Source organism: Gallibacterium sp. ZY190522 (assembly GCF_054166015.1).
The window spans coordinates 173,015-403,700 of the sequence record NZ_CM135118.1; the positions used below are offsets into that span (position 1 = coordinate 173,015).

188 protein-coding genes, 12 tRNA genes, 6 rRNA genes, 5 pseudogenes and 1 riboswitch (2 of these 212 cut by a window edge) are annotated in these 230,686 nt (G+C 38.5%); of the genes and pseudogenes, 109 read left to right on the forward strand and 102 right to left on the reverse strand.

Annotated features, from left to right (window positions below; translation table 11 throughout):
• The 3 genes from leuC to glnE form a co-directional block, all read left to right on the forward strand.
• Window positions 1-23 carry the end of a 3-isopropylmalate dehydratase large subunit gene (gene leuC / locus ACXPAV_RS00790; RefSeq protein WP_458003720.1) on the forward strand. 1,390 nt of this gene lie to the left of the window's left edge, so 23 of the gene's 1,413 nt are visible here — the last part of the coding sequence; the start codon falls outside the window, past its left edge; it ends in the stop codon at window positions 21-23.
• Window positions 24-32: 9 nt separating this feature from the next.
• The gene (leuD, locus tag ACXPAV_RS00795; protein ID WP_458003721.1) at window positions 33-635 is read left to right on the forward strand and encodes a 3-isopropylmalate dehydratase small subunit; all 603 of its coding nucleotides are present in this window, start codon (window positions 33-35) and stop codon (window positions 633-635) included.
• Window positions 636-728: 93 nt separating this feature from the next.
• Complete coding sequence (gene glnE / locus ACXPAV_RS00800) at window positions 729-3,635, forward strand: bifunctional [glutamate--ammonia ligase]-adenylyl-L-tyrosine phosphorylase/[glutamate--ammonia-ligase] adenylyltransferase (RefSeq protein WP_458003722.1); 2,907 nt, start codon at window positions 729-731, stop codon at window positions 3,633-3,635.
• A 14-nt stretch (window positions 3,636-3,649) separates the two neighbouring features.
• Here the strand turns inward: glnE and folK are convergent, their stop codons facing one another.
• The 3 genes from folK to dksA all read right to left on the reverse strand — a co-directional run bounded on the left by folK (window position 3,650) and on the right by dksA (window position 6,239).
• On the reverse strand, window positions 3,650-4,132 hold the full coding sequence (folK, locus tag ACXPAV_RS00805) for a 2-amino-4-hydroxy-6-hydroxymethyldihydropteridine diphosphokinase (protein WP_458003723.1): 483 nt from the start codon (window positions 4,130-4,132) through the stop codon (window positions 3,650-3,652).
• On the reverse strand, window positions 4,132-5,610 hold the full coding sequence (gene pcnB / locus ACXPAV_RS00810; RefSeq protein WP_458004373.1) for a polynucleotide adenylyltransferase PcnB: 1,479 nt from the start codon (window positions 5,608-5,610) through the stop codon (window positions 4,132-4,134). The genes folK and pcnB overlap by 1 nt, the downstream gene beginning before the upstream one ends.
• 179 nt (window positions 5,611-5,789) lie before the next feature.
• Window positions 5,790-6,239: an RNA polymerase-binding protein DksA gene (dksA, locus tag ACXPAV_RS00815; protein WP_039134528.1), complete on the reverse strand. Its 450-nt coding sequence runs from the start codon at window positions 6,237-6,239 to the stop codon at window positions 5,790-5,792.
• Between the two features lie 330 nt (window positions 6,240-6,569).
• On the opposite strand from dksA, the gene ACXPAV_RS00820 reads away from it, so the two are divergent.
• The 7 genes from ACXPAV_RS00820 (at window position 6,570) to pgsA (ending at window position 15,197) form a co-directional block, all read left to right on the forward strand.
• Window positions 6,570-8,954, forward strand: coding sequence for a DNA internalization-related competence protein ComEC/Rec2 (locus tag ACXPAV_RS00820; protein WP_458003724.1), 2,385 nt, complete (start codon window positions 6,570-6,572; stop codon window positions 8,952-8,954).
• Window positions 8,955-9,026: 72 nt separating this feature from the next.
• Window positions 9,027-10,775, forward strand: coding sequence for a lipid A ABC transporter ATP-binding protein/permease MsbA (gene msbA / locus ACXPAV_RS00825; protein WP_039089282.1), 1,749 nt, complete (start codon window positions 9,027-9,029; stop codon window positions 10,773-10,775).
• 21 nt (window positions 10,776-10,796) lie between these two features.
• Entirely contained in the window at window positions 10,797-11,774 is a 978-nt protein-coding gene (gene lpxK, locus ACXPAV_RS00830; protein ID WP_039089280.1) for a tetraacyldisaccharide 4'-kinase, read from the forward strand.
• A complete protein-coding gene (locus tag ACXPAV_RS00835; RefSeq protein WP_039089278.1) occupies window positions 11,771-11,968 on the forward strand; it encodes a Trm112 family protein in 198 nt (65 codons plus the stop codon). Before lpxK ends, ACXPAV_RS00835 begins: the two co-directional genes overlap by 4 nt.
• A gap of 1 nt (window position 11,969) precedes the next feature.
• Window positions 11,970-12,746 (forward strand): 3-deoxy-manno-octulosonate cytidylyltransferase, encoded by a 777-nt coding sequence (gene kdsB, locus ACXPAV_RS00840; RefSeq protein WP_458003725.1) that lies wholly within the window; start codon window positions 11,970-11,972, stop codon window positions 12,744-12,746.
• Between the two features lie 3 nt (window positions 12,747-12,749).
• On the forward strand, window positions 12,750-14,573 hold the full coding sequence (gene uvrC, locus ACXPAV_RS00845) for an excinuclease ABC subunit UvrC (RefSeq protein WP_458003726.1): 1,824 nt from the start codon (window positions 12,750-12,752) through the stop codon (window positions 14,571-14,573).
• A 75-nt stretch (window positions 14,574-14,648) separates the two neighbouring features.
• Complete coding sequence (pgsA, locus tag ACXPAV_RS00850; RefSeq protein ID WP_021461080.1) at window positions 14,649-15,197, forward strand: CDP-diacylglycerol--glycerol-3-phosphate 3-phosphatidyltransferase; 549 nt, start codon at window positions 14,649-14,651, stop codon at window positions 15,195-15,197.
• Window positions 15,198-15,257: 60 nt separating this feature from the next.
• Here the strand turns inward: pgsA and fabR are convergent, their stop codons facing one another.
• From fabR to metN, 8 genes are all read right to left on the reverse strand, one after another.
• Complete coding sequence (fabR, locus tag ACXPAV_RS00855) at window positions 15,258-15,875, reverse strand: HTH-type transcriptional repressor FabR (protein WP_018346415.1); 618 nt, start codon at window positions 15,873-15,875, stop codon at window positions 15,258-15,260.
• A gap of 2 nt (window positions 15,876-15,877) precedes the next feature.
• The gene (gene oxyR, locus ACXPAV_RS00860; protein ID WP_335798569.1) at window positions 15,878-16,792 is read right to left on the reverse strand and encodes a DNA-binding transcriptional regulator OxyR; all 915 of its coding nucleotides are present in this window, start codon (window positions 16,790-16,792) and stop codon (window positions 15,878-15,880) included.
• Between the two features lie 65 nt (window positions 16,793-16,857).
• On the reverse strand, window positions 16,858-17,286 hold the full coding sequence (locus tag ACXPAV_RS00865) for a DUF2251 domain-containing protein (protein ID WP_458003727.1): 429 nt from the start codon (window positions 17,284-17,286) through the stop codon (window positions 16,858-16,860).
• An 11-nt stretch (window positions 17,287-17,297) separates the two neighbouring features.
• Window positions 17,298-17,774, reverse strand: coding sequence for a GAF domain-containing protein (locus tag ACXPAV_RS00870; protein WP_458003728.1), 477 nt, complete (start codon window positions 17,772-17,774; stop codon window positions 17,298-17,300).
• A gap of 61 nt (window positions 17,775-17,835) precedes the next feature.
• On the reverse strand, window positions 17,836-17,943 hold the full coding sequence (locus ACXPAV_RS00875; RefSeq protein ID WP_155275455.1) for an IS3 family transposase: 108 nt from the start codon (window positions 17,941-17,943) through the stop codon (window positions 17,836-17,838).
• Window positions 17,944-18,434: 491 nt separating this feature from the next.
• Complete coding sequence (locus ACXPAV_RS00880) at window positions 18,435-19,235, reverse strand: MetQ/NlpA family lipoprotein (protein ID WP_021461085.1); 801 nt, start codon at window positions 19,233-19,235, stop codon at window positions 18,435-18,437.
• A 20-nt stretch (window positions 19,236-19,255) separates the two neighbouring features.
• Window positions 19,256-19,921, reverse strand: coding sequence for a methionine ABC transporter permease (locus ACXPAV_RS00885; RefSeq protein WP_039086848.1), 666 nt, complete (start codon window positions 19,919-19,921; stop codon window positions 19,256-19,258).
• Window positions 19,914-20,948, reverse strand: a complete 1,035-nt coding sequence (metN, locus tag ACXPAV_RS00890) for a methionine ABC transporter ATP-binding protein MetN (protein WP_458003729.1) — start codon at window positions 20,946-20,948, stop codon at window positions 19,914-19,916. Before metN ends, ACXPAV_RS00885 begins: the two co-directional genes overlap by 8 nt.
• Before the next feature lie 175 nt (window positions 20,949-21,123).
• On the opposite strand from metN, the gene gmhB reads away from it, so the two are divergent.
• From gmhB to rrf (ACXPAV_RS00915), 5 genes are all read left to right on the forward strand, one after another.
• Window positions 21,124-21,687: a D-glycero-beta-D-manno-heptose 1,7-bisphosphate 7-phosphatase gene (gene gmhB, locus ACXPAV_RS00895; protein WP_458003730.1), complete on the forward strand. Its 564-nt coding sequence runs from the start codon at window positions 21,124-21,126 to the stop codon at window positions 21,685-21,687.
• Window positions 21,688-21,969: 282 nt separating this feature from the next.
• A 16S ribosomal RNA gene (locus ACXPAV_RS00900) occupies window positions 21,970-23,508 on the forward strand.
• A gap of 80 nt (window positions 23,509-23,588) precedes the next feature.
• Window positions 23,589-23,664: transfer RNA gene (locus ACXPAV_RS00905), tRNA-Glu, on the forward strand.
• A gap of 133 nt (window positions 23,665-23,797) precedes the next feature.
• A 23S ribosomal RNA gene (locus tag ACXPAV_RS00910) occupies window positions 23,798-26,694 on the forward strand.
• 247 nt (window positions 26,695-26,941) lie between these two features.
• Window positions 26,942-27,057: ribosomal RNA gene (gene rrf, locus ACXPAV_RS00915) — 5S ribosomal RNA — on the forward strand.
• The 16S, 23S and 5S rRNA genes sit together here with 1 tRNA gene alongside, the layout of an rRNA operon.
• Window positions 27,058-27,358: 301 nt before the next feature.
• Here the strand turns inward: rrf (ACXPAV_RS00915) and ACXPAV_RS00920 are convergent.
• The 3 genes from ACXPAV_RS00920 to nfsA are packed head-to-tail and all read right to left on the reverse strand — an operon-like array spanning window position 27,359 to window position 29,925.
• Window positions 27,359-28,231: a ferritin-like domain-containing protein gene (locus ACXPAV_RS00920; protein ID WP_458003731.1), complete on the reverse strand. Its 873-nt coding sequence runs from the start codon at window positions 28,229-28,231 to the stop codon at window positions 27,359-27,361.
• A gap of 14 nt (window positions 28,232-28,245) precedes the next feature.
• Window positions 28,246-29,157 (reverse strand): RimK family alpha-L-glutamate ligase, encoded by a 912-nt coding sequence (locus ACXPAV_RS00925; protein WP_458003732.1) that lies wholly within the window; start codon window positions 29,155-29,157, stop codon window positions 28,246-28,248.
• Window positions 29,158-29,205: 48 nt separating this feature from the next.
• Window positions 29,206-29,925 (reverse strand): oxygen-insensitive NADPH nitroreductase, encoded by a 720-nt coding sequence (nfsA, locus tag ACXPAV_RS00930; RefSeq protein WP_458003733.1) that lies wholly within the window; start codon window positions 29,923-29,925, stop codon window positions 29,206-29,208.
• 153 nt (window positions 29,926-30,078) lie between these two features.
• On the opposite strand from nfsA, the gene ACXPAV_RS00935 reads away from it, so the two are divergent.
• Entirely contained in the window at window positions 30,079-30,342 is a 264-nt protein-coding gene (locus ACXPAV_RS00935; RefSeq protein WP_039132950.1) for a GrxA family glutaredoxin, read from the forward strand.
• Between the two features lie 59 nt (window positions 30,343-30,401).
• Here the strand turns inward: ACXPAV_RS00935 and ACXPAV_RS00940 are convergent, their stop codons facing one another.
• Both ACXPAV_RS00940 and ACXPAV_RS00945 read right to left on the reverse strand, forming a co-directional pair.
• The gene (locus tag ACXPAV_RS00940; protein WP_234702189.1) at window positions 30,402-30,962 is read right to left on the reverse strand and encodes a YtfJ family protein; all 561 of its coding nucleotides are present in this window, start codon (window positions 30,960-30,962) and stop codon (window positions 30,402-30,404) included.
• Between the two features lie 88 nt (window positions 30,963-31,050).
• Window positions 31,051-32,706: pseudogene (locus ACXPAV_RS00945) on the reverse strand (type I restriction enzyme endonuclease domain-containing protein); the annotation flags it as partial.
• Between the two features lie 413 nt (window positions 32,707-33,119).
• Here ACXPAV_RS00945 and ACXPAV_RS00950 point away from each other — a divergent pair.
• Complete coding sequence (locus ACXPAV_RS00950) at window positions 33,120-33,839, forward strand: hypothetical protein (protein WP_458003734.1); 720 nt, start codon at window positions 33,120-33,122, stop codon at window positions 33,837-33,839.
• On the opposite strand, the gene ACXPAV_RS00955 is transcribed toward ACXPAV_RS00950, so the two are convergent.
• The 12 genes and pseudogenes from ACXPAV_RS00955 to ACXPAV_RS01010 form a co-directional block, all read right to left on the reverse strand.
• Entirely contained in the window at window positions 33,840-34,628 is a 789-nt protein-coding gene (locus tag ACXPAV_RS00955; protein ID WP_458003735.1) for a hypothetical protein, read from the reverse strand. It lies immediately after the preceding gene.
• Window positions 34,603-35,268 carry a hypothetical protein gene (locus tag ACXPAV_RS00960; protein ID WP_458003736.1) on the reverse strand — a complete coding sequence of 222 codons (666 nt, stop codon included), beginning with the start codon at window positions 35,266-35,268 and terminating at the stop codon, window positions 34,603-34,605. Before ACXPAV_RS00960 ends, ACXPAV_RS00955 begins: the two co-directional genes overlap by 26 nt.
• A 1-nt stretch (window position 35,269) precedes the next feature.
• Complete coding sequence (locus tag ACXPAV_RS00965; RefSeq protein WP_458003737.1) at window positions 35,270-36,376, reverse strand: nucleotidyltransferase domain-containing protein; 1,107 nt, start codon at window positions 36,374-36,376, stop codon at window positions 35,270-35,272.
• A 14-nt stretch (window positions 36,377-36,390) separates the two neighbouring features.
• Complete coding sequence (locus tag ACXPAV_RS00970; RefSeq protein ID WP_458003738.1) at window positions 36,391-40,440, reverse strand: Eco57I restriction-modification methylase domain-containing protein; 4,050 nt, start codon at window positions 40,438-40,440, stop codon at window positions 36,391-36,393.
• A complete protein-coding gene (locus tag ACXPAV_RS00975) occupies window positions 40,441-41,370 on the reverse strand; it encodes a hypothetical protein (protein WP_458003739.1) in 930 nt (309 codons plus the stop codon).
• Window positions 41,371-41,589: a helix-turn-helix domain-containing protein gene (locus tag ACXPAV_RS00980; protein WP_458003740.1), complete on the reverse strand. Its 219-nt coding sequence runs from the start codon at window positions 41,587-41,589 to the stop codon at window positions 41,371-41,373.
• Window positions 41,590-41,924: 335 nt separating this feature from the next.
• Window positions 41,925-42,368: a hypothetical protein gene (locus tag ACXPAV_RS00985; RefSeq protein WP_458003741.1), complete on the reverse strand. Its 444-nt coding sequence runs from the start codon at window positions 42,366-42,368 to the stop codon at window positions 41,925-41,927.
• Between the two features lie 56 nt (window positions 42,369-42,424).
• The gene (locus ACXPAV_RS00990; protein ID WP_458003742.1) at window positions 42,425-42,751 is read right to left on the reverse strand and encodes a hypothetical protein; all 327 of its coding nucleotides are present in this window, start codon (window positions 42,749-42,751) and stop codon (window positions 42,425-42,427) included.
• Window positions 42,748-43,437: a hypothetical protein gene (locus tag ACXPAV_RS00995; protein ID WP_458003743.1), complete on the reverse strand. Its 690-nt coding sequence runs from the start codon at window positions 43,435-43,437 to the stop codon at window positions 42,748-42,750. The genes ACXPAV_RS00990 and ACXPAV_RS00995 overlap by 4 nt, the downstream gene beginning before the upstream one ends.
• A 139-nt stretch (window positions 43,438-43,576) precedes the next feature.
• On the reverse strand, window positions 43,577-43,927 hold the full coding sequence (locus tag ACXPAV_RS01000; RefSeq protein WP_458003744.1) for a hypothetical protein: 351 nt from the start codon (window positions 43,925-43,927) through the stop codon (window positions 43,577-43,579).
• A gap of 1 nt (window position 43,928) precedes the next feature.
• Window positions 43,929-44,393, reverse strand: a pseudogene (locus tag ACXPAV_RS01005) (type I restriction-modification system subunit M N-terminal domain-containing protein); the annotation flags it as partial.
• A 74-nt stretch (window positions 44,394-44,467) separates the two neighbouring features.
• Entirely contained in the window at window positions 44,468-45,340 is an 873-nt protein-coding gene (locus ACXPAV_RS01010; protein ID WP_458003745.1) for a DMT family transporter, read from the reverse strand.
• A 241-nt stretch (window positions 45,341-45,581) separates the two neighbouring features.
• Here ACXPAV_RS01010 and hflK point away from each other — a divergent pair, with 241 nt between their 5' ends.
• The 3 genes from hflK (at window position 45,582) to purA (ending at window position 49,161) form a co-directional block, all read left to right on the forward strand.
• Complete coding sequence (hflK, locus tag ACXPAV_RS01015) at window positions 45,582-46,826, forward strand: FtsH protease activity modulator HflK (protein WP_458003746.1); 1,245 nt, start codon at window positions 45,582-45,584, stop codon at window positions 46,824-46,826.
• Between the two features lie 2 nt (window positions 46,827-46,828).
• Window positions 46,829-47,722 carry a protease modulator HflC gene (gene hflC, locus ACXPAV_RS01020; protein WP_039084830.1) on the forward strand — a complete coding sequence of 298 codons (894 nt, stop codon included), beginning with the start codon at window positions 46,829-46,831 and terminating at the stop codon, window positions 47,720-47,722.
• Window positions 47,723-47,862: 140 nt separating this feature from the next.
• On the forward strand, window positions 47,863-49,161 hold the full coding sequence (purA, locus tag ACXPAV_RS01025) for an adenylosuccinate synthase (protein WP_018346750.1): 1,299 nt from the start codon (window positions 47,863-47,865) through the stop codon (window positions 49,159-49,161).
• A gap of 115 nt (window positions 49,162-49,276) precedes the next feature.
• Here the strand turns inward: purA and ACXPAV_RS01030 are convergent, their stop codons facing one another.
• The 3 genes from ACXPAV_RS01030 to ACXPAV_RS01040 all read right to left on the reverse strand — a co-directional run bounded on the left by ACXPAV_RS01030 (window position 49,277) and on the right by ACXPAV_RS01040 (window position 52,029).
• Window positions 49,277-49,402, reverse strand: a complete 126-nt coding sequence (locus ACXPAV_RS01030; RefSeq protein WP_458003747.1) for a hypothetical protein — start codon at window positions 49,400-49,402, stop codon at window positions 49,277-49,279.
• An 88-nt stretch (window positions 49,403-49,490) separates the two neighbouring features.
• Window positions 49,491-51,833 (reverse strand): YadA-like family protein, encoded by a 2,343-nt coding sequence (locus tag ACXPAV_RS01035; protein WP_458003748.1) that lies wholly within the window; start codon window positions 51,831-51,833, stop codon window positions 49,491-49,493.
• Window positions 51,834-51,852: 19 nt separating this feature from the next.
• Window positions 51,853-52,029, reverse strand: a complete 177-nt coding sequence (locus tag ACXPAV_RS01040; protein WP_458003749.1) for a hypothetical protein — start codon at window positions 52,027-52,029, stop codon at window positions 51,853-51,855.
• Window positions 52,030-52,322: 293 nt separating this feature from the next.
• On the opposite strand from ACXPAV_RS01040, the gene ACXPAV_RS01045 reads away from it, so the two are divergent.
• Window positions 52,323-54,260, forward strand: a complete 1,938-nt coding sequence (locus ACXPAV_RS01045; RefSeq protein ID WP_458003750.1) for a DNA topoisomerase III — start codon at window positions 52,323-52,325, stop codon at window positions 54,258-54,260.
• On the opposite strand, the gene ACXPAV_RS01050 is transcribed toward ACXPAV_RS01045, so the two are convergent.
• Complete coding sequence (locus tag ACXPAV_RS01050; protein ID WP_458003751.1) at window positions 54,246-55,010, reverse strand: DeoR family transcriptional regulator; 765 nt, start codon at window positions 55,008-55,010, stop codon at window positions 54,246-54,248. The genes ACXPAV_RS01045 and ACXPAV_RS01050 overlap by 15 nt on opposite strands.
• A gap of 241 nt (window positions 55,011-55,251) precedes the next feature.
• Here ACXPAV_RS01050 and ltnD point away from each other — a divergent pair, with 241 nt between their 5' ends.
• The 7 genes from ltnD to ACXPAV_RS01085 all read left to right on the forward strand — a co-directional run bounded on the left by ltnD (window position 55,252) and on the right by ACXPAV_RS01085 (window position 62,692).
• On the forward strand, window positions 55,252-56,151 hold the full coding sequence (gene ltnD, locus ACXPAV_RS01055) for an L-threonate dehydrogenase (protein ID WP_458003752.1): 900 nt from the start codon (window positions 55,252-55,254) through the stop codon (window positions 56,149-56,151).
• A gap of 1 nt (window position 56,152) precedes the next feature.
• On the forward strand, window positions 56,153-57,391 hold the full coding sequence (gene otnK / locus ACXPAV_RS01060; protein WP_210641201.1) for a 3-oxo-tetronate kinase: 1,239 nt from the start codon (window positions 56,153-56,155) through the stop codon (window positions 57,389-57,391).
• Window positions 57,388-58,020, forward strand: coding sequence for a 3-oxo-tetronate 4-phosphate decarboxylase (otnC, locus tag ACXPAV_RS01065; RefSeq protein WP_013745447.1), 633 nt, complete (start codon window positions 57,388-57,390; stop codon window positions 58,018-58,020). Before otnK ends, otnC begins: the two co-directional genes overlap by 4 nt.
• A gap of 2 nt (window positions 58,021-58,022) precedes the next feature.
• Window positions 58,023-58,805, forward strand: a complete 783-nt coding sequence (locus ACXPAV_RS01070; RefSeq protein WP_335793110.1) for an HPr family phosphocarrier protein — start codon at window positions 58,023-58,025, stop codon at window positions 58,803-58,805.
• A 21-nt stretch (window positions 58,806-58,826) separates the two neighbouring features.
• Window positions 58,827-59,774, forward strand: a complete 948-nt coding sequence (denD, locus tag ACXPAV_RS01075; protein ID WP_335800566.1) for a D-erythronate dehydrogenase — start codon at window positions 58,827-58,829, stop codon at window positions 59,772-59,774.
• 14 nt (window positions 59,775-59,788) lie between these two features.
• Complete coding sequence (locus ACXPAV_RS01080; protein ID WP_039090585.1) at window positions 59,789-61,261, forward strand: GntT/GntP/DsdX family permease; 1,473 nt, start codon at window positions 59,789-59,791, stop codon at window positions 61,259-61,261.
• A 72-nt stretch (window positions 61,262-61,333) separates the two neighbouring features.
• Entirely contained in the window at window positions 61,334-62,692 is a 1,359-nt protein-coding gene (locus ACXPAV_RS01085; RefSeq protein WP_210641197.1) for an alpha/beta hydrolase-fold protein, read from the forward strand.
• Window positions 62,693-62,777: 85 nt separating this feature from the next.
• Here ACXPAV_RS01085 and znuA read toward each other — a convergent pair whose 3' ends face one another.
• Together znuA and pdxR are read right to left on the reverse strand one after the other, a co-directional pair.
• Window positions 62,778-63,821, reverse strand: a complete 1,044-nt coding sequence (gene znuA, locus ACXPAV_RS01090; protein ID WP_458003753.1) for a zinc ABC transporter substrate-binding protein ZnuA — start codon at window positions 63,819-63,821, stop codon at window positions 62,778-62,780.
• Between the two features lie 77 nt (window positions 63,822-63,898).
• Window positions 63,899-65,323 carry a MocR-like pyridoxine biosynthesis transcription factor PdxR gene (gene pdxR / locus ACXPAV_RS01095; RefSeq protein WP_458003754.1) on the reverse strand — a complete coding sequence of 475 codons (1,425 nt, stop codon included), beginning with the start codon at window positions 65,321-65,323 and terminating at the stop codon, window positions 63,899-63,901.
• Window positions 65,324-65,439: 116 nt separating this feature from the next.
• On the opposite strand from pdxR, the gene pdxS reads away from it, so the two are divergent.
• Entirely contained in the window at window positions 65,440-66,327 is an 888-nt protein-coding gene (pdxS, locus tag ACXPAV_RS01100; protein WP_458003755.1) for a pyridoxal 5'-phosphate synthase lyase subunit PdxS, read from the forward strand.
• Between the two features lie 2 nt (window positions 66,328-66,329).
• Entirely contained in the window at window positions 66,330-66,929 is a 600-nt protein-coding gene (gene pdxT / locus ACXPAV_RS01105; protein ID WP_039166772.1) for a pyridoxal 5'-phosphate synthase glutaminase subunit PdxT, read from the forward strand.
• A gap of 34 nt (window positions 66,930-66,963) precedes the next feature.
• On the opposite strand, the gene ACXPAV_RS01110 is transcribed toward pdxT, so the two are convergent.
• Both ACXPAV_RS01110 and ACXPAV_RS01115 read right to left on the reverse strand, forming a co-directional pair.
• The gene (locus tag ACXPAV_RS01110; protein ID WP_458003756.1) at window positions 66,964-69,264 is read right to left on the reverse strand and encodes a heavy metal translocating P-type ATPase; all 2,301 of its coding nucleotides are present in this window, start codon (window positions 69,262-69,264) and stop codon (window positions 66,964-66,966) included.
• The gene (locus ACXPAV_RS01115) at window positions 69,231-69,614 is read right to left on the reverse strand and encodes a copper ion binding protein (protein ID WP_458003757.1); all 384 of its coding nucleotides are present in this window, start codon (window positions 69,612-69,614) and stop codon (window positions 69,231-69,233) included. The genes ACXPAV_RS01110 and ACXPAV_RS01115 overlap by 34 nt, the downstream gene beginning before the upstream one ends.
• Before the next feature lie 116 nt (window positions 69,615-69,730).
• Between ACXPAV_RS01115 and cueR the strand changes: the two genes are divergently transcribed.
• Window positions 69,731-70,138 carry a Cu(I)-responsive transcriptional regulator gene (gene cueR, locus ACXPAV_RS01120; protein WP_039154971.1) on the forward strand — a complete coding sequence of 136 codons (408 nt, stop codon included), beginning with the start codon at window positions 69,731-69,733 and terminating at the stop codon, window positions 70,136-70,138.
• Here cueR and ACXPAV_RS01125 read toward each other — a convergent pair whose 3' ends face one another.
• Entirely contained in the window at window positions 70,139-71,539 is a 1,401-nt protein-coding gene (locus tag ACXPAV_RS01125) for a multicopper oxidase domain-containing protein (RefSeq protein WP_458003758.1), read from the reverse strand.
• A gap of 19 nt (window positions 71,540-71,558) precedes the next feature.
• Window positions 71,559-72,290, reverse strand: coding sequence for a 1-acylglycerol-3-phosphate O-acyltransferase (locus ACXPAV_RS01130; RefSeq protein ID WP_458003759.1), 732 nt, complete (start codon window positions 72,288-72,290; stop codon window positions 71,559-71,561).
• A gap of 124 nt (window positions 72,291-72,414) precedes the next feature.
• On the opposite strand from ACXPAV_RS01130, the gene lpxH reads away from it, so the two are divergent.
• A complete protein-coding gene (gene lpxH, locus ACXPAV_RS01135) occupies window positions 72,415-73,167 on the forward strand; it encodes a UDP-2,3-diacylglucosamine diphosphatase (RefSeq protein ID WP_458003760.1) in 753 nt (250 codons plus the stop codon).
• Window positions 73,168-73,268: 101 nt separating this feature from the next.
• Here lpxH and ACXPAV_RS01140 read toward each other — a convergent pair.
• Window positions 73,269-73,344 (reverse strand) — tRNA-Asn (locus tag ACXPAV_RS01140).
• Window positions 73,345-73,644: 300 nt separating this feature from the next.
• Here ACXPAV_RS01140 and treB point away from each other — a divergent pair.
• A complete protein-coding gene (gene treB / locus ACXPAV_RS01145) occupies window positions 73,645-75,057 on the forward strand; it encodes a PTS trehalose transporter subunit IIBC (RefSeq protein ID WP_458003761.1) in 1,413 nt (470 codons plus the stop codon).
• A 10-nt stretch (window positions 75,058-75,067) separates the two neighbouring features.
• On the forward strand, window positions 75,068-76,732 hold the full coding sequence (gene treC, locus ACXPAV_RS01150) for an alpha,alpha-phosphotrehalase (RefSeq protein ID WP_458003762.1): 1,665 nt from the start codon (window positions 75,068-75,070) through the stop codon (window positions 76,730-76,732).
• 24 nt (window positions 76,733-76,756) lie between these two features.
• Here treC and ACXPAV_RS01155 read toward each other — a convergent pair whose 3' ends face one another.
• The 3 genes from ACXPAV_RS01155 to ACXPAV_RS01165 all read right to left on the reverse strand — a co-directional run bounded on the left by ACXPAV_RS01155 (window position 76,757) and on the right by ACXPAV_RS01165 (window position 80,055).
• Window positions 76,757-77,203 carry an RrF2 family transcriptional regulator gene (locus ACXPAV_RS01155; protein ID WP_458003763.1) on the reverse strand — a complete coding sequence of 149 codons (447 nt, stop codon included), beginning with the start codon at window positions 77,201-77,203 and terminating at the stop codon, window positions 76,757-76,759.
• Between the two features lie 104 nt (window positions 77,204-77,307).
• The gene (locus ACXPAV_RS01160; protein ID WP_458003764.1) at window positions 77,308-78,717 is read right to left on the reverse strand and encodes a YdgA family protein; all 1,410 of its coding nucleotides are present in this window, start codon (window positions 78,715-78,717) and stop codon (window positions 77,308-77,310) included.
• Window positions 78,718-78,741: 24 nt separating this feature from the next.
• A complete protein-coding gene (locus ACXPAV_RS01165) occupies window positions 78,742-80,055 on the reverse strand; it encodes an L-cysteine desulfidase family protein (RefSeq protein ID WP_458003765.1) in 1,314 nt (437 codons plus the stop codon).
• A 312-nt stretch (window positions 80,056-80,367) separates the two neighbouring features.
• Between ACXPAV_RS01165 and dnaK the strand changes: the two genes are divergently transcribed.
• A complete protein-coding gene (dnaK, locus tag ACXPAV_RS01170) occupies window positions 80,368-82,287 on the forward strand; it encodes a molecular chaperone DnaK (RefSeq protein WP_458003766.1) in 1,920 nt (639 codons plus the stop codon).
• 126 nt (window positions 82,288-82,413) lie between these two features.
• The gene (gene dnaJ / locus ACXPAV_RS01175; protein ID WP_039091061.1) at window positions 82,414-83,535 is read left to right on the forward strand and encodes a molecular chaperone DnaJ; all 1,122 of its coding nucleotides are present in this window, start codon (window positions 82,414-82,416) and stop codon (window positions 83,533-83,535) included.
• Between the two features lie 56 nt (window positions 83,536-83,591).
• Here dnaJ and uvrB read toward each other — a convergent pair whose 3' ends face one another.
• Window positions 83,592-85,625: an excinuclease ABC subunit UvrB gene (gene uvrB, locus ACXPAV_RS01180; RefSeq protein WP_458003767.1), complete on the reverse strand. Its 2,034-nt coding sequence runs from the start codon at window positions 85,623-85,625 to the stop codon at window positions 83,592-83,594.
• Window positions 85,626-85,802: 177 nt separating this feature from the next.
• On the opposite strand from uvrB, the gene ACXPAV_RS01185 reads away from it, so the two are divergent.
• On the forward strand, window positions 85,803-86,816 hold the full coding sequence (locus ACXPAV_RS01185) for a YeiH family protein (protein WP_458003768.1): 1,014 nt from the start codon (window positions 85,803-85,805) through the stop codon (window positions 86,814-86,816).
• 341 nt (window positions 86,817-87,157) lie between these two features.
• On the opposite strand, the gene treR is transcribed toward ACXPAV_RS01185, so the two are convergent.
• From treR to rsuA, 3 genes are read right to left on the reverse strand one after another with little or no spacing between them, the layout of a single operon-like run.
• The gene (gene treR / locus ACXPAV_RS01190) at window positions 87,158-88,108 is read right to left on the reverse strand and encodes a trehalose operon repressor TreR (RefSeq protein ID WP_458003769.1); all 951 of its coding nucleotides are present in this window, start codon (window positions 88,106-88,108) and stop codon (window positions 87,158-87,160) included.
• Entirely contained in the window at window positions 88,105-89,301 is a 1,197-nt protein-coding gene (locus ACXPAV_RS01195; protein WP_039135727.1) for a Bcr/CflA family multidrug efflux MFS transporter, read from the reverse strand. Before ACXPAV_RS01195 ends, treR begins: the two co-directional genes overlap by 4 nt.
• A 28-nt stretch (window positions 89,302-89,329) precedes the next feature.
• On the reverse strand, window positions 89,330-90,034 hold the full coding sequence (rsuA, locus tag ACXPAV_RS01200) for a 16S rRNA pseudouridine(516) synthase RsuA (protein ID WP_458003770.1): 705 nt from the start codon (window positions 90,032-90,034) through the stop codon (window positions 89,330-89,332).
• A gap of 463 nt (window positions 90,035-90,497) precedes the next feature.
• Here rsuA and ACXPAV_RS01205 point away from each other — a divergent pair, with 463 nt between their 5' ends.
• A complete protein-coding gene (locus tag ACXPAV_RS01205) occupies window positions 90,498-92,768 on the forward strand; it encodes an NADP-dependent malic enzyme (RefSeq protein ID WP_458003771.1) in 2,271 nt (756 codons plus the stop codon).
• Between the two features lie 532 nt (window positions 92,769-93,300).
• Here the strand turns inward: ACXPAV_RS01205 and ACXPAV_RS01210 are convergent.
• Together ACXPAV_RS01210 and ACXPAV_RS01215 are read right to left on the reverse strand one after the other, a co-directional pair.
• Window positions 93,301-93,993: a Sir2 family NAD-dependent protein deacetylase gene (locus ACXPAV_RS01210; RefSeq protein ID WP_065230454.1), complete on the reverse strand. Its 693-nt coding sequence runs from the start codon at window positions 93,991-93,993 to the stop codon at window positions 93,301-93,303.
• Between the two features lies 1 nt (window position 93,994).
• Window positions 93,995-94,816, reverse strand: coding sequence for a Cof-type HAD-IIB family hydrolase (locus ACXPAV_RS01215; RefSeq protein WP_065230455.1), 822 nt, complete (start codon window positions 94,814-94,816; stop codon window positions 93,995-93,997).
• Window positions 94,817-94,957: 141 nt separating this feature from the next.
• Here ACXPAV_RS01215 and cpdB point away from each other — a divergent pair, with 141 nt between their 5' ends.
• Window positions 94,958-96,880, forward strand: a complete 1,923-nt coding sequence (gene cpdB / locus ACXPAV_RS01220; RefSeq protein ID WP_458004374.1) for a 2',3'-cyclic-nucleotide 2'-phosphodiesterase — start codon at window positions 94,958-94,960, stop codon at window positions 96,878-96,880.
• A 58-nt stretch (window positions 96,881-96,938) separates the two neighbouring features.
• On the opposite strand, the gene ACXPAV_RS01225 is transcribed toward cpdB, so the two are convergent.
• Together ACXPAV_RS01225 and hemL are read right to left on the reverse strand one after the other, a co-directional pair.
• Window positions 96,939-98,321 (reverse strand): Do family serine endopeptidase, encoded by a 1,383-nt coding sequence (locus tag ACXPAV_RS01225; protein ID WP_458004375.1) that lies wholly within the window; start codon window positions 98,319-98,321, stop codon window positions 96,939-96,941.
• 183 nt (window positions 98,322-98,504) lie between these two features.
• Window positions 98,505-99,791 (reverse strand): glutamate-1-semialdehyde 2,1-aminomutase, encoded by a 1,287-nt coding sequence (hemL, locus tag ACXPAV_RS01230; RefSeq protein ID WP_458003772.1) that lies wholly within the window; start codon window positions 99,789-99,791, stop codon window positions 98,505-98,507.
• 159 nt (window positions 99,792-99,950) lie between these two features.
• Between hemL and wecA the strand changes: the two genes are divergently transcribed.
• From wecA to ACXPAV_RS01290, 12 genes are all read left to right on the forward strand, one after another.
• Complete coding sequence (gene wecA, locus ACXPAV_RS01235) at window positions 99,951-101,030, forward strand: UDP-N-acetylglucosamine--undecaprenyl-phosphate N-acetylglucosaminephosphotransferase (protein ID WP_039135719.1); 1,080 nt, start codon at window positions 99,951-99,953, stop codon at window positions 101,028-101,030.
• 290 nt (window positions 101,031-101,320) lie between these two features.
• Window positions 101,321-101,397, forward strand: a tRNA-Arg gene (locus tag ACXPAV_RS01240).
• Window positions 101,398-101,437: 40 nt separating this feature from the next.
• Window positions 101,438-101,513 (forward strand) — tRNA-His (locus ACXPAV_RS01245).
• 11 nt (window positions 101,514-101,524) lie between these two features.
• Window positions 101,525-101,601 (forward strand) — tRNA-Pro (locus ACXPAV_RS01250).
• Between the two features lie 170 nt (window positions 101,602-101,771).
• Window positions 101,772-103,310 (forward strand): 16S ribosomal RNA (locus ACXPAV_RS01255).
• Between the two features lie 74 nt (window positions 103,311-103,384).
• Window positions 103,385-103,461 (forward strand) — tRNA-Ile (locus ACXPAV_RS01260).
• A 36-nt stretch (window positions 103,462-103,497) separates the two neighbouring features.
• A tRNA-Ala gene (locus ACXPAV_RS01265) sits at window positions 103,498-103,573 on the forward strand.
• A 199-nt stretch (window positions 103,574-103,772) separates the two neighbouring features.
• Window positions 103,773-106,669 (forward strand): 23S ribosomal RNA (locus ACXPAV_RS01270).
• A 247-nt stretch (window positions 106,670-106,916) separates the two neighbouring features.
• Window positions 106,917-107,032: ribosomal RNA gene (gene rrf / locus ACXPAV_RS01275) — 5S ribosomal RNA — on the forward strand.
• A gap of 401 nt (window positions 107,033-107,433) precedes the next feature.
• Window positions 107,434-108,582, forward strand: coding sequence for a methionine adenosyltransferase (gene metK, locus ACXPAV_RS01280; protein WP_458003773.1), 1,149 nt, complete (start codon window positions 107,434-107,436; stop codon window positions 108,580-108,582).
• 158 nt (window positions 108,583-108,740) lie between these two features.
• Window positions 108,741-108,986: a nitroreductase family protein gene (locus ACXPAV_RS01285; RefSeq protein WP_458003774.1), complete on the forward strand. Its 246-nt coding sequence runs from the start codon at window positions 108,741-108,743 to the stop codon at window positions 108,984-108,986.
• A 28-nt stretch (window positions 108,987-109,014) separates the two neighbouring features.
• Window positions 109,015-109,368, forward strand: a complete 354-nt coding sequence (locus ACXPAV_RS01290; protein ID WP_458003775.1) for a nitroreductase family protein — start codon at window positions 109,015-109,017, stop codon at window positions 109,366-109,368.
• A gap of 57 nt (window positions 109,369-109,425) precedes the next feature.
• Here ACXPAV_RS01290 and yhbY read toward each other — a convergent pair whose 3' ends face one another.
• Window positions 109,426-109,728: a ribosome assembly RNA-binding protein YhbY gene (gene yhbY / locus ACXPAV_RS01295; protein ID WP_039137325.1), complete on the reverse strand. Its 303-nt coding sequence runs from the start codon at window positions 109,726-109,728 to the stop codon at window positions 109,426-109,428.
• A 242-nt stretch (window positions 109,729-109,970) separates the two neighbouring features.
• Here yhbY and rlmE point away from each other — a divergent pair, with 242 nt between their 5' ends.
• Entirely contained in the window at window positions 109,971-110,600 is a 630-nt protein-coding gene (gene rlmE / locus ACXPAV_RS01300; RefSeq protein ID WP_458003776.1) for a 23S rRNA (uridine(2552)-2'-O)-methyltransferase RlmE, read from the forward strand.
• Between the two features lie 61 nt (window positions 110,601-110,661).
• On the forward strand, window positions 110,662-112,563 hold the full coding sequence (gene ftsH / locus ACXPAV_RS01305) for an ATP-dependent zinc metalloprotease FtsH (RefSeq protein ID WP_039174426.1): 1,902 nt from the start codon (window positions 110,662-110,664) through the stop codon (window positions 112,561-112,563).
• Between the two features lie 100 nt (window positions 112,564-112,663).
• On the opposite strand, the gene mtgA is transcribed toward ftsH, so the two are convergent.
• The 4 genes from mtgA to tehB form a co-directional block, all read right to left on the reverse strand.
• Window positions 112,664-113,374 carry a monofunctional biosynthetic peptidoglycan transglycosylase gene (gene mtgA / locus ACXPAV_RS01310; protein ID WP_458003777.1) on the reverse strand — a complete coding sequence of 237 codons (711 nt, stop codon included), beginning with the start codon at window positions 113,372-113,374 and terminating at the stop codon, window positions 112,664-112,666.
• On the reverse strand, window positions 113,361-113,660 hold the full coding sequence (trpR, locus tag ACXPAV_RS01315) for a trp operon repressor (protein ID WP_039081146.1): 300 nt from the start codon (window positions 113,658-113,660) through the stop codon (window positions 113,361-113,363). The genes mtgA and trpR overlap by 14 nt, the downstream gene beginning before the upstream one ends.
• A gap of 36 nt (window positions 113,661-113,696) precedes the next feature.
• Complete coding sequence (locus ACXPAV_RS01320; protein ID WP_458003778.1) at window positions 113,697-115,736, reverse strand: transglycosylase SLT domain-containing protein; 2,040 nt, start codon at window positions 115,734-115,736, stop codon at window positions 113,697-113,699.
• 65 nt (window positions 115,737-115,801) lie between these two features.
• Window positions 115,802-116,665, reverse strand: a complete 864-nt coding sequence (gene tehB / locus ACXPAV_RS01325) for an SAM-dependent methyltransferase TehB (protein WP_458003779.1) — start codon at window positions 116,663-116,665, stop codon at window positions 115,802-115,804.
• Between the two features lie 155 nt (window positions 116,666-116,820).
• Between tehB and ACXPAV_RS01330 the strand changes: the two genes are divergently transcribed.
• Window positions 116,821-118,122 carry a nucleobase:cation symporter-2 family protein gene (locus tag ACXPAV_RS01330; RefSeq protein WP_065233266.1) on the forward strand — a complete coding sequence of 434 codons (1,302 nt, stop codon included), beginning with the start codon at window positions 116,821-116,823 and terminating at the stop codon, window positions 118,120-118,122.
• A 52-nt stretch (window positions 118,123-118,174) separates the two neighbouring features.
• Here ACXPAV_RS01330 and ACXPAV_RS01335 read toward each other — a convergent pair whose 3' ends face one another.
• The 3 genes from ACXPAV_RS01335 to xylF are packed head-to-tail and all read right to left on the reverse strand — an operon-like array spanning window position 118,175 to window position 121,864.
• A complete protein-coding gene (locus tag ACXPAV_RS01335; RefSeq protein WP_039136122.1) occupies window positions 118,175-119,302 on the reverse strand; it encodes a sugar ABC transporter permease in 1,128 nt (375 codons plus the stop codon).
• A 3-nt stretch (window positions 119,303-119,305) separates the two neighbouring features.
• Window positions 119,306-120,817, reverse strand: coding sequence for a xylose ABC transporter ATP-binding protein (locus tag ACXPAV_RS01340; protein WP_458003780.1), 1,512 nt, complete (start codon window positions 120,815-120,817; stop codon window positions 119,306-119,308).
• A 48-nt stretch (window positions 120,818-120,865) separates the two neighbouring features.
• On the reverse strand, window positions 120,866-121,864 hold the full coding sequence (xylF, locus tag ACXPAV_RS01345; protein ID WP_065233268.1) for a D-xylose ABC transporter substrate-binding protein: 999 nt from the start codon (window positions 121,862-121,864) through the stop codon (window positions 120,866-120,868).
• 282 nt (window positions 121,865-122,146) lie between these two features.
• Between xylF and xylA the strand changes: the two genes are divergently transcribed.
• The 3 genes from xylA to ACXPAV_RS01360 all read left to right on the forward strand — a co-directional run bounded on the left by xylA (window position 122,147) and on the right by ACXPAV_RS01360 (window position 126,437).
• Complete coding sequence (xylA, locus tag ACXPAV_RS01350) at window positions 122,147-123,466, forward strand: xylose isomerase (protein ID WP_458003781.1); 1,320 nt, start codon at window positions 122,147-122,149, stop codon at window positions 123,464-123,466.
• 74 nt (window positions 123,467-123,540) lie between these two features.
• Window positions 123,541-124,986, forward strand: coding sequence for a xylulokinase (gene xylB, locus ACXPAV_RS01355; RefSeq protein WP_458003782.1), 1,446 nt, complete (start codon window positions 123,541-123,543; stop codon window positions 124,984-124,986).
• 128 nt (window positions 124,987-125,114) lie between these two features.
• Entirely contained in the window at window positions 125,115-126,437 is a 1,323-nt protein-coding gene (locus ACXPAV_RS01360) for an MFS transporter (protein ID WP_039136133.1), read from the forward strand.
• Window positions 126,438-126,814: 377 nt separating this feature from the next.
• Here ACXPAV_RS01360 and ACXPAV_RS01365 read toward each other — a convergent pair whose 3' ends face one another.
• From ACXPAV_RS01365 to ACXPAV_RS01390, 6 genes are all read right to left on the reverse strand, one after another.
• On the reverse strand, window positions 126,815-127,519 hold the full coding sequence (locus ACXPAV_RS01365) for a LutC/YkgG family protein (RefSeq protein WP_458003783.1): 705 nt from the start codon (window positions 127,517-127,519) through the stop codon (window positions 126,815-126,817).
• Window positions 127,520-127,528: 9 nt separating this feature from the next.
• On the reverse strand, window positions 127,529-128,941 hold the full coding sequence (locus ACXPAV_RS01370; protein WP_458003784.1) for a LutB/LldF family L-lactate oxidation iron-sulfur protein: 1,413 nt from the start codon (window positions 128,939-128,941) through the stop codon (window positions 127,529-127,531).
• 10 nt (window positions 128,942-128,951) lie between these two features.
• Complete coding sequence (locus ACXPAV_RS01375) at window positions 128,952-129,671, reverse strand: (Fe-S)-binding protein (RefSeq protein ID WP_458003785.1); 720 nt, start codon at window positions 129,669-129,671, stop codon at window positions 128,952-128,954.
• A gap of 76 nt (window positions 129,672-129,747) precedes the next feature.
• Window positions 129,748-131,328 carry a lactate permease LctP family transporter gene (locus tag ACXPAV_RS01380; RefSeq protein WP_458003786.1) on the reverse strand — a complete coding sequence of 527 codons (1,581 nt, stop codon included), beginning with the start codon at window positions 131,326-131,328 and terminating at the stop codon, window positions 129,748-129,750.
• A gap of 210 nt (window positions 131,329-131,538) precedes the next feature.
• Entirely contained in the window at window positions 131,539-132,120 is a 582-nt protein-coding gene (locus tag ACXPAV_RS01385) for an aminotransferase class IV family protein (protein WP_458003787.1), read from the reverse strand.
• Complete coding sequence (locus ACXPAV_RS01390) at window positions 132,120-133,115, reverse strand: aminodeoxychorismate synthase component I (protein ID WP_458003788.1); 996 nt, start codon at window positions 133,113-133,115, stop codon at window positions 132,120-132,122. Before ACXPAV_RS01390 ends, ACXPAV_RS01385 begins: the two co-directional genes overlap by 1 nt.
• Window positions 133,116-133,173: 58 nt before the next feature.
• Here ACXPAV_RS01390 and ACXPAV_RS01395 point away from each other — a divergent pair, with 58 nt between their 5' ends.
• Together ACXPAV_RS01395 and ACXPAV_RS01400 are read left to right on the forward strand one after the other, a co-directional pair.
• Complete coding sequence (locus ACXPAV_RS01395) at window positions 133,174-133,746, forward strand: anthranilate synthase component II (protein WP_458003789.1); 573 nt, start codon at window positions 133,174-133,176, stop codon at window positions 133,744-133,746.
• Between the two features lie 117 nt (window positions 133,747-133,863).
• Window positions 133,864-134,343 carry a Dps family protein gene (locus tag ACXPAV_RS01400; protein ID WP_013745376.1) on the forward strand — a complete coding sequence of 160 codons (480 nt, stop codon included), beginning with the start codon at window positions 133,864-133,866 and terminating at the stop codon, window positions 134,341-134,343.
• A gap of 53 nt (window positions 134,344-134,396) precedes the next feature.
• On the opposite strand, the pseudogene ACXPAV_RS01405 reads toward ACXPAV_RS01400, so the two are convergent.
• From ACXPAV_RS01405 to ACXPAV_RS01420, 4 genes and pseudogenes are all read right to left on the reverse strand, one after another.
• Window positions 134,397-134,789: pseudogene (locus tag ACXPAV_RS01405) on the reverse strand (IS3 family transposase); the annotation flags it as partial.
• Window positions 134,783-134,908 carry a transposase gene (locus ACXPAV_RS01410; protein ID WP_143403250.1) on the reverse strand — a complete coding sequence of 42 codons (126 nt, stop codon included), beginning with the start codon at window positions 134,906-134,908 and terminating at the stop codon, window positions 134,783-134,785. The pseudogene ACXPAV_RS01405 and the gene ACXPAV_RS01410, both read right to left, overlap by 7 nt.
• A 94-nt stretch (window positions 134,909-135,002) precedes the next feature.
• Entirely contained in the window at window positions 135,003-136,265 is a 1,263-nt protein-coding gene (locus tag ACXPAV_RS01415) for an HlyC/CorC family transporter (RefSeq protein WP_285092910.1), read from the reverse strand.
• A 71-nt stretch (window positions 136,266-136,336) separates the two neighbouring features.
• A complete protein-coding gene (locus tag ACXPAV_RS01420) occupies window positions 136,337-137,140 on the reverse strand; it encodes a cytochrome C assembly family protein (RefSeq protein ID WP_039094872.1) in 804 nt (267 codons plus the stop codon).
• Window positions 137,141-137,329: 189 nt separating this feature from the next.
• On the opposite strand from ACXPAV_RS01420, the gene ffh reads away from it, so the two are divergent.
• Entirely contained in the window at window positions 137,330-138,706 is a 1,377-nt protein-coding gene (gene ffh / locus ACXPAV_RS01425; RefSeq protein WP_039084124.1) for a signal recognition particle protein, read from the forward strand.
• Between the two features lie 111 nt (window positions 138,707-138,817).
• Here the strand turns inward: ffh and ACXPAV_RS01430 are convergent, their stop codons facing one another.
• The 5 genes from ACXPAV_RS01430 to argA all read right to left on the reverse strand — a co-directional run bounded on the left by ACXPAV_RS01430 (window position 138,818) and on the right by argA (window position 142,931).
• Window positions 138,818-139,678, reverse strand: coding sequence for a phosphoribosylaminoimidazolesuccinocarboxamide synthase (locus tag ACXPAV_RS01430; protein WP_039084125.1), 861 nt, complete (start codon window positions 139,676-139,678; stop codon window positions 138,818-138,820).
• An 82-nt stretch (window positions 139,679-139,760) separates the two neighbouring features.
• Window positions 139,761-140,372 carry a 7-carboxy-7-deazaguanine synthase QueE gene (locus ACXPAV_RS01435; protein ID WP_039173726.1) on the reverse strand — a complete coding sequence of 204 codons (612 nt, stop codon included), beginning with the start codon at window positions 140,370-140,372 and terminating at the stop codon, window positions 139,761-139,763.
• On the reverse strand, window positions 140,372-140,800 hold the full coding sequence (queD, locus tag ACXPAV_RS01440; protein WP_458003790.1) for a 6-carboxytetrahydropterin synthase QueD: 429 nt from the start codon (window positions 140,798-140,800) through the stop codon (window positions 140,372-140,374). The genes ACXPAV_RS01435 and queD overlap by 1 nt, the downstream gene beginning before the upstream one ends.
• Window positions 140,784-141,458, reverse strand: a complete 675-nt coding sequence (gene queC / locus ACXPAV_RS01445; RefSeq protein WP_458003791.1) for a 7-cyano-7-deazaguanine synthase QueC — start codon at window positions 141,456-141,458, stop codon at window positions 140,784-140,786. Before queC ends, queD begins: the two co-directional genes overlap by 17 nt.
• A gap of 2 nt (window positions 141,459-141,460) precedes the next feature.
• Window positions 141,461-141,505, reverse strand: a riboswitch (PreQ1 riboswitch).
• A 100-nt stretch (window positions 141,506-141,605) separates the two neighbouring features.
• The gene (gene argA, locus ACXPAV_RS01450) at window positions 141,606-142,931 is read right to left on the reverse strand and encodes an amino-acid N-acetyltransferase (RefSeq protein ID WP_458004376.1); all 1,326 of its coding nucleotides are present in this window, start codon (window positions 142,929-142,931) and stop codon (window positions 141,606-141,608) included.
• Between the two features lie 175 nt (window positions 142,932-143,106).
• Here argA and ACXPAV_RS01455 point away from each other — a divergent pair, with 175 nt between their 5' ends.
• The 3 genes from ACXPAV_RS01455 to ACXPAV_RS01465 all read left to right on the forward strand — a co-directional run bounded on the left by ACXPAV_RS01455 (window position 143,107) and on the right by ACXPAV_RS01465 (window position 147,600).
• Entirely contained in the window at window positions 143,107-143,988 is an 882-nt protein-coding gene (locus ACXPAV_RS01455; protein ID WP_039173719.1) for a VirK/YbjX family protein, read from the forward strand.
• Window positions 143,989-144,128: 140 nt separating this feature from the next.
• Window positions 144,129-145,571, forward strand: a complete 1,443-nt coding sequence (locus ACXPAV_RS01460; protein ID WP_458003792.1) for an SLC13 family permease — start codon at window positions 144,129-144,131, stop codon at window positions 145,569-145,571.
• 595 nt (window positions 145,572-146,166) lie between these two features.
• The gene (locus ACXPAV_RS01465; protein ID WP_458003793.1) at window positions 146,167-147,600 is read left to right on the forward strand and encodes a cytochrome-c peroxidase; all 1,434 of its coding nucleotides are present in this window, start codon (window positions 146,167-146,169) and stop codon (window positions 147,598-147,600) included.
• A 301-nt stretch (window positions 147,601-147,901) separates the two neighbouring features.
• On the opposite strand, the gene ACXPAV_RS01470 is transcribed toward ACXPAV_RS01465, so the two are convergent.
• On the reverse strand, window positions 147,902-148,969 hold the full coding sequence (locus tag ACXPAV_RS01470; protein WP_013745358.1) for a Gfo/Idh/MocA family protein: 1,068 nt from the start codon (window positions 148,967-148,969) through the stop codon (window positions 147,902-147,904).
• Window positions 148,956-149,672, reverse strand: coding sequence for a FadR/GntR family transcriptional regulator (locus ACXPAV_RS01475; RefSeq protein ID WP_039169931.1), 717 nt, complete (start codon window positions 149,670-149,672; stop codon window positions 148,956-148,958). Before ACXPAV_RS01475 ends, ACXPAV_RS01470 begins: the two co-directional genes overlap by 14 nt.
• Before the next feature lie 156 nt (window positions 149,673-149,828).
• On the opposite strand from ACXPAV_RS01475, the gene ACXPAV_RS01480 reads away from it, so the two are divergent.
• From ACXPAV_RS01480 to ACXPAV_RS01515, 8 genes are all read left to right on the forward strand, one after another.
• Window positions 149,829-150,929, forward strand: coding sequence for an ABC transporter ATP-binding protein (locus tag ACXPAV_RS01480; RefSeq protein WP_013745356.1), 1,101 nt, complete (start codon window positions 149,829-149,831; stop codon window positions 150,927-150,929).
• 27 nt (window positions 150,930-150,956) lie between these two features.
• Window positions 150,957-152,306 (forward strand): ABC transporter substrate-binding protein, encoded by a 1,350-nt coding sequence (locus ACXPAV_RS01485; RefSeq protein WP_210641428.1) that lies wholly within the window; start codon window positions 150,957-150,959, stop codon window positions 152,304-152,306.
• Window positions 152,307-152,379: 73 nt separating this feature from the next.
• Complete coding sequence (locus ACXPAV_RS01490; RefSeq protein ID WP_210641430.1) at window positions 152,380-153,258, forward strand: carbohydrate ABC transporter permease; 879 nt, start codon at window positions 152,380-152,382, stop codon at window positions 153,256-153,258.
• A gap of 1 nt (window position 153,259) precedes the next feature.
• The gene (locus tag ACXPAV_RS01495) at window positions 153,260-154,093 is read left to right on the forward strand and encodes a carbohydrate ABC transporter permease (protein WP_210641432.1); all 834 of its coding nucleotides are present in this window, start codon (window positions 153,260-153,262) and stop codon (window positions 154,091-154,093) included.
• A gap of 30 nt (window positions 154,094-154,123) precedes the next feature.
• The gene (locus ACXPAV_RS01500) at window positions 154,124-155,230 is read left to right on the forward strand and encodes a Gfo/Idh/MocA family protein (protein ID WP_039169940.1); all 1,107 of its coding nucleotides are present in this window, start codon (window positions 154,124-154,126) and stop codon (window positions 155,228-155,230) included.
• A gap of 378 nt (window positions 155,231-155,608) precedes the next feature.
• On the forward strand, window positions 155,609-160,075 hold the full coding sequence (gene gltB, locus ACXPAV_RS01505) for a glutamate synthase large subunit (RefSeq protein WP_458003794.1): 4,467 nt from the start codon (window positions 155,609-155,611) through the stop codon (window positions 160,073-160,075).
• A gap of 57 nt (window positions 160,076-160,132) precedes the next feature.
• Window positions 160,133-161,560 carry an FAD-dependent oxidoreductase gene (locus ACXPAV_RS01510; protein WP_458003795.1) on the forward strand — a complete coding sequence of 476 codons (1,428 nt, stop codon included), beginning with the start codon at window positions 160,133-160,135 and terminating at the stop codon, window positions 161,558-161,560.
• Window positions 161,561-161,881: 321 nt separating this feature from the next.
• Window positions 161,882-163,342 carry a catalase gene (locus ACXPAV_RS01515; RefSeq protein WP_039133197.1) on the forward strand — a complete coding sequence of 487 codons (1,461 nt, stop codon included), beginning with the start codon at window positions 161,882-161,884 and terminating at the stop codon, window positions 163,340-163,342.
• 59 nt (window positions 163,343-163,401) lie between these two features.
• Here the strand turns inward: ACXPAV_RS01515 and acs (ACXPAV_RS01520) are convergent.
• Window positions 163,402-165,366 (reverse strand): annotated as a pseudogene (gene acs / locus ACXPAV_RS01520) (acetate--CoA ligase).
• A 454-nt stretch (window positions 165,367-165,820) separates the two neighbouring features.
• On the opposite strand from acs (ACXPAV_RS01520), the gene prpB reads away from it, so the two are divergent.
• The 7 genes and pseudogenes from prpB to cysK all read left to right on the forward strand — a co-directional run bounded on the left by prpB (window position 165,821) and on the right by cysK (window position 175,247).
• Entirely contained in the window at window positions 165,821-166,708 is an 888-nt protein-coding gene (gene prpB, locus ACXPAV_RS01525) for a methylisocitrate lyase (RefSeq protein ID WP_458003796.1), read from the forward strand.
• 55 nt (window positions 166,709-166,763) lie between these two features.
• Window positions 166,764-167,174, forward strand: coding sequence for a citrate/2-methylcitrate synthase (locus ACXPAV_RS01530; RefSeq protein ID WP_458003797.1), 411 nt, complete (start codon window positions 166,764-166,766; stop codon window positions 167,172-167,174).
• A complete protein-coding gene (locus ACXPAV_RS01535) occupies window positions 167,122-167,883 on the forward strand; it encodes a citrate/2-methylcitrate synthase (protein ID WP_458003798.1) in 762 nt (253 codons plus the stop codon). Before ACXPAV_RS01530 ends, ACXPAV_RS01535 begins: the two co-directional genes overlap by 53 nt.
• Window positions 167,884-168,026: 143 nt before the next feature.
• A pseudogene (gene acnD / locus ACXPAV_RS01540) lies at window positions 168,027-170,621 on the forward strand (Fe/S-dependent 2-methylisocitrate dehydratase AcnD).
• A 51-nt stretch (window positions 170,622-170,672) separates the two neighbouring features.
• Entirely contained in the window at window positions 170,673-171,848 is a 1,176-nt protein-coding gene (gene prpF / locus ACXPAV_RS01545; protein ID WP_458003799.1) for a 2-methylaconitate cis-trans isomerase PrpF, read from the forward strand.
• A 277-nt stretch (window positions 171,849-172,125) separates the two neighbouring features.
• Window positions 172,126-174,090 carry an acetate--CoA ligase gene (acs, locus tag ACXPAV_RS01550; RefSeq protein WP_458003800.1) on the forward strand — a complete coding sequence of 655 codons (1,965 nt, stop codon included), beginning with the start codon at window positions 172,126-172,128 and terminating at the stop codon, window positions 174,088-174,090.
• 206 nt (window positions 174,091-174,296) lie between these two features.
• Window positions 174,297-175,247: a cysteine synthase A gene (gene cysK, locus ACXPAV_RS01555; RefSeq protein WP_458003801.1), complete on the forward strand. Its 951-nt coding sequence runs from the start codon at window positions 174,297-174,299 to the stop codon at window positions 175,245-175,247.
• 74 nt (window positions 175,248-175,321) lie between these two features.
• On the opposite strand, the gene ACXPAV_RS01560 is transcribed toward cysK, so the two are convergent.
• Together ACXPAV_RS01560 and ACXPAV_RS01565 are read right to left on the reverse strand one after the other, a co-directional pair.
• Window positions 175,322-175,783 carry an NUDIX hydrolase gene (locus tag ACXPAV_RS01560; RefSeq protein ID WP_458003802.1) on the reverse strand — a complete coding sequence of 154 codons (462 nt, stop codon included), beginning with the start codon at window positions 175,781-175,783 and terminating at the stop codon, window positions 175,322-175,324.
• Complete coding sequence (locus ACXPAV_RS01565) at window positions 175,777-176,457, reverse strand: pseudouridine synthase (RefSeq protein WP_458003803.1); 681 nt, start codon at window positions 176,455-176,457, stop codon at window positions 175,777-175,779. Before ACXPAV_RS01565 ends, ACXPAV_RS01560 begins: the two co-directional genes overlap by 7 nt.
• Window positions 176,458-176,620: 163 nt before the next feature.
• Here ACXPAV_RS01565 and icd point away from each other — a divergent pair, with 163 nt between their 5' ends.
• On the forward strand, window positions 176,621-177,874 hold the full coding sequence (icd, locus tag ACXPAV_RS01570; RefSeq protein ID WP_013745339.1) for an NADP-dependent isocitrate dehydrogenase: 1,254 nt from the start codon (window positions 176,621-176,623) through the stop codon (window positions 177,872-177,874).
• 92 nt (window positions 177,875-177,966) lie between these two features.
• Here icd and cysZ read toward each other — a convergent pair whose 3' ends face one another.
• Entirely contained in the window at window positions 177,967-178,713 is a 747-nt protein-coding gene (gene cysZ, locus ACXPAV_RS01575) for a sulfate transporter CysZ (protein ID WP_458004377.1), read from the reverse strand.
• A gap of 13 nt (window positions 178,714-178,726) precedes the next feature.
• Entirely contained in the window at window positions 178,727-179,569 is an 843-nt protein-coding gene (locus tag ACXPAV_RS01580) for a patatin-like phospholipase family protein (RefSeq protein WP_065230920.1), read from the reverse strand.
• Window positions 179,570-179,728: 159 nt separating this feature from the next.
• Between ACXPAV_RS01580 and zipA the strand changes: the two genes are divergently transcribed.
• Window positions 179,729-180,811 carry a cell division protein ZipA gene (gene zipA / locus ACXPAV_RS01585; RefSeq protein WP_458003804.1) on the forward strand — a complete coding sequence of 361 codons (1,083 nt, stop codon included), beginning with the start codon at window positions 179,729-179,731 and terminating at the stop codon, window positions 180,809-180,811.
• A gap of 94 nt (window positions 180,812-180,905) precedes the next feature.
• Here zipA and ACXPAV_RS01590 read toward each other — a convergent pair whose 3' ends face one another.
• From ACXPAV_RS01590 to tyrS, 4 genes are all read right to left on the reverse strand, one after another.
• Window positions 180,906-181,829 carry an IS256 family transposase, variant Zn-binding type gene (locus tag ACXPAV_RS01590; RefSeq protein WP_458004378.1) on the reverse strand — a complete coding sequence of 308 codons (924 nt, stop codon included), beginning with the start codon at window positions 181,827-181,829 and terminating at the stop codon, window positions 180,906-180,908.
• A 164-nt stretch (window positions 181,830-181,993) separates the two neighbouring features.
• Entirely contained in the window at window positions 181,994-182,707 is a 714-nt protein-coding gene (arcA, locus tag ACXPAV_RS01595) for a two-component system response regulator ArcA (RefSeq protein ID WP_039085918.1), read from the reverse strand.
• Between the two features lie 202 nt (window positions 182,708-182,909).
• Entirely contained in the window at window positions 182,910-184,499 is a 1,590-nt protein-coding gene (gene prfC, locus ACXPAV_RS01600) for a peptide chain release factor 3 (protein ID WP_458003805.1), read from the reverse strand.
• Between the two features lie 91 nt (window positions 184,500-184,590).
• Window positions 184,591-185,778 carry a tyrosine--tRNA ligase gene (gene tyrS, locus ACXPAV_RS01605; protein WP_458003806.1) on the reverse strand — a complete coding sequence of 396 codons (1,188 nt, stop codon included), beginning with the start codon at window positions 185,776-185,778 and terminating at the stop codon, window positions 184,591-184,593.
• 440 nt (window positions 185,779-186,218) lie between these two features.
• Here tyrS and pntA point away from each other — a divergent pair, with 440 nt between their 5' ends.
• From pntA to ACXPAV_RS01625, 4 genes are all read left to right on the forward strand, one after another.
• Window positions 186,219-187,751, forward strand: a complete 1,533-nt coding sequence (pntA, locus tag ACXPAV_RS01610; RefSeq protein WP_458003807.1) for a Re/Si-specific NAD(P)(+) transhydrogenase subunit alpha — start codon at window positions 186,219-186,221, stop codon at window positions 187,749-187,751.
• A 10-nt stretch (window positions 187,752-187,761) separates the two neighbouring features.
• A complete protein-coding gene (gene pntB / locus ACXPAV_RS01615; protein ID WP_039173677.1) occupies window positions 187,762-189,135 on the forward strand; it encodes a Re/Si-specific NAD(P)(+) transhydrogenase subunit beta in 1,374 nt (457 codons plus the stop codon).
• A gap of 239 nt (window positions 189,136-189,374) precedes the next feature.
• Window positions 189,375-190,202, forward strand: a complete 828-nt coding sequence (dapD, locus tag ACXPAV_RS01620; protein WP_458003808.1) for a 2,3,4,5-tetrahydropyridine-2,6-dicarboxylate N-succinyltransferase — start codon at window positions 189,375-189,377, stop codon at window positions 190,200-190,202.
• 105 nt (window positions 190,203-190,307) lie between these two features.
• Window positions 190,308-190,988: a hypothetical protein gene (locus ACXPAV_RS01625; protein WP_458003809.1), complete on the forward strand. Its 681-nt coding sequence runs from the start codon at window positions 190,308-190,310 to the stop codon at window positions 190,986-190,988.
• A 444-nt stretch (window positions 190,989-191,432) separates the two neighbouring features.
• Here the strand turns inward: ACXPAV_RS01625 and ACXPAV_RS01630 are convergent.
• The 5 genes from ACXPAV_RS01630 to ACXPAV_RS01650 form a co-directional block, all read right to left on the reverse strand.
• A tRNA-Leu gene (locus ACXPAV_RS01630) sits at window positions 191,433-191,519 on the reverse strand.
• Window positions 191,520-191,535: 16 nt separating this feature from the next.
• A tRNA-Cys gene (locus tag ACXPAV_RS01635) sits at window positions 191,536-191,609 on the reverse strand.
• 6 nt (window positions 191,610-191,615) lie between these two features.
• A tRNA-Gly gene (locus ACXPAV_RS01640) sits at window positions 191,616-191,691 on the reverse strand.
• An 11-nt stretch (window positions 191,692-191,702) separates the two neighbouring features.
• Window positions 191,703-191,789: transfer RNA gene (locus ACXPAV_RS01645), tRNA-Leu, on the reverse strand.
• Window positions 191,790-191,791: 2 nt separating this feature from the next.
• Window positions 191,792-191,867: transfer RNA gene (locus ACXPAV_RS01650), tRNA-Gly, on the reverse strand.
• 265 nt (window positions 191,868-192,132) lie between these two features.
• Here ACXPAV_RS01650 and ACXPAV_RS01655 point away from each other — a divergent pair.
• The 8 genes from ACXPAV_RS01655 (at window position 192,133) to slyD (ending at window position 198,773) form a co-directional block, all read left to right on the forward strand.
• A complete protein-coding gene (locus tag ACXPAV_RS01655) occupies window positions 192,133-193,248 on the forward strand; it encodes a methionine biosynthesis PLP-dependent protein (RefSeq protein ID WP_458003810.1) in 1,116 nt (371 codons plus the stop codon).
• Window positions 193,249-193,358: 110 nt separating this feature from the next.
• The gene (gene mltG / locus ACXPAV_RS01660; protein WP_458003811.1) at window positions 193,359-194,408 is read left to right on the forward strand and encodes an endolytic transglycosylase MltG; all 1,050 of its coding nucleotides are present in this window, start codon (window positions 193,359-193,361) and stop codon (window positions 194,406-194,408) included.
• Window positions 194,405-195,037, forward strand: a complete 633-nt coding sequence (gene tmk / locus ACXPAV_RS01665; protein WP_039173666.1) for a dTMP kinase — start codon at window positions 194,405-194,407, stop codon at window positions 195,035-195,037. Before mltG ends, tmk begins: the two co-directional genes overlap by 4 nt.
• The gene (gene holB / locus ACXPAV_RS01670) at window positions 195,016-196,014 is read left to right on the forward strand and encodes a DNA polymerase III subunit delta' (protein WP_458003812.1); all 999 of its coding nucleotides are present in this window, start codon (window positions 195,016-195,018) and stop codon (window positions 196,012-196,014) included. Before tmk ends, holB begins: the two co-directional genes overlap by 22 nt.
• A 3-nt stretch (window positions 196,015-196,017) precedes the next feature.
• Window positions 196,018-196,803, forward strand: coding sequence for a YchF/TatD family DNA exonuclease (locus tag ACXPAV_RS01675; protein ID WP_458003813.1), 786 nt, complete (start codon window positions 196,018-196,020; stop codon window positions 196,801-196,803).
• Window positions 196,804-196,848: 45 nt separating this feature from the next.
• Window positions 196,849-197,391 (forward strand): DUF1523 family protein, encoded by a 543-nt coding sequence (locus ACXPAV_RS01680; protein ID WP_458003814.1) that lies wholly within the window; start codon window positions 196,849-196,851, stop codon window positions 197,389-197,391.
• Window positions 197,392-197,432: 41 nt separating this feature from the next.
• Window positions 197,433-198,158: an SIMPL domain-containing protein gene (locus ACXPAV_RS01685; protein WP_052119471.1), complete on the forward strand. Its 726-nt coding sequence runs from the start codon at window positions 197,433-197,435 to the stop codon at window positions 198,156-198,158.
• Window positions 198,159-198,206: 48 nt separating this feature from the next.
• Complete coding sequence (gene slyD / locus ACXPAV_RS01690; RefSeq protein WP_039173660.1) at window positions 198,207-198,773, forward strand: peptidylprolyl isomerase; 567 nt, start codon at window positions 198,207-198,209, stop codon at window positions 198,771-198,773.
• A 133-nt stretch (window positions 198,774-198,906) separates the two neighbouring features.
• On the opposite strand, the gene ACXPAV_RS01695 is transcribed toward slyD, so the two are convergent.
• The 7 genes from ACXPAV_RS01695 to yihI all read right to left on the reverse strand — a co-directional run bounded on the left by ACXPAV_RS01695 (window position 198,907) and on the right by yihI (window position 204,636).
• Window positions 198,907-200,274, reverse strand: coding sequence for a surface lipoprotein assembly modifier (locus tag ACXPAV_RS01695; protein ID WP_458003815.1), 1,368 nt, complete (start codon window positions 200,272-200,274; stop codon window positions 198,907-198,909).
• 69 nt (window positions 200,275-200,343) lie between these two features.
• On the reverse strand, window positions 200,344-201,090 hold the full coding sequence (locus tag ACXPAV_RS01700; RefSeq protein ID WP_013745318.1) for a HupA family protein: 747 nt from the start codon (window positions 201,088-201,090) through the stop codon (window positions 200,344-200,346).
• A gap of 288 nt (window positions 201,091-201,378) precedes the next feature.
• The gene (gene yggU / locus ACXPAV_RS01705) at window positions 201,379-201,666 is read right to left on the reverse strand and encodes a DUF167 family protein YggU (protein ID WP_013745317.1); all 288 of its coding nucleotides are present in this window, start codon (window positions 201,664-201,666) and stop codon (window positions 201,379-201,381) included.
• Window positions 201,666-202,223 (reverse strand): YggT family protein, encoded by a 558-nt coding sequence (locus ACXPAV_RS01710; protein WP_458003816.1) that lies wholly within the window; start codon window positions 202,221-202,223, stop codon window positions 201,666-201,668. Before ACXPAV_RS01710 ends, yggU begins: the two co-directional genes overlap by 1 nt.
• Before the next feature lie 15 nt (window positions 202,224-202,238).
• Entirely contained in the window at window positions 202,239-203,606 is a 1,368-nt protein-coding gene (hemN, locus tag ACXPAV_RS01715; protein WP_458003817.1) for an oxygen-independent coproporphyrinogen III oxidase, read from the reverse strand.
• Window positions 203,607-203,628: 22 nt separating this feature from the next.
• The gene (locus ACXPAV_RS01720) at window positions 203,629-204,063 is read right to left on the reverse strand and encodes a DUF2489 domain-containing protein (protein ID WP_039090055.1); all 435 of its coding nucleotides are present in this window, start codon (window positions 204,061-204,063) and stop codon (window positions 203,629-203,631) included.
• 6 nt (window positions 204,064-204,069) lie between these two features.
• Window positions 204,070-204,636 (reverse strand): Der GTPase-activating protein YihI, encoded by a 567-nt coding sequence (gene yihI, locus ACXPAV_RS01725; protein WP_458003818.1) that lies wholly within the window; start codon window positions 204,634-204,636, stop codon window positions 204,070-204,072.
• A gap of 114 nt (window positions 204,637-204,750) precedes the next feature.
• Between yihI and ACXPAV_RS01730 the strand changes: the two genes are divergently transcribed.
• Together ACXPAV_RS01730 and gyrB are read left to right on the forward strand one after the other, a co-directional pair.
• The gene (locus ACXPAV_RS01730) at window positions 204,751-205,242 is read left to right on the forward strand and encodes a hypothetical protein (protein WP_458003819.1); all 492 of its coding nucleotides are present in this window, start codon (window positions 204,751-204,753) and stop codon (window positions 205,240-205,242) included.
• Between the two features lie 112 nt (window positions 205,243-205,354).
• Window positions 205,355-207,775 carry a DNA topoisomerase (ATP-hydrolyzing) subunit B gene (gene gyrB / locus ACXPAV_RS01735; RefSeq protein ID WP_458003820.1) on the forward strand — a complete coding sequence of 807 codons (2,421 nt, stop codon included), beginning with the start codon at window positions 205,355-205,357 and terminating at the stop codon, window positions 207,773-207,775.
• Window positions 207,776-207,861: 86 nt separating this feature from the next.
• Here the strand turns inward: gyrB and ACXPAV_RS01740 are convergent, their stop codons facing one another.
• From ACXPAV_RS01740 to ACXPAV_RS01765, 6 genes are all read right to left on the reverse strand, one after another.
• On the reverse strand, window positions 207,862-209,349 hold the full coding sequence (locus tag ACXPAV_RS01740) for a UxaA family hydrolase (RefSeq protein WP_458003821.1): 1,488 nt from the start codon (window positions 209,347-209,349) through the stop codon (window positions 207,862-207,864).
• Window positions 209,350-209,357: 8 nt separating this feature from the next.
• Window positions 209,358-210,809, reverse strand: a complete 1,452-nt coding sequence (locus ACXPAV_RS01745; protein ID WP_039162407.1) for a tagaturonate reductase — start codon at window positions 210,807-210,809, stop codon at window positions 209,358-209,360.
• Window positions 210,810-210,825: 16 nt separating this feature from the next.
• Window positions 210,826-212,118, reverse strand: a complete 1,293-nt coding sequence (locus ACXPAV_RS01750; RefSeq protein ID WP_039090043.1) for a TRAP transporter large permease — start codon at window positions 212,116-212,118, stop codon at window positions 210,826-210,828.
• Window positions 212,115-212,609: a TRAP transporter small permease gene (locus tag ACXPAV_RS01755; protein ID WP_018346132.1), complete on the reverse strand. Its 495-nt coding sequence runs from the start codon at window positions 212,607-212,609 to the stop codon at window positions 212,115-212,117. Before ACXPAV_RS01755 ends, ACXPAV_RS01750 begins: the two co-directional genes overlap by 4 nt.
• A gap of 54 nt (window positions 212,610-212,663) precedes the next feature.
• Entirely contained in the window at window positions 212,664-213,650 is a 987-nt protein-coding gene (locus ACXPAV_RS01760) for a C4-dicarboxylate TRAP transporter substrate-binding protein (protein WP_018346131.1), read from the reverse strand.
• Between the two features lie 117 nt (window positions 213,651-213,767).
• The gene (locus ACXPAV_RS01765) at window positions 213,768-214,772 is read right to left on the reverse strand and encodes a zinc-binding alcohol dehydrogenase family protein (RefSeq protein ID WP_458003822.1); all 1,005 of its coding nucleotides are present in this window, start codon (window positions 214,770-214,772) and stop codon (window positions 213,768-213,770) included.
• Between the two features lie 146 nt (window positions 214,773-214,918).
• Between ACXPAV_RS01765 and ACXPAV_RS01770 the strand changes: the two genes are divergently transcribed.
• The 15 genes from ACXPAV_RS01770 to ftsA all read left to right on the forward strand — a co-directional run.
• Window positions 214,919-215,830 (forward strand): GntR family transcriptional regulator, encoded by a 912-nt coding sequence (locus ACXPAV_RS01770; RefSeq protein WP_458003823.1) that lies wholly within the window; start codon window positions 214,919-214,921, stop codon window positions 215,828-215,830.
• Window positions 215,831-216,059: 229 nt separating this feature from the next.
• Window positions 216,060-216,518: a division/cell wall cluster transcriptional repressor MraZ gene (gene mraZ / locus ACXPAV_RS01775; RefSeq protein WP_013745303.1), complete on the forward strand. Its 459-nt coding sequence runs from the start codon at window positions 216,060-216,062 to the stop codon at window positions 216,516-216,518.
• Window positions 216,519-216,530: 12 nt separating this feature from the next.
• The gene (rsmH, locus tag ACXPAV_RS01780) at window positions 216,531-217,496 is read left to right on the forward strand and encodes a 16S rRNA (cytosine(1402)-N(4))-methyltransferase RsmH (RefSeq protein WP_458003824.1); all 966 of its coding nucleotides are present in this window, start codon (window positions 216,531-216,533) and stop codon (window positions 217,494-217,496) included.
• Entirely contained in the window at window positions 217,493-217,813 is a 321-nt protein-coding gene (ftsL, locus tag ACXPAV_RS01785; RefSeq protein ID WP_013745301.1) for a cell division protein FtsL, read from the forward strand. Before rsmH ends, ftsL begins: the two co-directional genes overlap by 4 nt.
• A gap of 20 nt (window positions 217,814-217,833) precedes the next feature.
• The gene (gene ftsI / locus ACXPAV_RS01790) at window positions 217,834-219,609 is read left to right on the forward strand and encodes a peptidoglycan glycosyltransferase FtsI (RefSeq protein WP_039153977.1); all 1,776 of its coding nucleotides are present in this window, start codon (window positions 217,834-217,836) and stop codon (window positions 219,607-219,609) included.
• 11 nt (window positions 219,610-219,620) lie between these two features.
• A complete protein-coding gene (gene murE / locus ACXPAV_RS01795) occupies window positions 219,621-221,087 on the forward strand; it encodes a UDP-N-acetylmuramoyl-L-alanyl-D-glutamate--2,6-diaminopimelate ligase (RefSeq protein ID WP_458003825.1) in 1,467 nt (488 codons plus the stop codon).
• A gap of 12 nt (window positions 221,088-221,099) precedes the next feature.
• Complete coding sequence (gene murF / locus ACXPAV_RS01800) at window positions 221,100-222,494, forward strand: UDP-N-acetylmuramoyl-tripeptide--D-alanyl-D-alanine ligase (protein WP_458003826.1); 1,395 nt, start codon at window positions 221,100-221,102, stop codon at window positions 222,492-222,494.
• Window positions 222,488-223,570: a phospho-N-acetylmuramoyl-pentapeptide-transferase gene (mraY, locus tag ACXPAV_RS01805; RefSeq protein WP_039133844.1), complete on the forward strand. Its 1,083-nt coding sequence runs from the start codon at window positions 222,488-222,490 to the stop codon at window positions 223,568-223,570. Before murF ends, mraY begins: the two co-directional genes overlap by 7 nt.
• A 19-nt stretch (window positions 223,571-223,589) precedes the next feature.
• The gene (murD, locus tag ACXPAV_RS01810; RefSeq protein WP_458003827.1) at window positions 223,590-224,912 is read left to right on the forward strand and encodes a UDP-N-acetylmuramoyl-L-alanine--D-glutamate ligase; all 1,323 of its coding nucleotides are present in this window, start codon (window positions 223,590-223,592) and stop codon (window positions 224,910-224,912) included.
• Window positions 224,913-224,925: 13 nt separating this feature from the next.
• Complete coding sequence (gene ftsW / locus ACXPAV_RS01815) at window positions 224,926-226,101, forward strand: putative lipid II flippase FtsW (RefSeq protein ID WP_458003828.1); 1,176 nt, start codon at window positions 224,926-224,928, stop codon at window positions 226,099-226,101.
• Between the two features lie 9 nt (window positions 226,102-226,110).
• Complete coding sequence (murG, locus tag ACXPAV_RS01820; protein WP_458003829.1) at window positions 226,111-227,160, forward strand: undecaprenyldiphospho-muramoylpentapeptide beta-N-acetylglucosaminyltransferase; 1,050 nt, start codon at window positions 226,111-226,113, stop codon at window positions 227,158-227,160.
• A gap of 9 nt (window positions 227,161-227,169) precedes the next feature.
• Window positions 227,170-228,612: a UDP-N-acetylmuramate--L-alanine ligase gene (gene murC, locus ACXPAV_RS01825; protein WP_458003830.1), complete on the forward strand. Its 1,443-nt coding sequence runs from the start codon at window positions 227,170-227,172 to the stop codon at window positions 228,610-228,612.
• Window positions 228,612-229,547: a D-alanine--D-alanine ligase gene (locus tag ACXPAV_RS01830; protein WP_458003831.1), complete on the forward strand. Its 936-nt coding sequence runs from the start codon at window positions 228,612-228,614 to the stop codon at window positions 229,545-229,547. The genes murC and ACXPAV_RS01830 overlap by 1 nt, the downstream gene beginning before the upstream one ends.
• Window positions 229,544-230,374, forward strand: coding sequence for a cell division protein FtsQ/DivIB (locus ACXPAV_RS01835; RefSeq protein ID WP_458003832.1), 831 nt, complete (start codon window positions 229,544-229,546; stop codon window positions 230,372-230,374). Before ACXPAV_RS01830 ends, ACXPAV_RS01835 begins: the two co-directional genes overlap by 4 nt.
• A gap of 2 nt (window positions 230,375-230,376) precedes the next feature.
• Window positions 230,377-230,686, forward strand: partial view of a cell division protein FtsA gene (gene ftsA, locus ACXPAV_RS01840; RefSeq protein ID WP_013745290.1) — the start only. The gene runs 992 nt beyond the window's last position; only the first 310 of its 1,302 coding nucleotides appear in the window; its start codon is at window positions 230,377-230,379; its stop codon lies beyond the right edge, outside the window.

Consider the following 230,686-nt stretch of genomic DNA (forward strand, 5'->3'; position numbering starts at 1 on the left):
TTCGTCAAGTGGAATTACTTTAAGGAGAAATTATGGCAGGCTTTAAACAGCATTCAGGCATTGTTGTACCTTTAGATGTGGCAAATGTAGATACCGATGCCATTATCCCAAAACAATTTTTACAAGCTATCACCCGTGTGGGCTTTGGCAAGCATTTATTCCACGAATGGCGTTATCTCGATGCGGCAGGCACACAGCCTAATCCTGATTTCGTGCTGAACTATCCGCAATATCAAGGGGCAAGCATTTTATTGGCACGCAAAAATCTTGGCTGTGGTTCTTCCCGTGAACACGCCCCCTGGGCATTGGCAGATTATGGCTTCAAAGTGATGATCGCCCCGAGCTTTGCGGATATTTTCTACAACAACAGCCTAAACAATCATATGTTGCCAATCCGTTTAAGCGAAGAAGAAGTGGAAGAAATCTTCCAATGGGTGGCTGAAAATCAAGGGAAAACCATTGATGTGGACTTAGAAAAAATGACCGTAACCGTAGGCGAAAAAGTCTATCCCTTTGAACTAGACGAATTCCGCCGCCACTGCCTATTAAACGGCTTGGATAATATCGGTTTAACCCTACAACACGAAAACGCCATTGCGGAATATGAGAAAAATATTCCTAACTTCCTAAAATAAACAGCAAATAGGGTAAAAAATCTCGAATAAATTTCCAAAATTATGTAAAAAGCGTGTATCCTTTTTGCAAAGAAAAACAAAAAGGATACCGCTATGCAACTCTCCTCAATGCAACAACAGCGTCTATTTGATCTGTTACAAAATTCAACCTTAAAAGATCATTATCAACTTTCAATTACCTTGGAAAATTTACCGAAAAATCTTCGCCAAATTGCAACCGCTATCTATTTTTCTGATTTTGTCGCAGAAATTTTACAGAAATACCCTGCTATTTTCGAACAATGGTTACTACAATTACCGCAGTTTACAGATTGTGGATCGTATCAACAGCATTTACTCCTACAACTGGAAAATGTAGATGATGAAAACAAGCTGTATCAAATTTTGCGTCGTTTTCGTCATTGCGAAATGGCTAAATTGAGTTTTTGTCAAAGTTTAAATCTTGCCAGTGTTGAACAGATCTTCCATCAGCTTTCCGAATTAGCGGAAGCGATTATTGTGGTGACCAAAGATTGGCTTTATAAAAAGCTCTGTGTTGAATTGGGCACACCGACTAATGCTGAAGGAGAAGCTCAACCACTCATTATTTTGGGAATGGGGAAATTGGGTGGCAGAGAGTTGAATTTCTCTTCTGATATTGATCTGATTTTCACTTATCCGGATCACGGTGCAACGGTAGGTGCCAGAAGAAGTATCGATAATGGACAATTTTTTATCCGTTTGGGGCAACGTTTTATTAAAGCGTTGGATCAAGCTACCATTGATGGCTTTGTTTATCGCGTTGATATGCGCCTGCGTCCTTTCGGCGAAGCCGGCGCATTAGCATTAAGTTTTGCCTCAATTGAGGATTATTATCAAGAACAAGGGCGTGATTGGGAACGTTATGCGATGATTAAAGCGCGCATTATGGGTGAAGATGCCAATGATCCGAATCACCGTTATTTAAGCCAGTTGCTACGCCCATTTGTTTATCGGCGTTATATTGATTTTAGTGCCATTCAATCGCTGCGTGATATGAAACAGAAAATCAATGCTGAAGTAAGACGACGGGGCTTAGTGGATAATATTAAACTTGGTGCTGGCGGTATTCGTGAAATTGAGTTTATCGTACAAGTATTCCAACTGATTCGTGGTGGTCGAGAAAAGGCATTACAACAAAGAGAGTTACTCCGAATTTTACCGAAATTGGTTGAATTAAATTTACTACAGCCACTTGAAGCAACACATCTATCTCAGGCTTATCTTTTTTTGCGTCGAGTGGAAAATATTCTACAAGCGATTAACGATCAACAGACACAATTATTACCAACCAATGAACAGGATAAACAGCGTTTAATTGATGCCTGTCGAGTTTTTACCTATTTTAACCAACAGCATCAATTAGTTACTATTGAATACCCGATTTATGACTGGGACAGTTTTTATCAAGTGTTAAGTCAGCATCAACAAAATGTACGTCAGGTGTTCAGCCACTTAATTGGTGAAGAGGATGAAAAAAGTGAGGAATATCAAAGTGATTGGCAAGATTTTCTAGGCATCAATTTTAATCATCAGGATGTGATGACACTATTGGACAAATTAAATTTATCTTATCAGCAAGAAATTGCCGATCATATGTGGCAGTTCAAACAAGAAATGTTACGTAAATCAATCGGTGTGCGTGGTCGGGACGTGTTGGAACAGCTGCTTCCGATTTTATTAGATGAAATGCTGGCAATGAAAAATGCCGCTATGTTGCTGCCTCGTATTTTAGAAATTATTGCCAGAATTGCAACCCGAACGACTTATCTTGAATTATTGTATGAAAATCCAAATTCACGCGTATTATTAATGAAATTATGTGGCGCATCACCTTTTGTTGCTCGACAAATTGCTGACTATCCATTGTTATTGGATGAGTTATTAAATCCTAATACGTTATTATCTCCACCTCCATTTAGTCAATACCAAGCAGAATTAGAACATTATTTGATACGAATTCCTCAAGAAGATGAAGAACAATTAATTGATGTTTTGCGTCAGTTTAAATTAGCAACGCAGTTACGAGTAGCTGCTGCTGATATTCTAGGTGCTTTGCCAGTGATGAAAGTAAGCGATCATTTAACTTATTTAGCGGAAGCGATTATTGCCAGTGTAGTTAATCTTGCTTGGCGTCAGGTTACACAGCGTTTTGGCACACCTAACCACTTACAAAATAATGACAAAGGTTTTTTAGTGGTTGGTTACGGCAAATTGGGGGGTATCGAATTAGGCTATAAATCAGATTTGGACTTAGTTTTCCTCTATGATGCACCAGCAAATAGCGAAACAGTCGGTGGTAAAAGAAATATTGATAGCGGACAGTTCTATTTACGTTTAGCACAAAAAATAAATAGTATTTTCAGTATTCATACAAATTCAGGAATTTTATATGAAATAGATATGCGTTTACGACCTTCCGGTAGTTCAGGCTTATTGGTCAGTTCGATAAAGGCCTTTCACGATTATCAATTAAATGAAGCTTGGACGTGGGAAAAACAGGCTTTGGTGCGAGCAAGACCAGTTTTTGGTGAAACCACTATGAGACAACAATTTACACAGATTCGTCACGATGTGTTATCTACAGAAAAAGAGATAAATCAACTGAAGATTGATGTACGAGAAATGCGAGAAAAAATGTATCAACATTTATCACACACGGAAGCGGGCTATTTTGATATTAAAAAAGATCGTGGTGGTATTACCGATATTGAGTTTATCGCACAGTTTTTAATGCTAGCAAACGCTCCAAAGATACCAGAATTAACAACTTGGTCTGATAATGTACGTATTTTTGAGGATATGGTGAAATATCAAGTTATCACGCCGGAAATTGGTGAAAAACTAACCAAAAGTTATGTTGAATTGCGTAATCATATTCACCATCTAAACCTTGCCGGCAAGAATTCAGTGGTGGAGGCTGAACCGTTTTCTGCAATAAGAGTTTTTATCACTCAAGTATGGCGGCAGTTATTTTATTAATAGCAAGATTGTTTTCAATTTGATAGTTTCCACATTTGATGTGGCCTAAATTTTTTAACCGTTTCGGATAGAAGTTCCCCATCCGGAAAGACTAAATTGGGTGCAATATCAAATAAAGGAATAATCACGAACTCCCGATTTTTCATTTCACAATGAGGAACAATTAAGCGAGGATGCAAAATAACTTCTTGATTAAACAGTAAAATATCGAGATCAAGTGTACGCTCTCCCCAACGACGTAATCTGACCCGACCTTGATCGTTTTCGATTGATTGTAATAAATCCAGCAGTGCTAATGGTTCAAGTTCAGTTTCTATTTGTACAACTGCATTAATGTAATCAGGCTGATCTTGAGGCCCTAACGGCTTGCTACCATAAAAAGGACTAAGTGATTTTATTTTCAGCTCCGGATGTTGATTTAAAGTCTGCACAGCACGTGTTAATTGTGCCAAAGGATTGTCCAGATTACTGCCTAATGCGATATAAACGTTGTTCATTAATGTGTTACTGTCGTTTGTGTGAGATGTTTTTTCTTTTTATTGTTTGTTGGATGATAGCGACGGCGAGATTTACGTTTCCGTTTCTTTTCTTGATGCGGGTGTAATTCCTGCTGTACCTTGATTAATTCTTCACGTTGCATACTGTTGCTTTGTTGATATTCATACCACCAAGCTGCCAATTCAATAGATTCGCCCTGTTCGATTTCTGCACGCATTGCTAATAGATCATAAGCAGCACGAAACTTAGGATGCTCCAATGTAACTTGTGGCTTCTTACCAGTACGTTTAGTGAAAAGTAACTGCAATGACCAAATATCACGGATGGTAGCAGTATGGCGACGTAAAATGGCAACACGTTGACAAATTAGCGTCAATAAATCATTACTAGCAAGAGAATAGGCATCAAAGTTATTTAAACCACCTTCATTCTTCAATATTTCAATACGCTCACGTAACGGATACCAAAAAAAAGCAGCAAACAAAAATGCTGGATTAATACGTAAATGATCGGCAATACGCTCATCAGTGGAACGTAATGCGGTAATAATCATTTTTTCTGTAAATGAGTCATTATTTGCGGTAAAAAATGGAATTAATGCCGGAAAAAGCTGATGAAATAATTGATATTTATAGAGTAATTGATATGTTTTCTCACCCTTCCCAGTTTGTAATAGTTTTAATGACTCATCAAATAAACGTGCCGCTGGAATGTTTTGCAATAAAGATGCCAATTGATAAATCGGTTTTTCACATTGTTTATCAAGAAACATATCCAGTTTTGCCATAAAACGGATAGCACGCAACATTCTGACTGGATCTTCCTGATAACGTTGAGTTGGATCACCAATCAACATCAATCGACCTGCGCGCAAATCTTTAATACCATTGAAGAAATCATAGAGTTTATCTTTACGGGGATCGTAATAAAATGCATTGACAGTAAAATCACGACGAGCAGCATCATCTTCCAAACTGCCATAAACATTATCACGTAATAACATTCCTTCTGCACTTTGTTTAGCTAATTTATCATTATTAATTTCATCGTGAGCAGCGCGGAATGTTGCAACTTCAATGATTTCTCTACCGAATAAAATATGTGCCAACCTGAAACGGCGTCCAACTAAACGACATTGACGTTGAAATATTCTTTGAATCTGTTCTGGACGCGCACTAGTTGCAACATCGAAATCTTTAGGCATTTTGTTCAATAAAATATCGCGTAAACAACCGCCTACCACATAAGCCTCAAAACCATTACTCTGCAATTTTTCAACAACCTGTAATGCTTGACGGCTAATAAGATGAGGATAAATACCATATTCAGAAGCTTTTAAGTATGGTAATGCTGCTCGTTTAGATTTGTTTTTCACAGAGGAAAATTTCTGCTTAGTTTTTTTCTGACTAACAACAGGAGCAGATGTATGTTTTGTTGAGAAAGTGTTTTGCTGTTCTTCCGTTTTTTGCGGAAACAGTTTTCGAATAAATTTAAAAATAAGACCACCTCAATCTACTTTTAAAAAATATGTAAAAAGTGATATTTTTTATCTATTTTTAAAATAGAAAACTCTCCCTAAACTAGATTAGGGAGAGAAATTTGACTAATTACCGCTGTAAACAGCGGTAATTCAATCACTTGGGTATTTTGATGAATTTACCCACCAATCTGTTTTTCGCGAATTTCTGCTAATGTTTTACAATCAATACAAAGATCAGCTGTCGGACGAGCCTCTAAACGCTTTATCCCAATTTCAACACCACAAGATTCACAGTAACCGAAATCTTCAGATTCAATCTTTTTGATAGTACGTTCAATTTTCTTTAATAATTTTCGTTCACGATCACGATTACGTAGTTCTAAACTGAACTCTTCTTCCTGTGTAGCACGATCGGATGGATCCGGAAAATTAGAAGCTTCATCACGCATAAGTGCGACAGTTCTATTTGCTTCTTCCATGATTTGATCATGCCAAGCAGTTAAAATCTTTTTAAAATGAAGAAGTTGCGCTTCATTCATATATTCTTCGCCGACTTTCTCTTGATAAGGTTGCACACCGGCAAGAGCTAAAACACTTAGTGATGATTTTGGCGTAGTTGCCGTCATATTTAAATCTCTCCTAGACACCAAAAAATAAATAACGACTAATAAAACACTCCATATGAAATACTTCTATCAAAAATAGAGCCTTTTTTATACAATTTTCCGTCGATTTTCATACACTTTGGAGTGAGCTATTCCAAAGGACGGTTATAAATATCAGAACTTATACTTTTTAGCAAACAGAATTTTTTAAAATGATGATTATTTAAACGAAGAAATACAGAAAAACAGATATTTTTTGTAAATTTTCGATGAAGTTCACATTTTTATTGCTTATCTTTTGCACATTAATGCGAATCTATTACCTTACTCCAGAATAAAAAAGGAGGAGATGTGGAGCGAATTGCCATTGCTTGTATTGTCAGTTGTTTGGTGATGATGTATTTGCCGTTTGAATGGATTTTTTTAACTAAATTTTGGGGTATTCTTTTCGCTATTACTTCGTCACTGACCGTATTGTTAATAAGAAAGAAAAGTCCGTGGAGTAATGTGATTATTGCAATAATATTTTCGTGTTGTTGGTGTTTATTTTTGATCCAACAACTAATAACTCAAGCGCAATATTTGCATACATTGCCGAAGAAACAGCGTGCGGAAATTTTGATTGAAAAGGTTTTGCACCAACGCGATTATCAAACGGCAATTGCATCATTGAAATTTTCACATAAAGATGAAAAGTATCGTTTTTATTTAAGTTGGCAAACACCCCAACAGATAGCTGCCGGACAGTCTTGGCAAGGAGAGGTGACATTAAAACCTTTAGCATCAAGAGTAAATTTTGGTGGTTTTCAGCGTCAAAAATGGCTGTATGCAAATCATATCGTTGGTTATGCCGTTATTAAAAAAGCAGTTTTTATTGCAGATAATCCCGATTTGCGCGAGCGATTATTGCGGCATAATTTGGATTTATGGCAACAGCAACCACAGTCGGAATTATTTCTTGCATTAGGGTTTGGTGATAAACGTTTTTTCAGCAAGGAAATGCTACAACTGTTTCAACAGACTGGAACAGCGCATTTAATTGCGATTTCAGGATTGCATATCGGTTTGGTAATGTTATTGGGGGTTGCTTTAGCTCGTTGTGTGCAATATTTATTGCCTACTCATCGTATTACACCGTTTTTCCCATTACTATTCGGTGGAATATGCGCTTTGTTATACAGTTATTTAGCCGATTTTTCAATCCCAACTGTCAGAGCAATTATTGCATTGATTTTTCTATTGTGGCTAAGATTTTTTCGAGGTCATTTAAATTGGTGGCAATGTTATGTACGTTGTATTGCGATTTTTGTGCTATTGGATCCACTTATTTTGTTAAGTGATAGTTTTTGGCTATCTGCATTAGCAGTTTTATGTCTATTGATTTGGAATCACCTATTTCCCCTATCAATTTGGTCAATTCGGGGGAAAAAGCCACACCAATTCGGTAAAATAGTTTATTACATTTTTACTCTTATTCATCTGCAAATCGGGCTTTCCCTACTATTTACACCGATTACAATTTTCTTTTTTTCAGGTTTTAATTTCTTTAATCTATGGATTAATTTGTGGATTGTTCCTATTTTCAGCTTTGTACTCATCCCATTAATTCTATTTTCCATTTTAACATTCAATTACTTCCACAGTTGGACGTTATGCCAGTTTATTGCGCAACAATGTGTTGAAGGCTTAAAGATATTTAAAATTGGCTGGCATCCTATTTCAGAGGTGGAAAATCTCTGGATTAGCTTGGTTTTTCTAGGCTTGTGTTTGATTTGGGGAATGTTCTGTATTCACTATGCTAAATATCAACGAACTAAAGCAGATGAACATCATTGGTTGCCGGCACCAACTTTATTACGTTTAGATGTGTCTGCTTTGGTTGATCGTACCGATTTTCAAACTATTTTGAAAATAATAGGAATGATTTTAGGCATAATGCTATGGCAATTAGGCTTCTATTATTATCAACAATATCGCACCTTATGGACGCTAGAAATGTTGGATGTCGGGCAAGGAATGTCTATTCTGATACAACAAAATGGTAAGGGAGTTTTGTATGATACCGCTGCTTCGTGGCGTGGTGGTAGTATGGCTGAATTAGAAATTATTCCTTATTTACAAAGGCGAGGCATTGTATTGGAAACGATTATTCTAAGTCACGATGATAATGATCATAGTGGCGGTGCTGAAACGCTACTTAACTATTATCCGAACGCAACATTAATCACATCTTCTAAAAAAACATATGCCGAGAGAATCCCTTTGCCGTGTTATAAAGGGATTCAATGGTATTGGCAAGATTTAAATTGGCAAGTAATTGCGCCGTATAAAATAGAGAAAACAGCTAAAAATCATCAATCCTGCGTTATATTACTTAATGATGGAGAACATAATGTACTATTAACAGGTGATCTGGATAAAACTGCAGAATTACTGTATTTAGCAGATTTCCCGATGATTGATATTTTGCAGGTTGCTCATCACGGTAGCCGTACTTCTACCAGTACTGCATTTTTGCAAAAAACACAACCTAAAATAGCATTAATTTCCGCTGGCATAGGCAATCAATGGCATTTTCCACATCAGGAGATTATTTCACGATTACAGCAATTTCAGGTAGATACGCTAGTAACAGCAACAGTAGGACAAATTCTATTACGTTTTACCAAACACGGAGAAATTGAAGTTGAAACAGCGAGAACCTTCTTACAACCTTGGTTTAAGCAGTTACTTTAAGGGCTGATTTGATAAATAACAGAATAAAGGTAGAATAGCGTTTTAAATTTATTTACGGTACAACGCCATTTTATGAATGATAAAGATTTTTCAACAAAAGCGACATTTAAACGTTTATGGCCAATGATTTGGCAATATCGATTAGGTATTTTAATTGCAATTATTGCCTTGGTTTTTAACGCATTAACCGAAGCTGGATTAATCTATTTATTGAAGCCATTACTAGATAAAGGATTCGGTGAAGCAGATCTGTCATTCCTAAAATGGTTGCCAATCATCGTTATCCTGCTTATTTTTTTACGAGGTATTACCAGTTTTGTTTCCGATTATTGTCTTTCGTGGGTATCAGGAAATGTGGTAATGGTAATGCGAAGAATGTTATTTAAACATTTAATGTATATGCCGGTTAGCTTTTTTGATCATCAAGCAGCAGGAAAATTACTTTCCCGTATCACTTATGATTCTGAACAGGTAGCAAACTCTTCCTCCAATGCATTGATCACTATTGTAAAAGAGAGTGCTACCGTAATTTCATTACTGGGGTTAATGCTTTATACCAGTTGGCAATTGTCGTTAGTGCTTTTTGTTGTTGGCCCTATTATTGCGGCGTTAATTAGTGTTGTATCCAAACATTTTCGCCGTTTAAGTAAAAATATGCAAAACTCAATGGGTGAATTGACGGCAAGTGCAGAACAGATGCTGAAAGGGCATCGTGTCGTGCTTTCTTTTGGTGGTCAACAAGTTGAAGAACAACGTTTTGATTTAGTCAGTGATGATATGCGTCGTAAAAGCCTGAAAATGATGGCAATGAGTGCCATTTCAGATCCTATTGTGCAAATTATTGCCTCTTTTGCATTGGCGGTAGTGCTATATTTGGCAACAATACCAACAATGATGGGGGGACAACTTACCGCTGGTGATTTTACGCTTGTTTTTTCATCAATGTTTGCTTTATTAAGACCTTTAAAATCTTTAACCAATGTGAATGCACAATTCCAACGTGGAATGGCAGCTTGCCAGACTTTATTCTCTATTTTGGATTTGGAAACAGAACAAGATAATGGCAAATTTGTAAGTGAAAAAGTTAGTGGTGATATTGCTTTTAAAGATGTCAGTTTTTACTATCAAGGCAAGGATGAACCGGCACTTTCTCATATTTCGCTTAATATTCCTGCTGGAAAAACAGTGGCATTAGTAGGGCGTTCAGGTTCAGGTAAATCAACAATAGCCAATCTCATTACACGCTTTTACGATGTCCAACAAGGTGAAATTACACTTGATGGGCGTAATATTAAAGATTATACCTTAGCGAATTTGCGTCAGCACTGTGCCATTGTTTCACAACAGGTTCATCTTTTTAATGATACTATCGCAAATAATATTGCTTATGCGGCAACAGAAAAATATAGTAGAGAACAAATTATTGCGGCAGCAAAAGCAGCTCACGCAATGGAGTTTATTGAAAAAATGGAACACGGTTTGGACACTATGATTGGAGAAAACGGTGTTTCACTTTCGGGCGGACAACGCCAACGTTTAGCAATTGCAAGAGCATTATTAAGAAATGCTGCAGTGTTAATTTTAGATGAGGCTACCTCTGCCTTAGATACGGAGTCTGAACGTGCGATCCAAAATGCATTGGATGGTTTGCATCAACATAAAACATTGTTGGTAATAGCACACCGTTTATCAACGATTGAACGAGCAGATGAAATTATTGTCATTGATCAAGGAGAGATTGTTGAAAGAGGAACGCATCAACAGTTGCTGCAATATGGGCAAATCTATGCTCAATTGCACAAAATGCAATTTGAAGGTTAAGAGGTTTATAAAAGAAACAGTATGAAATTCTGGTATCAACAATCGTGGTTGCAATGGTTATTATTACCTTTCTCTTGGGTATTCCAATTGGCGACATATTTACGACGGAAAGCCTATCAAAAAGGTATTTTTACCTCTTGGAAAGCACCTTGCACGGTTGTAGTGGTTGGTAATTTATCGGTAGGCGGAAATGGGAAAACCCCATTGGTGATTACATTAGTGGAACAATTACAACGACAGGGAATCCGTGTTGGTGTGATTTCTCGCGGATATGGTGGTGAAAGCACTGAATATCCGTTTTTGGTTTGTGCCTCTTCCGATGCTAAAAAAGTGGGGGATGAACCGGTATTAATCGCACAACGGACATCAGTACCAATTGCAATTTCTCCTGATCGGCGACAAAGTATTGAGTTACTACACAAAGCATATCATCCACAAGTCATTATTAGTGATGATGGTTTGCAACATTATAAATTACAGCGTGACTTTGAATTGGTGGTGGTAGACGGTGAACGTCGTTTCGGTAACGGGCTATTGTTACCTGCCGGACCGTTAAGAGAATTACCTCAGCAACGATTAAAAACAGTTGATGCGGTGATTTGTAACGGCGGCATAGCACAAAATAATGAAATTCTGATGACATTACGCAGTACCGAAGCTATAAATTTGGTCACAAACGAGAGAATAGCATTAACACAATTTTCTCAGGTGAACGCTATTGCCGGAATCGGTTACCCACCACGTTTTTTCACAAGTCTTGAACATCAAGGAATAAAGATATTATCAAGTATTTCCTTCCCGGATCACCACTCTTTTAAGCCATTGGATTTTTCCACTTTTGATCAAGATGATATTCCTTTGTTGATGACAGAAAAAGATGCAGTAAAATGCCGACAATTTGCAAAAAAGCATTGGTGGTATGTAGAAGTTACGGCGGAAATTAAGAAAGAGCAATTAGAAAATTTAATTGCAAAGATTATTGCTAAGGTAAATAAATGAAACAAAAAGTGATTAGTATGTTGGCGTGTCCGCACTGCCATCAACCACTGTTGCTTGATGAGCAACAACAACGTTTAATTTGCGAAAATGAACAATTTGCCTATCCAATTATGAACGGTATTCCAGCACTGTTGCCGGAAAATGCAGTGTCGTTAAAGCAGGATAATCAAAACCAAACAGTGAAGGAGATATAAAATGAGATTCAGTGTCATTATTCCGTCACGGTATGCCTCTAGTCGTTTACCGGGTAAACCACTGAAAGATATTGCAGGTAAACCTATGATTCAACACGTTTGGGAAAAAGCGCAATTAGCTGGAGCAACAAGGGTAATTGTTGCGACTGATCATCCCGAAATAGAGCAAGTAGTGAAAGCCTTTGGTGGAGAAGTTTGCCTCACTTCAGATAAACATAATTCCGGCACTGAACGGTTAGCAGAAGTAGTGACAAAATTGGCATTGCCTGATGATGAAATCGTGGTCAATATTCAAGGAGATGAACCTTTGATTCCACCGGTAATTGTAAAACAGGTAGCTGAAAATTTAGATAAATATCAAGTAAATATGGCAACTTTATCAGTGAAAATTGATGAAGCTCAGGAGCTATTTAATCCGAATGTAGTGAAAGTATTAACTGATAAAAACGGTTATGTGCTTTATTTCTCTAGAGCGGTAATTCCGTGGCATCGGGATCAATTTGCTGGCGTATATCAACAACCACAAGAAATTAAACATTTTGAATTACTTACTAATTTGTATCAACGTCATATCGGCATTTATGCCTATAGAGCAGGCTTTATTCGCCAATATGTGTCGTGGCAACCGACAGCATTAGAACAATGCGAATCATTAGAACAACTGCGAGTCTTATGGAATAATGAAAAAATTCATTGTGAACCTGCGTTGGAAATTCCGGCAGTAGGTGTAGATACTGAAGAAGATTTATTAAAAGTTCGTGCAATTTTGTCCTGTTAAACGATGTTTGATGCAAAAAAATTTCTTGCCGATGTTTCGGAAAATCCTGGCGTTTATAGGATGTATGATAGGAATAACACCGTTATTTATGTCGGCAAAGCAAAAAATCTAAAAAAACGGCTTGCTAGTTATTTCCGAAAAAATGTTAATAGCAAAAAAACGGAAGCACTGGTTGCTTCGATCGATCATATCGATACGACGATCACCCATTCGGAAACGGAAGCATTGCTGCTTGAACATAATTTCATCAAGCAGTATCAGCCTCGCTATAATGTGTTGTTACGAGATGATAAATCCTATCCCTATATTTTATTAACTCACGAGCATCATCCACGAATTACTTCATATCGTGGTGCAAAGAAAATCGCCGGTGAGTATTTTGGGCCTTATCCGCACTCTTCCGCTGTGCGAGAAACCTTATCATTAATGCAGAAGTTGTTCCCGATTCGTCAGTGTGAGAATAGTGTTTATAACAACCGTTCCCGTCCTTGCTTGCAATATCAAATTAAACGCTGTTTGGCACCTTGTGTTGCCGGATATGTAACGGATGAAGAGTATCAGCAACAGGTGGAGTTGGCGCGCCTGTTCTTGCAAGGTAAAGATCAGCAGGTGGTGACCCATCTGATTGAAAAAATGGAGCAGGCGAGCAATAGATTAGATTTTGAAGCGGCGGCACGTTATCGCGATCAGATTCAGGCGGTGCGATCTGTAATGGAAAAACAGTTTGTTAGTAATGATCGTTTGGATGACATCGATATTATCGCGATTGCGTACAAATCCGGATTGGCTTGTGTGCAAGTGTTGTTTATTCGTCACGGAAAAATATTGGGAAATCGCAGTTATTTCCCGAAAATTCCGGCAAATACGCAGATTGCTGAAGTTATTGAAACTTTTTTAGGGCAATTTTATTTACAGGCACATCAAGGGCGGAGTATTCCCGATTCGATTGTGATTGATCACTCTTTAGCCGGAAAAGAGATGTTACAAACGTTATTGAGTGAACAGGCAGGACGTCAAGTTCAGATTCAAGATAAAGTAAAAGGCGAGAAAAACCGTTATTTACAGTTAGCGCAAACTAATGCTTCGGTGGCATTAACAACGCAATTAAAACAACAAGGCAGAATAGAAGAGCGTTATCAAGCGTTGCAACAGTTGCTGCATATGGACAAAATCCAACGAATGGAGTGTTTCGACATTAGCCATACAATGGGGGAAAATACGATTGCTTCCTGTGTTGTTTTTGGTTCGGAAGGGCCGTTAAAATCGGATTACCGCCGTTTTAATATTGAAGGTACACACGGTGATGATTATGCGGCGATGGAGCAGGCATTGAAGAAAAGATACGATAAAGATCTCACGGCAGAGAAGATACCTGATATTATTTTTATTGACGGTGGTAAAGGGCAGCTCAATCGTGCTTTGGCAGTGTTTGATAATCTGAATGTGAGTTGGAACAAACACAAGCCGTTATTAATCGGCGTGGCGAAAGGGGTTGATCGTAAAGCCGGTTTGGAAACCTTATTAATCGGTAACAGTGAACGGGAGATTCATTTAGAACCGGATAATTTAGCACTGCATTTAATCCAGCATATTCGAGATGAATCACATAATCACGCTATTTCCGGACACCGTAAAAAACGGCAGAAAGCGTTTATTCAGAGCGGTTTGGAGAGCATTGAAGGCGTTGGTGCAAAACGACGTCAAGCACTGTTGAAATATCTTGGCGGTTTGCAGGGGGTTCGCGCTGCTACGATAGATGAATTGGCTTCCGTACCCGGAATTTCACGTTCATTAGCTGAAAAAATCTTTGAAACACTAAAACATTGATATTGAATATAGGCAATTTAACTCAATATACTTTACAATAGTCACGTTTGGTATTAAATCGATCTGGTGATCAAGATGAAATTGAATATTCCCACTTTTTTGACCTTTTTTCGTGTTATTTTAATCCCGTTTTTTATCGTTCTGTTCTATTTCCCGTTTAGTTGGGCACCGTTTTGGACTGCACTTATTTTTACCATAGCTTCTGTGACTGATTGGTTAGATGGTTATTTAGCGCGTAAATGGAAACAAACAACCCGTTTTGGTGCATTTCTTGATCCGGTAGCAGATAAAGTTATGGTTGCCGCTGCATTGGTGTTGGTGGTTGAACATTATCATACTTTTTGGATTACGATTCCGGCGATTATTATGATCTCTCGTGAAATTATTATTTCAGCTTTGCGAGAATGGATGGCGGAATTGGGCGATAGAAATAAAGTGGCAGTGTCTTGGTTAGGAAAAGTGAAAACCACATCACAGATGATTGCGCTTATCGGATTGTTATGGCGTTATAATCCGACAATGGAAATTATTGCTACAATTGCGTTGTATGTTGCGGTTATCTTGACAGTTTGGTCGATGTGGCAATATTTGACTTTAGCGAAAGAAAGTTTATTGCAGGAATAACGATTTATTCGATGAAAATAAAACCTAGTGTTTGTCGCACTAGGTTTTTTTGATCCTAAATTAGCTTGATTTATGTTCCAGTAACAGCGTTGCACCTTTTGCAATCATTCTGAGTTGTAGAATGACGCGTTGTTTCAATGCCTCTCGTTCTTGATTATTCATATCCAAAGCGTGCGAACCGGCGGTAAAAACAATAGTAACCATCCCTTCGGATTGTGCTTTGGCAATATCAGCGGGGATATCCTTATCTTTGTTCATAATATATTCTGCCAGTTCAGCAACAAAATGATTGATCTCTCGTGAGGCTGCTGTTCTGAACTCTTGAGATGTACCGGAGCTTTCACGCAACAAAAGGCGAAAAACATTAGGGCGGTTGGCAATAAATTCAAAAAATGTTTCAACGGAAATCGCAATAACACTCCCGCCATCCTCAATCCGTTTTCTAGCTTGGCGCATCAGTTGTCTTAGAATTAAGCCGGCTTCATCGACCATACTTAATCCTAATTCATCCATATCCTTAAAATGGCGATAGAATGAAGTTGGCGCAATGCCGGCTTCTCGACTGACTTCACGGAGACTTAAATTGGAAAAACTTTTTTCAGCACTGAGCTGATCAAACGCTGCATCGATTAACGCACGTCTGGTTTTCTCTTTTTGTTTGGCTCTGATTCCGCTCATTTTTAAGCATCTTTAGTTGGTGTAACAAGTAACGGTTTAATATTGTTGCCGATTAACTCCGCAACTCGTTGATAACGGGCTTTCAATGGCGAACCGGGGCGATAAATTAAGCCGATGGTGCGATAAGGTCTAGGATTGGTACAAGGAATATATTTAACACCCTTGCGCGAACGTTCATTTAAAATTGCCAACTCCGGCATAAAGGTAATACCGGCATTAGCGGCAACCATATTGCGTAATGTTTCTAAACTTGTTGCCTGATAGTGCGTATTCTCTTTTGCGCCGGCGACAAAACAGTAACCTAACGCTTGATCGCGGAAGCAATGACCATCGTCCAACATTAAAATTTCATATTGTTTGAGTTTTTCAAGCGGAATTTCGTCCTCTTTGGCGAGCGGATGTTGATCAGAAACCGCAATTAACATTGCTTCATCATAAATAGGAATTTCAATAAATGCAGAGGTATCTTTTACTAATGCGACAATTGCACAATCGATTTGACCTTTTTCAAGTTGCTCCAATAATTGATGTGTTTGCGCTTCATAAAGATAAACTTCCAATTCAGGGAAAGATTCACGCAACATCGGAATGACATAAGGTAATAAATAAGGCCCGATAGTCGGGATCATCCCCATATGGAGCGGACCTGTCATATCTTTACCTTGGTTGCTCGCCATTTCTCTTAATAATTGAACCTCTTTTAGTACATTGCGAGCCTGATCAACCAATAATAATCCGGATTGAGTGAAAAGCACTTTGCGGCTGGTTCTTTCTAATAGAAGAATACCCAACTCATCTTCTAATTTTCTAATTTGACCACTTAATGTCGGTTGGCTCACGTGGCAGGCATCGGCAGCCTTACGGAAATGTTTATGATCGGAAAGTGCCACTAAATATTCGAGATCCCTAAGATTCATAACGACTCCTTTATAGGTAGTAACGATTAAAAAATAAATTTTAATTGAAACAAACTATAACACAATTATTGGCGAGTACAACTGCTTTGTGGATCGCTTAACCACTGTTTTATCAGATCTTCAGTAATGAGTTTATGTGACCAAAGACTGGTAATATCCGGTTGTGGAAATTGATTATGGTTATAGGCAATTAATTGTTTAAAATCAAAAGCGGCGTGTGGGTAATCATTAATCAATAAAAGGGCAAAATAGCCGTCTTCCGACCAGCAAATTTGTAATTTCCGTTCTATCTGTTTTTGTTCGACTGCGGCAACATTATAGATATGCAAACTATCGACAATCTTTTCTTTTTGTTGAATATCTATGGCATAGAAATAACCACTATCGCCATCATCTTCAAAAATAACAGCTAAATGTGGATGCTGTGTGGAGTGTGTGCCAGTTTGTTTAGGTTGGCTAATTAATAATTTGTCTTCAAGAGTTAGATAAAACATAAGATTCTCAGCTAAGGTAGTGTTGATAAGTGTTGTTCAAGTATCGTAATACATTCGGTCAATATTGTTTGTTCTTGTTCAGTGAAACGTGCGAAATAAGGACTATCAATATCTAATACACCGATAATCTCCCCATTTTTATGTAAAGGCAGAACAATTTCAGAATTGCTGACATTATCACAAGCAATATGACCATCAAATTGATGTACATTATCAATTCTTAATATCCTGTTTTGGGCAATGGCTTGACCGCAAACACCTTGACCGACAGCAATTCGATTGCAAGCAATTTTACCTTGAAAAGGGCCTAAAGTAAGAATATTTTGTGCATTTAACAAGTAAAACCCGACCCAATTAATATCAGCAAGTTGTTGATTTAATAGTGCAGAAGTATTGGCCAGCACACTGATTAAGTTATCATCATCAGCAATTAAAGATTGTAAATTATGCGGTAGATGTTGCAAATCGTTATCGGAAAACGAAAACATAAATTCTCCTTATAATAAAAAGACGAAAGATAAAATGATCCGTCCTCGAAAAGTTGGACTACTATTTTAAGGACTGAAGTCTGTATCGAACAGGACTCAGTTCATTTAATGTTAATTGTATTCTGTCCTCATTGTAATAACGAACATATTTTTTGATAACAAATTCCAGTTCTTAAATGCTTTCGAAGGTTTTGCCATAAAAACATTCTACTTTTATCCGACTAAATAGCGTGATTTTTTCATCGCAGGTCGTCCTTTAGGTTTGGGGTGTAATCTTTCTGTACCGGATTGTTGAACAATTACCAATCATTGTCTAATGACACCCGAATTAGCAATACTAAAATTTCTCTGTTTTGAATAGTTTGTATGACTTGATATTTAAAGTCTGGGGTATGGTACGTTTGGTATGCAGCACGGCTAAACCATTTATACTAGAATATTGAGCAATTCAATGTCTTAATGTTCGTTTAGGTACTGTAAATGTACGACAGGTGAAAGAAAGACTTTTGTGGGTGTTGAAAGTAGAAATCAACAGCTTGTTGTTTAAATGTTTGTTGTATTTGGTCATAAAAAATCTGCACCTCTATGTTGGATAATAAGTCCAATTTTTGGGGTGCAGATCAAAAACTCTTTTGGCTGTTTGAAATGTTAATAATTAAATTACCAACCTTTTACAACAGAATCTTTGAATTCCGCCATTGCTTTTTTATAAACTTCTTCCGTATTGTATGCTTTAACGAAGTTTTGAACATCCGGATCAGCTTTATTATCTTCACGTGCAACAATGATATTGACGTATGGAGAATCTTTATCTTCTACAAATACAGCGTCTTTACTTGGATATAAACCGGCAGCACCAGCAAAGGTATTATTGATAATAGCGAGATCAACCTGACCTAAAGTGCGAGGGATAAGGTTGGCATCAAGAGTTTTGATGTTTAAATTTTTTGGATTATCAACGATATCCAATGTGGTTGGTGTTAATCCGGTACCCTCTTTAAGTTTTAATAAACCCTGTGCTTGTAGTAATAACAAGGCACGGCCGCCATTGGTAGGATCGTTAGGAATCGCTACAGTTGCACCGTCTTTTAATTCCTTAACATCTTTGATTTTTTTAGAATAAGCGGCAATAGGATAGACAAAAGTATTTCCTACGATAACTAAATCAGTCCAACCACGATCTTTCATTTGCGAATCTAAATATGGTTTATGTTGGAAAGCGTTGGCATCAATAAGTTTATTTTCAAGAGCCGCATTTGGTGTTACGTAATCAGTAAATGGCACTAATTCCACTTCTAGACCATATTTATCTTTTGCGATTTGTTTTGCTGTTTCAGCAACACTCATTTCAGGGCCGACTTGAATGCCCACTTTGATTTTCCCATCTTTAGCGAAAGCTGAGGATGAAAATGCAATAGCTACAGATAATGCACTGATAGTTAAGATGTTTTTGATTTGCATAGAAATCTCCTTCAAGATATTTATTTATGATTAAAGTAACGAACAAGATGATCGCCAATAGTTTGGATAAGTTGCACCATAATGACAAGAATTACAATGGTTGCAACAAGAATCTCCGGCACATAAGTTTGGTAACCGTACTGAATGCCTACATAACCTAAGCCGCCACCGCCGACAGTACCCGCCATAGCAGAATAGTTCACTAAGGAAACCAGTGTTATTGTGAGAGAATTAATGATACTAGGTAATGCTTCAGGTAATAAGAATTTGGTAATAATTTGCAGATTATTTGCCCCCATCGCACGTGCCGCTTCGGTTAAGCCGGAAGGAATTTCCATCAAGGCACCCTCAACCAAACGAGCCATAAAAGGAATGGCAGAAATAGTTAAAGGTACAATAGCGGCGGTTGTCCCAATAAAAGTGCCTAAAATAAACATAGTAAATGGAATAATTGCTACAAGTAGAATGACAAATGGAATTGAACGACCAATATTGACAATAGCACTTAAAGCAAGATTTAGACTTTTATTTTCTTTAATTTGTCCTGGACGAGTAATAAATAGGATAACTCCGAGTGGAATACCAAAAACAGCAGAGAAAAAACCAGAAGCAAACACCATATAGAGTGTTTCTAAAGTAGCATTACCAATTAAAGTCCACACCTGTGGCGTTAAAACATCAAACATAACCTAATACCTCAACACGAACATTATGCTCGATTAAATAAATTTTAGCTTGTGTAATTGCATCTTCTTCACCTTCCACTTCGGCAATAACAAATCCGAATTTGACACCGCCGGCATAATCAATTTGTGACGTTAAAATACTGAGATCGATACCGAATTTTTTTGATGCTAATGACAACAATGGAGCATCAACGGAACGACCAGTAAATTCAAATTTTATCAATGGATAGGATTCTGGTGAACGAGGTGAATCGCTAAGTTGTGCCAAATATTCATCCGGTAAATTAATGTGAAAAGTAGAGTGGATAAAATCTTGTGCCAATTGTGTTTTCGGATTAGAGAAAATTTCACTGACAGATCCCTGCTCCACTAATGTTCCTTTATCAATGATAGCTACGTGATCACAGATTTTTTTCACAACATCCATTTCGTGAGTGATTAATAGGATAGTGATGCCTAAATTACGATTGATCTCTTTAAGCAATTTTAAGATAGATTGTGTAGTAGCAGGATCCAATGCACTTGTTGCCTCATCACAAAGTAACACTTTCGGATCGTTTGCTAATGCGCGAGCAATTGCAACACGCTGCTTTTGACCGCCGGATAGATTACTCGGATACATTTCTTTTTTATCAGATAATCCGACCATATCCAGTAAACTGTTTACTTTACTATGAATTTGTTCTTTTGGTGTGCCGTTCAACTCCAAGGGCAATGCAATATTGCCGAATACAGTACGAGAGTTTAACAAATTGAAATGTTGGAAAATCATTCCGATTTGACGGCGAGCTAACACTAATTGGCTTGATGTTAGCTGCATAAGATTTTGTCCATCAACAAGCACATTCCCACTAGTTGGGCGTTCAAGTAGATTAACACAGCGAATCAGTGTACTTTTACCTGCGCCGGATGCACCGATAACTCCGACAATTTTACCTTTAGGAATGTCCAATGAAACATTGTCTAAAGCCGTCAGCTGTTTATCTCCAAGCTGAAAAATTTTATAGATATTTTCTAATTTGATCATTTTGTACTTAAATTAAGTTAATGAAGAAAATTAGCGTTATTCTAGACGTCTAGATAGCTATGTCAATAAAATTTTTATAAGATTTAGCTATTAGATAGTAAAATTTAGCACATACGGTTAAGCTAAAAAGAGTAATTTTATTAAAAAAAGATAAGTAAAATTAAAGGTAAATACGATGAAAAAAGCAATATTTTTAGATCGTGATGGCACTTTAAATATTGATTATGGCTATGTACACGACATTGATCATTTCCATTTTATTGAAGGAAGTATAGAAGCATTAAAGGAATTACAAGATATGGGATATGCTTTAGTGATTGTTACCAATCAATCAGGAATTGCTAGAGGATATTTTACCGAAAAAGAGTTTAATCAATTAACAGAGTGGATGGATTGGTCACTAGAAGATAGAGGTGTGCATTTAGAAGGCATTTATTATTGTCCACATCATCCGAAGGGTATCGGTAAATACAAAAAAGAGTGCGATTGTCGTAAACCAAAAGCAGGCTTATTGTTGGATGCAATTGCAGATTTGGACATAGATCCTCAAAAATCTATTATGATCGGTGATAAGTTGGATGATGTTATTGCCGGTAAAAAAGCAAATGTGGGAACAACTATTTTAGTAAAAACGGGAAAAACAATAACTGAAGAAATAGCAAGGCAGGCTGATTATCTAATTGATTCTATTGCTTATTTACCCGCATTAATCAAAGAGAAAATTTCCAATAAAGATTAAAAAATAGTCACTTAAAATTTTTCTTAGAAAAAAGACTTGCACAAGGTTTTGAAATGCCTATAATACGCCACCGCAACGACGCTGAAGTGTGAAGTTAAAAAGAAAGCGTCGTTTTTTGTTCTTTAAAAAACTATCAGACAATCTGTGTGGGCATTCGTAGATAACAAAAAGAGAACCTGAAAAAAGATTCAGGGCGAGGCAAAAGCTAAGTCCAAAAGAAATTATCTTGAATGCTGAAGAATCAATTCAAAACGATGAAGTCAGTGATTTGAGAGCAAGATTAAATTGAAGAGTTTGATCATGGCTCAGATTGAACGCTGGCGGCAGGCTTAACACATGCAAGTCGAACGGTAACATTAAAATAGCTTGCTATTTTAGATGACGAGTGGCGGACGGGTGAGTAAGGCTTGGGGATCTGGCTTATGGAGGGGGATAACCATTGGAAACGATGGCTAATACCGCATAGTATCGAGAGATGAAAGGGGTGGTTACGGTCACCTGCCAAAGGATGAACCCAAGTGAGATTAGGTAGTTGGTGGGGTAAAGGCCCACCAAGCCTGCGATCTCTAGCTGGTCTGAGAGGATGGCCAGCCACACTGGGACTGAGACACGGCCCAGACTCCTACGGGAGGCAGCAGTGGGGAATATTGCGCAATGGGGGGAACCCTGACGCAGCCATGCCGCGTGAATGAAGAAGGCCTTCGGGTTGTAAAGTTCTTTCGGTGGTGAGGAAGGTTAATATGTTAATAGCATATTGATTTGACGTTAGCCACAGAAGAAGCACCGGCTAACTCCGTGCCAGCAGCCGCGGTAATACGGAGGGTGCGAGCGTTAATCGGAATAACTGGGCGTAAAGGGCACGCAGGCGGGACGTTAAGTGAGATGTGAAAGCCCCGGGCTTAACCTGGGAACAGCATTTCATACTGTCGTTCTAGAGTACTCTAGGGAGGGGTAGAATTCCACGTGTAGCGGTGAAATGCGTAGAGATGTGGAGGAATACCGAAGGCGAAGGCAGCCCCTTGGGGAGATACTGACGCTCATGTGCGAAAGCGTGGGGAGCAAACAGGATTAGATACCCTGGTAGTCCACGCTGTAAACGATGTCGATTTGGGGGTTGGGTGTAAACTTGGCTCTCGAAGCAAACGTGATAAATCGACCGCCTGGGGAGTACGGCCGCAAGGTTAAAACTCAAATGAATTGACGGGGGCCCGCACAAGCGGTGGAGCATGTGGTTTAATTCGATGCAACGCGAAGAACCTTACCTACTCTTGACATCCTAAGGAGGCTTTAGAGATAGAGCTGTGCTTTCGAGAACTTAGAGACAGGTGCTGCATGGCTGTCGTCAGCTCGTGTTGTGAAATGTTGGGTTAAGTCCCGCAACGAGCGCAACCCTTATTCTTTGTTACCAACGGGTAGAGCCGGGGACTCAAAGGAGACTGCCAGTGACAAGCTGGAGGAAGGTGGGGATGACGTCAAGTCATCATGGCCCTTACGAGTAGGGCTACACACGTGCTACAATGGTGCATACAGAGGGAGGCGAAGTAGCGATATGGAGCGAAACTCAGAAAGTGCATCGTAGTCCGGATTGGAGTCTGCAACTCGACTCCATGAAGTCGGAATCGCTAGTAATCGCAAATCAGAATGTTGCGGTGAATACGTTCCCGGGCCTTGTACACACCGCCCGTCACACCATGGGAGTGGGTTGTACCAGAAGTAGATAGCTTAACCTATTGGAGGGCGTTTACCACGGTATGATTCATGACTGGGGTGAAGTCGTAACAAGGTAACCGTAGGGGAACCTGCGGTTGGATCACCTCCTTAAAAGAAAGGGTTTGAAGTGTTAGCTATGCGTGTTCACACAGATTGTTTGGTAGGAAGGAAGGTATCGTTAATTGGTCGGAGTCCCCTTCGTCTAGAGGCCTAGGACATCGCCCTTTCACGGCGGTAACAGGGGTTCGAATCCCCTAGGGGACGCCAATTAAGGATATCTTTATGATATTGAACATTGTTCTTTAAAAACGAGACACAAGCTGAAAACTGAGAGAACTCAAAAGAGCGAACTAAAGCCAAGAGGTAGCGTAAGAAAGCGCAAGAATCCTTGAGGTTGTATAGTTAAGTGACTAAGCGTACACGGTGGATGCCTAGGCAATCAGAGGCGAAGAAGGACGTGCTAATCTGCGAAAAGCGTGGGGGAGTTGATAAGAAACGCTAATCCCACGATGTCCGAATGGGGAAACCCGATAGGTGAAGAGCCTATCATTGTTTACTGAATAAAATAGGTAAGCAAGGCGAACCGGGAGAACTGAAACATCTAAGTACCCCGAGGAAAAGAAATCAACCGAGATTCTGCGAGTAGCGGCGAGCGAAAGCGGAGGAGCCAGTGAGTGATAGCAACTGTTTTAGGAGAATTGTCTGGGAAGGCAAGCAAAAGAGGGTGATAGCCCCGTATCCGAAAAAAGAGATGTGGTACTAAGCTGACGAGAAGTAGGGCGGGACACGAGGAATCCTGTCTGAAGAAGGGGGGACCATCCTCCAAGGCTAAATACTCCTGATTGACCGATAGTGAACCAGTACCGTGAGGGAAAGGCGAAAAGAACCCCGGGAGGGGAGTGAAAAAGAACCTGAAACCGTGTACGTACAAGCAGTGGGAGCCTGAAAGGGTGACTGCGTACCTTTTGTATAATGGGTCAGCGACTTATATTTTGTAGCGAGGTTAACCGGATAGGGGAGCCGAAGGGAAACCGAGTCTTAACTGGGCGGTTAGTTGCAAGATATAGACCCGAAACCCGGTGATCTAGCCATGGGCAGGAAGAAGGTTGGGTAACACTAACTGGAGGACCGAACCGACTACTGTTGAAAAAGTAGCGGATGACCTGTGGCTGGGGGTGAAAGGCCAATCAAACCGGGAGATAGCTGGTTCTCCCCGAAATCTATTTAGGTAGAGCCTTATATGAATACCTTCGGGGGTAGAGCACTGTTTCGGCTAGGGGTCCATCCCGGATTACCAACCCGATGCAAACTGCGAATACCGAAGAGTAATGTATAGGAGACACACGGCGGGTGCTAACGTTCGTCGTGGAGAGGGAAACAACCCAGACCGCCAGCTAAGGTCCCAAAGTCTATATTAAGTGGGAAACGAAGTGGAAAGGCTTAGACAGCTAGGATGTTGGCTTAGAAGCAGCCACCATTTAAAGAAAGCGTAATAGCTCACTAGTCGAGTCGGTCTGCGCGGAAGATGTAACGGGGCTAAAATATAGCACCGAAGCTGCGGCATCAAGAGAAATCTTGTTGGGTAGGGGAGCGTTGTGTAAGCTGAAGAAGGTGGTTCGAGAGGGCTGCTGGAGGTATCACAAGTGCGAATGCTGACATAAGTAACGATAAAGCGGGTGAAAGACCCGCTCGCCGGAAGACCAAGGTTTCCTGTCCAACGTTAATCGGGGCAGGGTGAGTCGGCCCCTAAGGCGAGGCTGAGAAGCGTAGTCGATGGGAAATGGGTTAATATTCCCATACTTGGATAAACTGCGATGTGGGGACGGAGCAGGTTAGGTTAGCGTACGGATGGAAGAGTACGTTTAAGTTAGTAGGTGGGTGAGTTAGGCAAATCCGGCTCACCATTAACACTGAGAGATGATGACGAGGCACCAAGGTGCTGAAGTAACTGATACCCAACTTCCAGGAAAAGCCACTAAGCGAAAGGTTTATCTAAACCGTACTGGAAACCGACACAGGTGGTCAGGTAGAGAATACTAAGGCGCTTGAGAGAACTCGGGTGAAGGAACTAGGCAAAATAGCACCGTAACTTCGGGAGAAGGTGCGCTGGCGTAGTGTGAAGTCCGAAGCGGATGGAGCATGAACCAGTCGAAGCGACGAGCTGGCTGCAACTGTTTAATAAAAACACAGCACTCTGCAAACACGAAAGTGGACGTATAGGGTGTGATGCCTGCCCGGTGCTGGAAGGTTAATTGATGGTGTCATCGAAAGAGAAGCACCTGATCGAAGCCCCAGTAAACGGCGGCCGTAACTATAACGGTCCTAAGGTAGCGAAATTCCTTGTCGGGTAAGTTCCGACCTGCACGAATGGCATAATGATGGCCAGGCTGTCTCCACCCGAGACTCAGTGAAATTGAAATCGCCGTGAAGATGCGGTGTACCCGCGGCTAGACGGAAAGACCCCGTGAACCTTTACTATAGCTTGACACTGAACCTTGAATTTTAATGTGTAGGATAGGTGGGAGACTGCGAAGCGGTAACGCCAGTTATCGTGGAGTCGTTGTTGAAATACCACCCTTTAACGTTTGATGTTCTAACGAAGCGCTCGGGACGAGTGTTCGGACAGTGTCTGGTGGGTAGTTTGACTGGGGCGGTCTCCTCCCAAAGCGTAACGGAGGAGCACGAAGGTTGGCTAATGACGGTCGGACATCGTCAGGTTAGTGCAATGGTAGAAGCCAGCTTAACTGCGAGACGGACAAGTCGAGCAGGTACGAAAGTAGGTCATAGTGATCCGGTGGTTCTGAATGGAAGGGCCATCGCTCAACGGATAAAAGGTACTCCGGGGATAACAGGCTGATACCGCCCAAGAGTTCATATCGACGGCGGTGTTTGGCACCTCGATGTCGGCTCATCACATCCTGGGGCTGAAGTAGGTCCCAAGGGTATGGCTGTTCGCCATTTAAAGTGGTACGCGAGCTGGGTTTAGAACGTCGTGAGACAGTTCGGTCCCTATCTGCCGTGGGCGTTGGAGAATTGAGGGGGGTTGCTCCTAGTACGAGAGGACCGGAGTGAACGCATCACTGGTGTTCCAGTTGTTTCGCCAGAGGCATTGCTGGGTAGCTAAATGCGGAAGAGATAAGTGCTGAAAGCATCTAAGCACGAAACTTGCCCCGAGATGAGTTCTCCCTGACAAAAGTCAGTAAGGGTTGTTTAAGACTAAGACGTAGATAGGCTGGGTGTGTAAGCGGTGTGAGCCGTTGAGCTAACCAGTACTAATTGCCCGAGGGGCTTAACTATACAACGCTGAAGGGTTTTTGCGGAGAGCGGAGGCTGAGGAGAAGCGGAAGCGAGGAAAGGCAAGAGCGCGGAGCGAGGGAAGAGAGCGAAGAGAGAAGGAAGTAGACAGCTTGTGTTAAGTTAAAAGGAAGCCGGAAAGGTTAAAGAAAGAACAAGAAGAAAGAGAAGATAGAGAATAAGCAGATACACTGTGGAAAGCAAGAGCAAGAGCAGAAAGTAGGAAAAAGCAGTGTATAGACAGGATAATCCTGGCGGCGAGAATGCAATAGCACCACCTGACCCCATGCCGAACTCAGAAGTGAAATGTTGTCATGCCGATGGTAGTGTGGGGATTCCCCATGTGAGAGTAGGTCACTGCCAGGTTATAAATTAAAGGAAGGAACGCTAACCGAGAGGTTAGCGTTTTTTTTTAGTTACTATTTTGCTTTCTTACAAGAAAGCAATAATGCAACACGACATATGTTCCGCCCAAATCAGCCAATAACCAATAATATGATGTATCAAATTTCCTGCATTCGCCATCTTCCATCACCTAACAACCGAAAATGAGAACATCGTATCAGCGGCATTTGCAAGAAAGCGACAGGTGCTTAAAGCGATTAGATGGGTTATGTAATATTTTGAATAAGAATTTATGGCTTCAAATAGAAACCATAAATGTATATTAAAGATCTCCTTTCCTGTCTTTGCGTAACGACTCCTCAATTTCTTTAATCCAGTTAAGTTCAAATTTCGTAAAACCAGCTTGTAAGCGAGCATCTGTATTAATTACCCCTTTGAAAATAACAATTCGATATTGACGTAGAAGCTCGGAAAAGCTGGTAAGAGGATCAAGATTACGTTGTTGGCAAAGTGCGTGATACCAATGGTTACCGATAGCGACGTGTCCGATCTCTTCATTAAGAATAATGGTGAGAATCTCAACTGCACGAGAATCTTTACGCTGAGCCATTTTTTCTCGTAATGGTGGTGTGGCATCTAAACCACGCGCCTCCAATACACGAGGTACTAATGCCATTCGTTGCCAAATATCGTGAGCTGTGGCTTGAGCCATTTCCCATAAACCGGCGTGAGCCTCAAAATCACCATATTGGTAACCAAGTGATTGCAGATGTTGTTTAACCAGTGAAAAATGATAAGTCTCTTCGTGTGCCACTTTCAGCCAATCTTTAACAAAAGCAATGCCTTGCCCAAGTTGTTGCTGTGCAGCACGGCCAAAACGCCACGCCGCATCTAAGCCAAGGTTAATTGCATTGAATTCAATATGTGCAATAGCGTGAAAGATAGCGGCGTAACCTTCAGCACTGGAAAACGCCCGTTTCGGTACATCTTGCGGTGCGACTAATTTCGGTTTGTCAGGAATCCCAACAATTTCATCTTTTGGTGTAACTATTGGATAATTATCAATATTTTCAAGCAGTTGCCATTGCCAATTTTGCACCATTAATTGATTTACTAGCTCACATTTTTTTTGAGGATCTTTTTCCGACAATGCACTAGTGATTGCTTGCCAAAATGGGATGATTTCAGGTGTCATATTATTCCTTTAAGTTATTCTGTTGATGAAGCGGCGATAATTTTTTTCTCTAAATAAACAATCATTTGCAGTGCGATATCCAGTTTACTGGTTTTTTCGATTAATTCTAAACCGGGGCTGGCGTTAACTTCTAAGATCATTGGGCCTTGATGAGTGCGGATAATGTCTACACCGGCAATATCTAGCCCAATGACTTGTGCTGCTTTAATAGCTAATTGTTGTTCTTGTGCCGTTAAAGTTGTTGGCACAGCACTGCCACCGCGATGGAAATTGGCTCGAAACTCACCGAGTTTGCCTTGACGCTCCATTGCGCTAATTACGCGATTTCCAATCACAAAACAGCGTAAATCATCACCTTTAGCTTCACTGATAAATTGTTGTGCTAACACCGGAATATTGGCGTGTTTTAGAGTTTCCAGCACACTGGTGGTACTGTTGTTTTCCGGCATTAACATTACTCCGATACCTTGTGCGCCGGTCAATGTTTTTAAAATTGCCGGAGATCCAATATTCTGCGAGATTAATTCTGCATTCACTTCATTACCACCTAGAGTGGTTGTTGGCACCGGTAATTGATGTTGATGTAGCACTTGCAGGCTTTGCCATTTATCGCGTGCAAGAGCAAAAGATTGCGAACCGTTAAGAATTGGTGTGCTGAGTGTTTCAAAATAACGTAGAACTCGGCACCCCATTTCAGTACTGGTAGTACCAAAACGAGGGATAACACCATCATAATGTGGTAATGGTTGATAATCTTGTGTATCTATAGCCTGATAATAAAGGCGAGGCGTGCCTTGATGAGGCAGTTGTAGAATACAGCGATTAGGATCGAGAATATCCATTTGGTGACCGCTTTCAATCGCTGCCTCCTGCAAACGTACACAGCTATAAAGACGAGGCTCACGGCAGAGCATTAGTAGTTTCATCAAAACTCCTTTGGAACAACATCTTATGTTGATTTTGGCATTGAGACATTATTTTTTAGCAAAGCCTTGTTGGTGCAAATAAGGCAGGACACCTGGGCGAACAGGTTTATCTAATGCTTTGATGACGTTTTTGCTCCAGTTGTTGTCAATATTGCTTCGAGCTTGGTAATAGTCGGCAGTGAGTTGATCAAATTCAGCTAATTTGCTTTTATCTAACGTTTGATAGTGATTTTCAAAAAACATCATTTCATTTGGTAAACGTGGTTTTAGTGGCGGATCCTGATTCGGGTAACCTAAACACATTCCGACTAAAGGCAGTGTGTGTTTTGGCAGTTGCAATAATTCCCCAACTTTCGCCATCTGATTACGCAAAGAGCCGATATAAACACCACCTAATCCGAGTAATTCAGCACTAGCTAAAACATTTTGTGCCATAATGCCAGCATCAACAGCTCCAATTAACAGCACTTCAGTCCATTCCAGTTGTGCTTGTGGGAAAATGTCAGCGTGTTTGGCAAAGTCGATACAAAATACCCAAAATTCAGGAGCTGAAGCAACATATTGTTGATTGGAACACCATTCCATCAGTTGTTGACGCATTATCTGATCGGTTACGCGAATAATAGAAACGCATTGTAAGTGGTTGGAGGCAGAGGCCATTCTGGCAGATTGAATCAATTGCTCACGCAAGTTGGCATCAATTTCTTTATCTAAAAATTTACGGATAGAACGGTGATGGTGTAATGTTTTTATTGCATCTACAGACATAAGTTACTCCCTTAATAAAAATTTTTTCAATTAAAACGATTTTAATTGATATGATATACCAATCGCTATAATGCTTAAAATAATTTCACGTTCTTATTTATCTTGCGATACAATAATGGCGTTTTTATTAATTAATTGAATAAGGAGTCAATAATGTATACAGTAATTTTTGGTCGTTCAGGTTGCCCATATTGCAGAAGAGCAAAAGAGTTGGCAGAAAAATTGAAGAACACCGTTGAGGATTTTGATTATCGCTATGTTGATATTATCGAAGAAGGTATCAGTAAAGCAGATCTTTCTAAATCTGTTGGTAAACCGGTGGAAACTGTGCCACAAATTTTTATTGATGAAAAACCAATCGGCGGTTGTACTGATTTTGAAGCATTAATGAAAGAAAAATTTGGAGTTGTTGCTTAATGTTAAATTAGGTTTATCAGAAAACAAGTCGTTGATACCCCACGTTGAGTGGGGTATTTTTATTTAAGCAAATCAGAAACTAAATCAATTACTTGCTGATTTTCTTGTTCAGATAATTTCCCCTCTTTGGCAAATCGGACAATACCATTTTTATCTAGTACTAAAATTAGTGCATTTTCGGGTTGTAATTGCCAATGCTGTTTGACTTTGCCATTATCATCAACAACCACCATCGTGTAAGGAAAATCTTTTTTACCACGTTCGGTTTTGCTTTTTGCCATACTGCTCATACCAAGTGTAGCATCTGCGATATTAACAATTGTGGTGGTTTGATATTTATCGTGTGGAAATTTGGCTGCTTTAATTTTGTCCATTAATGGGTCATTCATTGATTTTACGGAGATACGCCCTGCCATATGTTGAACAACACGCACTTTACCATTTAGACGATCACTATTCCACGCTTGATATTGCACGTTGTTGCCGTTAAGTAATACTTCTCCACTTTGCACATCGTTAATAGTCAAAGGGGCTTTACCAACCACTAAATTATGTGCGTTTGCCATAAAAGGTAAAGTAGTAGCCGTTAACATCAAAAAAGTTTGTAATAATTTCATCATTATCTCACAGTAAAATAGGAAAACATTATTTTAACAGGGAAACTGCTTTTCAAAAATCACAGTTTTTGTTTACATTAAAATGAGTATTTTATTCACTGCTCAAATTGTCCGCCACTACTTCCGCTTGTTTTAACACAAATTCAATAGCGTCTGTTGCCAAATCTGGTGGGTATTTGTATTTCAGCAAAGCGCGGCGGATAAGTACACGCATTTTGGCTCGCACGGCTTCTTTGTGTTGCCAGTCGATGGTGACGGATTTACGCAGTTGGGCGGTGATTTCTTTGGCAAGGGCGGTGAGGGTAGCATCTTCCATTTTTTCCACCGCACTTTGATTTTGGATTAAGGCATCGTAAAACGCCAGTTCTGTATCGCTTAGTCCTAACGAGCTACCACGCGAGAGGTGTTGCTCGAACTCTTTCGCCATTTCCACCAATTCTTTGATGATTTCCATCACGCTTAAATTGTGGTTGTGGTATTGGTTCATCGCTTCTTTGAGCCGTTGTTCAAAGGTTTTTTGCGTGCCGAGATTGTTCTGTGCTTTGTTTTTAATGGACGATTTCAGGTAGCCTTCAATGGCTGCCAGCCATAAATCGGGCGTGTCGCTGGCTTCCACTCTGCCCATAAATTCTTCGGAAAGCAGGGAAAGATCGGGGCGTTCTTCTTCCATTAAGTCGAACAAATCCACCACGCCGTCTGAACGCACCGCTTGGTTGAGCAGGGTAACCAGCTTTAATTGTCGTTCTTTGGGCGAGTTGGGGCGGTGCTGTTGTTCGGGTTTCACAATGGTGGCACGCACGGCATCATAAAAGGCGATTTGTTGGCGGTAGGGCTGGATTTCCTCCATTGAGCCACACAGGGAAAAGCCTTTTTTCGCCAGTCGCACCGCTTGCAAAAAGGCATTTTTGCGTGGGGTTTTCTCCCCTTGTGCGGATTTTTGCGGATAAAGTGCGGTGTGATTTTCCGCTGTTTTTTGTCGATCTAACGCCAAAATATGGTTCGCCGCGTGGCAGATGGCATTGAGCAATTTTTCAGGCTCGCTGATTTGCAATGCCGCTGTTAAATCAAAGGGTTTACCGTCCACAGGGCTGGCGAATTGTCCGCGAATGATGTCCAGATATTCCAACATTTTTTGGAAAACTTGATGAATATCGGTGGTAACGCTGTCTTTGCCGCCTGCGTTGGTGTATTGCTGGGTGGCTTTTTTCAGTTCTTCCGCTAAGCCGATATAATCCACGATCAAGCCGCCATTTTCACGGCTTTTGTTGCGAAAAACGCGGTTTACCCGTGCAATGGCTTGCATTAGGTTATGCCCTTGCATTGGCTTGTCGATATACATCGTATGGCAACAAGGGGCATCAAAGCCCGTGAGCCACATATCCCGCACGATCACCAGTTTGAGCGGATCATCGGGGTCTTTAAAGCGTTTTTCTAACTGCTTTTTCTCGGTGAACGGGTAAACGTGGGCTTGCATTTCTTCGGGGTCGCTGGCACTGCCCGTCATCATCACTTTCACCACGCCTTGATTGACATCATCGCTATGCCAATCGGGGCGTAATTTAATGATTTCATTATATAATTTCACGCAAATACGGCGGCTCATCACCACAGCCATCGCTTTGCCATCTGAAAGCTGGTTGCGTGCTTCAAAATGTTGCACCAAGTCTTGGGCGAGGTGGGCGAGGCGTTGTTCTGTTCCCATTAATTGTTCCAGCAAGCGGAAAGAATAGTTCTCTTCGCCTTCCTCTTTTCGGTTTGCACAAAGAAGCCGCCTGAACCCTCTCGTGTCAAGGAAATGACAGAAAAAACATGGTTTATTTTGAGATAGAAAAAGAGAGTGATTTCTCACCCTCTCATTCGTCTATTTCCATATGATTTTCTTGACGATATTTCCCTCACACAGCACTGAGTCCACATACTTTTCCATAAGCTATCTTGTAAGTTCATCACCCTCGACAACCTCTTCTTGTTTGGAAAGCTTCTCTATTATTTCAGATAGCTTCTCAAGTTCGTTGTCGATACTCTTTTTACTTTCTATGAACCTCTGTTTCGTCATCCTACCAAGTTTGTATTTTTCAAAGTCTGAAGTCTTTTTCGTTTCCAGTTTTGAAGCTTGTTTTTCTAAGTCTTTAGTACTTGTCTTTTCCTTTTTTAAAGAAGATGGCAGCTCTTGATTATGAAATCAAGCACGGTAAACACATCGCTTTTAAGCATAAAGATAAAGAAAGATTTACAAGAGCAAAGACTATCGGAGAAGATTATGCAGAAGAAAGGCTCAAAGAAAGAATTTCAGAATATGCCACTCAGAAGATATTTGCTGTTAAAAAGCGAGTTGGAAATATTATCGATATTGCTAATAATGAAAAAGCACAATCCAGTAAAGGGTATGAATTTTGGGCTACGAAACACAACCTACAAGTCGCTTCAGATACTGTTATTTTGATGCGAGAAAAAGGCTTTAAGTCCCTTGCTCAGCTTGATGATTATATTAAGAAAAGTGCTGATAAAAGACAGGAACTACAGGATGAAATTAAGAAGCTTGACGAAAAGATTGTTGCCCTTTCCACTACTATGGAACAAGTTCATACGGTGACAAAGTATCGCCAAATTTATCAGGCATATAAGAAAGATCCCTCTGATAAAGCCTTTGCGAATGAGCATAAGGCTGAAATTATCTTATACGAAAAAGCCCTTGCTACACTTAAATTGTCATACTCTAAAATGCCAAATTCCAAGCAGATTTTTGAAGAGATTGAAAAACTGAACGAAAAAAAGAATACCCTTATGCAAGAGTATTCTTCATCAAAATCTGAAATGACCGACCTGTATCAAATCAGGAAAAACTACGAGAACTATATGAGGAAAGAGAGGGAGAGGTGATTACTGCTTCATCTCTTTTATATTGTTATAAATTCGATAGTTATCTCTAATCTCAACCCATTCTTTACTTAGATCAGCATTTAACTCGCAAAATATTCTTTTAGAAAGCACAATTTTCGACTCAAACAAAGCATTTTCATAGAGTAATAGCACTTCGATTATTTGAGATAAAGGTACTATTGTTACATCTAAATCTTTCTCATATCCATTGCAAATTTCATTTATTTTAGTATATACATCTTCGGTTGACTTTTTCAATGAATGCAATCTCATCGCTCTATCGAGAAGACTACTAGATACTATAAAACTTAATAGCAACGATGAATAATCGTCCATACCACTCACAAAGAGTTTTATGCTAAAGAATAAAAAAGCAACAGCTGAAAAGAAATAATATGGTCGAGACATTTTCTCTGCTATACGAGTAGTAAATAGAGAATTTTCGTGTATATTAGCCAAAAGTTTTATTTCATTTTTTGATATAGAGGCATTATTGTAATAAGGTTCGCTATCATAGTTTGGAATCCTTTTTTCATTAAAACTATTATCAATAAGCCCCTTTTCTCTAAGAAAATGCCCTTGATCAAAATACATACTTTTACAGTGTGATGCCACATACTCAAGAACTAATATTCCACTTGATATGACAAGGAAAAGCTTAGTAGGAAAAAGTAGTGTTATCCCCTGAAAGATTGCTAATATAAATGCTATCGCACCGAAAATATCTTGAGCTAAAGCAAACCGCTTAGATAAAATAAAAAACTTATCTTGAGGATTGTTTTCTGACATTTTTTCCATCCTCCGTTAATATCGCACATGCTTCCCTTAGAAACGCATCCCTATATGCAGCGTTCTTAATAATTGGCAACATATATTTTCCATGACAATCCCGCAACCTTTTATCTGAACCACAAAAGCAGGGCATATGACCTCTATACTTATTGTCGTAAATACTAAAAACCATGTATTGATACTGTTCCTTAGTCAACTTCAGATCATTTATATAATAATCAAGTAGTCCTTTATAACCATGTTTTCTATCGCCAAATGGATAAGTCCTATATCTTTCATACCACTCTAGTGTATAAATAAAAGCATGTACAAAATGCTCGATAAAGGCTTTCAAAGATGGATTTTCATTTAGAAAATATATCATTTCCCCAATCGTAGCCAAACAAACACTGCCATCTGGATAGATGTGTTCCATATCTTTTGGGTAAGCGTAGACATAGAATTGGGGAATGCTGTTAGGAAAGCTTTTGGGAACTGTAAGTTTAATATCTCTCTCACCTTGAAAAATCTGTCCATCATAACCCAAGGAGTATTTATACACCCCTTGGATTATGAACTCCTTTTCGTCATCAATCAGCTTTAATTTCGGCTGCTCAAATAATAATTGTTTAATTTCATAGTTTAATTCACAACTCATTCTACTTCATCCATGGTTTTGTTGGTGTAACTTTTGTTGGTGTGTCAAAAGCTTCTGCAAAAACATTCTTATTAATATCATTATGAATATATTGTTTGAATTTTCGTTCGTCCTCAATATTCATAAAGTCGCTTAATGCAGAAACCCACTTATTCATATTATTCATCCTATTATCCGTGTATCGTTCGATAAGATTCTCTCTTAAATCAACCGGATTTAGTATTTTGCCATCCTGCATTATCGATATACTTTTATTGCTAAATCCGACAATAAAAGCCTCTACTATGTCTGAGACTGACAAAAAAGTTTTGTCTTTTACACTATCTGCTACTAGAGCAGAGATTAGAATTGACGATGGCTTATCTCCTCTTAATTTGCTTCTGTCATAATAAATATCTCTATGTCTCTTGATAAACTGAACGGCTCTTTGTAGGCTTGATCTGTAATAATAGATTGGTATTGCTTCCGCACTTGCAAAAACCATCCTGAAGTCATCAGGTAAATTTTTATATTGCTCTGATATCATATTAGCACTTAAATGATTCTTACTAATGCCCATAAACCAACTTCCAAATCCAAGCGGATTACTTGTAAGCCAATCATAGACAGACGACACTTTATTTGTAATTGCAACAGTTTTTTCTGCGTTAGAATATGAAACCCCTGAGTTAACAATCTCATTTTTAATTGAACTATCTTCATCAACTGATGGTACAATATCCAAAGAAAAACCAACGCTACCAGACACATCCGCATACTTTAGCGTCCAGCAGTTTTTATCTTCTTTTTCCAACTTAGAGGAATACACTCCACTTTCTTTTATGCAATCTCCAACATCATTTTTAACACTTCTTGCATCGGTATCTGCTTTTTTTCGATTTAAAATTGCCAACACATCTAAATCATAATCATGATCTTTACCATCACGATATGGGCGTATTGCTGTTCCAATCAAAAAAGACCCTTGTGGATGAAAATCAGAATCCAAGCCATGTTCAGCTAAGTATTTTGATAAGGCAGCATACTTATCTCTAGCGTTTTTCTCCATTGTTGGCGATAAATCTAAGTCAGATAACGATGTCAAAATTTCTTTATCTCTGTTAAGCATTTCGTTTTTCCTCTCTACATATCCTTAATTGAATTTTTTATATGTTTCCTTTCTTCTTCCGAAAGGTTATATTTATCAAAAAGTTGCTCATCAATATCATCTATAGATTTTGACCAATTAATATCTGATTGCTCAGTAAAGTCTTGGACAGGAACAAATACAAATGTTCCCCTTGATAGATGAATAGATGTTAAAGCTTGTAGTACAAGAAATCTTGCAAATTTCCCTGTAAGGTACTTGGTAAGATTGCTAGCTTCAACTTTGTTATTAAACATTCCTGCGACTATATACGAGTGTGTGCATACCTCTTTTGGTTCTAATACGCACATAGTTTTGGTTAAAACTCGAAATTTGCCATCTTTTGATGGCTCGCCTGCGTGTTCTGCACTTGTCTGACTTATCATAGTTCTAAATGTATCTATACTATCTAAGCCCTTGCTAATTATTTCCTTAGAAATATAAGTCACTCCCTTACTGGAATATAATTTCACATCATTCTTTTCATCTTTTTCTTCTTCACCGCGAACCTTTGTTGACAATCCATAAGGACTAATAGGACTAATAATTTTATCTAATGTTTCATCTCCTAACACAGATATTTTTCTTATTATATTAACCGCTTCATTGTACCTAACTAATACATTAAACTCATTTAACGGTCTATGCATTCTATTTTCTTTTCCAGCATGTTTACTTACAACAAGGCAGTTTTCATTTGTATTGTTTGTTTTTAAAAAGTATGAAACCCCGCCACTAATACTTATATCAGGAAAACAATCTTTAGCATTAGTATAATCAACTAGTCTAGAAATTGCTAAATCATTCATCATGTCTTGTCTGAATGAATCTAACCCCATTCCACCTGCAAACCAACGAGATGGTGTAATCATGGAAACATAATGTGGGTCAATAGACTTAGCTATTGAAACAAAATATGGGTATATTGGTTTTGCTTGTCTGCTCTCCTTACTAGTAGACTCTTGATATGGTGGATTTCCTATCACTGCTCCAAACTTCACTGTACTTTCACCTACCTTTATTTTATCTTCTAATGTTATTTTACTAAATGGTTTTTCCTGCCTTAATATCTTACTTATGCTCTCATAATCGACTTCATCTTTATCATTTTTTACATTAATTAAGTCGTACGCATTGAATTCTGTCGCAATGTTTTCGACATTAATATCCAGTATTTCATAGAAGCGTCTTGTAAATTCATATGCGATAGATGATGTTGGGATCGAGTAAATAATATCTCTTACATCCTCATGCGAGTATCCAAGTTCAGATGTCAATCTTTTATATAGCGAAACGGCATATTCCCCTGATTTACTTGCAATATCCAAAAGCTTATCTTGGTTAGCCACAATTTCTTTCAGTCCATCTTCAGGTAATAAGCCTACCATTTCATCACATACCTTAGACGGTGTAATAACCTCTGATTCAGACATTCTATTAAACTTCTTGATAGATGTCATTGCTCTCGTAAGTGGCAGAACGGATTCATCGCAAGCAAGCATTGAGATATTCTGTATCTTATAGTCTAGTCTGCTACGCTTGAACGGATCCATTACCTTGCTTATTTTGGCAACAATATCTTTATCTAAGTACAAATTCTGTGATAACCTAATATTTTCATCCTTGTCAATCACGCTCAAGATGTCATCAAGTGAAGCTACTTTATCTTTTGTTAAGAAAGAAAAGAACAGAATCCTCTGATAATATGTTTTAATCTGCCCCTCTAACTTCTCTACCTCTTTATCGCTTTTTTCTTCAACATAATCGCTAGTCTCTGATTGTTCTTTGTTTTCATCAGAATTTTGAGATTTCTCATCACCATCCTCGAAGTCAAAATCATCTCCTTCACCTTGGTTCGGATCTATTGTAAGTCCTTGCTTTGAATTGAATTCTGCTTGCTGTTCAATAGCTTTCCTGATGCTTTCATCATTGAGCATAGATAAGTCAACTGGTATATCTAATACTTCATCTGACACACTTCTTTGATTGTTATATTGACTAATTGCTTCTAAAATATTTGTCGCATCTACCTCTTTGATTTTATTATGATTCATCATAATAACAGGAGAGATTCTAAGTTCTTCAACTATTCTTTCCTTTAACTTGCTATTTCCATTTTTGTCTGTGTTGACGTTATAAATCAGCGATTTTTGTTCCTGCATTCTAAATAGACGATTAGGATCAAAATCAACAAGTAGTGTTTGAGGCTTCAAATTTTCTTTAATGACTCCTTTTTCACTAGATAAGGTTCTAATATGCTGATTTTGCAATCTAAAAATCGACTGATCATATTCTTGTGGAGATGATGTGTCCTTAAAATAAAGCATAGTGTCCCATTGCTCAACTGTAGAGCCTGTAAGCATTCTATTGACAGTTAGAGTTATGGTCTTCTTTCCTTCTTCTTCGCATTTCTTGATTTTATTCTTAATATCACTTGGTTTTTTATATGTTCTACCCGCATCTACACCAGAAATATTAATAATTTCATATTCGCCTAGATTTTTAAAAGTATCTTTTTTCGTGCTTAAAAGCTCTTCCATTGCATCGCAAGAAGCACAATATGGAAGAACCATTACCATATGTTGACACATCTTACCTTCCTTGATTTTATCGTAATCCAAAAAACCAAGCAGGTTTTCATCTTCTTTGCTGCCATCAATAACTTGAAGCAAATCTAATATCTCAGTTTCATTTTTGAATTTCTTATGCCCATTATTTTTTGCGTCTTTTTTGATTGACATAGGCTCAAATAGTTTTGAAAAAGCAAAAGTAACCCCACTACTTCTAAGATCATCCATTTTTTTACGAGAAGATTCATTGGGATTAAACGCAAATCTAACCATCTGCGGAAATCCGTAATATGGATTGTCCCACTCATTTATGCCGTCTTTGTTGAGATTGTTTTTATCCCATTCTTCTTGCTCTTTGACTATATCGGAAAATTGTACAAACGAAATAATATCTTCTTTTTCAAACTCGCTTCCCATTAAAATGCGATATGGTGTACCCGACAAGTGCAATCTAATACTTGCATTTATTTGTTTTAGTTCTTTTTCAGCCACATTCACATCAATGTTCTCATCATTAAGTTTATTGATATTTACCTTATCAGATTTTTCATAGCCAGCGTTTTCTAAAATTTTCCCAAAAGATTCTGCTCTAGCTCCAAAATGAGTTTCATCGATGATTAATAGGTCAACTTGTTCCTCAAAAAGCTCTTTATGCTTGTCTTTAATTTCATCACCCTGTAAATCTTGCAAAGTTAAAAAGAGGACGACTTTTTTATTCTCTGCCCTTTTTTTCTTAATAGCATTTTCATTTGCAGTTAGGTCATAGGCTTCCAAAAACACATACTCTGAAAAATTGCCTGCTCCCTCAACCGTTTTCTTCCATTCGTCTTTTACATCAGCTTTTGCCGATACAACCAAAACAATATTTGCAGAGATTTCTAATGCACAACAAAGAGAGGTAAAGGACTTTCCAAAACGCATAACCGCATACATGAGCAAATTTTTTCGACCATTATTCACAGCTCTAACAAAGCTATCTACAGCTGATTGTTGATTTGGTCTTAAAGTCCATTTTTCACCTCTTTCGTAGTGGAAAGTCTGTGGTAGTCTATTTTTTGAACTATAATATTCATATTTACCTGAGTTTATTTCGTGACTTTTCTTTATATCTTCAATAGCATCATCAATATTCCCCGCATCAACTTCCTTGAAAAATTCTCTACTGTAGTAGATACCATCTTCCAAGTCTTCAGGTTTTAATCTTTCCTTATTTAAATCCTGCTCAAGATATTGATGAATTGCATAATCTCTAAAATAAGTTTCTTCATCAATGATAGCTTTATTCTCGTACTGTTTCTCAAGTTCAGGATAAAACACTCTCCACTCGTTTAATCTTTGAGATACTGGTCTGTATGTATCTCCAACTTTGAGATAATTTGGTACTGTATTTGTTGTAAAAGCATAGATATGAGGTTCTACACGACCAATTATAATCCTGTCAAGTATATCTATTGCTTCTATTTTCGTCTTATTCATTTAATTACCACCTTTATTTGCCAGGTCTTGGAAAGTATAATTTTTCTTTGCTCTCCAATCTTTTATAATACACAAGCTTTTTTCGTCCTTTTTTTTGAAGTCAAAGATACTCATTTGTGTGATAGGCTCTACTGCTTTTTCGTAAGGAATTGTGTATGTCAAACCATCCATCTGCCATAAATTCCAAGAAATAATCTTTGCAATATTTATTAGTTCTTTTTCTGTAGGTTGCCTATCTAACATATCTTCCATATAATCGCAATATGAAGCGAGTAGATTTTCCCTTGCGATAAGAAGGCTATCTCCTTGAAATTCAAATCCATATACACTTTGAAAAGCTCTTTCAGACCATTTTAACCATTCAGTCTCACTGTGAGTATTTTCACTCACAACTCGCATTTTCCGATCAAGAATACCTATCCTATCTTTTAGTGCCAATGGTTCTCCAGTGACTGTATCATATCTGCTCACTAAGTAAGGTGCTTCTCCACAAGTGATTTCAAGTCTTCTTTCATCAACATATTTTTGCCAAGTTTTATTCTTTTGTTCAGGGAATATGATTTTATCTGTGCTTGTTTCCCAGCCCTTTTCAGTTTCCCTATTAAATACATCTTCACGCCCAAACCAAGCATTATCCACAAGATTATTTTGTGCATTGCAAACCCAACTTGGCGTAAAAACCTCCGCTTTTTCTTTTGTTCTATTTCCTTGATTTTCTTTTGTTTTTAATATCCTCGGCTGAATAACATCCGAATGACTACCAGTAATAAGCTCAATCAAAATAGGAAAATGCGAATTATATTCTCTACCTAAAGTTTCATAATCATCTGTTCCCCAGACGATATTTCTCCTTGTTGTTCTATCAATAAGTAGGATTTTTAGAACATCTTTGCTCCATTTCCCCTCATCTACATCTATTGTAAACGCCATTTATTCATCTTCCTTTATATTCTTTTCAATACAGATTAAATCCCCAATATCCGTTCCCAGTTCTTCGCAAATTTTTCCAATAATCGTAAGCGAAACAGCTTCACCCTTGACCATTTTTGAAATCGTAGTAGGTGAAACTCCTGTTCTATCAATTAGGTCTTTTTTCTTCATATTTTTATCTATCAAGGTTTTCCATAATCCATTGTAATTGAATTTCATTTTTCCTAGTCCTCACTCCATTTATGTGGATTTTTTATCCATAATGGTATAGCATATTTTCGTTTTTAATTCTACATAAAAAAATAGTCGGTGCAGTCCGAAGACTACACCGACAAACACTTATCTCTCAGCTTCTTTAGAAGCCTTTTTCTTTTCGTTAGGCTTTACTTTTTCTTCTGCCTTAAACTTCTTGATTGCCCCAAGAATGGACTCTTTCTTTTCTTCCTGGCTCTTCATTTTCTCTTTCGCTTTTAAGAGCTTAGCAGAAAGGATTCTAACATTGGTATGCTCCTTTCCATTTTAGTCAATGGATTTTCTCTCTTGACCGAAGAGCTTTACAAAATCACCCTGTTTAAAGCCCTTTGGAATATCTCCTTTATCCCCATAAGCAGGCAATTCGTATACTGTTTATTACCATTTTCGTCCTTTGATACAACGGAGAAGTTGACCACTTTAAAAGGTTCTCCCTTCTTGTTTTCTCGTTCTACCACCTCAACTTTTCCTACTACATTGCCGACAATGTTGACTAGGTCATTATCATCCTTTTGCACAATCTTATTTTCTTTCATCTGACCACTTTCACGAAGCTCATCAATCATATAGTCAAATTCCTCGTTTAGTAGGCTCATAGAGTCTTTTTCCATATACTCATCATAAAGCTTATCAAGTGCATCCTTGTCGTTAATGCCTTTCTCAAAGCTGATTAGAGCCTTTGTAAAGTCCTTGTGGTTCTCATTTGCCATTTGTTCGATTGCGTTTCTCATTTCCTTGTAATTCATTGTCCATACCTCCATATTTGTTGTTAAAAATTGAAAAGGGACTTAAACTAAGCCCCTTATCGTTCATCATGTTCTTTTGCTTTTGTGTCTTTTACTTCTTTTTCTCTTTGTTCCGCTTGGAACGACTTAATCTGCCCTAAGATAGACGGTTTTTCTTCCTTGGCGTGAAGATTATCTTCTACATCGTAAGTAGACTCAAAGTAGCCGCTGTCTCTAAAATCATTATCATACCTGTCAGGTACTCCGTCATTATCCAAATCCTTGGCAAGAGGATCATAAAAATTACCATCATCGTCAATTTCAAGTCCTAACGCCTGTTTTAGTGCTTGCTCATCAACGGAAACAAACTCGCCAAAGTCACCATATGCTATTTCAGACTTCATGACTTCATGACTTCAAGAGCCTTTTCTTCGCTGCCATATTCTTTCACATAATCGAAATGACTTATCTTTTTGCCGTTTATAAGCTGACTTGCCGTAAAGTCCTCAAGATTAAGCTCGTACTGTATCTCGTGTTTTTCATCAGGCGTATTCGTATAAGCAATGCCTATATGCTTTAAATCTGGATACAGCGTATTAAAATCTTCATAGCTATAGTTTTCTTCATACTCTCTGTTGCAAAAGTCAATAATGGCTCTTTTCACATCTTCTACAAGTGGATTGAGATTTTCCTTTTCTTCCACCTCTCCCATATCTAAAAGCTTATTTAACTCTGCCAGCCTTAATACCTTGTTTTTAAGCTCTTCTACCTTTTCAAAAGGCTTTGTAAGTTCTTCCTTAGCGTTTTCAAGCTGTTCTTTAGTGCTTACAAGTTTGTCCTCCAGTCTTTTAACTGTTTCAGGCATTTTTTCAATGGCATTATCAAGTCTTGTGATATTACCGTCTACACTCGTTCCAAGCTCTCCCATAGTTTTAGAAGCACCATTTAAGCTGAAATTATGCTCATTGGTAAAGAAGTTGTAACTCACCTCCAGGTCCATATTTCGATATTTGCCGGCAACCTTACTCTCATTGATTTTTACAGTCTTTATAGCTTCAAGTAGCTTTTTGCCTGCTTCTTTTTTATCCATTATCTTCACTCCGTTAATGGTCATAGAAGTAAACTTGTTTTCGCCATCTCCTTGTGGTTCTACCCTTGCTATATCCTTTTTAACAGCTTCAATCAGTGTCTCAAGCCTTGCGATTTCCTCAGGATATGTTTTGACAACCTTATCTTCTAATTCGATACCGATTGGATTTGTAGTTTGCCTCCAGCATTTTCAGCTTTGTAACCTCGTTATCCAAGTCCATTTTCTCTTTAATTTTGGGATCACCTGTGGCAAGTGCCTTAATTTCTGCATAGTTTAGGGAGCTTGCGTCCACATCTTCTGCCACTCTGACTGGGGTTTTGCTTGTCATAATCTGAGAAATGAACTTCTGCTTATTTTCAATCGTCTGCCACAAATACGCATCAAAGGTATTTTCCGTTACATAACGATAAATATGAACCTCCTTATTTTCATTTCCCTGACGGACAATTCTACCTGCACGCTGTTCAAGGTCTGCGGGTCTCCAAGGCATCTGGCACCCAAAAGATGTTTTCAGCGGTGTAGTTGTCTTGCAGTTCCATTTCGCTGTGGAGCAAGGCTTGGTAGTCTTCGGGGGAATAGTCGTTGGGGTCAAGATAAAGGGGATTTTCGGGATCTTGCAACTGGGCTTGGAGCTTTTCACGAAAGGCGGTGAAGCTGTCGGAGATGTATTTTAAGAAGATAAAACCGAGAACGATGTGTTTGTAGTTGGCAGCGTCTAGCTGGTTTCTTAACTTATCCGCCGCTGCCCATAAACGGGCATCTAAATCGTTTAAAAACGCTTGCTGTTGTGCGAGGCTGGCACTACAATCCTGCTGGCTGGCTGGCTGGCTGGCTGGCTGGCTGGCTGGCTGGCTGGCTGGCTGGCTGGCTGGCTGGCTGGCTGGCTGGCTGGCTGGCTGGCTGGCTGGCTGGCTGGCTGGCTGGCTGGCTGGCTGATTTAATTTAATTTGATTCATTTTTATCTCCATTTTGTTGGTTATGATAGTTCGTTATTATAGCGATGTTCCAAAGATTTTGAAGATAGGGCGGTTTATGTGTGGCTGTTTGCCGTTCTCTGTCGGATAGTGTGCAGAATGAAAACGAGGGTTACGCCTAAAACGAGCAGAATACCGCTTGCAATTTTCCAATTTATTTTTTCATGTAAGAACAATATAGCGAAAATAATGCCGAATATCGGTTCAAGTGCCGAGATCACGCCGGAAATATTAGCTGAAACGAATGGTAAACCGCTATTCCAGATTTTTGGTGCTAGCCAACTGCAAACAATACCTAGATAAAGGAGGGCGATGAGATCGATCATAGGTGGATTAAAATGCCATTGTTGATTTAATAATAGGGTGAATGGCAAGCATAACAGCATTCCTAGTACGATAGTAATGGCGGTGTAATTACGAGGAGAAATTTCTTTCATTATCGCTTTAGCCCAACGGGTGGTGAAAGCGAAAACGACGGTGGAAGCTAACACTAAAAAACAACCTAAAACATCAATTTGACTGTTCGGATCATCATCGCTCACCACTAAGGCGATGCCGATAAATGCGAGTAGTCCGAGAAAATAGTCAAATTTTCCAGTTTTTTCTTTAAAGAAGAGATCGCCGACAAATACCATAATCAAGGGTTGTAAACCGAGCATTGTTACTGCACTGGAAGCGGAAGTGTATTTTAAGCCTATAAATTGTAAGAGAAAAACAACAGGGTAATTGAGAAAAGAGAGCCATATTAATTGTTTGTAATGATGTGATGCGATATGGTGATAGCAACGCATAAAGGTTGGTAAAACAATAAAAGCAGCAATACAAAAACGAAATTGCACTAAAATTACCGGTTCAAAAGAGTGATATGCTAATTTCCCGATTGGTAATGAGCTGCCCCAAATAGCGATTGCAATAAATAAAGCCAACATAAAGATAACAATATAAATTTAATAGGATCAGCATTATAAATCTGAGCTTAAATTTGCTGCAAGCCCATCAATAAGTTAGGGAATTTTGTTAGACTTATCAGCGGATTTTGTTTAGACTGAACACTTTGCAAAAATTACATTATTCTGTAATTTTGTTTTTTAGTGTGAACACAAACAAGTGTGATACTTGAATTTGCATAAATCGTTTTTATAGTCTTTTATCACTTAAAAGGAGAAAAATATGTCGTGGAATGATTCAGGGCAGGATCCTTGGTCAAAGCCGGGAAGTTCGGATAAGCAAGAGAACAAAGGAAATAGCACATCTGGACAAGATCAAAAACCAAATCAACAACAAAATAATGACAATAATCCACCTGATTTGCTTGAAGAGTTATCAAAATTTTTCAATAAATTGAATCAAGGTGGGCAAGGAAATAATAATCCACAACGTCCTTCAAGTGCGGCAATTTCTTCTAAAGGTTTCGGTAAATTAGCTATTTTTGCGGTGATTATTGCCGTGATTGTTTGGGTAGTTTCAGGATTTTATACTATCAAAGAAGCAGAACGTGGTGTGGTATTGCGTTTTGGGAAATTGGAAAAGATCGTTCAACCGGGTTTAAATTGGAAACCAACTTTTATTGATAGTGTGATTCCGGTTAATGTGGAACGCATCAGTGAACTGAAAACTCAAGGTTCAATGTTAACGCAGGATGAAAATATGGTTACGGTTGAAATGACCGTACAGTATCGTATTCAGGATCCAGCACGTTATCTTTTTAATGTGGTCGATCCTCAAGATAGTTTAAGTCAAGCGACAGACAGTGCATTGCGTTATGTTATTGGTCATATGACAATGGATAATATTTTGACAACAGGGCGTTCTGTAGTGCGTGAACGGACTTGGAAATCATTGAATGACATTATTAAACCTTACAATATGGGCTTAGAAGTCATTGATGTTAACTTCCAATCTGCCCGTCCACCGGAAGAAGTTAAAGATGCATTTGATGATGCTATTAAAGCTCAAGAAGACGAACAACGTTTGATTCGTGAAGCAGAAGCTTACGCTAGAGAGCGTGAACCAATTGCGCGCGGTAATGCACAACGTATTGTAGAACAGGCGACAGCTTATAAAGAACAGGTTGTATTGGATGCACAAGGTGAAGCGGAACGTTTTGCTAAATTATTGCCTGGGTTTAAAGCAAATCCTGAATTATTGAAAGACCGTTTATATTTGGAATCTATGGAAAAAGTGATGGCGGGAACACCAAAGGTGTTATTGGATAATAGCAATAATTTAACTGTGTTGCCGTTGGAACAGCTGTTAAAACAAGGGAAGAAAAGTTCAGAGGATTCGAGCGAACAGCATCAAAAAGTGAACGATATGCCGAAAGTGCCGCTAACATCATCAGCACCAATGACTAAACCGGTCACAGATGCAAAAGGACAAACAACAATTGAAGTAGATCGTCAAGGGAGATTTTAATGATGCGTAAGTTTGTAATTCCTATTTTAGCTGTGATTGCGGTTATTGTTTACGCCAGCATTATTGTAGTACCTGAAGGCACAAGAGGTATTATGTTGCGTTTTAGCAAAGTACAACGTGATGCTGATAATAAAGTGGTGGTATATAGTCCGGGATTGCATTTTAAAATTCCATTTATTGATGGAATTAAGATTTTAAATGCGAGAATCCAAACTTTAGATGGGCAAGCGGATCGCTTTGTAACCGTTGAGAAAAAGGACTTATTAGTTGATTCTTATGTGAAATGGCGTATTGCCGATTTTGGTAAATTCTACACTTCAACCGGTGGTGGGGATTATTTGCGTGCAGATAGCCTGTTAAGACGTAAAGTCAATGATCGTTTACGTTCTGAAATTGGTTCTCGTACCATTAAAGATATTGTTTCCGGAACTCGAGGTGAATTAATGCTGGATGCGAAAAAAGCCTTAAATACAGGAGCGGAAAGCACCTCAGAATTGGGTATTGAAGTAGTAGATGTTCGTATTAAACAAATTAATTTGCCGGTGGAAGTTTCTTCTTCCATTTATCAGCGTATGCGTGCAGAACGTGATGCAGTAGCACGTGAACACCGCTCTCAAGGCCGTGAAAAAGCGGCATTTATTCAGGCGGATGTTGATCGTAAAGTAACCGTGATCTTAGCTAATGCAAATAAAACTGCACAAGAGTTACGTGGGGAAGGTGATGCTGTTGCAGCGAAAATTTATGCTGACAGTTTTGGACAAGCACCGGAATTTTATAACTTTATTCGTAGTTTAAAAGCTTATGAAAAGAGTTTTGCTCAATCCGATAATATGATGATTTTGAAACCGGATAGTGAGTTTTTCCAATTTATGCAACGTCCACAAGGACAAAAGTAACTGAAAAGCCTCAATAGAGGCTTTTTTTATGTTGAATTTGGAAAAAGATTGGTTTGGCATTTTATGTATCTGGTAGTAAAGTATTTTCTTGGCTAGGATAGATTTTTTTAAACTGAAATAGAGAACCTAAAGGTAAAATTATGGGAAAAAGTGTAGCAGTTCTTGGCGCTCAATGGGGCGACGAAGGAAAGGGTAAAGTTGTTGATCTTTTAACGGATCGTGTGAAATATGTTGTTCGTTATCAAGGTGGACACAATGCAGGGCATACTTTAATTATTAATGGCGAAAAAACAGTATTACGCCTTATTCCATCAGGCATTTTGCGTCAAAATGTAACTTGTATGATTGGTAACGGCGTGGTGCTATCGCCTTCTGCATTAATGCAGGAAATGGGGGAATTGGAATCTAAAGGTGTGGATGTTCGTAACCGCTTGTTAATTTCTGAAGCTTGTCCGTTAATTTTACCTTATCACGTAGCGATGGATCACGCACGTGAAGCAGCATTGGGTAAAAAAGCAATTGGTACAACTGGGCGTGGTATTGGGCCGGCTTATGAAGATAAAGTTGCTCGCCGTGGTTTACGTGTTGGCGATTTATTCAATATGCAAGTATTTGCGGAAAAATTAAAAAATGTTTTGGATTACTACAATTTCCAATTAGTGCATTACTACAAAGTTGAACCGGTCGATTATGATAAAACGCTTGCGGATATTCAAGCAGTTGCTGATATTATCAAGGCTATGGTGGCAGATGTAACTACTATTTTGCATCAAGCGAGAGCAAGAGGTGACAATATTCTGTTTGAAGGCGCACAAGGTACAATGTTGGATATTGACCACGGTACTTATCCATATGTTACCAGTTCAAATACTACTGCCGGCGGTGTAGCAACTGGTTCAGGTTTCGGGCCGCGTAATCTTGATTATGTATTGGGAATTATCAAAGCCTATTGCACTCGTGTTGGTGGTGGGCCATTTACAACAGAATTGTTTGATGAAGTTGGTATGGAAATTGCCCGTAAAGGAAATGAATTTGGAGCAGTAACCGGTCGCCCTCGCCGTTGTGGTTGGTTTGATGCGGTGGCAGTTCGTCGTGCCATTCAATTAAATTCTATTTCCGGTTTTTGTATGACCAAACTTGATGTATTAGATGGATTTAAAGAAATTAAAATTTGTGTTGCATATAAAATGCCAAATGGTGAAATCCTTGAATACGCACCATTAGCTGCGGAAAAATGGGAAGGGGTTGAGCCGGTTTATGAAACTTTACCCGGTTGGTCAGAGAATACTTTCGGTGTTACCGATTTTAATCAATTGCCTGAAAATGCACGTAAATACATCAAACGTATTGAAGAAGTTACCGGTGTGCCGATTGCGATTCTATCAACAGGCCCAGATCGTGTTCAAACAATGATTTTACAAGATCCGTTTGCTGCATAATTTTTTGTTTGGCTGAAAAGTAATCTGACCCTGAAAAGTTGGATGCTCATTTAAGGACTGAATTCTGTATCGAACAGGATTCAGTCCATTTAATTTTAATTGTATTCTGCCCTGCTTAATAACGAACATATTCTTTAATAATAAATTCTAGTAATGTATGACAGGTTAAAGAAAGCGTTTCGTGGTGTTGAAAGTAGAAATGTACAACTTGTTGTTTAAATTTTTGGTTGTATTTGGTCATAAAAAATCTGCACCTCTGTTGCTGGATAATAAGTCCAACTTTTGGGGTGCAGATCAGCGTTAAGTCTTTTTATTTGGCTTAATAATCTTTATTTTAATTTAGATAATTTCGCTTCAATCGCTGCTAAACGTTGTTTTAGCATCATATTTTCTTGCTCAAGAGAACGAATGCGTTGTTCATCATTAGATACCTTGATAACAGGCGCTTTTTGGTTTGATGAACCAAAGCGATAAGTGATACCTGCATTCCACATTTTATACTTACTGCCTGAATAAGCTGCCCCAGCATTTAACAACAAGTTCTCGTTGATGTGATGAGCCACACCCAACGCAAATCCTTGTTTGTCTTTAAAACGCCCAGTACCTGCCATCACTTGAAATTTCTCATTAGGATCATATTGCAATGGTTTTAATGCGGCTAATGCAGCATTCATCACATCACCTGCACGAGATTCTTCTTCGACACTATCTATACGACGATTTATACGGTGATCAGTTTGTGCAAGCTTGATGGTATTATTTTCAATAAGTTTTCTGTTCATCGCATCACCTGCACGAGATTCTTCTTCAACACTATCTATACGGCGATTTATACGGTGATCAGTTTGTGCAAGATTGATGGCATTATTTTCAATAAGTTTTCTGTTCTCTTCAGTTGCACCCATAACAGCGTATAACTGGCTACCATTAATTGCATCGGTACTATCTGCGTTAATACGACCAGCTGCGACATTGGTGATAGTACGATAGATGGCATTATCCATATCGGTACGACCATTACCATTCGTATAATGAGCAGGATCATTCCAATGCCCTTCATTGGTAGTATCGGTATAACCAACAACGCCTTTTCCACCAATACTAACGGTTCCTACCACTTGCGATTGATCGCCACCTGCAAACGTATATTCTTTACCATTAATGGTTGTAGAAGCAGTTGCTTTAACATCTTCGGTAATTGAACTGTTTCCTAAAGCAACAGAATTTTTATGATCTGCACGAGCATATGCACCAAGTGCTACTGCACTATCTTCTGTTACCACAGAGTAAGTTCCAACAGCCGTATCCGCTTTGCCAGTTGTATAACTACGAGTTCCCATTCCCACACTGAGTTTTCCTTCCGCAACCGCACCATTACCAACAACAGTAGCCTGACTTCCTCCAGCAATGGCTGCCGCACCAATCGCCGTTGCCCCCACAGCACCTAAGCCAAATTTATTTGGATGATTATATGCATCACGGTCAATAATAATACCTGCTTTGGCAGCTTCACCTATAACAGTATTACGATACCCAACCGCTTCTGCTGAATTACCGATAGCGATAGCCCCCGAGCGGATCGTACGAGGATCGTCACCAGGGGAAACATTATATAAAGGTTTACCTGTTTCAGGGTCAATGCGATCAAAGATATCCGCATTAGCATAGTCCTCATTAGTTGCACCTGCTTTTGCTAATGTACCAATGGCAATGCCATTCATATTGTAGGCATAGGCATTGACACCCATAGCAACAGTATACGTATCAAGGGCATGACCATAGCCAATAGCCGTTGCGATATAACCCTTGGCTTCTGCACTTTTGCCAACAGCTAGTGAACCTGCCCCTTCTACTGTGCCACTATCCACTTTTTTCTTTAAATCTTCTTGTACAGTATAGAGTTGTCCACCATTAACCACCTCTTTACTGTTTTGTGCTATGTTACCATTAGACACATTAGTGATTTTTCGGTTATTAAAAGATGCCGTATTTGCAACATCATTGGTACCGCCAAAAGCTATGGAATTATTTGCATTGGCTTTTGCACCATAGCCAAATCCCATAGCACCAGATGCATTAGCTTGCGCGCCGAAACCAACAGCAATCGTATTATCTTCTTTTGCCACTGTTGCTTGCCCTATTGAAATAGCACCTTGTTTTAAGGATTGGCTACCACCGCCGATTGCGGTAGTATAATCAGCATTTGCTTTAGCTCCAGAACCAATCGCATTGGACATATTTCCCTTCGCTTCCGCATTTGGTCCAATAGCATTTGCCTTATTTCCTTCTGCCTTTGCAGAGTCTCCGATAGCTTGTGAGCTAGTACCATTAGCCCTTGTACCATAACCAATTCCAATAGCCTTCCCAGCATTAGCTTGCGCACCAAAGCCAACAGCAATCGTATAGTCTTCTTTTGCGACTGTTGCTTGCCCTAATGCAATGGCACCTTGTTTTAAAGCTTGGCTACCACCACCGATAGCATTGGCATAATTAGCAGATGCCTTGGCTCCTTGCCCCATAGCAACAGAAGAGCTTGCAGTGGCAGTTGCAGATTCACCAACAGCTAAACCACCATTATTGCTTGTGCCTTGTTTAACGGGCTCACCTACAGCAGCGGCTGCATTAACGGCAATAGTGAGAGTAGAAAGGGTAAATAAAATATTTGTCTTCATTTTTATCTCCTGAAATGCGTTAGTTATAAATGTGATGAAAAAATGTCAAAAATAGAGATAAAAAATTAGACAGGGGGGGATCTTTTGTGGTTAGCTTGCTTGCTTGCTTGCTTGCTTGCTTGCTTGCTTGCTTGCTTGCTTGCTTGCTTGCTTGCTTGCTTGCTTGCTTGCTTGCTTGGATAATATTAAATATCATTAAAGTTCTCCGTAAAAATAGATGAATTTATTGTAAAATTATTTACAGTAAACGTCTTGCTTTTGTTTTATAAAATATAATATTTGGTTACTATAAAATACTAATAATAACCCTAAATGATTTTAATCATTCTACTCCAAATTCAAATTTATTTAAGTTAATTTTGTTGTTTTTATAAAATAAATGGTTCGTTCGTTTGATTTTTATCATAAGTTTTCATCCATTTTTTTAGGCTACAAAAAAGTCTTTTACTTTACTACAATAGTTATTATTTTTTTGTTTTTATTATTGTTATGCGCCTTTTTATTGCAGAAAAACCAAGTTTAGCTCGTGCCATCGCTGATGTATTGCCTAAACCCCGCCACCGTAATGATGGTTTTATTCGTTGTGGTGAGAATGATTATGTTACTTGGTGTGTCGGACATTTATTGGAGCTGGCAGAGCCGGATGCTTATAATCCGACATTTAAACAATGGCGTTTAGATCATTTGCCAATCATTCCACAGCAGTGGCAGTTTTTAGCTAAAAAATCAACAGCTAAACAACTTGCCGTTATTAAACAACTGTTAAAACAAGCAGATATTATTGTGCATACAGGCGATCCAGATCGGGAGGGGCAGTTATTAGTTGATGAGCTATTTGCTTATTTTAAGTTGCCAAAAGAAAAGATTGCTACAATTCAGCGGTGTTTAATCAATGATTTAAATCCGGCGGCAGTGAGCAAAGCGGTAAATAAGTTACAATCAAATCAAGATTTTAAATTCTTAACTATTTCCGCATTGGCACGCACACGCGCAGATTGGCTTTATGGTATCAATATGACGCGTGCTTATACTTTGAGGGGGCAACAGGTTGGTTATCAAGGGGTATTGTCAGTTGGTCGTGTGCAAACGCCAGTATTAGGTTTAATTGTACGCCGTGATTTGGAAATTGAACATTTTGTACCAAAAGATTTTTTTGAAGTTCAAGCAATCATTCATCATTCTGTTGAAACGGTTGCTGATAATCCTCAGTTGAAGGGTTACCCGTTTAAAGCACTCTGGAAACCGAGTGAGGCTTGTGAACCTTATCAAGATGAAGAAGGGCGAATTTTATCGAAAGCATTGGCGGAACACGTGGTCAAAAAAGTGAGTGGGAAACCTGCATTAGTAACAGATTTTCAAAACAAAACTGAAAAAGAAACTGCACCTTTGCCTTATTCTCTGTCTGCGCTGCAGATTGATGCTGCTCGAATGTATGGAATGTCCGCTCAACAGGTGTTGGATATTTGTCAACGTTTATATGAAACACATAAAGCTATTACTTATCCACGTTCGGATTGTCGTTATTTGCCGGAAGAGCATTTTGTGGATCGTGAGAAAATTTTTGTGGCGATTTCTAATAATTGTCAGCAATATCAATCCTTTGTAGAGGGGTTTGATCCTACACAAAAAAATCGCTGTTGGAATGATAAACAAGTTGAAGCTCACCACGCTATTATACCGACAGCTAAACAGGGTTTGCGTTTAAACAGTGAAGAGCAGAATATTTATCAGTTGGTTGCTCGTCAATATTTAATGCAATTTTATCCGGATGCGGAATACCATAAAACAAAGATTCAGTTATCAATAGATAACGGTACTTTTATTGCACAAACACGAGGATTGGCAAATGCTGGTTGGAAAAAACTACAAGGTAAGGAAGATGCTGATCCGCAGTCAAATATAAGTGCATTACCAGTGGTAAAAAAAGGTGATGAATTATACTGTTCCAGTGCGGAAGTGCTGAATAAAAAAACGCAACCTCCAATGTATTTTACTGATGCTACTTTGTTGTCAGCAATGACAGGAATTTCTCGATTTGTACAGGATAAAGCCTTGAAAAAAGTGTTAAGAGAAACGGATGGTTTAGGCACAGAGGCAACACGAGCCGGCATTATTGAATTACTGTTTAAACGCGGTTTTTTAACTAAAAAAGGGCGGCAAATTCATAGCACTGAAGCAGGACGAATTTTAATCGGCGCATTACCGGAGATTGCGACCCAACCTGATATGACCGCACATTGGGAACAACAGCTGGAACAAATTTACCGAAAAAAATTGAGTTATCAAGCTTTTATGCAACAACTGACTACACAGTTGCCACAATTGATCCAACAGATTGATCTACAAAAATTAATGTCGTTAAGAAATGTACCGCAGCAGAGACAAACTAAAAAACGTTTTATCCACCGTAATTCAACTGCCGGCTAAAACGAATTCAATATCCATTGCTTTGATTGCTTTTTGAATATTTTCCGGCAACTGATCATCAGTGATCAAACTATCAAAGGCGGTTAATTCACAGATCCAAAAGGTTGCCAATTTACCGTATTTTGAGGAATCGGTAACTAACGTTTTGTGGCGACTTGATGCCAAAATTGCACGTTTAACTGCCAGTTTGCTCTCATCCGGTGTGGTAAGACCTTTTAAACTCCACGAAGAAGTCGATACAAAAGCAAGATCAATCGAAATGTTTCGCAGAAATTGTGCAGCCAATTCACCGACTGCAGAACGATTTAATTTATTGATTTTTCCGCCGGTATGGATCAATTCGCCTTGACCATTAGTAATCAAAAAATCTGCCACTGAAAAATCATTAGTAATGATCAACAAATCCTGTCTGTCAGCAATATGTCGTGCGATTTCCAGAGTAGTTGTACCTGCATCAAGATAGATAGTGGCATTTTCCGGAATGCGTTTTGCAGCACATAAACCTATTTGTTCTTTTTGTTCCTGAAATAGAAGTGATTTAGCCGTATGCGGTGGTTCAAAAGCAAGTTTTTCTTGAATTTGTACACCGCCAGAAACGGAAATGACTTCACCTTTCTCTTCCAATTTTTGAATATCCCGACGGATAGTCATATGAGAGACACCAAGCATTTCCATTAAAGTGTTAATGCTGACAATATTCTGTTCACTGACGATATTTAGGATGCGTTTTTGTCGTTCTGCGGGAATCATTTTGTTGTCCTAATTGCTTTTTTTCAAATTATAACGTTGAACATTTGTTTGATCCAATAAGATTTATTTTTAATAAAAACATAGAGATATGCTTTATTTAATAGCTGTATAAATTCGACTTAACAAAATAAAACAAAAATATGTGAATATTTGTTAAATATTGTGATCCAGATCGCATAATTTATTTTTTAAATCACTTAATATACTAATATTAAAAAATAAACAACTAAGGAGATTAAAAATGACATATTCAGTAGCTGTTGTTGGCTTGGGTGCAATGGGAATGGGGGCTGCTTTATCCTGTATAAATGCTGGGCTTGATACTTATGGCATTGATTTGGATGATAAATTACTTGAAAAACTTAGCGTTTCTGGCGCAAAGGGGGTTGGAAAAAATGCCGGTGATTTTGCAGATAAGTTAAATGCGGTAGTGTTATTGGTAGTGAATGCTAAACAAGTAAATCAAGTCTTATTTGGAGAAAACGGATTGGCAAAACAGCTAAAACCGGGTACTGCTGTAATGGTTTCATCTACAATTTCTGCACAAGATTCAAAAGAAATTTCACAAAAATTAACAAATTTAGGTTTGTTAATGTTGGATGCACCGGTTTCTGGCGGTGCAGCAAAAGCTGCGATTGGGGAAATGACAGTGATGGCAGCTGGCTCTAAAGAATCCTTTGCGGCGTTACAACCAGTGTTGGATGCTACCGCAAGCAAAGTTTACAACATTGGTGAAGAAATTGGGTTAGGGGCAACCGTGAAAATTATTCATCAATTATTAGCCGGAGTGCATATTGCAGCAGGAGCTGAAGCGATGGCATTAGCGGCAAAAGCGGGTATTCCTCTTGATTTAATGTATGACGTGGTAACTCACGCTGCCGGTAATTCGTGGATGTTTGAAAATCGAATGAAACACGTTGTGGAGGGCGATTACAGCCCATTATCAATGGTTGATATTTTTGTGAAAGATTTAGGTTTGGTTAATGATACTGCAAAATCTTTGAAATTCCCGCTCCATTTGGCAAGCACTGCTTACAGTATGTTTACTGAAGCTAGCAACGCTGGTTATGGTAAACAGGATGATAGTGCGGTGATTAAAATTTTCAGTGGCGTTGAATTACCAAAAAAACAGGAGAAGTAAGATGTTGGGTGTAATTGCAGATGATTTTACCGGTGCAAGCGATATTGCCAGTTTTTTAGTGGAAAATGGTTTACGAACTGTACAAATGAACGGTGTGCCTCAAACCGCATTGGAGCAAGAAGTGGATGCAATTGTGATTAGCTTGAAATCACGTTCCAATCCTGCACAGGAAGCGGTGCAACAATCTTTAGAAGCGTTGCATTGGTTACAAAATAATGGTGCAACACAATTCTATTTTAAATATTGTTCAACCTTTGACAGCACAGCAGAAGGGAATATTGGTCCGGTAACTGATGCATTATTAAATGAATTAGATGAGAAATTTACCATTATTACACCAGCATTACCGGTAAATGGACGCACAATTTTTAACGGTTATCTTTTTGTTGGTCAGGTGTTATTGAATGAGTCAGGAATGCAGAACCATCCGATTACGCCGATGACGGATGCAAATTTGATGCGTTTGATGGATCGTCAAGCGCAAGGGAAAACCGGATTAGTGCCTTATGCGGACGTAATCAAGGGAGCAGATAATGTCAAACATTGTTTCCAACAGTTACAACAGCAAGGTTTCCGTTATGCCGTGGTTGATGCGGTCGATAATTCGCAATTAGCCGTGTTAGCGGAAGCGGTTGCTGATATGAAATTGGTTACTGGCGGTTCCGGTTTAGCGGCTTATATGGCGCAGCATCAGGCACAAGGTAAACGGCACCAAGCCTTTGTTCCACCAAAAGGTAAAACAGTCATTTTATCTGGTTCTTGTTCAGTGATGACCAATAAACAGGTGGCATATTATCAGACTAAAGCAGCAACACAGTGGCTCGATGTAGAACAGGTGTTGAGCAATGATAATTATGTTGAACAGCTTTTTGATTGGGTTGTTGAACATTTGGATGATGCTCAGGCTCCTTTGGTTTATGCCACTGTTGCTCCGGAAAAATTAAAGCAGATTCAACAACAGTTTGGAGCGGAAACTGCCAGTCAGGCGATCGAACAGGCATTTGCCCAATTAGCGGAAAGATTACGTAATTATGGTGTGACCAACTTTATTACTGCTGGCGGTGAGACTTCAAGTATTGTCGTACAAAAATTAGGCTTTAAAGGTTTCAATATTGGTAAACAGATTGCTCCGGGCGTGCCTTGGTTGGGTGTGTTGGATGCGCCGGTTTATCTTGCATTGAAATCAGGTAATTTCGGTCAAGAATCTTTCTTTAGCTATGCACAGGAGATGATGAAATGACGGAGCAAGAAATTAAAACACAATTAGTGCAACTTTCGCGCTCGTTGTTTGAACGTGGCTTTAGTGTTGGTGGTGCAGGAAATATTTCGGTGAAATTAGATGATAATCGTTTTTTAGTTACACCAACAGGATCTTCTTTAGGGCGTTTGAATGAAGAGGAAATCTCTGTAATTGATGCTGAAGGTAAATTGTTGAGCGGTAAAAAACCATCAAAAGAGTATTTTTTTCATTTAGCGCTTTATCGTGAAAAACCGGAATGTAATGCGATAGTTCATCTTCATTCCACTTATTTGACAGCATTATCCTGCAAAGCGGATTTGGATTATGACAATGCCATCAAAGCCTTTACACCTTATTACGTGATGCGTGTCGGTCGTTTGCCGGTGATTCCTTATTATCGACCGGGAGCTGCGGAAATAGGGCGAGATTTGGCAGCGAAAGCCAAGGAGAGTAAAGCATTTTTATTAGCAAATCACGGTGTAGTGGTTTGTGGCAGTGATTTACGAGATGCCGTGGATAATAGCGAAGAGTTGGAAGAAACAGCGAAGTTAATGTTTATTTTACAAGGACAGAATATTCGTTATCTCTCAGATGATGAAGTGAATGATTTAAAAAATAGGGGGAAATAGTTATGCCTAAGTTTGCAGCAAATTTATCAATGATGTTTACAGAAGTGCCGTTTCTTGATCGTTTTGAAGCGGCAGCCAAAGCGGGATTTAAATATGTTGAATATCTTTTCCCTTATGAATATCCGGCAGAGGAATTAAAAGCAAAATTGGATCAATACGGTTTAAAACAGGTGTTATTCAATACTGCACCTGGTAATGTTGTTGCTGGAGAATGGGGAGTTTCTGCTATTCCGGGGCGTGAAGTAGATAGCCATAAAGACATTGATTTAGCTCTTGAATATGCGATTGTTTTAGGTTGTCCAAATGTTCACGTAATGGCTGGCGTAGTGCCTGAACCGTCTCAATACGCAAAATACAAGCAAACTTTTATTGATAATGTTCGTTATGCCGCTGATAAATTTAAAGCTCACGGAATTAATGTGTTGTTGGAAGCATTAAGCCCACAAGTTAAACCGAATTATTTGATATCCAGTCAATATCAAACTTTGGAATTAGTGGATTTAATTAATCGCGATAATGTTTTCGTTCAACTTGATTATTTCCACGCACAAAATGTAGATGGCAATTTGGCACGTTTAACCGATAAATTGCAGGGCAAATTTGCTCATGTGCAAATTGCCTCCGTTCCGGATCGTCACGAACCTGATGAAGGTGAAATCAATTACTCCTATATCTTTAAAAAACTTGATGATATCGGTTATCAAGGTTGGGTTGGTTGTGAATATAACCCACGCGGTAAAACAGAAGATGGGTTAGGTTGGTTTGATAAGTATAAAAATGAATAACAAATAAAGAGGAGAAAAAAGATGAAAGTTATTATTACCGGTGGACAAGGATTTTTAGGTCAAAGATTGGCAAGAACATTGTTACAGCAACAAGATGTCAAAATTGATGAGTTGATTCTTGTTGATATTAATGAGCCTGTTATTCCAAATCAAGATTCTCGTGTACGTAGCGTTAAAATGGATTTGCGTCAGGAATTGGCAGTAAAAGAGATTGTAACCGCAGATGTTGATGCAATTTTTCATTTGGCGGCGATTGTAAGTAGCCACGCTGAGGAAGATCCTGATTTGGGCTATCAAATAAACTTTCTAGCTACTCGTAATTTACTGGAGAGTTGTCGAGCGGTAAATCCAAATATTCGTTTTATTTTTTCTAGTTCATTAGCTGTTTTTGGTGGAGATTTACCAGCAGTTATTCAAGATCAAACAGCAGTAACACCGCAATCCACTTATGGATCACAAAAAGCAATGTGTGAGTTGTTGATTAATGACTATACCCGCAAAGGCTTTGTTGATGGATTAGTTTTACGTTTACCAACTATTTGTATCCGCCCGGGAAAACCTAATAAAGCAGCATCTTCATTTGTAAGCAGCATTATTCGTGAACCATTAACTGGTGAAATGGCTAATTGTCCGGTTGATAAATCTCTTGCATTATGGCTTTCCAGTCCAGATACCGTAGTTGCGAATTTTATTCGTGCATTAACTTTGCCATCATTAGATAAACGTGATTGGCACGTTGTAAATTTGCCAGGATTTACCATCACCGTTGAGGCAATGTTACACGAATTAGCGTTAATTAAAGGGGAGGATATTCTTAATAAAGTTACTTATCAATTCGACCAGAAAATTAATGACATTGTGGCAAGTTGGCCGGCGAAAATTGATATTTCGCGTGCGTTATCACTCGGCTTTGTTGTTGATAATCACTTTGCAGATGTTATTCATCAATTTATTAATAAAGATCTATAACAGGAGAAATCATTATGTTTGGTTTGCCGATCCCAATAATTGGGTTAATTATTGCCGTGGCGGTACTGTTGTTTTTAGTGTTGCGCACCCGTGTTCACGCATTCATAGCAATGTTGATTGCTTCAGCGATAGCAGGTTTAGTAGGAGGATTAAATGCGTCCGATACTTTATCTGTTATTTCTAAAGGCTTTGGTAGTACTTTAGGGAGTATCGGTCTTGTTATCGGATTAGGGGTAATGATGGGAAGTATTCTGGAAGTATCCGGTGCAGCGGAGAAAATGGCATACAGTTTCATCAAATTCTTAGGAGAGAAAAAAGAGGAGTGGGCGTTAGCTATTACCGGTTATATCGTTAGTATTCCAATTTTTGTTGATTCTGCTTTTGTGATTTTATATCCGGTTGCGAAAGCATTAGCGAAGAACGGTAAGCGCTCTCTACTCACTTTAGGCGTGGCATTGGCAGGTGGTTTGGTGGTAACTCACCATACTGTACCGCCGACACCCGGTCCATTAGGTGTTGCCGGATTATTCAGTGTTGATGTCGGTGCGATGTTGTTATTGGGAATGTTGTTTGCCATTCCAGCGGTGATCGGGATAGTTCTTTATGCTAAATGGTTAGATAAAAAATACCCGGACTTCAACCAACAAGCATTCACTGATGAAGAATTAAAACAAAAATACGATAACTATATCGCAGAGAAAGAGAAAAAAGACCTACCAAGCCTCACTCTTTCAATGCTACCGATAGTTTTACCGATTGTATTAATCTTCATTAAAGCGATTGTTGACCTGTTAATAAAACAGGGCGTTGCTCCTGAAATGGCAAACGGTTATTTTTACCAAATAATTACCTTTGTGGGAAGTCCTATCACCGCTTTAGCGTTAAGTGTTCTAGTTTCTGTTTATACTTTATTACCGAATGTGGATAAAAATACAACAGCGTTACACTTAGAAGAAGGGGTAAAAACTGCCGGAATTATTTTGTTAGTTACTGGTGCCGGCGGTGCATTGGGTGCGGTATTGCGTGATAGCGGAGCAGGAAAACAACTTGCGGAACAAGTTGCTAATTTACCTATTTCACCAATTTTAATTCCGTTTATTGTTTCAACCTTAGTTCGCTTTATTCAAGGTTCCGGTACTGTAGCAATGGTGACTGCGGCTTCTATTTCCGCACCGATCTTAATGTCTATTCCAAATGTGAATATGTTGTTGGCAGCACAGGCGGCGACAATGGGATCACTCTTCTTTGGATATTTCAATGATAGTCTATTCTGGGTAGTAAACAGAATGATGGGAATTAGTGATGTCAAGAAACAGATGATTGTCTGGTCAATTCCGACAACTATCGCTTGGGCAATAGGTGGTTGCTGTGTGATCATCGCCAACTTAATTTTTGGTGTTGACGGATCAGTATTTGACTTATTGTTCCCATTGGGTGTGCTAGCTGCAATTTTGCTCTATGTTAAAGTGCAGACTAAAAAATTGTAACTGAAAATTTGTAATTTAATAAGTACTCTACATAGCTTATTTGTAGAGTACTTATGTTTAAAAGGTGCTTATATGAAAGCTAGTTATCAAATTTTATTCTTTCTATTTCTACCTTTATTAGCATATTCAGAGTTAGCGCCAGATAAAATATATCAATCTACTCATCCAAATAATGCAAAATTAATTACAGAAGTAACTGAAACAGGGCAAAAAATTACAGGAATTACTTTACAATATGAAGATGAGTTGTTGTTAGGGAAAAATTTATCTAATTTATATCAGGTAGAGGTAAAATTGGATAATAAATCGTTGGGTTACCGTAATATTTTAGATGCTTATACTCAGAAAGATTTTAGATTAAAAAACAAACCTGAAATTGGGAATACAGTTTTTTTAGTATTAGATCCTAGAGATACAATATCTGGAACTTATGAATTAGAAACTGTAAATAAAGAACCAATGACTTTTTTAGCGAAAGATAAAGCTGGTTCTATTATTACAAAACAAATTGTACAAAGTAATAAGATACCTCATTTTTATGGAGATAGATTGCGATATACTATTGAACAGAAAGGTTTAATTAAACTTAGTAATGGAAAAACAATATCACCTAATATAACAGAAGTTACAGCAGAGTCTAAGAATGTTGAAAATATAATTGTAGATAAATTTCAACCTAAAAAAGTTTATATAGATAATCCCAATAACTATTTAAATTATAGGTTATATTCTCCCAATATAATGAAAGGTAAAAAATATCCTTTAGTAATTTTCTTACATGGTTCAGGACAAATAGGTAATGATAATATTGCTCATTTGTTATCTAGTAGAGGGGCTATAAGTATCCTAGACTACTCTTCTAGCTTTGTTTTAGCTCCTCAATATCAATCTGTTTTTGATCCCTTTGATGATAAAAATAAAGGTCAAAAAGGTGGAATACATTGGCAAACTCATAATCGACGTAATTTAATTTTAAAAATGATTGATGAAACTATACAACAAAATCCTGATATTGATAAAAATCGTATTTATCTTATAGGATTATCAAGAGGTGCAGAAGGAGCCATGTATTTATTATTAGATAGACCTAATTTTTTTGCAGCAGCTTTATTAATGAGTGGTAGGGAAGCTGGTACGGTAGAATATATTGATGGTAAAGCAACAGCTTCATTACTTTCTCCAATAAAAGATATTCCCATTTGGTTTTTTCATAGTAAGGAAGATAAAGTATCTCCAGTCGAGGGAAGTAGGAAAAATTTTATGATCTTAAAATATAAGCTGCATAATAAAAATGTACGTTATACAGAGTTTACATTTTTAAATTCAGGGGATAATGGATTTATCAATAATAATGCTCATAATACATGGGATGCTGTATTTAATAGTCCCGTTGTTTATGATTGGTTATTGCAGCAAAAAAGATCCGAATAATTTATTTATTAGTTATATTATCACAATATTGGGGTTAATATTAAAAATAGGGGTTATCCTTTTTAAGGATAACCCCTATTTTATCTTAATTTTTTAAACAATCAGAAAAATCCTCAGCAATCTGCTGTAAAAATGCGCTGTAAGATCCTTTTCCTAAAGCAATTTTTTCACCCATCGGATCTAATTGTCCGATTTTGACATTTGTACTTTGTTGCAAGGTTTGAAGCACTTTCGGGGTAAATTGTGGTTCTGCAAAAAGACACTTAACTTTATGTTCATTAATTTCTTCTTTAATTTTTGCTAATTTTTTAGCTCCCGGAGCAATCAAAGGGTTAATAGTGAAATAACCAGTTTGTTGCAATCCGTAAGCATTTTCAAAATAACGATAAGCATCGTGGAAAACATAAAAACCTTGGTCTTTAAATTCGGCAAGTTGTTGAGTAATTTGCTGATTTGTTGTGGTTAACTGTTGTTTGAATGTTTCGAGGTTAGCGGCAATTTTAGCTTGGTGTTGCGGATAAAGTTGAGTGAGCTGTTGAGCTAATTGTTCTGCAACTTGTTCGCTGATTTTCGGTGAAAACCAGACGTGCCAATCTTGCTCTAATTCGTTGGTTGAGTGATGATGGTCGTGGTCGTGGTCGTGGTCGTGGTCGTGGTCGTGGTCGTGGTCGTGGTCGTGGTCGTGGTCGTGGTCGTGGTCGTGGTCGTGGTCGTGGTCATGGTTGTGGTCATGGTCATGGTCGTGATCGTGGTCGTGATCGTGGTCGTGAGCTGAAGTTTCGCCTAATAACGATTCAATACCGGCTAATTTACTGATAGTTAATACGCTGGTTGCATCACGTTGTGCAATAGATTTTTCTAAAAAAGCATCAATATCTTTGCCGATCCAAAGTACAAATTCAGCATCACGAACTCGTTTTGCATCAGAAGGTTTCATATTGTAATCGTGTGGCGAAGCACCGGCAGGAATAAGTATTTGCGTTTTTGTTACGCCATCAGCAATTGATGAGGCAATGAAACCAAGTGGCCGCACCGAAGTTAAAATATCGGCATTAGCAAATGTGGTAGCGGATATAGCTGAAAGAGCTATGGTGAATTTACTTAATTTATTTATTAATAACTTACACATACTATTTCCTCTTGATGATTAAATGGGGAAAATACACTATGCTTTTTTATCCGATAAAGCAAGTTGTTTTAGTTATTTTAAGTGGAAATATTGTCAGGAGAATAATGCCAAGTTTGCATTAATAATGGGATAGCTTGTGTTAATTCTGTGCTGCTTAGATTGCCAAAACCGAGCGAAAACAGGCGTTTTTGTTGTTGGTTAAAAATCGGGTAAAGTTTGATTTGTGCCTGTTCCGCTAAGGTTGTCAGTTCATCTAGTGTTCTGTGGTCATTGAAAAGCTCAATTAATAAGTAAAAACCGGATTGGGTGCCGTAATAATGGATGTTTCGCCGATAGGGTTGTAGTAATTGGCATAATAATTCCATACGTTTACGGTAATGTGTGCGCATACGTTGAATATGGCGCTCAAAATCTCCGCTTTGCATTAAATTTGCTACAAGATGTTGATTTATACGAGGAACTGTGCAGTTAAATTGTCCGCATAATTGTTGATAATATTTGAGCAAATGTGGGGGTAATACCATAAAGCTTAAGCGTAGTGAGGGCATTAAAAGTTTGGAAAATGAGCCGAGATAGATCACTTTTTCGGCGTGATCCAGACTTTGTAATGCCGGAATCGGTCGCCCTTGATAGCGAAATTCACTGTCATAATCATCCTCTATGATGTAACGATTTTTTTGTTTTTTTGCCCATTCAAGGAGCTGATGGCGTTCATTAATGGAAAGTACACTGGCATAAGGATATTGATGTGATGGCGTTGCGTATACAATATTGATATTGTGTTGTTCAAGTAGTTCAATATTGATCTTTTGTGAGTCATTAATAATTGGTAATTTAATGATCTCTTTATGAATAATGGTTAAGAGCTTTTCTACTGCGGCATAACCGTATTGTTCCATTGCATATTTAAACGGTTGTTTCTCTTGTAAATGATCAAATAGCCAACATAATTGAGTCATTGCTGTTTCCGCACCTGCAATGATAATAATCTGTTCAATTTGACAACGTATTCCCCTAGCGGAATAAAGATAATGTTTTAGCTGTTCACGTAAATAACTATCTCCCTGTTTTTCACCAAGGCAGAGAAGCTGTTGTAACTGATGGTTACTTAATTGGCGTAGCTGTTTTTTCCAGAGATTAAGTGGAAAGGTTTGAGTGTCGATAGCGTTAGGATTGAAATCAAAGCGATAAATTTTGTCTGTTTTTTGTATTCTGTCTGCTTTAAGCGGTAGATCGTTATGAAATAGTTGTCGATGATCAAAACAGACTTTAAATCTTGCTCTTGGGTGTGATTCAATGTATCCCTCCGCCTGTAGTTGTGCATAAGCTGCTTCAATCGTGCTAAGACTAACCAATAATGATTTTGCTAAATGTCGTTTTGACGGTAGTTTCTCTCCTAAGGTCAATATGCCGGCACTAATATCTTTTTTTAGTTGTTGATAAAGTTGTAAATAGAGTGGCATATCACTGTTTTTGTTAAGTTTTAAATGGATTTCGTGCATTTTAATTTTTAAATCTGATCTGATTAAATTTATTAAAACTGATACTTTTAATCATATCTGAATAGCGAAAAATAACAACCGAATAGCAATTCGATTATCGTAACAAGGAGAAAAAAATGAATAAGATTATTGGAAGTGATGTGGTAAAACGTGGTATGGCACAGATGCAAAAAGGCGGTGTGATTATGGATGTTGTTAATGCGGAACAGGCTAGGATTGCTGAGGCGGCAGGTGCGGTCGCTGTAATGGCATTGGAACGTGTACCTTCTGATATCCGCGCTGCTGGAGGTGTAGCACGAATGGCTAATCCTAGAATTGTCAAAGAGGTGATGAATGCGGTTTCCATTCCGGTAATGGCAAAAGTCAGAATCGGTCATATCACTGAAGCAAGAGTACTGGAAGCAATGGGTGTTGATTATATTGATGAAAGTGAAGTGTTAACGCCGGCGGATGAGGAGTTTCATTTGTTAAAAAGTGAGTATACTGTGCCGTTTGTTTGCGGTTGTCGTGACCTTGGCGAAGCATTGCGCCGTATCGGCGAGGGTGCGGCAATGTTGCGTACCAAAGGTGAACCGGGAACCGGCAATATCGTGGAAGCGGTGCGTCATATGCGCAAAGTGAATGCTCAAGTGCGTAAAGTGGTGGCAATGAGTGAAGATGAGTTGATGACAGAAGCTAAAAATTTGGGCACGCCTTATGAGCTATTATTGCAAATTAAACAACAAGGGCGTTTACCGGTAGTGAATTTTGCGGCTGGTGGTGTGGCAACGCCGGCAGATGCGGCTTTAATGATGGAGCTAGGTGCAGATGGGGTGTTTGTTGGTTCTGGTATTTTTAAATCGGAAAATCCAGAGAAGTTTGCTAAAGCAATTGTGCAAGCGACCACTTACTATCAGGATTATGATTTGATTGCGCGCTTATCTGAAGACTTAGGTGAAGCAATGAAGGGGATTGATATAGCTAAATTAAGTTTAGAAGAACGGATGCAAGAACGGGGTTGGTAATAATGAGAGGTGATCAAGGTTATCGGATCGGCGTATTAGCTTTGCAAGGTGCGGTAAGTGAACATATCGTTCAGTTGCAAAGATTAGGTGTTAGTGCAATAGCGATAAAACAACCGGCTGAATTGGAAAATTTGGATGGATTGGTATTGCCCGGCGGTGAAAGCACGGTAATCGGCAAATTGATGCGTGATTATGGTTTTATTACGGCAATCCGAGATTTTGTAGGAGAAGGTAAAGGTGTTTTTGCTACCTGTGCTGGAATGATTTTATTGGCGAAAGAGATTGTCGGTGGAGAAAAGCCATATTTATCGTTGTTAGATATTTCTGTGTATCGAAATGCATTCGGTAGACAAGTAGACAGTTTTCAAATGGATTTAGACATTAAGGGGTTGTCATCGCCTTTTCCGGCGATTTTTATTCGTGCGCCTTATGTTGAAACATTGTTATCGCCACAGGTAGAAATCTTAGCCGAAATTGATAAACGTCCTGTTTTAGTAAAGCAGGGTAATTTATTAGCTTGCTCTTTTCATCCGGAATTAAGTACAGATGAACGTGTTATGCAACTGTTTTTACAAATAGTTGCAGAACGAAATCAGATGTAAAATAAAAGTAGGTCGCCCAACAGGGCTAGACCTACTATTTCCAATAACGAAGCCGATTGGCATTAATTACGACCGTAATTGAACTGCACGCCATCGCTAATGCTGCCCACATTGGGTTTAATAAACCGAATGCCGCAACCGGAATTAAAATAATGTTATAAATAAAGGCAAAAAATAGGCTTAATTTGATATTACTAAAGATTGCCTTAGCCATACGGATTGCATTGACTAATGTCATTAAATTGGAATTAAGCAAGGTTAAATCTGCTGTTTCCATTGAAACTTTAGCACCGCTTCCCATTGCAATCGAAACATCCGCCATCACAAATGCTTGCGCATCATTTACACCATCGCCAACCATTGCGGTAATGCCGTTTTGACGACTTTGACTAATTTGTTCTGCTTTTTGTTGTGGAGTTGCTTGTGCAATCACCTGTGTAATGCCTAGCTGTTTGGCAAAAGCCTCTGCAGTTTGGCGATTATCGCCTGTCAACATTGTGCAATCAATCTGTTGTTGTTTAAGTTGTTGCAATGCTATTTTGGCATCTGGTTTGATCTGATCGCTGACAGCAAATACATTAATTACATCTTGACCGTTTGCTAAAAAGACTAAGCTAGTAGCAAGTTTTAATTGTTGCTGAATAAAAGTCTGGCAAGGTTGTAAATCTACCTTTTGCTCTTGCATAAAACTTAAACTGCCTAAAAGCCATTGCTGTTGTTTAATGGTCGCTTGCAATCCTTGTCCGGCAATCGCATTGACTTGTTTAATCGTCGGCAAAACGGCAGATTGCTGTTGTGCAAATTGGATAATTGCTTGAGCCAAAGGATGCACCATATTTTGTTCGATTGCGGCGGCAATGGCGAAACTTTCACGATTCTGTTGCCAAACAGCGGTTACTTGTGTATTACCACTGGTGAGTGTCCCGGTTTTGTCAAAGTAAATATATTTTACTTGGCTGAGGTACTGTAATCCATTTGCTTCTTTTATCAAGATGCCTAATTTAGCGGCTTGTCCTGTTCCGACAATAATAGACATTGGGATTGCCAATCCTAATGCACAAGGGCAAGAGATGACCAATACCGAAATTGCTGCCAAGGTAGCGGCACTAATATCTGCACCGTTGAGCAACCATAAGCAGAAAGTTAAGGTAGCGATAAGTAAAACGGTTGGTACAAAAATAGCGGAAATTTTATCGACCAGAGTTGCTAACTGTGGTTTAGAAGTTTGAGCTTGATCGATAGTCCGGATCATTTGAGCTAATGTCGTGTTACGTCCTGTCTGAGTCGCCAGCATTTGTCCACCACCATTAGTTACTAATGTACCCGCAGTAACAACATCACCGATATTTTTCTTTATCGGTTGAGATTCACCGGTCAGAATTGCTTCATTTACCCAAAGTTCGCCCGAATTGAGCTTGCCATCAACCGGAATTTTATCGCCTGTTTGTAGTTGTAATAGCATTTGTGGCTGTACTTGTTTGGCCGGAATCGTTTTGGTCTGTCCGTTTTCAATCACCGTGCTTTGTTGCGGCAAAAGATCCATTAAAGCGGATAAGGCTGTGCTGGCGGATTTTTTACCACGACTTTCTAAAATTTTGCCGATATTGACGAAACCAATCACCATTAAACCGGAATCCAGATAAAGATGATGTTGCGTAAATTGATGCGGAAATAGAATAATCAGCAGTGAAAGCAGTAAGCTAGTTAATGCGCCCAGTGTCACCAAGGTATCCATTGATGTTGTCTTGTGCAATAAATTCGTCCAAGCGCGCACAAAAAAGTGTTTGCCTGAATAATAAATAGCAGCAATTACCAATAAACTTAGCAGCAAATAGAAAGCTTGATAACCAACAGGATGCGCTTGACCAAACTGTTCATATGATGGTAGTAGTTTTAACCACATAGCGATCATCAAACCGAAACCGACAATCAACGCTACTGTTGTTTGTTTGATTTTGTGCTGAATATCTTGTTGATATTTTTGCTCAATTTTTTGCGCTCGAGTGATTTCATCTTCAAGCAATTCTGCCTGATAACCAGCAGAGGCAACTGCTTGAGAGATTTGAGTTGTATCTCCACCGACTACGGTAGCGGTATTGTCTGCTAAATTCACTCTAACCTGTTCAACTTGAGAGACTTTTCGGATTGCTTTTTCAACTTTGGCAACACAGGCAGTACAGGACATACCACTAATCAGAAACAGCTGTTCATCTTGTTGCGGCGTGGCGGGTGATTGTACGTCAGCCGTTGTTGTTTCAGCCTCAACGTGTTGCGGCTGACTGGATTCAACACGTTGAGAGGCTACTTTGCCGAATAACCGGCTTGCTCCACGCAATGGATTAAGGTTTCCAAAGTAGCATCACCATAAATGTTTGCAGAAGTTTTTTCTACATCGGCAAACACCACATCAGGCAATTTTTCAAGCGCATTTTTTATGCTGTTAACGCAATGTTGGCAATTAAGACCCGATAAAGATAAGGTTTGAGCTGGTTCGGTAGCAACTTCAGCTTGATAACCGGCATCAACCACAGCTTTGATTAATGCTTCGGTATCAGCATTTCCTTCAACATAGGCATAATGTAGGGAAACTTTCACATTTTCCACTCCTGCTACGGAGGAAAGTGCATTAGTTACGTTTTTTACACAATGTTGGCAAGAGAGATCAGAAAGTTTTAATAGTGTCATTTTTATTCTCCATATATTTTGTATTTTTTTGTTGGTATTGAGTTCAGGCTGTGTAGCGAACTCATCAAACGGTGCTACAATAAACCTTCCAGCAAGGTTAAAGTCAAGGAGAAAAGATGTATATTAATGAAGTAGCTAAATTGACTAATCTGAGTGCGAAAGCAATCCGATTTTATGAACAGAAAGGTTTGATTGCGCCGCCAGATCGGAGTGTTAATGGTTATCGCCAATATAATATGCAGCATATTGAAGCATTAAATTTGATTCGTGAAGCGAGGGAAATAGGGTTTTCTTTGCCAGAATGTGAACAATTATTGGCATTGTATCGCAATCCTCACCGACGAAGTGCAGATGTTAAGGCACAAACTTTAGCGAAGATTGACGAAATTGATGCTCAGATTGCTAAACTACAACAAATGCGTACCAAATTGACAACATTAGCTTCTCAATGTCCGGGAGATGATAGTGAGAATTGTCCGATTATCAATTCCTTAAGCGGACAATATTGTTGCCACAAAACTTGATTATTGAACAACCAGTAATCCCATACAGCCTTTATCTGAGAGTAAGAGATTAGATGCCCCAAAAATAAATGGGTAGGAGTTGGAAGAAGGATTATCAAATTGCACTAAAATGCGTGTTTCGCCTTCTACCCAAACGGTATCTGTCCAAGCCAACATCTCTTTTTTGTTGCGTTCGCCATTTTGCTGTTCAATCAAAAATTTTGCTCCTTGTAATTGGAAACCAGTAGCCTGATCTGCAGTAAGTATCCAACGTTCAACACTGTTTAATTGTGCAAAAATATCAATACGACGAGGATCAAAGCGTCGTTGGTTGATCATTGCATCCTGAGTGCTTAAGTGAATATGTCGCTCTTTTTGTGGTGAGAGTGGTAGCCCCAGTTTCGCATCGGGTAAAGTCGGCTTTTGTTGTGCGAAAGCGGAAGCTAAACCTTGAGGACGTAATTCGACAACAAGATTATTTTCTAGATGATCAGATATTCCTAGCCAACCTCTCACTTTATCAATAATATTTGCTGAATTTCCGGCAAGTAGGCGTAACGGTTTGTTCTGATTTGCATCGACTAAAATTTCAACCCGTTCACCGGGCACCAATAACAATGCTTTTTGTTCTTGTGGCTGAGAGAGAAATCCCAATCCAGAGGCAATTTTGAAGAAAGGTTGTTGGTTATCAAAATGCAGATAATATGAGCGTGAAACCGAAGCATTTAATAAACGAAGACGAATAAAGCCACGTGCGACATTGATAAACGGGTTACATTGTCCATTAACAAAAAGTTGTTTACCTAAAAAAGCGTTTTTTTCCAGATTAAAGACTTGCTGACCACTATAATTTAAAGAAATATCCTGTAAAATCAATGGAATATCATTTTCTCCATATTTGTTTGGTAATAAGTTTTTTTTGCTTTCTTCATCTTCAATAATCCACATTCCGACTAAACCTCTATAGGTTTGATAAGCGGAACGACCAATAGTATCACTGTGATACCAGCAGGTTGAAGCAGATTGTTTGATCTGAATTATCGGCGACCAAGAACTGTTAGGGGCTAAATTGCGGTTAATGCTGCCTGAAATCTCGCCGTTAGCTTGTAAACCTTGGATATTGATGGCAATAGATTCTGTTAAATTATTACGGTAAGTAAGACGTAGGAAGTCATTCTGTTTCATTTTAATGGTTGGACCTAAGTAAAAACCGTTAAATCCCCAAGCATCTACTTTATTGTTATTAAAGGCTTTTTTGACATTACGAGCATTCAGTAAAATCGGCGAACCACGACCGACAGAAGTTAAAGGAGGAATCCAGAGAGGAGGATTGCTATCAGCCCTAACGGTACAAGGCAAAACATTGCCGGCAACAATTGCTAAAGAACCTTGTAAAAAGCGGCGACGTGAATAATTTCCCATAATTTCCTCCTCTTTTTGACTAGGATTTTTGTTGTTTTTGTGCGATTTCGGCATCAAGTTCAGCAATACGCTTAGCCATTAGATCGTGACAATTTTGCGCAAAATTGCGTACGGTTTCTCTATTGTACGTCTTACTGTCGATTGGCGGTAACATTTCGCAAATTACGGTGCCGTTATGCCAACGATTAAGATCAATTTTATTATGTGTTGATGAACAGACAACAGGCACGACTGGCACACCAGCTTCAATAGCGGCATAAAATGCCCCAGTTTTAAATGGCAATAAGCCGCGCCCACGACTGCGAGTGCCTTCAGGAAACATCCAGATTGAAAGATTATCTTTATGAATGCGTTTAGCCAGGGTTGTCATTGTGTTGTGGGCTTTACTGCGATTTTCTCGATCAATAAAAATATTACCGGTAATCCAGTAAAGTATGCCGAAAAATGGGATCCAAATTAGGCTTTTTTTTCCAACGCTGACAGTACGAGGCATTACCATATGAGAAATAGTGACCATATCATAATTATTTTGGTGATTACCGACATAAATACAGCGTTCAAATTTATCGGCTCCTTGAGGATAACGATATTCGACTTTCAGTCCGAAAAGCGGATGAAGACGGGCAAACCAGTGCGCAAATACCGCTACATTATTCGGGTTTTTAAAATTAATTAATGAATAAAGAGAACCGATGACACAGATTAAAATACAACAAATAGCGACTACAATAATACGAATTACTTTAAGCATAGCTTATCCCTCAAATAAATTAGCGCAAGTATAGCGAAATTAGGGGAACAAGTACAAAAGAACAAAGCGTTTATGCGGAAAATGCTTTATAGTATTGCCTTTCTTGATTAATGATAAATAGAAGATGGATAAACCGATTTATTTTATTGCCGATTTGCATTTGAGTGCGCAATCGCCGCATTTACTGGCGTTATTTCGTTATTTTATGCTCGAAAAAGCACCACAGGCACAAGCGTTATACATTTTAGGCGATTTGTTCGATTTTTGGGTAGGAGATGATGAACATTCGCTTCAGATCGATGAAATTAAACGATTATTGCGCGATCTGACCGCAAAAGGGATCGCTTGTTATTTTTGTCACGGTAATCGTGATTTTTTGCTAGGAAAGCGGTTTGCCCGAGAAACCGGTGTGCGGTTGTTGCCGGAATACCAAAAATTGACGTTGTTTGGCGTGGAAACCTTAGTTTGTCACGGTGATACGCTTTGCACTGATGATGTTGCCTATCAAAAATTCCGCAAACGCGTTCATCAGCGTTGGTTACAAAAATTGTTTCTCTGTTTGCCATTGCAATGGCGGATTAATTTAGCACAACGCATTCGCCGCCAAAGTCAGTATGATAAAAAGGAAAAATCATTGCAGATTATGGATGTAAATGCGCAAACTGTAACGGAAATATTTGATAAGTTTCAAGTAGAACAAATTATTCACGGACACACGCATCGTCAAGCAATTCATTATTTAGAAAATGGCAGGAAACGGATTGTTTTGGGTGATTGGCGTGATAAATTATCAGTTTTTGTGGTTGAAAAAGATAAAGCAGGCTATTTTTTGAATTTAGGATTGCCGGAAGAGTATGGAAGTATAAAAGAAACATAAAAAAGAAAGCCCATAGTTTTACTATGGGCGAAATTCTTTTGGCATAAAGACTAAATTTCATAAAAGGAGACAAATAAAACATAGTACCAAAAGAAAAAATTTGGCTCCTCCTGCTGGACTTGAACCAGCGACATATGGATTAACAGTCCACCGTTCTACCGACTGAACTAAGGAGGAATAGCCCCATTGGGCAATGCGGGCGAGATTTTATTGATTTTGATCGCCTTTGTCAACAGTTTGTCATTATCTTATTTTTGCGATAGCGCAAAATCATTTAACCTCTTTTAGCTTAATTAGCAACAAAATCGGTCTCATTGCTGTTATGGCTTTTCTGATTTTTAGCCGTAAGAGAATTAAAGATATGTTTATTTTGTGATCTCGATCTCAATTTGGGAACGTTCCCATTGTGTAAAACTTCATCATTGGTTATGCTGTTACTGGTTAATTTAGTTGATTAGATTAGATCTTGAGGACACTATGGCAAAAAAAATTGATCCGCAAAATATCACCAAGTTGATTACATTAATAGGCGGTAAAGATAACATTGCGTCGGCAACGCATTGTATTACAAGGTTACGTTTTGTACTGAACGATACGGCGAAAGCAGATGTTAAAGCAATAGAAGACTTACCAATGGTAAAAGGTTGTTTTACTAATGCTGGACAATTTCAGGTGGTAATTGGACCCGAAGTAGATTTGTATTACAAAGAATTAGTGAAACAGACTTCAATTAGTGAAGTTAGTAAAGATGATGTTAAAACAGCTGCTAGGCAAAATATGAAATGGCACGAACGATTAATTTCCCATTTTGCTGAAATTTTTATTCCTTTATTGCCAGCATTAATTAGCGGTGGTTTGATTCTTGGTTTTCGTAATGTTATCGGAGATATTCCTTTATCGGATGGCAAGACGTTGGTACAGACAAGCCCAATGTGGCAAACCATTTATGATTTCTTGTGGTTAATTGGTGAAGCAATTTTCTTCTATTTACCGGTCGGTATCTGTTGGTCTACAGTGAAAAAAATGGGAGGTTCGCCGATATTAGGTATTGTATTAGGCGTTACATTAGTTTCTCCGCAATTGATGAATTCCTACGGTTTGGGAACACAAATACCGGACGTTTGGGATTTCGGTTTATTTACAATTGATAAAGTCGGTTATCAAGCGCAAGTGATTCCTTCCATTATGGCTGGTTTAACCTTAGGTTGGTTGGAAACACGTTTAAGAAAGATTGTGCCGGATTCATTGAATCTTGTGATTGTGCCTGTTGTTTCATTGATTATCGCTGTCTTTTTAGCACATTCCATTATTGGACCTATCGGACGCGAAATTGGCAACGGCGTGGCTTATGTGGTTCGTGCCGCAATGACTGGCAGTTTTGCACCAATCGGCGCAGCATTATTTGGTTTCCTTTATGCGCCATTGGTTATTACCGGAGTGCATCAAACCACATTAGCGATTGATATGCAGATGATTCAAAGTATGGGGGGAACACCGGTTTGGCCACTTATTGCATTATCAAATATTGCTCAAGCTTCGGCAGTGTTAGCGATTGTATTAGTTAGTAAAAAAGCTAACGAACGTGAAATTTCAGTACCTGCGGCAATTTCCGCTTATTTGGGAGTAACAGAACCGGCAATGTACGGAATCAATTTAAAATATCGTTTCCCAATGTTATGTGCAATGATAGGTTCTGCATTCGCCGCATTGCTTTGCGGTTTCAGTGGAGTGTTGGCTAATGGTATCGGTGTTGGTGGTTTGCCGGGAATTTTATCAATTAAACCACAATTCTGGTTGGTTTATGCATTGGCAATGCTGATTGCGGTTATTGTTCCTTTGGCTTTGACTACTATTGTTTATAAACGAAAAGCCGCAAATGGCACTTTATAAGGAGATAATTATGCAGCAGGTGTCTCAACAACAATGGTGGAAAACAGGGGTTATTTACCAAATTTACCCAAAAAGTTTTCAGGATACAACCGGTTCCGGTACTGGCGATATTAATGGAATTACGCAGCGATTGGATTATTTAAAAAACTTGGGTGTGGATGCTATTTGGATTACACCAATCTATGTTTCACCACAGGTTGATAATGGTTATGACGTTGCTGATTATTGTGCGATTGATCCGAGTTATGGCTCAATGGCAGACTTTGAAAATTTGGTTGAGCAGGCACATCAACGAAATATTAGAATTATTATGGATATGGTGTTCAATCACACGTCAACAGCACATCAATGGTTTAAACAGGCACAAGATATTAACAGTAAATATCACGATTTTTATATTTGGCGAGGTGGACATAAAGATAGATTGCCGAATAATTGGCGCTCTAAATTTGGCGGCAATGCGTGGCAATGGAGTGAAAAAGTAGGCAAGCATTATTTGCATCTTTTTGCAACGGAACAGGCAGATTTAAATTGGGAAAATCCGATAGTTCGTGCTGAATTAAAAAAAATTTGCCACTTTTGGGCAGATAAAGGGGTTGACGGTTTAAGATTGGATGTGATTAATCTGGTCTCTAAAGATCAGCGTTTTCTGAATGATGATCAAGGCGATGGTCGCCGTTTTTATACCGATGGACCGCGTATTCACGAATTTATGCAGGAACTAAGTCGAGATGTTTTTCAACCAAGAGGCTTAATGACGGTTGGAGAAATGTCTTCAACTAGTTTGCAACATTGTCAGCAATATGCCAATTTGCAAGAAACGGAACTTTCAATGACGTTTAATTTCCATCATTTGAAAGTGGATTATCCAAACGGTGAAAAATGGAGCTATGCTAAACCAGATTTTATTGAATTAAAACGTATTTTCCATTATTGGCAGACAGGAATGTATGGCAAAGCGTGGAATGCATTGTTTTGGTGTAATCACGATCAACCTCGCATTGTTTCACGTTTTGGAGATGAGGGGACATTACGGATAGTTTCTGCAAAATTATGGGCAATGATTTTACACGGTCTTCAAGGTACGCCTTATATTTATCAAGGTGAGGAAATCGGGATGACCAATCCGAATTTTACTTCACTAAATCAGTATCGTGATGTGGAAAGCCTAAATATGTATCAGGAATTACAGAACAAAGGTGTACCTGAAGCATTGTTGCTGAAAATTTTAGCGCAGAAATCGCGTGACAACAGTCGCACTCCAATGCAATGGAATCAAGATAAAAACGCCGGTTTTAGTGAGGGAGAAAGCTGGATTGAAGTTGCCGGAAATTATCAACAGCTGAACGTACAACAAGCCTTGGCAGACAGAAACTCTGTATTTTATTGTTATCAACGCTTAATTGCATTACGAAAACAGTACCCGATTTTTACGGAAGGTAATTATCGGGATTTATTGCCGGAATCTGATTCTTTGTGGTGTTATCGACGGGAAAGTGAGGATAGCTGTTTATTTGTGTTGGCAAATTTAACTGACAAAGAACTGCTGTTCAATTTAGATAGAGAAATGGATATTACACAGTACCAAATCTTGCTGAATAATTATGATGAAATTTGCTGTCAGACGGAAACGATCAAGTTAAAACCTTATCAGGCTATCTATTTATTGAGATAGATACCACACAGAAAGGTGTTGCTTTTAGGCAGCACCTTTCTCATTTTTAGCCAACAAAGGCTGCATTGTTGCGCCATCTATCATTACATCGGCTAACGTGTATTTAGATAATGCTTCATAAAAAGAATTAAATGCGTCATTTAATACTGAAGGTAAGCGGCAACTTGGTGCAATGCAACAGTTATTTTTATCTCCCAAACATTCAATGAACGGACCTTTTTGTTCTGCTAAACGAACGATTTTCCCCAAATTTAATTCGCTTGGTGAACGATGTAAACGAATACCACCGCCTTTACCACGAATAGATAAAATGAGATCATTTTTCGCAAGATGATGAATTACTTTCATTAGATGATTTTCAGAAATATTGTAAGCGAGAGCAATTTCCTGAATGGTGGATAATTTATCTTGATGTGCTGCAAGATAGAGCAGAACACGCAAATTATAATCAGTAAAGGTGCTTAATTTCATAAATATTCTTAATTAATTGATAACAATATAAAATCTTACTCTTTCTTGATCTTATAGGCAATGTTCCGCTTTTTTAAAACGCGTTTATTTATTTTGTATCAAGTTTACAACAAAGAAAGTAACAAAAACCATATGGCTTCTTTTGGTATTTGCTGTTGGTTAAGATAAAGTTCTCCCTCTTTTTGTTCTAAATTGAGCTGATATGCATTTTTTGTTTCAAGCAAAATGCCTTGTGTCACCTGTTGTTGCAGTTTTGTTTGCAGGATCTGTTGCAGTCTTTCCGGATTAATTGGTTCAACTTGTTTATTGTTCTCAAATATTTTGTTCATTGCGGTCGCATAATTATTAATAACCCCATTTAAGAACGGTTTTTCGAGATTTAAATGAATATTCAATGAATCAAAAAATTGATCCGGTAAGCTTTGTGTTAGATTGGTTACGGCTTGTGGTGCTGTCTGAATATTAGCCTTCAATGTTGCTTCTCCATCACTATTTTTCAATGATAATGGTGCAATCACTAATTGTGGTTGTTGATTAAATAAATTAGCGAGTGAATTATGAAGTCGAGTTTGATCATCCTTTAAACTGGCATCGAACAAATTATCTAAATCGGCACCGCTTAAATGTTTGAATTGTAATTTTAGGGTTTGTGAATAAAGTGATTGTTCATTCATTAATACATCTGCAATATCACCGTCTATATCAATAGCATAAAAGTTTCCATCTTGTGTCAATTTCACAGTGCTGCTTTGATCTTTTGAGATATTGCTGACATAGGCGGAGTTTGCCTGAGATCTAAAGTTGAACTCGGCACGTTTTATTGTGGTTTTGATGTCACCGATCGGCAAATAGCGTAAATTGGTTAATTTTAATTTTCCTTCGGAAGTTAAACCTTGTACTAAAATGTTGCTATCAATATTTTTTTGTTCCGATTGTAAAATAAAACGGAAATCATCTAAGTTAATTGAATAGTGAATATTTTTCTCCTGATCTACTTTAAGTTTGTATTCACCGCCAGACCAAACAATTTTATTTTCATCGGATTGGTATTCACCCGGTGAAAAATGAAAATTCAGATCCATAGCTTGTTGATAATCTATATCAATTTTTAATGTAAAAGGGTTGGCAGCGACGTAATTTTTTTCGCCGTTTTTCAAGTAGAAAGGCAAGTTTTTGTTTTGATTATCGGTTTGCAACGTTGATTCACTGGAAGCCATCACCGGCAGCAGTTTGAACTGACTTAATTTATTAAGCGGCAATGGGCCGTGATAAATTTTAGTTTGAATCGGATAACTATATTCATCAATATTAAGTTGATATTGAAGATCACTGAAAAAAAAGTGGCGTTCTAGCTGTACATCATCAATTTTGAGCCAACCTTGCTGGTTTATATCATTAATTTGTTTAAGATAGCTGTCTTCAATTTTTTTACCGGTATACCAAGTGCTACCAAGCCAAATAGCGCTAATGGAAACCAAAGCAACAGCAGTAATAGTAAGTGATTTTTTTTGCATAATTCTTCCTTCTAAAATAGTAATTTATTTACATTGATTTTGCGGTTTATTCGCCATAATTTCAATAATTTGAAAATCGGTATGTTGCATACTTTTACAGGCAATAGCACATAAATTATCAATGCTGCGATCAATAGTATGTTCAACAATCCCTTCATCACCGGTTACGCCGGTCTGATTAATTGCCATTAGCACCGATTTATAGGCGGAAGTTACGCTGGTTGACACTTTCATTGCACAGCTGTTGGCAGCACCGTCACACAACATTCCGCTGATATCGCCAATCATACTGCTGATTGCCATTGCTGCCGTGTCAAATTTATTGGTGAGCAGGTAGGAAATACCGGCACAGCTTCCCATTGCCGCAGTAGTGACTGCACAAAGAGCGGATAGCTTAGGTAATTTGCTGTGAATAAAAATCGCGATTAAATGTGATAAAAACAGTGCGCGCGTACGCTGTTCACCGTCAATATTGAGATGATTGGCGACAACAACAACTGGCATAGTGGCGGTAATGCCTTGATTTCCAGAGCCAGAATTACTCATTGCTGGTAAAGTTGCACCTCCCATTCGTGCATCGGAGGCGGCTGTTGTTTGGATCATTATTCGAGAAAGCAGATCATCAGAAAGCAATCCGTCGCCGATATGTTTTTGTAAAGTACGACCAATATGTAAACCGTAATCTTGTCGTAAACCTTCTTGAGATAAGGCGGCGTTAAGTATTTCTGCCTGATTAATAAAAGTGATTTTTTCTAAGTCGACCTGCATTGAGAAGTCGAAAATATCTTTTGCATTAAGTTGATTAAAAATGTGATGCTGTGAAGCGTCATCTATTGTTTGAATTGGGTTTTGATACAATATCTGACCATTTTTTTTAATGGAAGTAATGCGAGTGTGTTGTTCTTCAATGATGACGCGAACCCAGTCGTTTCCGCTATAAAGTGTTGATTCTGCATATAAAATATGATCAGTTTGCTTAATGGTAACAGCAACGACACCAGTTTGTAGCAACTGTTTTGCCTTTTCAACCTGTTGAGATGTAATATTTTTTAGCACTTCTAAACCGCTATCAGCATTGCCTCCAATGGCACCAATAGCGGCAGCAATTGGTAAGCCCACCATTCCGGTGCCGGGAACAGAAACCCCTAATCCATTTTTCATTAAGTTCGGCGATACTTTTGCTTCGATTCTTTCAATGTTGTTGTGTCCTAGATATTTTGCTGCAGTAGCGGATGCTAACGCCAATGAGATCGGTTCGGTACAACCAAGTGCTGGTACAACATCTTGCTTAACGATTTGAATAAGAGTGTGTTCAAACGGTTGTAAGTGTGAATCCATAAAATCCTCATTAAATGTGATGGTGTTATTGTCGATCAGATAATTTCGTTGATAAATATACACGTTAATCAAGCAGCTGCTAAGCCCTAACTACAATTTAACATCAAGAAAAATGGTATTGATGAAAAAAAATTAAAAAAATTTTTAAAGTTGCCCTTGAAAATTGGATTTTAAGTTCAATTTATTGTGGCACGAACGATGTGGGTTCTATGAAAGACTGAGGATTAATAAAAAATTATCCCTTGTAAATTTTAGAATGAACCCTATTTAGTCGATGTTAAAAACGAATTTAAAATCAGGAGAATAAAGATTATGGGAAAAATTATTGGTATTGACTTAGGTACAACAAATTCATGTGTGGCAGTGATGGATGGCGATAAACCGCGTGTTATTGAAAATGCGGAAGGAGATCGTACAACGCCTTCTATCATTGCTTATACTCAAGATGGCGAAACATTAGTTGGTCAACCAGCTAAACGCCAAGCGGTAACTAATCCGAAAAATACACTATTCGCAATTAAACGTTTGATTGGTCGTCGTTTTACTGATGATGAAGTTCAACGTGATGTCAGCATTATGCCGTTTGATATTGTTAAAGCAGATAATGGTGATGCGTGGGTAGAAGTGAAAGGTGAAAAAATGGCGCCTCCTCAAATTTCTGCTGAAGTATTGAAAAAAATGAAGAAAACAGCAGAAGATTTCTTAGGAGAACCGGTTACTGAAGCAGTAATTACTGTACCTGCTTACTTTAACGATGCTCAACGTCAAGCAACTAAAGATGCAGGTCGAATTGCAGGCTTAGATGTTAAACGTATTATTAACGAACCAACAGCAGCAGCATTAGCTTATGGCTTAGATAAAGGTAAAGGTAACCATACTATCGCAGTATATGACTTAGGTGGTGGTACATTCGACTTATCTATTATCGAAATTGATGAAGTAGATGGTGAAAAAACGTTTGAAGTGTTGGCAACCAATGGTGATACTCACTTAGGTGGTGAAGACTTCGATAACCGTGTCATCAATTACTTGGTTGATGAATTCAAGAAAGAACAGGGTATTGATTTACGTAATGATCCGTTAGCAATGCAACGTTTGAAAGAGGCTGGTGAAAAAGCGAAGATCGAACTTTCTTCAGCACAACAAACAGACGTGAATTTACCGTATATCACAGCGGATGCGACAGGACCAAAACATTTAAATATCAAATTAACACGTGCAAAATTGGAATCTTTAGTTGAAGACCTAGTTGCAAAATCAATGGATCCAATCCGTGTTGCTTTGAAAGATGCTGATTTAACAGTATCAGATATTGATGATGTGATTTTGGTCGGTGGTCAAACTCGTATGCCATTAGTACAACAAAAAGTGGCTGAATTCTTCGGCAAAGAACCTCGTAAAGATGTGAACCCGGATGAAGCGGTGGCTATTGGTGCAGCAGTACAAGGTGGTGTATTAGCAGGTGATGTGAAAGATGTGTTGTTATTAGATGTAACTCCGCTTTCATTAGGTATCGAAACAATGGGTGGTGTGATGACAACCTTAATTGAGAAAAACACCACGATTCCAACTAAGAAATCACAAGTGTTCTCAACTGCTGAGGATAACCAAAGTGCGGTAACTATTCACGTATTGCAAGGTGAACGTAAACGTGCGGCAGATAACAAATCACTTGGTCAATTTAACTTAGAAGGTATTAATCCTGCTCCTCGTGGTATGCCTCAGATTGAAGTAACTTTTGATATTGATGCGGATGGTATTATCCACGTTTCTGCGAAAGATAAAGGTACAGGTAAAGAACAACAAATCACTATTAAAGCCTCTTCCGGTTTAAGTGATGAAGAAATTCAACAAATGGTGCGTGATGCAGAAGCAAATGCTGAAGCTGACCGTAAATTTGAAGAGTTAGTTCAAGCTCGTAACCAAGCAGATCACTTGGTTCACACTACTCGTAAACAGTTGGGTGAAGTAGGTGCAAATCTTGCAGCAGACGATAAAGCAGCGATTGAAAAAGCAGTAAATGAACTTGAAACTGCGGCGAAAGGCGAAGATAAAGCAGAAATTGAAGCAAAAACTCAAGCTTTGATTCAAGCAGCAGAAAAATTAATGCAAGCTGCTCAACAGCAAGCACAAGCCGGTCAGGCTCAGCAACAACAAGCACAAAGCGGTGCGAAAAATAACGGCGATGATGTCGTAGATGCTGAGTTTGAAGAGGTTAAGGATAATAAATAATCTATCCTCCTGATGTAGCGGCTTGAGTTTTTCGAGCTGCTACAATTTACCCCATGGGCGACGGCTAAACACCTCGCCCTTTTACTGTATTCAAAGGTTAATAATCAACTAAAAGTAGGATAACGAATGGCAAAGCGTGATTATTATGAAGTGTTAGGCGTTTCAAAATCGGATGATGAAAAAGCAATTAAGAAAGCTTATAAACGCTTGGCAATGAAATTTCACCCAGACCGTAATCCCGGCGATAAAGAAGCAGAAGCGAAATTTAAAGAAGTTCAAGAAGCTTATGAAGTATTAGGCGACAAAGAAAAACGTGCTGCCTATGATCAATATGGACACGCTGCCTTTGAGCAAGGCGGAGCCGGTGCCGGTGGATTCGGTGGGGCAGATTTCGGCGATATTTTCGGTGATATTTTCAGCGATATGTTCGGTGGTGGCAGAGGTCGTCAACGTGTTGTCAGAGGTGAAGATTTACGTTACGACTTGGAGCTTACGCTTGAAGAAGCGGTGAAAGGCGTTACCAAAGATATTCGTATTGCAACTTTGGCAACTTGTGATAGTTGTCACGGTTCCGGTGCTAAAGCCGGTTCAAAAGTGGAAACCTGTAGTTATTGTCACGGTTCCGGTCGAATTCGCCGTCAAAGCGGTTTCTTTGTGCAGGAACAGACCTGCCCTCATTGTCACGGCACAGGTAAAATTATTGAACAACCTTGTGATAGTTGTCACGGTGACGGACGAGTTCATAAATATAAAAATCTTTCCGTTAAAGTGCCGGCAGGCGTGGATACCGGCAGTCAACTTCGCTTAAACGGTGAAGGTGCGGCAGGTGAGAATGGTGCTCCGGCGGGCGATCTTTATGTGGTAATTCACGTAAAAGAACACGATATTTTTCAACGTGACGGTAATAATCTTTATTGTGAAGTGCCGATCAGTTTTACTTTAGCTGCATTAGGCGGTGAAATTGAAGTTCCGACATTAGATGGCAAAGTAAAATTAAAAATTCCGGAAGAAACACAAACAGGTAAATTATTCCGTTTACGTGGTAAAGGTGTCACTTCGACACGTTCTCACTATCAAGGTGATTTAATTTGTCGTGTGATTGTAGAAACACCGGTTAAGTTAAATAAAGAACAGAAGGAATTGCTACAAAAATTTGAGAAGAGTTTAGAAGGACGCAATCAGCATCGCCCCAAGGAAAAAGGCTTTTTAGATGGTGTAAAACGTTTCTTCGATAATTTAGGTAAATAATTTTATTATTAGAAATTGAAACCCGTAGGTTGGAAAACTTACGGGTTTTTTATTAATTAATCGCCTTGTAGCGTTATAAAACGATCACGCAGAGCGTGAAGTTGATCTCTTGTTTGAGCAGCTTTTTCAAATTCTAAATCCTGAGCAAATTTATACATCTGTTGTTCAAGGTGTTTAATCTGTTTTTGTAGATCTTTAGCATTATCAAGCATTTCATAACTTGCCACCGGTTCAGCAACTTTTGGTAAACGTTGCTTTTTGGCTTTCTGATTGGTACTTTTCCCAATATCCAAAATTTCACCGATTTTTTTATTCAATGCTTTCGGCACGATGTCGTGTTGTTCATTATAAGCCTGCTGTTTTTGACGGCGGCGCTCGGTTTCATCAATGGCTTTTTGCATTGATGGTGTGATGCGATCGGCATAAAGAATGGCTTTACCGTTTAAGTTACGCGCTGCACGACCGATAGTTTGAATAAGCGAACGTTCGGAACGTAAAAAGCCCTCTTTATCTGCATCCAAAATAGCAACCAAAGAAACTTCCGGCATATCTAAGCCCTCCCGTAACAAGTTGATTCCTACTAAGACATCAAACTCACCGGCGCGAAGATCTCGGATAATTTCAACTCGTTCAACTGTATCAATATCTGAATGTAAATAGCGAACTAATACTCCGTGTTCTGCCAGATAATCGGTTAAGTCTTCAGCCATTTTTTTCGTTAAAGTAGTGACTAATACACGTTCATTTTTTTCAACGCGTAAGCGAATTTCAGAAAGTAAATCGTCAACTTGAGTTCCTACCGGACGAACTTCAATTTCAGGATCAAGTAAGCCGGTCGGTCTAACAACCTGATCAATAATTTCATCACCCGATTTTTCCAACTCATAAGGTCCGGGCGTTGCGGAAACATAGATAGTTTGTGGTGCAAGGCGTTCAAATTCCTCAAAACGTAATGGACGGTTGTCCAACGCTGAAGGTAAACGAAAACCGTATTCAACTAAAGTTTCTTTTCTTGAGCGATCACCTCTATACATACCACCGATTTGTGGAACAGTAACGTGTGATTCATCGATAATTAATAAGCCATCATTCGGAATGTAATCGAACAGTGTCGGTGGTGGCTCACCCTCTTTACGCCCAGAAAGGTAACGTGAGTAGTTTTCTATTCCGGAGCAGTAACCTAATTCGTTCATCATTTCAATATCGAATTGTGTTCGTTGAGTAATGCGTTGTTCTTCAAGCAATTTATTCTCTTTGATGAAATACTCTCTGCGTTGAGCCAACTCCAGTTTGATTTGTTCAATAGCCTCTAAAATGCGTTCTCTAGGTGTAACATAGTGTGTTTTTGGATAAACGGTATAACGTGGCACAGCTCCGAAAGAGCGATTGGTGAGAGGATCGAATAGACTTAATCGTTCGACCTCTTCATCAAAAAGCTCTACGCGTAAGGCTACATCATCCGATTCTGCTGGGAATATATCAATCACTTCACCGTGAACGCGGAATGTACCGCGCTGAAAGGCGTGATCATTGCGGGTATATTGTAAGGAGGCAAGATGAGAGAGGATTTCTCGTTGATCAATAATTGCGCCAGTTTGTAGATGTAACATCATTTTTAGATAAGAGTCTGGATCACCCAAACCGTAAATAGCAGAAACAGAGGTTACCACGATGGTATCCCGTCTTTCCAAAAAAGATTTTGTTGCAGAAAGTCGCATTTGTTCAATTTGATCATTAATCGAGGCATCTTTTTCAATAAAAGTGTCGCTTGCCGGGACATAGGCTTCCGGTTGATAGTAATCATAGTAGGAAACGAAATATTCAACTGCATTTTCTGGGAAGAAAGCTTTCATTTCAGCATAGAGCTGGGCGGCTAATGTTTTATTTGGAGCAAAAATCATTGCTGGACGATTTAATTGTGCAATGACATTAGCAATAGTAAAGGTTTTACCAGAACCGGTTACGCCAAGTAGTGTTTGATGGGCTAAACCATCATTTAAATTTTCCACTAGTTTAGCGATGGCAGAGGGTTGATCGCCGGAAGGTTTGAAGTCTGAATGTAAAATAAAAGGCTTACTATTCTTTTTCATAATCAATTTAACAATAAAAGTTGTGAGCGGATTTTAACATATATCACGATTGAGCTGAATTAATACGTAATCACCACATTTTTTCAAAAAAGTAGATCCCTTTTGGGAAGTAGCTTGCTAAAATAATAACCCCCTTAATTTAGTGTATTTATTACATTTTCCTTTTGGATTCATAATATGAAAATTATGTCTTTAATTCCTGGTTTATTGCTTTCTGGAGCAGTGACCGCAGTAGCATTTACTCTTAATTATTTCGGCATCGGTAGTTCAATTGGTATTAGTGCATTAACTTTTGCCATTTTGATAGGGATGCTTGTTGGAAATACGATTTACCCTAATATTGCCCAAGTATCACACGAAGGCGTTAATTTTTCTAAAGGTATTTTACTGAGAGCGGGTATTATTCTGTATGGTTTCCGCATCACATTTCAACAAATTGGTTCAGTGGGGATTAATGCCATTGTAACAGACGCAATTATGTTGATTTCTACTTTCTTTATTACTTGCTGGTTGGGGCGAAAGTGGCTAAAAATTGATAAAGAAATCACTTATTTATGTGCGACTGGCGCCAGTATTTGTGGGGCTGCTGCGGTGATGGCGGCGGAACCTGTGGTCAAAGCACAATCGCATAAAGTATCGGTAGCTATCGCTACAGTTGTGATTTTCGGTACGTTGGCAATGTTTGCCTACCCAATGTTATATCCGTTGTTAAGCCACTATATCAGTGAATATCAATTTGGGATTTATATTGGTTCGACCGTACACGAAGTAGCACAGGTTTATGCTGCAGGACAGAATATCAGTAACCAAGTGGCGGATAGTGCTGTGATTACCAAAATGATTCGTGTAATGATGTTAGCGCCATTCTTGTTAGCATTATCATTTTCATTAAGTCGTAATCAAGTATCAAGTGAATCAAGAAAAATTAATATTCCTTGGTTTGCGGTTTGGTTTGTTTTAGTTGCCGTTTTAAATTCATTCCCAATTATTCCCGAAGTGATTACACATTGGTTGGTTGAATTGGATACTTTATTGTTAATGATGGCAATGTCGGCATTAGGATTAACTACGCATATTGATGCGATTAAAAAAGCGGGTGCAAAACCGCTTATTTTAGGTTTAATTGTATTTTTCTGGTTATGTATCGGCGGTTTTGTAGTTAACCTTGTCAGTGAAAGTATTTTTAATTAAGTTGAGTTTTGGTGAATAAGAATGGAGCGGCAACGCTCCATTTTTTTGGCTTTTTTTCTAAGGATACAAAGAGAAAACGTATAAAAAATAATAAGTTTTGCACAGACTTATTTTTGTCAAGTTTTTTTTGTTTTATTTTTTTGCTAAAAAATATAATCTTTGCTGGATTTTTATTAACTTATTGATTTATAAGAAAATGTTATTTTCCAATCAATTTTGTTTTCAGCAACTAAAACCCTTTATAAACTAAGGATTAAGCGTTTTTTTCTAAAAGTATTCCACAAAGTTATCCACAGGTTGTGTGGATAGAAAAATGATGCAATTCAAACGGGAAAAAGCGACTAATTTTCCAATAAATAGCAAGGCAAACAGATGGATTTTATCTCTTGACCGCCATCCAACAAATAAAGAAGTTGAGAAACCGCTTTTTCACCCGCTTGCTGAAAGCCTAAATCGATCATTAAAGTTTGTGGAAATAGAAAGCTCAAGAGTGGATTATTGCCGACACTGGCAACATAAATATGTGTTAGCTGTTGTTGTTGTAAATATTTGATTGCACCTAATGCAAGGTTATTAGTGGCACAGACTAAGGCGCTATATTTGTGAAAATCGATTTGTTGTGCAAGTTGATAACCGCTTTCAAAACTTAGATCTCCTTGCAAATCAAGAATTGGAAATTGATGTTGATGACAAAACGATAAATAAGCGTGATGACGCAGAAAACCAGTGGTAGTGTCATTGTCGTCAACACCAATATAAGCGATAGCCTGATGATTTTTTTGTAATAATGTCTGCATTAATTGTTGCACTGCACTGTGATCATCATAATAAATGGAGGTGATTCCCGGATGATTACGAGCGATAATCACCAAATTTTGTTGCCAGCTGCTTAGATCGAGTTGTTCAATACTGGAAAAGCTGAATAAGATAACGCCGTCAACTGCTTTTTGTCGAAAAAGCGTTAAATGATCCAGCACTAATTTTTCATCAAAACGACTCTCAACAATAATAGGCTCACAATGTGCAGCATAAAGCAGAGGTAGTATTGCGGATAAAGCTTGATTTTCTGCACTTGATGTCAGGCGAGAAACAATAATGCCAATAATCCTATTGCCTTGTCCTCGCATTGCACGTGCGGAATTGGATGGCAAAAATCCTTGTTCAGCAATTATCTTTTCCACTTTAGCTCGAGTTTTATCGCTGACTTTCGGATCTTGATTCAATACACGAGAAACGGTGGATTTTCCTACACCGCTCAAACGTGCAATATCTTTGATAGTGAGTCTTGTCATTTCTGTAAGTTTCGATAGGTTAATAGCCAATAACCGAGAACTGCAATAGTAATACATACGATCATTGTTGCCAACATCGGAGTGGCGCTGGTTACAGGAACTAGAGCCAATACAGAACCGATTATTGCACCACCTCCGAAACGGAGTGTGCCTAGTACAGAATTTGCTGTGCCGGCAATACGCCCGAAATGCTCTAAAATTAAAGCTGCTGCATTAGCTCCAATGGTTGAGTTCATTCCAATAAACCAAGCAATACCAAGTGCCATAGACCAAAAACCGAGATCAAAAATTGCCACAATAAATAACCACAAACCGGCAGCAGCTTGCATTGCTAAACCGAATTGTAACATTTTTTCTGCACCTACTTTGCTAACAATTTTACCGTTAAGAACAGTGAAACAAGCCATAATTGCAATATTTAGCATAAAGAAATAACCGAAATTTTCGACTTTTACGCCATAAATATCGATATAGACAAGAGAACCTGATGTTAAAAAGGCAAATAAACCGCCGAATGAGAAAGTGGAAACGATCAAATAACCTAGTACTTCTTTGTGTCTTAATACACTCCAGAATTGGCGTAGGATATTGCGTAAAGAGAAATGTTGTCGTTTTTCTACTTGCAATGTTTCTGGAATTCTCCACCAAAACAGTAAACCACTGATGATGCCTACAATCACTAAAAGATAGAAAATGGAGTGCCAATGGAAATATTGCACTAAATAACCACCTAGAATTGGTGCAAGTAACGGGGCTATCATTAATACTAAAGTGATTAATGACATCATTTTGGAAAAATCATTTTTACTGAATAGATCTCGTAGTAATGCTCCCAGTACAACAACCGGTGCAGCACCAAAAAATCCTTGTATTAAGCGTAAACCAATAAAATGATGAATATTATTAATTTGTGTGAGCCCGAATGCAGCAATGGTAGTAATACTTAAACCAAATAAAATAACTGGCTTACGTCCGATGCTATCTGCTATCGGTCCCCAAATTAACTGTCCAATTCCCATTCCCAAGGTAAACATAGTTAATGTATATTGTACTTGACTGGAGGGAACATTTAAGTCGCGTGAAATATTAAGAAATGCTGGAAGATACATATCAATCCCCAGCGGAGGCATCATTGATAATAGCCCCAAAATTAAAACAAATGCAAAATTAATTTTTACTTTTTTATTTCTCACATAAACCTCCTTTTATTTATCTTGTTTTTTATTTTAAGAAAAATTGAACCTCCGCATCAGTCAATGCACGATATTGACCTTCTTCTAATTGCGAATCCAAGATGATTTGACCAATTTTCCAACGATGTAATTTGATTACTTTATTTCCAAGAGCAGCGAACATTCGTTTTACTTGGTGGTATTTACCTTCAATAATAGTTAAATTCAAATTGTAATCATCAATTATTTCAATTTGTGCCGGCTTAGTTGGTTGTTTTTCTCCTCGTAAAAGAATACCTTGCATACATTGTTCAACATAAAAGTTTTCAATAGGGTCTGATAATGTTACCAAATAAGTTTTTTCACAATGATATTTAGGAGATGTAATACGATGAGACCACTGTCCATCATCTGTGAGTAGTACTAATCCTGTGGTATCAACATCTAGACGTCCGGCAGTGTGTAGTCGAGTTGAAAGAGGATAATCAAAAAATTGATAAACAGTAGGGTACTCACCATCATCGTGAGAGCAAATATAACCTTCAGGTTTAAACAATAAAAAGTATTGATTACCAATTGTCCACTCTAGTAAGGTTCCATCAAATTCTACTTGATCTTCTGGTGAAATTTTTAATGCACCGTCTTTAATAACCTGTTGATTTACTTTAACTAAATTTTGGCGTAATGCTTTTGTCGCCTGTGAACGGGATAATCCTGTGTATTCAGAGAGAAATTTATCTAAACGTTGTTTCATTTAATTAACCTTATTGATTGGTATTACCCCTTTAATAGGAATAAAATGAGTTAGAAAAGTTTGTTTTAAATATGACTTTGTGATCTTATTTAGGTTGTAATGGATTTCAAAAGCAAAATCGCTCATTTTATACATACAAAGAAAGCGGTATTTTAACACTGTTTGTTAAAAATGTGGCATAGCTCACAGCATTCTTAAGAAATAGATTTATAATAACAAATGGATTTTTTAGTGAGTGAATTCTATTTTTAGGGTAACCAATAATAATCCAATCTCCGCTGTAATCTCCAAAGGCGGTCAACAATCAACAAAATAGATAAAGGTATAGCGATAGACTTTGATGTTCTATTAAAGCCTGTCATTATGACAGCACAGTGGATTGCCTCTCAACTTCAAATTGCCATTCGCAGTAAGTAAAGTGGTAAATCTCTTGCGAAAAATAACATATTAATAAGGATAGATTATGGACGAAAAACTACGCCAAGCGGCATTAGACTTTCACCAATTTCCAATTCCGGGAAAAATAGAAGTGGCACCAACTAAATCATTAGCGACGCAGCAAGATCTTGCATTAGCTTATTCGCCTGGTGTTGCTGAGCCTTGTTTAGAAATTGAGAAAGATCCGGCAAATGCGTATAAATATACCGCAAGGGGTAATCTAGTTGCAGTGATTTCCAACGGAACTGCAGTATTAGGATTAGGTAATATCGGTGCGTTGGCAGGTAAACCAGTAATGGAGGGCAAAGGAGTACTCTTCAAAAAGTTTGCTGGAATTGATGTGTTTGATATTGAGGTTAATGAAACCGATCCGGATAAATTAATTGACATTATTGCAGCATTAGAACCAACTTTCGGAGGTATTAATCTTGAAGATATTAAAGCACCGGAATGTTTCTATATTGAAAAGAAATTACGCGAAAGAATGAAAATTCCGGTCTTCCACGATGATCAGCACGGTACAGCTATTATTTGTGCAGCTGCTGTGCTTAATGGGCTACGTGTAGTGAATAAAGATATTAAACAGGTAAAAGTAGTGGCTTCCGGTGCTGGAGCATCGGCAATTGCTTGTTTAAATTTAATGGTTGCTTTAGGCATTGAGAGAAAAAATATTACAATTTGCGATTCAAAAGGTGTAGTTTATAAAGGTCGTGGAGACCATATGGATGAAACCAAACAGGCTTATGCAGTTGAAGATAACGGTGCGCGCACATTGGCGGATGCGTTGCCAAATGCGGATATTTTCTTAGGCTGTTCAAAAGCAGGTGTATTGACTCCGGAAATGTTGAAAACTATGGCGCCTAATCCATTGATTTTAGCTTTAGCAAATCCTGTTCCGGAAATTCTTCCACCAGTTGCTAAAGCAGCTCGTGCAGATGCGATTATCTGTACCGGTCGTTCTGATTTTCCTAATCAAGTGAATAATGTTCTCTGTTTTCCATTTATTTTCCGTGGCGCATTAGATGTACACGCCACCACCATCAATGAAGAGATGAAATTGGCGGCGGTTCGAGCAATTGCAGACTTAGCATTGGCGGAACAGAGTGATGTTGTTTCTTCTGCTTATGCAGAAAATGAAGTCTCATTCGGGCCTGAATACTTAATCCCAAAACCATTCGATCCACGTTTGATTGTTAAGATAGCTCCGGCTGTTGCAAAAGCAGCAATGGATAGTGGAGTAGCACAAAAACCGATTACTGATTTTGATGCTTATGTTGATGAGCTTACTCAATTTGTTTACAAAACCAATCTGTTTATGAAACCGGTATTTGCTCAGGCTAAAAACAATAAAAAACGTGTTATTTTAGCTGATGGTGAAGAGCCTAGAGTGTTGCACGCTGTGCAAGAAATAAGTAGTTCAGAAATTGCTTATCCAATCCTAATTGGTAGACCGGCGGTGATTGAGCAAAGAATTAAGCGTTTAGGCTTGAAAATTGTTGCCGGTAGAGACTTTGATATTGTCAATAATGATCAGGATCACCGCTATACACAAGGTTGGCAAACCTATTATGACATTATGAAACGCAAAGGCGTTACACCTGCCTTGGCTCGTCAACGTTTGATTTCTGACCGTACTGCGATTGCAGCAACCTTATTGCAACTTGGTGAAGCAGATGCGATGATTTGTGGGCTAGTTGGCTCTTATCGTGAACATCTTCATACGTTACGTGATGTGCTTGGCGTGGCGGATGGCGTGCATACCCTTGGAGCGGTAAGCAGTTTAGTATTGCCGACAGGTAACGTTTTCATTGCAGATACTTTTGTAAACGAAAATCCTACTGCGGAAGAATTGGCAGAAATCACTATTATGGCGGCGGAAGAAGTGAAATCTTTCGGTATTGAACCACAAGTGGCGTTATTATCTAATTCAAATTACGGCTCATCTAGTAGCCCGAATGCTATTAAAATGCGTAAAGTGCTTGAATTGGTTCAAGAACGCCGCCCGGATATTATTATTGATGGTGAAATGCACGGCGATATTGCTTTATCAGAGCAGCTTCGCAAAGATATTATGCCGGACAGCCCTCTAAAAGGTGCAGCCAACTTGTTAATTATGCCAAGTATGGAATCAGCACGTATTAGTTATAATCTGCTTCGTGCTACTACTACTGCAATCACTGTTGGCCCAATGTTGATGGGATTGAAGAAATCTGCTCATATCCTTACTCCGGTGTCTTCAGTACGCCGTATTATCAATATGGTGGCAGTTGCAGCAGTCCAAGCGCAGAAGAAATAAACGCATCAGTTAAATAACAAAAAGCGGAATTTCTAAAGAGTTCCGCTTTTTGCGAACTTTCCCTAATTAAAGAAATAATTACTATTCAAAGCCGTAGGCAGCACCAACCATTATATCTTTTTTCCTAAGATATATTTCTATTGCTCTTGCAACTGCGATATAACGATGAGAACCTTTATCTACATTATCAAATTTATTATTGGATATTCTGAATATGATTGCTGTTTTCTGCCATACATATGTCAGTAGCGTGTAGTTGAGTTCCATTTATAGTATCAGTGGCGTTTGCATTAACTGATCCTGCTACTAGTTAGATTTGTACTTCTATTTTTAATGAAATGCTGTATTGATTTTGGAATTTTGCATTTGTACAGCAGTAGATTGATTGCAACATAACTATCTATTTTTGAAATAGTACTGATTTTCACCTCACTATCTCAATTATTAAAATGAGCAAGTCCAGCCGGATTTATTATTGGACTCACTCATTCAGTGTTGTAGACAATCAGCGGATTTGTTTACAGAAAATGGATTATAATTTAGTCATTAACAATTCTCTTACAACCTGAACGACACCTTCGGTTGCTTTTTGGGTAATGATATTTACTGGACGTTGGAGAAAGCCGATGTTTGGATTTGGGTCGATAAGATAGATCTTTGCACTTCGTTTCGCTTCGTGTACTAACCCATTGGCAGGGTAAACTTGTAATGAAGTGCCGATCACCAACAGAATATCTGCATTGGCAACAATATCTATCGCCGGTTCTAACATTGGTACACTTTCGCCAAAAAAGACAATGAATGGGCGCATTAAGTGTCCATTAGGATCTTTGTCGGTAATCAATTGATCTTTATAACACGGAACAATATAGTCTGGATCAAAACTACTTTGTGCTTTATTTAACTCACCGTGTAAATGAAGCACATTTTTGCTGCCAGCACGTTCGTGCAGATCGTCAACGTTTTGCGTAATAATTCTGACATCATATTTCTGTTCTAATTCCACCAGGGCGAGATGTGCGGCATTGGGCTGTGCTGCCGCAGCATTGCGACGGCGTTCGTTGTAAAAGTCGAGTACTTTTTGTGGGTTTCGTTCCAGCGCTTCAGGAGTACAAACTTCTTCCACTCTGTGACCTGCCCATAAACCGTCTTCAGCTCGGAAAGTAGGTAATCCACTTTCAGCACTGATACCAGCTCCGCTTAATACGGCACAAATTGGTTTCATTTTATTCACCTTTTTGATTTAAAATGAACTTTTCAATAACTTCAGCAACGCCGGAATTAAGGTTGTCGGCAGTAATATAATCAGCAATTGCCTTTATCTCATCGGTTGCGTTACCCATTGCCACCCCTAAACCTGCATATTCGATCATATGAAAATCATTGCCGGCATCACCGATACAAATAATTTCATCGGCAGTAAATCCAAGATGTTGCGCTAATTTTTCAATGCCACTTCCTTTATTGGCAGCTAAAGGTAGGAACTCTAAGAAAAATGGCGTACTGCGAACAATGGTATATTGTTCGGCAATATTTTCAGGAAGTTTGGCTAATGCAGCGTCTAACTTTTCCGGTGTATCTACCCACATCGTTTTAATGACCGGTTCTTCATCAGGAATTTTTGAAAAATCAATAATATGTAAGGGGATATGATTAATTTCCGCATCATGTCGGCTGTATTGATTTTCTTGAGGTGCGATAAGACCACGTGATTCAGAAAAGGTGTGACAGAAAACACCAAATTTTTGTGCATAATTGGTTAGCATTTTGCAATCTTTTCCGCTCATTTCCTGACGGGTAATAATTTTGCCATCGCTACGTTGCACTAAAGCTCCATTGAAACAGAGAACATAATCTTCTTCATCTAATAAGCCAAGTTGTTGCAGATAAGGTTGTAAGCCTTCTAAAGGACGACCGGAAGCCAATACAATTTTTACGCCCGCTTTTTTTGCGGATTGAATAGCTTGTTGGTTACGCTCACTGATTTTCTTTTGTTTATCGAGCAGTGTGCCATCCATATCTGTTGCCAGTAATTTATATTTTGTCATACAGTTTCCTTGTGGTAAGTCATTTTAATTATTGAAGTTTGTTTATTCTGCGTTGCCTTTGGCATAAAATCAACACGCTTTTTAATTTGTTTTTTAGAGAGGAAAAGGATGAAATTTTCATTGAAACCCGTTTTTTGGGCAATGTTTGGCAGCGCATTGATGAGTGCTTATGCAACAGCTGCGGAATTAAATTTACGTGTGATTGAAACCACAGATTTGCACGCCAATATGATGGACTATGATTATTATAAAGATGCGCCTTCCAGTGCATTGGGATTGGTTAGAGCTGCCGATTTAGTAATGAAAGCTCGCCAACAGGTGAAGAACAGTGTATTGGTGGATAATGGCGATCTTATTCAAGGTAGTCCGATGGGGGATTATGCTGCGGCAAAAGGCTTAAAAAAAGGTGATATTCATCCAGTTTTTAAGGCAATGAATTTATTGAAATATGATGTCGGTAACATTGGAAACCACGAGTTTAACTATGGTTTGGATTTTTTGAAAAAAGCATTATCAGGTGCTAAATATCCTTATGTTAATGCAAATGTATTTGATGCGAAAACTGGCAAACCATATTTTAAGCAGTATGTGATTAAGGATTATCAATTCACTGATTCGGACGGTAAGCAACAAAAAATTAAAATCGGTTATATTGGATTTGTACCGCCGCAAATTATGACTTGGGATAAAAAGAATCTTGAAGGTAAAGTTATTGTCAAGGATATTACCGAAACGGCTAAAGTTCTTGTGCCAGAAATGAAAGAGAAAGGGGCAGATGTTATTGTTGCAGTAGCACATTCTGGTGTTTCTAGTGAACCTTATCAAGCGTTAGCAGAAAACTCTGTTTATTATTTATCTCAAGTGAAAGGTATTGATGCGATTGCTTTTGGTCATTCTCACGCAGTCTTCCCAAGTAAAGAATTTGCTGGTATTCCGGGTGCGGATATTGTTACCGGAACTATCAATGGCATTCCGGCAGTAATGCCGGGGCGTTGGGGCAGCCATGTTGGTGTGATTGATTTAACGTTAAGTAACAATAGTGGTAAATGGGTTGTGCAACAAGCAAAAGCGGAAGCAAGACCGATTTATGATGGAAAAAATAAGAAAGCGTTGGCTGAAGAGTATCAACCGATTGTAAAAGCATTGGCGAAGGATCATAAAAATACGCGTGATTATGTGAACCAACCGATTGGTAAAGCGGATGGTAAAATGTACAGTTATCTCGCGTTAGTACAGGATGATCCGACAATTCAGATTGTTAATCAGGCGCAACAGGACTATGTCAAACGTTTTGTGCAAGGTGATCCTGATTTAGCGAAATTACCGGTTTTATCTGCTGCAGCACCGTTTAAAGTGGGTGGGCGTAAAAACGATCCGACAAACTTTACTGAAGTGGAAGCAGGACAGTTAAGTTTCCGTAATGCGGTGGATCTTTATTTGTATCCGAATACTTTGGTAGCCGTAAAAGTGAATGGTGAGCAGGTGCGTGAATGGTTGGAATGTTCTGCGGGGCAGTTTAATCAGATCGATCCGAATAAAGCAGAAAAACAGCCATTATTAAATTGGGATGGTTTCCGTACATATAATTTTGATGTAATTGATGGTGTTAATTATCAAATTGATGTAACCCAACCGGCTCGTTATGATGGCGATTGTAAATTGATTAATCCACAAGCACATCGTATTACTGATCTTACTTTTAACGGCAAACCGATTGATCCGCAACAGCAATTCTTGTTAGCGACCAATAATTATCGTGCATTTGGTAATAAATTCCCTGGTACTGACGGCAGCCAAACAGCGTTCGCATCTCCTGATGAAAACCGTTCAATTTTGGCGGATTATATTCGTCGTGTCAGCAAAGAACAGGGAGAAGTTAAATCAACAGCAGACAATAATTGGCGATTAAAATCTATTCCAAATAATAAAGCGGAAATTGTATTTGAAACATCTCCATCAGAAAAAGCAGCGGAGTTTATTCAAAAACAAGTGCAATATCCGATGAAAAATGTTGGTCAGGATGAAAATGGTTTTGCAATCTATCAGATTGATTTAAAACCATAATATTGGAACTCTTTAATAAAAAAGCTCACCGTAACGGTGAGCTTGGATTAAGGAGAATTTAGCGAATAAAGAGGTAGAAATTATTGTTGCCACGAATAATATTGAGTGCAATAGCAGCCGGTTTGCCGTCTAAAATTTTGCGTAATTCTCCAATATTATTAATTTGATGACGGTTTATACCAATAATAATATCTCCTTTCTTCAATCCTAATTGATCCGCTTTTGAATTAGGTTTCACTTCAGCAATTACCACACCTTTTTGATCTTTCTCGTGGTAATTCTTTAAGTCAGCACCATCTAAATTAGAAATGACGCTGTTACCACTGGCTAAAGATTCATTATCCGCTTGCAATTTCACTTTGACAGTATTGGATTTACCGTCACGTAGATAGGTGATTTCCATCTCTTTGCCAGCGCCGGTCGTTGCAATTTTAGCACGTAATTCAGAGAAACTATTGATATTTTGTCCATTTAATCCAGTGATAATATCACCTGCTTTTAATCCAGCTTTTGCAGCAGCAGAATCCGGAAGCACTTCACTAATAAAAGCACCTTTTTGTGCTTTAACATCGAATGCTTTGGCAAGATCTGCATTCAATTCACCACCTTTAATGCCTAAAACACCGCGTTTGACTTGACCGAATTCGATAATCTGTTGAGCCAAACTGTTTGCCATATTGCTTGGAATTGCAAATGCAATACCAACATTACCACCACTTGGGGCGATAATAGCAGTATTAATACCGACCAATTCACCTTTTAAGTTAAGTAACGGTCCGCCGGAATTACCACGATTGACCGCAGCATCGGTTTGGATGTAATTCTGATAGCTGTTGGTATCATCATCGGCTGCACGCCCTAAAGCAGAAATAATGCCTGAAGTGACGGTTTGACCTAAGCCGAAAGGATTACCAACGGCAATTACAAAGTCGCCGACTTTTGCTTTATCTGAATCAGCCATTTTTATTTGGGTGAGATCTTTGGCATTTTCTAATTGAATTAAAGCTACATCTGACATAGAGTCATTACCAAGTAATTTTGCTTTATATTCTCTACCGTCGCTGAGCGTAACAGTAATTTTATCAGCATCATCAACAACGTGATTGTTAGTCAAAACATAGCCTTTATCGGCATTAATAATCACACCTGATCCAAGCCCTTTAAATTGACGAGGTGAGCGATTCTTGAATTGATCTCCAAAGAAAAATTGAAATTCTGGTGGCAATTCAGGTAAGAGATTATTACTTGGGCCGTTTCCAGCTGTTCCTTCCACCGAAATAGTAACAACAGCCGGAAGAACCTGCTCCAATACCGGAGCTAAACTTGGTGTTGAGGTATTTTCTAACACAGAAGTTGGAATATTAGCCTGTGTTGGCAATGAAGCACAGAAGATGCTTAATCCTAATGCAATACTGGTTAAAACGAATTTTTTCTTATTAATTTTCATTTAAAAATATCTCCTTAAAAAATAACTTTATACGAATTGTTATTCGCGCCATTAAGACAATCATTAAAAGGAAATGTTCCCCAAAAGCCCAAAAATTAATCAAAAATAGATAAAATAACTGTTTAGAGGTAAAGAAACGGTATAATGGTTAACCATTATACCGTTAAGAAAAGAATGTTAATCTTTTAAGATTGAGAACGCCTTATCTGTAGCAGCTAGTGTTGTTTGAATATCTTGTGTGCTATGAGCAAGTGACATAAATCCGGCTTCAAAGGCAGAAGGAGCCAAATAAATTCCCTGTTCTAACATTAAGTGAAAGAATTTTTTGAATCGTTCTACATCACATTTCATTACTTCTTGATAACATTCTACTTTGTCTTGATCAGTAAAAAATAGCCCAAACATTCCACCAACATAATTGACCACGAAAGGAATTTGATGTTTTTGAGCAAGGGATTTTAACCCCTCTGCTAATGTTTTTGTTTTCTCGGCAAGTAATGCCTCATTGCCTGCTTTTGCTAATTCAGTTAAACAGGCAATACCGGCTGCCATCGCGATTGGATTTCCAGACAATGTGCCAGCTTGATAAACAGGACCGGTTGGAGCGATATATTGCATAATTTCTTTTTTACCGCCGAAAGCACCGACCGGCATTCCGCCACCGATAATCTTACCGAGCGTGGTTAAATCCGGTTTTACATCGTAGTAAGATTGTGCGCCGGCAAGCGAAACTCGGAATCCAGTCATTACTTCATCAATAATTAATAATGCGCCGTATTGATCACAAAGTTGGCGTAATCCTTGCAAAAAACCTGGTTTCGGAGGAACACAATTCATATTTCCAGCTACTGGCTCAACAATAATACAGGCGATTTCATTTGGATATTGTTTAAACATTTCCTCGACGGAGCTAAGATCATTATATGTGCAAGTTAAAGTATGTTTTGCAAAATCAGAGGGTACACCTGGCGAGCTTGGTTGACCTAGGGTTAACGCACCAGAACCAGCTTTAACTAATAAAGAATCTGCGTGTCCGTGATAGCATCCTTCAAATTTGATAATTTTATCCCGTTTAGTGTAGCCTCTGGCTAGGCGAATAGCGGACATTGTTGCTTCAGTACCAGAGTTTACCATACGAACCATTTCGAGTGAGGGTACTAAGCGGCACACTAATTCAGCCAATTCAATTTCTAATTCGGTTGGCGCACCGAAACTTAAACCGTTTTTAGCTGTTTCAATGACTGCATTAAGGATTGAAGGATGATTATGCCCCAAAACCATTGGTCCCCAAGAACCAACATAATCAATATACTGTTTACCTTCACTATCATAAAGATAAGCGCCTTGAGCGCGTTGGATAAAGACAGGTGTACCTGATACACCATTGAATGCACGAACAGGCGAATTGACTCCACCAGGAATAAATTGTTGTGCTTTTTCAAATAAAGTTACTGAAGATGTCATTGTTTTTCTCATTGTAGTTAAATGTGAGCAATATTGTACTTGAAATCAAAAGATAATGAAAAAAACAAATGTATTAAAAAGTGACTTTATGCTATTCTCATCAACCATTTTCAACCATCATTCAGCATTACAACTCGTATGTTAAGGGGTCTTTAAAATATGTGGCTGAGTTTTGTGTTAACGTTCTTAAGCTCATTTCTAGCATTAATTATTATGCGTCCATTAGCAGTGAAAATTGGGTTAGTGGATAAACCGAATTATCGAAAACGTCATCAAGGATTAATTCCTCTTATCGGAGGAATAGCCTTATTCATCAGTAACACTTGCTACTATCTCCTCGAATGGAACGAAATGCGTTTGCCTTATCTCTATTTGAGTTGTGTCACTGTATTATTAATTGTTGGCGTACTTGATGATCGTTTTGATTTAAGTCCTTTTTTGCGCGCCATTGTTCAGGCAATCTTGGCGTTGTCGATGATCTATATCGGAGATCTGTCGTTAAATAACCTTGGAGAAATTATCGGCCCGTTTCAGATCACGTTAGGAACTGCTGGGGTTGTAATTACCGTGTTTGCAACTATTGCCATTGTGAATGCCTTTAATATGATTGATGGCATAGATGGTCTGCTTGGTGGCTTATCCAGTGTTTCATTTGCAGCAATTGGTATTTTATTGGTATTGGATGGACAGATGGATTTGGCAGCGTGGTGTTTTGCACTTATTTTATGCTTAATCCCTTATATTTTATTTAATATGTCAGTGTTTGGTATCAAAAATAAAGTGTTTATGGGAGACTCGGGAAGTACTCTAATTGGTTTTACTATGATTTGGATTTTGTTATTGAGTACACAAGGACATGGGCATCCAATTAAACCAATTACTGCACTTTGGCTGATTGCAATTCCTCTGATTGATATGATCTGTGTGGTCATCAGAAGATTAAAGAAAAAGAAAAGCCCTTTCCGTCCTGATCGTTTGCATGTACACCATTTAATGGTAAGAGCGGGTTTAACTTCTCGACAAGCATTTGCCGTTATTACATTGATGGCGGCAGTGTGTGCAGGATTTGGTATTTTAGGGGAAATTTACTATATTAATGAATGGCTAATGTTTTTCGGATTTATTGTATTAATATTTTTATACGGCTATTCAATTACTCGAGCTTGGCGAGTTACACGTTTTATCAGAAGAATACAGCGTAGATGGAGAAAAGCGAAAGGTTTAGTAAGTAAAAAATAGAAGAGCTAAGGTGATGTGAGTATGAAAAACAGAAAACATCACCTTTTTCTTATCTAATATTTCCCTTATTCATCTAGAAAAATAGAAAACTTTCTTTTCTGCTTGTGCCGTTATGTTCGATTTAGTTCATTAAAATGATAAAAATAAGAATGTTCTGAGCATTTATTATTAAGGAAATGACTAAAAAATATCAATAAAGAGTAAAATATCATCAAACAAAAAAAAATTAAAAAAAAAGCTAGACAGTCTATCTGAAAGTCATTAATATACGCCCCGCAACGACGCGATGAGCGCTCGTAGCTCAGTTGGATAGAGCGTTGGCCTCCGGAGCCAAAGGTCTCAGGTTCGAATCCTGTCGAGCGCGCCAGCTCGGTTGGATTAGGTAAACGCAATATCTAAAATCTATGGTGGCTATAGCTCAGTTGGTAGAGCCCCGGATTGTGATTCCGGTTGTCGTGAGTTCGAGTCTCATTAGCCACCCCATTAATATAAATCGGCGAGTAGCGCAGTTTGGTAGCGCAACTGGTTTGGGACCAGTGGGTCGTAGGTTCAAATCCTATCTCGCCGACCATTTTTTGTTCTTTAAAAAACTATCAGACAATCTGTGTGGGCATTCGTAGATAACAAAAAGAGAACCTGAAAAAGATTCAGGGCGAGGCAAAAGCTAAGTCCAAAAGAAATTATCTTGAATGCTGAAGAATCAATTCAAAACGATGAAGTCAGTGATTTGAGAGCAAGATTAAATTGAAGAGTTTGATCATGGCTCAGATTGAACGCTGGCGGCAGGCTTAACACATGCAAGTCGAACGGTAACATTAAAATAGCTTGCTATTTTAGATGACGAGTGGCGGACGGGTGAGTAAGGCTTGGGGATCTGGCTTATGGAGGGGGATAACCATTGGAAACGATGGCTAATACCGCATAGTATCGAGAGATGAAAGGGGTGGTTACGGTCACCTGCCAAAGGATGAACCCAAGTGAGATTAGGTAGTTGGTGGGGTAAAGGCCCACCAAGCCTGCGATCTCTAGCTGGTCTGAGAGGATGGCCAGCCACACTGGGACTGAGACACGGCCCAGACTCCTACGGGAGGCAGCAGTGGGGAATATTGCGCAATGGGGGGAACCCTGACGCAGCCATGCCGCGTGAATGAAGAAGGCCTTCGGGTTGTAAAGTTCTTTCGGTGGTGAGGAAGGTTAATATGTTAATAGCATATTGATTTGACGTTAGCCACAGAAGAAGCACCGGCTAACTCCGTGCCAGCAGCCGCGGTAATACGGAGGGTGCGAGCGTTAATCGGAATAACTGGGCGTAAAGGGCACGCAGGCGGGACGTTAAGTGAGATGTGAAAGCCCCGGGCTTAACCTGGGAACAGCATTTCATACTGTCGTTCTAGAGTACTCTAGGGAGGGGTAGAATTCCACGTGTAGCGGTGAAATGCGTAGAGATGTGGAGGAATACCGAAGGCGAAGGCAGCCCCTTGGGGAGATACTGACGCTCATGTGCGAAAGCGTGGGGAGCAAACAGGATTAGATACCCTGGTAGTCCACGCTGTAAACGATGTCGATTTGGGGGTTGGGTGTAAACTTGGCTCTCGAAGCAAACGTGATAAATCGACCGCCTGGGGAGTACGGCCGCAAGGTTAAAACTCAAATGAATTGACGGGGGCCCGCACAAGCGGTGGAGCATGTGGTTTAATTCGATGCAACGCGAAGAACCTTACCTACTCTTGACATCCTAAGGAGGCTTTAGAGATAGAGCTGTGCTTTCGAGAACTTAGAGACAGGTGCTGCATGGCTGTCGTCAGCTCGTGTTGTGAAATGTTGGGTTAAGTCCCGCAACGAGCGCAACCCTTATTCTTTGTTACCAACGGGTAGAGCCGGGGACTCAAAGGAGACTGCCAGTGACAAGCTGGAGGAAGGTGGGGATGACGTCAAGTCATCATGGCCCTTACGAGTAGGGCTACACACGTGCTACAATGGTGCATACAGAGGGAGGCGAAGTAGCGATATGGAGCGAAACTCAGAAAGTGCATCGTAGTCCGGATTGGAGTCTGCAACTCGACTCCATGAAGTCGGAATCGCTAGTAATCGCAAATCAGAATGTTGCGGTGAATACGTTCCCGGGCCTTGTACACACCGCCCGTCACACCATGGGAGTGGGTTGTACCAGAAGTAGATAGCTTAACCTATTGGAGGGCGTTTACCACGGTATGATTCATGACTGGGGTGAAGTCGTAACAAGGTAACCGTAGGGGAACCTGCGGTTGGATCACCTCCTTAAAAGAAAGGGTTTGAAGTGTTAGCTATGCGTGTTCACACAGATTGTTTGATAGGGAAGAAGACACACCTACGATGGGTCTGTAGCTCAGGTGGTTAGAGCGCACCCCTGATAAGGGTGAGGTCGGTGGTTCAAGTCCACTCAGACCCACCATGAGCGAAGGTTTATGGGCGTAGGGAAGTACGACGAGGGGATATAGCTCAGCTGGGAGAGCGCCTGCTTTGCACGCAGGAGGTCAGCGGTTCGATCCCGCTTATCTCCACCAAGTCGGAAAAGTCGAAAGGACGTAATTCGTCATTATTTTCAAAAGCCACGATTAAGGGTAAATAAGAGAATAATAACGAATGACGTAAGTCAAATTGTTCTTTAAAAACGAGACACAAGCTGAAAACTGAGAGAACTCAAAAGAGCGAACTAAAGCTGAGAGGTAGCGTAAGAAAGCGCAAAAATCCTTGAGGTTGTATAGTTAAGTGACTAAGCGTACACGGTGGATGCCTAGGCAATCAGAGGCGAAGAAGGACGTGCTAATCTGCGAAAAGCGTGGGGGAGTTGATAAGAAACGTTAATCCCACGATGTCCGAATGGGGAAACCCGATAGGTGAAGAGCCTATCATTGTTTACTGAATAAAATAGGTAAACAAGGCGAACCGGGAGAACTGAAACATCTAAGTACCCCGAGGAAAAGAAATCAACCGAGATTCTGCGAGTAGCGGCGAGCGAAAGCGGAGGAGCCAGTGAGTGATAGCAACTGTTTTAGGAGAATTGTCTGGGAAGGCAAGCAAAAGAGGGTGATAGCCCCGTATCCGAAAAAAGAGATGTGGTACTAAGCTGACGAGAAGTAGGGCGGGACACGAGGAATCCTGTCTGAAGAAGGGGGGACCATCCTCCAAGGCTAAATACTCCTGATTGACCGATAGTGAACCAGTACCGTGAGGGAAAGGCGAAAAGAACCCCGGGAGGGGAGTGAAAAAGAACCTGAAACCGTGTACGTACAAGCAGTGGGAGCCTGAAAGGGTGACTGCGTACCTTTTGTATAATGGGTCAGCGACTTATATTTTGTAGCGAGGTTAACCGGATAGGGGAGCCGAAGGGAAACCGAGTCTTAACTGGGCGGTTAGTTGCAAGATATAGACCCGAAACCCGGTGATCTAGCCATGGGCAGGAAGAAGGTTGGGTAACACTAACTGGAGGACCGAACCGACTACTGTTGAAAAAGTAGCGGATGACCTGTGGCTGGGGGTGAAAGGCCAATCAAACCGGGAGATAGCTGGTTCTCCCCGAAATCTATTTAGGTAGAGCCTTATATGAATACCTTCGGGGGTAGAGCACTGTTTCGGCTAGGGGTCCATCCCGGATTACCAACCCGATGCAAACTGCGAATACCGAAGAGTAATGTATAGGAGACACACGGCGGGTGCTAACGTTCGTCGTGGAGAGGGAAACAACCCAGACCGCCAGCTAAGGTCCCAAAGTCTATATTAAGTGGGAAACGAAGTGGAAAGGCTTAGACAGCTAGGATGTTGGCTTAGAAGCAGCCACCATTTAAAGAAAGCGTAATAGCTCACTAGTCGAGTCGGTCTGCGCGGAAGATGTAACGGGGCTAAAATATAGCACCGAAGCTGCGGCATCAAGAGAAATCTTGTTGGGTAGGGGAGCGTTGTGTAAGCTGAAGAAGGTGGTTCGAGAGGGCTGCTGGAGGTATCACAAGTGCGAATGCTGACATAAGTAACGATAAAGCGGGTGAAAGACCCGCTCGCCGGAAGACCAAGGTTTCCTGTCCAACGTTAATCGGGGCAGGGTGAGTCGGCCCCTAAGGCGAGGCTGAGAAGCGTAGTCGATGGGAAATGGGTTAATATTCCCATACTTGGATAAACTGCGATGTGGGGACGGAGCAGGTTAGGTTAGCGTACGGATGGAAGAGTACGTTTAAGTTAGTAGGTGGGTGAGTTAGGCAAATCCGGCTCACCATTAACACTGAGAGATGATGACGAGGCACCAAGGTGCTGAAGTAACTGATACCCAACTTCCAGGAAAAGCCACTAAGCGAAAGGTTTATCTAAACCGTACTGGAAACCGACACAGGTGGTCAGGTAGAGAATACTAAGGCGCTTGAGAGAACTCGGGTGAAGGAACTAGGCAAAATAGCACCGTAACTTCGGGAGAAGGTGCGCTGGCGTAGTGTGAAGTCCGAAGCGGATGGAGCATGAACCAGTCGAAGCGACGAGCTGGCTGCAACTGTTTAATAAAAACACAGCACTCTGCAAACACGAAAGTGGACGTATAGGGTGTGATGCCTGCCCGGTGCTGGAAGGTTAATTGATGGTGTCATCGAAAGAGAAGCACCTGATCGAAGCCCCAGTAAACGGCGGCCGTAACTATAACGGTCCTAAGGTAGCGAAATTCCTTGTCGGGTAAGTTCCGACCTGCACGAATGGCATAATGATGGCCAGGCTGTCTCCACCCGAGACTCAGTGAAATTGAAATCGCCGTGAAGATGCGGTGTACCCGCGGCTAGACGGAAAGACCCCGTGAACCTTTACTATAGCTTGACACTGAACCTTGAATTTTAATGTGTAGGATAGGTGGGAGACTGCGAAGCGGTAACGCCAGTTATCGTGGAGTCGTTGTTGAAATACCACCCTTTAACGTTTGATGTTCTAACGAAGCGCTCGGGACGAGTGTTCGGACAGTGTCTGGTGGGTAGTTTGACTGGGGCGGTCTCCTCCCAAAGCGTAACGGAGGAGCACGAAGGTTGGCTAATGACGGTCGGACATCGTCAGGTTAGTGCAATGGTAGAAGCCAGCTTAACTGCGAGACGGACAAGTCGAGCAGGTACGAAAGTAGGTCATAGTGATCCGGTGGTTCTGAATGGAAGGGCCATCGCTCAACGGATAAAAGGTACTCCGGGGATAACAGGCTGATACCGCCCAAGAGTTCATATCGACGGCGGTGTTTGGCACCTCGATGTCGGCTCATCACATCCTGGGGCTGAAGTAGGTCCCAAGGGTATGGCTGTTCGCCATTTAAAGTGGTACGCGAGCTGGGTTTAGAACGTCGTGAGACAGTTCGGTCCCTATCTGCCGTGGGCGTTGGAGAATTGAGGGGGGTTGCTCCTAGTACGAGAGGACCGGAGTGAACGCATCACTGGTGTTCCAGTTGTTTCGCCAGAGGCATTGCTGGGTAGCTAAATGCGGAAGAGATAAGTGCTGAAAGCATCTAAGCACGAAACTTGCCCCGAGATGAGTTCTCCCTGACAAAAGTCAGTAAGGGTTGTTTAAGACTAAGACGTAGATAGGCTGGGTGTGTAAGCGGTGTGAGCCGTTGAGCTAACCAGTACTAATTGCCCGAGGGGCTTAACTATACAACGCTGAAGGGTTTTTGCGGAGAGCGGAGGCTGAGGAGAAGCGGAAGCGAGGAAAGGCAAGAGCGCGGAGCGAGGGAAGAGAGCGAAGAGAGAAGGAAGTAGACAGCTTGTGTTAAGTTAAAAGGAAGCCGGAAAGGTTAAAGAAAGAACAAGAAGAAAGAGAAGATAGAGAATAAGCAGATACACTGTGGAAAGCAAGAGCAAGAGCAGAAAGTAGGAAAAAGCAGTGTATAGACAGGATAATCCTGGCGGCGAGAATGCAATAGCACCACCTGACCCCATGCCGAACTCAGAAGTGAAATGTTGTCATGCCGATGGTAGTGTGGGGATTCCCCATGTGAGAGTAGGTCACTGCCAGGTTATAAATTAAAGGAAGGAACGCTAACCGAGAGGTTAGCGTTTTTTTTATGTTGTTTTACATTAAAGTGCTTGCTTTGAGAAAGGTGAGACAAACGGAGGAAATAAACTTTTTAAGTTAGACCTATATCAATAGACATCTATGGTATTAAAGTAAGATGTTTTTGTCTAATCAGCACAGTTCATATGGAAAATCTGAATATATCAGATTTGGTTGTTTAATCTCACTATAAACAATAGCAGTAAATGTTAAATAACTTATCAAGCTTTATTTTTAAGAAAAATAAAAAATTACTTGTCAAATAACAATTAAAGCGTATTATAGCCGTCTAGAAGTAAAAACATCTATTTTTTCTTTTTTCTTTTTTATTTTTAATATTGGTAGTTATTGATAAGGAATTTTCATGTCAAAATATTTATTCACTTCTGAATCTGTTTCTGAAGGACATCCAGATAAAATCGCAGATCAGATTTCAGATGCTGTTTTAGATGCAATTTTAGAACAAGATCCAAAAGCACGAGTAGCTTGTGAAACTTATGTTAAAACAGGTATGGCTTTAATTGGTGGTGAAATTACAACATCAGCATGGGTGGATATTGAGCATCTTGCACGTCAAGTAATTTGTGATATTGGTTACACTTCTTCAGAAATGGGATTTGATGGTCATTCTTGTGCTGTATTGAATGGGATCGGTAAACAGTCATCTGATATTAATCAAGGTGTTGATAGGGAAAATCCGTTAGAACAAGGTGCTGGTGACCAAGGGATAATGTTTGGTTATGCTACTAATGAAACAGAAGTTCTAATGCCTGCTCCAATTACTTATGCCCACCGTTTAATGGAGCAACAGTCCAAAGTGCGTCGAAGTGGTGTGTTGCCTTGGCTACGTCCTGATGCAAAAAGTCAAATTACCTTTATTTATGAAAATGGCAAAATTCAAGGAATTGATACCGTAGTGCTTTCAAGCCAACACGCAGAGTCTGTTTCAGATAAGGATTTACGTGAAGGTATTATGGAAGAAATTATTAAACCAGTATTACCTGAGCAATGGTTGTCAGCAAATACCAAATACTTTATTAATCCAACTGGTCGCTTTGTGATTGGTGGGCCTATGGGAGATTGTGGATTAACCGGACGTAAAATTATTGTCGATACTTATGGTGGTGCAGCGCGTCACGGCGGTGGTGCATTTTCTGGCAAAGATCCTTCAAAAGTTGACCGTTCAGCGGCATATGCAGCACGTTATGTTGCTAAAAATATTGTAGCTGCTGGATTGGCGGATCGTTGCGAAATTCAATTATCTTATGCTATAGGTGTGGCTGAACCGACATCAATTATGATTGATACCTTCGGAACAGGAAAAGTTGATAATGAAGTATTGGTTGATGCGGTACGTGAACATTTTGATTTACGTCCGTATGGTTTAATCAAAATGTTAGATCTTATTCAGCCAATTTATCGCCAGACTGCTGCATATGGTCACTTTGGACGTGAACAATTCCCTTGGGAATGTACGGATAAAGCAGAATTGTTAGCTAGCTATTTAAAATAAGAAATTATTGCTGTAGCAATATTTCAATACTCTTGAAGCCATTACAAAATATTGTAATGGCTTCTTTACTGAATCAGTATTAATTCAAATGAGAACTTAATCTTACAGTTATAAAAATGTAGAACTGAATAGAGATTATATTATTTTAAGGAATATATATGAGTGTAGAATCATCTTTATTAAATCGTCACGCTAACCGTTGTTTAGATCCTAATGTGAAAATTAGTCAAGAAGAGTTGGTAGAACTGCTTGCTTTGGCGGGTAAAGCACCAAGTGCGTTTAACACTCAACCGTGGCGTGTTGTTGTTTTAACTGAACAGCCAGCAAAAGAGAAATTATTTCCTATTGTATTTAATCAGAAGCAAGTATTGAATGCTTCTGCAGTGTTGATGATTTTGGCGTGAAGCAATCAAACAACTATTAGTTGAAAAAATGAATGAAACCTTGGTTCAGAAAGGTTTTTTACCAGAAAGTCTGAAGCAACAAATGATTGGAATAACTTTGGGTTTTTATCAGGAATTGGAGCAGCAAAAGATAATGAATTTCCTGAGTTTAGATATAGGACTTTTTGCAATGAGTTTTATGTTAGCAGCTGAAGAAAAAGGCTGGAATACGAGTCCAATGATTGGTTATGACTCAAAAGAGCTTCGTTCTACATTTTCTATTCCTGAACGGTATGAAGATGTATTGTTAATTGCTATTGGTAAAAAGGTAAAAGAACCCCATCAAAGTTATCGTTATGAGGTGAATGAATTTGCAACTTGGAATGAGATGCCAACAGCATAAAAGAAAAATAGAAGTGTTTACAGTCTGAGTAGCTTAAGTGATTAAGCTACTCTTTTTTTATTTTTTAGGAAAAATGATAGTTGGTTCGTCACTAGGGCGATAAAGTACTAAAATATGTCCGATACGTTGTACCGTATAAGCACCGGTTTCACGTTCTATTGCAGCGACTACTAGTTCTTTATCTTCTCTGTCAACACCAGAAATTTTTACTTTGATTAGCTCGTGGTGATTCAGTGCATTATCAATTTCAGCGATGACACCTTCTGTAAGCCCGTTTCCACCGAGCATAACTACAGGGTTAAGATGATGAGCCAAACCTTTCAGATACTGTTTTTGTTTTGTAGATAATGTTAATGTCATAAGTATCCCTTTTCAGTAAATTAAAAGTGCTACATTTTAAACGTTTATGAATGAAATAGAAAGAAATTAGCATAATGAAGATAAATAAAGCGGCAATTTCATTAGAATTGTCTATAATTGTGTAGCCTATTACAGTATTCGCTGAATTTATGCTTGTTTGCCTTGAAATTTAGGAGTTAATCATCATATAGTAACGAGTATTTTTAGAGTATTAATTCAATTGATTTTCAGATATTAGCATTATGGGTAAAAAAAAACGTTCGGCAAGTTCTACACGTTGGCTTAACGAACATTTCAAAGATAAATTTGTTCAGCAGGCTCACAAGCAAAAATTGCGTTCCAGAGCTTATTTCAAGTTAGATGAAATTCAAAAAACGGATAAGCTGTTTAAACCGAATATGACTGTTGTTGATCTTGGCGCTGCACCGGGTGGTTGGTCACAGTATGTTGTTACACAAATCGGTGAAAAAGGTAGAGTAATTGCTTGTGATATTCTAGATATGGACCCTATTGTTGGTGTTGATTTCTTACAAGGGGATTTCCGTGAAGAAAAAGTATTAAATACATTGTTGGAAAAAATTGGTGATGACAAGGTGGACGTAGTGATGTCGGATATGGCACCTAATTTTAGTGGAATGCCTTCGGTTGATATTCCTCGTGCGATGTATCTTGTTGAGTTAGCTTTAGATATGTGTAAGCAGGTTCTTGCTTCACAAGGTAGTTTTGTGGTGAAAGTGTTTCAAGGAGAAGGTTTTGATGAATATCTACGAGAAATTCGTTCATTATTTAGGATAGTGAAAGTGCGTAAACCGGAAGCATCGAGAGATCGTTCTCGAGAGGTTTATATTGTTGCAATGGGTTATAAACTTTAACCACACGATAATGTTTTTTTAAACACACAAATAACGGGGATTTACCTTGAAAAATAATAATATGCTTAAAAATATTATGCTTTGGAGTGTTGTGGCAATTGTGCTGATGACGCTATTCCAAGGCTTTTCCGGCAATACTAGAGATGGTGTTGATTATTCTACTTTTATTACCGATATTGGTAACAACCAAATTTCAGAAACGCGTTTTGATGGCAATGAAATTACCGTGACCAAGAAAAATGGCGATACCTACCAAACGGTAATGCCATTGTATGATGATAAAGTACTTGATGATTTATTGAAGAAAGATATTAAAGTGTCCGGTACCGCACCTGAAAAACGTGGTTTATTGGCACAAATCTTGATTTCTTGGTTCCCGATGTTACTTCTTGTCGGAGTATGGATTTTCTTTATGCGTCAAATGCAAGGCGGTGGCGGCGGTGCGCTGAAATTTGGTAAAAGCCGAGCTAGAATGATGACGCAGGAACAGATCAAAACAACGTTTGCCGATGTTGCAGGTTGTGATGAAGCGAAAGAAGAAGTGGGCGAGATTGTTGATTTCTTACGTGATCCGAGTAAATTCCAAAAATTGGGTGGTAAGATTCCGAAAGGTATTTTAATGGTAGGGCCTCCGGGTACAGGTAAAACTTTATTGGCAAAAGCGATTGCTGGTGAAGCTAAAGTGCCGTTCTTTACCATTTCCGGTTCAGATTTCGTTGAAATGTTTGTTGGGGTGGGTGCATCGCGCGTGCGTGATATGTTTGAACAAGCGAAGAAAAATGCACCTTGTCTTATTTTTATTGATGAAATTGATGCGGTAGGTCGTCAGCGTGGTGCTGGTTTAGGTGGTGGACACGATGAACGTGAGCAAACTTTGAACCAAATGCTAGTTGAAATGGATGGATTTGAAGGTAACGAAGGAGTGATTGTTATTGCGGCAACTAACCGTCCGGATGTGCTTGACCCAGCATTAACACGTCCTGGACGTTTTGACCGCCAAGTGGTTGTTGGTTTGCCGGATGTGCGTGGACGTGAGCAGATATTAAAAGTTCATATGCGTAAAATTCCAGTAGCGAATGATGTTGATCCTATGACTATTGCTCGTGGCACACCAGGATATTCTGGTGCTGATTTAGCAAACTTGGTTAATGAAGCAGCGTTATTTGCGGCACGTACAAATAAACGTTTAGTAACAATGTTGGAATTTGAAAAGGCAAAAGACAAAATTAATATGGGGCCGGAACGTCGAACAATGATGATGACGGATAAACAGAAGGAATCTACCGCTTATCACGAAGCAGGTCATGCTATTGTCGGTTATTTAGTTCCTGAACACGATCCTGTTCATAAAGTAACTATTATTCCGAGAGGCCGTGCATTAGGGGTGACATTCTTCTTGCCTGAAGGTGATCAAATTAGCATTAGTCAGAAACAGTTGGAAAGTAAACTTTCGACTTTATATGCAGGACGTATTGCTGAAGAGTTGATTTATGGTGAGGAAAATATATCAACCGGTGCTTCAAATGATATTAAGGTGGCAACGAATATTGCTAGGAATATGGTTACCCAATGGGGATTTTCAGATAAATTAGGCCCAATTTTATATTCTGAAGATGAAGGTGAAGTATTCTTAGGGCGTTCAATGGCGAAAGCGAAACATATGTCGGATGCAACAGCACACACTATTGATGAAGAAGTACATAATATTGTTTCTCGTAATTATCAACGTGCAAGACAGCTCTTGATAGATAATATGGATATTCTTCACGCTATGAAAGATGCATTAGTTAAATATGAAACAATTGATGAACCACAAATTAAGCAATTAATGGAACGTCAGGAAGTAACACCACCGTCAGGTTGGGTGGAAAAAACTAAACCAGAAGAGAAAGTAGATGAAACGCCAAAAGAGGATAAAGCTAATACTTCTTCTGAAACAGTAGATCCATCAGAAAATGCATAATTTTCATTGAAATACCATAAAAGGAAGGGAAATAGGGCTTATCAAAGGCCCTATTTTTATTTGTATCTAATTGGTTACCGAATATTTTTGTCTAATGTTTTCAGTTAAGTTGCTTAAGGTAAGTAGTGCTTAACTGTTGCATTTGTCTCAAGATCCAGCGTTGGCGGGATTGGACATAACTTGATGGTTTATTAGCTTTATAAATCAATGGATTAGGTAAGACTGCTGCAAGTAATGCCGCTTGTGAAGGGGTCAGTTTAGCGGCGCTTTTATTAAAATAAAAACGGCTTGCCGCTTCTACGCCGAAAATACCTTCACCAAATTCTACAATATTGAGATAAACCTCCAGAATTCGTTTTTTTGACCAAAATAACTCTAAGCTGAGAGTTATCGGTATTTCTAAGCCTTTTCTGATCCAGCTTCGATCCGACCATAGAAATAAATTTTTTGCTGTTTGTTGTGAGATTGTAGAAGCACCGAAAGTTCTTTTTGAAGATTGGTTACGTTTTATTGCTTTTTCAATAGCATCAAGATCAAAGCCCCAATGTTTAGGGAATTTTTGATCTTCGGCAGCAATAACGGCAAGTTGCATTGAAGGTGAAATTTCATCAAGACTTACCCATTGATGACGAGTGTGATAATGGCTATTAAAGCTGTTTTGCACAGTTTTTTGCAACATATAAGATGAAAAAGGAATTGGAACAACACGAAATATCAGAATGCAACAGACAAAAAATACAATAATACTAAGCACTAACTTAGTAAGTCGGAGATAGCAGGATTGAGAAAAACAAAACTTAATTTTGAACATCTAATTGTGCTTTGACCCATTGTAGAAAATCAGGTTCGATACTCTTAATTAAGTTTGAACCTCGCGTAATGGTAGCAACGCTCGTGTTCAAATTTTGTTGAATTTCACGTTGTGATGATTTTTTTTCTAATAACTGTTTAACAATTTGTAGGCGTAATCCGAGTGAATCTCTTTCATCAGGGGTTAATAACATCATCAGCACTTCCTGCTCTTTCCCTGAGGCGAATCCTTGTCGTAAAAAGGTGATTAATTCTTGCCATCGTTCGAGATCACGACTGATATACATAACTTACTCCTTTCATTTACTATTAAACTAGTATGATTAGTATAATCGATCAGTTTCAGTTTTGCTGAATTTTTTTAGCTCCTGTTTTAGAAGTAGTTGGTAGTAATAGTCATAACTTACAACATTTTGGACATAATTTCTGGTTTCATAAAAAGGGATTGAGGCAACAAATTCTGCCATTGAAAGCTTACCTCCATTTTCGTTTAGCCAACGATCAACGCGATTAGCACCGGCATTATAGGCGGCAGCAATTAATAAACGGTTATTGCCGTATTTTTGGGCAAGTTGTTGCAAATGTGCTGTACCTAAAAGAATATTTCCTAATGGATCGGTTAAATTATTAGCACGTTGAATGCTATAATTTGCCTGTTGAGCAGTAGCTTTGGCGGTGCTAGGCAGTAATTGCATTAAACCAATTGCGTTGGCAGCTGATCGCACATTCGGTCGCCAAGCACTTTCTTGTCGTGCAATAGCCATTGCAAAACTATTGTTGATCGTTTTATCGGCCACATTGATATTAAACCAGTCAAGATAAGCCAATGGTAAGCGTAATCGTAAATAATCCCATGCTTTTGCTTTGATGGTAGCGGCAACAGCGAGATCATACCATTGTTGCTGTAAGGCGTATTCTGCTAATAATAATTGTTGTTCTGTAGTTATAAATTTAAGTAAAAATTGCCATTCACTGTAAGCGTCATCTAAATATTGGAGATTTCTTAACTCAATTATGCGAGATAAAATTGTTGCAATTTCTTGATTTTGCCATAAAGCATCAAAATTAATGGGGTGAAGAAGATCCTTTATTGCTGGTTGATAAGCAATATTCAATGTTTGTGCCGACAATAAAGCATAAAAACCACGTTTCCGACTTAGATTTTGTAAAATTTTTTCTGCTTCTTGCTGTTTATCATTTTTTTGTAACTGCCAAGCAATCCAATATTGCCATTCATCTTGATTTATTTTGTCAGGAGATAATTGATCCAACCAATTTTGTAATGGCTGTTGTTGACGAATTGCCAGTCTGATACGGCGTTCAATTAAGCTATTATCTTTTAATTGCATTAATTTTTGATCGCGCCACTGTTGCCATTCAGGCTGTTTATTATCAAAAAAGCGTTGTAAAACCGCTTTATAAAGTAAATTAAGCTCTTGCGCGGTAAGCTGCCAGTTTTTCTGCAAATCCTCAATTTGTTGTTGTATTTGCGTCAGATTCAGATTTTGTTCGGTGAAAAATCTTAAATAGCGAGGATAGAGAGCTAACAGTAATTGTTTATTGGTTGCGGATTGGGTTAGATTGGACTGGATAGCGATTAATTGTTGCGGATTACTAAGCAGATCTGCCCATTGCTGTAACTGTTTTTGTAAATCAAGATTAGCTGTTAATTGTTGTAAATAACGAATAAGATTTTTATTTTGTGATTTCAACGCCAATTCGGCACGCTGTAAGATAAGTTGGTCCGATAGCTTTCCTGACTGTTGCCAAAGTTGAAAAAGCGGATCGCATTGCACGGGCAGACTGTCCCCACTTAACCAAAGTTTTTCCGTATCTTGCCAAAGAAGATCAAGTTCTTTTGATATGTTGCTCGTTTTTTGTGTAGCTAATAATTGAATGCATTGTTGAGACGTTGTTTTAGCAGGAAATGATGTTTTGTTATCCAATAAAAGTTGCCAAGCTTGCTGCTGAAATGCTTTTTTATAAAAAAGATCTATTAAATTATCATTTAATAGAAAGTTGGGATTTTGTTGGATAAACAGTTTTAATTGTTGCGGTGTAATCAATGACTGTTTATTGAATAGACGATAATCAACATAAGGTGCAAGCGGATATTGTGCAATAGTAGGCAGCATTTGGCGAACGAAAGTAATCGTGGTTTCACTCACTTCCCCGCTGAGAAGCTGCATAATATCCTGATATTGTTGGCGAATCACTGTACCATTTTGTACATTGAACGTCTGTTTAAACTCACTTTTTGATAATTGTTGTAGTTGTTCGGAAGCAGCAAACAGAGAAAAAGAGGAAATAATACTGCTAATAAAAAGAATGTTTTTTAGAATAGATTTTTGCCAAACGCGCATAGTGTCTCCTTAAAATTTTATTTAGTCTAGCACGCTTGGCAAAATGTGAAAATTCCAAAGTAGAATTAAGCAGTTTTCTTTGCCAACATTGTGACAAATTTCATTTTAATACGGTTGCCGTTGGCATCAGTTTTGTGTAGTTCACCCATCTCTTCTCGATATTTTACTAACTCCCAGCTTTGATAATAACGGCGTAACTCACCTTCTTTGAATGTGAAGGAGAATGGCATTGGGCAAGGTGCATCAGCAGTATCCATTGCGGCAACGATAAGATTATAACCACCGATATTAGTATGTTGCTGCATATTTGTAATAATATTAGGTACAGCCTGTGCATTGAGAAACATAAAAACAACAGTGGAAATGATAAAGTCATAATTTTCCTGAATGTTGGCTGAATTAATATCATAAAGTGCAGATTTAATATTTAATTGCTCTTTTTGTGCTGTTTCTGCCAAAAATTGTAGGCTGTTCGGATTATGATCCCAAGAGGTTACGTCATAACCCAATAAACTTAAATAAAGGCTGTTACGCCCCTGTCCGCAACCTAAATCCAAGACTTTACAAGGAGAGAGCATTTCGCTGGCAGCTTTCACTTCAGAATGTGTAGCTGTCATATTATATTTTTTACTGAAATAATCAGCAGGGCGGCAAAGGAAAGAGAGCTGGCATTCGAGATCTTCAGAAACGGCTTCAACACGATGCCAAGCTTGAGGCTCGACTAAAGGAATGTCGCTTTCTGCTGTAAAAAGGTGTTCTTTAATGACTTCGCCTTCTTCAGTAAGTTCATAGAATTTAAGTTTTCCTTTCAATACACGAAGTTGTCCCCAAGTGCCGACTTTTGTATTGTGTTTTTCTTGAAACATTGCCGGTAAAGTTTTTGCTGTCCAAACAGGCATTGTTTTATAAGCGATTAATTTTTGTTGCATAATGATTGCTCCTTGATGGCTTTAAAGGTGATTATTATATACAGATTAAAAACTATCGCAGTAACCTATTTTTATTAAATTTACGCAAACGTTTGCTTATCAAGTGGGACAAGTCTATAATTCCCAACCATTTTTTATATTACTGTTGAGGAACTATGAACAATCAACTCCTTTTTAACGTGGAAGATAAACCGCCTTTCGGTTTAGGTTTATTGTTAGCGGCACAACATCTATTAGCCGCATTGGGTGGTATTATCGCAGTACCGTTGGTGATTGGAAATGTGCTGCAGTTACCGACAGCAGACACGATTGTATTGGTAAATGCGGCGTTGCTGATTTCCGGTGTTGTTACCATTATTCAATGTTTAGGTGTTGGGCCTATTGGCATTCGTTTACCGAGTGTAATGGGAACCAGCTTTACTTTTGTGGCGGCGGCATTAGCGATTGGCTTTAGTGAAGATGGCGTTGCCGGAATATTAGGTGCATCGCTGGTTGGTTCTTTAGTAATGATTATCGGCAGTTTCTTTATGCCTTCTATCCGGAAATTATTTCCACCTGTTGTGACTGGCACTGTGGTCACAATGATTGGATTAAGTTTAATTCCAGTAGCGGTGGATTGGTTTGCGGGTGGTCAACGCGGTGAACCACAATATGCCACTCCGGAAAATTTAACTATGGCATTCTTTGTGTTGGCATTAGTAGTAATTTTAGTTCAATGGGGAAAAGGTATTTTTTCTGCAGCCGCCATTGTTATCGGAATGCTTGCCGGATATTGCGTAGCGTTGGCATTAGGTTGGGTAAATTTTGATGGCGTTAAACAGGCACAGATTTTTGCTTTACCTCAGCCATTACATTTCGGTTTGGCATTTCCAATTTCCGGCATTATCGGGATGAGCATTGCTTATCTGGTGACGATTGTAGAGTCAAGCGGTAATTTTTTAGCTTTAGGTAATGCGACAAAAACTGAAATTACCGGTGATCATTTACGTCGTGGTGTACTTTGTGATGGGGTAGGTTCAGCCTTAGCTGCAATTATGTCGACAACGCCGTTTTCCTCTTTCTCACAAAATATTGGTGTTATTTCCCTCACTGGTGTGGCAAGCCGTTATGTCGTAGCGATGACCGGCGGATTGCTGGTGTTAGCCGGATTATTCCCTGTCTTCGGTGCATTAATTGTATCAATTCCACTACCTGTGCTTGGTGGAGCAGGATTGATGATGTTTGCGATGATCATTGCTGCTGGTATTCAAATGTTGGATAAAGTGGAAAGAACAAAGCGTAACGGTTTAATTATTGCTATTTCTATCGGTTGTGGGCTTGCTGTTACCACCAGACCGGAAATTCTTGATAAATTACCAGCATTTTTTAAAGAAATTTTTGGTTCAGGCATTACTGTAGGATCATTATTGGCATTAATTTTAAATTTAATTCTTCCAGAAGAAAAAACAAGCAAATAACAAATAAAAATGCGTTGGGAGATTTACCCAACGCATTTTTTTATTGCTAAGATTACTCTTTTTTCTTGCTGATAGAGTCTACCCAAACGGCGAGTAATAAAATACCGCCTTTTACAATATATTGCCAGAAAGTTGGAACGTCTAACATACTCATACCATTATCCAATGCAGCGATAATTAAAGCCCCTATAATCACTCCGAAAATGCTACCGACACCGCCGGCAAGGCTGGCACCGCCAATAACACAAGCGGCTATCGCATCCAATTCCGCATTTTGTCCTGCCGATGGCGAGCCGGCACCTAATCTGGCACTTAAAATTAAGCCAGCAATCGCAACCATCAAACCGTTAATTGCAAAGATAGCAAGTTTAATTTTTTCTACTTTGATACCGGACAATCTGGCAGCATCAATATTACCGCCAATCGCGTAAATATAGCGTCCGAAAGCAGTTTTTTTGGAAATAAAGTAGCCAATAACGGCAAGAATCGCCAATAACAATACTGGGAATGGAATACCACGATAGTCATTCAACAAGTAAATTGAACCTAGTAATAAAACGGCAAGTGCAGCATAAGTGAGAATATCTTTTGATAATGCTGGCACTGGAAGCTGTAGTTTTTGTCGAGCGTGGCGTTGACGACTGTTCCATAAAATGAAAGCCAATACTGCTAAACCACCGATGGTTAAGCCGAAAATATCTGGAATATAAGCTTGACCGATCAAATTCATTGATTGGCTGGTTGGAGAGACTGTGGAGCCGTTAGTCATCCCGACTAAAATTCCACGGAAAGCGAGTAATCCAGCAAGGGTAACAATGAATGAAGGTACGCGTTGATATGCAACCCAATAACCGTTCCAAACACCGAAGATTAAACCTAAAATCAATGTAGCTAAAATGGTTGTAGGCAAAGGCCAGCCCCACCAGACGTTAGTAATAGCCGCAAAACCTCCGAGTAATCCCATCAGTGAACCGACAGAAAGGTCGATTTCAGCCGCAATAATGACAAAAAGCATCCCAATTGCGAGAATACCGGTGATTGAGGTTTGGCGTAATAGATTAGAAATATTTCTTGCACTAAGGTAAGCACCATCAGTTGCAAAAGAGAAAAACAGCATAATTACGATAATCGCAATTAGCATAATATACACTTGTAAATTAATGGATTTTAGGTTTTTCATAGACTACTCCTTGAGTGCGGTTTCCATTACTTTTTCTTGCGTAAGTTGATGATTAATTAAATTGCCTTTTAATTTTCCGTGATGCATTACTAAAACACGATCACTGATACCCAACACTTCCGGTAATTCAGATGAAATGACGATAATAGCAACACCTTTCTTAGCTAATTCATTGATTAATTTATAAATTTCATATTTTGCACCAACATCAATACCACGAGTCGGTTCATCGAGAATCAGAATTTTAGGATTAAGTAACAATGCTTTGGCTAAAATTGCTTTTTGTTGGTTACCGCCGCTTAAACGGGCAATTGCAAGGTCGGGACTAGGTGTTTTTACTTTTAATTCCTGAATAGATTGTTGAATGATGGTTTCTTCCAACGCTTCATTAATCACGTTGGCGTGACAATATTTTGCTAGGGCAGATAAGGTGATATTTTTATTCACTCCCATAATTGGGATAATTCCGTGGCGCTTGCGATCTTCCGGCACCATAAAAATGCTGTTTTTAATCGCATCGGCGCAGCTATTATGTTTTACAGTTTCACCGTTAAGTTTAAATTCACCTTGGAATTTACCGGGATATGCACCGAAAATGCATTGAACGATTTCAGTTCTGCCTGAACCGACTAAACCGGCAATACCAAGAATTTCACCTTTGTGTAATTGGAAACTGACATTATCTACACGTTTAATATGAGTATTGACGTGATGCCAAGCAGTCAGATTGTTTACTGATAGAATTTCTTCACCAATATCGTGATTTTCGTGCGGATATAACGAAGTAATCTCACGACCAACCATCATTGTAATAATATCGTCTTCACTCATCTCTTTTGCTGAACGAGTACCGATATGTGTACCGTCACGAATAACACAAATTTTATCGGAAATTGCTTTTACTTCATTCAATTTATGGGAAATATAAATACAAGCGATATTATGCGCTTTTAAATTACGAATAAGATCAAGCAGAATATCAGTTTCTTTTTCAGTGAGGGAAGCTGTTGGCTCATCTAAAATTAATAAACGTACATTTTTATTTAGTGCTTTTGCTATTTCAACTAATTGTTGCTCGCCTAAACCTAACTCATTCACTACAGTATAGGGATCAACATTTAATTGTACTTGAGATAACATTTTTTGGCAGCGAAGGTACATTTCATTTTCATCAGCAATACCATATTTAGTAATTTCATTACCAAGAAAAATATTATCCATAATGGTCATATTTTTTACTAAAGCAAGCTCTTGGTGAATGATTGCAATACCTCTACTCTCTGTATCTTTAATATTTTTTGACTTTAGCAATTCACCAGAAAAATAAATATCTCCTTCGTAATCGCCATAAGGATAAATACCACAAAGAACCTTCATTAGTGTTGATTTTCCGGAACCATTTTCTCCACAAAGAGAAAGTATTTCTCCGGGAGAAACAGAAATAGAGATATTATCCAGCGCCTTAACATCGCCGAATTTTTTCACTATTCCTTTCATTTCTAATAATATGTCCATAGAAACCACCTTAAAATAAAATGAGGGAGAAAACTCCCTCAAAAATAATTACTTATAAACACTTTCTTTAGTGTGAAAACCATCTTTAATAACAGTTTCATCAATATTATCTTTAGTTACAACAATAGGCGTTAATAAATATGAAGGTACATCTTTAAGACCATTATTTAATACTGCATTGCTTTCGATTTTTTCATTTTTTCCTAATTTAACGGCAATTTCAGCAGCTGTATTTGCCAATTTACTAATTGGTTTATAAACAGTCATAGTTTGTGTGCCAGCAACAATACGTTTAATCCCAGCAAGGTCTGCGTCTTGTCCAGAAATCACTACTTTCCCAGCTAAACCTTGTGCTTGTAACGCTTGTACTGCACCACCGGCAGTTGCATCATTGGAAGCAACAACGGCATCAATTTTGTTGTTATTGGCAGTTAAAGCATTTTCCATAATTTGTAATGCTTTTTCAGGAAGCCAAGAATCAACCCATTGATCTCCGACAATTTTAATATCACCCTTATCTACTAAAGGTTGAATAATCTTCATTTGACCTTTTCGGAAGAGTTTTGCATTATTATCAACAGGTGAGCCACCCATTAAAAAATAATTTCCGCTAGGTTTTAATTCCACCAAACTTGATGCCTGTAATTCCCCCACTTTTTCATTATCAAATGAAACATAAAAATCAATATTGGCATTATTTATTAAACGATCATAAGCAAGAACTTTAATTCCTGAACGTGAGGCTTCTTCAATAACGTTACTTAATACATCACCGTTATGAGGAATAATGACTAATACATCGACATTTCTATTAATCATATTTTCGATTTGCGAAATTTGAACTGCATCATCACCATTTGCGGATTGTACAAATACTTTTGCACCTAATTCTTCTGCTTTCTTGCTGAAGATCGAACTGTCTTTTTGCCAGCGTTCTAAACGTAAATCATCAATAGACATTCCAATAGTTAAATCTTTAGCATTTGATATTCCACTCATACAACCCAAAATAAGTGCAACGGATAATAAAGTTTTTTTCAATTTCATATGATTCACCTCGTAATTTAAAAGGATTAGGAATACAACGGTTATTACTATTGCTAATTTCAGTAGGTAGAACAATTTATAAATTTTGTTTTTCGATTACGTTTTTTCGTTTCTGTGATAACTCTCACAATATTGAAAAATTGTGAGGTAAAACAAGAATGTGAGCTTTATCACAAAAAACAATTATCTAAATAGCAAAAAGAAATAACGTAATTGAAGGAGATATTTTTCGGTTTTACTCTTTGCTCATTAATTTAATTAACCCAGCAAGGAGAATAAAAAATGACAACATATTTCGATCAAATTGACCAAGTAAAATATGAAGGTACACAATCAACTAATCCGTTCGCTTATCGTTTTTATGATGCAAATCGTGTTGTTTTAGGCAAGACAATGGCAGAACATCTTCGTTTGGCAGTTTGTTATTGGCATACTTTCTGTTGGAACGGTACTGATATGTTTGGTACTGCTTCATTGGATCGTCCGTGGCAAAAAAATCCGACAGAATTGGAAGCGGCAAAAGAAAAAGCAAATATTGCATTTGAATTTATCAAAAAATTAGGTGTGTCTTATTACTGTTTCCACGATGTGGATATTGCACCGGAAGGCAATTCATTTAAAGAATATGTGTATAATTTTTCTACAATCGTTGATTTGTTGGCTCAAAAACAGGAAGAAACTGGTATTAAGTTGCTTTGGGGCACGGCAAATTGTTTTACTAATAAACGTTATATGTCTGGTGCAGCCAGCAATCCTAATCCGGAAGTGTTTGCTTGTGCGGCAGCACAAGTTTTCAATGCGATGAAAGCGACACAGAAATTAGGTGGTGAAAATTATGTGTTGTGGGGTGGTCGTGAAGGGTATGAAACACTTCTTAATACTGATTTGAAACGTGAACGTGAACAATTAGGGCGCTTTATGCAACTTGTGGTGGAAAATAAACATAAACTCGGTTTTAAAGGTACATTATTAATTGAACCTAAACCACAAGAACCGACAAAACATCAATATGATTATGATGTGGCGACAGTCTACGGCTTCTTAAAACAATTTGGTTTAGAAAATGAAATTAAAGTGAACATTGAAGCAAATCACGCAACTTTAGCTGGGCATACTTTCCAACACGAAGTGGCAACTGCAGCTGCTTTAGGTATTTTAGGTTCAATTGATGCAAATAGAGGTGATGCACAATTAGGCTGGGATACTGATCAATTCCCGAACAGTGTTGAAGAAAATGCATTAGTGATTTATGAAATTTTGAAGGCGGGTGGATTAGGCACTGGTGGTTTTAACTTTGATGCGAAGATTCGACGCCAAAGTATTGATCGTTATGATTTAATGCACGCACATATTGGTGGAATTGATGTGTTGGCTCATTCACTATTGATTGCAGCGGATATGATTGAAAATGATCGTTTACAAGTATTAAAAGATGAACGTTATGCCGGATGGAATACTCAATTCGGTCAGGATATTCTTAAAGGTAAACTTTCATTAGCAGATCTTGCTGGATACATAATGAACAATGAAATTGCACCAAAACCAGTTTCAGGTCGTCAAGAAATGTTAGAAAATATTGTAAATTCATATATTTATAAATAGATTAGGAATTAAGGGTACTTTTTATCGTACCCTTAATTTTTTTAGTTAAATAAAAACGGTATTAGGAGGCGATTATGTATCTCGGCATTGATTTAGGGACATCTGGTATCAAAATAGTATTACTGAATGAACAGCAACAAATTATTGCGACCACTTCAGCCGCATTAACTGTAACTCGCCGTCAGCCACTATGGTCAGAACAGGATCCGGAAGATTGGTGGCAGGCGTTGCAACAGTGTTTAACACAATTATCACAACAGCAAGATCTTTCTGTTATCAAGGCTATCGGATTAACCGGACAAATGCACGGCGCAGTAATGTTGGATCAGCATAATCAGGTATTATATCCGGCGATTTTATGGAATGATGGGCGTAGTTTTGCAGAATGTCAGGAATTGGAACAAGCTGTACCGAATTCTCGTCAAATTACCGGAAATTTGATGATGCCGGGATTTACTGCACCTAAATTAAAATGGATTGAAAAAAACGAACCGGAAGTCTTCAATAAGATTGCTAAAGTATTGTTACCAAAAGATTATTTACGCTTTTTACTGACTGGTGAATATGTGAGTGATCTGTCTGATGCGGCAGGCACGATGTGGTTGGATGTCGGTGCGCGTAAATGGAGTGAGGCTTTATTATCGGCGTGTCATCTTAGCGAACAACAGATGCCTAAATTGCAAGAGGGTAATGAAATTAGTGGTTATCTATTGCCTGAATTGGCACAACAATGGAATATGCAATCAGCACCGGTTGTTGCCGGCGGTGGCGATAATGCAGCTGGAGCGATTGGTGTAGGTCTACATAAATCGGGACAAGCGATGTTGTCATTAGGTACATCAGGTGTTTATTTTGTTGTTACCGACAGCTTTTTAAGTAATCCGGCAAAAGCGGTACATAGTTTTTGTCACGCCTTACCGAATCGTTGGCATTTAATGTCAGTGCTGTTAAGTGCTGCTTCCTGTATTGATTGGGCGAATAAAGCATTAGGTATTAATGATATTGCTGAATTTTTCGCTTTGGCAGAACGGGCGGAAAGCAGTAAACAGGTTTTGTTTTTACCCTATCTTTCCGGAGAGAGAACACCGCATAATGATCCTTATGCTAGTGGCGTTTTTTGGGGATTGCATCACGATACAACACAAGCGGAAATGGCAAGAGCAGTAGTGGAAGGGGTGAGTTTTGCCTTAACGGAGGGTATTGAGGTTTTACACGAAAGCGGTATTAAAGCAGATAATATTATGTTGATTGGAGGCGGTGCGAAAAGCCATTTTTGGCGACAACTGCTTGCCGATATTAGTGGAATGACCTTTGAGTATCGTGTTGGTGGCGATATCGGCCCAGCACTTGGTGCAGCTAAATTAGCGCAAATGGCATTGCATCCGGAACAAGATGTTGCTACATTCTGTCCCCCGCTTGAACTGGAGGCTCGTTATTTACCGAATCACCAAAAATTTCAGCAATATAGAAGCAAATATGAAAAATTTAAACAGTTATATCAACGACTAAAATATTTGTAGTATGATTTGATTGAATAGAGAAAGGGAAGTAATCAGTAGCTATTCTCACTTTTTCTTTATTTACGAGCTGAATATCTTGTTGTTATTCAAAGGTCTTCTATTTCAAATAGCAAAATAAGGAATTTTTTATGAATATTAAAAAATGGTTATTTAATCAGCCTGATATACCAGTTACAAGAAGTCCCAATGAAGTTGATCGAGTATATCGTAAATTTAGAATAGAAATTGTAACCGCAGTTTTTCTTTCTTATGCGGTGTTTTATTTAACACGAAAAAATTTTGCGGCTGCTGCGCCAATGATGCTTGAGCAAACTGCTTTAACGGCAGAGCATTTTGCAGTGATGTCAACATTATTTTACATTCTTTATGGCTCAATGAAATTTGTTGGAGGAATGGTTGTTGATAAAGTAAATCCAAGAGCAATGACTGGCCCAGCACTGATCGGCATTGGTGTTATTAATCTCTTATTTGGTTTTTCTGACAGTATCACTGCTTTTTATATTTTGTATGCATTGAATGCTATTCTGCAAGGAACAAGTTTTCCTCCGATGGCTAAAATTATGGCTTCTTGGTTCTCAAAAAATGAACGTGGGCGTTGGTGGGCCATTGTTGAAGCTGCTCATAATATCGGTGGTAGCTTAGCCCCACTATTAACTAGTTACGCAATAATGTTAAGTGGAAGTTGGAAAATGGGTTTCTATGTACCAGGTGTAATTTCAATTGTTATGGGGATTTTGGCTTTAATATTTATTAAGGATCGCCCTGGTTCAGAAGGCCTACCCCCTGTTGGAGAGTGGCGGAATGATGCTTCTGAAATGGCTCAGGTGAAAGCGAGTCCATCTCATTTAGGCTTTTGGGAAATTTTCTTTAAATATATTTTAAAAAATCCGCTTGTTTGGGTCATTATAGTTGGAGATCTCTGTGTTTATATTGCTCGTACAATTTTAAATGATTGGCCTCAAATTTATTATGTTCAAGTGCAGGGATGGGATTTAGTGAAAGCTAACTCAATTATTACTTGGTTTGAAGCTGGTGGATTAGCTGGTGGGTTAATTGCAGGTTACTTATCAGATTTTTTATTTCGAAGTAATCGTTGGATGACAGGTTTGATGTTTGCATTGATGTTATGTGCATCTATTATTTTGGTTCCTGTAGTTCAAGATAGTTCTTATGTTTTGACTGCTGGATTATTTGCTATTATGGGATTTGCATTATATGGTCCACATATGTTATTTGCTGTAGGCTGTTTGGATGTAACGCACAAAGATGCTGCGGGTTCTGTTACGGGTTTTAGAGGTCTATTTAGTTATGTTGGGGCAGCATTGGCGGGAGTTCCGGTAGTCATGATTAAAAATGTTTGGCAGTGGGATGGTGTTTATATGTATGCTGTGATCTCAATTGTTATTACGACATTATCATTAATGATCTTAGCCAAATTTCATAGATTATAATCAATTATTTACATAAAATCAGGTATATCATTTGATAAACTTCAGATTGCTGACAAACCTATGATTTCATCGTAGGTTTGTTTTTTATTATTGGCTCTACTCAAAAAGGAAAAATTGAGAAAAAACAGTAGTATTAGCTCAATGTTGTTTTTCACTTATCTTTATCATCTGATTACTTGAAGCGGAAGTTATGAAGCCCTTTATTTCCAATAGAATATACAATACATCTCATAACACCAAGGCTACCTTTATCTTCTTAAGATTTTATATCATTGCTGCCAAAAAATATTGCATTTGTACTTTTGCTAAACCACATTGCCACGAGTAATATCACCTTTGGAGAGGCAGATTGGTTAATCTGCCTTTTTGAAATGGATTTATTTTTCTACATCATCAATCAATAAATAAACTACTTTTATTGGACCGTGAACACCAACCACTTTCACTAATTCAATATCTGCCGTTGCACTGGGGCCGGAAATAATATTTATGCAAGATGGCATACGTTCGCCTTGTTCCGCTTTTTGATGCAACACTTTTGCCACTTGAGCAATGCGAGGTTGAATCGTGGAGCATTTTAATACCACCACAGAAATTGGTGGTAACAAACTTACGGAACGACCGTTATTCGGCGAGGAATAAAGCACGATACCGCCAGACTCAATTAAACCGTATTCGGCAAAAACAATACCGATATTGGCACTTTTACTGAATTCAAGGTTTTCTTCACTGGCTTCAGTCCAAATATGCGTGTGGTATTGCTGTTGCACGGCTTGAGTGATTTGATATTGTTGCAAGCGTTCATCACGATTCAGCACAATATTACCACCATTATATTTTTCACAAATTTTGATAATGTCGTTTTTAGCATTTTCTGCAGTAGATAAAACCACATCCACCAACATATCTTTTGCGGTATTGATAAACGCTTGATAACGCTCTTTTTCAGAAAGATCGGTAAAACGGGTTTCTGGATAATCATTAACTTTAGGATAAGTGCCAACAACTTCAGTACGAAGAGGTCGCCCTAACTGCTTTGCCAGTTGTGACAAAAATTGTGAACGATTTTGTTGATCTAACATAGGGACTCCTTATCCATTATTTCTATTTTTAAACCAGCTACGGAAACTTTCACCGTCAGCATCCGGTAAATCGCGGGTATTTGTCCACTCGCCGATAACACCAATATTCAAAGGTGCTTTACCATTCTTAACGGTTGCTTTCATTACTTTAGCACCAATATTCATACCGACTTTCCATAATGCAGGGTGGCTATTGGCAAAGGTAAAGGCTTTCACCGAAATTTTTTCTGCTGTTGGATTTAAGCCCTGTTCTGCGATATGAGTACGATGTTTTAATAACAAATTTGCTAAAGGAATTTTTACCGGGCAAACCTGATTACAAGCGGTACAAAGCGAGCAGGCATAAGGTAAGTCGTGGAATTCTTGATAATTGCCGAGAAGCGGCGACAGCACGGAACCGATTGGACCGGGATAAACAGATCCGTAACTGTGACCACCAATTTGGCGATAAACCGGGCAAGTGTTTAAACAAGCACCGCAACGGATACAGCGTAAAACATCATTAAATTCTGAACCTAATGCTTTTGAGCGTCCATTGTCTAAAATAACCAGATGAAATTGCTCAGGGCCATCTGTTTCACCGGCAAGGCGCGGTCCGGTAAGCCAAGTGTTATAACTGGTCAATTTGGCACCAACCGCACTGCGAGCCAACATTGTAATCAGAATTTCCGCCTCTTGGAAAGTCGGCGCAATACGCTCCATTCCCATTACGGCAACGTGGATTTTAGGCACGGTGGTAACCATTCTTAAATTGCCTTCATTGGTGACTAAACAAAGACTGCCGGTTTCCGGAATAGCGAAGTTACAACCGCTAATGCCCATATCTGCACTTAAGAAATCTTGACGGATTTTTTCACGAATAAAAAGGGTCATATCTTCAGGTGTAGCATCGCCTTGATAACCCAATTTTTCTTTGAGAATATCTCGGATTTGATAGCGATCACGATGAATAGCAGGCACGACAATGTGAGAAGGTTTATCGCCGGCTAATTGCAAAATATATTCACCCAGATCGCTTTCAATCACTTTAATACCATCCGCTTCTAAAACGTGATTTAAGCCAATTTCTTCTGTTACCATTGATTTAGATTTAACAACTTTTTTCACATTGTTTTGCAACGCAAGCTGTTGAATATAGTGATTAGCCTCTTCTGCCGTTTGCGCAAAATAAACGTGTCCACCATTAGCAGTTACTTTTTCTGATAATTGATAAAGATAGGCATCTAGATTTTCTAAAACGTAATTTCTAATCTCTTTTGCTTGTTCACGCCATTCTTCCCAATGTCCAAGATCATCGACCATTTTTTGCCGATTAGCGCCAATACGCTCCTGAGCCATAACCACAGCCTGACGCATAATCTCATTATTTAATTCTTCTTCAACGTGTTTTTTGAAAGCTAAATTTGTTGTCTGAATAGTCATTTGTTTGCTCCTATTTGGACATTAATACTTCAGCGATATGTAGTACTTTTATTGAGCTGCCTTCGCGTTTTAAACGACCGCCAATATTAATTAAGCAACTTACATCAGCACCGATTAAATAATCTGGCTCTACTTCTTGAATATGTTTTGCTTTTTCTTTAACCATTTCGCCCGATATTTGCGACATCTTTACAGAGAATGTGCCACCAAAGCCACAGCAAGTAGTTTGATTTTTTATAGGAAGGAGTTCAAGACCTTCAACATTTGCTAATAATTTTAGCGGTTCTTCTTTGATGTTAAGTTTACGGAATAAGCTACAAGAAGGGTGATAAACAGCTTTGCCAAGCAATTTGGCACCAACATTGGTAATGCCCAGTTGATTTACAATAAAATCAGTTAAGTCATAAAAACGATCAGCCACTTTTTTCGCACGTTCTGCCCATTTTGGTTCATCCTTAAGATATTCAGGATAATTTTTGATGGAATAAACACAAGAACCGGCAGGAGCGATAATAGGAAAATCATTAACTTCAAAGGTTTCAATTAGATTTTTCATTCCGGGAATGGCATCTTTAATAAAACCTCCATTAGTTGCAGGTTGTCCACAACATCCTTGTTTTTCTAAGAAGAGAATTTCACAACCGAGTTTTTCTAATAATAAGACACTTTGTTTGGCAACATTTGCTTTTACTGCATCACCAATACAAGTTACATAAAAATTAGCTTTCATAAGCACTCCAATTTAAAGACAGGCTCAACCGACAAAATGCCGGTTGAGATTAAAAATAAGTAATTAACGTGTCTTGCTAACTGAGTAATAATGTGGCAACAAGTGCTGCAATAATACCGTACACTATCATTGGAACAACAGTTTTCTTAATAATTGTTCCTTCTTTATTTGTAATATTCAACACAGAACATACGGCAACGATATTGTTGATACAAACCATATTACCCATTGCACCACCAACAGATTGTAAGGCAAGCACAAGTGTCGCTGATAATCCGGTCAATTCCGCTGTAGAAAGTTGAACACTACCAAAAGTGAGGTTGGATACTGTATTTGAACCTGAGAAGAAAGCACCAACTGCACCTAAATAGGAGGCGAATAGTGTCCAATATTCTCCGGTTGCAGCAGCGAAACTCTTACCAATAATTTTCACCATTGAATTATCACCACCGACTAACATTAAATTAACCATAATTAATGCGCCAACCAATGCTAAGAATGGATTACGAGTCTGTTTGAGGCTGCTCATAAAAATATCTTTGGTTTTAGATGCAGAAAGTGCAAACAGTGGAATAGAAATTAACACGGTTACCACAAATGGAATTAATGCTGGAACATAAAGTAACTTATAGCTTGCTGAAACAGATGTACCGAAGATATTTTTTAAGCTGAAAATCAATCCGTGGCTGACTTCAAACAAACCAAGTGAGCCTAATTGGATTCCAAACCAAGTAGTTGCATCGTTCATCATTGCTTTGAATGGTAATTGCTGTAAGCGTGTAATGATAAGAATGGCAATAAGAAGACCGGTAGGCAATAGAGCCTTAATTACTTGGTTATAGCTGACTGCTTTATCATCCAAAGTGTTTTCAGCTTTTGCTAAACCAATGCCTTTATTAGCAACTAAAATTGAAATTAACAAACCGATTGCACCACCAACTAAAGATGGAAATTCGTAGTTAACTTGTGCTAATAGAAAGTAAGGAATGACACAAGCTAGAATGCTGATGTAGATAAATAAAATATTTTGACGGATTTCTTTCCAGTCAACGATTAAACGTAATGCCATTAAAGGGATAATTAATGCTGCAACAGAGTGAATAATTGCAGTCATTGAACCGATCTCTAGGATCTGTGAGTCTGTTAAATTTAACGGACCGAATCCGAACCAAGTTGGTGTTCCCACTGCGCCGAAAGAAACCGGAACGGAATTCATTACAAGAGTGAGCATCGCAACTTTTAAGGGAGCAAATCCTAATCCGGCAAGAATTGGGGCAGCAATAGCAGCCGGCGTACCAAAACCACTTGCACCTTCAATCATAAAAGCGAAAGCCCAACCAATAATCATAATTTGTGCTACAGGATTTGGATTAATATTCGCCAACCATTTGCGCAATGTATTAGTAACACCTGAAACTTCAGAGAAATGGTTGAATAAAATTGCACCAAAAATCACAGTAATTGGTGTTTGAACTGCAATCAATGCTGATGCAATATTTGCACTCACTGTGGCAATATCTGTTCCAAAGAAAATAAACTGTATGATTAAAACAACAACGGCTATCCAAGGAAGAGCCACGTAAGAAGGTAATGCATTGCGTTTTACCATCAAATAGATCAGAAGAACAATAGGAAAAATGCTCAAAAATAATTGCATAAAATAACCTCGCTAAATAAGTGGGATTTCTATTGTTATACTAATGTTAATAGTGTTATTTTCAATTTATTTCTTTTAAAAAAGTGTGATTGAGATCTTATTTTTGAAAAATAATATTTAAATACATTAAAGCTAACGGGTAATAAATATATAACAGTATGAAAAATAAGGACTGGTTTAGATGTTATGTTGTTTGTATCAAAATTTGATTTATAGTGGATTTAGCGCATTTATTAATCGTATTTCTTCATATAGAGGCAAGTCTGATATTGAGATTTTTATCTCAATAATTTTATTTTCTTGTAATAGTTTTGTGCGTTGCGTGCCGATTAACAATGGGCTGTCGGGAGTGAACCATTGTGAGCCTTGGCGTAACACCAGATTACCAATGGAGCAATCCGTTACCTTACCATTTTTGATAATCATAATCTCATCACAATCGCCTTTTTGTTTTAGCAATTCGTTGAAGATAGCACGATCGCTGTATTTGAGGTGGTAGTCAATATCATCGCAAATCACGGGTTGAAAGCGTTGGTAGACTTTGCGTTGATAGGGAAAACATTGCAGGCGATATTGCGTAGCATTGTAATCGATGCGGCAGCGGATAATCGGACTTTGGTTGTTCGCCCAAAGTGTGGTGTTTTTTTGCAGAATTTTTTCTAAGGAAAAAATTTTATAAGGTTGGTTAGCATAAAATTCACGTAGGCTATTTTCATAACGCTGTTGGTGCAGGGTAAGATTTTGCACTTGTCCCTTTTCAATGCACAGGGTTTCAAACAGAGGAAAATTCATTATTTTTCACCTTCCTGATATTTAAGTGGAACATAAATTTTCTCCAATAACTCTTGGTATTCTTGCTCTGCTTGGCTTTGAATGGTGATGCCGCCGCCACTGTGGAAAGCATAGCTTCCGTTTTGCTGAGAAATAAAGCGAATGGCCACCGCACTTTCTAGGCTTTCGCCGTTAAAAATACCAAACACGCCAGTGTAATAACCCCGAGGTGCTAATTCCGCTTGTTGAATGGTGGCAACGGTTTTTTCTTTCGGCGCACCGCTGATTGAGCCTGCGGGTAAAAGCTGGCTGAGCATTGTGCCGATGTTGGCTTGCCAGTTTTCCTTAAGATCGGCGCAAATTTCAGAACTTGTCTGCCAGATCGCACCACGTTCGGTGAAAATCTTTTCTAAATAACGAAAACGCTTCACTTGCACATTCTGTCCTACGATAGCCAGATCATTGCGCATTAAATCCACAATGGTGTAATGTTCCCGTTGCTCTTTTTCGCAATTGAGTAATTGATTTTCTGCATCAGGCAAGTTGGCGTTAATTGTGCCTTTCATTGGGTAAGTGAAAATTTGGTTATGCGCGATTATCACGAAAGGCTCTGGGGAAAAACAGACAAACTCGTTTTTAAACAAGAGTTTATATTTCGCTTGTGTGGCATAAAACAGCGTATTGAGATCGTAATTTATTGCAATTGGCGTGGCGTAAGTGAGATTAAGCAAATAGGAATTTCCTTGCTGTAACGCCTGTTGCACAATTTCAAAACTTTGCTGATAAGTGGCGAAATCAATGGGAAATTTTTCTAGCTTAAAGGGCTGTTTAGGGGGAGCTTTTTGTGCCGTTGCAAGATTATTTTGGCTGGCAAATTCAAACCAAATGCCTTGCTCTGCACATTGTGTAAGAGGGCAAATGATGGGCTTTTGCTGTTCAAAATCAATCAAAAAGAAAAAGGGCGTGCGTTGCGTACCTAAACGGTTGGCTTGTTGCACAAAGTGATTAAATGGCATAAGGGCGATGAATCAAGTAAGATAACAAACATTTTGGTCATTGTAGTGAATCCCTGAGATGAACACAAATTTATTAATTATCAATAATCACGATTCTTTTACCTATAATTTAGTGGATTTAATTCGTCAATTTGACGTGCCGTTTTCTGTGGTGAATGTGGAACAGCTAAACCTTTATGAAGTGGACAATTTCAGCCATATTTTGATTTCCCCCGGCCCTGATGTGCCGAATGCTTATCCACAACTGTTTGCGATGTTGGAACGCTATCAGCATAGCAAATCGATTTTAGGGGTTTGCCTTGGGCATCAAACCCTATGCCAGTTTTTTGGTGCAGAGTTATATAACTTGTTAGCAGTACGACATGGACAAGCGAGAAAAATCAACGTGTTGCAGGAAAAATCATCTTTATTTGCAGGTTTACCAGCCCAATTTCAAATCGGGCTTTATCATTCGTGGGCAGTTTCTACAGAACGTTTTCCATCAGAATTAGAAATAACTGCAGTTGATGATGAGAATGTTGTTATGGCTATTCAACATCGTTATTTGCCTATTTATGGCGTGCAATTCCATCCTGAATCTTATATTTCTGAGGGTGGAAGAATATTAATTTCTAACTTTTTGAAAGTTTAAAGCTATTAAAATAGTTAAATTAATAGTTTTAAGCTATAAAATCTATCATTTATATCCATTTTATTTGTAATGAATTAACCTCTATTATACTTGCAACAAAACAAAGGAGAATATTTTATGGCAACAAATATAGGATTAAACAAAGCAACTTCAGAAAAATTAGCACAAGAACTCAATAATTTACTTGCTACTTATCAAGTATTTTATATGAACGTACGCGGTTATCACTGGAACATTAAAGGAGTGAACTTCTTTGAATTACACGCAAAATTTGAAGAAATTTATGATGATTTAGTAGTGAAAGTGGATGAAATCGCAGAGCGTATTTTGACTTTAGGCTACACCCCAAGCAATGCGTTCAGTGAGTATTTAACTAAGTCTTTAATTGAAGAACATACAGGCGTAAGTGCTGCGCAAGACTGTTTGAGTGGCACATTAAGCGGTTTCAAAACCTTGTTAAAACAGCAACGTGAAATCCTCGCCTTAGCTGCCGATGCTGATGATGAAGGTACAGCTTCACAAATGAGTGACTACATCAAAGAGCAAGAAAAATTAGTGTGGATGTTTACTGCAGCTTGTGAAAGTTGCAACAGCTAATTTCCTCAATAAAAAAACACCACTTTTTGATCTGACCCCAAAAAGTTGGACTGTTATTTTAAGGACTGAATTCTGTATTGAACAGGGCTCAGTCCATTTAATTTTAATTGTATTCTTTCCTCATTGTAATAACGAACATATTCTTTGATAACAGATTCAAGTTCTTCAATGCTGTCGAAAGTTTTGCCATAAAAACATTCCACTTTCATCCGACCAAAGAAACTCTCCATCGCGGCATTATCTAAACAATTGCCTTTCCTTGACATACTCTGCACAATATTGTGCTCAGCTAATAACTGTTGATAACTTGCCATTTGATACTGAATACCTTGGTCTGAATGTAATATCGGTGAATCACCCTCAGCCAACCGAGCAATTGCTTGTAACACCATCTGTTTTACTAATCTACCATCTGGATGACGACTACATTGATAAGCACTCAATTCCAATACCTTAATGTGCGTTTAGACACGGTAAATGTACGACAGGTTAAAGAAAGACTTTCCTCGTGTTGAAAGTAGAAATCTACCACTTGTTGTTTAAATGTTTGGTTATATTTAGTCATAAAAAATCTGCACCTCTGTATGTTGTTGGATAATAAGTCCAACTTTTGGGGTGCAGATCATTAAAGAGTGGTGGTATTTTTATCTTCTAAACAATCAACTTAATTTTTTCACTTTAGCCTGTTTAATCATATTATCACTGACTTCCAGAATCTTAATTTTTAAATTACCGATCCTCCATTCTGTACCTTCTTGTGGAATATCTTCCAAATGTTCCAGAATAAAACCGTTGAAGGTTCTGGCTTCATCCGTGTCGAGATGCCAATTAAACATTTTATTTAAATCCCTGATATTAGCCGAGCCATCAATAATGACCGTGCCGTCTGATTGTGGTTGTACTTCGTCTTCAATAGACGGCAAATTAGAGGTAGTAAATTCGCCGACAATCTCTTCTAAAATATCTTCCAACGTAACCAAGCCTTTAATATCGCCATACTCATCAACAACTAAACCGATACGCTCTTTATTATTTTTAAAATTTAATAATTGTGCATTTAAAGTCGTGCCTTCAGGAATAAAATAAATTTCATCAGCGGCGCGCATTAAGGTTTCTTTGGTAAATTCATTGGTATTGGTCATTAAACGATAGGCTTCACGAACACGTAAAATACCCAGTGCATTTTCATCCATATTTTCTTTGTATAAAACAATTCGGCTATGGGCAGCGTGATTTAATTGACGCATAATCGATTTCCAATCATCTTCAATATCAATACCGCTGATTTCATTTCGAGGCACCATAATATCTTCAACGGTGACCTTTTCCATATCTAAAATGGAAAGCAGCATCTGTTGGTGAGCGCGCGGAATAAATTTACCGGATTCGTTCACAATGCTGCGTAACTCTTCTGCACTGATGGAATGAGATTTGATGTCCGGTTTTAGCCCGATTAAACGCATTAAGCCGTTAGTAAAGAAGTTGATAAAATAGACTAACGGTAGGAAGATTTTGATCAGTACCGATAAAATATGACTGCTGAAAAAACCTATTTTTTCCGGATAAATCGCAGCAACAGTCTTAGGAAATATTTCAGAAAAGACTAACATTGCAAAAGTTAGCACACCGGTAGCTATCGCAACACCGGCATCACCGCCCAAGCGTAGACCAATCATTGTGGCGAGAGCAGACGCCATAATATTAACTAAGTTATTAAAAATTAAGATAAAACTTAGAAGAATATCGGTTTTCTTTAATAATTTCTCGGCTTTTTGAGCCCCTCGATTCCCTTTATCTGCAAGATAACGTACACGATAACGATTTAATGAAAGCAAGCCAGTTTCCGAACTTGAGAAATAGGCTGAAAGAATAAGTAACAAAATTAACAGAAAAAATAATGTACTTATGGGGATACTGTCCAAAATAAAATCCTATATTAAGTCAATCATACGGCGTATTTATATTATTGATAAATACGCCACCTAAATTTCATTTACATCACAATCAAACGACTGCCGAAATAAGCGAAAGTGAGCAAAATCATACCTGAAATTGTGTAAATGATCACTCTTTTTCCTCGCCAATGTAATTTGTAATGACCTAATAATAAAATTGCAAAAATAATCCAAGCGATGAAAGAGAAAACCGCTTTTTGAATTTGATCCGCTGAAAAGAAGTTTGGCAGGTAAATGCTACCGCTGATCAAAGTTATAGTAAGTAATGCTTCCCCTAAAATGAGCAGTTGGAACAGCTGTTTTTCTACTTTCATAAGCGATGGGATCATTGGAGAAAAGGTCATTTTTTTCTGTTTTAAATTGCGATCTAACCAACCAAGTTGCAATGCGTATAAAGTGCTGATGGCAAAGACAATATAACTAAAAAGTGCTAATGCAATATGGAATAATAAGCCATTGTTTTCGCTTAAATGTTTGATGAAGCTACCGGGGAAAAATGTTGTCCCGACAATATTTATTACGGAAAAACAGTATACGATAGGTAACACAAACCAAAATGTATTGGTACGCAACATTGCTAATGTTGCTACAAGGCTGACTAAGACGGAAATTAATGAAGAAACATTGAATAGAGTAAAGTTTTGCCCACCAGCAACGAAGAAACTGTTCATTAATCCAATCAAATGCAATACGATTGCTAATATCGCACTATGAAAAACCCACTGCTTTCCTGAACGAGTGATATTGCTGGTTTCTCCCTGTTGGACTTTCATTAATACCGGAGTAATTAATAAGATACTGCTTAAATAAGCAACGATAGCTAACACGCCGATCCACAACATAATTTTTGCTCTCTAAAAAAACATAAGCCTTAAAAAGTTAGCAGTTTTCTATGAATTTTTCCATAGGATTATGTGCAAATGGTGAAAACAGGCAAATTTTCGGTATAATGCCCACTGTTTTTTATCTATTTTTTCGAGTGTTTTTTAGATTGTCATTGTTAACACTCCGTTTCAGAATCAGGATTTTCTATGTTTGAGAATTTATCAGATCGTTTGTCAAGAACATTGCGTAACATTAGTGGCAAAGGTCGTTTAACCGAAGATAATATCAAAGAAACCTTACGCGAAGTACGAATGGCTTTGTTGGAAGCCGATGTGGCGTTGCCGGTCGTTCGAGAATTTATTAATCAAGTTAAAGAACGTGCTTTAGGTGTTGAAGTAAATAAAAGCCTGACACCGGGGCAAGAATTTATCAAAATTGTTCAAGCAGAGCTTGAAAAGGCAATGGGTGAAGCCAATGAAACGCTTAACCTTGCAACACAACCGCCGGCTGTGATTTTAATGGCTGGTTTGCAAGGGGCTGGTAAAACAACCAGTGTCGCTAAATTGGCTAAATTTTTGCAACAGCGTCATAAAAAGAAAGTGATGGTGGTTTCTGCCGACGTTTACCGCCCAGCGGCGATTAAACAGTTGGAAACATTGGCACAGAGTGTTAATGCAACGTTTTATCCGTCTGATGCTTCGCAAAAGCCGGTAGAGATTGTTAAGTCAGCTTTGGCGGAAGCGAAATTAAAGTTTTTTGATGTATTGATTGTCGATACTGCCGGTCGTTTGCACGTTGATGAAGAGATGATGAATGAAATTAAACAGATCCATCAAGTGCTTAACCCGATTGAAACCTTGTTTACCGTTGATGCAATGACCGGGCAGGATGCCGCCAATACAGCTAAAGCGTTTAATGAAGCCTTGCCTTTGACCGGTGTGATTCTAACCAAAGTGGATGGGGATGCACGTGGTGGTGCGGCGTTATCTATTCGTCAAATTACCGGTAAACCGATTAAATTCCTCGGTATGGGGGAGAAAACCGATGCTTTAGAGCCATTTTATCCGGAACGAATTGCCTCTCGTATTCTCGGTATGGGCGATGTGCTTTCTTTGATCGAAGATTTACAACGTAATGTCGATCAGGAAAAAGCCGAAAAAATGGCACAGAAATTTAAAAAAGGGGATGATTTCACCTTAGAAGATTTCCGTGAACAACTGCTCGAAATGAAAAAAATGGGCGGGATGATGTCAATGTTGGATAAATTGCCGGGAATGCAGAATTTACCAGATCACGTGAAAAATCAAGTAGATGACAAAATGTTCCAACGAATGGAAGCAATGATCAATTCGATGACATTTAAAGAACGTCGAAATCCTGCCATTATTAAAGGATCACGTAAACGCCGTATTGCTGCTGGTTCAGGCACACAAGTGCAGGATCTGAACCGTATGCTGAAACAGTTTGAAGAAATGCAAAAAATGATGAAAAAAATGCGTAAAGGTGGAATGGCGAAAATGATGCGAGGAATGCAAGGATTAATGGGCGGTCTTGGAGGAATGGGCGGCTTGTTCCGACGTTAAAGTTAAAAAAACGGATGAAAGATGATGTAGGAGAACAGAAATAGTCATCCGCGCTTATAAAAATCTGCATTTTATTAATTTAAAATGCAGATTTTTTATGAAAAACGCTATTTATTTTGTTAACAGATCAAACGCTTCCTGATATTTTGCTACAGTTTGATCAATAATTTCTTGAGGCACTTTCGGAGCAGGCGGTTGTTTGTTCCAACCACTGTTTTCCAACCAGTTACGAATAAACTGTTTATCGAATGATGGTGGATTAATGCCTTCTTGATAGCTATCAACTGACCAGAAACGGCTTGAATCCGGAGTCAACACCTCATCCATCAGTGTTAATACTCCATTTTCATCTAAACCGAATTCAAATTTAGTATCGCAAATAATAATGCCTTTAGTTAAAGCATATTTCGCAGCAGTAGTGTAAAGAGCAATTGCTTTTTCTTTCACTTGTGCTGCTAAATCTTTGCCGATGAGTTTTTCGCATTCGGCGTAACTGATATTGATATCGTGATTACCAATCTCTTCTTTGCTTGATGGGGTAAAAATTGGTTCAGGCAATTTGCTGGCTTCAACTAAACCTTTCGGCAATACTAAACCACAAATAGAACCTGTTTTTTGATAATCTTTTAAACCGCTGCCGGTTAAATAACCGCGAACGATAGATTCAATTTTGATAGGCGTTAAACGTTTACAAACAACAGCACGTTTTTCGATAGCCTTTGCTTCTGCTTCAGGTAAAACATCATATACAGTGTCGCCTGTGAAATGATTTGGCATAATATGAGCAAGTTTGTTAAACCAAAAATTTGAGATTTGAGTGAGTATTTCCCCTTTGCGTGGAATTGGATCATCAAGAATAACATCAAATGCGGATAAACGGTCAGAAGCTACCATCAACATTCTTTTGTCATCAATTTCATAGAGATCACGAACTTTACCAGAATAAATTTTCTTTAGGCTGATTGTTTGCATAATTAAGATACCTGTTGTGATAAAAAACTGAGCAGAATTATACGCTTATTTATGCAAACTTTCACGCAATCGATTGCTTATTTTATTCAATCCCAACCAATTTATGTGTTTGAATACTAAGCTGCCATTTAATATCAGTATTTTCATTAAGTTGTCCTAACTTACGAATGGTATCCAGTAGATTCATTTCTCCCTGTTGTTCACAAGGCGAAAGATAATAATGTTTTGCTTGAATTTTTTTAGCAATTTCTTGGCAAAAGAGCTGGATATTTTTGTCATCATTCACAATTCTCACCTCATCAGCGTGAGTGATACCGCGTTGTTGATATTTGTGACGATACAGACGTTTCGGACTGGTAGCAATATAATCAATTTGCGGTGGAATCGGTTTTAAACCGTTGGTTTCAATCGCTAGGTAATAACCTAACTTTTTGAAATGGCTTAATAATTTTTCTAAATTTGGTTGAATAGTCGGTTCACCGCCAGTAATAATGATATTTTTTGCTGTAAAAGAAGTAACTTGATTGGCAATCTGTTGTAGTGTCATCAGTGAAAAGGTTTGATAATCGGTATCACACCAAGGGCAGGCTAAATTACATTTGCCGAAACGGATAAAAATAGCAGGCATTCCGGTATTAAAGCCTTCTCCCTGAAGGCTTTCAAAAATTTCAACAATAGCATATTCAGTTTTCATTACTCTTCACCATATTCTGCAAAGGAGGTGGGCGTTTCCCATAAACGAACGGAATGAAGATGAAAACCAACATTTTCCTTTAAGCGTTGAAAAATAAATTGAGCTAAATTTTCAGCGGTAGAACGCATCGGTAAAGCAAAGGTCTTTGAGTTAAGTTGTTGTAATAATTGAGCTATTTTAATTTCTCGTTCACTGCTTTGGTCATAAATAAATGCGTGATCCATTGGAGAAATAATCAGATCGTTGACTACTTTTTTTAAATCAGCAAAATCAATCACCATTCCTTTTTTTGCACCGCTATTTTCAGTTTCGCCGCTGACGATAACTTGTAATTTATAGGTATGTCCGTGAAGATTTTGGCATTTGCCGTCGTGACCGTCTAATAAATGCGCCATATCAAAACTGAATTCTTTAGCGACTTTCAACATTTTTTGCCTCTTTTTCCACTAAATATTCGTTTAAGCCTTTTTCTCGTAATAAGCAGCTTGGGCAGTGGTGGCAGCCGCCTTCGACACCTTCGTAACAAGTGTGCGTGTGTTGCATCACATATTCCAATCTGCCTAATTGATCCGCTAAAGCCCAGGTTTCTTTTTTAGTCAGCCATATTAATGGTGTAATAATGTTGAAACTGTAGTCCATTGCTAAATTAAGGGTAACATTCATTGATTTAATAAAGACATCACGACAATCAGGATAACCGCTAAAATCGGTTTCGCATACGCCGGTAATAATATCGCTAATCCCTTGACCTTTGGCATAGATTGCCGCATAGAGCAGAAACAGCGCATTACGACCATCGACAAAAGTATTAGGCAATTCACCCTGTTTTTGTTGGATGGTTTCGTTGTTATCCATCAACGCATTGTGAGTAATGGACTGCATTAAAGAGAGATCGAGAATGGTCTGTTTCACGCCGAGATCATTGGCTATCCAGCGCGATTTGTCCAATTCAATGCTATGACGTTGACCGTAGTGAAAAGTAATGGCTTCAACATTGCCATTGCCGTAGGTTTGTAGGGCTTGTAGTAAGCAAGTGGTGGAGTCTTGACCGCCAGAAAAAATGACGATTGCTTTTTTGTTTTGCATAAATATTCCTAGTTTTTTTGCGTGGGAGGTTTGCGAACCACGATGAATAAAGGCGGATATTATAGAAAAAAATAGAGGAGATGCGAGATTATTTTAAATTTTGTAGAGAAAATAGCCTATTTGCAGAGAAATAGGCTATCGAGTCAATTATTCTTCTTCTAAAGGTTGAATCAAAATTTTAGAACGGCGTTGATAATTATATTTTTCACGTTTTTCTTGTGGTAAATCTTCAACATTAGCGATTTCAAAACCCCGTTCTTGGAACCAATGAACGGTGCGTGTGGTGAGGACAAACAGTTTTTTGATGCCCAGTGCAACTGCTCGTTTTTGAATATGACTTAATAGAATATCACCTCGTGAAGAGTTGCGATAATCTGGATGTACAGCAACACAAGCCATTTCAGCCATTTTTTCCTCAAAATAAGGGTTTAATGCTGCACAAGCAATAATCACGCCATCACGATCAATAATCGTGTAGTGATCGATTTCCATTTCCAACTGTTCGCGTGAACGTTTGACCAAAATGCCTTGTTGTTCAAGTGGATGAATTAATGCTAATAAATTTGGAATGTCTTTAATATTGGCGATACGCACAATTTCTGAACTTTCTAACGAGATTTGTGTTCCGATACCATCACGAGAGAAAAGTTCTTGTAATAAAGAGCCATCTTCAAGGTAACTCAACAAATGAGCACGTTTTACACCGTTACGACAGGCTTCTAATGCGGTTTGTAGAAAACGCGCTTCAGAACTGTGATAAGCATCTTTTGCGATTAATTGGTGTAAATGCTCTTCTGCAGCAAGAAGAGTTAAATCTGCAATAACTTGCTGATTTTTATCAATAATACCTTGTTTTTCACAAAATCCGATTACTTTTTCTGCTTTCAATTTTATGGCAATTTGTGCTGCCAACTCCTCAAAAGCCAAATTAAAGGTTTCGCCGGTAACAGAAACGCCGATAGGGCTAATTACCACAATAGCATTTCGTTCTAATTGTTGTTTGATTCCTTCACTATCAATTTTCCGTACTTTCCCGCTTAACTGATAGTCAACACCGTCATCAACGCCGATTGGTTGTGCAATGACAAAATTACCACTGACCACATTTGGTACGCCGTTATGCGTAATATTGTTCATTCGCAATGAAAGACGAGCAGTAATGTCGAATTGCAGACAGCCAACGACCTGTTTAACTAAATGCAACGTTTGCTGATCGGTTACGCGGATATTTTTGTGATAACGCTCTGCAATGTGAGCGAGTGTCAAGGCATCGTTGATCTGTTTCCTGGCACCGAAAACAATCACTAATTTTATGCCTAAACTATGTAATAAACTGATGTCGTCAATAATGTTGCTGAAATTAGGGCTGGAAGTGGTGTTGCCGTCAAGCATAATCACGAAAGTTTTATTTCTATGTGCTGTAACATAAGGCGTAGATTGACGGAACCATTGAACAAGTTCTGTGCTGCGAATCATATTAACTTCCTATTTTTGAATAATTATGTAATAAAAATGATTTTATATGCAATTATTATCGGCTTGCAAGGTAATTTTTTAACTTGTTTGCAAATTAGCGTAATACAATTTTACTCTTTTAGTTGAGTTGCATAGAATAGCGCCCAATTTAACGATAAATGAAAAAGAAATTATGACAGAACAACAACCATTTACACATTTTCCAACTGTGCGTGAAATGTATCCTTGGGGGCAGGAACAACGTGTTTTAAAGCAAATTCGCCATATTTTACGCTATTTTTTACGTCGCACTTTGACATATCGTCAAGGTAATCAATTAATTCAGTTTCTGAATCAACATCCGCTTTGGTTGCCGATTTTCCAACGGCAGAAACACCGTTTTCACAGTGTAATGTTTCATTATTGTGATAAGCGTTTTTCGGCACAGCAGCGTGTGCAACAAATTGAGTACAGCTTGTTGCAAATGGAGCGTTTGTTAGGAGAGGAACGTTGCCGGCAACTGATTGCGAACAATTCAATTAAATTGGCTGATTTAGAAAATGGTTTAGGCTTATATCTCAATTTAAATCAAATTGATTTTTATGAAGGCTATTTTTCCATCAATATTCAGGATGGTAGTGAGCAACGTTATTATGATGCTTCATTTGCTTTTATTGAGAATAACCAAATACTTATTGCCAGTATACAAGGCCCTCGAGGTGAAAATGCCTCTGACATCGTCAAATCTTTAACTAAACAGTTACACGGTATGCGTCCGATGTTTTTATTGGTGGAGTGTTTTAAATGGTTGGCACAACATTGGCAAATGCAATTGGTTGGTATTCCTCACCATTATCAAACCAAAATTCGCCTGCACGGCAGCAAAAAAATTTATATGAATTATGATGAATTTTGGCAAGAAAACGGTGCGCAACGTGGTGATAAATATTGGCAATTACCGTTGCAAGTTGAGCAACGTCCACTGGAAGAAATTCAGAGCAAAAAACGGTCGATGTATCGGAAACGTTACCAATTATTCGAGCAGATTGAGCGAGGAATCAAAGAAAATTGTTGACTGTTTCAGAAAAATGAATAAATTGTTAATTATTCCAATAATTTAGCGTTTAAAAATGTGATATAGGGCAGAGTTATCTGCCCTTTTTTCTACTATAATAAGTCGAAGTTATTATTAGGTAGTTTGGAGTATTTGTTGTTATGTCTGATTCGATTTATACATCGCTAAAAAATTTCACTAAGCATCCAATTGCGGAAGTGAGGAAGAGTAAGGTCGGTTTATTTATCTTTTCACTGCTTTTTGGTTGGGCAATGATGAACTGGTTGAGTGATCCGCTTTTTACACAAACACAGAATTATGTCCTGTTTCTTATTTTTTTCGCTATTTCACTGTGGGTAACGGAAGCAATTCCTCCGTTTTCAGTCGGCATTTTGATTATCGGTTTTCTGGTGTTAATTATGGGGCGAAGCGATGCGGAAAATGCGATGCAGTATCTGCAAACTTGGTCAGATAGCGTTATTTGGCTCTTTTTAGGCGGTTTTTTCTTAGCGGAAGCAATGAAAAAAACAGAGTTGGATATTCTGTTGTTAAAACGAATGTTGCCGAAATTCGGTAAAAATCCGCAAAATATCTTGCTTGGCTTGATGGCATTAACTGCGGTGATGTCAATGTTGATGAGTAACACCGCCACTACCGCAATGATGATTGCGACCGTCAGCCCGCTATTTGTGACTTTGGATAAAAAAGCCAATATTTCTCGTGCATTGTTGTTAGGTATTCCGGCGGCGGCTTCCATTGGCGGTATGGCAACTATTATCGGTTCAGCACCGAATGCGATTGCTGTTGGTGCATTGGAAAATATTGGTTATCACATCTCTTTTCTTGAATGGATGTTAATGGGAACGCCAGTTGCTGTTGTGCTAATTTTAGTATTTTGGCGAGTATTAATTAAACGTTATCGCATTAGTGCCAAAGAAAAATTAGAATTCCAATTTCTTCAGGAAGCTAAAGAAATTGAAAATCCTGAAGATGAAAAAGAGCATCGTACACAAAAAACAATTGTGTTGGTGATTTTGGCGGTTACGCTGTTCTTCTGGCTGACTGCAAAATGGTTCGGAATGCCGATTGCTGCCGCTTCTGGTATTCCTATTGTTGGTTTAACAATGCTTGGTGTACTTGATTCGGATGATGTGCGTAAATTGCCGTGGGATACCTTAATGCTGGTTGCCGGTGGTTTAGCATTAGGTTTGGCTATTGAAGAACAAAAAATTGCTACTCATTTTGTGAATCAATTAAGCCACGTTCATATCAGTTTTATGATGTTGTTGATTTTATTTGCATTTATTACTGTTGTGTTATCTAACTTTATGAGTAACACGGCTGCCACCACGATTTTAATTCCAGTTGGCTTATCGTTATTAAAAGTTTTTTCCGGTGATGTTTCTCCGGCAATTTTGCCGTTAGTCATTGGGTTAAGCGCATCGTGTGCGTTATTTTTACCGGTTTCAACACCACCAAATGCTATTGCATTTAGTACTGGCTTAATTCGTCAAGCGGAATTCCGCTTGGGAGGTATTGTGGTTGGTTTACTCGGCCCGGCACTTAGTATTATTTGGGTAATGGTAATAATGGCGGTTTATTAATTCTTGAGTTGTCAAACTTCGTGTAATACCTTATAAGGTGTTTGTTAATCTAAATATTCGTGAGGTCGATGATTGAATTCATCGACTTTTTTCTTGAATCTCCGACTTCATTGATTGCTCTTTTACTGTTCCAACATATCCCCGTAGTAATTTATTTGATTATTATGAGCTATTGAAGGTGTAAAACCATTATCTTTTCCGTGTCTATTAGAAATATGTTTATAATAAGTGTTCATTGTTTAATCCTTATTGAGTTTGGAAATTTAATAATAGATTAAATTAATGAACACTTCTTTTTTATATATTTCAGTTGAGTTTAAAATTTAAGCTATAGAAAATTGAGACGACTATAATTTTTTCTACTTTGAATAAAAATATTTCTATATCAAAAACAAATTTATTTATTAAATTTTATCTTTAAAAGTGCGGTGTTTTTATTTCATATTTTCCATACTAATAACTATACAAAACTATACCTATTAGAGCTATAGGATATGTCAATGAAATTTATTGAGTTCTATCAATATTTTTTTACCCATAATTATGAATACTATGCCGATAATTTCTAACTTTCTATTCTATAAGGGAGAATCTTATGAAACCTCAATCGTGGTTATTTACATTTATTGGTGCAGGTGCCGTCGCTTATCTAGGGACGGTGGCATATATCCACCACTTTGATAAACAAGAAACACAACGCCGTTTGCAAGAAAGCCAAATTACTGATCCTCAGCAACGTGCCGTTGAAACCGTGCTATATAATAATGGCTGTCAATATTGCCATAGTAACAATGCTAATATGCCATTTTATGCAAAATTGCCTATCGCTAGCAGTTTAATGGATAAAGATATTAAGCAAGGGCAATCCCATTTTTTGTTGGATAACATTACCGATTATCTTAATCAACCTCAACGCATTTCTGCGGCGGATTTAGCGAAACTTGAAAGCGTGATCCAAAATAACGAAATGCCTATTCATTCTTTCAAAATAGTACATTGGGGATCTGGTTTAAACGAGCAAGAGAAAGCAATCTTGCTTGATTGGATTCATAAAGTTCGCCAAGAATACCAACTTCCTGCAAACACCTCTGGTACATCAGCAGAACGTTTTGTACAACCTGTGCCACAAAGTTTGCCGGTTAATCCTGCCAAAGTGGAACTAGGTAACGTGCTTTATCATAGCACAGCCTTATCTGGCGATGGGACGATTGCTTGTGCTAGTTGTCATAGTTTAAATACGGGTGGTGTGGATAACCTTGCTACTTCTACCGGAATTAAAGGACAGAAAGGAGGCATTAATGCACCGACTGTCTATAATGCTGTTTTCAACTTTGCTCAATTCTGGGACGGTCGTGCAGCAAATCTAGCCGAACAAGCTGGTGGGCCTCCTTTAAACCCTGTAGAAATGGGAGCAGAAAATTGGCAACAAATTGTTGATAATCTCAACAAAGATAAGTCGCTCAAACAAGCCTTTGAAAAAATTTACCCGGAAGGTTTTAATGAAAAAAATATTACTGATGCCATTGCAGAGTTTGAAAAAACTTTAATCACGCCAAACAGTCCATTCGATCGTTATTTACAAGGTGATGAAAATGCATTAACTGCAACACAAAAAAATGGTTATGCGTTATTCCACCAATATAAATGTGATACTTGTCATACTGGCACTAATTTAGGTGGCCAATCTTATGAATTAATGGGATTAAAAGCAGATTATTTTGCTGATCGCAATAAACCATTAACAGAAGCAGATGACGGTCGCTTTGCTCAAACGAAAAATCCTTATGATAAACATCGTTTTAAAGTGCCTACATTGCGTAATGTTGCACTTACCGCACCTTATTTCCACGATGCAAATGCACAAGATTTAACCCAAGCAGTGGAAATGATGTTGAAATATCAAAGTGGTGTAAGTTTATCAAAAGAGCAAGTGAGCGATATTGTTGATTTCTTACATAGTTTAACGGGAGAATACCAAGGAAAGCCGTTAACAAATGAGAATATACAATCCTCTCAATCAACAAAATAAAGCTTGTCGTTGAAATCTAAAACGAGGTATAACTAGGTAAAAGTGAAAAACATTTAGCTATTATAGATAACGTAATATCATTAAAGCTAAAAGTAAAAATAGGCTAAATACCCATTCAAGCCATTGACAAACCTATGATATTTTATCGTAGGTTTGTTTTTATCATTCAATCTATTAAAAAAGAAAAAATAGAATGTTTGGCTTAATGTTGTTTTGCATTCAGTATGTTTTGTTTGTATAAATAATTAGTAGTTTGATACTTATTAAAAATGTTTTCTTAATGGGTATTTTAATAAGAGATTTAATATTTTACGTTAATTAATTTTTTCTTTTGAATAGATTGGGTTGCAGCCGAAGCAATACAAATTGCTCTTGCTGGAAGTTCGCAAAGAATGCTGTTTTTGTGTTGTTGTAAATGTTCAAAAATACTTTGTGCTTCTAATTCTACAGCACGAGTCAGCCAATAAGGGCAATGTTCATTGGGTTGACCATATTTTTGGATCCCTTTACTACTTTCTCGTAAAGATAGATCAGCCTCAAATTCGTTATACATATTAAATTGTTGGCGTTTGCCGTTAGCGAAAGTGATTGTAACGGTGGAAGTGAAGAAATTAATCATCATTGAGCCTAGTTCACCGTGAATGGCAATATCCCATTTAGGCAAGCGATACGCTGTTCCCATTTCTAAAGAACCGAAAACGCCATTTTTAAATTGTAGCAATAATTGAATAATATCGTGATGGTCAGGCGTTTCTAAATGTGCTCGATTAGTAGATTGTGCAAAAACAGCTTCAACTTCACCAATTAACCAAGCAAGTAAATCTAATTCATGTATTTCATGAAAGAGTTTTCCTCCAGTTAGTTGAATATCATTTTTCCACCAATCTTTTTGAAAAATAGGATTTATCCAGCGTTGGCGATTTGCTCGTACTACCGTTATTTTTCCCAATGTTTGTTGTGTTAATAATTGTTTTGCTTGTTGTAAGCCTGGTAATACACGCAAACAGTGTCCAACAAAAAGCGGTACATTATTTTCTTTTGCCATTTGTATCAGTTGATGGGCATCTTGTTCATTAATCGTGAAAGGTGTTTCAATAAATACGGCACAACCTTTTTGAATGGCAATTTCTGCAAGTTGGCGATGGCTATAATTGTAGGTGGCGATAAGCACGAGGTTGACTTTCTGCTGAGTAAGTAATGTATTTAAATCGGCATAGGCTTGTGTTTTGTATTGTTCGGCGATGTTTTGTGCTAGGTTTATCTGTAAATCGGTTACACCAACCAATTTTGCGGGTAATTTATTAAATACAGAAGCAAGTTGTTGACCGAAGAAGCCACAACCAACAAGAGCAACATTAATATTGTCCATTTTCTTTTTCCTTTTGTTGTAAGCGTTGACGTAGAGTACGAAAATAAAGTAGTACGGCGTGTTGGAAACGGTTAATATCGCGTGCCTCTACAGCATCTACCCATTCACGATAGTGCAACGCTACCTCTTGAGCTGAGAGAGTTATAGTTGGCAAGTTTTCCTCTTGTAAATTGAATATTTGCCAGAAAGCGTCTAGATATTGTGACAAAAGTGGATTATTTATTGCTTGATAGGTCTGTAGTTGAATTTTATATTCTAGTTCGCTAGAGAATAGGTTTTGTCTAGCCAATTGTTGTAATTCTAAGCTTAACTGTTGCAGTTGATCGACCTCTATATCACTAATATTGGCAATAGCAAGCGGAGCAAAACCATATTGCAGAATTTCACGAATATCTAAGATATCTAATAAATATTTTATATTATTTTGTAGTTGTAATTGTGTATGAAAAGCAAGGCTTTGAATCATTGGTGTGAGCGAGGATTCGCTGATAAAAGTTCCTACACCGTGCCGAATATCTAAAATATGCAATGCTTCTAATGATTTAACAGCTTCTCTTAAACTAGATCGGCTGACATTTAAATATTCCATTAGCTCATTTTCAGTAGGCATTAGATCGCCTGCTTTTAAACCTTTATTAAGAATTAATTGTTTAATATCTTCTTGTAAGGCCATATTCTTTACTTTTTTTTCTGATTTTTTCATTTTTGTGATCTTTATCGCAGAAAATTTATGCAATTTAAGACATCATATCTCTAAATCTTAGAGATATGATGTCTTATCTCTATATTGTTTAAATAGTAGCTTATTTTTAACTTTTTGTCAGTTAAATATTAAGTTGAATACGAAGAAGGAAACGTTATGGCAACACTTTCTTTATCACATATTTATAAACGTTATCGTAATGGTTTTGAAGCTGTGAAAGATTTTAATCTTGAAGTGGCAGATAAAGAGTTCATTGCGTTAGTTGGGCCTTCAGGTTGTGGTAAATCAACAACATTAAGAATGATCGCTGGTTTGGAGGATATTTCCGAAGGAGATTTTTCTATTGATGATCGTCGTGTGAATGATGTTGAGCCGAAAGATCGCGACATCGCAATGGTGTTTCAATCTTATGCACTTTATCCTCATATGACTGTTTACGAAAATATGGCGTTTGCTTTGAAATTACGTAACGTTGATAAAGCGGAAATTGACCGCAAAGTGCGTGAGGCGGCAAAAATTTTAGGCTTGGAAGAATTACTCGATCGTAAACCGAAAGCCTTATCCGGCGGTCAGCGACAACGTGTTGCTTTAGGCAGAACTATAGTACGTTCACCGAAGGTCTTTTTGATGGACGAACCACTTTCAAATTTAGATGCCAAGTTGCGCAGTAATATGCGTGCAGAAATTATCCGGATTCATAAAAAACTGAATGCGACCACGATTTATGTGACTCACGATCAAACCGAAGCAATGACAATGGCAGATCGTATCGTTGTGATGAGCGCAGGAATTGTACAGCAAATCGGTACACCGAAAGAGATTTATGATAATCCTGCAAATTTGTTTGTTGCCGGATTTATCGGCGCACCGACAATGAACTTTTTAAAAGGTCGGTTGGAGAATCATTCTTTCGTTACTTCGGATCATTATCAGCTAGCTATTCCTGATGAAATCTGGCAACAACTCGTGGCATTAGGTCAAGAGGGGAAAGAGGTCGTTTTAGGTATTCGTCCGGAGAATGTTTCTAATGAGCCGTTATTACTCGGTTCTTATCAGAATGCGAGAGTTTCGGCACCGGTATATGTCGCAGAATTGTTAGGTGCAGAATATATCGTGCATACCAGTTTGGGCAATCAACCGATAAAAGCGATTGTTCATTCGCGGCAAAAAATTGAAATGGAGCAGCAAATCACACTTGCGTTTGATATGAAGCGAGCACATTTCTTTGATCCAACCACAGAGCAAGCCTTGTTGTAATCGCTCTTAATATATATGAGGTGAGTTATGAAATTCAAAAAATTATTAACTGTTGCAGCATCTGTGGTGTTCGCCACATTAGTGCTAAATGGCTGTAAAGATGAAAAATCACAAACTACGAATACAAATGTGAGTACAGAACCATCGGAGTTAGCTGGTGATATTACGATGTGGCACTCTTTTACTCAGGGGCCACGCTTGGAAATTATCCAACAGGCAGCGAATGACTTTATGCAAAAGAATCCGAAGGTCAAAATTAAAATTGAAACCTTTTCTTGGAATGATTTTTATACCAAATGGACAACAGGATTAGCTTCAGGAAATGTGCCGGATTTGAGTACCGCATTACCGAATCAAGTTGTTGAGATGATTAATGTTGAAGCATTATCTCCAATTAATGATTTGATTGATGATTTAGGTCGAGATAGATTTTCCACGGCTGCAATCAATGAGGGGACTGTAGGAGAGAATAATTATTCGCTTCCTTTGTATTCTCACGCGCAAGTGATGTGGATTAGGAAAGATTTATTGGAGAAAAATGGATTATCCGTGCCGAAAACGTGGGATGAGTTGTATCAGGCAGCTAAGGCATTAACTAAAGATGGGGTATATGGTCTATCTGTGCCAATGGGGACGAATGATTTTATCGCAACTCGCTTTTTGAATTTATATGTGAAAAGCCGTGGCGGTAGTTTGCTTACTAAAGATCTAAAAGTGGACCTCACCAGTGAAATTCCACAAGATGGTATTAAATACTGGGTGAAAATGTATAAAGAAACTTCACCGAAAGATTCTATTAATTACAATGTATTACAACAAGCCACTCTGTATTACCAAGGAAAAACCGCATTTGACTTTAATTCCGGTTTCCAGATTGGCGGTGTTCAAGCAAATACACCACAGTTATTAGATTTTGTTGATGCTTACCCAGTACCAAAAATGAATGTGAATGATCCTGATTATGGTTTGGAAACAGCGAATATTCCTTTAGTGGTTTGGAAACATTCAAAACATCCTGAAATTAGTAAAGCCTTTATTAAAACACTTTATGATAAAGATCGTTATATTAAATTTCTTGCTTCAGTTCCGGTAGGAATGTTGCCGGCGCTTAAAGATATTGCGAATGAACCGGCTTATAAAGATAACCCAATGGTGAAGAAATTTGCTCACGCAGAAAAAGTGATTTCCGATGCAGTACAAACCGGCACCGCAATTGGATATGAATATGGACCAACCGTACAAGGCGGTTTATTGACAAATCAGCACATTATTGAAGCAATGTTCCAAGATATTGTGGTTAATGGTACAGATCCGATGGTAGCCGCTAAAAAAGCAGAAGATCAGCTAAATACTTTATTTGAAACGGTTGCTCAATAAATTCTAGGGCGGTTATCGCCGCCCATTATCCTCAAAGTAGATACAGATTCTCAGTAACTGAGAAGGGGGTTTTATGTATCAAAAAAACTATACAAGGTGGATTTTTGTCCTGCCTGCGATGATAGTGGTATCGGTATTATTCGTCTATCCATTCTTATCAAGCATTTTTTACAGCTTTACCAATAAGAATTTGATTATGCCGAACTGGAAGTTTGTTGGATTTGATAATTATATAGCGGTAATTAACGATCCTAGTTTTTGGTTAGCATTTTTTAATTCAATCTTATGGACAGTATTTTCTTTGGTTGGACAAGTATTGGTTGGGTTTGCACTAGCAATGGCATTACATCGTATTCGTCATTTGCAATGGTTATACAAAATCTTATTAATTATTCCGTGGGCATTTCCAACTATTGTTATTGCCTTTTCTTGGCAATGGATTTTAAACGGTGTATACGGCTATTTGCCGAATATGATTGTGAAACTCGGATTAATGGATATTGCACCGCACTTTCTTTCTGATAGTACTTGGGCTTTTGTCAGCTTGGTGTTTATTAACGTTTGGTTTGGCGCACCACTGATTATGGTGAACGTTTTATCCGCCTTGCAAACCGTACCACAAGAACAATACGAAGCGGCGAAGATTGACGGTGCAAATGCGTGGCAAGTGTTCCGTCACATTACACTTCCACATATCAAAGTGGTAATTGGATTATTAGTGGTGTTACGCACGGTTTGGGTGTTTAACAACTTTGACATTATCTATCTCATCACGGGTGGTGGGCCAGCTAACTCAACAATGACCTTACCTATCTTTGCCTACAATATGGGTTGGGGAACCAAAATGCTTGGTCGTTCTTCTGCGGTAACGGTGCTGCTATTTATCTTCCTATTACTTATTTGCTTTATCTATTTCAAAGTGATTAGCCGTTGGGAAAAAGAGGGGGAATAAAATGAAAACGAAAAAATCTATTTTAGGTGATATTGTTGCACATCTGTTTTTATTAATTGCAACAGTAGTTGCAGTATTTCCTTTAGTCTGGATTATCATTTCTTCTATCAAAGGTAAAGGTGAATTAACCAGTGAACCCACCCGTTTTTGGCCAAAGGTGTTTACCTTGGACTATTTTGAACACGTGATTAACGACTTACATTTTATCGTTAATATTCAAAATAGTTTGGCTATTGCCTTAATTACAACATTAATTGCTATCATCATTTCAGCAATGGCGGCTTATGGCATTGTTCGATTTTTCCCGAAATTGGGGGCAGTAATGTCAAAATTATTGGTTACTACCTATATTTTTCCACCAATTCTATTGGCAATTCCTTATTCCATCGCAATGGCGAAAGTTGGACTAACCAATACAATGACAGGGCTTATTGTGGTCTATCTCTCATTTAGTGTGCCTTATGCGGTCTGGTTGTTGGTTGGATTTTTCCGAACCGTTCCTATCGAAATTGAAGAAGCTGCACGGATTGATGGTGCAAATAAATTTACCGTGTTTTTCAAAATTGTATTGCCATTAGTTGCGCCCGGCATTGTAGCAACGGCAATTTATACCTTTATTAATGCGTGGAATGAGTTCTTATATGCTCTTATTTTAGTAAACGATACGAGCAAAATGACAGTAGCGGTAGCATTACGTTCATTAAATGGTGCAGAGATTTTAGATTGGGGCGATATGATGGCGGCTTCTGTCTTGGTTGTGTTGCCGTCCGTGCTGTTCTTCACCTTTATCCAGAACAAAATTGCAGGTGGGCTTTCTGAAGGCTCAGTGAAATAAACTTATATCTATTCTTTTAGGAGAAATAAAATGACAAATTATGCTGTGATTGGTGTCGGCTATTTTGGTGCAGATTTAGCCAGAATTATGAATGAAAATGATGATGCAAAAGTGGTGGTTGTTTATGATCCAGAAAATGGTAAAGCAGTCGCTAAAGAATTAGGTTGTGAAGCAGCCGATTCGTTAGAGGATGCAGTATCTCGTGCGGATGTGGATTGTGTGATTGTGGCAACACCGAATTACTTACATAAAGAACCCGTATTACTTGCAGCAAAATATAAAAAACACGTTTTTTGTGAAAAGCCGATTGCACTAAGTTATCAAGACTGCGATGAAATGGTCAGAGCCTGCGAGGAGAACGGCGTAGTCTTTATGGCAGGGCATATTATGAATTTCTTTAATGGCGTGCATCACGCTAAAGAGTTGATTAACCAAGGTGTGATCGGGAAAGTACTTTATTGCCATACTGCACGTAATGGTTGGGAGGATGTTCAGCCTTCTATTTCTTGGAAAAAAATGAGAGAAAAATCAGGCGGACATTTATATCACCATATTCACGAATTGGATTGTGTTCAATTTTTAATGGGGGGAATGCCGAAAACGGTTACGATGACAGCAGGAAATGTCGCTCATCAAGGAGAACAATTTGGTGATGAAGATGATATGTTATTTCTTAATCTTGAATTTGATGATGGAAGATTTGCTATATTGGAATGGGGATCAGCTTTCCGCTGGGGGGAACATTATGTGCTGATTCAAGGGGAAAAAGGTGCGATTAAATTAGATATGTTCCATTGTGGTGGCACCTTACGCGTGGACGGCAAAGATAGCCATTTTTTGATTCACGAAAGCCAAGAAGAAGATGATGATCGTACCAGAATTTATACCAGTACAGAAATGGACGGTGCAATTCAATATGGGCATCCCGGCAAACGTACACCGCTTTGGCTTAATTCCGTAATGCGTAAAGAAATGAAATACTTAAATGACATTATGCACGGTATGAAACCAAGTAAAGAATTTGAAAAATTGCTTACTGGAGAGGCAGCAAGAGCGGCGATTGCCACTGCAGACGCTTGTACTAGATCCAGATATGAAAATCGAAAAGTGGAATTAAGTGAAATTCTGCATTCATAATCAGTAAATTTCATTGTGTTAATCAAATAGCCAACAATACCTCTGAGTTGTTGGCTATTTTTTTATAATTTGATTTCAGATTGATAGATCTATGAATACTTGGTATTAACACCATTTTCGGTAAAAGAGATTGTCTCAAGGAGATACTGAAGGGAAATTTTAATATTCAAACATCAAAGTATTTGAGAATAATTCTCATCTAATGAAAAGAGAATTTATTAACTAAACCATAAATAAAATGATTAAAAATAAGATAAAGATTAATAAAAAAAGAAAGTTGATAAAATTTATCAAAAATATTTTGCTACCGTTGGTATTTTTTGGTATGTTCAAAACCCTCTTACAATAATAAAACAAACACAACATTAAGGAATCCATATGCTTTATAACAAAGATGAAGTTCGTGAGAACTGTGGCTTTGGCTTAATTGCCCATCTTGAAGGTGAGCAAAGCCATAAAGTTGTGCGTACAGCGATTTTAGGTTTATCCAGAATGCAGCATCGCGGTGCGGTGTTGTCCGATGGTAAAACCGGTGATGGCTGTGGTTTGCACTTGCAAATGCCGAAACGGTTTTTTCATTTTATTGCTGAAGAACAGGGATTTAAATTAAATAAAAATTTTGGTGTCGGACAGATCTTTTTCCCGACAGATCCACAGTTGATCGAGCAATATCAAGCAATTATCAAAGAAGAATTAACGAAAGAAACGCTGACAATTACAGCTTGGCGTGATGTTGCCATTAATCCTGCCGTATTGGGATCTATTGCGGCGGCAAGTTTACCGGCAATTAAGCAGGTTTTTGTTAATGTTCCTGCCGGTTGGGGTATAAAGGATATGGAACGCCGCTTATTTATGGCGCGTCGTCGTATCGAAAACCGCATTGATCATCCTGATTTTTATATCTGTAGCTTTTCAAGCCAAATTATCATTTATAAAGGCTTATGTATTCCGAAAGATTTGCCGAAATTCTATCTTGATTTGGCTGATTTACGTATGGAAAGTGGGATTTGTTTATTCCATCAACGTTTTTCAACCAATACTTTACCAAAATGGAAATTGGCGCAGCCATTCCGTTATTTAGCACACAATGGTGAAATCAATACTATTTCCGGTAACCGTGCGTGGGCAAGAGCACGTGCTTATAAATATCACACTCCACTTATTCCTGATTTACAGACTATTGCACCTTTTGTGAATGAAACCGGATCAGACTCCAGTTCTTTAGACAATATGCTGGAATTGTTTGTGAACGGTGGTATGGATTTATTCCGTGCAATGCGTTTGCTTATTCCGCCTGCGTGGCAACATAATCCGGATATGGATGATGATTTGAGAGCATTCTATGACTTTAACTCAATGCATATGGAGCCTTGGGACGGTCCGGCAGGCATTGTATTGAGTGATGGTCGACAAGTTGCTTGTAACCTTGATCGTAACGGTTTGCGTCCGGCACGTTATGTCATCACACAGGATAAATTGATTACAATCGCCAGTGAGGTGGGGATTTGGGATTATGCACCGGATGAAGTCATTGAAAAAGGTCGTATCGGACCGGGAGAGTTATTGGTCATCGATACCGAACACGGTAAATTAATTCATTCTCAAGAGATTGATAAAGAGTTGAAAGAACGTCATCCATACCGTGAATGGTTGGAGCGTAATGTTCACCGTTTAGTACCGTTTGAAGAGATACCTGATGAGAAGATTGGCAAGGCGGAATTTTCGCCACAACAGCTCCTCACCTATCAAAAACAATTCGCTTATAACAAAGAAGAATTAGAAAGTTTATTACGTGTACTGGGAGAAAATGGTCAAGAAGCAGTTGGTTCAATGGGAGATGACACACCATTTGCTGTGTTATCTACTCATCCACGAGTAATTTATGACTATTTCCGTCAGTATTTTGCACAGGTTACCAATCCACCTATAGATCCGCTTCGTGAAGCACACGTGATGAGTCTTAATACCAGTATTGGTCAGGAGATGAGTGTTTTCTTTGAAACGGAAGGGATGTCTCATCGTGTAAATTTTAAATCACCGGTATTGCTTTATTCTGATATGCAGCAATTGCTCGCTTTATCACAGGAATACTACAAACACGAAATTTTGGATGCAACTTATGAGCCTAAATCGGTTGGTTTAAAACAGGCGATAGAAGAGTTGGCAGACAGAGCCGAGCAGGCGGCCCGCAACGGTACTGTATTGCTGATTTTATCGGATCGTGGAATTTCTCCGCCTAGAGTGCCGATTCCGGCAGCATTGTCTGTTGGTGCGGTGCAACAACGTTTAGTAGAAAAAAATCTTCGTTGTGATGCCAATATTATTGTTGAAACTGGTTCAGCGCGAAATCCTCATCATTTCGCGGTTTTATTAGGATTAGGAGCGACTGCAGTTTATCCGTATCTTGCATACGAAAGTTTAAGTGAAATGGTGGCAGGTGGTGCGATTACTAAACCACTACGCACTGTTTTGTTGAACTTTCGCAAAGGAATTGACAAAGGGCTTTATAAAATTATCTCCAAGATGGGGATTTCAACTATTTCATCTTATCGTTGTGCACATTTATTTGAAGCGGTTGGTTTTAATAAAGAGATTGTTGAATTATGTTTTAAACGGATTACTTGCCGTATTGAGGGTGCTTCTTTTGCTGATTTGGATCAGGATATGCAGTGTTTGCAACGTGATGCGTGGCGTGCAAGCCAAGCATTGCCGACAGGCGGTTTGTTGAAGTATAAACCTGACGGTGAATATCACGCTTATAATCCTGAGGTAGTGAACTATTTACAACAGGCAGTAAACAGTGGTGATTATCGAATTTATCAGAAATATGCTGATACCGTTAATAACCGTCCAGTGGCAACTATCCGTGATTTATTACAATTAAATATTGATGAAAGCAAGGCGATTGCGGTTGATAAAGTTGAGCCGGCAGAAAATCTATATAAACGTTTTGATACTGCGGCGATGAGTATTGGCGCATTAAGTCCTGAAGCTCACGAAGCTTTGGCGATAGCAATGAATCGTCTTGGTGGCTATTCCAATTCAGGTGAAGGTGGAGAAGATCCTCGTCGTTATGGCACAGAAAAAGTTTCCCGAATTAAACAAGTGGCATCTGGTCGATTTGGTGTAACACCAGCATACTTAATGAGTGCGGATGTGATTCAGATTAAAGTTGCTCAAGGCGCAAAACCGGGTGAAGGCGGTCAATTACCGGGCGACAAAGTAACGCCTTATATTGCTCAATTGCGTTATGCTGTGCCGGGATCAACATTGATCTCTCCACCGCCTCATCACGATATTTATTCAATCGAAGATTTAGCGCAATTAATATTTGATTTGAAACAGATTAATCCTAAGGCATTGATTTCTGTGAAATTAGTGTCTTTACCGGGTGTTGGCACAATCGCAACTGGTGTTGCTAAGGCTTATGCCGATTTAATTACAATTGCCGGTTATGATGGTGGTACGGGAGCAAGTCCGTTATCCAGTGTGAAATATGCCGGTTCTCCTTGGGAGCTGGGATTGGCAGAAGCTCAACAGGCATTAGTTGAAAATAATCTTCGTCATAAAGTTCGTTTGCAAGTTGATGGCGGATTGAAAACTGGTTTAGATGTGATTAAAGCGGCTATTTTGGGTGCGGAAAGTTTTGGTTTTGGTACTGGTCCGATGATTGCATTAGGTTGTCGTTATCTCAGAATTTGTCATTTAAATAACTGTGCAACCGGTATTGCAACTCAAGATGAAAAATTGCGTAATGAGCATTATCACGGCTTGCCGGAAAAAGCGATGAATTACTTTAAATTTATTGCACAGGATGTGCGTGAATGGCTGGCAAAATTAGGTGTTGAAAAATTAACGGATTTGATTGGACGTACTGATTTATTAACGATTATTGAGGGGAAAACCACAAAACAGCGCGGTTTAGATTTACAGAAATTGTTGTATGCACCGCAAGTGCCAGCAGGCAGTGCAAGATATTGTACGCAAAGTAATCCACCTATGGATAAGGGATTACTGAATAAAGCAATTTTGAAAGAAGTTGGTGATGCGTTTGATTATAACGATGAACAGCATCTTGATTTGACCTTTGATGTTAATAATACAGATCGTTCTGTCGGTGCAACCTTATCCGGTATGATTGCGAATAAATATGGTAATAACGGTCACGCACGCAAGAAAGTGGATATTCGCTTAAACGGTACAGTTGGACAAAGTTTTGGAGTATGGTTAGCTGGCGGTGTGAGCTTATATTTGACTGGTGATGCCAACGACTACGTCGGTAAAGGTATGGCTGGAGGAAAAATTGTTATTCGTCCTCATACAGGAGTAAGTTTTAAAGCTGAATTATCGACAATTGCTGGTAATACTTGTCTTTATGGTGCGACAGGAGGAAGTTTATTTGCCTCCGGTCGTGTCGGTGAACGTTTTGCAGTGCGTAACTCTGGCGCAACTGCGGTGGTTGAAGGCATTGGGGATAATGGCTGTGAATATATGACTGGCGGAGTGGTTTGTGTGTTGGGTAAAACTGGTATTAATTTCGGTGCAGGTATGACGGGTGGTTTTGCCTATGTACTTGATGTTGATGGTAAATTCCGTAGTCGTATTAATCCTGAATTAGTGGAAGGATTATCGATTGTCGAGTTGCCTACTTATCAGGAACATTTGCGCGGATTATTGGTGCATCATCACGATGAAACCCATAGCCCGTTAGCGGAACGCATTTTGAATAATTGGAGTGATTATGCTGATAAATTTGTATTGGTGAAACCAAAAGCCAATGATCTTAATGCGTTATTAGGGCATCAACGCCGCACCGTCAATGAACTTGGTGTGGTAACGCAGTAATTTTCCATCGTCCGGGAGAAATCCCGGGCGCTCTCAGACAAATAAAAGGAAAAAACAATGAGCCAGCAAGGAAATATTTATCAGTTTATTGATTTACCTAGGATTGACCCTCAGAAAAAATCGTTAGAACAACGTAAAACAAAATTTATTGAAATTTATCAAATTTTTGATGAATCACAGGCAAAAGCACAAGCTGATCGCTGTTTAGCCTGTGGTAATCCATATTGCCAACATCGTTGTCCGTTACATAATAATATTCCGGATTGGTTAAAGTTAACCTATGAAGGACGCATTATTGAGGCGGCGGAATTGGCACACGAAACTAATACATTACCTGAAGTATGTGGTCGAGTTTGTCCTCAGGATCGTTTGTGTGAGGGGGCCTGCACCTTAAATGCCGAATTTGGTGCGGTAACGATTGGTAATATTGAAAAATATATTACTGAAACTGCATTTGAAATGGGATGGCGACCTAAAGTCAACAATGTTGAAAAAAGCGGCAAACGTGTGGCGGTAATTGGCGCTGGTCCGGCAGGATTGGGTTGTGCAGAACAGCTGATTAGAAATGGTGTTGCTGTTACAGTTTATGAGCGTCAGGCTGAAATTGGTGGTCTGCTGACTTACGGTATTCCTGCATTTAAACTTGAGAAAGAGGTGATGAAACGCCGTCGTGAAATTTTCACAGAAATGGGAATTGAGTTTAAATTGGGAGTCAATATTGGTGAAGATATTCAGTTATCCGAGATTATTGAACAGTATGATGCCGTTTTTCTTGGGGTAGGGACTTATCAAGGAATGAAAGCCAATATTCCGAATGAAGATGCGGAAGGCGTTTATTCTGCATTGCCTTTTTTAATCGCCAATACACAGCAGTTACTAGGGCAAAACCCGGATAATTATGTTTCTATGGCTGGAAAACGTGTGGTAGTGCTGGGCGGTGGCGATACTGCAATGGATTGTGTTCGTACTTCTATACGTCAACAGGCAGCTGAAGTAACTTGTGTGTATCGGCGAGATCAAGCCAATATGCCGGGAAGCCGTAAAGAATTTATTAATGCGAAAGAAGAGGGCGTGCAGTTCCAATTTAATGCTCAACCGGTGGCGATTGAAGCGGAGCCGGTTGCTGTTCATATTGAAAACGGTCGTGTTACCGGCATTGAAGTAGTGGAAACAACAATGGGTGAACCTGATCAAAATGGTCGCCGTCGAGCAGAAATCATTGAAGGCAGTGAGCGTATTATTCCTTGTGATGCAGTGATCATTGCTTTTGGTTTTGCTCCACATCAAATGCCATTTCTTGCTGATGTCGGTGTTACTACCGATGCTCAAGGACGTATTGAAGCAAAAGGTGAATTTAAGCAACAAACCGCTAATCCGAAAGTATTCGCCGGTGGTGATGTCACCAGAGGTTCTGATTTAGTTGTTACCGCAATAGCGGAAGGCAGGGATGCAGCTAAAGGGATTTTGGATTATTTTGGTATTTAAATAGTCGAATAACAATATTATCTGCACTTTAAGTTTTCTTGAAGTGCAGATTTTTTATGCCGGACGGTATTATCCCTTGAAAAGATAAATTGTCAGGTATATTTCAATTCATCTAGCTCTGTATCAACTATTCTATAGTTTCTATTATTTTAAAAGATTAATTCTATTGATTTTTATATTATTGATTTTTAAAACTAATTAATAATGTTTGTTATTAACCTATTAATTTAATATAAGTATCCTTTTTTATAGTAAATATAATGTTTTAGTCTCATTTTTATCGTAAAAATGAAGACATCATACTATCAGGGAGAAAATATTATGAGTGAAAAATTCAAGGGGAAATGCCCGGTAACCCATCTCACAACCGATTTCGGTGCGCCGGTGGTGGATAACCAAAACAGTTTAACCGCAGGTCCTCGAGGCCCATTATTGGCACAAGATATTTGGTTACAGGAGAAGTTGGCTAATTTTGTTAGAGAAGTAATTCCTGAACGCAGAATGCACGCTAAAGGTTCTGGCGCATTCGGTACTTTTACGGTAACACACGATATTACAAAATATACTCGAGCTAAAATTTTTAGTGAAGTTGGTAAAAAAACAGAAATGTTTGCCCGTTTTACGACCGTAGCAGGTGAACGTGGAGCGGCAGATGCAGAGCGAGACATTCGAGGATTTGCTTTAAAATTTTATACTGAAGAAGGAAACTGGGATTTAGTCGGCAATAATACGCCGGTCTTTTTTATTCGTGATCCGCGTAAGTTTCCAGATTTAAATAAAGCCGTGAAACGTGATCCGCGAACAAATTTACGTTCAGCTACTTATAATTGGGATTTCTGGACATTGTTACCGGAAGCGCTTCATCAGATTACGATTGTAATGAGTGATCGTGGTATTCCAGCAAGTTATCGGCATATGAATGGTTTCGGATCACATACGTATAGTTTTATCAACGCAGAGAATGAGCGTTTTTGGGTAAAATTCCATTTTAAAACTCAACAAGGGATTAAAAATTTAACAGATGCAGAAGCGGAAGCTTTAATTGGTAAAGATCGTGAAAGCCACCAGCGTGATCTATATGAATCAATTGAGCGTGGTGATTTTCCAAAATGGACGATGTATGTCCAAATTATGCCGGAACAGGATGCAGAAAAAGTACCTTATCACCCATTTGATTTAACCAAAGTTTGGCCACATAAGGATTATCCTCTGATAGAAGTTGGTGAGTTTGAGTTAAACCGTAATCCGGAGAATTTTTTCTTAGATGTTGAGCAATCTGCATTTGCACCAAGTAATCTAGTTCCGGGAATTAGTGTTTCTCCTGATAGAATGTTGCAGGCACGTCTATTTAACTATGCAGATGCACAACGCTATCGTTTAGGTGTAAATTATCATCAAATTCCGGTGAACAGAGCACGTTGTCCGGTACATAGTAATCATCGTGATGGACAAGGTCGCGTGGATGGAAACTATGGTAGTTTGCCTCATTATGAACCGAATAGTTTTGGACAGTGGCAACAACAACCTCAATATAAAGAACCACCACTTAAAATTAACGGTGATGCGGATTTCTGGGATTATCGTGAAGATGATAATGATTATTTTAGCCAACCTCGTGCTTTGTTCCGTTTGATGACAGCAGAACAGAAGCAAGCGTTATTTGAAAATACAGCTCGAGCAATGGGCGATGCTCCTGATTTTATTAAGCAACGTCATATTGATAACTGTACGAAATGTGATCCTGAATATGGAGAAGGCGTAAGAAAAGCATTGGGCTTATAAATTTAATAAAAAATCGGGAAATGTTTCCCGATTTTTTTGAGGGTTATGTTGTTTTCAGGTTATAGAATTTGACGTTGTAACTGACCGATAATTTGAGGGCTTTCCAAAGTTGAAACATCTTGTGTAATCATTTCATTTTTCGCAATAGAACGTAGTAGGCGACGCATAATTTTGCCGGATCGAGTTTTCGGCAAATTGTCGGCAAAACGAATATCTTCAGGTCGGGCAATTTTACCGATTTCTTGAGATACCCATAATTTCAATTCTTCTGCCACCTGTTTGGCTTCATCATCGTCAATGGTTGCCTGATTAAGCACCACAAATGCCACAATTGATTCACCTTTAATTTCATCTGGTTTACCAACCACTGCCGCTTCGGCTACTTTTTCATTTGCCACTAATGCAGATTCAATTTCCATTGTACCTAAACGGTGACCAGAAACGTTAATAACATCATCCGTTCTTCCTAAAATCCAGAAATAACCATCTTCATCACGATAGGCAGTATCGCCGGTTACATAATATTTACCTCCTAACTCTTCAGGGAAATAGGTTTTCTTATAACGTTCATCGTCATTCCAAATAGTACGAACCATACAAGGGAAAGGGCGTTTAATCACTAATAAGCCACCTTTACCTTTTTCAATTTTTTCACCTTGTTCATTGACAACGTCCGCCATAATACCCGGTTGAGGTAGAGCACAAGAACCCGGTTTTAATGGGTTAATACCAGGTAATGGTGATAACATAATTGTACCGGTTTCAGTTTGCCACCAAGTATCGACAATAGGGCATTTACCTTTTCCAATCACTTCGTGATACCACATCCAGGCAGACGGGTTAATCGGTTCACCTGCCGTACCAAGTAAACGCAATGAAGAGAGAGCATATTTTTTCGGAATTTGATCGCCGAAACGTGTTAACGAGCGAAGTAAAGTGGGTGAAGTATGGAAAACGGTTACTTTATGACGTTGAATAATACGCCAAATACGTCCTGCATCCGGATAACTTGGCACACCTTCATACAACACTTGGGTTGCACCGCTTGAAAGCGGGCTATAACAGACTAATGAGTGACCAGTAATCCAACCTACATCAGCGGTACACCAAAATACATCGTTAGGTTTATAATCCATCAAATTGCGGAAGTGATGAATAACCACTAATAAATAACCGGCAGTGCTATGAACAATGCCTTTTGGTTTACCGGTTGACCCTGAGGTATACAGAATAAATAATGGATCTTCTGCATCCATCCATTCAGGTTCGCAGAAATCAGGTTGATGCATTGTTAATTCGTGTCACCAAAAATCACGTTCTTCATTCCACGGAGTGTCAACATTTAAACGGTAATAAACAATGACTTTTTCAACAGATTTTCAGCCGATTTCCAATGATTCGTCAACAATCTCTTTTAATGGAATAATTCTACCGCCGCGTAAGCTACCATTAGCAGTAATCACCATTTTAGCCTGAGCATCTTCAATACGATCACGTAAAGCACTGGCGGAGAAACCACCGAATACGACAGAGTGAATTGCTCCGATTCTTGCACACGCTTGCATTGCAATCACCGCTTCAACGATCATCGGCATATAAATAATTACGCGATCACCTTTTTTGATGCCTTGTTCACGTAAAGCGTTGGCAAAACGACAAACACGATTGTGTAGCTGTTTATAGGTGTAAGTATTGACCTGACCAAAATCAGATTCAAACAAAATCGCAATTTTATCGCCTTTATCCGGTAAATGGCGATCCAAACAGTTCCAAGAAACATTGAGTTTTCCATCAATAAACCATTTATAAAACGGCGCATTGCTGCCGTCAAACGGCGTTACAAACGGTTTTTTCCAACTGATGAGTTCTCGTGCCAGATCTGCCCAATAATTCACATAATCCTTATCGGCAAAATCCCATAATTGTTGGTATTTCTCGTCATCGCCAATATTTGCCTGTTGACGGAAGTCATTACTTGGCGGGAAAACACGAGTTTCTTTAAGAACAGAATCTATTTGCTGCATAATCATCTCCTTTATCGATGGTGGATAAAAAAAGCGATGCACTGCTGACGAATCGCCAAATATTTTTGCCTTTGTTTTTATTACGTTATATAAAAGTTAAAAAATGATCAAATAAAAGTTAATTAAATTTTGGTGTATAGATCACATTTTTAAAAAATGTGATTAAAAAGAAATAAAAATAAATCTTTAAAAAAGGATATTAACGCTAAAGAGTTAATAAAAAAATATTGGTTTTATTGTTTTATCTTTATGAATTTATTGATTTTATTTTTATTAATAAACTAGGTTAATCAAATTTAATAGCAAATTTTAAACAAATTTAATAAATGTTAATTTTTATTTTTTATTAATTTTTTATTAAAAATATGTTTCAAACAAATAAATTAAAATGCTACATTCTTTGTGTATAGAAATTATACATACCCAAATTTAACTTTATTTTGAGGATATATGTATGAACAGTGCAGGTAAAAAATTTAGAGAAGTTTTAAAGCAAACATCACCATTACAAATTGTTGGAACTATTAACGCTTATCAGGCTTTGCAGGCAACGAGAGTGGGGCATAAAGCAATCTATTTATCAGGTGGTGGGATTGCCAATGCCTCTTATGGATTACCGGATTTGGGAATGACAATGATCGAAGATGTTTGTGTTGATATCAGACGTATTACCGCAGTTTGTGATACACCGTTGATTGTCGATGCAGATACCGGTTGGGGGCACGCATTTAATGTTGCTAGAACAGTTAAAGAATTTATCAGAGCAGGAGCAGCCGGTTTACATATTGAGGATCAGGTTGCGGCGAAACGATGTGGCCATAGACCGAATAAAGAATTGGTTTCCACAGAAGAAATGTGTGATCGCATCAAAGCGGCAGTGGATGCAAAACAACAATTGGATCCGGACTTTTTTATTATAGCGAGAACAGATGCGCACGCTAGTGAAGGTCAGGAAGCAGCAATTTCTCGTGCTAAAGCTTATGTTGAGGCTGGAGCGGATGCGATTTTTGCGGAAGCAATTCATACGTTGGAAGAGTACAAACAGTTTGTTGAGGCGGTAAAGGTACCGGTTTTAGCCAATATTACCGAATTCGGTGCAACACCTTTATTTACAGTGGATGAGTTGGCTTCGGTTGGTGTGTCGATGGTGCTGTATCCATTATCTGCATTTCGAGCAATGAATAAAGCTGCATTACACGTTTATCAAGAATTGAAAGAGAAAGGAACACAAAAGGATGTGTTGGATACCATGCAAACAAGGATGGAATTATACGATATGTTGAATTATCACGCTTATGAGCAAAAAATGGACGAATTATTTTCCAAAGGCAAAGCCAAGTAGTTGAGAAGTAAGGCTTTCTATCTGAAATTCATCAAATGCTACTAAGGGGGCAAAAATGAGTGGTTTAGCGGGCATTACCGCAGGAAGTTCTGCAATCTGTACATGTGGATTAGGAAATGGTTTGAATTATCGTGGATATGCGATACAGGATCTGGCATTAAAAGCGGATTTTGAAGAAGTCGCTTATCTTCTTTTAGTTGGCGAATTACCTAATCAGAAACAATTAAATGACTTTAGAAGAAAAATTATTGCTGCAAGAGAGTTACCGATTGCAGTTAAGAATGTACTTAAGTCAATTCCGGCTTCTTCCCATCCAATGGATGTTATGCGAACAGCAACCTCTGCATTGGGGTGTGTTGAACCGGAAAAAGAGGATTTTTCAGATCAATTACCGAAAGCGATTCGCTTATTAGGTGCGCTCCCTTCTTTTCTTATCTTATCTTATCTATTGGCATCACTGGCATAAGCACGGTAAGGAGATCGATCTGATTTCCGAGCAAACTACAATGGCAGGTTATATCTTAGAAAGATTAAAAGTGAAAAAACCGTTAGATATTGAAGTTAAAGCAATGAATGCAATGTTAACGCTTTATGCTGAACACGAATTCAATGCCTCTACCTTTGCCAACAGAATTGCGGCTTCTACTTTATCCGATATTTATTCCTGCATCACTGCTGGTATTGCTGCCTTAAAAGGACGCTTACACGGTGGTGCTAATGAAGTTGCGGTTAAATTTGTATTGCAATTTGATAGCGTGGAACAAGCGTTAAAATCCGTTGACGAACTCTTTGCCAGAAAAGAAAAAATTATGGGATTCGGTCATCGCGTTTATCGTGATTTGGATCCAAGATCACCGGTCGGGTTTGAGTTGGCTTCAGAATTGAAAGAGTTGGAAACGTCTGATCCGAAATTATTTGATATTGCTAAAGCGATTCGTGACAAAGTAAAAGCGGAAAAAGGTTTACCGGATAATATCGATTTCTTTGGTGGTTTAATTTATCACTATATGGAAATTGAACGTTTATATTATACGCCGTTATTTATTATGTCTCGTGCCGCAGGTTGGGCTGCACACGCATTTGAACAAAGAGCAAATAATAAAATTATTCGACCTAATTCTGAATATACCGGCCCGGCACCAAGAGCATTTATTCCTTTATCAGAAAGAGAATAAAGCTAAAATTAAGTTAGCAGTTTTGCTAACTTAATTTATCGTGATTTGTGGTACAGGGTAATAATGACATTACCCTGAAAAGTCCGATTAAAAATAAAATGATCCGCTGTGAACAATAATGAAAGCAATCTGTGGAGATCACGATGAACAATAAAAAATATCTCAAAGATTTACCGGATATGCCCGGTGTTAAATATTATGATATTAAATCGGCGATAGAAGATATTTCCCCTCATTCATTTTCTAAATTAAATTATACTTCAAGAGTGTTGGCAGAAAATTTATTAAGAAAATGTCCTGAAGAAGATTTAAAAGATTCTCTGATTCAATTAATAGAAAAAAGAACGGATAAAGATTTTCCTTGGTATCCATCTCGTGTGATTTGTCACGATATTTTAGGCTTAACCGCATTTGTTGATTTGGCTGGATTGCGTGAAGCAGTGGCAGAAAAGGGTGGCGATGCTAAAAAAGTCAATCCGGTCGTGCCGACACAACTTATAGTTGACCATTCTCTTGCGGTCGAATGTGGCGGATATGATCCGGATGCCTTTAGAAAAAATCGTGAAATTGAAGATAGACGCAATGCGGACAGATTTCATTTCATTAACTGGGTAAAACAAGCCTTTAATAATGTGGATGTGATTCCGCCGGGCAACGGCATTATGCATCAAATTAATTTGGAAAAAATGTCGCCGGTGATTCATTTAAATGACGGCATTGCTTCTCCTGATACTTTGGGCGGAACAGACTCACATACACCGCACGTTGATGCGTTAGGGGTTATTGCCGTTGGCGTGGGCGGTTTGGAAGCAGAAAATGTGATGTTGGGAAACCCTTCTTATATGAGAGTGCCGGAAATTATTGGTGTTGAAATTACAGGTACTCGGGCAGCAGGAATTACAGCAACCGATATTGCATTATCATTAACTTCGTTTTTAAGACAAAATAATGTGATTTCCGCTTATTTAGAATTTTATGGTTTAGGAATTAAATATTTAAATTTAGGTGATCGGGCTACTATTGCTAATATGACACCTGAATATGGAGCAAGCGCCGGTATTTTTGCTATTGATGAACAGACGCTTGCTTATTTAAGAACAACTGGAAGAGAAGAAAAACAGGTTCGATTAGTAGAATCCTATGCCAAAGCAAATGGGTTATGGGCGGATAGTTTAAGTAATGCTACTTATGCAAGAACATTGAAATTTGATTTAAGTTCAGTTGTAAGAAGTTTGGCTGGACCATCGAAACCACATAAATTAGTGCCGACAACCATATTAAAAGCAGAAGGCATTGCCAAACCATTACCACCAAAAGACGATAAACTTCCGGATGGTGCTATTTTAATTGCTGCTATTACTTCCTGCACTAATACTTCCAATCCGCGTAATATTATTGCCGCCGCATTGGTTGCGAAAAAAGCGAATCAGCTTGGTTTGAAACGGAAACCTTGGGTGAAATCCTCATTAGCACCAGGCTCTAGAGTGATAGAAGTTTATCTCAAAGCCGCTGGGTTATTGCCGGAATTAGAAAAATTAGGATTCGGTATAGTTGGTTTTGCTTGTACTACTTGTAATGGGATGTCTGGTGTACTTGATCCGAAAATTCAACAGGAAGTGCTTGAGAGAAATATTTATTCCACAGCCGTATTATCCGGCAATAGAAATTTTGACGGTAGAATTCACCCTTATGTTAAAGAAGCATTTTTGGCATCACCAGCATTAGTAGTCGCTTATGCATTGGTGGGAACAATTCGGTTTGATATTGAAAATGATGAATTAGGTAAGGATGTGGCTGGAAACAGCATTAAATTAGCGGATTTATGGCCTACGGACGAAGAGATCGATACGATTGAGAAAAAATACGTTAGACCGGAAATGTATAATGATGTTTATATTCCAATGTTTATTAAAGATGACAGCAACAGAAAAGATATGAGCCTGTTTTATCCTTGGAATAAACAATCCACCTATATTCAGAAACCGCCGTATTGGCAAGCGGAATATATGCAAATGCCGGCATTGAAAGGAATGAGAGCGTTGGGTGTTTTTCCAGATAACATTACAACCGATCATTTATCGCCATCGAATGCAATTTTGCCTACTTCTGCATCGGGCGAATATTGCTTAAAAATGGGATTGCCGGTAGCGGATTTGAATTCATATGCCACTCACCGCGGCGATCACAATACCGCATTGCGAGCAACTCTAGCGAATCCAAAATTATTTAATGAAATGGTCAAAAATGCAGATGGTAGTGTTAAACAAGGGTCACTCACTAAAATTATGCCTGAAGGCAAAGAATCCAGAATGTGGGAAGCGATTGAACATTATATGGCGAAAAAACAGCCATTAATTATCATTGCTGGTATTAATTATGGACAAGGTAGTTCACGTGACTGAGCAGCAAAAGGGGTGAGATTGGCTGGTGTTGAAGTGGTGATTGCCGAATCAATAGAGCGGATTCACCGCACGAATTTAGTTGGAATGGGGGTATTACCATTGCAATTTAAATCCGGTGACTCTCGCCATACTTATGCTATTGATGGTAGTGAACTGTTTGATATTGAAGGTGAAATCTCGCCAAGATGTGATTTAACTGTCGTGATGACAAGAAGTAATGGCGAAGTGGTTAAATTCCCTGTTTTATGTAGATTGGATACATCGGCTGAAGTTGAGGTGTATAAAAACGGTGGCATTTTGCAGAAATTTGCGAAAGATGTTGTCAATGCACAATAAATAGTAATCCGAAAACAATAAATAAACTATTTTGTTTTAAGGTGGAAATCTATGAGTGAGTATAAACCGCAAATTAAAATCAGAGCGACCTATATGCGTGGTGGCACTTCAAAAGGTACATTTATCAATATAGCGGATCTGCCCGAAGAGGTACGGCAAGATCCTAAAAAACGGGATAAATTGGTACAACGAATTGTAGGTAGTCCAGATCTCTATAAACAACAAATAGATGGAATGGGGGGCGCAACTTCTTCTACATCTAAGGTTGTGTTGGTTGGAAAAAGCACAGTTGCTAACCACGATGTCGATTACTATTTTTGTCAAGTCGCTATTGATAAAGATGTTGTTGATATGAGTGGTAATTGTGGCAATTTGTCCAGTGCAGTAGGGGCTTTTGCCATTAAAGAAGGTTTGGTGGAGAATGTTCCGGAAAATGGGATTTGTTGCGTAAGAATTTGGCAGGCTAATATCAAGAAAACGATTTTTTGCTATGTCAGAATGGTTAATGGTGTAGTGAAAGAAATAGGAGATTATTATATTGACGGAGTTGCTTTTCCAGCGGAAGAGATTGTCTTGGAATTTGTAGAACCAGTTGATCCGAATGATGCCTTATTTCCAACTGGAAATTTGGTTGATACTTTGACAGTACCTGAAATTGGTACACTTCAGGCTACCTTAATCACGGCTGGTATCCCGACAATTTTTGTGAATGCCGATGAAATTGGATATACAGGGAAAGAATTACAGCGTGATATTAATAGTGATCAAGCGGCATTAGATCGATTTGAACGCATTAGAATTGCCGGTGCATTGAAAATGGGCTTGATTGCCAATGAGAAAGAGGCTGAATCCAAACAGCATACGCCTAAAATTGCCTTTGTCGCACCGGCAAAAGATTTTATTACTTCAAGCGGTAAAGAGGTAAAAGCGGATAGCATTGATCTGCTTGTGCGAGCGTTATCTATGCAAAAATTGCATCACGCAATGATGGGAACAGCTTCTGTTGCAATTGGTGTTGCTGCTTGCATTCCTGGAACTTTGGTTAATTTGGCTGCCGGTGGGGGTGAGAAAAAAAGCGTTACATTCGGGCATCCATCAGGTGCCTTAAAAGTAGGAGCAATCATTGAAAATCAAAATGGTAAGCCAGTTGTGAAAAGTGCAACATTAAGCCGTAGTGCCAGAATTCTGATGGAAGGATATGTGTTTGTGCCGGCAGACACTTTCTGAATCTTTTAAAGCCGATAAAGCCGAGTGTTTATGCTCGGCTTCCAATATAAATCTAATTATTAATCATATTTTGGTTAATATTTAAACTCATTCCTTACTTATTTTTGTAAATTTTCTCATTCTAACAAAAATTTTTTCAAAAATGTGATCTATGCATCAAACATTTCATTAACTTTAAATTGCTTATTTTTTAACTTTTGTATAACTTAAAAGTTTCATTGGCGATTCGTAATGTGGTGTATCGCTTGCTTATCCATCAATAGAGGAGAAGAACCCTATGCAACAATTAGATTCAATTTTAAAAGAAGATCGAGTTTTTCCACCAAGTGATGAATTTCGACAACAAGCGAACATCGGCAATGATGAACAGTACCGACAATTATGGAAATTTGCAGATGAAGATTACCTACATTATTGGGCAGATTTGGCTAGAGAATTAATTAGTTGGAAAAAACCGTTTATGACTATTTTTGATGGCAGTAATGCACCGTTTTATAAATGGTTTATTGATGGCAAACTTAATGCCTCATATAACTGCTTGGATCGTCATCTTCCGGATAAAGGCAATAAAGTTGCTCTTATTTTTGAATCAGATTTCGGTCAGGTCAATACTTACACCTATAAACAGCTACACAACCGTGTCTGCCGTTTTGCTAATGCGCTGCGTGAACAAGGAGTGAAAAAAGGTGACCGTATTGTGATTTATATGCCAATGTTAGCAGAGGCTGTGATTGCAATGCAGGCGTGTGCCCGAATCGGTGCTATCCATTCCGTTGTTTTCGGAGGATTTTCAGCAAGTGCTTTGCGTGATCGTATTGAAGACGCTCAGGCTAAAATGGTGATTACAGCTAATGGAGGCTTACGTGGTGGAAAAATTATCCCATTAAAAGAAACGGTTGATAGCGCACTGGAGATGGGATGTGAGTCAATTGAAAAAGTGATTGTCTATTATCGTTTAAATATTGACACGCCGTGGCAAGAGGAACGTGATCTCTGGTGGCACGAACTTTCTAAAGATCAACCGGATTTTTGTGAACCGGAGTGGATGGATGCGGAAGAACCACTTTTTATTCTTTATACTTCTGGCTCAACCGGAAAACCAAAAGGCATTGTTCATAGCACTGCCGGTTATTTATTAGGCGCACTTAACAGCTTCCGTAATATTTTTGATAACAAAGCGGATGATGTGTATTGGTGTAGTGCCGATGTGGGCTGGATCACTGGTCACTCTTATGTTTGTTATGGGCCTTTGGCAAACGGAGCAACACAAGTGATTTATGAAGGTGTGCCGAGTTATCCGGATGCCGGACGTATTTGGCGTATTATTCAGCGTCATAAAGTGAATGTTTTCTACACTTCCCCAACCTTAATTCGTTCATTGACGCGTTTCGGTGATCACATTCCGCACAAATATGATCTCTCTTCATTGCGCTTATTGGGCAGTGTTGGTGAACCGATTAACCCATCGGCTTGGATGTGGTTTTATCAGGTTATTGGTAAGGAGAGATGTCCTATTGTGGATACTTGGTGGCAAACGGAAACAGGTTCAATTATGTTATCACCTTTGCCGGGAGTTACTGCGTTGAAACCAGGTTCTTGTACATTACCGCAACCGGGTATTATGGCAGATGTCGTTGATGAAGAGGGCAATAAAGTTACGAATGGTAATGGCGGTATGTTAGTGATTAAACGTCCGTTCCCGTCAATGTTACGTACTATTTGGAATGACGATGAACGTTATAAGAGAACTTATTTTCCTGAAGAGTTGGGTGGCAAATACTATGTTGCCGGTGACTCCGCGCACCGTGATGAAGATGGTTATTTTTGGATTTTAGGACGAACGGATGATGTATTGAATGTTTCTGGTCATCGTTTAGGCACAATGGAAATTGAATCAGCATTAGTAGCGAATGAAAAAGTTGCTGAAGCAGCGGTAGTCGGCAAGCCGGATGAAATCAAAGGTGAATCGATAGTAGCGTTTGTAGTGCTTAATCAAGCTCTCATTGATGATGATGAAGCAAAACAAGTGGCAGAAGAGTTGAAACAGTGGGTATCTCAAGAAATCGGTAAAATAGCACGACCTGAAGATATTCGCTTTGCTGACAACTTGCCAAAAACTCGTTCCGGCAAGATTATGCGCCGTCTATTGCGTTCTATTGCGAAAAATGAAGTGATTACCCAAGATGTTTCTACTTTAGAAAATCCGCAAATTATTGGACAGCTACAACGGCAAATTCTGTAATATTTAACGATATAACGCCCTGATTATTCAGGGCTTTTTTGTGTAAGCAACAAATTTTTATGCGCATTAAACAGCAGATATTATAACAAAAATCATCAATATTCTTTTTAGTTATAAAATATAGCCAATAACCATTATTCATATGTGTAAGTTAAGAGTAATCTAAGTCTATTCAAATAGATAAAACAGATTATTTAGGAGCAATTATGACTATTTATGCAGACAATTCATTAAGTATCGGGCATACACCGTTAGTGCGTTTACAACACTTTGGTCAAAATGGAAATTTAGTAGTAAAAGTAGAAGGTAGAAATCCCAGTTTTAGTGTGAAATGCCGTATCGGTGCCAATATGGTTTGGCAGGCGGAAAAAGATGGCATTCTTACCAAAGATAAAGAAATTATTGATGCAACCAGCGGTAATACCGGTATTGCTCTTGCTTATGTTGCAGCGGCAAGAGGTTATAAAATCACCATTACAATGCCGGAAACAATGAGTAATGAACGCAAAAAATTGCTTAAAAGTTTAGGTGTAAACCTTGTATTGACTGAAGGCACAAAAGGAATGAAAGGGGCGATAGCTAAAGCGGAAGAAATTTTGAATTCTGATCCTAATCGCTATGTAATGCTAAAACAGTTTGAAAATCCCGCTAACCCTGCGATTCACCGTCAGACTACTGGCCCAGAAATTTGGAACGATAGTGAAGGTAAAATTGATGTTTTAGTTGCTGGCGTGGGAACAGGCGGTACAATTACCGGTATTTCTCAATACATCAAATTAGATCAAAAGAAAAATATTATATCCGTAGCAGTTGAGCCGGAAGAATCGCCGGTGATTACGCAATATCTTGCAGGTGAAGAATTAAAGCCAGGCTCACACAAAATTCAAGGTATCGGCGCCGGCTTTATTCCCAAAAATCTTGATTTGTCTTTAATTGATCGTGTAGAAAAAGTGGATAGCGATACAGCGATTAAAACCGCATGTAAATTATTGGAAAAAGAGGGCTTATTAGTTGGCATTTCTTCCGGTGCGGCAGTGGCGGCAGCTGATCGTTTGGCAAAATTACCAGAGTTTAAAGATAAATTAATTGTAGCAATTTTGCCTTCTGCAGCGGAACGTTATTTAAGTACCCCTCTTTTCGCTGATATTGAAATTTAATTAATTATAAAATAATCATTCAGACTGCTTTAATAGCAGTCTGTCTTTTTATATCTGCAATGCTCACAAATTGCTTAAGTAAAATTAAAACTTTGTAATACCGACAAAGGGAAACGTTTTCCGGCAATGTAATCTTGTAATGCTTGCCAAACCAACGGATTACGAGCGGCATTCCCGGGCTGTTGAATATAATGCTGAAATTCATCAATTGTTAGCCATAATGCCCCACTGATGTCGCTGTCGTGCGGTTGCGTTTCTAGGCATTGCTCCAGTTCGACAATAAAAACAAAACGGAAATAATCTTTCCCGGAACGAGGCGCGTGCCACTGATAAACTCCTAATAATTGTTGCATTTCAGCGGTTATACCGGTCTCTTCAAACAGCTCACGTTTTGCGCCTTCTAATAAAGTTTCATTCTCTTCAAGATGACCGGCGGGTTGATTGAGCGTCATCTTGCCATATTCAAACTCTTCAACAAATAAAAACTTATCCTGACAATGCACAACGCAAGCCATTGTAATACGTGGATTTAACATAGTTGCTCCTTAATTTTAAGTTTTAATCGAGTCAATAATTGTTTTATTTCGTTCGGATTTAATGAATAACTGCAGCCAAGTTGTAGTTGAGGAAAATCGAAAAGATTCAAACCAGCGGTTGCTATGCGGATTAGTCGTAAAGTTGGGTAACCGATATGTGCAGTCATTCTCCGAATTTGACGATTTCTGCCTTCGTGAATAGAGATCTCTAACCAGCTGGTTGGAATAGTTTTTCGTTCCCTAATTGGCGGATTGCGTTGCCATAAATTTTGTGGTGGTGGAATTAATTTGACTATTGCTGGTAATGTTTTCCCATCTTTCAAAATGACACCTTGCCGTAACGATTCAAGATCTTGTTCGGACGGGATACCTTCTACTTGAACCCAGTAAGTTTTTTTCGATTTAAATGTTGGTGTAGTTAATCGATGTTGAATTTCTCCGTGATTAGTTAATAACAATAACCCTTCGCTATCACGATCCAAACGCCCACAAGGATAGATATTGGGAATATGGATAAAACTCTTTAAAGTTTTGCGTCCTTGTTCATCAGTAAATTGTGTCAGCACATCGTATGGCTTATTAAAAAGCACCACTTTAATTTGTTCTAAATGCAATTTTGGTTTTTCAGTGTGTCGATAACCTGTTTTTTTACGATGAGGATAAAATTTTTCCATAATAGTTTTTAAAAAAATGTTAAAAATGTGATGTAGTTAACTTGTCTATTATGCAGTTTATTTTATACTAAAAGCCGTTTTCTGTATTACTGATTGCATTTACTTTTGCAAAGGGCAAAGACAATCAGCGATTTTCTTTTTTTCTAACTGAAAAGGGCAAATTATGCAAACTCATATCCAAAAACCAACTCAAGGCGAAAAAATTCAACTTAATGCAAATGGTCAATTAACTGTTCCGGATCAACCGATTATTCCTTTTATCGAGGGGGATGGTATTGGGGTTGATGTTACGCCGGCAATGAAAAAAGTGATTGATGCCGCTGTTGAGAAGGCTTACGGCGGTAAACGTAAAATTCAGTGGATGGAAATTTATGCCGGCGGTAAGGCAAATCAATTATATGGTGGTGACACTTGGTTGCCGGATGAAACCGTTGCGGCGATTCGTGAATATCACGTTGCTATTAAAGGGCCGTTGATGACCCCGGTCGGTGGTGGTATTCGTTCTTTGAATGTGGCGATGCGTCAAGGTTTGGATCTTTATAACTGCTTGCGTCCAATTCGTTATTATGAAGGTACGCCAAGCCCGGTTAAACATCCTGAATTGGTTGATATGGTGATTTTCCGTGAAAACTCTGAAGATATTTATGCCGGAATTGAGTGGGTTGCCGGTTCAGCAGAAGCTAATAAGGTGATTGAGTTTTTACAAAAAGAGATGGGCGTGAAGAAAATTCGTTTCCCTGAAGATTGCGGAATTGGGGTTAAACCGGTTTCAAAACAGGGTACACAACGTTTAGTACGTGCTGCATTGCAGTATGTGATTGATAATAATCGTGATTCTTTAACTATTGTACATAAAGGTAATATTATGAAATTTACCGAAGGTGCATTTAAAGAATGGGGTTACCAAGTGGCGGCGGAATTCGGGGCAACTTTAATTGATAAAGGCCCGTGGATGAAATTGACCAATCCGAAAACTGGCAAAGAAATTGTGATTAAAGATTGTATTGCGGATGCTTTCTTGCAGGAAGTTCTTCTTCATCCGACAGAATATGATGTGATTGCAACATTAAACTTGAATGGTGACTATATTTCTGATGCGTTAGCGGCTCAAGTGGGCGGTATCGGTATTGCGCCAGGAGCAAATATCGGTACAGAAGCAGCGATTTTTGAAGCAACTCACGGTACTGCGCCGAAAATTGCAGGTAAAAATATCGGTAATCCGGGCTCATTGATTTTAAGCGGTGAAATGATGCTTCGTCACTTAGGCTGGTTTGAAGCCGCAGATTTGGTGGTGAATGCCGTTTCTAAAACGATTGCCAATAAGACAGTAACCGCAGATTTCGCAGATATGTTGGAAGGTGCAACTTTGCGTTCTACCGACGGCTTTGCTGATGATATTATTGCCAATATGGCATAAGCGTTTCGCTAAATTGATATCGTTTGAAAAAAGTCTTGCTTTTGCTAAATGAAAGCAAGACTTTTGTTTTGGGAAATTTTTTGATGGTCTGATTACTGATTGAGTTGTTTGTATTTATCCACCCAAAGTGCAGTTGCACCACAAACTGCAACCGGCATTACGATGAAATTTAATAACGGAATAAATGTACAGGCGGCAACTAAACTGCCGAAAGTAACATTCAATACACGATGTTGTGTTAATTGCTGTTGCATTTGTGGAAAGGCGATTTTGTGGTTATCAAACGGATAGTCGCAGTATTGAATGGCGAGCATCCACGCGGTGAACAGGAAAAACAGCACAGGAACAATAGTTTGCCCGAGAGCCGGAATAAACCCGAGAATAAAGAGCAAAATAAAACGTGGCAAGCTGTACCATAATTTTTGCCATTCACGTTTCATCATTCGAGGTAAATCTTTGATGAAATCTATAATACCATCGTTATTTCCTCCTTGTTTGGTCAGTAACATTTCTACTTTTTCCGCAAGCAATCCGTTAAATGGTGCAGCAATAAACCCAGCTAATGTTGTAAAAATAAAATAGTAGACTAACAGAATCATAATGACGGCCAAAGCGGTAATAATATATTTTAGCCAATCCAACCACGCCGGTATAAAAGAGAGCATCCAACTGGTTAAATCACCAATTTGGTTCATTAATAACCAGAAGACAAAACTGAGTAATAAAATATTGAGCAGAATAGGTATAATAACGAAGCGTTTTAACCCTTTTTGGCGAATTAAATGCCAGCCTATTACAAAATAGTGCCAGCCTTGTTTGATTTCTGAGTAATTCACGATATTTTCCTTATTTTTAATGTGATAAGTAATGTTTTAAGCCTGTTAATGCTTGATGAGCATCGGCTACGCCTAAATCATACATTGCTTGAATTTTGATAGGATCTTTCTCAATTCGTTTAATTGACAGTGTTTTTGAAGGTCTAAAAACAAAAATTTCACCTTTATTATCCGCTGTAATAACTTGTTCAATGCTTTGATTATAATTAAGATAACGTTGTGCCAAGCTAGTGACTAAATTTGGATATTTCGCATAAAATAATTTAAATAATAATGGATTAACCGCTTTTTTACGATAGCCTAATGGTCGAGTAAGGATAACAATAATTTTGTCATATCCTAATTGTTGGCATTTTTTTAACGGTATACTGTCAGCAATTCCACCATCTAAATAGCGTTTTCCATCAATTTCCACTATTTTAGAAACAAAAGGCATTGCAGAAGTGGCTCGTAAAACCTCCATTTGATCAAAAATATGCGATAGTTTGATATATTCAGCTTGACCAGTATCAATATTTGTTAATGTGGCATAGAAATCAATTCCGGAGTCAATGAATGCTTGCTCATCAAAACGATCGATATTAATTGGCAAATCATAAAAAGCAAAATCTTTGTTTATGATATTGCCGGTGGTGATGAGGCTGTGTAACCCCATATAACGTTTATCATTTACATATTTTAAGTTGTAACGTAAGGCACGACCTTTCTGTTTTGATGGATAATTTACACCAAATAAAACGCCAGCTGATACACCAACAATGCCATCCACGTGAATATCTTGTTCTAAAAAAACATCTAGAATACCAGCGGTATATAATCCTCGCATTGCTCCGCCTTCTAATACCAGACCTACTTTCATTTTCTCCTCTCCTATTTTACGGATTTTTGATCTTAGCGATAACTTTACAGAATGTCTATGTAGGTTTTTGCAAACAAGAAGGAAAAAATATGGTAAGCTAATAGGCGTTTACGCTACAATAATCAACGTTTTAGCCATAAATAAATTGGGTGAGTTACAATGGATTTACAGCAAATTTTAATTCTGCTTGGAGTGCTTGCATTAGGTGTTCTAATCGGGCACGGAGTTTGGTCTAGCCGTCGTGAAAAAGCGCAGTTTGTAAAATCTGCCCAGCAATTTGAGCGTCAGCATCGTCCCCCACAATCACCACAACAAGCACAAGCTTCGGTTTATGGTCAAGATGTACAAACATCTCATAACGCTTATTCCCCAAATGCAGCCCCAGTAACTCGGCAATCTCAGCAAACAAATTATGGAATGGTGAAAGAGCCGATGCAACAATCGGTTGATACAGTTCAGCCTATGACTCAACCTTCTCCGTATCAAACCCAATTACCGTTGGATGAACAGGAAACTATAACACCGAATTATGAAGAAAGAACAGCAAGAAGTGTTGAAAGTATTAAAATTACTTTGCCTAATTCAACGACATCAAATCATCTCAATAATACTGAAACTGTAAAAATGAATGCATCTGTGCAGAATACAGTTTCTTATGAAGCACCAAAAGAAACAGTGTCCGAGTCGATTTCTCAAGTGGAAGTGAGAGCGGCATATCAACAACAGCAGGAAAATGCTGTGCAGGCAGAGCCGAATCAACCTCAGCAACGAGTTGTTACTGAAGAGCAGAGCAGTGTAATTGCAAATGAACCACCTCAGAAAAAACCTGATTTTATTATGTTGTATGTGGTTGCACCAGAAAATCGTCAATTTTATGGTGTCCACATTCAGGAGATTTTAGATGAACTTGGTTTTATTTTTGGTGAATATAATATTTATCATCGCCATTTAGATGTGAACAGCGTGAAAAGTAAAGTTATTTTCAGTGTGGCAAATATGGTACAGCCAGGAACATTTGACCCTAATAATATGGAGAATTTTTCTACTATTGGCTTAACATTATTTATGCGGTTACCGTCACCAGCGAACGATATTGTAAACTTTAAAATGTTATGTAGAGCAGCGGAAACGCTAGCGGAAAAATTGAATGGTTTTGTGTTAAATGATAAACGTGAACTTTTTGATGATAACAGCCGTGATTACTACTTGCAGATATTAGGTTCACCTGATAATTCTCAATAGTAAAGTATTAGGCATAGTAGACAAAATTGTTGCTGATCTATCAAAAACTATGCCATGTGGACAATTTTGTTGCTAATATTTATTTTTCAAAATATTAGCAACTCTTTTTATTTAAAAAATCCTTTATAAACATAATCTTATGCTGTTTTGTTAAGCCATTATGATTATTTAATTGACGTTTTAGATGTTTAAATAATCCTTCAATCCTATTTGTCGTCTTTTCAATATTTATTTCAGTATACTTTTCAAAAGAGAATAAATAATTCATATACCATTTTAAACTGGCATAAGCGCCTCTTATGTTTCGATGTTTATATGGGAAATAGCCTTTTTCATTCGCTTTTTCACTTCGTTCTTTTAAAAAAATCTCGTGCTTTAAATACCATGTATGTAAGCGAAGATAAAATTCATTTTTTGTGCTTTCTGTTATTGTTTTAGTGATAATTTTTAATTCCTTACCTGATGATGATTGATGTTTTTTTCTTAATTTTCTCATTACAATAGCTATCATATGAAATTGACACATCTGTACCAGAGTATTAAAAAGATCTTTCATTAATCCTCTTCTCCCATCACAAGTAATAGATTGAATTATATAGCCTTTTTCTCTTAGTCGATTTAATGCTAATTTGTAATAAATATCCTTTTCTGTTCGTATAAAGTGATAACAAACTACCTTATTTGTTTTTGAATCCATCAGCACTAAAACACCAAAATAGCGACCAAAAAAGGTGGTATCCATAATAATGTTCAGGTATCGATTTTGAGGTAATTTTAAGGGTGTTTTGGGGGATTTATCTATATATCTTTGAATGGTTCTAACGGAACAATGATATTTAATTGCAAGTTGTTGATAAGTTTGTTTTCCACAAGTGTAATCAGACCAAATTTTTATTGGATCTAATTTCTTTTTGAACGTAAATGTTTTATGGCATTGGTGACAAAAATAACGTTGAAAATTATTTAATTTGCCATGTTTCTTTATTTCTGCACTTTGGCAAAATGGGCAGTTTTTTATTCATATTTCAAAAAGAGGGCTTAAAGCCTTGTACTATAAGGCTTTAAGCCACTTTTTAGCAACAATTTTGTCTACTATGCCAAGTATTAGAAACATTGGATATAAAAATAGCACCATAACATAAGGTGCTATTTTTTGCTGGTTTGTTCATTAAGGTTTTGTGATTAAACAGGCTCTAAATCTCCGCAGAAGCGATAGCCTTCACCGTGGATAGTCGCAATAATTTCTGGTGTATCCGGATGTTCTTCAAAATGCTTACGAATACGGCGAATTGTGACATCAACAGTTCTGTCATTAGGCTTCAAATCACGTCCGGTCATTTTTTTCAGTAAATCATCTCGAGTTTGAATTTTTCCAGGATTTTCACAGAAGTGGAGCATTGCACGGAATTCACTGCGTGGCAGTTTTTGTGCTACCCCCTCAGGATTAATCAAGGTACGGCTATTGATATCTAATGTCCAACCGTTAAATTGATATTTTTCAATATGCTTTTGGTTATTAGCGTTTTTATCCTGCATTGTACGTTGTAACAAATTACGAGTGCGGATTGTTAACTCTCTTGGATTAAAGGGTTTTGTGATGTAATCATCTGCACCAATTTCTAAACCAAGAATACGATCTACTTCATTGTCACGACCAGTCAAAAACATTAATGCGATATTGTTTTGTTCACGCAATTCACGTGCTAGTAATAAACCATTTTTACCCGGAAGATTGATATCCATAATGACTAAGTTTATTTTTTGTGCAGAAAGTTGTTGGTTCATCTGAGCACCATCAACAGCTTCAAAAACCCGATAGCCTTCTGCTTCAAAAATATTTTTAAGCGTGTTACGCGTCACCGCTTCATCTTCGACAATCAGAATTTTAGGTGTCATAGCTATATCCTTAAAAATCAAATTTAATAAATTATTCATCAAATCAAAAATTGCCCAATATTTTAACGATACGAACACATTGCGACAATAATAAATGTTAAATTTGTTACATTATAGGGAAATTTTATGATCTAAGTCAGAAGATTGAACAATAATTTTTCCTTAGTATTTCAAAAGAGAAATACTAAGGAAGAAAGGGAAATTAATGTTCTCTTGTTTTAAAGAATACAACATCTGGATAACGTTCTTGAGTAAGATTTAAATTCACCATTGTTGGTGCAATATAGGTTAAGTTATCGCCACCATCTAAGGCTAAATGTTGCTCATTTTTGCTTTTAAACTCTTCAAATTTTTTATTATCTGAACATTCTACCCACCGGGCAGTTGCTACATTGACCGTTTCATAAATAGCCTCTACGTTATATTCCGTTTTTAATCTTGCTACCACTACGTCAAATTGCAAAATACCCACAGCACCCACGATTAAATCATTGTTAATCAATGGGCGAAAAACCTGAACAGCTCCTTCTTCGGAAAGTTGAACCAGTCCTTTCAGTAGCTGTTTCTGTTTTAGCGGATCTTTCAGACGAATACGGCGGAACAACTCTGGCGCAAAGTTTGGAATACCGGTGAACTTCAATTCTTCACCTTGGGTAAAGGTGTCACCGATTTGGATTGTACCGTGATTATGTAAGCCAATTATGTCACCAGCATAACTCTCTTCTACGTGACTACGATCACCAGCCATAAAGGTTAACGCATCAGCGATGACGACATCTTTGCCGATACGGATATGACGGAGTTTCATTCCTTTTTCATATTTACCGGAAACAATTCGCAAAAAGGCTACACGATCGCGATGTTTTGGATCCATATTGGCTTGAATTTTGAATACAAAGCCGGAAAAGTTTTCTTCGGTAGCTTTCACAGTGCGTACATCAGTTTGGCGAGGTTGTGGGGCTGGAGCCCATTGTGTTAATCCATCTAGCATATGATCCACCCCAAAATTACCAAGTGCAGTCCCGAAAAATACCGGTGTTAATTGGCCTTTAAGGAAAGCATTCAAATCGAACTCATTGCTTGCCCCTTGAATCAATTCCAACTCATCACGTAACTGCTGTGCTAAATCGTCACCGACAGCTTGATCCAACTCCGGATTATTTAAGCCTTTGATAATTCGAACTTCCTGAATAGTGTGCCCTTGACCAGTTTGGTATAAATAGGTTTCATCTTTATAAAGATGATATACCCCTTTGAACAATTTACCGCAACCAATTGGCCAAGTGATGGGGGCGCAATTAATTTTCAGAACATTTTCCACTTCGTCCAATAACTCCATTGGATCACGAATATCGCGGTCGAGTTTATTCATAAATGTAAGAATTGGCGTATCTCGTAAACGAGTGACTTCCATTAGTTTAATAGTGCGTTCCTCAACCCCTTTCGCTGCATCAATAACCATTAAACAGCTATCGACAGCGGTTAATGTACGGTAAGTATCTTCCGAGAAGTCTTCGTGCCCCGGTGTATCCAATAAATTCACCAAACAGTCATTATATGGAAACTGCATTACGGAGGTGGTAATGGAAATTCCACGTTGTTTTTCCATTTCCATCCAGTCGGATTTTGCGTGTTGATTAGAACCTCGACCTTTTACCGTACCAGCGGTTTTGATGGCTTGCCCATAAAGTAAAACTTTTTCTGTGATTGTGGTTTTCCCAGCATCTGGGTGAGAAATAATCGCAAAGGTTCTGCGTTTATTGACTTCTTCTAAGAATGTTTGATTTGTCATAAAGTAAATATGTTGTTGAAATAAAAGAGCTATTCAAAAAATGACTTCCCCCTCAAAGAGAGAGAAGAGGAAGTCGAACTATTAATAAAAATTATTTAATCGTGATTTTGGCAAATTTACGCTTACCCACTTGGTAAACAGCAGTAGAAGCAGAAATAATAAGTTTGCTATCTTCTACTTTTTCGCCATCAATTTTCACACCACCCTGTTTAATCATACGTAATGCTTCTGAGGTAGAAGAAACTAAATCTGCTGCTTTTAATAGGTTGGCAATCGGCATATCACCTTCAAAGGAAAATTCAGGCATTTCATCCGGCATTGCACCTTTTTGGAATCGTTCAATGAAGGTTTGCTCCGCTGCATCCGCTGCCGCTTTATCGTGGAAACGTTCGATTAACTCTTTCGCTAATAAGATTTTTACATCACGTGGGTTACGCCCATTTGCAACATCTTGTTTTAACTGAGCAATTTCGTCTAATGAACGGAAAGAGAGTAGATCATACCAACGCCACATCAATTCATCGGAAATTGACATTACTTTTCCAAACATATCATTAGGTGTTTCGGAAACTCCAATATAATTACCTAAAGATTTTGACATTTTTTTCTCACCGTCAAGCCCTTCTAAAAGAGGGAGAGTGATTGCCACTTGTGGTTTTAAGCCACGTGCTTTTTGTAGTTCACGACCAACCAATAAATTGAATTTTTGGTCAGTTCCTCCAAGTTCAACATCTGCTTCTAAAGCAACGGAATCATAACCTTGTAATAAAGGGTAGATAAATTCGTGGATTGCGATAGATTGATGATTGGAAAAACGTTTTTTGAAGTCATCGCGTTCCAACATACGTGCAACGGTATATTGAGAAGCTAAGCGAATCATTCCTTCTGTACCAAGCTCACTCAACCAAGAAGAGTTGAATACAACGTGGGTTTTTTCCGGATCCAAAATTTTATAAATTTGTTGTTTATAGGTTTCCGCATTGCGTAATACATCTTCACGCGTAAGTGGTGGACGGGTTGTATTCTTACCGGAAGGGTCGCCGACCATACCGGTAAAATCACCGATTAAGAAATAAACTTCGTGACCTAATTGTTGGAATTGTCGTAATTTATTCAATACGACAGTGTGGCCGAGGTGGATGTCTGGTGCCGTTGGATCTGCGCCAAGTTTAATTTTTAATGGACGATTTTCCTTAAGCTTTTCAATAAGATCTTCTTCTGAAAGTACTTCATCTACGCCGCGCTTTAATTCCGCGAGAACTTGATTTATATTTGTCATAATAGTCCCTAAAAAATAAATAAAAATAACGACTTTTCCATTATAAAGGTTATTTATTAAATAGAAAGCATACAAGAAGAAATAGCTGTGCTTTAGGCAAAAAAAAGCCTCTTTTTGTGGGTAAAAGAGGCAAAGTGTTGGAGTGATTATCAAAATTTATGATTTAAATATAAATGAAAATAATTCTCAACAAAAGAGGAATTACAAATATTTACATTTGCAATGAATAATAGAACGAAATCAGGTTGTTAATGAGTTATCAAAATGATGTAACTTATTGTTCAGCTATCTGAAAAATTGCTTTTTTTATTAAAAAATTGCCCTTTTTTCTTAATTTAGTGATACAGTTAATCGACTTGATCTTAGATAGATTAGGATCAATTTATGGGAGGATAAGCATTTATCCTGATGAATAATGAGCTGATTTTTAAGGAATAATTATGCTAATTGGTGTACCTAAGGAGCTGCTCGATAAAGAATGTCGTGTGGCGGCAACGCCTAAAACCGTCCAACAGCTTAAAAAGCTCGGTTTTGATGTGATTATTGAGCAAAATGCCGGTTTTAAAGCAAGTTTTGAAGATCACGCTTTTGCTGAAGCAGGAGCGAAGATCGGGAAAGCCGATGATGTTTGGCAAGCAGACATCATTTTAAAAGTTAATCCACCAACAGACGATGAAATTGCAAAGATTAAAGAAGGTGCAACGCTAATTAGCTTTATTTGGCCTGCACAACATCCTGATTTAATGAAAAAATTGTCTAGCAAAAAAATTAATGTGCTAGCAATGGATGCAGTGCCGCGTATTTCTCGTGCACAATCATTGGATGCATTGAGTTCAATGGCAAATATCGCTGGTTATCGTGCGGTTGTGGAGGCTGCGCACGAGTTTGGTAGTTTCTTTACTGGTCAAATCACAGCCGCAGGTAAAGTGCCACCGGCAAAAGTATTGGTTATCGGTGCCGGCGTTGCCGGATTGGCAGCAATCGGAGCGGCTAATAGCCTTGGTGCAATCGTTCGTGCATTTGACTCTCGTCCTGAAGTAAAAGAACAGGTTGAAAGTATGGGAGCCTCTTTCCTTGAAATTAATTATCAGGAAGAGGGAGGCAGTGGTGATGGTTATGCCAAAGTGATGTCAGAAGAGTTTAACCGTCGTGCAATGACACTTTATGCGGAACAGGCTAAAGAAGTTGATATTATCATTACTACAGCATTGATTCCAGGCAAACCTGCGCCACGCTTGATTACAAAAGAGATGGTTGAAAGTATGAAACCAGGTAGTGTGATTGTCGATTTGGCGGCGGCTACCGGCGGTAACTGTGAACTTTCTAAAGCGGATGAAGTGGTTATTACAGAAAATCAAGTCAAAATTATCGGTTATACCGATTTACCAAGTCGTTTGCCAACCCAATCCTCTCAGCTTTATGGCACTAACTTAGTTAATTTATTGAAACTCTTGTGCAAAGAGAAAAACGGCATCATCAATATTGATTTTGAAGATGTAGTTCAACGTGGCGTTACCGTTATTCGTGATGGTGAAATCACGTGGCCGGCACCTCCAATAAAAGTTTCTGCACAACCGCAAAAACCGAAAGTGGCAGTGAAAGAAGAAAAAACAGAGGAAAAAACGGCAAATCCGGCACGTAAATGGGGATTATTGATTACTGCTATCGTTCTATATATGTGTGTGGCTTCGGTTGCTCCGGCAGCATTTTTATCTCATTTTACAGTATTCGTGCTTTCTTGTGTTGTTGGTTACTATGTGGTGTGGAATGTCAGTCATGCCTTGCATACTCCATTAATGGCGGTAACTAATGCAATTTCCGGTATTATTATCGTTGGGGCGTTGTTACAAATCGGGCACGGACATTTTATTGTCAGTCTATTAGCGTTTATCGCGATTTTGGTTGCAAGCATTAATATCTTTGGTGGCTTCAAAGTAACACAAAGAATGTTGGCAATGTTCAGAAAAGGTTAAGGAGTCAATAATGTCTGAAAGTTTTGTGCATGCAGCCTATATCATTGCTGCAGTATTGTTTATTATGAGTTTGGCTGGGTTGTCTAAACACGAAACTGCGAAAGCTGGTTGTTGGTACGGTATTATCGGGATGACAATTGCGCTATTTACAACAGTATTCGGCCCACATACTCACGGACAATTTTGGATCATCATTGCGATGATTATTGGCGCTATACTCGGTATTCGTAAAGCATTAAAAGTTGAAATGACAGAAATGCCGGAGTTAGTTGCGTTATTGCATAGCTTTGTTGGTTTAGCGGCAGTACTTGTTGGCTTTAATAGTTATTTATCTCACGAACTAACCGATCCAACGCTAGAAAATATTCATAATATTGAAGTTTTCCTAGGCGTCTTTATCGGAGCGGTAACTTTTACCGGTTCTATCGTTGCATTTGGTAAATTACGTGGAATCATCAAATCTAAAGCATTGATGTTGCCACATCGTCATAAATTAAACTTGCTTGCATTAATTGTTTCTTTCCTTTTAATGCTCTGCTTCTTGAATGAACCTGCATTGTTACCATTGATATTAATGACTATCATTGCATTGGTGTTTGGTTGGCATTTAGTTGCTTCAATTGGCGGTGCAGATATGCCAGTTGTGGTTTCAATGTTGAACTCCTACTCTGGATGGGCAGCGGCGGCGGCAGGCTTTATGCTAAATAATGATTTACTGATTGTTACCGGGGCATTAGTTGGTTCTTCAGGGGCAATTCTTTCTTACATTATGTGTAAGGCGATGAATCGTTCATTTATCAGTGTTATTGCTGGCGGTTTTGGTAATGATGTTGTTGCGAAAAGCGATGAAGAACAGGGCGAATATCGTGAAGTGAAAGCGGAAGAAGTGGCGGAAATGTTGAAAAATGCGAGTTCCGTTATCATCACTCCAGGATATGGAATGGCAGTAGCGCAAGCGCAATATCCGGTGGCGGATATTACCCAAAAATTGCGTGAAAAAGGTATTAATGTCCGCTTCGGTATTCATCCGGTTGCAGGTCGTTTGCCTGGTCATATGAATGTATTATTAGCGGAAGCTAAAGTGCCTTATGACATTGTATTGGAAATGGATGAAATCAATGATGATTTTGCTGATACCGATGTTGTATTGGTTATTGGGGCAAATGATACAGTAAACCCAGCCGCACAGGATGATCCTAGCAGCCCAATCGCAGGTATGCCGGTATTGGAAGTGTGGAAAGCTCAAAATGTTGTGGTGTTTAAACGTTCAATGAATACTGGCTATGCAGGTGTACAAAATCCACTATTCTTTAAAGAAAATACGCAGATGTTGTTTGGTGATGCGAAGGAGAGTGTGGATAATATCCTTAAAGCATTAAATTAGTTTAAATATTAATAAATCAAAGGGTTACTGAAATGGTAACCCTTTTTTATTTTGTCGTTTTTGTCTGGATTATGTAAATAAGATAAAGGAACAATGGTGATTTATTCTTTATTAAATTTAGAAATCGGATATTTTCTAAAGTCTATTTAATAAACAAGTGATTTTAGAAATATCTTTTGCTTAACGGCAAAATATGATAAAACTAGCCTTCTTTTTTGGAATTATTGATAGGGAAAACTATGTCAAATTTACAACAAATTATTGAAGAAGCGTTTGAAAGACGTGCTGAAATTACGCCAACTACAGTGGATGCAGTAACAAGAGCCGCAGTAGAAGAGGTTATCCAAGATCTTGATAAAGGTAAACGTCGTGTTGCTGAAAAAGTGAATGGTGAGTGGGTGGTTAATCAGTGGTTAAAGAAAGCTGTGTTACTCTCTTTCCGTATTAATGATAATCAGATTGTTGATGGTGCTGAAACAAAATACTACGATAAAGTACCGATGAAATTTGCGAATTATGATGAAGAACGTTTTAAACAGGAAGGTTTCCGAGTTGTTCCTCCGGCAGCAGTACGTCAAGGTGCATTTATTGCTAAAAATACGGTATTGATGCCGTCTTACGTCAATATCGGCGCTTATGTAGATGAAGGAACAATGGTTGATACTTGGGCAACAGTTGGTTCTTGTGCACAAATTGGTAAAAATGTTCATTTATCCGGTGGTGTTGGAATCGGTGGTGTATTGGAACCATTGCAGGCAAATCCAACTATTATTGAAGATAACTGCTTTATTGGTGCAAGATCTGAAATTGTGGAGGGTGTAATTGTCGAAGAAGGTTCTGTCATTTCGATGGGGGTGTTTATTGGTCAAAGTACCAAAATTTATGATCGTGAAACCGGTGAGATCCATTATGGTCGTGTGCCAGCAGGTTCGGTTGTAGTTTCTGGTAGTTTGCCGAGCAAAGATGGCTCACATAGCTTATATTGTGCAGTAATTGTGAAGAAGGTTGATGAAAAGACACGTGGAAAAGTAGGAATCAATGAATTATTAAGAACAATTGATGAGTAATGCTCTAAAAATTGTTGTCTAGTAGAAAGTCGCTTGTAAAAAGCAGGCTTATTTTTAATAAATCCTAATGGATTACCCTGTAATTAACTCAAGAAGGAATTGGTAATGAAAAAAACACTATTAGCTACATTAGTCTTAAGTGCCTCTTTGGCTTTAACAGGTTGTTTTGATAAAGATACTAAAGAATCTGCGGCTAATGTTGCTACAAAAGCTGTGGAAGATGTAAAACAAGCTGCAAATGATGTTAAAGAAGCTGTAAATGATGCAAAAGATGCAGCAACAGCGAAAGTTGAAGAAGCAAAAGAGGCTACAGCAGAAAAAGTAGATGCGACTAAAGAAGCTGTAATTGATGCGAAAGATGCAGCAGCAGCGAAAGTTGAAGAAGCAAAACAGGCCACAGCAGAAAAAGTAGATGCGACTAAAGAAGCTGTAATTGATGTAAAAGATGCAGCAGCAGAGAAAGTTGAGGAAGCAAAACAGGCTACAGCAGAAAAAGTAGATGCGACTAAAGAAGCTGTAATTGATGCAAAAGATGCAGCGGCAGCGAAAGTTGAAGAAGCAAAACAGGCTACAGCAGAAAAAGTAGATGCGGTTAAAGAAGCTGTAATTGATGCAAAAGATGCAGCGGCAGTGAAAGTTGAAGAAGCAAAACAGGCTACAGCAGAAAAAGTAGATGCAGCTAAAGAAGCTGTAATTGATGCGAAAGATGCAGCGGCAGCGAAAGTTGAAGATGCTGCAAAAGCAGTAGCTGATAAGGCTGCAGAATTAAAAAGCGAAAATAAATAATATACACTGACTGTCGTTAGTTTTTATTGATGAAAAGCTGATATCCGAATGAATATCAGCTTTTTCTTTTTGTAACAGTTGGTGAAATAAAGATATTATTTGTTATTCTTGTAGTGAAACAGATCACGTTAAAATGATCTTAACTGAAATTTTTCAGTAAATTACAGCAGTTTTCAGTTTGGCAAAATGAAAAATAAAGTAAATTTTCAGCTATCGCTATGATGAATAAAGAAAAAGGGCGATTTTACGTGGAAAATTGGTGAAAAAATGATAAATGTGACATCTATTTTTGTCACAACAGCCACCAAAACAGCCACCAAAAAAATAGCTATTTTTTCGAGAAAAAATTTTGGTTTTACAGCCACCAAACAGCCACCAAGAGAAAAATTAATAAAGTAACGTTATAAATGGAAAATATAAGATATTGATTTGAAAGGATATAAATGGTGCCCGGGGCGAGACTTGAACTCGCACAGCTCGAAAGCCGAGGGATTTTAAATCCCTTGTGTCTACCGATTCCACCACCCGGGCGAATATTTATGTTTTATGGAGGCGTGTCCCGGAATCGAACCGAGCTCCACGGATTTGCAATCCGGTGCATAACCTCTCTGCTAACACGCCATTTATTGGAGCGGGAAACGAGGCTCGAACTCGCGACCCCGACCTTGGCAAGGTCGTGCTCTACCAACTGAGCTATTCCCGCTTATTATTAAATGGTGCCCGGGGCGAGACTTGAACTCGCACAGCTCGAAAGCCGAGGGATTTTAAATCCCTTGTGTCTACCGATTCCACCACCCGGGCATTGGAGCGGGAAACGAGGCTCGAACTCGCGACCCCGACCTTGGCAAGGTCGTGCTCTACCAACTGAGCTATTCCCGCTTAGATTAATTATGCTAACAGCATCGCTAATCAACGAGGCGCATTTTACGGAATTGAATTTTTTTGTCAAACGATTATTTTTAATTTCTTGTCTGATTGATGAAAAAAGAAACTTATTAATTAAGGATTAAAAATTAATGCCGTTTTTTTACCCATAAATGTGAATAATTTGATGATTTACATAGAATCCCTTTTCTGTCATAGCTGTTTATGCAAGAATGATGAGTTTGATATAAAAATATTTTAAATTTTGTTAGGAATCATTATGGCACAACAATCAATAGACACCTTATTAGTACAGCTTGGTAATCGTACTGATGCTACAACCGGCGCTGTTGCAACCCCGATTCATCTTTCAACTGCATTTGGTCATACCGATATTAAAGGCATTGCCAAAGATAATTTCGACTATATCAGAACTAAAAATCCGACTCGCCAAGTATTGGAAGATGGTATTGCACGTTTAGAGCAAGGCGATCGTGGTTTTGCCTGTTCATCAGGTATGGCGGCTATTCAACTGATTATGAGCCTGTTTACCAGCCCGGATGAGTGGATTATTTCTAGTGATGTTTATGGTGGTACGTATCGTTTATTGGATTTTTGTTACAAAAATAATCACGGAGTTAAACCGGTTTACGTTAATACAGCCTCTTTGGAAGCAATCGAAGCGGCAATTACATCAAATACAAAAGCGATTTTTGTGGAAACACCATCCAATCCATTGATGGAAGAGTGCGATGTTTCCGCCATTGCTAAATTGGCAAAAGCACATAATTTGTTACTGATTGTGGATAACACTTTTTTAACACCTGTATTGTTTAGACCGATTGAGCACGGCGCGGATATTGTTATTCACAGTGCAACTAAATATATCGCTGGGCATAATGATGTGTTGGCTGGGTTGATTGTAGCAAAAGGGCAAGAGCTTTGTGATCGCCTATATTATATGCAGAATGGTGCTGGTGCTGTGTTGGCTCCATTTGATTGTTATTTAACCATTAGGGGGTTAAAAACACTATCGTTACGTGTTGAGCGCCACCAACAAAATGCGAGACAAATCTCGGCATTTTTAAATGATTTGGATGATGTTACCGATGTGCTTTATCCGAATAAAGGCGGAATGCTATCTTTCCGCTTGCGTGAAGAAAAATGGGTAGTGCCGTTTTTGAAAGCATTAAAATTAATTACTTTTGCTGAGAGTTTGGGCGGTACAGAAAGTTTTATTACTTATCCGGCAACACAAACGCATATGGATATTCCTGAAGAGGAGAGAGTTGTGCGTGGCGTGTGCAACCGCTTATTACGTTTTTCAGTTGGTCTAGAGAATATTGAAGATATTAAATCGGATATTCTACAAGCGTTACAGGCAGCAAAAAAATAGATTCTCAATAGCACATCTTAGCGTGTGCTATTTTTTAAATGTTCTCTTGGTCTTATTCAAAATGATTTTATGCTAAACTTAGCTCCTTTTTAAAAGCATTATTTAGTCGAATGAAAAAATTTCTTATCTTTTTATTGGTTTTAATCATTAGTGTAGCTGTAGCGGCAACATTGATTTATCGTCATCTCACTCAGTTATTGACATTACCGATTTCACATCAGCCGGAGCAGTTATTAACGATTGAGAAAGGGACGAGTAGTAAGCAATTTTCCGAATTGTTATTGCAGCAAGGTTTGATCGACAAAAAGATTTGGGGTTTGCCTTATCTATTTAAGCTACATCCGGAATATACTTTGAAAGCCGGTACATTTTCTCTTAAGAATATCAATAATCTTGAGCAATTATTGTCATTGATACACAGTGGAAAAGAGGTTCAATTTTCTTTAACGTTACCGGAAGGAACGACATTTCAACAGTGGAAAGCAGCTTTGGCAGCAGCTCCGTATCTTCAACACAATTTAAAAGATAAGAATGAAGCTGAAATTTATCAGCTTTTGGGCTTGCCGAAAGAGGCAGTGAAAGTAGGTAAACTTGAAGGTTGGCTTTATCCTGACACCTATTATTACACTGCAAATTCAACCGATCTTGCTCTGTTAAAACGCGCTGCAGATAAAATGCAAAAAACATTGCAACAGGCGTGGGAACAACGAGATAAATCATTGCCGTTAAAATCAGAATATGAGCTGTTAATTTTAGCTTCAATTATTGAAAAAGAGAGTTCTATTGTGTCGGAACGTCCACAAATCGCCTCTGTTTTTGTAAATAGATTAAAACGAGGTATTAAATTGCAGACTGATCCGACCGTGATTTACGGAATGGGCGAACATTATCAAGGCAATATCCGTAAGCAGGATTTGAATGCAACAACGCCATATAATACCTATGTTATTGATGGTTTACCGCCTACACCGATTGCAATGCCGGATAAATCATCGTTGGAAGCAGCGGCAAATCCGGCGGATACAGATTATCTCTATTTTGTTGCTGACGGTAGTGGCGGACACAAATTTAGTCGTTCATTAAATGAACATAATCGTGCGGTACAGCAATATTTACGTTGGTATCGAAATTGGAAAGCGCAGAAAGGAAATAAAGAATGATAGCAAAATTTATCGTACTGGAAGGTTTGGAGGGTGCGGGAAAAACCAGTGCAAGAGAGACCGTAGTGGCTGTACTGAAAGAACTAGGTATAAAGGAGTTCGTATTTACGCGTGAACCGGGTGGCACACCACTGGCGGAGAAATTACGTCAATTAATCAAGCAGGGCGAAGGTGATGAAGTTATTACCGATAAAGCAGAATTATTGATGCTTTATGCTGCTCGAGTTCAATTGGTGGAAAATGTGATTAAACCAGCATTGGAACAAGGTAAATGGGTCATTGGTGATCGACACGATTTATCATCACAAGCCTATCAAGGTGGTGGACGTGGTTTGGACATTAATTTGTTGATGACCTTAAAAAAAGCGGTACTAGGTGATTTTACACCAGATTTAACGCTCTATTTGGATGTTGAGCCTGAAATCGGATTAGCAAGAGCGCGTAGCCGAGGTGAGTTGGATCGTATTGAACAGCAGCAGATAGATTTTTTCCAACGTACTCGTCAACGCTATTTGCAACTGGTTAATGATGATGAGAAGAGTATTACTATTAATGCCAATTTAGATTTTTCAAAGGTAAATGAACAACTTAGAAAAGCAATTACACAATGGTTTCAACAACAAAAATAGTGGATTTACCTTGGGTATTTCCGATTTATCAACAAATTATACAAGCATTTTTAGCTGGTTACGGACATCACGCACTGTTAATTCGCAGTGCCGATAATAATGGAGCTGAGCAATTTTGTTTTGCCTTAGCTCAATGGTTGTTGTGTGAAGATAAACAACCACAAGAAGCTTGTGGGCATTGTCGTCAATGTCAACTTTTTTTGCATCATTCTCATCCCGATTTTTATTTTATTCATAGTGAAGAAGGCAAAAAAATCAGCGTTGATACGATTCGTGAAGTGGCGGATAAGCTATCTCGTCGCAGTCAACAGCAAACATCAAAAGTGGTTTATTTACAAGGAATAGAACAGCTTACGGAAGCTGCTGCTAACGCATTGTTGAAAACATTAGAAGAGCCGACAGAAGATTGCTATTTTATTTTGCAAACTAATGTTGAACATCGTGTATTGGCAACGATTCAGAGTCGTTGTCAGCAATGGGCATTGCCATTACCGACAATGCAACAAGGAATAGATTGGTTGCAACAGCAAGGTTTTTCCGATCTTGAACAAATGAAAACAGCTTTGTTGATGAATTATCAACGTCCATTCGCTGCTAAAATCAGTTTAGAAAAAGGGGAAATTGCGCAACGACTCGCTTTTTTACGACAATTTTGGAAATTTTATCGCAATAAAAATTTACTTATATTGTTGCCCTATTTTGAAACAGAACAATCAGTTACACAGCTTAATTGGCTAGAAGCTTTTTTGTTGGATGCTTTGAAATGTAGTTTGCATATTGATCAAAATTGGTTATGTCGGGATTTGCAATCTGGGATTATCGCATTTGCGCAAGCAGTACCGACATTGAAAATTTATCGTGCATTGCTAATTGTTCGGCAAATGCGCGCAGATTTAATGTCGATTAATGGTGTAAATCAGGAACTGATTATTACAGATGGATTAATTAAAATGATAGAACAGGTATTTGAAGGTTAAAAAATGTTTATTGTAGATTCCCATTGTCATTTAGACGCATTAGATTATGAAGCTTTACATAAAAATGTGGATGAGGTGTTGGAAAAAGCGAAACAGCGTGATGTGAAACACTGCTTGGCAATTGGCGTAGGTATTTCTCGCTTTCACCAGCTACAACAGCAGTTATCGCATCGTAATGATATTTCCTATTCTTGTGGTATACATCCGTTGGATATTGGTGAAGAGGTATTTGATAGCGCCAAATTGAGAGAGATTATTGCCTTGCCTGAAGTGGTGGCGGTAGGTGAGATCGGTTTAGATTACTATTACAGTGCGGATAATAAGCAGCAGCAACAAGATTGTTTCGCACAGCAGATTGATATTGCTAATGAATTTAAGAAACCGGTGATTATTCATACCCGTTCTGCAGGAGAAGATACCATTCGCTTATTGAAGGAACAGCACGCTGAACGTTGTGGTGGAGTAATCCACTGTTTTACAGAAAATCAATGGTTTGCGGAGCAGGCATTAGCATTAGGTTTTTATATTTCTGTTTCCGGTATTATCACCTTCAGAAATGCAGAAGATATTCGCCAAGTGATCCGTCACGTGCCGCTTGAACGTCTTCTAGTAGAAACGGATTCCCCTTATCTTGCGCCGGTGCCATATCGTGGTAAACAAAATCAGCCTGCTTATGTCAGAGAGGTGTGTGAATATGTTGCAACCTTAAAAGGTGTTTCCGTTGAAGAGTTAGCCCAGATCACTACTAATAATTTTAGCAACTTATTTGGCGTTAATTTGTCACAATAATATGCTAGGATAAAGCAATGTTATCTATGAAATGAGGAAATAATTATGGCTCAGCATTCTACATTACGCCGTTTTTTCTTTTGGTTTTTCCTATTGGTTACGTTATGTGTGCATTTGATTTTGGCTGCAGGAGTAAATTATACCTTTCCAAGTTATGCAATCAAAGAAGTGACGGGCGTTGAAGTCAAACGTGTTGATAAGGATGGCCCGATTACTAAATCTAATCCGGCAGATGGGCCGACACGTGATGTTTATTATATTTATACACAAGACCCCAAAACAGATAAAGTGATGGTGTATCGTAATGAAGACACTCGATGGGGGTTTCCTTTCTACTTCAAGTTTGATTCAGCTAATTTGCAAGCTAAAGCTCAGGGCTTTGCTAACGAGCGTAAATTGGTTGAAGTAAAATATTATGGGTGGCGTATCACAATGTTTGATGAGTTCAGTAATGTCGTTTCGATTAAAGAGGTTGCGCAGGATGCTACTGCTTCAAAACCAATTCTGAGCTATATCTTATATGTCATATTGTTAGTAACATTATTTTTATCTATTCAGTTTATTCGTGGTTGGTTTGACAGCGAATAGACTAGCTTTTTAATTGTTTTGTTATTTTCTAAAGGAGTCATATGAAAAAAACATTTATTCACTATTTTTCAGGTTTTGTTTGTTGTTTAATGATGGTAGCTTCGCCGGTAAAAGCGGAGCCGACTAATAGTGAAGAAACATTAAAAGTCAGTTTTAGGGTTTCAGCTGAAACGGTTGTTCCTCAAGATAAAGTTCAGTTAATTATCAGCACTCAACTCACCGGAGAGCATCTTTCGGCGAAAAGTTCTCAGGAAATTGAGGAGAGGGTAGAAAAGGCGGTCACTAAAATAAAACAATATAAAAATATTAAATTATCCAATAATCAACGACAAAGTTACGCTAATTATGATCAAAAAGGCAAAGTGGCAAGTTGGACGTTAAAAGCGAATTTAGTGTTAGAAAGTAATAGTTTTAGTGAAATTGCACAATTTGTTTCGGATTTACCGAAAGATTTCCTTGTACAGTCAACCAAATTTTTTGTTTCTACTGAATTGCAAAAACAGCAACGAGATAAGTTATTGCAGTCATTGTTGACACAGGTACAGCAACAGGCGGAATTAATCAAATCTGGATTACATTACAATCAATATCGAATTATTAATATGAATATCGACCAAAATAATGTTGATTATATGATGAGAGCAGCGCCTTTGCGTATGGCTAAAGTTGCTGAAATACAGGAAGATGGTAATGCTGTTAGTTTTACACCGGGGGAATCTCAATTATCGATTGAGGCAAATGTTGTTATTGCTCTATCGGAAAAGTAGAAATTCCGTTACAATCCGCACTTTATCCCTAAATAATTGGAGAAATTAATGAAAGTTGCAAAAAATTACGTAGTAGGTATTGCATATCAAGTTCGTACTGAAGATGGTGTGTTAGTAGATGAAGCACCTGCGAATCAACCGTTACTTTATTTACAAGGTCATAATAATCTTGTTATCGGCTTAGAAAATGCATTGGAAGGCAAAGAAGTTGGTGAAAAATTTGACGTGAAAGTATCACCACAAGAGGGTTATGGTGAATATAATGACAATTTAGTGCAACGTGTGCCGAAAGATGTGTTCCACGGTGTTGATGAGTTACAGGCGGGAATGCGTTTTATTGCTGACACTGACATCGGACCATTACCGGTTGTTATTACTGAAGTAACGGATGAAGATGTAGTAGTTGATGGTAACCATATGCTTGCCGGTCAAACTTTATTATTCACTGTTGAAGTGGTTTCTGTGCGTGAAGCTACAGCAGAAGAGATTGCACATGGTCATTTACATCAAGAAGGTGAGGGGTGTTGTGGAGGACATCATCATCACGATGATGAAGATGGCTGCTGTGGAGGTGGACACGGTGGCTGTGGCTGCGGTGGGCATCATCACCACTAAGCGAGAGATGGAATTTTGGAGTAAGCCTGATATTTTCGATATCAGGCTTTTTTATTGGTTAAAAAGCAGTGTGGATAATAGATAGTGATTTTTAATTGAAGATTTTGGTAAATATTTAATTCCAAATATTTAATCAAAATTGTTTTTCAAATAACAGATTGATGTTCTTATCTGTATAAGAATACATTGACGGAATATTACTTACCTGTTGTTTCCAATTAAATTGTAGTTTCGGTGTAATATTCCACCATTGCCAATCACGTTTCCATAGGGTTAAGTTAGCTTGATAGATATGATCTTTCCTCGTTTTATTAAGCGGTAAAATGCCCCCTAGTACAGCTTGATCATGATATTTACGTTTTGAAATAGAAAAATTTATCTGACTAGAAATTCCAAGCTTCCATTCCTGTTTCCAACCTAAGCGTAGGCTATGCGTATGATGAGAATATTGCTTTTCTTGTGTATTTTCCCACAGTGCATCAAATCCTATATATATAAATTGAGTGCTTTTCGGTAACCAAAATAAAGTGCTGGAGATGGATTTGCTATTCCCATCTAATATTTTGGTTTGTGAATATTTATTTTTTGCGTATTCAAGTGTGTTAGATAATTGAAAATGATTATTTAGCCAATGCGACCACGCTAGGGAAATACCATAACTTTGTTGATATCGTTTATTAGCTACCCATCGCCATTGATAAAAAGGTAAAATTGCTAATTGTTGAACTGCATTTTTATATTTATAGCCTAGATTAAGGCGATCTTGAATATCAGTATAATCGTGATTATCCCAATAGTATTTACCATTAAGATAGTTTCCTAAGGCAAGATAATGCGTAGATATTAGATTGAAATCTTTTCCTATGTTGTTGCTAAAAGCAATACCGTGTGCCGATTGAGGCAGCATACTTGGATTTTTCCGAAAACCTGTATTCCCAATATTTATATCTGAAGAAACGTTATTGACATTATCGGTTTGGGTATAATAGGCGTTAAATTGACTATACCAACGATTACGTCGTTGAATTGCTTCAAGATATGAATCAATGAGTTGTTCAAGAGCCGGAGGTAAATTATCTGATTTGACAAGCTCAAATTGCGCTTGTGCTTCATTATTTTGTTGATTTAAAAAGAGAGCTTTGGCTAATTCGATCCGTACCGGATTTAATTTAGGATTGATAGCAAGGATTCGTCGTAATAAATTGATCGATTTGGTATAGTTTTGTTCATTCTGAGCTAAAAGACTTTCAGCGAACAGAACTAAGAACTGATCCGGTTTAGGAAAAGTTAGATATAAAGATAAAAATGTATTAATTAAATTAAAATCTCTTTGTTGAATAGCAAGATTTAATCCTTTTTCAGTAAGGTCTTTATTATTTTTAAATTGTTCTTGCCAAAAATCAATATTAGTGTTTGGCATATTTTCTGTAGATACAACAGAATTTGCTTGAACAGAGAATGATAAAAAAAGGATTAAAGGAAAGAGAAATTTATTTTTCATTATGGTCATAAAACATTAATGTTACAGAATAATCAATACACTTCTTATGAAGTGTATTGATTGGTTATATTATTGTTTGCTACCAGCGAATACGCCTTGCGCTTCAATCTGTGTCGTTCCTTGTTTTAAATTACCGGTTATTGCACCCACAACCTCTTCATATTGTTTACCTGCAACAGAACCGTAGAAATAACCGTTAAGGGTATAACCTTTAATATCACCGTTTACTTCACCGAACATATTAAAAGCACGCCCATTACCCATTTTGCTGATTTCAGCCATATTTTCTTCAGTGTTAATTTCTCCGCCAATAGTAAGTTTTCCATTTTGAGCAAAGTCAAACGCTCCAGTAATTCCCTCATCCTTAATGGTCATATTCATTGTACCGCTTAAGAATTGATTTGCTTGTTCTGGATCAGTGAAAATAGCTTTTCCTTGATAACTGGCATCTAAGTTAGTTGGTAGGGTATTAGGTATATCTTTTGCTGCAAAAACAACACGATAGTCCGGTGAATCAGATGTTCCCATATTGTGTAATCCATAAGCAGTATAGGATTGATGATACGCATTTTCTCCTGTTTGATTGACGAGTGTTTCATAAACTTGTTTATAAACGCTTGCATTACTCTCCGACGCATTAACAATTTTATGTCTTGCATCAACGAGTTCTCCTGCGCCATCTCTCTCAAATCTTACATCACCAATTGCATAAGTACCGCTTGATGAATTGTTACCACCACCGGAGCTCCCACAAGCAACAATACCTAGTGAAAAAAGTGTAACAAGCGCAATTTGTTTAAAAGGAAGTTTTTGCATAGAAATCTCCGTTAAAAGTGTTGTGAAATTAATAAAAAATACAATGAAAGCTTTGTTTTGCTACTAAACTGTTTTAGTAAACAAAAACTTTCTTAGTTTAAAAAAAAAAAAAAAAAAACAAGGGGTTGGCTTCAAAAAGATAAAATTTTTAATGGTGAAATAGTGGCAGAAGAAAAGAATTTTTTGAAAAAAAGCGATCCTTGTGATCGTTGTTTCAGTACGGATTTAAGCGAGAATAATGACAACTAACGCCGTAGGTCAGATAAGAATCTGAATAAAATCGGAGTGCTATTCAAGTAGATCCAGAATAGGCTGGGGAATTTGTTCGGGAGAGGGAATAAAAACCTGCTTATGTCGGCTTAATTCGCCTTTGCGTAATTCAATTTGTGTTTTGGCGACTTTAAATTGTTTGCTAAGAAATTTAAGCAAATGGGCATTGGCTTTGCCGTCAATAGGCGGTGCGGTAATAGTGATTTTCAATTCATCGCCATATAAGCCGACAATTTGATCCTTGCCGGCTTTGGGTTGAAGAATGATATTTAACAACAACCCATTTTCAGTGCGGTTGACTGCCATTATGCAATCATCCAAAGTTGACCGAAGAGATCGAACAATATGTTATTTAGTAAAATAAGGATAATCCCTAAAACCATTACTGAAAAATCAAGCATTCCGGTACGAGGTAAAATCCGGCGAATTGGTGCAAGCAATGGTTCACTAATTTGATATAACACATAATCTAACGGGTTTCCGCCACGACTGAACCAGCTTAAAATAGCTCGTAAAAAGATTGCCCAAAAGATCATTTCCCCCCACGCTTTAACAACAGAAAGCACGCCTAATAACAGCACATAAGGCAGTTCTAAGGAAAGATGTCTGGAAACCACAAAATAAAGCAAAGGCAATTTGATTGCACCTAGAATAAATGCAACCAAAACTGCTGCAAAATCAATGCCGTATTTTATTGGTACGATCTTACGTAACGGCAATAACACTGGTTGTGTTAATTTAACTAATGTTTGCGAAAGCGGATTGTAGAAGTCAACTTTGCAATATTGCAACCAGACTTTTGCGACTAAAATAAAAATATAGATGCCAATAACGGTTTGAACGATAAATTGTAAAGTATTCATCCGAAATCCTTTTGATTAAATAATACGTGAAAATTGCTGACGTTTCGCTTGCTGACGAGAGTAAGTATCAAAACACATACAGATGTTACGAATTAATAGACGACCTTTTGATGAAACAGTAATACTTTCATCATCAATGCTAAGTAATCCATCTTCAACTAAAGGCGCAAGCAGAGCCAAATCTTCAGCAAAATGCTGCTTAAAGTTGATTTGATATTGTTGCTCGATAACCGCAAATTTCAATTTGAAGTTGCAGATTAAGGCTTTAATGACATCACGGCGTAAACAGTCTTCACGTGTCATCACTAAGCCTTTATTTAATGCAATACCGCGAGTCTCAATGTCGGCATAGTAACTTTTTAGTTCTTTTTGGTTTTGTGCGTAACTGTCACCTAATAAGCTGATGGCAGAAACGCCCATTCCCAACAAATCGCACTCTTCCTGAGTGGTATAACCTTGGAAATTACGATGTAAAACACCATTCGCTTGTGCAATAGCCAATTCATCATTCGGTTTTGCAAAGTGATCCATTCCGATGAATTTATAACCTGAATTGGTCAAAAATTCGATAGTGTTTTGCAGAATAGATAATTTTGTTTCTGGTGAAGGTAGCATTTCCTGTTTAATTTTATGCTGCCCAGCAAAACGAGTTGGCAAATGTGCATAATTGAATACGCTTAAGCGATCAGGGTTCAATTCAATTACTTTCTGTAAGGTAAACATAAAGCTGTCTAAGGTCTGCAACGGTAAACCGTAAATCAAATCAAGATTGGTAGATTGAAATCCCAGTTCACGCGCGTGATGCATTAAATCAAAAATAAATTGCTCATCTTGCTCACGATTTATTGCTTTTTGAACCTCTTTGTTAAAATCCTGCACGCCCATACTGATGCGGTTGAAACCGATTTTACGTAGGTGATCCAACATAGAAAGTTCAATTTCACGAGGATCCATTTCAATGCTGATTTCTGCTTTTTCATTAATAGTAAAGTAGCGATGTAACATTGACATTAAACGTTCAGATTGCTCTTCAGTTAAATAAGTTGGTGTGCCACCGCCCCAGTGGATTTGAGTAACGGTTCGTTGAGCAAATAAAGAGGAACGAGTTCGGATCTCTTTTTCCAAGTAATCCAAATAGATATCCGCTTTATGTTGGTGGCGTGTAATTACTTTATTACACGCACAGAAATAGCAAAGCTTATGACAGAAAGGAATATGAATATATAATGATAATGGACGCGTTGGATAACGTTCTGCCGCCATAATAAAATCATCATTGTTATAAACTTCATTAAACTCTAACGCAGTAGGATATGAAGTATAGCGCGGCCCTGATTGGTTATATTTTCGAATCAGATTATGATCCCATAAAATTTCTGACATAATAAATACCCACTAATTATGATTATTTAAGACCCTCAAGTAATTGAGGCAACTCCAACTTAATTTGCTTTTCTAATTTTGCTTCTTTACTTTCCCTTGTGAGATCGAGCTTTCTTCTCTCTTTTTTATCTAATGCCTGGCGTTCTTCCTTAACAGGCATATCTTTAACGGTGAGGTAGAGTTCTTGCATCGCTGGGAAAGCATTCAGCTGAATTTTGCCATAAGCTTCTAACAATGGTTTTAAGCGTAACACACCCTCGGAATGATTGCATTCATCACTCAACATTGCTTTGGCGATAATTTCGATACTTTCTAACAATCGATTCATTCGTTGTTGATAAGCCTGCTGTAACAAGCGTTTTTGCTTTTTAATGGCAAGCAGTAACCAAACAAGATAGCTTGCCATTGCAATGATAATGACACAGCCGACAATTAATAGTAATACTGAAATATTCATTGTAATTTATTTAAATTGGTTGATATTGATTTTTTCAAATTGATAGTAAAGATCCTGCTCATCGTCATCTTCCGGCTCAATACCTAATTCTGCCATTAATTCGTCAATACGATCTAAACATTGCTCAACGAATTCTTGATCTTTCTTCGAAAGTTTTGCTCCCGCTTCAAGTTGATCAAGCAATTGATTCAGAATTTCGTTATTTTCCAACTCAAATAATTCCTGTTCGGCGGAACGTTCTTTTTTCGGACGAATAACAATCTCGATTGGTTCAGCGGAACTGTTCTCTTGGTGATTCACTTCTTCCACAATTAATGGGATTTTCTTACGGCTACCGATACGTGGATCTTTTTTTACATTTTCGGCAATAATATCCGCTTTTTCAGCGTTAGCATAACGGCTACCAGAAGGACGACCTTTATGTTTTTTCTTACGTTTTTCTTCCCAAGCTTTGTTATCCAACTCATATCTTGTTGGTTTTTTACCTTTTTTAGTGCTGGAAATATCGGTTTTATCCTGTTTACGTGCAGGCATTAAATCACTGATTTTTCTTGTTTTTTTCTGACGACTCATAATTAAAAGTTGTTATAAGGATGAATTAAGTTGCGATTATAACACTGAATTGTAAAATTTATCATCCGTTGCTTGAGGTATATTAGCGATTTATATCAAAGGAAACATAAGAAAATGAAAAAAGTATTTTTTATAACAGTAATTTTATTGTTAGCTGCCTGTGTACAGCAGAATGAAGTAAAGCCAGTGATTGATTTGCCATCGCAACAGATCGTAAAAAGCACTTATGCACCAGTTTATCAGGCCACACAACAGACTTACTATGGGCGAGTAAACCAACATTTTAATGTTGATTCTTTTGTACATGGTGTTATTGATTGGTTTAATGGTAAATATAAACAGCCGATTTCAGAGTTAAAACATCAGCTTTATGAGCAAGGTAAAGGTTTTGATGCCTATATTTATGATTATTACAGCGGCATTATTTTTGCAGCTGATTTACAGACCAATTTTCAACGTTTGAATTGTTGGCAACAAGTTGACATTCCGACATTGGAACAGGCAATTTATGATGCATTACGAGATATGAAAAATCAAACCCCATCCCATAATCGAAGTTGGTTAGATCAATCCAGCGAACAATTTGCACGGCAATGCCTGAGTTAAGGCATTGTTTCTCCAGAAAACAAGGGTGATAAAATCGGTATGTTCTAGGATTTAAAGCCCTTTTCTGCTATAATTCAGACTAATTTTTTGAATAAAACTAGAGATAATAATTATGTCAAATCAAACGTCAAATTCTTACGATTCATCAAGTATTAAAGTTTTAAAAGGGCTTGATGCGGTGCGTAAACGTCCGGGTATGTATATCGGCGACACCGATGATGGTACAGGTTTACACCATATGGTGTTTGAGGTCGTTGATAATGCGATTGATGAAGCTTTAGCCGGTTATTGTAAAGACATTATCGTGACTATTCACGAAGATAATTCTGTATCCGTACAGGATGACGGGCGTGGTATTCCGGTCGGCATTCACGAAGAAGAGGGCGTTTCAGCAGCGGAAGTGATTATGACCGTATTGCACGCCGGCGGTAAATTTGACGACAACTCTTATAAAGTTTCAGGCGGTTTGCACGGCGTAGGGGTGTCGGTGGTAAATGCACTTTCCGACAAGTTACAGCTAACCATTCGCCGTGAAGGACACGTTCACGAACAATTTTATCGTTTGGGAGAACCACAGGCACCATTGGCAGTTATCGGTGAGAGTGATAAAACCGGAACTACTGTGCGTTTTTGGCCAAGTCCGTCTATTTTCAGCGACACTGAATTCCAATATGAGGTCTTATCTAAACGCTTGCGTGAGCTTTCTTTTTTGAATTCAGGCGTATCTATTCGTTTAATTGATTTACGCACCAACCGTTCCGATCACTTTCATTATGAAGGTGGAATTCAAGCGTTTGTGGAATATTTAAACAAAAATAAAAATCCAATTCATAGCAAACCGTTCTATCTTAACACTGAGAAAGATGGCATCGGTGTGGAAGTGGCTTTGCAGTGGAATGACGGTTTCCAAGAGAATTTATACTGTTTCACTAACAATATTCCACAACGTGATGGCGGAACTCACTTAGCCGGTTTCCGTGCAGCGATGACCCGTACCCTTAATAACTATATGGAAAAAGAGGGATATAACAAAAAATCGAAAGTGGCGATGGCAGGTGATGATGCGCGTGAAGGCTTGGTGGCGATTGTGTCCGTTAAAGTACCGGATCCTAAATTTTCATCACAAACCAAAGATAAACTGGTTTCTTCTGAAGTGAAAAGTGTAGTGGAATCTGCAGTTGGTGAGCGTTTGCAGGAATATTTATTGGAAAATCCGAACGATGCCAAAATTATTGTCGGTAAAATTATTGATGCGGCTCGTGCAAGAGAAGCAGCACGTAAAGCTAGAGAGATGACTCGCCGTAAAGGAGCATTGGATTTAGGTGGTTTGCCGGGTAAATTGGCGGATTGTCAGGAACGTGATCCGGCATTGTCAGAACTCTACATTGTGGAAGGGGATTCCGCCGGCGGTTCTGCTAAACAGGGACGTAATCGTAAAAATCAGGCGATTTTGCCGCTAAAAGGAAAAATATTAAATGTTGAAAAGGCCCGTTTTGACAGAATGCTCTCTTCTCAAGAAGTGGCGGCATTGATTACCGCATTGGGCTGTGGCATTGGACGTGATGAGTATAATCCGGACAAATTGCGTTACCACAGCATTATTATTATGACCGATGCGGATGTGGACGGCTCACATATTCGTACCTTGTTATTAACTTTCTTCTATCGTCAAATGCCGGAGTTGATCGAACGTGGACACGTTTATATTGCTCAACCGCCACTTTACAAAGTGAAGAAAGGTAAACAGGAACAATATATTAAAGATGACGATGCAATGACCCAATATGAATTGGCGATTGCGTTGGATGGAGCGGCGTTATATGTCAATCCGACCGCACCGGCAATGCAAGGTTTGCCGTTGGAGAATTTGGTCGCAGAATATAACCGTGTAAATAAAATGATTAACCGAGTATCTCGCCGTTATCCGGCAGCAATTTTGCGCGAGTTGATTTATCAGGATGATTTAACACCGGCACTAATGCAGCAAGAGGAAGCCGTGAAAAGCTGGGTGGATACATTGGTGGCAACCTTGGCTCGCAAAGAACAGCACGGTACCCATTATTCTGCGAAAGTACAATACAATGCAGAACGTCATTTATATGAACCGGTGATCACTGTGCGTACTCACGGCATTGATACCGATTACGCCTTGGATTTCCACTTTATCGAAGGCAGTGAATATGCATTATTATTGAAACTTGGTCATCAATTACGCAACCTGATTGAAGATGGAGCATATGTTACTCGTGGTGAACGTCGTTTTAACATTACTTCATTTGAACAAGCAATTGACTGGTTAGTGAAAGAATCTCGTCGTGGTTTGTCTGTACAACGTTATAAAGGATTGGGTGAAATGAATCCGGAACAGTTATGGGAAACCACAATGGATCCGGAAGCACGTCGTATGTTAAAAGTGTCCATTCGTGATGCAGTGGCAGCAGATCAAATCTTCACCACTTTAATGGGAGATGAAGTTGAACCGCGCCGTGATTTCATTGAAACCAATGCATTGCACGCGAATTTAGATATTTAATCGTGAACCACCATTAAAAATGCGGCATAACTTACACAAAATGTAGGTTATGCCGTTTTTGTATTGGGTTGTTTGTGAAGTATTTTCTACAAGGTTACGCCACTCTTAAAGATTGCTAACTCTCTGAATTGATTGATTTCGTTTTTAGTCGGTTTGCCGTTCACGATTTCAACTACATTGTTGATAAAATCGTCCAATAACTGGCTCATATCAACATCTTCAACTAAACGTCCGGCATTGAAGTCGATCCAGTTGCGTTTGCGTTGTGCTAATTCACTGTTAGTGGCAATTTTCATTGTTGGTACAAAGCCGCCGTATGGTGTGCCGCGACCGGTGGTGAACAACACCATATGACAGCCGGCGGCTGCCAACGCACTGGTGGCAACCGCATCGTTCCCCGGCGCCGTTAATAGATTTAAACCGGCTTTGCAGAGGCGTTCACCATATTTCAACACATCGACCACTTGGCTATGACCGGCTTTTTGGGTGCAGCCGAGCGATTTATCTTCCAATGTGGTAATGCCACCTGATTTATTTCCCGGAGAAGGATTTTCATAAATCGGTTGATGATGGGAGATAAAATAGTGTTTAAAGCCGTTTACCATTGCAACCGTTTTATCGAAAGTTTGTTGGTCGCGGCAGTGGCTCATCAAAATGCGTTCTGCACCAAACATTTCCGGCACTTCGGTCAATACGGTCGTTCCGCCGTGAGTGGTTAAGTAATCAGAAAAGTTGCCTAACAAAGGGTTGGCAGTAATACCGGACAAACCATCAGAACCGCCACATTCTAAACCGAATTTCACTTCGCTTAATTTCCCTGCTTGGCGGCGATCATTGCGCATTTGTTGATAGAGTTGCTGCAATAATTCCAATCCGGCTTCTACCTCATCTTCAAAATGTTGCGATACCATAAATTTCACACGTTGAGGATCGTAATCGCCCAAAGTTTCCCGAAAGGCATCAATTTGGTTATTTTCACATCCAAGACCGATCACCAATACGGCGCCGGCATTAGGATGTTTAACCATATTTTGTAACATCACTTTGGTGTTTTGATGGTCATCACCAAGTTGTGAACAACCATAACTGTGAGAAAAGGTGAATACGCCATCAATGTCATCAGCCGGATTTTGTTGCAAAAATCGTTGGCGAATTTGATTAGCGATGCCGACCACACAACCGACAGTCGGGATAATCCAAAGTTCGTTACGAATGGCAACGTCACCATTGGCACGGCGATAGATCTGCACTTCACGATCCGCTTCATTAATGTCAATCGCCGGAAAATTCGGTTGATAGCTATAGTCATTAATATCGTTTAAATTGGTTTTCACATTATGCGTATGCACATAATCACCGCTTGTAATGGCACAGGTAGCGTGTCCAATGGGATAACCATATTTGATAATGTTTTCCTGTGCGGCAATATCTTTTACCGCAAATTTATGTCCACGCGGAATATCCTGTTTTAGTCTGATTTCCTTATCTGCAAGATGAATAACAGTGCCTGCACTTAAATTTTGTAGCGCAACGGCAACATTATCCTGAGCTTGAATTTGAATAAACTGCTTCATAATCGCTCCTAACAATATTGTGATAATGCGTTACGCATTCCTTTTGCGAGAATAGCATCCAATTTTTCGGTAACATCGTCCACTAAGTCAGGAAGTTGAGTTAAATCCTGTTGCCAATGTTCGGTTTGGCTCAAGACGTTTTGCACTAACTGTTTAGTGGAGAGCGTTTGTTGCTGCCATTGTTGCCACCAATCTGCAAAATGATCCAACCAAATTTGATCATCCTTCAATGGAATAGCTTGTTGATCTCGTTTACCGCGATAAAAAGCAATCAACGCCGCTAAAGCGAAGGTTAAACGCACCGGTAATTTTTGATATTTTTGCTGATAAGCTAATAATTGTGGCAGAATACGAGTACGATATTTGGTCATACTATTTAGGGAAATGGATAATAGTGCGTGCTGAATAAACGGATTTTGGAAACGTCCGATGACCGCATCGGCAAAATGTTGCAACTCGTCTTGTGGCAATGAGAGCACCGGTATAATTTCTTGCGCTAAAGTATCGATCACAAATTGGCGTAGTTGTTGATCCTGCATTGCATCACCGACATAATCCACGCCGGCAAGGTATGCAACCGGAACTAATGATGTATGCGCACCGTTTAAAATGGCGACCTTGCGTTCTTTATAAGGTTTGATGTCATCCACAACCAAGATATTTAATTTGAGTTGATCCTGACGGAACAATTTTTCTAAAGATTTCGGACCTTGAATGACAAACAGATAAAAATATTCGGCGGTATCTAAGAATTGATCCTGATAACCGAGTTCGTCAGTAAGTTGTTCCACTTCATTACGAGGATAACCGGTCACAATACGATCGACCAAAGTGGAGCAGAACGTATTCGCCTGTTCTAGCCAATCGATAAATTGAGCTGGTAGTTGCCATTCTTGGGCATAACGAAGTACCAGACGTTTTAATTCTACGCCGTTATAATCGATTAATTCACACGGCAATAAAATAAAACCTTGGCTCTTGTCGCCATTGACTACCTTGAAGCGTTCATAGAGAAGTTGCGTTAATTTTGCCGGGTAACTTAGTGCCGGGCGATCGGTTAATTTATCACCTTCGTGATAGCTAATGCCGGCTTCAGTGGTATTAGAAAAAATTACTTTAATATCAAGGTTATGTGCTAATTGAAGGTAATCATCAAATTGTTGATAAGGGTTAATTTCATTATTAACTGAACGAATAATCCGCGCCTGTTTTACCGCTTCGCCTTTTTCATTTAAACCACGAATAATAGTGGTATAAAGTCCGTCTTGGGTGTTTAATGACGGCGGAAAATCGGTATTAATCGGACGCACAATGGTTACACCGCTATTAAAATCAGTTTTTTCATTTAATAAATCAATTTGCCAATCAATAAAAGCACGTAAGAAATTGCCTTCACCAAATTGAATGATTTTTGTTGGATATTGATTTCCCGGAAAGTTTGTACGGTTGAGTTGTTTCATAATTTATTGTCCTTCATTAATTTGCAATTCCATAAACAAGGTTTGGTAACCAAATGCTGATAGATGGAATATAAGTCAGTAGTATTAATTCAAAGATGAGCAGTCCCCAAAAAGGAATGACATCTTTAATAAATTTTTCGATTGGTACTTCTGTGATGGAGCAAGTAGTAAACATTACTGTGCCCAATGGCGGTGTGATGGTTCCGATTGCACCATTGAAAATAAACACGATACCGAAATGAATAGGATCTATGCCATATGAGTTGGCGATTGGTGCAAGTAACGGTGCAAGCACGATCATAATGGCATTGCCTTCAAGAAACATACCTAAAATCAGCAATGAAATATTAACTAACATAAGGAATGTAATTGGGCTATCAACAACAGTTGTCATCCATTGAGCTAATGCTTGAGGAACACGTTCCCAAGTTAAAAATTTAGAGAAAGCAACAGCCATACAAATAATCAATAAGACATTGGCTGCACCTAAAGCTGATTCTCTTGTTGCCAACCAAAGTTGTTTTATATCCATATTCCTATAGATTAAAGTTCCTAAAATAATGGCATAAATGACAGCAACGGCACCTGCTTCGGTAGGTGTAAAAACGCCCATTCTAATACCGCCAATAATGATGATTGGTAATAATAATGCGAGAACAGCATCTTTAGCGGAGAGTGCAATTTCTTTGCAGCTTGCTCTTTTTTCCCTAATTGGTAAATATCCTCTTTTTTTAGAAATGATTGAGACCAAAATCATCATCATAATGCAGAGTAATGTTCCTGGGATAATGCCGGCTAAGAATAATCTGCCAATAGATACATTATTCACATAGCCGTAAATAATCATTGCAATACCTGGCGGAATAATCGGAGTAATTAGTGAGCCAGCTGCGGTAACAGCGGCAGAAAATGAAGCACTATAACCACGAGCAACCATTTGTGGCACTAACAGTTTTGAATTCATTGCGGCATCGGCAATATTTGAGCCGGATAGACCACCCATTAATGTACTTAATGCCACATTAACTTGAGCTAATCCACCATTCATATGTCCGGTTAGAACTTCACAAAATTTTAGTAATCTTGCACTAATACCGGTGTGATTCATAAAAACACCTGCCATAATAAAGAATGGTATTGCCAATAAAGTGACAGACTCTAAACCTCCGGCTAAACGTTGAATAAGCATAATCATTGGTAGATCACTCATCAAAAAATAGCAGAGTGTGGAAATGAAAATACAAAATGCAACAGGAGTTCCTATAACAAAAAGAATTAACAAAATTGTAATAGGGATAACTACGCTCATAATTTACTCCTATGATTAATTCTGAAGTAATAGACAATCTTTCTGATCTCGTAATAAAGCATAAAGCAGGCACTAATTGGAATAATTGCATAAATAGCGAGATAAGAAATATGTAGTGTTGGTGTAAAACGCACCTTGGACATTGGTAATAATTTGAATCCTAAATAGATCATAAAAACTAACGCAAAGATCATAATGCAAGGCTGTATAACGCCATCGATAAAGTTTGCTATTTTGTGAGGAAGTTTGCTTAACAGGAAATCAATGCGAATAAGTTCATTATTTTTACATAAGGCACTTGATGCTAAAAATGTAAACCAAATAAAGAACACAACACACATTTCTTCTACCCAGGCACTAGGCGAATTAAGAAAATAGCGCATAATAACTCCGTAGCCTGAAAGTAGAACGATTAATGCTAAGAAAAATGATGCGAGGATTTCATCAATATCACTAAGCCAAAATTTCTTTTGTTGGGGTTGTTGATTCATAAATCCCTCCAAAGTTAAAAAACGGCGTGATGGACACGCCGTGTATCAAAGTTATTAATAAGTTTCTAATTGAGCTTGGATATTTTTATATAAGTTAGGAGTCCACTCAGGGAATGCTTCTTGTATTTTGCTTCTTACAGTATCGGAAAATGCTTTGATATCCACTTGGTTAATTTTCACTCCTGCTTTGCGAAGGTTTTCGATTGCTTCTTTCTCTGCGGTTTGTACTTGATTGGCTCCAAAAACAACCATCTCGTTACCTGAATCAATAATAATTTTTTGTTGTTCCGGGGTTAGTGTATCCCAAAACGCAGTTCCCACTACAAAAGGAGACATATGGGTTGAATGTGCGGTGAGATTTAGATTTTTTGCAACTTCAAAAAATTTGCCACCATAAAGTACGGCTGGTGGATTTTCTAATCCATCAATAATTCCTTCAGACAAACCAGGGTAAACATCTGATAGTGACATAGGAGTAGGTACTCCACCCATAGCTTTTATTGTTTGTAAAGGTACTCTAGAATGCTGAACTCTTATTTTCATACCTTTCAAATCTTCCGGTTTAGTAACCGGTTTTTTAGTCAATAGATGACGAGTTCCATAGATGACATCTGGGATAACGATATGAATATTTTGTTTATCTAATTGCTCACTAAGTCCTTTAAACCAATCGGAATGTAGAAGTTTAGATTTTTTCTCAAAAGATTGAGATAAGTACGGAGCATTGATAACACCTAAGTCAGGAACGATATCCATTAATGCTCCATAGTCACTAATGGTAATAATATTAGCTCCAAAACGAGCTTGTTCTAACACTTCTGTTTCGCTCCCAAGTTGGCTAGAAGGGAATAATTTAAAGATAATGTCGCCATTAGATTTTTCTTTAACTTTATCAGCCCAGAAATGCATTGCTTTATCAATCGGTTCACCCGGTTGGTTACCATAAGCAATCATAATTTCTGTAGCAGAGAAAGCATTAACAGAAAGGGTAAATAGTCCTAAAGATAGTAGGGTTGTTAATGGTTTTTTGAATAAACGCATAATTTTCCTCACTTAGTTTTGGGTGGTTTGTAAATTTTGGTGTTATCAGGTTGAACAGGAACCCAACAACATAATGTGATAAAAACAGCTAAATTATGATTTTTATCTGTTTTTTATTTAATAAGTAACAACACTTTTTATTAAATCTTTATTATTTACTACTTGCTCTTCAAAAACTTCTGCAAGTTGATCAAATTTAAAAGTATGAGTTAGCATCATTGCAGCACTTAATTTTCCTTGTGCCATAAGGGATTGTACTTTTTCAAAATCTTCTGGAGTTGCATTACGGCTTCCTAAAAGGGTAGTTTCTTTTTTATGGAAATCAGGATCGTGGATGGAGAAATCTCCTTTAAATAAACCGACAAAAACAATTCTTCCACCGTGGCGGATTAGATTTACATCATTATTCATTGCCTTTTGATTACCAGTGGCATCAATGACAATAAGAGGTAATTTCCCATTAAAGAAATTTTCTACTTTTTCATCAATTGGATTAAAAGCTGGAAGTTTAAGCTGTGTTTTAATATGTCTTCTTCTTTCAGCACTGGTATCAGCAATAGCGACATTTGCTCCATCAGCAGCAGCGATTGCAGCAGCACCAAGACCAATTGGACCAGCACCAACAATTAAAACATCGTCTCCGGCTTTAATTTCTGCTCGGCGAACTGCGTGAGCACTGATTGCAAAAGGTTCTATTAATGCAGCAGTGATATCATCAACTTGATCATCTATAGCTAGGATATTTCTAGCAGGGGCAGCAAGATATTCGCTAAATGCGCCATCTTCGTGAACACCAATAACAGAAATTCTTTCACAGCAGTTTGTTCTTCCACTGCGACAAGCATCGCATTCACCACAAGAAATATAAGGAATCAAGGCTACTCTTTGACCAATTTTCCATTGAGATACTTTTGCTCCGATTTCAGTAATAATGCCACTAGCTTCGTGTCCTAAAATACGTGGATAACTAAAAAATGGTTGGTTTCCTCCAAATGCATGAATATCAGTTCCACAAATACCTACAGCAGTAACTTTAAGCAAGACTTGATCTTCTTTAATTGTAGGCACGGAGAGTTGTTCATATGAAAATTCAAAAGGTCTATTACAAACTAAAGCTTTCATTTTTAATCCTTATTTTACTTATTGAAAATTAACTACATAGCTATTATTTGCGCTTTACAAAAGAATTTCAGAATTTAGTTGTAGTAATGTGAATGGCAAAATGTTTTAATGTTTTTTATATGTTTTTTATGAAAAGAGGGTAGAAAATGAGTAGAGATTTTGAACTAAGAAATGAAGTTGCTAATCAGGTAATGGATGCTATTTCTGCAAAAGTGTTGGATTCACCTTTACCTTCACAAGTGATTCTTGCTTCTTTATATAACGTTAGTAGAACAACAATCCGTTCTGTTTTATCTGAATTATTGAAAAAAGGTATTTTAGTGAAACAGAATGAAAATTATGTTGTATGCCGGGAACCGAAAGAAAAAGATAAATTTACTTTGTTAAAAACGAAGCAAAATGATCCAAAATCTCTTAAAAAAATTGAATCTTACTTTCAAGAAATTGTGCGAACCAAAGTAATTAAACCAGGCGATCAAATTTCAGAGTTATGGTTGGCTAAAAATGCAAATGTTGACATTTTTTCAGTTAGAGCATATCTCATTCAATTTTCCAGATTTAATCTTATTAAAAATTTAGGTAAAGGAGAGTGGCAATTAGTTGCATTTACCCCACATTATGCTGATAAATTATTTGAATTAAGAGAAATGCTGGAATGTCATGCTTTAAATTGCTTTATGAATTTGCCTCAATCAGATGTGAGATGGAGTCAAATGAGAATGTTGTTACAAGAACATAGAGCACTTCGAGAACATATTTCGGAACAATTTACTGATTTTGCCAAATTAGATCATCAATTTCATTCTATTATTTTATCCGCTGCGGATAACCCCTTTATTAATGATTTCATTGAATTGATTTCTATAATTTTTAACTTTCATTATCAATGGGATAATAGAGATTTAAAAACAAGAAATATTTTAGCAGTTGAAGAACATTTAGCCGTTTTAGTGAAAATTGTCAGTCAAGACGACTTGGGAGCGATCACAGAACTAAAACGCCATTTAAATACTGCTAAAAAATCTTTGATGAATAGTATCAGATTAGTACATCAGTGATATCTGAACAGGGGTTAATGAAAGAAAAGCATCATCAAATTGATATTGAAATAGCTCATTCAGCAGATAATGAGATTTTTCTTTTCCGACACCCCAAAAATTCTTTGTAAAGATTGAACTAATCGCTTGCAATCAGGGTTTTCAAAGCATAGACTTAGCAAGAAGTGGTAAATTGTGGTAAATAGTGGTAATAAATTCTCTTTTTCGGTTCATTTTATAGGTAACGAGTATGTTTCGAGGCGCATCGTTGATTAATCTTGATGCAAAGGGGCGTTTGGCGATCCCGACTCGTTATCGTGCAGAATTACAGGAAAAAGAGCAGGGACAATTAATTTGTACTGCCGATATTCGTCAACCTTGCCTTTTACTTTATCCTCTCTCTGAATGGGAAATTATTGAGCAGAAATTACTGCAATTACCGAATTTTGATGAAACTGGACGACGTTTACAACGTGTTATGTTGGGATATGCAACAGAATGCGAGTTGGATAAGACCGGTCGTATCTTGCTTAGTCCCGCATTAAGACAACATGCCGCCCTAGAAAAAGAAATTATGCTGGTTGGTCAGCTTAACAAATTTGAGATTTGGCAAGCCGACAGATGGCAGCAGCAAATCGAACAAGACATTCAAATTGGTAGCAGTGGTACGATGGCAACGTCTGAAGAGTTAAAAACTTTGTTTTTATAAGTGAATTTTTATATGGAACAAGTCACCTATTCAGATCCTTCACACTTTACTGTTTTATTGAATGAAGCAGTGGATGGTTTAGCAATCAAGCCGAACGGTATTTATATTGACGGTACTTTCGGTCGTGGCGGTCATTCACGTCGTATTCTCTCCTTGTTAGGCGAACAAGGTCGCTTGATTGCGATTGATCGTGATCCACAGGCTATCGCTGCTGCGCAATCCATTCAGGATCCTCGTTTTTCCATAGAACACCACAACTTTTCAGAAATTAATGAAATTTGCGAAAAATATCAGCTAATCGGCAAAATTGACGGCATTTTGTTGGATTTAGGTGTTTCTTCGCCACAGCTTGATCAAGCGGAACGTGGCTTCAGTTTTATGCAGGATGGGCCTTTAGATATGCGTATGGATACGACAAAAGGGCTTTCCGCAGCACAATGGTTACAACAGGTTTCGGAAAGTGATCTTGCTTGGGTGTTAAAAACATTCAGTGAAGAGCGTTTTGCGAAACGTATTGCGAGAAATATTGTTCAATTTAATCAACAAGCCAAATTAAACGGTACAGAACCACTTACCCGCACCCTTCAGTTGGCACAATTAATTGCACAATCTATTCCGGTTAAAGAGAAACATAAACATCCGGCAACTCGTAGTTTTCAGGCTATTCGTATTTTTATTAATAGTGAATTGGAAGAGTTGGAGAAAATTTTAATGGCAGCAATTGATGTGTTGGCACCGCAAGGACGTTTGTCAATTATTAGTTTTCATTCTTTAGAAGATCGTTTAGTTAAACGTTTTATGAAAAAACAGAGCAAAGGTGATGATATTCCAAGAGGCTTGCCGTTGACAGAAGATCAAATTGAACGCAATCAAAAATTGAAGATTATCGGTAAGGCAATTATGCCAAGTGAACAGGAAATTGCTGTCAATAGCCGTTCTCGAAGTGCGGTATTACGTATTGCAGAGAGGTTATTATGATTTTTAATCGTTATGATCGTTATCCGTTATGGCGAATTATTGTGGATGATATTTTCCAAGCCAACAAAACAGTGATGCTGCTGTTGATTGCGTTATTGATTAGCGCAGTGTCGACCATCTGGGTAACGCATTTAACTCGTTTGGCGATCAGCGAAAAGAATCAGTTGCAGACGGAATATCAAGCATTGCAGAGCGAAGCACTTAATTTGCGTTTGGAAGACAGTGCATTGAGTGATCGCACACGTATTGAGGGGATTGCAAAACAGTTGGGAATGCAATCTACGCAAGATGATCAGGAAGTGTTAATTATTGAATAATTAGAGGACAGTAAATAATAATGGCAAAGGTGAAAAAAAAATCTTCTAGTTATAGTCAGAACTCAAGCAGTTTTGTGAAGGGTAGATACTGGTCTACCATCGTTATTGTCTTGGCTCTATTAGCAGCATTGGTGGCAAGAGCAGCTTATGTGCAGTTGGTGCAATCAGATGTATTAATTTCTGAAGCAAATAAACGTTCACTCCGTACGGAACAAATCCCTTATATTCGCGGTGATATTTTAGATCGTAATGGTGAGTTGCTTTCTGTTAGTGTTGAAAACTATTCTGTAATTGCTGATCCGAAAGAAATTTTCAGTAAAAATTCATTAATGGAAAAAGATCGTTGGCAGCGTTTAGCTGAAGCGTTAAATACTTCATTGAATGGACTTATTTCTCGTTTAAATAAAAACCCTAAATCCCGATTTGTCTATTTAGATCGTCAAATTTCACCGACTATTGCCAATTACATTCGTGAATTGAAAATTACCGGCGTTTCTTTGCAGAAAGAGTATCGCCGTTTTTATCCGACCGTTGAGGAGTCTGCTCAATTATTGGGTTATACCGATATTGACGGTCAGGGAATCGAGGGCATTGAGAAGAGTTTTAATGCATTATTGACCGGAAAATCAGGTTCTAAAACCTATCGCAAAGATAAATCCGGTAATGTGATTGAAAATATTTCCACTACACAAAAATATGATGCGCACGATGTCACTTTAAGCATCGATAAACATTTGCAATCAATGGTGTTCCGTGAAATCAAAAAAGCGGTTGCAGAAAATAAAGCGGAGTCAGGCACAGCGGTGTTGGTCAGTATCAGTACCGGTGAAATTTTGGCGATGGCGACTGCACCTTCGTATAACCCAAACAATATTTTAGGATCACAAGCGGAAATGCGTCGTAATCGAGCAATTACCGATACATTTGAACCGGGGTCTACTGTAAAACCGTTTGTGGTTTTAACTGCATTGACGCAAAAAATTGTGTCGCCGGATACCATTGTCAACACTAAACCGTTTGTAGTGAACGGGCATACCATTCGAGATGTTGCGCCAAGAAATGAACTTTCGATTACCGGTATTTTGCAAAAATCAAGTAACGTCGGGGTGAGCCGTTTATCGTTACAGATGCCGATTTCAGTCTTGATGAATACCTATCATAAAGCCGGTTTCGGTATGCCGACCAATTTAGGCTTAGTGGGTGAGCAATCCGGAACATTGCCATACAATCGCAAGCGTTGGGCAGATATTGAACGTGCAACTGTGGCATATGGTTATGGTTTAACCGTTACCCCGCTACAACTGGCACGCGCTTATGTCACTTTAGGGAGTTTCGGTTTATATCGTCCGTTATCCATTACAAAAGTGGATCCTCCAGTTATTGGTGAACGTATTTATTCAGAAAAAGTGACACGTGAAGTGGTGCATATGATGGAAAGTGTTGCTTTACCTGGAGGAGGGGGTATTGCTGCAGCAGTGCCGGGGTATCGTGTTGCGATTAAAACTGGTACGGCGAAAAAATTGGAAAATGGTCGCTATGTTGATAAATATATTGCTTATACTGCTGGGGTAGCGCCGGCTAGTGATCCGCAATTTGCATTGGTCATTTTGATCAATAATCCGACCGCTGGTAAATATTATGGTGGTTCAATTTCTGCACCGGTCTTCTCAAAAATTATGGGGCATACCTTAAGAGTGAAGAATATTAAGCCGGACGGTATTGAAGGTGAAACCAAGAGTGCGAAACGTATTGTGCATATCGATTCACTTAAGACAGAAAATCAACGCCATAATTAAGGATAAAGACAATGCAGCGATTAAATCAATATTTTGCGATTTCATTACCGGAACAGCCGTTGAACCACTTGCAGTTGGATAGCAGAGCAGTTCAGTCAGGCGATGTTTTTATCGGGCTAATCGGGCATCAGCTTGACGGCAGAAAATTTGCAGCACAGGCAGTTGCCGCCGGTGCAGCTGTTGTTATTTTAGAAAGCGAAGATCCGCAAGATCAGGCACGAACTGAATGGCACGACAATATCCCTTTCATTTATGTTTATCGGCTTGCTCATCAATTATCTTCCTTAGCCGGTGCTTTTTATCATCATCCTTCACAAAAAGTCACGTTAGTGGGCGTTACCGGCACCAATGGTAAAACCACAGTTGCCAATTTATTAACGCAATGGACACATTTGTTAGGCAAAAAAAGTGCGGTAATGGGGACGATCGGTAACGGTTTTTATCAGCAGGTTAAAGCGGCGACCAACACCACCGGCTCAGCAGTGGAAATTCAGCGTAATTTGGCAGAGTTTGTGGCGCATCAAGCTGATTTTGTAGCAATGGAAGTTTCTTCTCACGGTTTAGTGCAACATAGAGTAGACGCGTTGCAGTTTGCGGCAGCGGTATTTACTAATTTAAGTCGGGATCATCTGGATTATCATCACACTATGCAGGCTTATGCCGATGCCAAGAAAATGTTATTTACCGAGTTTAATGTGCCGAATCGTATTATTAATGCGGATGATGAGGTCGGTAAACAGTGGTTGCAACAAATGGATGATGCGATTGAGGTGAGTCTGCAAAGTGATTTTCAGCCACAACATAAACGTTGGTTAAAAGCGACAAATTTGGTTTATCACCAACAAGGAGTAACAATCACTGTTGATTCAAGTTGGGGCAAAGCTGTTTTCCATTCGCAGTTAATTGGAGAGTTTAACGCTTGTAACTTGTTATTGGTAACGGCAACTTTGTTGTCTTTGGGATATTCGCTTTCTGAATTGAGTTGTAGTGTTAATCAATTACAAGGTGTTTGTGGAAGAATGGAATGCTTTACTGCAGAAGGCAGACCGACTGCTATTGTAGATTATGCGCATACGCCAGATGCATTGGATAAAGCTTTGCGTGCGGCACGTTTACATTGTGATGGACAGTTGTGGTGTGTTTTCGGGTGTGGCGGTGATCGTGACAAAGGCAAAAGACCACAAATGGCGAAAATTGCCGAACAACTTGCAGATCATATTGTGATTACTGATGATAATCCACGCACGGAAGATGCGGTGGCAATTATTAATGATATTGTGCAGGGGCTAGACTTTCCAAATAACGCTACTATAATTCACCAGCGGAAACAGGCATTGATTTATGCTTTTGCCTGTGCCAACGCCAATGATGTGATTCTTGTTGCTGGAAAAGGTCACGAAGATTATCAAATTATCGGGCATACTAAGCATCATTTTTCTGATCGCGAAATCGTTTCTCAATTATTAAATTTTACATAGATATCATAACAAATGATAAAAGTAAGTTTTGCTGCTTTAAGTGAGTTGTTATCAGCAAAAGAGGTAAACTCGCCTCAGGCTGAACTTGAAGTGGATAAGGTAACAACAGATAGCCGCACAGATTGTTGCGGCAGTGTTTTCTTTGCTTTACGTGGAGAAAGTTTTGATGCACACCGTTTTTTGTCGCAAGTATCGCAACAAGGTGCAAAAATTTTGGTAGTTGAACAGGCTAATCCTGCTATTTCGGTTCCTCAGTTGGTTGTTGCTGATACTAAAAAAGCATTGGGACAGTTAGCATTATGGGTTCGTCAACAGGTTAACCCTAAAGTGGCGGCTATGACGGGATCGTCAGGTAAAACTACCGTAAAAGAGATGACGGCAGCAATTCTGCAACAAACAGCGAAAAATGCTGATGAAGTGTTGTTTACTGCTGGTAATTTTAATAATGATATCGGTGTACCGTTGACATTACTAAGATTAACTCATCAACACCGTTTTGCTGTGATTGAACTAGGTGCAAATCACGCCGGTGAGATTGCATACACCACTCAATTAGCTAGACCGGATGTAGCTTTAGTGAATAATGTTGCACCTGCTCATTTAGCCGGTTTTGGTTCGCTACAGGGTGTGGCGAAAGCGAAAGGTGAGATTTATCAAGGTTTAACTGAAAATGGAATTGCTGTTATCAATAAAGATTGTAACTATTTGCCGATGTGGCAACAAAATATTGCCAAGCATTCGATCAAATGTTTTTCTATGACGCATTCTGAAGCCGATATTTATGCGAGAGCGATTCAACACACAGATATCGGTTTTTCATTTGTACTTTGTACCCCACTGGGAGAAATTGAGATCGAATTGCCATATTTAGGATTGCATAATGTCAGTAATGCATTGGCGGCAGCTTCATTGGCAATTTCTTTAGGGGCAAGTTTGAATGATGTCAAAAAAGGTTTGGCATTAGGTAAACGTGTGAAGGGGCGTTTATTTCCAGTCGCAGTCAATTCTCAACTAACATTGCTTGATGATACATACAACGCCAACGTTGATTCATTAAAAGCAGCAATTGCTGTGTTGCAATCTGCATCTCAACAAGTGAAAGTATTAGTGGTCGGTGATATGGCAGAATTAGGCGATAGTACGGAAGATTGTCATCATCAGGTTGCGGATGCGGCATTGAAGGCGAACTTGGATCAAGTGATGAGCTTTGGTCAATATAGTCGTGTGATTAGTGAAACTTGTGGCGGCAAACATTATCAGAATAAGACAGAATTAATTGCCGATTTACAACAGTATGTAGCTCAACAAATGAAGTCCGGAAAAACAATTTTAATATTAGTTAAAGGATCACGTTCTATGAGAATGGAACAGGTGATTGATGTATTTAAAGGTTTTGAACAATGTTAGTTTGGATTAGTGAATTTTTAGTTCGATATCACACATTTTTTAATGTTTTTTCATATATTACCGTACGTGCGATTTTGGCGTTATTGACCGCTTTATTATTCTGTTTATGGATTGGCCCTAAAGTGATTCGTAAACTACAGTTATTGCAAATCGGTCAAGTGGTGCGTAATGATGGGCCGGAAAGTCATTTCAGCAAACGTGGCACACCGACAATGGGCGGTATTATGATTTTGGTTTCCATTGGTGTCAGTACATTGTTGTGGGCGAATTTGGAAAACCCTTATGTTTGGTTTGTGCTGTTTGTGCTGTTTGGCTATGGTGCGGTCGGTTTTGTTGATGATTATCGTAAAGTCGTGCGTAAAAATACGGATGGATTAATTGCACGGTGGAAATATTTTTGGCTTTCAGTGATTGCACTTGTGGCAGTAATCGGGATGTACCTGCTAGGCAAAGATAGCAACGCGACTTTGTTGGTAGTGCCATTCTTTAAAGAGATTATGCCACAACTAGGTTTGTTCTATATTGTTTTATCCTATTTTGTGATTGTCGGTACTAGTAATGCAGTGAATTTGACTGATGGATTGGATGGTTTGGCTATTATGCCTACCGTGTTGGTATCGGCTGCATTTGCCTTAATTGCGTGGGCGACAGGTAACGTGAACTTCGCTGATTATTTGCATATTCCATATATTAAATACAGTGCAGAGCTGGTGGTGGTTTGCACTGCAATGGTAGGAGCAGGATTAGGTTTTCTTTGGTTCAACACTTATCCGGCTCAGGTTTTTATGGGAGATGTTGGCTCACTTTCATTGGGGGGCGCAATCGGTACAATTGCTGTCTTGGTACGTCAAGAGTTTCTCTTAGTCATTATGGGCGGGGTATTTGTCATTGAAACTTTGTCGGTTATTTTACAGGTGGGTTCTTATAAATTAAGAAAACAGCGTATTTTCCGTATGGCTCCAATTCATCACCATTTTGAATTGAAAGGGTGGCCGGAACCCCGTGTTATCGTGCGTTTCTGGATCGTTTCTTTAATTTTAGTGTTACTTGGCTTAGTAACATTGAAGCTACGTTAACTGTAGTTGGAGGCGAAAAATGGCAAATCAATATAATTATACAGGCAAAACAGTAACAGTAGTGGGATTGGGAAAAACCGGATTATCCTGTGTTTCTTATTTCGCAGATAAAAAAGTCAATTTACAAGTAATTGATACTAGAGATAAACCGGCAGGTTTAGAGCAATTGCCGAAAGGTATTGCTGTACATACCGGAGGTTTAAATCAGGATTGGTTATTACACAGTGATTTGATCGTGTTAAGTCCGGGAATTTCACTAAAAACACCGGAAATTCGTAAAGCGATTGAAAATGGTGTTGAAATTGTTGGAGATATTGAACTGTTCTGTCGTGAAGTGGATGTGCCAATTGTGGCTATTACTGGTTCTAATGGTAAAAGTACTGTTACTACATTGGTTTATGAAATGGCGAAAGCCGCAGATTTAGAAGTTGGTATTGGTGGCAACATTGGCGTTCCAGCATTATCATTATTAGGCAAAGGTTATCAATTATATGTGCTTGAATTATCAAGTTTTCAATTGGAAACCACTTACAGTTTAAATGCGGCAGCGGCAACCATTTTAAATATTTCCGAAGATCATATGAATCGTTATGATGATATGGAAGAGTATCGTCAGGCGAAATTACGCATTTATCGTCACGCAGAGACGATTGTAGTAAATAATGAAGATCGGGCAACTTATCCTGATTATCGTGAACCGCAACATCGCTTGTTAAGTTTTGCTGAAAAACACGCCGACTATTATTTACAGGAAATGTGGGGACATACCTATTTAGCAACTGACAGCCGTTTGTTGTTGGATGTTGAGAAAATGAAACTGATTGGTCGTCATAATTATATGAATACGTTGGCGGCGATTGCATTAGCTCAAGCGGTCAAAATTCCGCAACAGGGTATTATTGATGCGTTGCAATCTTTTGCAGGTTTAGATCATCGTTTTCAAACAGTGCATTATGAAAACGGTGTGCGTTGGGTGAATGACTCTAAAGCTACCAATGTGGGCAGCACTGAAGCAGCATTGAATGGCTTACAGGTTGCTGGCAATTTATATCTATTATTAGGCGGTGATGGTAAAAAAGCAGATTTCAGTGATCTTAAGCCATTAATTAATAAACCGAATATTTTCTGTTACTGTTTTGGTCAAGATAAATTGTCGTTAGCAGAATTGTCATCACAAAGTGTTGTCGTTGATACAATGGAACAAGCAATTGATCAGATTAGACCAAAATTAAAAACTGGCGATATGGTGCTACTTTCACCTGCTTGTGCTAGTTTGGATCAATTCCCGAATTTTGAAGTGCGTGGGCAAGAATTTGCACGTCTGGCAAAAGAGTCAAATTGAGAGATAAAAGCGGATGTTGTCAAAGTTTAAAAATTGGTTTGATCGTTGGGGAAGAATTACCCCTCATTCTTCTCTTTATGACCGTGCGCTATTTTTGCTATTTATCATTTTATTGTTTATTGGATTTATAGCGGTAACCACTGCATCTTTTCCTGTGGCAGCAAAACTTTATGACGATCCACTCTATTTTACGATTCGTGATGCTGTTTATATAATTACCGGTTTAGCGTGTTTCTTTTTTGTGTTGCAGATTCCGACCGAAAAATGGGAAAAATGGAGTCATTGGCTTTATTTGTTGGCATTATTGTCGCTGATTGTGGTGCTGATTGTCGGTAGAAATATCAATGGTGCAACACGTTGGATTTCATTCGGATTTGTTAATTTCCAACCAGCGGAGTTGGCTAAGCTGGCATTAATTTGTTATTTATCCAGTTTTTTTGTGCGTAAATATGATGCGGTTTTGACAAAAAAATTAATTTTTGGACGACCTACTTTGGTTTGCGGTATTTTAATTATTTTCCTGCTTTGCCAACCGGACTTAGGAAGTAGTGTTGTACTGTTTGTTATTACTTTCGGTATGCTGTTTGTGGTTGGCGCGAAACTGTTTCAATTCTTACTATTAATTGGAATGGGAGCCGGCGCTATTATGTTCTTGATTCTGATCTCTCCTTATCGAATGAAACGTGTTACCTCCTATTTAGATCCATTTGCGGATGCATTTGGTTCGGGTTATCAATTGTCGAATTCATTAATGGCATTTGGTAATGGTGAGTTTTGGGGGCAAGGTTTGGGTAATTCGGTATTAAAATTGGAGTATTTGCCGGAAGCGCATACCGACTTTGTAATGGCGATTATTGGAGAAGAGTTCGGTTTTGTAGGTATTTTGCTAATTATTATTTTGCTGTCCGCTTTGGTATTTAGAGCATTCAAGATAGCAAAAGAATCTTTAAAACTTGAAGCTCGCTTCCGTGGATTTTTTGCCTTTGGTATCGGCTTTTGGATTTTTTTCCAAGGTTTTGTCAATTTGGGCGTAACTATCGGTTTATTGCCTACTAAAGGATTAACTTTCCCATTAATTAGTTATGGTGGTTCAAGTTTAATTATTATGTGTGTGGCAATGGGCATTTTATTGCGAATTGATCACGAAAATAGAATGGCAACAGGACACGCACATTTACGAGATGATTAAGAGATTATTATGACGAAACGATTATTGGTTATGGCAGGGGGAACTGGAGGACACGTTTTTCCTGCTATTGCAGTTGCTAATGTATTGCAACAACAGGGATGGCAAGTTGAATGGCTTGGTACAAAAGATCGTATGGAAGCCCAACTTGTGCCGAAATATGGTATTGCCATTCATTTTATTGAAATTTCTGGATTGCGCGGTAAAGGTATAAAAGCGCTATTAACAGCACCATTTAAAATTTTACGGGCAATTTTGCAAGCGAGAAAAGTTATTAAAAATTATCAGCCAGATGCGGTTTTAGGAATGGGTGGGTATGTTTCTGGACCGGGTGGAGTAGCAGCAAAATTGGCAGGTGTGCCGATTATTTTACACGAGCAGAATGCGGTTGCTGGGTTGACTAATAAATGGTTGGCAAAAATTGCAACGCGTGTTTTGCAGGCCTTCCCAACGGCTTTTCCTAATGCTGAGGTAGTCGGAAATCCAGTGCGTGCTGATCTTTTTGCGTTGCCGACACCACAACAACGTTTCTGTCAACGAGAGGGTGCATTGCGTATTTTGGTTGTTGGCGGCAGTCAAGGAGCAAGAGTGTTGAATCTGTTAATGCCGAAAGTAGCAGCACAATTAACAAAAGATGTGGTGATTCGACATCAGGCGGGAAAAGGTAACAGTGAAGTGATAAAAGCGCTGTATCCGCAAAATATTAATGTGGATGTTTCTGATTTTATTGATGATATGGCAGCAGCTTATGCATGGGCTGATGTGGTTATTTGTCGTTCCGGTGCATTAACGGTGTGTGAAATAGCTGCTGCCGGCGTTCCGGCGATTTTTGTACCGTTCCAACATAAAGATCAACAACAGTATCTTAATGCACGTTATTTAGCAGATGCCGGCGCGGCGGAAATTATCCAACAAGCCGAGTTAACCCCTGAACGTGTGGTTGAACTTTTACAGAAATGGGAACGCCCAACTTTATTAGCTATGGCAGAAAAAGCACAATCCAAAGCAGCGCCGATGGCAGCACAGCAAGTGGCGGAAGCGATTATTTCAGTGACTAATTAAGAGAGTAGTATGGAAGATAAGATTAAACAGAATTTTCAACATCAAGTTCGTATGGTTGTGCCTGAAATGCGCCGAGTGAAGCAGATCCATTTTGTCGGAATTGGTGGTGCTGGAATGAGTGGCATTGCTGAAGTCTTATTAAATGAAGGTTATCAAATCACAGGTTCAGATATTCAGGAAAATGCAGTAACTCTACAGTTGGCAGAAATGGGTGCAAAAATTTTTTTACAGCATAGTGCCGACAATATTGCAGGAGCAAGTGTAGTTGTAGTTTCTAGTGCGATTAAACCAGATAATCCAGAAGTGATTGCCGCACGTAAAGCAAGAATTCCTGTTATTCAACGTGCACAAATGTTGGCAGAAATTATGCGTTTTCGTCACGGTATTGCGGTAGCAGGTACTCACGGTAAAACTACAACAACTGCAATGATCGCTACTATTTATGCTCAGGCGAAATTAGATCCAACTTTTGTTAACGGAGGGTTGGTAAAATCTGCTGGTACAAATGCCCATTTAGGTTTAAGTCGTTATCTGATCGCAGAGGCGGATGAAAGTGATGCATCTTTCTTACATTTACAGCCGATGGTTTCAGTGGTAACTAATATTGAACCGGATCATATGGATACTTATCACGGTAATTTTGAAGAGATGAAACAAACTTATATTAATTTCTTACATAATTTGCCGTTTTATGGTTTAGCTGTGTTATGTGCCGATGATCCTGTGTTACAGACTTTATTACCTAAGATTGGTCGCCAAGTGATTACTTATGGTTTTAGTAACAAAGCGGATTATCGTATTGAAGATTATAGCCAAACCGGTTTTCAAGGGCATTACACCGTGATTTGTCCGGATGGGCAGAGAATGGAAATTCTGCTGAATGTGCCGGGCAAACATAATGCTTTAAATGCAACTGCGGCATTGGCAGTGGCAAAAGAAGAAGGTATTGATGATGAATCTATTTTAGCCGCATTAGCAGACTTCCAAGGTGCCGGTCGCCGTTTCGATCAGTTAGGCTCTTTTATTCGCCCTAACGGTAAGGTGATGTTAATTGATGATTATGGCCATCATCCGACCGAAGTCAATGTGACTATTCAGGCGGCGCGTCACGGCTGGGAAAATAAACGAATTGTGATGATTTTCCAACCGCACCGTTACAGCAGAACGCGTGATCTGTTTGATGATTTTGTGCAGGTGTTATCACAGGTTGATGTATTGATTATGTTGGATGTTTATCCGGCAGGGGAAGCGCCAATTGCCGGTGCGGACAGCCGTTCTCTTTGTCGTTCAATTCGTAACTTGGGTAAGATTGATCCGATTTTCTTGGCAGATCCGGAACAGTTGCCGGAAATTATGGATCAAGTGTTGCAAGATGGAGATTTAATTTTAGCGCAAGGAGCAGGAAGTGTGAGCAAGCTATCTCGTCGCCTTGTGGAGTTATGGAGTAAATAATGGATATTGAACAATTAAAACAACAAAAAATAGCGGTATTATTGGGTGGAGCTTCGGCAGAACGAGAAGTGTCATTAAATTCGGGGGCGGCGGTATTAAAAGCATTGCAGGACGAAGGTTTCACAGATGTGCACGCTATCGACCCAAAAGAGTTTCCGGTGGAAGATTTAAAAAAACAGGGCTTCCAACGCGTATTTAATATTCTACACGGGCGCGGCGGTGAAGATGGTTCTTTGCAAGGGTTATTGGAACAGTTAGGTATTCCTTACACCGGTTGTGGCGTGATGTCATCTGCATTAACAATGGATAAAATGCGCACCAAATTGTTATGGAAAGCGGTTGGTTTGCCGGTTGCCGAGATGGTGGTGATTACTAAAGAAACACGTTCTCAACTTGATGCGCAAGCAGTGGTAGCTAAATTAGGCTTACCATTAATGGTGAAACCATCATTGGAAGGTTCCAGTGTCGGTTTAACCAAAGTGAAAAAAGTGGAAGAGTTAGCGGCAGCGGTGGATACCGCCTTGACGCACGATGATACGGTATTGATCGAAGAGTGGCTTGCCGGACAGGAGTTTTCTGTGCCGGTATTGGGCGGTAAAGTGTTACCTTCTATTTTAATTAAACCAGCAGGTGAATTTTATGATTATGATGCTAAATATCTTCTCGATAGTACGCAATATTTTTGTCCATCAGGTTTAAGTGAAGAGCGTGAAAGCGAATTGAGAAGTCTAGTTAAACAAGCATATGATATTGTTGGTTGTCGAGGATGGAGCAGAATTGATGTAATGACTGATGCACAAGGGCGTTTTCGTTTGGTTGAAGTGAATACTAATCCGGGAATGACTAGCCACAGTTTGTTCCCAATGTCAGCTAAAGTGGTTGGTTATAGTTTTTCTCAATTAGTAGTAAAAATTTTGGAGTTAAGTGCTGAATGAGAAATCGCACAAAATATTCTCGTTCCGTTTATTACCGAGAACCTAATGAGAAAAAACGAATATCTCAAGTTGATTTAAAAACTTGGATAAAGTTTTTTTTATTTTTGTTTATTATTGGTATTGGCTATTACACTTACTCACATCGTACAGAATTATTTGAAAAATTGGATCCAATGCCAATTAGCTCATTTAATTTAGTTGGTAAAACACAATTTACTACAAATAATGATGTACGTGAAATGTTGAAAAAATATTCGGAAAGCCATCAGGGATTGAGAGGATATTTTGCTCAAGATGTTGAATCTATTGAAAAGATGTTTGAGTCGCTTTCGTGGATTAAGACGATTTCCATTCGTAAAATATGGCCGGCGCAATTAAATATTAATGTAGTGGAATATGTTCCTGTTGCTAAATGGAATCAAGTTAACTATTTAACGGCTGATGGAACAATTTTTAGCTTACCGAAAGAAAAAATTAATGATGAAAAATTGCCTAATTTATCTGGTCCAGATTTTCAAGGAATAAATGTATTAAAGACTTGGTATGAATTAGGCAAAATTTTGCAAGGTAAAAATATTAATTTAAAAATTGTCAGCATTGATGACCGTGGCTCGTGGAACGTAACTTTATCTAATGATATTATATTGAAGCTCGGGCGAGGCGAATGGAAAGATAAAATTGATCGTTTTTTGACGATTTATCCACAGATAGAAATTCCTGAAAATAAAAAAATCGCTTATATTGATTTAAGATACAATACAGGAGCAGCGGTAAGTTTTACTGATGCGCCTGAAAATATAACGGCACAAGATATATTAAGTGAATAATTATGGCTAAGATTGATGAACCCCAAATAATAGTCGGCTTGGAAATCGGAACTTCCAAAGTCATTGCGGTTGTCGGTGAGTTATTGCCGGACGGTGTAGTAAATGTTATCGGTGTAGGAAGCTGCCCTTCAAAAGGAATAGATAAGGGAAGTATTACTGACTTAGAAGCAGTAGTGAACTCTATTCAACGAGCAATTGAAGCGGCTGAATCGGTTGCGGATTTGAAATTAATCGCACGAGTGACATTAGCTATTACAGGGGAACATATTCAAAGCCTGAATGAAAGTGGTTTCGTGCCTTTGTCGGGTGAGG

Excerpts from the sequence above, each read along its gene's own strand:
- leuD (WP_458003721.1), top strand. The coding sequence starts at position 33 with ATGGCAGGCTTTAAACAGCATTCAGGCATTGTTGTACCTTTAGATGTG.
- glnE (WP_458003722.1), top strand. The coding sequence starts at position 729 with ATGCAACTCTCCTCAATGCAACAACAGCGTCTATTTGATCTGTTACAA.
- folK (WP_458003723.1), bottom strand. The coding sequence starts at position 4,132 with ATGAACAACGTTTATATCGCATTAGGCAGTAATCTGGACAATCCTTTG.
- dksA (WP_039134528.1), bottom strand. The coding sequence starts at position 6,239 with ATGACGGCAACTACGCCAAAATCATCACTAAGTGTTTTAGCTCTTGCC.
- msbA (WP_039089282.1), top strand. The coding sequence starts at position 9,027 with ATGAATGATAAAGATTTTTCAACAAAAGCGACATTTAAACGTTTATGG.
- lpxK (WP_039089280.1), top strand. The coding sequence starts at position 10,797 with ATGAAATTCTGGTATCAACAATCGTGGTTGCAATGGTTATTATTACCT.
- ACXPAV_RS00835 (WP_039089278.1), top strand. The coding sequence starts at position 11,771 with ATGAAACAAAAAGTGATTAGTATGTTGGCGTGTCCGCACTGCCATCAA.
- kdsB (WP_458003725.1), top strand. The coding sequence starts at position 11,970 with ATGAGATTCAGTGTCATTATTCCGTCACGGTATGCCTCTAGTCGTTTA.
- uvrC (WP_458003726.1), top strand. The coding sequence starts at position 12,750 with ATGTTTGATGCAAAAAAATTTCTTGCCGATGTTTCGGAAAATCCTGGC.
- pgsA (WP_021461080.1), top strand. The coding sequence starts at position 14,649 with ATGAAATTGAATATTCCCACTTTTTTGACCTTTTTTCGTGTTATTTTA.
- fabR (WP_018346415.1), bottom strand. The coding sequence starts at position 15,875 with ATGAGCGGAATCAGAGCCAAACAAAAAGAGAAAACCAGACGTGCGTTA.
- oxyR (WP_335798569.1), bottom strand. The coding sequence starts at position 16,792 with ATGAATCTTAGGGATCTCGAATATTTAGTGGCACTTTCCGATCATAAA.
- ACXPAV_RS00865 (WP_458003727.1), bottom strand. The coding sequence starts at position 17,286 with ATGTTTTATCTAACTCTTGAAGACAAATTATTAATTAGCCAACCTAAA.
- ACXPAV_RS00870 (WP_458003728.1), bottom strand. The coding sequence starts at position 17,774 with ATGTTTTCGTTTTCCGATAACGATTTGCAACATCTACCGCATAATTTA.
- ACXPAV_RS00880 (WP_021461085.1), bottom strand. The coding sequence starts at position 19,235 with ATGCAAATCAAAAACATCTTAACTATCAGTGCATTATCTGTAGCTATT.
- ACXPAV_RS00885 (WP_039086848.1), bottom strand. The coding sequence starts at position 19,921 with ATGTTTGATGTTTTAACGCCACAGGTGTGGACTTTAATTGGTAATGCT.
- metN (WP_458003729.1), bottom strand. The coding sequence starts at position 20,948 with ATGATCAAATTAGAAAATATCTATAAAATTTTTCAGCTTGGAGATAAA.
- gmhB (WP_458003730.1), top strand. The coding sequence starts at position 21,124 with ATGAAAAAAGCAATATTTTTAGATCGTGATGGCACTTTAAATATTGAT.
- ACXPAV_RS00920 (WP_458003731.1), bottom strand. The coding sequence starts at position 28,231 with ATGACACCTGAAATCATCCCATTTTGGCAAGCAATCACTAGTGCATTG.
- ACXPAV_RS00925 (WP_458003732.1), bottom strand. The coding sequence starts at position 29,157 with ATGAAACTACTAATGCTCTGCCGTGAGCCTCGTCTTTATAGCTGTGTA.
- nfsA (WP_458003733.1), bottom strand. The coding sequence starts at position 29,925 with ATGTCTGTAGATGCAATAAAAACATTACACCATCACCGTTCTATCCGT.
- ACXPAV_RS00935 (WP_039132950.1), top strand. The coding sequence starts at position 30,079 with ATGTATACAGTAATTTTTGGTCGTTCAGGTTGCCCATATTGCAGAAGA.
- ACXPAV_RS00940 (WP_234702189.1), bottom strand. The coding sequence starts at position 30,962 with ATGATGAAATTATTACAAACTTTTTTGATGTTAACGGCTACTACTTTA.
- ACXPAV_RS00950 (WP_458003734.1), top strand. The coding sequence starts at position 33,120 with ATGGCAGCTCTTGATTATGAAATCAAGCACGGTAAACACATCGCTTTT.
- ACXPAV_RS00955 (WP_458003735.1), bottom strand. The coding sequence starts at position 34,628 with ATGTCAGAAAACAATCCTCAAGATAAGTTTTTTATTTTATCTAAGCGG.
- ACXPAV_RS00960 (WP_458003736.1), bottom strand. The coding sequence starts at position 35,268 with ATGAGTTGTGAATTAAACTATGAAATTAAACAATTATTATTTGAGCAG.
- ACXPAV_RS00965 (WP_458003737.1), bottom strand. The coding sequence starts at position 36,376 with ATGCTTAACAGAGATAAAGAAATTTTGACATCGTTATCTGACTTAGAT.
- ACXPAV_RS00970 (WP_458003738.1), bottom strand. The coding sequence starts at position 40,440 with ATGAATAAGACGAAAATAGAAGCAATAGATATACTTGACAGGATTATA.
- ACXPAV_RS00975 (WP_458003739.1), bottom strand. The coding sequence starts at position 41,370 with ATGGCGTTTACAATAGATGTAGATGAGGGGAAATGGAGCAAAGATGTT.
- ACXPAV_RS00980 (WP_458003740.1), bottom strand. The coding sequence starts at position 41,589 with ATGAAATTCAATTACAATGGATTATGGAAAACCTTGATAGATAAAAAT.
- ACXPAV_RS00985 (WP_458003741.1), bottom strand. The coding sequence starts at position 42,368 with ATGAATTACAAGGAAATGAGAAACGCAATCGAACAAATGGCAAATGAG.
- ACXPAV_RS00990 (WP_458003742.1), bottom strand. The coding sequence starts at position 42,751 with ATGAAGTCTGAAATAGCATATGGTGACTTTGGCGAGTTTGTTTCCGTT.
- ACXPAV_RS00995 (WP_458003743.1), bottom strand. The coding sequence starts at position 43,437 with ATGGATAAAAAAGAAGCAGGCAAAAAGCTACTTGAAGCTATAAAGACT.
- ACXPAV_RS01000 (WP_458003744.1), bottom strand. The coding sequence starts at position 43,927 with ATGCCTTGGAGACCCGCAGACCTTGAACAGCGTGCAGGTAGAATTGTC.
- ACXPAV_RS01010 (WP_458003745.1), bottom strand. The coding sequence starts at position 45,340 with ATGTTGGCTTTATTTATTGCAATCGCTATTTGGGGCAGCTCATTACCA.
- hflK (WP_458003746.1), top strand. The coding sequence starts at position 45,582 with ATGTCGTGGAATGATTCAGGGCAGGATCCTTGGTCAAAGCCGGGAAGT.
- hflC (WP_039084830.1), top strand. The coding sequence starts at position 46,829 with ATGCGTAAGTTTGTAATTCCTATTTTAGCTGTGATTGCGGTTATTGTT.
- purA (WP_018346750.1), top strand. The coding sequence starts at position 47,863 with ATGGGAAAAAGTGTAGCAGTTCTTGGCGCTCAATGGGGCGACGAAGGA.
- ACXPAV_RS01030 (WP_458003747.1), bottom strand. The coding sequence starts at position 49,402 with ATGACCAAATACAACCAAAAATTTAAACAACAAGTTGTACATTTCTAC.
- ACXPAV_RS01035 (WP_458003748.1), bottom strand. The coding sequence starts at position 51,833 with ATGAAGACAAATATTTTATTTACCCTTTCTACTCTCACTATTGCCGTT.
- ACXPAV_RS01040 (WP_458003749.1), bottom strand. The coding sequence starts at position 52,029 with ATGATATTTAATATTATCCAAGCAAGCAAGCAAGCAAGCAAGCAAGCA.
- ACXPAV_RS01045 (WP_458003750.1), top strand. The coding sequence starts at position 52,323 with ATGCGCCTTTTTATTGCAGAAAAACCAAGTTTAGCTCGTGCCATCGCT.
- ACXPAV_RS01050 (WP_458003751.1), bottom strand. The coding sequence starts at position 55,010 with ATGATTCCCGCAGAACGACAAAAACGCATCCTAAATATCGTCAGTGAA.
- ltnD (WP_458003752.1), top strand. The coding sequence starts at position 55,252 with ATGACATATTCAGTAGCTGTTGTTGGCTTGGGTGCAATGGGAATGGGG.
- otnK (WP_210641201.1), top strand. The coding sequence starts at position 56,153 with ATGTTGGGTGTAATTGCAGATGATTTTACCGGTGCAAGCGATATTGCC.
- otnC (WP_013745447.1), top strand. The coding sequence starts at position 57,388 with ATGACGGAGCAAGAAATTAAAACACAATTAGTGCAACTTTCGCGCTCG.
- ACXPAV_RS01070 (WP_335793110.1), top strand. The coding sequence starts at position 58,023 with ATGCCTAAGTTTGCAGCAAATTTATCAATGATGTTTACAGAAGTGCCG.
- denD (WP_335800566.1), top strand. The coding sequence starts at position 58,827 with ATGAAAGTTATTATTACCGGTGGACAAGGATTTTTAGGTCAAAGATTG.
- ACXPAV_RS01080 (WP_039090585.1), top strand. The coding sequence starts at position 59,789 with ATGTTTGGTTTGCCGATCCCAATAATTGGGTTAATTATTGCCGTGGCG.
- ACXPAV_RS01085 (WP_210641197.1), top strand. The coding sequence starts at position 61,334 with ATGAAAGCTAGTTATCAAATTTTATTCTTTCTATTTCTACCTTTATTA.
- znuA (WP_458003753.1), bottom strand. The coding sequence starts at position 63,821 with ATGTGTAAGTTATTAATAAATAAATTAAGTAAATTCACCATAGCTCTT.
- pdxR (WP_458003754.1), bottom strand. The coding sequence starts at position 65,323 with ATGCACGAAATCCATTTAAAACTTAACAAAAACAGTGATATGCCACTC.
- pdxS (WP_458003755.1), top strand. The coding sequence starts at position 65,440 with ATGAATAAGATTATTGGAAGTGATGTGGTAAAACGTGGTATGGCACAG.
- pdxT (WP_039166772.1), top strand. The coding sequence starts at position 66,330 with ATGAGAGGTGATCAAGGTTATCGGATCGGCGTATTAGCTTTGCAAGGT.
- ACXPAV_RS01115 (WP_458003757.1), bottom strand. The coding sequence starts at position 69,614 with ATGACACTATTAAAACTTTCTGATCTCTCTTGCCAACATTGTGTAAAA.
- cueR (WP_039154971.1), top strand. The coding sequence starts at position 69,731 with ATGTATATTAATGAAGTAGCTAAATTGACTAATCTGAGTGCGAAAGCA.
- ACXPAV_RS01125 (WP_458003758.1), bottom strand. The coding sequence starts at position 71,539 with ATGGGAAATTATTCACGTCGCCGCTTTTTACAAGGTTCTTTAGCAATT.
- ACXPAV_RS01130 (WP_458003759.1), bottom strand. The coding sequence starts at position 72,290 with ATGCTTAAAGTAATTCGTATTATTGTAGTCGCTATTTGTTGTATTTTA.
- lpxH (WP_458003760.1), top strand. The coding sequence starts at position 72,415 with ATGGATAAACCGATTTATTTTATTGCCGATTTGCATTTGAGTGCGCAA.
- treB (WP_458003761.1), top strand. The coding sequence starts at position 73,645 with ATGGCAAAAAAAATTGATCCGCAAAATATCACCAAGTTGATTACATTA.
- treC (WP_458003762.1), top strand. The coding sequence starts at position 75,068 with ATGCAGCAGGTGTCTCAACAACAATGGTGGAAAACAGGGGTTATTTAC.
- ACXPAV_RS01155 (WP_458003763.1), bottom strand. The coding sequence starts at position 77,203 with ATGAAATTAAGCACCTTTACTGATTATAATTTGCGTGTTCTGCTCTAT.
- ACXPAV_RS01160 (WP_458003764.1), bottom strand. The coding sequence starts at position 78,717 with ATGCAAAAAAAATCACTTACTATTACTGCTGTTGCTTTGGTTTCCATT.
- ACXPAV_RS01165 (WP_458003765.1), bottom strand. The coding sequence starts at position 80,055 with ATGGATTCACACTTACAACCGTTTGAACACACTCTTATTCAAATCGTT.
- dnaK (WP_458003766.1), top strand. The coding sequence starts at position 80,368 with ATGGGAAAAATTATTGGTATTGACTTAGGTACAACAAATTCATGTGTG.
- dnaJ (WP_039091061.1), top strand. The coding sequence starts at position 82,414 with ATGGCAAAGCGTGATTATTATGAAGTGTTAGGCGTTTCAAAATCGGAT.
- uvrB (WP_458003767.1), bottom strand. The coding sequence starts at position 85,625 with ATGAAAAAGAATAGTAAGCCTTTTATTTTACATTCAGACTTCAAACCT.
- ACXPAV_RS01185 (WP_458003768.1), top strand. The coding sequence starts at position 85,803 with ATGAAAATTATGTCTTTAATTCCTGGTTTATTGCTTTCTGGAGCAGTG.
- treR (WP_458003769.1), bottom strand. The coding sequence starts at position 88,108 with ATGACAAGACTCACTATCAAAGATATTGCACGTTTGAGCGGTGTAGGA.
- rsuA (WP_458003770.1), bottom strand. The coding sequence starts at position 90,034 with ATGAAACAACGTTTAGATAAATTTCTCTCTGAATACACAGGATTATCC.
- ACXPAV_RS01205 (WP_458003771.1), top strand. The coding sequence starts at position 90,498 with ATGGACGAAAAACTACGCCAAGCGGCATTAGACTTTCACCAATTTCCA.
- ACXPAV_RS01210 (WP_065230454.1), bottom strand. The coding sequence starts at position 93,993 with ATGAAACCAATTTGTGCCGTATTAAGCGGAGCTGGTATCAGTGCTGAA.
- ACXPAV_RS01215 (WP_065230455.1), bottom strand. The coding sequence starts at position 94,816 with ATGACAAAATATAAATTACTGGCAACAGATATGGATGGCACACTGCTC.
- cpdB (WP_458004374.1), top strand. The coding sequence starts at position 94,958 with ATGTTTGGCAGCGCATTGATGAGTGCTTATGCAACAGCTGCGGAATTA.
- hemL (WP_458003772.1), bottom strand. The coding sequence starts at position 99,791 with ATGACATCTTCAGTAACTTTATTTGAAAAAGCACAACAATTTATTCCT.
- wecA (WP_039135719.1), top strand. The coding sequence starts at position 99,951 with ATGTGGCTGAGTTTTGTGTTAACGTTCTTAAGCTCATTTCTAGCATTA.
- metK (WP_458003773.1), top strand. The coding sequence starts at position 107,434 with ATGTCAAAATATTTATTCACTTCTGAATCTGTTTCTGAAGGACATCCA.
- ACXPAV_RS01285 (WP_458003774.1), top strand. The coding sequence starts at position 108,741 with ATGAGTGTAGAATCATCTTTATTAAATCGTCACGCTAACCGTTGTTTA.
- ACXPAV_RS01290 (WP_458003775.1), top strand. The coding sequence starts at position 109,015 with ATGAATGAAACCTTGGTTCAGAAAGGTTTTTTACCAGAAAGTCTGAAG.
- yhbY (WP_039137325.1), bottom strand. The coding sequence starts at position 109,728 with ATGACATTAACATTATCTACAAAACAAAAACAGTATCTGAAAGGTTTG.
- rlmE (WP_458003776.1), top strand. The coding sequence starts at position 109,971 with ATGGGTAAAAAAAAACGTTCGGCAAGTTCTACACGTTGGCTTAACGAA.
- ftsH (WP_039174426.1), top strand. The coding sequence starts at position 110,662 with ATGCTTAAAAATATTATGCTTTGGAGTGTTGTGGCAATTGTGCTGATG.
- mtgA (WP_458003777.1), bottom strand. The coding sequence starts at position 113,374 with ATGTTCAAAATTAAGTTTTGTTTTTCTCAATCCTGCTATCTCCGACTT.
- trpR (WP_039081146.1), bottom strand. The coding sequence starts at position 113,660 with ATGTATATCAGTCGTGATCTCGAACGATGGCAAGAATTAATCACCTTT.
- ACXPAV_RS01320 (WP_458003778.1), bottom strand. The coding sequence starts at position 115,736 with ATGCGCGTTTGGCAAAAATCTATTCTAAAAAACATTCTTTTTATTAGC.
- tehB (WP_458003779.1), bottom strand. The coding sequence starts at position 116,665 with ATGCAACAAAAATTAATCGCTTATAAAACAATGCCTGTTTGGACAGCA.
- ACXPAV_RS01330 (WP_065233266.1), top strand. The coding sequence starts at position 116,821 with ATGAACAATCAACTCCTTTTTAACGTGGAAGATAAACCGCCTTTCGGT.
- ACXPAV_RS01335 (WP_039136122.1), bottom strand. The coding sequence starts at position 119,302 with ATGAAAAACCTAAAATCCATTAATTTACAAGTGTATATTATGCTAATT.
- ACXPAV_RS01340 (WP_458003780.1), bottom strand. The coding sequence starts at position 120,817 with ATGGACATATTATTAGAAATGAAAGGAATAGTGAAAAAATTCGGCGAT.
- xylF (WP_065233268.1), bottom strand. The coding sequence starts at position 121,864 with ATGAAATTGAAAAAAACTTTATTATCCGTTGCACTTATTTTGGGTTGT.
- xylA (WP_458003781.1), top strand. The coding sequence starts at position 122,147 with ATGACAACATATTTCGATCAAATTGACCAAGTAAAATATGAAGGTACA.
- xylB (WP_458003782.1), top strand. The coding sequence starts at position 123,541 with ATGTATCTCGGCATTGATTTAGGGACATCTGGTATCAAAATAGTATTA.
- ACXPAV_RS01360 (WP_039136133.1), top strand. The coding sequence starts at position 125,115 with ATGAATATTAAAAAATGGTTATTTAATCAGCCTGATATACCAGTTACA.
- ACXPAV_RS01365 (WP_458003783.1), bottom strand. The coding sequence starts at position 127,519 with ATGTTAGATCAACAAAATCGTTCACAATTTTTGTCACAACTGGCAAAG.
- ACXPAV_RS01370 (WP_458003784.1), bottom strand. The coding sequence starts at position 128,941 with ATGACTATTCAGACAACAAATTTAGCTTTCAAAAAACACGTTGAAGAA.
- ACXPAV_RS01375 (WP_458003785.1), bottom strand. The coding sequence starts at position 129,671 with ATGAAAGCTAATTTTTATGTAACTTGTATTGGTGATGCAGTAAAAGCA.
- ACXPAV_RS01380 (WP_458003786.1), bottom strand. The coding sequence starts at position 131,328 with ATGCAATTATTTTTGAGCATTTTTCCTATTGTTCTTCTGATCTATTTG.
- ACXPAV_RS01385 (WP_458003787.1), bottom strand. The coding sequence starts at position 132,120 with ATGAATTTTCCTCTGTTTGAAACCCTGTGCATTGAAAAGGGACAAGTG.
- ACXPAV_RS01390 (WP_458003788.1), bottom strand. The coding sequence starts at position 133,115 with ATGCCATTTAATCACTTTGTGCAACAAGCCAACCGTTTAGGTACGCAA.
- ACXPAV_RS01395 (WP_458003789.1), top strand. The coding sequence starts at position 133,174 with ATGAACACAAATTTATTAATTATCAATAATCACGATTCTTTTACCTAT.
- ACXPAV_RS01400 (WP_013745376.1), top strand. The coding sequence starts at position 133,864 with ATGGCAACAAATATAGGATTAAACAAAGCAACTTCAGAAAAATTAGCA.
- ACXPAV_RS01410 (WP_143403250.1), bottom strand. The coding sequence starts at position 134,908 with ATGACTAAATATAACCAAACATTTAAACAACAAGTGGTAGATTTCTAC.
- ACXPAV_RS01420 (WP_039094872.1), bottom strand. The coding sequence starts at position 137,140 with ATGTTGTGGATCGGCGTGTTAGCTATCGTTGCTTATTTAAGCAGTATC.
- ffh (WP_039084124.1), top strand. The coding sequence starts at position 137,330 with ATGTTTGAGAATTTATCAGATCGTTTGTCAAGAACATTGCGTAACATT.
- ACXPAV_RS01430 (WP_039084125.1), bottom strand. The coding sequence starts at position 139,678 with ATGCAAACAATCAGCCTAAAGAAAATTTATTCTGGTAAAGTTCGTGAT.
- ACXPAV_RS01435 (WP_039173726.1), bottom strand. The coding sequence starts at position 140,372 with ATGAAAACTGAATATGCTATTGTTGAAATTTTTGAAAGCCTTCAGGGA.
- queD (WP_458003790.1), bottom strand. The coding sequence starts at position 140,800 with ATGTTGAAAGTCGCTAAAGAATTCAGTTTTGATATGGCGCATTTATTA.
- queC (WP_458003791.1), bottom strand. The coding sequence starts at position 141,458 with ATGCAAAACAAAAAAGCAATCGTCATTTTTTCTGGCGGTCAAGACTCC.
- ACXPAV_RS01455 (WP_039173719.1), top strand. The coding sequence starts at position 143,107 with ATGACAGAACAACAACCATTTACACATTTTCCAACTGTGCGTGAAATG.
- ACXPAV_RS01460 (WP_458003792.1), top strand. The coding sequence starts at position 144,129 with ATGTCTGATTCGATTTATACATCGCTAAAAAATTTCACTAAGCATCCA.
- ACXPAV_RS01465 (WP_458003793.1), top strand. The coding sequence starts at position 146,167 with ATGAAACCTCAATCGTGGTTATTTACATTTATTGGTGCAGGTGCCGTC.
- ACXPAV_RS01470 (WP_013745358.1), bottom strand. The coding sequence starts at position 148,969 with ATGGACAATATTAATGTTGCTCTTGTTGGTTGTGGCTTCTTCGGTCAA.
- ACXPAV_RS01475 (WP_039169931.1), bottom strand. The coding sequence starts at position 149,672 with ATGAAAAAATCAGAAAAAAAAGTAAAGAATATGGCCTTACAAGAAGAT.
- ACXPAV_RS01480 (WP_013745356.1), top strand. The coding sequence starts at position 149,829 with ATGGCAACACTTTCTTTATCACATATTTATAAACGTTATCGTAATGGT.
- ACXPAV_RS01485 (WP_210641428.1), top strand. The coding sequence starts at position 150,957 with ATGAAATTCAAAAAATTATTAACTGTTGCAGCATCTGTGGTGTTCGCC.
- ACXPAV_RS01490 (WP_210641430.1), top strand. The coding sequence starts at position 152,380 with ATGTATCAAAAAAACTATACAAGGTGGATTTTTGTCCTGCCTGCGATG.
- ACXPAV_RS01495 (WP_210641432.1), top strand. The coding sequence starts at position 153,260 with ATGAAAACGAAAAAATCTATTTTAGGTGATATTGTTGCACATCTGTTT.
- ACXPAV_RS01500 (WP_039169940.1), top strand. The coding sequence starts at position 154,124 with ATGACAAATTATGCTGTGATTGGTGTCGGCTATTTTGGTGCAGATTTA.
- gltB (WP_458003794.1), top strand. The coding sequence starts at position 155,609 with ATGCTTTATAACAAAGATGAAGTTCGTGAGAACTGTGGCTTTGGCTTA.
- ACXPAV_RS01510 (WP_458003795.1), top strand. The coding sequence starts at position 160,133 with ATGAGCCAGCAAGGAAATATTTATCAGTTTATTGATTTACCTAGGATT.
- ACXPAV_RS01515 (WP_039133197.1), top strand. The coding sequence starts at position 161,882 with ATGAGTGAAAAATTCAAGGGGAAATGCCCGGTAACCCATCTCACAACC.
- prpB (WP_458003796.1), top strand. The coding sequence starts at position 165,821 with ATGAACAGTGCAGGTAAAAAATTTAGAGAAGTTTTAAAGCAAACATCA.
- ACXPAV_RS01530 (WP_458003797.1), top strand. The coding sequence starts at position 166,764 with ATGAGTGGTTTAGCGGGCATTACCGCAGGAAGTTCTGCAATCTGTACA.
- prpF (WP_458003799.1), top strand. The coding sequence starts at position 170,673 with ATGAGTGAGTATAAACCGCAAATTAAAATCAGAGCGACCTATATGCGT.
- acs (WP_458003800.1), top strand. The coding sequence starts at position 172,126 with ATGCAACAATTAGATTCAATTTTAAAAGAAGATCGAGTTTTTCCACCA.
- cysK (WP_458003801.1), top strand. The coding sequence starts at position 174,297 with ATGACTATTTATGCAGACAATTCATTAAGTATCGGGCATACACCGTTA.
- ACXPAV_RS01560 (WP_458003802.1), bottom strand. The coding sequence starts at position 175,783 with ATGTTAAATCCACGTATTACAATGGCTTGCGTTGTGCATTGTCAGGAT.
- ACXPAV_RS01565 (WP_458003803.1), bottom strand. The coding sequence starts at position 176,457 with ATGGAAAAATTTTATCCTCATCGTAAAAAAACAGGTTATCGACACACT.
- icd (WP_013745339.1), top strand. The coding sequence starts at position 176,621 with ATGCAAACTCATATCCAAAAACCAACTCAAGGCGAAAAAATTCAACTT.
- ACXPAV_RS01580 (WP_065230920.1), bottom strand. The coding sequence starts at position 179,569 with ATGAAAGTAGGTCTGGTATTAGAAGGCGGAGCAATGCGAGGATTATAT.
- zipA (WP_458003804.1), top strand. The coding sequence starts at position 179,729 with ATGGATTTACAGCAAATTTTAATTCTGCTTGGAGTGCTTGCATTAGGT.
- arcA (WP_039085918.1), bottom strand. The coding sequence starts at position 182,707 with ATGACACCTAAAATTCTGATTGTCGAAGATGAAGCGGTGACGCGTAAC.
- prfC (WP_458003805.1), bottom strand. The coding sequence starts at position 184,499 with ATGACAAATCAAACATTCTTAGAAGAAGTCAATAAACGCAGAACCTTT.
- tyrS (WP_458003806.1), bottom strand. The coding sequence starts at position 185,778 with ATGACAAATATAAATCAAGTTCTCGCGGAATTAAAGCGCGGCGTAGAT.
- pntA (WP_458003807.1), top strand. The coding sequence starts at position 186,219 with ATGCTAATTGGTGTACCTAAGGAGCTGCTCGATAAAGAATGTCGTGTG.
- pntB (WP_039173677.1), top strand. The coding sequence starts at position 187,762 with ATGTCTGAAAGTTTTGTGCATGCAGCCTATATCATTGCTGCAGTATTG.
- dapD (WP_458003808.1), top strand. The coding sequence starts at position 189,375 with ATGTCAAATTTACAACAAATTATTGAAGAAGCGTTTGAAAGACGTGCT.
- ACXPAV_RS01625 (WP_458003809.1), top strand. The coding sequence starts at position 190,308 with ATGAAAAAAACACTATTAGCTACATTAGTCTTAAGTGCCTCTTTGGCT.
- ACXPAV_RS01655 (WP_458003810.1), top strand. The coding sequence starts at position 192,133 with ATGGCACAACAATCAATAGACACCTTATTAGTACAGCTTGGTAATCGT.
- mltG (WP_458003811.1), top strand. The coding sequence starts at position 193,359 with ATGAAAAAATTTCTTATCTTTTTATTGGTTTTAATCATTAGTGTAGCT.
- tmk (WP_039173666.1), top strand. The coding sequence starts at position 194,405 with ATGATAGCAAAATTTATCGTACTGGAAGGTTTGGAGGGTGCGGGAAAA.
- holB (WP_458003812.1), top strand. The coding sequence starts at position 195,016 with ATGGTTTCAACAACAAAAATAGTGGATTTACCTTGGGTATTTCCGATT.
- ACXPAV_RS01675 (WP_458003813.1), top strand. The coding sequence starts at position 196,018 with ATGTTTATTGTAGATTCCCATTGTCATTTAGACGCATTAGATTATGAA.
- ACXPAV_RS01680 (WP_458003814.1), top strand. The coding sequence starts at position 196,849 with ATGGCTCAGCATTCTACATTACGCCGTTTTTTCTTTTGGTTTTTCCTA.
- ACXPAV_RS01685 (WP_052119471.1), top strand. The coding sequence starts at position 197,433 with ATGAAAAAAACATTTATTCACTATTTTTCAGGTTTTGTTTGTTGTTTA.
- slyD (WP_039173660.1), top strand. The coding sequence starts at position 198,207 with ATGAAAGTTGCAAAAAATTACGTAGTAGGTATTGCATATCAAGTTCGT.
- ACXPAV_RS01695 (WP_458003815.1), bottom strand. The coding sequence starts at position 200,274 with ATGAAAAATAAATTTCTCTTTCCTTTAATCCTTTTTTTATCATTCTCT.
- ACXPAV_RS01700 (WP_013745318.1), bottom strand. The coding sequence starts at position 201,090 with ATGCAAAAACTTCCTTTTAAACAAATTGCGCTTGTTACACTTTTTTCA.
- yggU (WP_013745317.1), bottom strand. The coding sequence starts at position 201,666 with ATGGCAGTCAACCGCACTGAAAATGGGTTGTTGTTAAATATCATTCTT.
- ACXPAV_RS01710 (WP_458003816.1), bottom strand. The coding sequence starts at position 202,223 with ATGAATACTTTACAATTTATCGTTCAAACCGTTATTGGCATCTATATT.
- hemN (WP_458003817.1), bottom strand. The coding sequence starts at position 203,606 with ATGTCAGAAATTTTATGGGATCATAATCTGATTCGAAAATATAACCAA.
- ACXPAV_RS01720 (WP_039090055.1), bottom strand. The coding sequence starts at position 204,063 with ATGAATATTTCAGTATTACTATTAATTGTCGGCTGTGTCATTATCATT.
- yihI (WP_458003818.1), bottom strand. The coding sequence starts at position 204,636 with ATGAGTCGTCAGAAAAAAACAAGAAAAATCAGTGATTTAATGCCTGCA.
- ACXPAV_RS01730 (WP_458003819.1), top strand. The coding sequence starts at position 204,751 with ATGAAAAAAGTATTTTTTATAACAGTAATTTTATTGTTAGCTGCCTGT.
- gyrB (WP_458003820.1), top strand. The coding sequence starts at position 205,355 with ATGTCAAATCAAACGTCAAATTCTTACGATTCATCAAGTATTAAAGTT.
- ACXPAV_RS01740 (WP_458003821.1), bottom strand. The coding sequence starts at position 209,349 with ATGAAGCAGTTTATTCAAATTCAAGCTCAGGATAATGTTGCCGTTGCG.
- ACXPAV_RS01745 (WP_039162407.1), bottom strand. The coding sequence starts at position 210,809 with ATGAAACAACTCAACCGTACAAACTTTCCGGGAAATCAATATCCAACA.
- ACXPAV_RS01750 (WP_039090043.1), bottom strand. The coding sequence starts at position 212,118 with ATGAGCGTAGTTATCCCTATTACAATTTTGTTAATTCTTTTTGTTATA.
- ACXPAV_RS01755 (WP_018346132.1), bottom strand. The coding sequence starts at position 212,609 with ATGAATCAACAACCCCAACAAAAGAAATTTTGGCTTAGTGATATTGAT.
- ACXPAV_RS01760 (WP_018346131.1), bottom strand. The coding sequence starts at position 213,650 with ATGCGTTTATTCAAAAAACCATTAACAACCCTACTATCTTTAGGACTA.
- ACXPAV_RS01765 (WP_458003822.1), bottom strand. The coding sequence starts at position 214,772 with ATGAAAGCTTTAGTTTGTAATAGACCTTTTGAATTTTCATATGAACAA.
- ACXPAV_RS01770 (WP_458003823.1), top strand. The coding sequence starts at position 214,919 with ATGAGTAGAGATTTTGAACTAAGAAATGAAGTTGCTAATCAGGTAATG.
- mraZ (WP_013745303.1), top strand. The coding sequence starts at position 216,060 with ATGTTTCGAGGCGCATCGTTGATTAATCTTGATGCAAAGGGGCGTTTG.
- rsmH (WP_458003824.1), top strand. The coding sequence starts at position 216,531 with ATGGAACAAGTCACCTATTCAGATCCTTCACACTTTACTGTTTTATTG.
- ftsL (WP_013745301.1), top strand. The coding sequence starts at position 217,493 with ATGATTTTTAATCGTTATGATCGTTATCCGTTATGGCGAATTATTGTG.
- ftsI (WP_039153977.1), top strand. The coding sequence starts at position 217,834 with ATGGCAAAGGTGAAAAAAAAATCTTCTAGTTATAGTCAGAACTCAAGC.
- murE (WP_458003825.1), top strand. The coding sequence starts at position 219,621 with ATGCAGCGATTAAATCAATATTTTGCGATTTCATTACCGGAACAGCCG.
- murF (WP_458003826.1), top strand. The coding sequence starts at position 221,100 with ATGATAAAAGTAAGTTTTGCTGCTTTAAGTGAGTTGTTATCAGCAAAA.
- mraY (WP_039133844.1), top strand. The coding sequence starts at position 222,488 with ATGTTAGTTTGGATTAGTGAATTTTTAGTTCGATATCACACATTTTTT.
- murD (WP_458003827.1), top strand. The coding sequence starts at position 223,590 with ATGGCAAATCAATATAATTATACAGGCAAAACAGTAACAGTAGTGGGA.
- ftsW (WP_458003828.1), top strand. The coding sequence starts at position 224,926 with ATGTTGTCAAAGTTTAAAAATTGGTTTGATCGTTGGGGAAGAATTACC.
- murG (WP_458003829.1), top strand. The coding sequence starts at position 226,111 with ATGACGAAACGATTATTGGTTATGGCAGGGGGAACTGGAGGACACGTT.
- murC (WP_458003830.1), top strand. The coding sequence starts at position 227,170 with ATGGAAGATAAGATTAAACAGAATTTTCAACATCAAGTTCGTATGGTT.
- ACXPAV_RS01830 (WP_458003831.1), top strand. The coding sequence starts at position 228,612 with ATGGATATTGAACAATTAAAACAACAAAAAATAGCGGTATTATTGGGT.
- ACXPAV_RS01835 (WP_458003832.1), top strand. The coding sequence starts at position 229,544 with ATGAGAAATCGCACAAAATATTCTCGTTCCGTTTATTACCGAGAACCT.